Genomic DNA, 227,419 nt, shown 5'->3' on the forward strand with positions numbered 1-227,419 from the left:
ACCCTGGTCGTGCACGTGCACGCCGAGACCGGTGTGCACGCCCGTACTCTGGCCGACAACATCGACGACGCCAACGGCGACCGTGTGGTGTCGCGTGGTGACGACCTCAACTCGATCCTGGTCGACAAGCTGGTCGCGGCCGGCGTCGAGACGGTCCGGGTACGCAGCGTCCTCACCTGTGAGTCGAAGCTCGGCGTGTGCGCGGCCTGCTACGGCCGTTCGCTGCCGACCGGCAAGTCGGTCGACATCGGCGAGGCCGTCGGCATCATCGCGGCCCAGTCCATCGGTGAGCCCGGCACGCAGCTGACGATGCGTACCTTCCACACCGGTGGTGTCGCGGGTGAGGACATCACCCAGGGTCTGCCGCGTGTGCAGGAGATCTTCGAGGCCCGCGTGCCCAAGGGCAAGGCGCCCATCGCCGACACCCCGGGCCGCGTCCGCATCGAGGACGGCGAGCGGTCGCGGAAGATCATCGTGGTGCCGGACGACGGCAGCGACGAGATCGTCTACGACAAGATCTCGAAGCGGGTCAAGCTCCGCGCCCACGACGGCGACCACGTCAACGTCGGCGAGAAGCTCACCGAGGGCACCATCGACCCGCACGAGCTGCTCCGCATCATGGGCCCGCGCGCGGTCCAGGTCCACCTGACCAGTGAGGTCCAGGAGGTCTACCGCTCGCAGGGTGTGCTCATCCACGACAAGCACATCGAGATCATCATCCGCCAGATGCTCAAGCGGGTGACGGTCATCGACTCCGGCGCGACCGAGTTCCTGCCGGGTGTGCTGGTCGACCGGGCGCTCTTCGAGTCGGAGAACCGCCGGCTCGTGGGCGAGGGTGGCGAGCCCGCCGCCGGTCGTCCGGTGCTGATGGGTATCACCAAGGCCTCGCTGGCGACCGACTCCTGGCTCTCGGCGGCCTCGTTCCAGGAGACCACCCGGGTGCTCACCGACGCTGCGATCAACTCGCGCAGCGACTCGCTGGTGGGCCTCAAGGAGAACGTCATCATCGGTAAGCTCATCCCGGCCGGTACCGGTATCTCCAAGTACCGCAACATCCGGGTCGAGCCGACCGAGGAGGCCAAGGCGAAGGTGTACTCGATGACCGGGTACCCGGAGACCGACTACGGCTTCGGGCCGGCCAGCGGGCAGGCCGTGCCGCTGGACGACTTCGACTTCGGGTCGTACCGCTAAGGGTTTCTCCGCATGGGGCGGTCGCGCGAGGCGCGGCCGCCCCATGGGCGTTTCTAGGATGGTGGCGTGACGCTTCCCGTAGTTCCCACCCGTCACCCGATGGACCCCGAGCCGGTGCCGATGACGAAGGCCCGGGCGGTCTTCGCGCTGGGCCTGGTGGGGCTGCTCACCGGGCCGCTGGTGGGTGGGGTGATCCCGGCCACGCTGGCGTTGCTCCTGGCCCGTCAGTCGGCTCGTCAGGCGTACGCGGCGGGGGGTTATCTGACGGGCTCGGCCTGGATCCGGTGGGGCCGCCAACTCGCCTGGACCGGCCTCGTGCTGGCCGCGACAGCCCTGGTGGTGGCCTTGATCGCGGGGCTGTTGCACCTGGCGGCGCCGGGCGGGCAGGATTTCGCGCCCGGCACCGACTGACCGGCACGGTTCGGCCCGGCTCGGGTGGGCTGCACGGCCGCTCGTACGGGTGACATGCTTGGTGATATGACGCAGCCCCCGGGTCAGCCATACCAGCCGTCCTACGGCCCCTCGTACGGTCCTGGGCCCGGCTACGGGGCGCCGTCGCCGTACGGATCTCCCTATGCTTTCCAGCCGCCTCCGCCGCCGGTCTCGGCGGGCTGGCAGCCGGAGCGGCTGGAGCAGGTGACCGGGACCGAATTCGGTCTGGTCCATCTTCAAGTCGCGCCGATCACATCGGGGCCGGCCATCGGTTCGCTGACCGCCGGCATCGCCGCGATCGTGGTCTCCTTCGCGGCCCTCTGCTTCGGCGTGTCCGGCGCCGAGGCGGGCTGGGGCGGCTGGGTCGCCGGCGCGTTCGCGCTGCTCAGCGTCCTGGCGTGCGGGGGAGCGGTGGGCGCCGCGGTGATCGCCAGGCGGCAGATCGCGGGCACCGGTGAACCGTGGCGGGTCCGTTTCACCGGCCGTGGCCTGACCACCGGCGGGATTGTCTGCGGCCTGATCGGTGCACTTCTGGCGGTGCTGTCGTTAGCGATGGGGCTGACGTTGCAGTTGTCATGAGCGGACACCGGCTCTCGAGGCCGCTGCGGCGCCCGGATCCGGCACCGCGGCGATGGTGTGCTGAGCGACCCGGTACACTGGTATACGGAGATGTCCATCGTGGGAGCCTGGGCTCATTTTGACCTGGGTGCGCAGGGTGGGTAGTCTTTCCCCTCGTGCCCGGGCTCGCCCGGGCAACTCGTGCGTGCACCCGTTTCGGAACGTGCGACGGGTAGAGCACCACGACGGGCAGGGCTCAGTGAAGGCCCTGCTCACTACAGACAACATCCGGAACGCGTGAACCTTCACGCGCGATGGGACCGTGAGCCGGACGACACGCCCGACCGCGGGTGCCGGACGCTTCCTGAGGGAAGCGGCCAGCACACAGAGGCAGAAATACACGGTGCGGCCGTAAACAGGAAGCGGCCGAAGGGAGCGGAGAAACCCGGTGCCCACGATCCAGCAGCTGGTCCGCAAGGGCCGCCAGGCGAAGACGAGCAAGACGAAGACGCCGGCGCTGAAGGGAAGTCCTCAGCGGCGCGGCGTGTGCACGCGCGTGTACACCACCACCCCCAAGAAGCCCAACTCTGCGCTGCGCAAGGTCGCTCGTGTGAAGCTCAGCAGCCAGATCGAGGTCACGGCGTACATCCCGGGCGTCGGTCACAACCTGCAGGAGCACTCGATCGTGCTCGTGCGCGGCGGCCGTGTGAAGGACCTTCCGGGCGTTCGCTACAAGATCGTTCGCGGTTCGCTCGACACCCAGGGTGTCCGGAACCGCAAGCAGGCCCGCAGCCGTTACGGCGCGAAGAAGGAGAAGAGCTGACATGCCGCGTAAGGGACCCGCTCCGCGCCACCCTGTGGTCGCTGACCCGGTGTACAACTCCCCGCTGGTAACGCAGCTGGTCAACAAGATCCTCGTCGGCGGCAAGCGTCAGCTCGCCGAGCGCATCGTGTACGGAGCCCTCGAGGGCTGCCGTGAGAAGAGCGGTGGCACCGACCCGGTGGTCATCCTCAAGCGCGCGATGGACAACGTGAAGCCGACCCTCGAGGTCCGCAGCCGCCGTGTCGGTGGCGCGACCTACCAGGTTCCGGTCGAGGTCCGCACCCCGCGTCAGACCACTCTCGGTCTGCGCTGGCTGGTCCAGTACTCCAAGGCCCGCCGCGAGAAGACCATGATCGACCGCCTGCAGAACGAGCTGCTCGACGCCAGCAACGGCCTCGGTGCCGCGGTGAAGCGTCGCGAGGACACTCACAAGATGGCGGAGTCCAACAAGGCCTTCGCGCACTACCGCTGGTAAGACCCTGCTGCGGGCCCGGCCTCCGGCCGGGCCACGGCAGTCGTACCGGTCCTAGAGACGACGACGAAGAAAAGTAGGGATGGAAGTGGCCGCCGCAGAAGCGCTCGCCAAGGTTCGCAACATCGGCATCATGGCGCACATCGACGCTGGTAAGACCACGACAACCGAGCGCATCCTGTTCTACACCGGCATCACGTACAAGATCGGCGAGGTCCACGAGGGCGGCGCCGTCATGGACTGGATGGAGCAGGAGCAGGAGCGCGGTATCACCATCACTTCCGCCGCCACCAAGTGCGAGTGGAAGGGTCACACGATCCAGATCATCGACACGCCCGGCCACGTCGACTTCACGGTCGAGGTCGAGCGGTCGCTGCGCGTGCTCGACGGCGCGGTGGCGGTCTACGACGGTGTTGCCGGCGTGGAGCCCCAGACCGAGAACGTCTGGCGTCAGGCGGACAAGTACAACGTCCCGCGGATGTGCTTCGTCAACAAGCTGGACCGGACCGGCGCGGACTTCTTCCGCTGCGTGCAGATGATGATCGACCGGCTGAACGCGACGCCGCTCGTGCTCCAGATCCCGATCGGGCTCGAGAGCGACCACATCGGTGTCGTCGACCTGATCGAGATGCGCGCGCTCACCTGGCGTGGTGAGACCCAGAAGGGTGAGGACTACGCGGTCGAGGAGATCCCGGCCGACCTCACCGACCAGGCCGCCGAGTGGCGCGAGAAGCTCATCGAGACCCTGGCCGACGTCGACGACGCGGTGATGGAGAAGTACCTCGAGGGCGAAGAGGTCTCGGTCGAGGAGATCCGGGCCGCCATCCGGCGCGCCACGATCGCCAGCAAGGCCAACCCGGTGCTCTGTGGCTCGGCGTTCAAGAACAAGGGTGTGCAGCCGATGCTGGACGCCGTTGTCTCGTTCCTGCCGTCGCCGCTGGACATCCCGGCCATCGAGGGCACCGCGACCGACGGCGAGACGTCGATGCTGCGGAAGCCGTCGAACGACGAGCCCTTCTCGGCGCTGGCCTTCAAGATCCAGACCGACAAGCACCTCGGCAAGCTCACCTACGTCCGGATCTACTCCGGCACGCTCGAGTCCGGTTCCCAGGTGGTCAACTCCACCAAGGACCGCAAGGAGCGGATCGGCAAGATCTACCAGATGCACGCGAACAAGCGTGAGGAGCGCGCCACCGCGCAGGCCGGCGACATCATCGCCGTCCAGGGTCTGAAGCAGACCACCACCGGTGACACGCTCAGCGACCCGGCGAACCCGGTCATCCTGGAGTCGATGACCTTCCCGGAGCCGGTCATCCAGGTCGCCATCGAGCCGAAGACCAAGTCGGACCAGGAGAAGCTGGGCACCGCGATCCAGCGCCTGGCCGAGGAGGACCCGACCTTCCGCGTCTTCAACGACGAGGAAACCGGCCAGACGATCATCGCCGGCATGGGCGAGCTCCACCTGGACATCCTGGTGGACCGCATGCGCCGCGAGTTCAGCGTCGAGGCCAACATCGGCAAGCCGCAGGTGGCGTACCGCGAGACGATCCGCGGCACCGTGGAGAAGCACACGTACGTCCACAAGAAGCAGACCGGTGGTTCCGGCCAGTACGCGAAGGTCGTCGTCAACGTCGAGCCGCTGTCGCTCGAGGCGGACGGCCCCACGTACGAGTTCGTGAACGCGGTGACCGGTGGTCGCATCCCCAAGGAGTTCATCCCCTCGGTGGACGCGGGCGCGCAGGACTCCCTCCAGTACGGCGTCCTCGCCGGCTACCCGCTGGTCGGCGTGAAGTTCACGCTGGTCGACGGTCAGTACCACGAGGTCGACTCGTCCGAGATGGCGTTCAAGATCGCTGGCTCGATGGCGATGAAGGAAGTGGCCCGCAAAGCCGACCCCGCGCTGCTCGAGCCGATGATGGCCGTTGAGGTCACCACCCCTGAGGACAACATGGGTGACGTCATCGGCGACCTCAACTCCCGGCGTGGCATGATCCAGTCGATGGAGGAGCGCCACGGCGCCCGCGTCGTCAAGGCTCTGGTGCCGCTCTCGGAGATGTTCGGCTACGTCGGCGACCTGCGGTCGAAGACTGCCGGCCGGGCTAGCTACAGCATGCTGTTCGACTCCTACGCCGAGGTTCCGCAGAACGTGGCGAAGGAGATCATCGCTAAGGCCACCGGCGCCTGACGCGTTGAGGCACGTGCGGCCTGTCGAGGGCCGCACGTGCACTGGCAGTCGACAGAGTCCTGAGCGCCTTATCGGCGTGCCGGGCGACAAGTAATGATCAGTCCACAGGAGGACACCAGTGGCGAAGGCGAAGTTCGAGCGGACTAAGCCGCACGTCAACATCGGCACCATTGGTCACATCGACCACGGTAAGACGACGCTGACTGCGGCCATCACGAAGGTCCTGCACGACGAGTTCCCGGACCTGAACCCGTACACCCCGTTCGACGAGATCGACAAGGCGCCGGAGGAGAAGGCCCGCGGCATCACGATCTCGATCGCGCACGTCGAGTACCAGACCGCGGCGCGCCACTACGCGCACGTGGACTGCCCCGGCCACGCCGACTACATCAAGAACATGATCACCGGTGCGGCGCAGATGGACGGCGCCATCCTGGTGGTCGCGGCGACCGACGGCCCGATGCCGCAGACCAAGGAGCACGTGCTCCTGGCCCGCCAGGTCGGCGTTCCGTACATCGTCGTCGCCCTGAACAAGAGCGACATGGTCGAGGACGAGGAGCTCCTGGAGCTCGTCGAGCTCGAGGTCCGCGAGCTGCTCAGCACCTACGAGTTCCCGGGCGACGACCTGCCGGTCGTGCGCGTGTCGGCGCTCAAGGCGCTCGAGGGCGACCCGGAGTGGACCGGCAAGCTCATGGAGCTGATGAACGCGGTCGACACCGCGATCCCGCAGCCCGAGCGTGAGACCGAGAAGCCGTTCCTCATGCCGATCGAGGACGTCTTCACGATCACCGGCCGTGGCACCGTGGTGACCGGTCGCGCCGAGCGTGGCATCCTCAAGCCGAACGAGGAGGTCGAGATCGTCGGTATCCGCGAGAAGTCGACCAAGACCGTCTGCACCGGCATCGAGATGTTCCGCAAGCTGCTCGACGAGGCCCGCGCGGGTGAGAACGTCGGTCTGCTGCTCCGCGGCATCAAGCGCGAGGACGTCGAGCGCGGCATGGTCGTCGTGAAGCCGGGCACCACGACTCCGCACACGGAGTTCGAGGGTCAGGTCTACATCCTCTCCAAGGAGGAGGGCGGCCGGCACACCCCGTTCTTCCAGAACTACCGCCCGCAGTTCTACTTCCGTACCACGGACGTTACCGGCGTCGTCACGCTGCCCGAGGGCACCGAGATGGTCATGCCGGGCGACTCCACCTCGATGGCCGTGAAGCTGATCCAGCCGATCGCCATGGAGCAGGGCCTGAAGTTCGCGATCCGTGAGGGTGGCCGCACCGTCGGCGCCGGAACGGTCACGAAGATCATCAAGTGATGCTGAGGGTTGTTTGCGACACATTTTCCGTCGTGAGCAACCCTCGCTGGTGACCCCGATTAGCAATGGCGGATTCAATCCGGCATACTAGTCAGGTTGCGTCCGCGCGGGGTGGGTGCCTGCTTCGGTAGGGACCCACCCTCGCCGGGTGTCCGGGCGTGTTCCTCTGCCGCCCGCGGACACCTTAGATCCCCGTGATCGACTGAAGTGCTAGCACTTCGCGTGGGCTCCTTATGCCGAGGGGCGCGACACGCCCGACCGCGGGGGTCGGACAACGCAGGATCAACCGTCCTGCGGGCATGCGGAGGTCAACCCGCTTCCGCAGGTAGCGGCATCGAGAGAAGGAAACAGAAGCCACCATGGCGGGACAGAAGATCCGCATCCGGCTCAAGGCCTATGACCACGAGGTCGTCGACTCCTCGGCGCGGAAGATCGTCGAGACGGTGACGCGTACCGGGGCGCAGGTCGCGGGCCCGGTGCCGCTGCCCACGGAGATCAACCGTTTCTGCGTGATCCGTTCGCCGCACAAGTACAAGGACTCGCGCGAGCACTTCGAGATGCGCACGCACAAGCGTCTGATCGACATCATCGACCCGACTCCGAAGACGGTCGACTCGCTCATGCGCCTCGACCTGCCGGCTGGCGTCGACATCGAGATCAAGCTGTAGGGATCGCGACTAATGGACAGGCAAGTTAAGGGGATCCTGGGCGCCAAGCTCGGCATGACCCAGGTCTGGGACAACAACAAGGTCGTCCCGGTGACCGTGGTTCAGGCCGGCCCGTGCGTCGTGACTCAGGTCCGCACCGATGAGAAGGACGGCTACGCGGCTGTCCAGCTGGCGTACGGCGCCATCGACCCGCGCAAGGTGAACAAGCCGGAGAGCGGCCACTTCGAGAAGGCCGGCGTCTCGCCGCGTCGTCACGTCGTGGAGCTGCGTACGGTCGACGCCGGCGAGTACGAGCTCGGCCAGGAGGTCACCGTCGACGCGTTCGCGGTCGGCCAGCCGATCGACGTGACCGGCAAGACCAAGGGCAAGGGCTACGCCGGTGTCATGAAGCGGCACGGCTTCCACGGTCTGCGCGCGAGCCACGGTGTCGAGCGCAAGCACCGCTCCCCGGGTTCGATCGGCGCCTGCGCCACCCCGGGTCGTGTCTTCAAGGGCGTCAAGATGGCCGGTCGCATGGGTGGCAAGCGCTTCACCGTGCAGAACCTGGTCATCCAGGCCGTCGACACCGAGCGCAACCTGATCCTGGTCCGCGGCGCGGTGCCCGGTCCCAAGGGCGCGCTGATCCTGGTCCGTTCCGCGGCGAAGAAGGGCGGTGCCAAGTGAGCTCGGTAGACGTTTTCAACGCTGAGGGCGCGAAGGCCGGCTCGGTCGAGCTTCCCGGCAACGTCTTCGGCGTGGAGCCGAACATCCCGCTGATGCACCAGGTCGTCGTGGCGCAGCTGGCCGCGGCCCGGCAGGGTACGCACAAGGCGAAGACGCGCGGTGAGGTCGCCGGCGGCGGCAAGAAGCCGTACAAGCAGAAGGGCACCGGCCGCGCCCGTCAGGGCTCGATCCGGGCGCCGCAGTTCACCGGTGGTGGCGTCGTGCACGGCCCCGTGCCGCGCGACTACAGCCAGCGGACCCCCAAGAAGATGAAGGCCGCCGCGCTGCGTGGCGCCCTCTCGGACCGGGCGAGCGAGAACCGCGTGCACGTGGTCGAGTCCTTCGTCACCGGCGAGAAGCCGTCGACGAAGACCGCGATCGCGACCCTGCGCAAGATCGCCCAGACCACCAAGGTGCTGGTCGTCCTGGACAGCCAGGACGAGCTGAACTGGGTGTCGCTGCGGAACGAGCCGACCGTTCACCTCATCGAGGCCGGCCAGCTCAACACCTACGACGTGCTGGTCGCCGACGAGGTGGTCTTCACGAAGGCCGCACTCGACGAGTTCCTGGGCGGGTCCGAGAAGTCCGAGGAGGGCGACAAGTGAGCACGATCGCCGACCCGCGCGACATCATCGTCGCCCCGGTGGTCTCCGAGAAGAGCTACAGCGTTCTCGACCAGAACTGGTACACGTTCGAGGTCCGCCCGGACGCGAACAAGACCCAGATCAAGATCGCGATTCAGCAGATCTTCAACGTCCGCGTGCTGACCGTGAACACGGCGAACCGCGAGGGCAAGCGCAAGCGCACCAAGTCCGGTTGGGGACAGCGCAAGGCGACCAAGCGCGCGATGGTGAAGCTGGCTGACGGTGACCGTATCGAGGCCTTCGGCGGCCCGGTCAGCTAAGGGGTTTGTGAATCATGGCAATCCGTAAGTACAAGCCGACCACGCCGGGCCGTCGTGGCTCCAGCGTCGCCGACTTCGCCGAGATCACCCGGTCCACGCCGGAGAAGTCTCTGCTGGTCCCGCTGCCCAAGAAGGGTGGCCGCAACGTCCACGGTCGCATCACCACGCGGCACCAGGGCGGTGGCCACAAGCGGCAGTACCGGCTGATCGACTTCAAGCGGAATGACAAGGACGGCGTGCCGGCCAAGGTCGCTCACATCGAGTACGACCCCAACCGCACCTCCCGCATCGCTCTGCTGCACTACGCCGACGGTGAGAAGCGCTACATCCTCGCGCCGAAGGACCTCAAGCAGGGCGACCGCGTCGAGTCGGGTGTGGGCGCGGACATCAAGCCGGGCAACAACCTGCCCCTGCGCAACATCCCGGTCGGTACGACGATCCACGGTGTGGAGCTTCGTCCCGGCGGTGGCGCCAAGCTGGCCCGTTCGGCCGGCGTCGGCATCCAGCTGCTCGGCCGTGAGGGTGTGTACGCCACGCTGCGTATGCCCTCCGGCGAGATCCGTCGCGTCGACGTCCGCTGCCGCGCGACGATCGGCGAGATCGGCAACGCCGAGCAGTCGAACATCAACTGGGGTAAGGCCGGCCGTATGCGGTGGAAGGGCAAGCGCCCGACCGTCCGTGGTGTCGCCATGAACCCTGTCGACCACCCGCACGGTGGTGGTGAGGGTAAGACCTCCGGTGGTCGTCACCCGGTCAACCCGGCTGGTAAGCCGGAGGGCCGTACCCGCCGCAAGGGCCAGGAGAGCGACAAGCTGATCGTTCGCCGCCGCTACGCCACCCGCAAGCGCGGGTAACGGGAGTTAAAGATGCCTCGCAGCCTCAAAAAGGGCCCGTTCGTCGATGACCACCTGCTCAAGAAGGTGGAAGTCCAGAACGAGAAGAACTCGAAGAACGTCATCAAGACCTGGTCGCGGCGCTCGACGATCATCCCCGACATGCTCGGGCACACGATCGCTGTGCACGACGGGCGCAAGCACGTCCCGGTCTTCGTCACCGAGGCGATGGTCGGGCACAAGCTCGGCGAGTTCGCTCTGACCCGTACGTTCAAGGGTCACGAGAAGGACGACCGCAAGAGCCGTCGTCGCTAAGCAGATACACGGATCTGAGGAATTAGGAGCTACAGCGATGCCAGTCAAGGGCGACGCTCCGGTGCTTCCGGGCGCGCGGGCGGTTGCGCGGCACGTGCGCATCTCGCCGAACAAGGCGCGCCGGGTGATCAACCTCGTTCGTGGTCTGCCCGCGAAGGAGGCGCTGGTCGTCCTGCAGTTCGCGCCGCAGGCCGCTAGCGAGCAGGTCTACAAGGTGCTTGCCAGCGCCGTCGCGAACGCGGAGAACAACGAGCGGCTCGACCCCGACGCCCTCCTCGTGAGCGAGGCGTTCGTCGACGAGGGCCCCACGCTCAAGCGGTTCCGTCCGCGGGCGCAGGGCCGGGCGTACCGGATCCGCAAGCGCACGTGTCACATCACCATCGCGGTCGAGGCGGTCCAGACGGCCCGCCCGGCGAAGAAGGCCGCAGCCAAGAAGGCTGCGCCGAAGGCCGAGTCCCAGAGCACGGAGGGTGCCGAGTAATGGGTCAGAAGGTTCACCCCACCGGGTTCCGTCTCGGCATTTCCACCGACTGGCGAAGCCGCTGGTTCGCGGACAAGCTCTACAAGGACTACATCGGCGAGGACGTCAAGATCCGCCGCATGATGTCCCAGGGCCTCGAGCGTGCCGGCATCTCCAAGGTGGACATCGAGCGCACCCGGGACCGGGTCCGCGTCGACATCCACACCGCCCGGCCGGGCATCGTCATCGGCCGTAAGGGTGCGGAGGCCGACAAGATCCGCGGGAAGCTCGAGAAGCTCACCGGCAAGCAGGTCCAGCTGAACATCCTCGAGGTCAAGAGCCCCGAGTCGGATGCCCAGCTGGTCGCGCAGGGTGTCGCCGAGCAGCTGTCCTCCCGGGTCAGCTTCCGTCGGGCGATGCGCAAGGCGATGCAGTCGGCCATGAAGAACCCGATCTGCAAGGGCATCCGGGTGCAGGTCTCCGGCCGTCTCGGCGGCGCGGAGATGAGCCGCACGGAGTTCTACCGTGAGGGTCGCGTTCCGCTGCACACGCTGCGGGCCAACATCGAGTACGGCTTCTTCGAGGCCCGTACCACGTTCGGCCGCATCGGCGTGAAGGTCTGGATCTACAAGGGCGACGCCGTTCCGGGTCGGGAGGTCGTCGCCGAGGCGCCGGCTCGCCCGCGCCGGGACCGTGCCGACCGCGCCGAGCGTCCGCGTCGTGGCCGTTCCGGTTCGTCCGGCACGACCGCGGGCGGCACCGAGGCCGGCCGGGCCGCGCAGGCCCAGGCGTCCGCCGACAACACCGCCGCTGCTCCGGCTGCGGCTGAAACGCAGCAGGAGGGCTGAGCCATGCTGATGCCGCGTAAGCCCCCGAAGGGCTTCCGCAAGCCGCACCACCCGGACCGCAGTGGCGCGTCCAAGGGCGGCAACCGGGTCGTCTTCGGCGAGTTCGGTATCCAGGCGCTGGAGCCCGCGTACGTGACGAACCGGCAGATCGAGTCGGCGCGTATCGCGATGACCCGCCACATCAAGCGTGGTGGCAAGGTCTGGATCTCGATCTTCCCGGACCAGGCTCTGACCAAGAAGCCGGCCGAGACCCGGATGGGTTCCGGTAAGGGTTCTCCGGAGTGGTGGGTCGCGAACGTCAAGCCGGGACGGATCCTCTTCGAGATGTCCTTCCCGAACGAGACGATCGCGCGTGAGGCGATGCGCCGCGCGATCCACAAGCTCCCGATGAAGTGCCGCATCGTGACGCGCGAAGTGGGTGAAAGCTGATGGCAGCGGGCGTTAAGGCAGCCGAGCTCCGCGAGCTTCCTGAAGAGGAACTGGTCGCGAAGCTGCGGGAGGCCAAGGCGGAGCTGTTCAACCTTCGTGTGCAGCGTGCGACCGGGCAGCTCGACAATCACCGTCGACTGCAGGTCGTCCGCAAGGACATCGCGAAGATCTACACGATCATGCGTGAGCGCGAGCTTGGGCTCTCGGTCGCGCCGGATGAGGTGACGGCATGAGTGAGAACACCACCACCGCTCCGCGCGCTCAGCGCAAGGTGCGTGAGGGTCTCGTGGTCAGCGACAAGATGGACAAGACCGTCGTCGTCGAGGTCGAGGACCGCGTCAAGCACGCGCTGTACGGCAAGGTCATCCGCCGTACCCGCAAGCTGAAGGTGCACGACGAGCAGAACTCGGCCGGCGTCGGCGACCGGGTTTCGATCATGGAGACTCGTCCGCTCTCCGCCACCAAGCGGTGGCGCATCGTGGAGATCCTCGAAAAGGCCAAGTGAGTGCGCTGGGCCGGCTCCGGCCGGCCCAGCGGACCATCGTTCCGCCAAGCTTCGGGCCTGCGGCCCGGAGAACTGGCAGACATAGGAGACAGACGTGATCCAGCAGGAGTCGCGACTGCGCGTCGCCGACAACACGGGTGCCCGGGAGATCCTGTGCATCCGGGTGCTCGGTGGCTCCGGTCGCCGTTACGCGAGCATCGGCGACGTCATCGTGGCCACGGTCAAGGACGCCATCCCGGGTGCCGGTGTGAAGAAGGGTGACGTCGTCAAGGCGGTCGTCGTCCGCACCGCCAAGGAGAAGCGCCGTCCGGACGGCTCGTACATCCGTTTCGACGAGAACGCCGCCGTCATCATCAAGGACGGCGGGGACCCCCGCGGTACCCGCATCTTCGGCCCGGTCGGGCGCGAGCTGCGCGACAAGCGGTTCATGAAGATCATCAGCCTGGCGCCGGAGGTGCTCTGACCGTGAAGATCAAGAAGGGCGACACGGTCGTCGTCATCGCCGGCAAGGACAAGGGCGCGAAGGGCAAGGTCATCGCGGCCTACCCGACGCGGGACAAGGTCCTGGTCGAGGGCGTCAACCGCGTCAAGAAGCACGAGCGCATCCGCACGAACCAGCGCGGTTCGAAGACCGGCGGCATCGTCACTCAGGAAGCCCCGATCCACATCTCGAACGTGCAGGTGCTGGACGGAGACGGCAAGCCGACCCGGATCGGCTACAAGATTGACGAGAACGGCAACAAGGTCCGGATCGCGCGTACGACCGGTAAGGAACTCTCATGACTGCCGCCACCGAGACCAAGACGCTGCCGCGCCTCAAGCAGAAGTACCGCTCCGAGGTTGCGCCGGCCATCAACGAGCAGTTCAAGTACGGCAACCCCATGCAGATCCCCGGCCTGGTCAAGGTCGTCGTGAACATGGGTGTCGGCGAGGCTGCCCGGGACTCCAAGCTGATCGACGGCGCGGTTCGTGACCTGACCACCATCACCGGCCAGAAGCCGCTGGTGCGCCGGGCGACCAAGTCCATCGCGCAGTTCAAGCTGCGTGAGGGCATGCCGATCGGCGCGAAGGTCACCCTTCGTGGCGACCGGATGTGGGAGTTCCTGGACCGGCTGCTGTCGATCGCGCTGCCGCGTATCCGCGACTTCCGCGGTCTCGACGGCCGGAAGCTGGACGGGCACGGTAACTACACCTTCGGTCTGACCGAGCAGTCGGTGTTCCACGAGATCGACCAGGACCGGATCGATCGGCCGCGGGGCATGGACATCACGGTGGTCACCACCGCCACGACCGACGACGAGGGCCGGGCGCTGCTCAAGCTCCTGGGCTTCCCGTTCAAGGAGAACTGAGCATGGCGAAGAAGGCGCTGATCCTGAAGGCTGCCGCGAAGCCCAAGTTCGCTGTGCGTGCCTACACCCGCTGCCAGAAGTGCGGTCGCCCGCACTCGGTCTACCGCAAGTTCGGCCTGTGCCGGGTCTGCGTGCGGGACATGGCCCACCGCGGTGAGCTCCCCGGCGTGTCCAAGGCCTCCTGGTAACTTCCGTCCTCCGGCCCGCCGTCCGCGGCGGGCCGTCAGGCGGACCCGAATGTAATGCCGCTTCGCCGTAGGCCTGAGCCCGGCTCGGGAACCCCGGCGAGAAAGGTTGACGAATACCCATGACGATGACGGACCCGATCGCAGACATGCTCACGCGTCTGCGTAACGCCAACCAGGCGTACCACGACAAGGTGACGATGCCCTACTCGAAGATCAAGGCGAACATCGCCGAGGTCCTCAAGGCTGAGGGTTACATCGCCTCGTGGACGTCTGAGGAGCCCGAGGAGGGCGCGGTCGGCAAGCGTCTGGTCGTTGAGCTCAAGTACGGCCAGAACCGCGAGCGCAGCCTCGCCGGCATCAAGCGCGTCTCGAAGCCGGGCCTGCGGGTTTACGCCAAGTCCGACGAGCTGCCCCGCGTGCTCGGTGGCCTCGGTGTCGCGATCATTTCGACGTCCCAGGGACTGCTGACCGACAAGCAGGCCCGCAAGCGGAGCGTGGGCGGGGAAGTCCTCGCCTTCGTCTGGTAACTGGAGACTTAGACATGTCGCGAATCGGACGTAAGTCGATCCCGGTCCCGGCCGGCGTCGACGTCACCATCACGGGGCAGACCGTCAAGGTCAAGGGCCCCAAGGGCGAGCTCTCGCACACCGTCGCCGAGCCGATCACGGTCTCGCAGGACGGCGGCGAGCTGGTCGTCAACCGCCCCAACGACGAGCGCAAGGCCAAGGAACTGCACGGCCTCTCTCGTACCCTGGTCGCCAACATGATCATCGGCGTCACCGAGGGCTACAAGAAGACGCTCGAGATCAACGGCACCGGTTACCGCGTGACCGCCAAGGGCAAGGACCTCGAGTTCGCCCTGGGCTTCTCGCACCCGGTCCTGGTTCCGGCGCCGGCGGGCATCACCTTCTCCGTCGAGAAGCCGACCCAGTTCACCGTCACTGGTATCGACAAGCAGCTGGTGGGCGAGGTCTCCGCGAACATTCGCAAGATCCGTCCGCCGGAGCCCTACAAGGGCAAGGGCGTCAAGTACCAGGGCGAGGTCATCCGCCGCAAGGCTGGAAAGGCAGGTAAGAAGTGACCGCCACGCTGCTCAAGCGCCGCAACGGCGGCGGCGTCGCCGCCAAGCGTGCCGTCGGCAAGGCGCGTCGGCACTTCCGGGTCCGCAAGAACGTCCGCGGCACCGCCGAGCGTCCCCGCCTGGTCGTCACCCGCTCCGCGCGGCACATCACCGCGCAGATCATCGACGACCTCAAGGGTCACACCCTGGCGTCGGCCTCCACCCTCGACGCTTCGATCCGGGGCACCGAGGGCGACAAGACCGCGCTGTCCGGCAAGGTCGGTGCGCTGCTCGCGGAGCGGGCCAAGGCCGCGGGGATTTCCAAGGTCGTCTTCGACCGGGGTGGCAACAAGTACGCGGGCCGCATCGCCAAGCTCGCGGACGCCGCTCGCGAAGCCGGACTCGAGTTCTAGGAGGGATTGACCAATGCCTGGTCAGCAGCGCCGAGGCGGCGGGTCCGGCGGTAACACCGAGGGTGGCAACCGCAGGGACAACCGCCGTGAGGGCGGTCGCGGCAACGCGCCCGTCGAGAAGACCCCGCACCTGGAGCGGGTCGTCGCGATCAACCGTGTCGCGAAGGTCGTCAAGGGTGGTCGTCGCTTCAGCTTCACCGCCCTGGTGATCGTCGGCGACGGTGACGGCACCGTCGGTATCGGCTACGGAAAGGCCAAGGAGGTGCCCGCGGCGATCGCCAAGGGCGTCGAGGAGGCCAAGAAGCACTTCTTCAAGGTTCCGCGGATCGGCGCGACCATCCCTCACCCCATCACGGGTGAGGCGGCGGCCGGCGTCGTGCTGCTCAAGCCGGCCTCTGCCGGTACCGGCGTCATCGCCGGTGGCCCGGTGCGTGCCGTGCTCGAGTGCGCGGGCATCCACGACATCCTGTCGAAGAGCCTCGGCTCGTCGAACCCGATCAACATCGTGCACGCCACCGTGGCCGCTCTGAAGGGCCTCGAGTCGCCGGAGATGGTCGCGAAGCGTCGCGGCCTGCCGGTCGAGGATGTGGCGCCTGCCGCCATGCTGGCGGCGCGTGCGGAAGCGGCGGTGCACTGATGGCGCGCTTGAAGGTCACCCAGATCCGGTCCGGTATCGGCCGTAAGCAGAACCAGCGGGAGTCCCTGCGGTCGCTCGGCCTGAAGCGGATCAACGATGTGGTGGTCAAGGAGGACCGTCCCGAGATTCGGGGCATGATCTTCGCCGTGAACCACCTCGTCACTGTCGAGGAGGTCGAGTAAATGGGGATCAAGGTCCACCACCTTCGCCCGGCGCCCGGTGCGAAGACCACCAAGACCCGCGTGGGTCGTGGTGAGGGTTCGAAGGGTAAGACCGCGGGCCGCGGTACCAAGGGCACCGGGGCTCGGAAGAACACCCCGGCGTCGTTCGAGGGTGGGCAGATGCCCATCCACATGCGGCTCCCGAAGATCAAGGGGCTGGGCAACCGGCCCCGCAACAAGGTCGTCTTCCAGGTGGTCAACCTGGACCGGCTGGCCGAGCTGTTCCCGAACGGCGGCGAGATCGGCCCGGCCGAGCTCGTCGAGGCCGGCGCGGTCCGCAAGGGCCAGCCGGTGAAGGTTCTGGGCTCGGGCGAGCTGGGCGGCGTGTCGCTGACCATCTCGGCGCACGCGTTCAGCGAGTCGGCCAAGGAGAAGATCGCCGCTGCCGGTGGTTCCGCCACCGAGCTGTAGGGCGTGAAACGGTAAGAGGCCGCGGTGCCGGGGGAACCCGGCGCCGCGGCCTCTTCCGTTGTTCCGGAAGTGGCGTAAACGGCCCTGTGCGGCGCGTGAGGCCCGGATTGCGCTGAGGACGCGTTGCCCATCGGGTGAGCGGTCAGAGCGCCGTGACGGCCGTCTCAGGCCGTTTGACTGAAATCCCGGTGGCGTATAGTGGCTGTCTTCGATGGCTTGGGGACGCCTTCCGGCCCGTGCCGTAGGGTGGGGCGGGCATTTCGATCGGGCGCGCAAGCACCCGGTTCAGCCATGAAGCCGGACACTTGTGTTGTACTGGGACATCGGCCGGTGCGATGCCGGTGGTTGCGCTCTCGGCCTTGCTGATACAGTGCTCCGCTGGCGGCCTATACGGCTGCTCAATGATGTGTGCCCGAAGTTCCGGGATACCGCAACCCAGAGTGTGGCGACCACGCAGGAGGATCAGTTGTTGTCCGCCTTCTCGAGCGCGCTTCGGACGCCTGACCTGCGGAAGAAGCTACTCTTCACGGTAGCGATTGTGGGGATCTACCGTTTCGGTGCCACATTGCCCAGTCCGGGCGTGTCGTACTCCAACGTTCAGGCCTGCATCAAGCTCACCGAGTCCGACACGAACGGCGTTCTCAACCTGCTGAACCTGTTCAGCGGTGGCGCGCTCCTGCAGTTGTCCGTGTTCGCGCTGGGCATCATGCCGTACATCACGGCGTCGATCATCCTGCAGCTGCTCACCGTGGTCATCCCGCGGTTGGAGCAGCTTCGCAAGGAGGGTCAGTCCGGCCAGGCGAAGATCACGCAGTACACCCGCTACCTGACGCTCGGCCTGGCCGTGCTCCAGGCGTCGGCGTTCGTGGCGCTCGCCCGTACCGGTCAGCTGTTCAACAACATGTGCGACCAGGACGACCCGGCCTACCAGATCATCCCCGAGAACACCGGCATCCCGATGTGGCTCACGCTGAGCCTGCTCGTGATGACGATGACCGCCGGCACCGGCGTGGTCATGTGGCTCGGCGAGCTGATCACCGACCGCGGCGTCGGCAACGGCATGTCCGTCCTGATCTTCACCTCGATCGCGGCCCGCCTCCCCGGTGAGGGCTGGAGCATCAAGGAGTCCAGCGGCACTGGCAAGTTCTTCCTGGTGATCGGCCTGGTCCTGGTCATCATCGCGCTGGTCGTCTTCATCGAGCAGGCGCAGCGCCGGATCCCGGTCCAGTACGCGAAGCGCATGATCGGCCGGCGGATGTACGGCGGAACCTCGACCTACATCCCGCTCAAGGTGAACCAGGCGGGTGTCGTCCCGGTCATCTTCGCGTCCTCGCTGCTCTACCTGCCGCAGCTCTACCTGCAGTTCTTCGACCAGAACAAGCTCAAGGGCTACCAGGTCTGGATCCAGAACTACCTGGCCAACCCGACCCACTGGCTGTACATCGCGGTCTACTTCCTGCTGATCATCTTCTTCACGTACTTCTACGTGTCGATCACGTTCAACCCGACCGAGGTCGCGGAGAACATGAAGAAGTACGGTGGTTTTGTTCCGGGTATCCGCCCGGGCAAGCCGACCGCCGACTACCTGGACTTCATCCTCAGCCGGATCACCCTGCCGGGTGCGCTGTACCTTGGTCTGATCTCGGTCCTGCCGAACTTCTTCTTCATCTGGCTGAACCAGCAGCAGTACCAGAACTTCCCGTTCGGTGGTACCGCGGTGCTGATCATGGTGGGTGTGGGTCTGGAGACGGTGAAGCAGATCGAGAGCCAGCTCATGCAGCGGAACTACGAAGGGTTCCTCCGGTAGTGGGTACGCGGGGCCGGGGGGGCTCTGGCGTCGGTGGGCGTGGTTTCTCAGGACCGAAGCGAGGCGATGTAGGTGCGGCTGGTACTGGTGGGCCCTCCGGGGGCCGGCAAGGGGACCCAGGCTGAGTTCATCGCCGCCCATCTCGCCGTACCGAAGATCTCGACCGGGGACATCTTCCGGGCGAACGTGTCGCAGGGGACGCCGCTGGGCGTCGAGGCCAAGCGCTACATGGACGCCGGGCAACTGGTCCCGGACGAGGTCACCATCAACATGGTGCGCGACCGGCTCGCCGAGCCGGACGCGAGCGACGGTTTCCTGCTGGACGGCTTCCCGCGCACCGTGCCGCAGGCCTCGGCCCTGGACAAGCTGCTGGCGGACCTGGGCACCGCGCTGGACATCGTGATGGAGCTCGTGGTCGACGACGACGAGGTCATCCGGCGGCTGTCCGGCCGGCGTACCTGCCGGGGCTGCGGCAAGATCTGGCACGTCGAGTTCGACCCCACCAGCAAGCCGGACATCTGCGACCGCTGCGGCAGCGAGCTGTTCCAGCGCGACGACGACAAGGCCGAGACGATCGCCAACCGTCTCGTGGAGTACGCGGACAAGACCGCGCCCCTGATCGACTTCTACGGCGCCCAGGGCAAGCTGGTGGGCATCGACGCCACCGGCCCGGTGGAGGACGTCACCGTGCGCGCGATCGACGCTCTCCGGTCGTACGGCGGCTGAGTCCGCCGACCGATTCACCGAGCCGCCCCGGGGTATCCCGGGGCGGCGGCATTTCTAGGACGAAGAGGGTTAGGCTCACCGCCATGCGCCGCCAAGAGCTGAACATTCAGCTGAAGACTCCCGAGCAGATCGAGAAGATGCGGGCGGCCGGTCTGGTCGTCGCCGCGGCTCTGGACGCGATGCGCGCAGCGGTCGCTCCGGGTGTCTCCACCGCCGACCTGGACGCCATCGCCGAGAAGGTGATCCGGGACGCCGGCGCGATCCCGTCCTTCAAGGGCTACCACGGCTTCCCGGCGTCGATCTGCGCCTCGGTGAACGAGCAGGTGGTGCACGGTATCCCGAGTGCCGAACAGGTGCTCCGGGAGGGCGATCTGATCTCGCTGGACTGCGGCGCGATCCTGGAGGGCTGGCACGGCGACTCGGCGATCACGGTCGGCGTGGGTGAGACCGACCCGGCGCTGCTGCGGATGGCCGAGGTGGCCGAGGACGCGATGTGGGCCGGGATCGCGGCGGCGGCCCGCGGGATCGCCAACGGCCGGGGCAAGCTGACCGACATCTCGTTCAACATCGAGCGGTCGATCCGCAAGGCCGGCCGGTACGGGATCGTCGACGGCTACGGCGGCCACGGCATCGGCACCGAGATGCACCAGGACCCGCACGTGCTGAACCACGGCAAGCCGGGCCGGGGCATCCGCCTCGAGGTGGGCCTGGCCCTGGCGATCGAACCAATGATCACGATGGGCTCGCCGCGGACCGTGGAGCTGGAGGACGGCTGGACCGTGGTGACCCGGGACGGGTCGCGTGCCGCGCACGTCGAGCACACCATGGCGCTGATGGAGGACGGGGTCTGGGTGACCACGGCGCCGGACGGTGGCCGGGCTCGTCTGGGTGAACTGGTGACCGCCCGGCAGGCATAGATCGCGGTGGCCCGTCCCTGGCATGCTGTGACGCATGGGGCATGAGGGGATGCGGGCCGGCGACAGCGACCGGCAGAAGGTCGCCGACCAGCTGAAGGCGGCGCTCGACGAGGGCCGGCTGGATCTGAGCGAGTACGACGACCGCGTCCAGCGGGCCTACGCGGCGAGGACCTACGGGGACCTGGACGGGCTGCTCGACGACCTGCCCGGCACCATCCCGGTGGAGAAGTCGCAGGTCGTGCCCCATGAAGGGGTTTCCGGGCCGGTCGAGAAGCCGGCCTCGAAGCATCAGGGGCGCTCCGGCTTCCCGGGCATGCTGGCGGTCTTCGTGGTCTGCACGCTGGTCTGGGCGATGAGCAGTCTGGGCTCGGGGGAGCTCCAGTATTTCTGGCCCGGCTGGGTGTTGATCCCGGTTGTCTTCGCCTTCTTCGCCCAGTTCGGGAAACGACGCCACTAAGGCCGATATGGTCGAGTTGTCTGTCAGGAACACGCCCGACAGCGGGTTACGCAACCCTCGGTTTGGCGTCGCTGTTACAGGCGCGTAGACTGGCTCGCTGGCGCGTAGCGTCCACTCCCTCATGTCCTCAAGCGCTTCGAGGAACCGGGGGAGCCGTGGCTGGTCCGGGTCATTTCGACCCGGAAACGACGTTGCGCAAGCCTGCCCCAAGAACCCGATGTCAGGTAGCGGAGGACATGCCAAAGAAAGACGGAGCCATCGAGATCGAAGGCCGAGTGATCGAGCCTCTGCCGAACGCTATGTTCCGCGTGGAGCTCGCCAATGGTCACAAGGTCCTGGCACACATCTCCGGGAAGATGCGCCAGCACTACATCCGCATCCTTCCCGAGGACAGGGTCGTCGTCGAGCTGTCGCCGTACGACCTGACCCGTGGGCGCATCGTCTACCGCTACAAGTAAACGAGGGTCGCGGGGTTTTCCCACCCGTCTGACTGAGAGTTAAGGCAAACCGTGAAGGTCAAGCCGAGCGTCAAGCGGATCTGCAACAACTGCCGGGTCATCCGGCGGCACGGCCGGGTCATGGTCATCTGCTCCACCGACCCGCGCCACAAGCAGCGCCAGGGCTGAGTCCCGCGCAGGATCCGCACCACTGAAGAAGCTCGTCCCAGTCGTGGTCGTCCACGGCTGTACCCCCGGTCGGAGGCCGGGGCCCGCCAGGGCAGGTGGGGTGGGACGGGCACAGACCTCCGCGATCACAACGAGGAGTACGCCCAGCAATGGCTCGTCTCGTCGGCGTCGATCTTCCCCGCGAAAAGCGGATGGAGATCGCGCTCACCTACATCTACGGCATCGGCCGTACGCGCGCGGTCGAGGCACTGACCGCGACCGCGATTGACCTGAACAAGCGCGCCAAGGACCTCTCGGACGAGGAGCTGGTTCAGCTCCGCGACTACATCGAGTCCAACTTCAAGGTTGAGGGCGACCTGCGCCGCGAGGTCGCCGCGGACATCCGCCGCAAGGTCGAGATCGGCTGCTACGCCGGTATCCGCCACCGCAAGGGTCTGCCCGTCCGGGGCCAGCGGACCCGTACCAACGCTCGTACCCGCAAGGGTCCGAAGCGCACGGTCGCCGGTAAGAAGAAGCCCGGTCGGAAGTAATAGGAGCGCACTGACTTATGCCACCGAAGGCACGCGCTGGGGCCGCTGTAAAGAAGGTCCGGCGCAAGGAACGCAAGAACGTCGCCCACGGGCAGGCGCACATCAAGAGCACCTTCAACAACACCATCGTGTCGATCACCGACCCGACCGGTGCGGTCATCTCCTGGGCGTCGTCCGGGCAGGTGGGCTTCAAGGGCTCCCGCAAGTCGACCCCGTTCGCCGCGCAGCTCGCTGCCGAGGCGGCCGCCCGTCGTGCCATGGAGCACGGCATGCGCAAGGTCGATGTCTTCGTCAAGGGCCCCGGTTCCGGCCGGGAGACCGCCATCCGTTCGCTGCAGGCCGCCGGCCTCGAGGTCGGGCAGATCTCCGACGTCACGCCGCAGCCGCACAACGGATGCCGCCCGCCGAAGCGCCGCCGGGTTTAAGGAGGAGCTGAGATGGCTCGCTACACCGGAGCGGACTGCAAGCGGTGCCGCCGCGAGAAGATGAAGCTGTTCCTCAAGGGGAGCAAGTGCGACGGGCCGAAGTGCCCGTTCGAGTCGCGTCCCTTCCCGCCCGGCCAGCACGGCCGCGGTCGGACCAAGGAGACCGAGTACCTGCTCCAGCACCGTGAGAAGCAGAAGGCGCGCCGCGCGTACGGCGTGCTCGAGAAGCAGTTCCGCGGTTACTACGAGGAGGCTGTCACCAAGCCCGGCAAGACCGGTGAGGTGCTCCTCCAGATCCTCGAGTCCCGCCTCGACAACGTCGTCTACCGGGCCGGCTACGCCGCGTCCCGCGACATGGCCCGGCAGCTGGTCAAGCACGGCCACTTCCTGGTCAACGGCGTCAAGGTGGACATCCCCTCGTACCGGGTGAAGGAAAAGGACATCGTCACCCTGCGCGAGAAGTCGAAGGAGCTCACGCCCTTCGTCGTTGCGCAGGCGCAGGCCGGCTCCCGGCCGGTCCCGGCGTGGCTCGAGCCGATCCCCAGCGAGATGAAGATCCTGGTCCACACGCTTCCGGCCCGCGGTGTCATCGACACCCAGGTCCAGGAGCAGCTGATCGTGGAGCTTTACTCCAAGTAACAGGGTTGCCCGGCGTCTCTCTCGAGGCGCCGGGCAAAACGGACGGCCATCAAATAGCGGGTGGCCCGACAGAAAGAAGAACAGCGTGCTCATCAGCCAGCGGCCGACCCTCTCGGAGGAGTCGCTCAGCGAGACCCGCTCCCGGTTCACCATCGAGCCTCTGGAGCCGGGCTTCGGTTACACCCTCGGTAACTCACTGCGGCGGACCCTGCTGTCGTCCATCCCGGGCGCGGCGGTCACCAGCATCAAGATCGACGGCGTGCTGCACGAGTTCACCACGATCCCCGGTGTCAAGGAGGACGTGGTCGAGCTGGTCATGAACGTCAAGGAACTGACCGTCAGCTCCGAGCACGACGAGCCGGTCAGCATGTACCTGCGTAAGCAGGGCCCGGGCGACGTGACCGCCGGCGACATCCAGCCCCCGGCCGGTGTCTCGGTGCACAACCCCGATCTGAAGCTGGCGACCCTGAACAGCAAGGGCCGGCTGGACATGGAGCTGACCGTCGAGCGCGGTCGTGGCTACGTCACCGCGGCGCAGAACAAGAACGCCGGCGCCGAGATCGGCCGCATCCCGGTCGACTCGATCTACTCGCCGGTGCTCAAGGTCACCTACCGCGTCGAGGCGACCCGTGTCGAGCAGCGCACCGACTTCGACCGCCTGATCATCGACGTCGAGTCGAAGGCGTCGATCTCCCCCCGGACCGCGCTGGCCTCGGCCGGCTCGACCCTCGTCGAGCTCTTCGGCCTGTGCCGCGAGCTGGACGAGACCGCCGAGGGCATCGACATCGGCCCGTCGCCGCAGGACGCGCAGCTCGCTGCCGACCTGGCCCTTCCGATTGAGGAGCTGGACCTCACCGTCCGGTCGTACAACTGCCTCAAGCGCGAGGGCATCAACTCGGTGGGCGAATTGATAGGGCGTACCGAGGCCGACCTTCTGGACATCCGGAACTTCGGCCAGAAGTCGATCGACGAGGTCAAGATGAAGCTCGCCGGAATGGGCCTGGGCCTGAAGGACAGCGCGCCGTCCTTCGATCCCGCGCACGTGGTCGACTCGTTCGGCGACGTGGACTACGACACCGACGACTACCGCGAGACCGAGCAGCTCTAAGAGCTCGGCTGCGCCTTTTCTCAAGGAGCATCTGAAATGCCCACGCCCACCAAGGGTGCCCGCCTCGGCGGCAGCCCGGCTCACGAGAAGCTCATCCTGGCCAACCTGGCCACCGAGCTCTTCCGGCACGGGAAGATCAAGACCACCGAGTCGAAGGCCAAGCGGCTGCGCCCGCTGGCTGAGCAGCTCGTCACGAAGGCCAAGCGCGGCGACCTGCACGCCCGTCGCCGGGTGCTGGCCACCGTGAAGGACAAGGACGTCGTGTACGCCCTGTTCGAGCAGATCGCTCCGCGGTACTCCAACCGCCCCGGTGGGTACACCCGCATCACCAAGATCGGCCCCCGCAAGGGTGACGCCGCCCCCATGGCGGTCATCGAGCTGGTCGAGGAGCTGCAGGTCGCGGCCACCACCTCCGGCCCGTCGAAGGAGGCCCGCAAGGCCGCCGCGCAGCAGGCCAAGGTCGAGGCGCTCGCGCCCGAGGAGGAGGTGCCCGCCAGCACCGACGCCGACCAGGACGCCGAGCCGCCGGTCTCCGCTTCCGGTGACAAGGGCGCCGAGGGCGACAAGGCCGAGGGCGACGAGCCCAAGGCCTGAGTTTGATCGCTGAGAGGCCCGGCACCCACTCTGGGTGCCGGGCCTTTCTCTGCAGGACCATTCATTCGTACGGGCGAGGACGGTAATGACGGAGACGGTTCGGCTGCGCCTGGACGTGTCGTACGACGGCGCCGACTTCTCCGGCTGGGCGGCACAACCGTCACGCCGTACCGTCGCCGGGGTTTTGATCGAGGCCTTCGCCCGCCTGCTGGGGCCGGAGACGGCGCTCGGGCTCACCGTGGCCGGCCGCACCGACGCCGGGGTGCATGCCACCGGCCAGGTCTGCCACGTGGACCTGCCGGCCGAGCGCTGGACCGAGCTGGAGTCGTCGCTGTTGCGGCGTCTCGCCGCGCTGATGCCGCCGGACGCCCGGGTGCGGGCGCTGGCGCCGGTGCCGGACACCTTCGACGCCCGGTTCTCGGCCACCTTCCGGCGCTACGAGTACCGCGTCGCGGACACCCCGTGGGGTCCGGAGCCGCTGCGGCGCCACGACACCCTCGGCTGGGTGCGCCCGCTCGACCTGGACCGGCTCAACGCCGCCGCGGCCGGGCTCCTGGGCGAGCACGACTTCGCGGCGTTCTGCAAGCGCAAGGAGCACGCCACCACGATCCGGGCGATCAACCGGCTGGACTGGCGCCGCGACCCGGACGGGGTCTGCGTGGCGACCGTGCAGGCCGACGCGTTCTGCCAGGCCATGGTGCGCAGCCTGGTCGGGGCGATGCTCACGGTGGGGGACGGTCGCCGGGACCCGGAGTGGCCGGCCAAGCTGCTCACCCTGCGGCAGCGGTCCAACGACGTGGTGGTGGCCCCGGCGCACGGGCTCACCCTGGTGGCGGTCGGGTATCCGGGCGAGGCCGAGTATGCCTCCCGCGCCGAGGCGACCCGCCGCCTGCGCGCCTGACCCGGAACTCAGACCCGGCGGGACAGGACGGTCTCGCTCAGGTAGACGTCGAGCAGGTCGTGGGTGAGCTGGTCGAGCTGCGGTTCGTCGGCGGGGACCAGGGCGCCGTCCGGGCCGGTGATCACGCAGTACATCAGGTAGTGGCCGCGGGTCCGCCACACCACCGGGGTGCCCGCGCCGGTCGCCTCACCGGACATCTGCGCGAACCCGCCGTCACCCGACTCGACCAGGGAGCGGACCTGGTCGCCGACGGCCGTCGCGCCGGTGGCATCGGACAGGTTCAGCATGCCGGCGGTCACCCGGTAGTCGGCGTACGGGACGGTGAGGGCGGCCCGGACCGCCTGCGAGCACCCGTACCGCTGAAGGGTGAAACGCAGGGCGCCGGTGACCGCGACCGTGCAGTCGGCCGTGAGGCCGGTCTCCTGTACGCCGAAGGCGGTGGAGCCGCTGGGGAAGACCTCGGCCTCGGTGAGCGGCTCCGGATCCACCGCGCGTGAGGCGATGAGCTGGTCGATCTCGGCGGCGGCGAGCCGGCGTGGGGTGGTGTCGCGCTCGTCGGCGACGAACAGGACGCCCAGCATGACGCAGATGCCGAGCACGATGAGCGCGGCCAGACCGCGGGTCAGCAGGTGAGCGGTCCGGTACGGCTCACGCCAGGCGTGCCGTTGGGACCGCGCCGGCCGTCGATGCCGGCTCGGCGCGGAAAGCCGGATCAGGCCGGGGGTGGCGTGCCGCATCCGCTCAAGCTAGGCGCGCACACTGATCTATGAACGCACACGGTGTCCGCCACCCCGCCGCCGTCATGTTCACCATTGCGCGGGAGACTTGGCCGGTGAGCGCCGACCACTACTTCTCCGCCGAGCCGGACGCGCCGATGCGCCGGGGCGAGATCGAGTTCAACGTCGCCGGCCGGGACTACCGTCTGGCCGTCGCCTCCGGGGTCTTCTCGGCCGGCCGGCTCGACCCGGGCACCGCGGTCCTGCTGCGCAAGGCCGGGTTGCCGGGCACGTCCACCGAGGGCGCCCTGCTCGACCTGGGCTGCGGCTACGGCCCGATCGCGTGCGTGCTGGCCAGTGAGGCGCCGGGCGTCACCGTCTACGCCGTCGACGTCAACGCGCGGGCCCGTGACCTGGCGAGCGAGAACGCCGAACGGCTCGGTCTGGCCGGCCGGGTGCTGGTGCGGGCCCCGGAGGAGGTGCCGGCCGACGTCACCTTCACCGAGATCTGGAGCAACCCGCCCACCCACATCGGCAAGGCCGGGCTGCACACGCTGCTGGAGAGCTGGCTGCCCCGGCTCGCCCCGGACGGGGTCGCCTGGCTGGTGATCAACCGGAACCTGGGTGGCGACTCGCTGCACTCCTGGCTCGCCGGGCTCGGCTGGACGGTCGAGCGGACGGCCAGCCAGCGAGGCTTCCGGGTGCTGCGGGTCACCGGAAAATCGACTGACTGAATCGGCCTGTACAGGGAGGATGCCCGGCATGGGTTACGTGGATGTCGCCGGCGCCGGGTTCGTGCTCCCGGACGGGCGTGAGCTCTTCACCGACGTGTCGTTCCGGGTCGGCGAGGGCGCGAAGGTGGCGCTGGTCGGGCCCAACGGCGCCGGCAAGACCACGCTCATGCGGATGGTGGCGGGCGACATCCCGACCCAGAGCGGCGTGATCGCGCGATCCGGTGGGCTCGGTGTCATGCGGCAGTTCATCGGGATGATCGGCGACGACCGTACCCTCGAGGATCTTGCTCTTTCTCTCGTGCCACCGGCGCTGCGCGCGGCAGGCGAGCGACTGAGCACGGCCACCGCGGCCCTCGACGAGACCGAGAAGACCCAGATCGCGTACGCGAACGCGCTCGCCGGCTGGGGTGAGGTCGGCGGATACGACGCCGAGGTGCTGTTCGACACGGTGGCGGTGTCCATCCTCGGCCGGCCGTGGGAGGAGACCCGGCACCGGATCGTGCGGACCCTCTCCGGCGGCGAGCAGAAGCGGTTCGCCCTCGACCTGCTGCTCCGCGGCGCCGACGAGGTGCTGCTGCTGGACGAGCCGGACAACTTCCTCGACGTGCCCGCGAAACGCTGGCTGGAGCAGCGGCTGCGCGAGTCGAACAAGTCGGTGCTGTACGTCTCGCACGACCGGGAGCTGCTGGCCCAGACCGCGGACCGGGTGGTCGCCGTCGAGGGCGGCGGCGCGTGGACCCATCCGGCCGGGTTCGCCTCCTGGCACGAGGCCCGGGGTCACCGCCACGAGCGGCTCGAGGAGAACCGGCGGCGCTGGGACGAGGAGCACGAGAAGCTCAAGGAACTCGTCCTCACGCTGCGGAACAAGGCGGCCTTCAACGACGGGCTGGCCTCGCGCTACCAGGCCGCGCAGACCCGGCTCCGCAAGTTCGAGGAGGCCGGGCCGCCGCCACTGCCGCCCAAGGACCAGGCCGTGAAGATGAACCTGCGCGGTGGGCGGACCGGGAAGCGGGCGGTCATCTGCGAGCAGCTCGAGCTGGAGAACCTGACGTTCCCGTTCGACGTGGAGATCTGGTACGGCGACCGGGTCGCGGTGCTGGGCGCCAACGGCACCGGCAAGTCGCACTTCCTGCGGCTGCTCGCGGCCGGCGGCAGCGACCCGGATCTGGAGCACAAGCCGGTGGACGGGGCGCCGCTGGCGTACGTGGCACACGACGGGGTGGCGAGGCTCGGCGCGCGGGTCCGGCCCGGGCACTTCTCGCAGACCCACGACCGGCCGGAGCTGGTGGAGAAGACGCTGGTCGAGATCCTGTGGCGGGGCGACGAGCACCGGTCCGGGATGGACCGGGCCGGTGCCATGAAGGCGCTCAACCGGTACGAGCTGGCGGCCCAGGGCGACCAGCGGTTCGGCACGCTCTCCGGTGGGCAGCAGGCGCGGTTCCTGGTGCTGCTGCTGGAGCTGTCGGGGGCCACCCTGCTGCTGCTCGACGAGCCCACCGACAACCTGGACCTGGCCTCGGCGGAGGCGCTGGAGGAGGGGCTGAAGGCGTTCGACGGCACGGTGATGGCTGTCACCCACGACCGCTGGTTCACCAGGTCCTTCGACCGTTTCCTGCTGTTCAGGGGCGACAACGAAGTTGTCGAGGTCCCTGAACCGGTCTGGGACGTCCGCTAGATTTTCCGGTCACGGACCAGTTATGGTCCGGTTACGACCAACCCACGGGAGTCCGGGCACCGGGCTGAGAGGGGGGCTGATGCGGCCCCCGACCGTCGAACCTGATCCGGGTCATGCCGGCGCAGGGAGGAGTGCTTCATGCGCATCGCCTTTCCCCGTATCCATGTCATAACAGACACACTTGATGTGGTGCGTGGTGTCGCGGGGCTCGATGACATCGCGGTGCAGATCCGGGTGAAGACCAACGACGCCCAGGCGTACGAACTGGCCGTCGCCGCCGTCGAGATCTGTCGCCCGGCCGGCACGATGGTGCTGGTCAACGACCGCGTCGGGGTGGCTCTCGCGGCGGGCGCGGACGGCGTCCACGTCGGCGCCGACGACCTGCCGGTCGAGGTCGTCCGGCAGGTTCTCGGGCCGGCCGCGATCGTCGGCGCCACCTGCCGGACACCCGCGGCCGCGCGGGCGGCCGTCGCCGCCGGAGCGAGCTACCTCGGTGCCGGGCCGGCGTTCCACACCTCCACGAAGGACGGGCTGCCACCACCGCTCGGGCCGGCCGCGATCGCCGCGGTCGCCGAGGCGGTTCCGGGTACGCCGGTCCTCGCGATCGGTGGGATCACCGCTGACCGGGTGCCGCTTCTCGCGGTGCACGGTGTGGCGGCGGTCTCCGCCTTCGCGGCGGACCCGAAGGGAGCTGCCGCGGAATTCCTGGCGGTTCTGCCATGACCGCCGGATCCACCGCGGCCCCGGACCCGATTTCGGTCGGCGCCGAAGTCGGCCCGCGCGTCGCCGTCGTCGGGGGCGGCATCATCGGGCTCGCCATCGCCGCCGAGCTGCTCGACCGCGGGGCCGACGTCACCGTCTACGACCCGGCGCCCGCCGGGACGGACGGGGCCTGGCACGTCGCGGCCGGGATGCTTGCGCCCGGTGGTGAGTCGGCCTTCGAATACCCGCACCTCACCCGCCTGCTGGAGGCCTCCGGCGAGCTGTGGCCGTCGTTCGCCGCGCGGCTCGGTGACGTCGGCTACGACGAGGCGGGCACCCTCTCGGTGGCGCTCACCGCCGATGACGTGGCCGATTGCGCACGCGAGTGGAAGCACCAGAAACTTGCCCGGCTCAGCGGGTCCCAGCTGCGGGACCTCGAGCCGGCGCTGTCGCCGCGGGTGCGGGCCGGGGTCTTCGCGCCGACCGAGATCCAGGTCGATCCGCGCAAGGTGGTCGCGGCGTTGCGAGCTTTCTTGGAAGGTCGTATCCGCTCTCGGAGTATTTCCGACTTGTCAGAATTGGAGGCCGAGGTGACCGTGGTCGCGGCCGGCTGCGGGACCGCCACCCTCACCGGGCTGCCGATCCGGCCGGTGAAGGGCCAGGTCCTGCGCCTGCGCGGTGAACCCGGCCTGCTCCGCCACGTGATCGACGGCGCGGCCGACGGACGCCACGTCTACCTGGTCCCGCGCGCCGACGGTGAGGTCGTGGTCGGCGCCACCCAGGAGGAGCGCGCCGACCGGCAGCTCACCGCGGGCGGTGTGCACGACCTGCTGCGGGCCGCCCTCGACCTGGTGCCCGGCCTGGCCGAGCACGAGATCACCGAATGGACCGTGGGTCACCGGCCGGGCAGCCCGGACAACGCGCCGCTGCTCGGGTTCCTGGACGACAGCCACCGCACCGTGGTCGCGGCCGGCCACCACCGCAACGGGATCCTGCTCGCCCCGATCACCGCACGACTCATCGCCGACCTGGTGCTCACCGGCTCGGCGGACCCACTGCTGGAAGCGTTCGCGCCCGGGAGGTTCGGATGAAGCTGACGATCAACGGCCAGACCCAGGACCGGTCCGGCACCTGCTCGGTGGCGACCCTGGTCGCCGAGATCATCGCGGCCCAGCGCGGGGTCGCCGTGGCGGTCAACGGGACGGTCGTGCCACGGTCCGCGTGGGGGCAGGTCGACCTAGCCGACGGCGACCGGATCGAGGTCCTCACCGCGGCGCAGGGAGGGTGACGATGTTCCTTCCGGAGAACGGGCTGATCCTCGGCACCGGCGGGGCGAACAGTCTCGCCGCCCTGGAGGAGGCCGTCGTCGCGTCCGAGACCACGCTGGTCACCGTGGCGCTGCGCCGGGTCGACGCGGCCGGGCCCGGACTGCTGCCGATGCTCGACCGGCTCGGCGTGCGGGTGCTGCCCAACACGGCCGGCTGCTACACCAGCGGGGACGCGGTCAAGACCGCGCAGATGGCCCGGGAGGCGTTCGAGACCGAGCTGATCAAGCTGGAGGTGATCGGCGACGAGCGGACCCTGCTGCCGGACGGTGTGGAACTGCTCAAGGCCGCGGAGATCCTGGTGGCGGACGGGTTCACGGTCCTGCCGTACACCAGTGACGACCCGATCCTGGCCCGCCGCCTGGCCGACGCCGGGTGTGCCGCCGTCATGCCGGCCGGTTCGCCGATCGGCTCCGGGCTGGGGATCTCCAACCCGCACCACATCGAGTTGATCGTGCAGAGCGTCGACGTGCCGGTGGTTCTCGACGCCGGGATCGGCACGTCCTCGGACGCCGCCCTCGCCATGGAGCTCGGCTGCGACGCGGTCCTGATCGCCAGCGCCATCACCCGCTCCGACGACCCGGCGGCGATGGCCGCGGCGATGCGGCACGCGGTCACGGCCGGCCGGCTCGCCCGCGCCGCCGGGCGGATCCCACGCCGCTTCCACGCGCTGGCGTCCACCCAGGACGACGGGATCGCCGAATGGTGACCCCCGGCGGGCTCGTCGTGCTCACCGATCGGCGGTCCGCCGCCGGGCCGTTGTCCCAGGTGGTCGCGGCGACGGTCCGCGGCGGCGCGGCGTGGGTCATTCTGCGTGAGCGCGATCTCCGGTACGCCGAACGCGCGGCCCTGGCAGCCGAGTTGCGATCGTCGCTGCCCCCGGGCCGGTTGATCGTCGCCGGCCCGGACCCGTTGGGCGGCGACGCCGTGCACCTGGCCGGTGGCGATCCGCTGCCGTCCGGGATCCCGCTGGTGGGCCGCTCCTGGCACGGGACCGAGTCGCTGTCCGGTGTGGACTACGTGACGGTCTCGCCGGTCTACCTCACCGAGTCCAAGCCGGGGTACGGTCCCGCGCTCGGGGCCACGGGGGCCGCCGAGTTGCGTGCGCCGGTGCCCTGGCTGGCGCTCGGCGGGATCGACTCGCCGTCGCGGGCGGCCGACTGTGCGGCGGCCGGAGCGGCGGGGGTCGCGGTGATGGGCGCGCTGATGCGGTCACCCGACCCCGAGTCGACGGCCCGGGAACTGGCGACCGCGTTCGCCGCCGCCGTCCCGGCCGGCTCTCCGGGCTGTTTCGCGCCCGTCGAGACAGCGCCCACGGCCAGCCGCGGGGGTGGGTGGTGACCCCGCCGGTGGTGTTGACGATCGCCGGGTCGGACTCCGGCGGGGGCGCCGGGATCCAGGCGGACCTGAAGACGTTCGCGGCGCTGGGGGCCTTCGGGACGTCGGTGATCACGGCGATCACGGCGCAGAACACGCTCGGCGTCACGGCCATCCATCCGGTGCCCGCCGAGATCGTCGCCGCGCAACTCGACGCCGTGCTGTCGGACCTGCCGGTGGCCGCCGTGAAGGTCGGGATGATCTCCGACCCGGCGGTGGCCAAGGTGATCGCCGCCCGTGCGGCCGAGCTGCCGAACCTCGTCGTCGATCCGGTTCTGGTGGCCACCGCGGGCAGCCGGCTCGGTGAGGTGGACGTGGTCGGGGTGCTCACGGCGTACCCCTGCGTCCTGACACCGAACCGGCACGAGGCCGGCGCCCTCCTCGGAAGGGTGATCGAGACGGCCGAGGAGATGGTCTCGGCGGCGGCCGAGCTCGCGGCGCGTGGGCCGCGCGCCGTCGTGGTCACCGGGAGTGAGCTGGCACTCGACGTCCTGCATCACGCGGGCCGGACCGTGCCGCTGCGCGGGGAGCCGGTGGCGACCGTGAACAACCACGGCTCGGGCTGCACCTTCTCGTCGGCGATCGCGGTGCGGCTGGCGGCCGGTGATCCGGTTCCGGAGGCGGTCGCGGCGGCCAAGGAGTACGTGAATCGCGGCCTGCGTGGTGGCGCTCAGTGGCGGCTCGGGGCGGGACCCGGGCCGCTGGACCACTTCGGCTGGTCCGTCTAGATCTTCCGGCCGGGGCGGCGGTCGAGGATGCCTGCTGCCATGCGATGCCGGGTTTGTACTACTTTGGGAGGTCTCGTGAGGCGCAAGGTCTACGTGGAAGGTCCCCGCCCGGACATCCGGGTGCCGTTCACCGAGGTGGTGCTCACCGGCGACCACCCGCCGGTGCGGCTCTACGACACATCCGGTCCCGGCAGCGAACCCGCGGTCGGGCTGCCGCCGCTCCGGAAACCCTGGCAGACCGGCCGCACCCAGCTCGCCAGCGCGCGGGCCGGGGTCGTCACGCCGGAGATGGAGTACGTCGCGGTCCGCGAGGGCGTCGCGCCGGAGGTCGTCCGGGACGAGATCGCGGCCGGGCGGGCCGTGCTGCCGGCCAACCGGAACCACCCCGAGTCCGAGCCGATGATCATCGGGTCCCGGTTCCTCGTGAAGGTCAACGCGAACATCGGCACCTCGGCGGTCACCTCGTCCGTCGACGAGGAGGTGGAGAAACTCACCTGGGCCACCCAGTGGGGCGCCGACACGGTGATGGACCTGTCCACCGGGCCGCACATCCACGAGACCCGGGAGGCGATCGTCCGGAACTCGCCGGTGCCGATCGGAACCGTGCCGCTCTACCAGGCGCTGGAGAAGGTCAAGGGGGATCCGCTCAAGCTGACCTGGGAGATCTTCCGGGAGACCGTCATCGAGCAGGCTGAACAGGGCGTCGACTACATGACGATCCACGCGGGCGTACTGCTCGCCTATGTGCCGCTGGCCGCTGAGCGGATCACCGGGATCGTGTCGCGCGGCGGGTCGATCATGGCGGCCTGGTGTCTCGCCGAGCACCGGGAGAACTTCCTCTACACGCACTTCCGGGAGCTGTGCGAGATCTTCCGGGAGTACGACATCACGTTCTCGCTCGGGGATGGCCTGCGGCCCGGGTCGATCGCGGACGCCAACGACGAGGCGCAGTTCGCCGAACTGCGGACCCTCGGGGAGCTGACGCACATCGCGTGGGAGTACGACGTCCAGGTCATGGTCGAGGGGCCGGGACACGTACCCATGCATAAGATCAAGGAGAACGTGGATCTCCAGCAGGAGCTGTGCTCGGGGGCGCCGTTCTACACGCTCGGGCCGCTCGCCACCGACATCGCGCCCGCCTACGACCACATCACGTCGGCCATCGGGGCGGCGATGATCGGGATGTTCGGTACGGCGATGCTCTGCTACGTGACGCCCAAGGAGCATCTGGGGCTGCCGAACAAGGAGGACGTCAAGGCCGGGATGATCGCGTACAAGATCGCGGCACACTCGGCCGACCTGGCGAAGGGGCACGCGGGGGCGCAGGAGTGGGACGACGCGCTGTCCCGGGCCCGGTTCGACTTCCGCTGGGAGGACCAGTTCGAGCTGGCGCTCGACCCCGGGACCGCTCGCGCCTACCACGACGAGACGCTGCCGGCGGCTCCGGCCAAGACGGCGCACTTCTGCTCCATGTGCGGGCCGAAGTTCTGTTCCCTGCGGATCAGCCACGAGATCCGGGCGGCGGGGATGAAGGCCAAGTCCGAGGAGTTCGTGTCGGCCGGCGGGCGGGTCTACCTGCCGGTCACGCCGACGGCCTAGCGGAATGCGGCGCGGTGGCCGCCAGGGGGCGGCCACCGCGTACGTTTCAGAGCTTGTAGAACGTGACGTAGTGGTCCGGGGTGAAGTAGGCGACGCGGGTGCTGCGGTTGACGACGATGCGGTAGGCGTCGCGGGCGGCCCCGCGGTTGCGGGAGTAGACGTCGTACTCGCTGTAGGTGGCGGACGGGAGCTGGCCCTCGCGGTTGTAGAACCGGCCGCCGGTGTAGTTGTAGTTGCCGTACGGCCAGGAGTACCAGCCGGCGGTGGTGGGCCAGCCCAGGGACTGCCAGCCGGTGAACGCGGTGCGGGCGGCCGAGCAGCGGCTGATGGTGCAGCTGCTGTAGACAGCGGCGTAGGCCGCGTCGGTCGTGGTGGGGGCCACTACCGCGGGGGCTGCCAGGGCCGTGCCGGCCAACGCGAAGACGAGGGCGAACTGGGAGAGGAAGCGGCCGATACGAGTGATCATGATCGGACTCCGATGCCGTCGAGGGGGGACCCGGACATCGACAATCGTCACCGCTCGGTAGGGGCGGCGGTACCTCTCAAACCCATCATTCCATCGGCGTTCGCCGATGTTTTACGGGGTGGTCAGTTGCCGAGCCGGTTCACCCAGTCGACGTAGTCCTCCTCCTTGCGGCCCATCGCGCCGCGCTGGGCGGGGGCCGGGGCGACCGGCGGCGGGGCGATCGGCTGGGGCTGCGGCAGCGGGGCGCTGATCGGGGTCGGCTCGGGGGTGAGCGGGGCGCGCGTCGCCACCCGCGGGTGCTCGGCGGTGTCGACGCCCACCCGGGGGCCGGGCGGCCCGGCCGTGAAACCGTTGAACGAACCGGTGTCACCGGTCAGGGCCGGGGACGGCGCGGGGGCCTCGGGAGCGCCGCGCCGCGTACGCCATCCGCGCCGAAGGCCGGCGCCCATGCCGCGCTTGGCGGGCTGCTGCCCGGAGAAGCGCGGCTCGGCGTCGCCGGACGGTGCCTGACCGAACGGGGATCCGGTGCCGGAGGTGAACGGCGAGACGGGCGCCGCCGCGGCCAGGTCCTGCAACGGGTGCGGGCGGTCCCCGGCGCCCACGGTGAACACGCCGGTGTCGGACGGCCGGAGCTGGTCCTCGGGGCGCTGGGCCGCGACGGCCGCGGCGGCGGCGATCGCCGACTGCACCGGAACGTCCCGGCGGGGCAGGCTGGCGCGGCCGGAGACGGGCTCGGGCTTGGCGTCGGCGGGGGAGTCGTCGGCGGGGGCGTCCGGCTCCGCGGCGGGGGCCGGCTCGGCGCCGCCGCCGCGGACGATCGCGGCCAGGACCGAGCCGAGCACGCCGGCGCCGGCCGCGGTCATGGCCGCCCAGTACGGGCTGAGCTCGAAGCCGGCCGCCGAACCGGGGCCGGCGATCAGATAGGCGAGGGTCAGCAGCACCGGGCCGGCCAGGCCGCTGAGCGCCACCGCGAAGGTGGACAGTTTCCGGCCGCGGGCCACCAGTCCGAGGATCAGGCCGGTGAGCAGCGCCAGGACGGGCATCGTGACGAACGGCGTGTGCTCGGTGGCGGCGGCCGGGATGAGCCTGCCCTCGAGCACGCCGAGGCGGGCCGCGACCGGGGTCTCGCCGGGCAGCAGGGACGGCACGACGGAGATCAGCGCGACGACCCAGACGATGACGCTCAGGGTGGCGACGCTCCAGCGGGCCACGGGCTTCGCGGCGGCGGCGGCCGCGGCGAAGATGCCGACCGCGGCGGCGAGCGCGGCGCAGATGCCGATGACCACGACCGGCTGCACACCGGCGATGTGGGCGGCGCGGGCCGGCTGCATGGTCAGCGGCAGTACGGCGAGGGCGCCGAAGCCGGCGGCCAGGCCCATGGCGAGGGAACCGGCGGCGCCGACCGGGCGGGGCGACCAGCGGGGCCGGAGCCCGGTGGCGACCACGGCGCCGATCGCCGCGGCGGACATCGTGATCCACGCGACCCAGGCGAGTTGCGCTGTCCACTGATCACGCTGGGTGACTTCCAGAGTCTGGTCGAGCCGCACCATGCCGAGCCCGTAAGCGATGCCGAGTTGACCTGCGCCGACGACGGCGGCGGCCATGGTGGTGGCGGCCAACAGCTTCAGCCAGCTCCGAAATGCCATGCCGGGCACGTTACGGAATGTTCCGCAGGATGCGCCAGTCCGGGTCGTCCTTCTTAAGGCGGCCTAAAGTCGTTACGGTCTATGATCGAAAAACGTCGATCGAAATTCGGTCACCCACGGTAATCATTGTGCGAACTGCGAGCGACTTGCCAGAACGATGGTCCGGAGTGGACACTGTCGCGCACCGGACAACGAGTCCGTCGTGTCGTGCCAAACCTTGCCACCGTGGTCGCGGGACGAAACTCCCAGATAGTGGTTGGAACGAATATGGTGTCCGGTGACCGTGACTTCACGGATGGTTACGTGTGGCGTATTCGTGCACGTCAGTGCTGGTGATCAGATCGGTGCACGGGTTTCACCCGGACGGGCGGGTCCTTTCCGGGAGGTTCCAGGCTTCCCAAAGGCCCCGGCGTTCTGATGAAATCGCCGCGCCGGAAACGCGGCGCCGGACGGGGCCGGACCGCGACCGCCGACAGACCGGCTCCAACCGTGGTGCGGAGCGGTGACGACCACAAAGGAGATGTCGTGAGCACGGGATCCTCGACCCTGGCTGCGCGACGTGGTGGCTTCCTCGGTCTGCGCAACGCACGGCTGCGCGCGAAACTCGCCGTACTGCTCGTCATCCCGCTGGCCGCGGTGCTCGCGCTGGCGAACGTACGGCTCATGGAGGTCGGCGAGCGCGCCAGCGACGCTGAACGGGTGGCCCAGCTCGCCCGCCTGGGCACCGGCCTCGCCACCCTGAGCCGGGCGCTGCACGACGAGCGGATGGCCGCCGTCGAGTACCTGTCCGGGCCGGACGTGCCGGAGACCGGATACCGCGAGGCGATCAAGGCGGTGGACTCGCAGGCCCGCGTCGTCCGTACCGACCGTGCCGAGATCACCGAGGTGCCGTCCCGGGTCGACGACCGCCTCGACCTGATCGATCAGCACCTGAGCGGGCTCGCCGGGTTGCGGGTCACCGTCAGCGGGCGGACCGGGGAGGACCTGGCCGGCGCCAGCCAGCGCTACAGCGAGACCCTGGCCCTCCTCTCCGGCTACGAGTCACTGCTCAGCCAGGTCGCCGAGCCGGGGCCGGTCGCCGACGGGCTGCGCACGCTGGCCGCCTTCTCCGAACTGGAGAGCGCGGTCGCCGAGCAGGCCGCGGTGGCGTACGTGGCCCGGACCACCGGCAGCCTCGACGCCGACCGGCAGAAGGCGCTCACCACCGCCCAGGTCACCCGGGCCCGGGCACTCGCCGAATTCCGTGCGGGCGCCGCCCGGGAACAGATCGCCCTGGTCGACTCGGTCATTGCCGACGAGACGCTGGCCCGCGCCGACGAGCTGTCCACCCGGCTGACCGGACCCGGAGCGGCCGGGGCGGCCGAGATCACCGACACCTTCGGCGACGTGATCGAGTTGCTGAGTGCCGCCGAACGACAACTCGAGGACCAGGTCGTCGCGGTCGCCGAGGACGACAACGAGAGCAGCGGGCGGCGGTCGACCATCGAGTTCGTGGTGGTGCTGCTGGTCGTGATCGCGGCCGTGGCGCTCGCCGTCTACCTCGGCCGCTCGCTGCTGCTGTCGGTCCGCCGCCTGCGGGAGGGCGCGCTCGCCGTCGCCCACCGGGACCTGCCCGAGGCGGTGAGCCGGCTGCACGACGCCGAGAACCTCGGCGAGGGCGGCGTCGACCGGATCCTGGCCCAGACCCGGGACCCCATCGACATGCCCGAGCAGGACGAGTTCGGCCAGGTCGCCGAGGCGTTCAACATGGTGCACCGGGAGGCAGTGCGGGTCGCGGCGGAACAGGCCGCCCTGCGGACCAGCGTCTCCACCATGTTCCTGAGCCTGGCCCGGCGCAGCCAGTCGCTGGTCGACCGGATGATCGGCGAACTCGACCAGATCGAGCGGATGGAGGAGGACCCGAAGCGGCTCGCCCGCCTCTTCGAGCTGGACCACCTCGCCACCCGGATGCGCCGCAACGACGAGAACCTGCTGGTGCTGGCCGGCGCCGAGGTCGGCACCCCGCGCCGCGAGGACGCGCTGCTGATCGACGCGCTCCGGGCCGCCCAGTCCGAGGTCGAGCTCTACCACCGGATCGAGTTCGGCACCCTCGACACCGACGTGCTGGTCGCCGCGGCCGCCGTCAACGACGTGGTGCGCCTGATCGCCGAACTGCTGGACAACGCCACCCGCTTCTCCCCGCCGAACACCGTGGTGGTGGCGCACGGCGGCCGCTCCGGCGATCACGCCGTGGTCCAGGTGGAGGACCGCGGACTGGGCATCTCCGCCGACCAGATGGAGCAGCTCAACCGGCGGCTCAGCGAGCCGTCCGAAGTGGATGTGGCCACCTTCCGCCTGATGGGCTTCGCGGTGATCGGGCGGCTGGCGTCCCGGCACGGCATCCGCGTCGAGCTGCGGCCCGGCCCCGAGGGCGGCACCCTCGCCGAGGTGATCCTGCCGGCCGACATCGTGGTGCTGCCCGGCGCGCCGGCCGCCCCGCCGTCCCGGGCGGCCAGCTGGACCCGGCCGGGCCCGCCGCCGCAGGCGCCCACCGGCATGCCGCGCACCGTGGAGAGCCGGCCGCCGATCCGCACCGCCGCGCCCGTCGCGCCCCCGCCGCGGCCGCAACCGGTCGCGGCACCCGCTGAACCGGACTTCGTGCCGACCCCCGACCGGCCGCCGCTGCCGACCCGGACACCCCGTCCGGCCGACGACCCGCCGGCCGGGCTGCCCACTGCCCCGGTCGGTTTGCCCACGGCCGCGGCCGGGCTGCCCACTGCCCCGGTCGGTTTGCCTGCGGCCCCGGTCGGGCTGCCGTCCGTCGCCGCGCCCATCCGGATGGAGGTTCAGCACAGCTGGTTCGCCGGTGAGCTGGCGGCCACCAACCAGCAGGGCATGCCGACGGCCGGATACGCGCCACCGCCGACCGCGGTCACGGTCAAGGCCGAGCCGGTCGAACCGACGAAGCCGAAACCACGCTCGTCGGCCGAGGACCGCTGGCGTACCGCGGCCGACGAGGGCTGGCATCGGGCCATGGCGGCGTCCGCCCCCAAGGACGGCGGCACCACCCGGTCCGGCCTGCCGAAGCGGGTTCCACAGGCGCAACTCGTCCCCGGTGGGGTGCAGGAGATCCCACGGGCACAACATCGTCGCAGTCCCGATGAGGTTCGCGGCCTGCTTTCCGCGTACCACAGGGGAGTGCAACGAGGGCGGACGGACGGCGTGGCCGAGACCGCCGCCGCGGCAACACCGGCTCCTAAGGAGAGGGAACAGTGACCAGGCCCCCCACCATGCATGACATGGGCTGGCTGCTCAGCAACTTCGCGGACAGCGTCGCAGGCATCGCGCACGTGATCGCGGTCTCGGCGGACGGGCTGCTGCTGGCCTCATCCCGGGACCTGCCGGCGGACCGGGCCGACCAGCTCGCCGCGATCACATCCGGCGTGGTCAGCCTCACCGACGGCGCGTCCCGGATGTTCAGCGCCGGCGCGGTGCAACAGACCATCATCGAAATGGAGAGCGGCTATCTTTTCCTGATGTCCATCAGCGACGGTTCCTCGATGGCCGTCCTGGCGGCGCGTAACAGCGACGTCGGCCAGGTCGGTTACGAGATGGCCCTGCTGGTGGAACGCGTCGGCGCGGCCCTGTCGCCGGCGCCCCGCGAGGCCGTCAGTTACTAGCGCCGGGTCCGACCGACCCGGCGGAGACGAGGTGACCGCGACATGACACAGCCGCAAGATCCCCGGGGCAACCTGGTGCGGCCGTACGCGGTCACCCGTGGCCGGACCGAACCGATCCGGGACATCCCGATCGAGGCGGTCCTGATCGCCAGCGCGGCGGCCGTGCAGGAGGCACGGTTCGCCGGGCACGACAAGTACCGCATAGCCGTGCTGTGTGAGCCGAAGGCGCTGTCGCTCGCCGAACTGGCGGCGCACACCAGGTTGCCCTTGGGCGTGGCCCGGGTGCTCGTCGCCGACATGGTGGCCGACGGGCTGCTTCAACTACACAGTGCCGCTCCCAAGACGGGGTTCACGGAGCGGATGGACCTGCTGGGAAGGGTGTTGGGTGGACTTCGCAAGCTCTGAGCGGACGGGGCCGAATCCCGCGGAGATCACGTCCGCGAAGATCGTCGTCGCGGGTGGTTTCGGTGTGGGGAAGACGACCCTGGTCGGGGCGGTCTCCGAGATCGAGCCGCTGACCACCGAGGCGGTGATGACCGTGGCCGGTGCCGGCATCGACGACGCGTCGAAGGTGCCAGGCAAGGAGAGCACCACGGTCGCGATGGACTTCGGCCGGATCACGATGGCCGACGACCTGATCCTCTACCTCTTCGGAACCCCAGGTCAGACCCGGTTCTGGTTCATGTGGGACGAGCTGATCCGGGGTGCGGTCGGCGCCGCGGTGCTGGTCGACACACGACGGCTCACCGACGCCTTCGCGCCACTGGACTACTTCGAGAACCGGCATCTGCCCTACCTCGTCGCGATCAACTGCTTCGACGGCGCGCCACGGTACGAGCCCGACGAGGTGCGTGAGGCGCTCGCCATCCCGGCGCGGGTGCCGCTGCTGATGTGCGACGCGCGGCATCGCGAGTCGGTCAAGGCCGTGCTGATCGGGGTGGTCGAGCATGCGATGGCGACCCTGGTTGCCGAACACGAGGCCGCGGCGGTCGGCTAACCCACGCCGGGCGCACACCTTCCCCGACCTGGTCCTGCGGACCGATCGGCTGGTGCTGCGGGAGCTGCGGGAAACGGACGCCGGCGACGTCGTCGCCGGCGCCTCCGACGAGATCACCCAACGCTGGCTGCCGCTGCCCCGGCCCTACACCGAGCGGCACGCGCTGCTGCTCATCAACCGGCTGGCCCCGGGCACCCGGGCCACCGGCCGGGGTCTGATCCGCGCGGTCGAGCACGCGGGCGTCTTCGCCGGCGTGATCGATCTCAAACGCGCCGACTGGATGGCCCGCTCCGTCGAGATCGGCTACTGGGCCATGCCGGGCGTCCGCGGCCGCGGCGTGACCACCGAGGCGGTCACCGTCCTCACCCGCTGGGTGCTGCACGACTTCGGCTTCGAACGTGTCGAGCTCCGTGCCGCACCCGGCAACCGCGCCTCCCACCGCGTCGCCGTCAAGGCCGGCTTCGTCGCCGAGGGCGTCGCCCGCAGCGCCGGCACGCTCCGCACCGGCCGCACCGACCTGACCGTCTACAGCCGCATCCGTGGCGACCGTTGAGGATCAATCAAGATCAAAAGCTGATGTCGTGGCTGGGTGGGTGGTGCAGACCGTCGCTCCCGCCGAGGGCCCGGGGTGACTCGCTGGCCGCTGGCGCGTCCAAAACGCTCCCCACCCCGGGCGACGTGCGTGAGCCTGACCGGGCGGCTGGCGCCGCACGGGTCCGACCCGGGCGGCTGGCTCCCAGGGCTGTCTCAAGCATCCCGAAACAGCGCTCAGGGCCAGCCGGGGTTGGGGTGAGGGTGACCTCTCACGCACGTCGCCGGGTGGGGGTGGCCGTTCAGGAGCCGCCAGGCGACTGGCCGCCCGCGCCCGGCCCTCGGCGGGAGCAGCGGTCTGTATCACCCACCCAGCTGCGACATCCTGATTTTGATCTTTAAGTGGGGATTCGGTAGCCGCGCTTGACGACGGTCTGGACCACGCCGGGGAGGGCGAGGCCGGCGCGGAGACGGGCGACGGCCATCTCGACCGCGTGTTCGTCGGCGCCGCGGGGGAGGGCCTGGAGCAGGGCGGCGCGGGACAGGACGCGGCCGGGGGAGCCGGCCAGGGCGCGCAGCACCGCCATCGGGGCGGGGGCCAGGGGGCGCAGCTCGCCGTCGACGATGGCGGCGTGTCCGCGCAGGGTGAGGGAGTGGCCGGAGACCTGGAGCGTGACGGCGCGTTTGGGCAGCTCGTCGACGATGGTGCGGACCAGCGAGTTCAGGCGGGCGCGGCCGGGAACGGCCACCGGGATGCCGTGCCGTCGCAGCGGGGCCGAGGTGACCGGGCCCACGCAGGCGGCCAGGACGTCGTCGCGGAGAGCGTCCAGGAGGGCGTCGGCTCCGGTGCCGGCGGCGCGCAGCACGGCCTGGACGGCGGCGGCCGAGGTGAACGTCACGGCGTCGACCAGGCGGGCGATGATCAGATCGACCAGGCGGTGCAGCGGCGCCGGATCGGTGGGCGGCGCCCAGCGGTAGACCGGCAGCTCGATGACGTGGGCGCCGGCCGACTCCAGGGCCTCGGTGTACTCCGGCTGGCTCTCGCCGTGCAGCTGCATGGCCACGATCCGGCCGTCGATGCCGCGCGCGGTCAGGTGCTCGACCACCTCCTCGTAGCCCTCGCCGTCCGGTGACCAGTCGTCGCGCAGGCCGGCGGACCGGACCGCGGCCTTGGCCTTCGGGCCCCGGGCGACCAGGTAGGCGCCGGACAGCACCGCGTGCAGCGGCTCGGCCAGGCCCCAGCCCTCGGCGGCCTCCAGCCAGCCGCGCATGCCGATGCCGGTGTTGACCAGCACGATGTCGGGTGGACTGTCCAGACAGGAACGGGTGGCGGCGCGCAGCTCGGCGTCGTCGGAGATGGGGACGATGCGCAGCGCGGGAGCCACCACGACCCGGGCGCCACGCGCCTCCAGCAGGGTGGACAGCTCGTCCTTGCGGCGGTCCGCGGTCACGCCGACGGTGTAGCCGGACAGCGACGCCGCCGGCTCCGCCAGTGCGGCAGCCGTCAGCACCGCCCGCCGGGCGCCCGGGGTGCGGTCGATCATCCGATCCCCGGGCCGAGAAGTCGCGGCGTGGCCGAACGGTCCACCGAAGGGCACGCTCGAAGCCCGCCGTCCTCAGCGTCGACCCGCTCCCATGCCACGCTTGCGGTCCTCGCCGTACCTCCGTCCGGGGCACGCCGCGACTCCTCCTCACCGAACCGGGCAACCGGTCCGGCGAACACCGTCAGGTCCGTCCTCAACCCTGACGGCGGTCTCTCCATGGTGCGCCCGCGAGCGCGGCTTCGGCCACTGCCGGGCCGCGTCGTCGTGAGGTCCGCACCGTTGGCCATGACCGAAGCGTGCCGTGGGCGAATTTCGGCAGAGCGTCCCGTTTGTTTCAGGCCTGCTAAGTCGGTGGTGGTGGGATACGCCACCCGCTTCGGGCGTGTCGGTGGCGCGGAGTATGCTGGCCTTGCTTGGAGTTCCACAGGGCTGAGTGTCTGCAACTAGGATGCTCGCCGGTTCACTGGTGCCCTGAACACCGCCTGTTTTGACCGCTCGCCGCGTAGCCGGGTATTGTTGCCTGCTGTTGTGCGACTGTTGCGAGTGGTCCCTGTGCGGGGTCGCTTGACGCATCTGCTCGATGCGACCAGCGCGCGCCCCCAGACCGACGACGAGACAAGGTAATTCTGTGCGTACGTACAGCCCGAAGCCGGGTGAGATCGAGCGTCAGTGGCACATTATCGACGCTTCTGACGTCGTTCTGGGCCGCCTGGCTACCCACACGGCCAACCTCCTGCGCGGTAAGCACAAGCCGACGTTCGCCCCGCATGTCGACACCGGCGACTTCGTGGTGATCATCAACGCCGGCAAGGTGGCGCTTACCGGTAACAAGCGTCAGACCAAGGTCGCCTACCGGCACTCCGGCTACCCCGGTGGTCTGAAGCAGGTCGGCTACGAGGAGCTCCTGACCAAGCGTCCGGAGAAGGCGATCGAGCTGGCCGTCAAGGGCATGCTCCCGCACAACAAGCTCGCGCGGCAGATCATCAAGAAGCTGAAGGTCTACCCGGGCGCCGAGCACCCGCACGCCGCTCAGCAGCCCCAGCCGTTCGAAATCAAGCAGATCGCGCAGTGAGCGCGGGAGAAGGCAGCAGCATGTCCGACATCATCGAGCCCGAGGTCGTCGAGACCGTCGAGGAGCCCGCTGAGACGGTCGTCGTCGTTGAGACGGCCGCGCCGGCCCCGGTCCGCGCCCCGCGCCCCGGTGACCGTCCGGTCCAGACCGTCGGCCGCCGCAAGGAGGCCATCGTCCGGGTGCGTCTCGTGCCCGGCACCGGCAAGATCACCTGCAATGGCCGTGACCTGGAGAACTACTTCCCCAGCAAGGTGAACCAGCAGCTCATCCGTGAGCCGCTCGTCACCGCTGAGCGCGCCGAGCAGTTCGACGTGATCGCCAACCTGCGTGGCGGCGGCATCACCGGCCAGGCCGGTGCCCTGCGTCTCGCCATCGCGCGGGCCCTGATCACCGTCGAGCCCGACGACCGCCCGGCCCTGAAGAAGGCCGGCTTCCTGACCCGTGACGCCCGCGTCAAGGAGAGCAAGAAGTACGGTCTCAAGAAGGCCCGTAAGGCCCCGCAGTACTCGAAGCGCTGATTTTTTCACGCCTCGTCTGAAACGACGGCCGAGTTCGTCCCCCATCCGGGGGATGCGCTCGGCCGTCGATGTTTCTTACCCCCTTCCCCCTCCCCAACTAGCCGTTCCGGTACTCCTGGTCAGCCGATCGCTGATGCAGGCTTGAGGCCACGTTTACCGGCGAAAGGAAGCCGCCATGGGGCGACTCTTCGGCACCGACGGCGTTCGCGGTCTCGCGAACGGCGATCTGCTCACCCCCGAACTGGCACTCTCGGTCGCGGTCGCGGCCGCCCGGGTGCTGGTCGAGACGGACAGCAGCCACCAACCGCTCGCCATCGTGGGCCGTGACCCCCGGGCCAGCGGCGAGATGCTGGAAGCCGCTGTCGTCGCGGGGCTGACGAGTGCCGGGGCCAACGTGGTGCGGGTCGGCGTGCTGCCCACGCCGGCGGTCGCGTACCTCGTCGGGCAGACCAACGCCGACCTCGGCGTGATGCTGTCCGCGTCGCACAACTCCATGCCGGACAACGGCATCAAGCTGTTCGCGGCCGGTGGCACCAAGCTCCCCGACGAGCTCGAGGAGGCCATCGAGAAGGCGATCGAGGACGGGCACGGGCTGATCGGCCGTCCCACCGGCGCCGGCATCGGCCGGGTCCACGACCTGCTGGACGGGGCCGAGCACTACATCAAGCACCTGGTCGAGTCGATCCCGCACCGGCTGGACGGGGTCAAGGTCGTGGTGGACTGCGCGAACGGGGCGGCCAGTGAGGCCGGGCCGGTGGCGTACCGGGAGGCGGGGGCCGAGGTCATCGCCATCCACGCCGAACCGGACGGGCTCAACATCAACAAGGAGTGCGGCTCCACCCACCTCGACAAGGTCATCGAGGCGGTGCTGCGGGAGGGCGCCGACCTCGGACTGGCGCACGACGGCGACGCCGACCGGTGCCTGGCCGTCACCGCCACCGGTGAGGTCGTCGACGGGGACCAGATCATGGCCATCCTGGCGCTGGCCATGCGCGACAACGGCACCCTCACCGACGACACCCTGGTCGCCACCGTGATGAGCAACCTGGGTCTGCGGATCGCCATGAAGCAGGCCGGGATCAAGCTGCTGGAGACCAAGGTCGGCGACCGGTACGTGCTGGAGGAGCTCCAGAACGGCGACCTGGCCCTCGGCGGCGAGCAGTCCGGCCACATCGTGATGCCGGCCTTCGCCACCACCGGCGACGGCGTGCTCACCGGCCTGCACCTGATGGCGCAGATCGCCGGCTCCGGCAAGTCGCTGGCCGACCTGGCGGCGGTCGTGCACAAGCTGCCCCAGGTGCTGATCAACGTACGCGTCGGGAACCGGGACGCGGGCGCCTCCGCACCGACCGTGCAGGCGGCGGTGGCCCTCGCCGAGAACGAGCTGGGCGAGACCGGCCGGGTGCTGCTGCGCCCGTCCGGCACCGAGCCGCTGGTCCGGGTCATGGTGGAGGCCGCCACCGAGGAGACCGCCCGGACGATCGCCGAGCGGATCGCCGACGAGGTGCGGGCGGCCAGCCCGGCGGCCTAGCCCTTGAGCCTGCGGACCGCCTCGTCGATCACCTCGGGGCGTTTGCAGAAGGCGAAACGGATGAGGTGCCGGCCCGCTTCCTGATGGTCGTAGAAGACCTGGGTCGGCACCGCCACCACCCCGCTGCGGCCGGGCAGGGCACGGCAGAACTCGATGCCGTCCTCCCCGCCCAGCGGGCGGATGTCTGCGGTCACGAAATAGGTGCCCTCAGACGGCAGGACGGCCAGGCCCGCGTCGGTCAGCCCGTCGACCAGACGGTCCCGCCGGTCCCGCAGGCCGGCTGTGAAACCGGTGAAGTAGGAGTCCGGCAGGTTCAGCGCCACGGCCACCGCCGGTTGCAACGGCGCCCCGTTGACGAACGTCAGGAACTGCTTGACCCGCAGGATCGCGGAGACCAGGCGGGCCGGGCCGGTGGCCCAGCCGATCTTCCACCCGGTGCAGGAGAAGGTCTTGCCGGCCGAGGAGATGCGCAGGGTGCGTTCGAGCATGCCGGGCAGGGTGGCGAGCGGGACGTGCGGCGCCGCGGCGTCCGGGAAGACGAGATGCTCGTAGACCTCGTCGGTGACCGCGAACACGTCGTGCTCCCGGCACAGGTCGGCGATCAGCTTCAGCTCGGCCGGGATGAACACCTTGCCGGTCGGGTTGTGCGGGGAGTTCAGCAGCACCAGACGGGTCCGGGGGCCGAACGCCTTGCGCAGCTCATCGGGGTCGAACTCGAACCGCCGGGCCGGGCCGGGGCGCAGCGTGACCGGGCGGCGGACCGCGCCGGCCAGGGCGATCGAGGCGGCGTACGAGTCGTAGTACGGCTCGAAGCACACCACCTCGTCGCCCGGCTCGCAGAGCGCCAGGATCGCCGCCGCGACCGCCTCGGTGGCGCCCGCCGTGACGGCGACCTCGCCGTCCGGATCCCGGGTCAGGCCCCAGAATCGCTGCTCGTGGGCGGCGATGGCGGACCGCAGCACCGGGATGCCGGCGAGCGGAGGGTACTGGTTGGCGCCGCCGGCCAGGGCCTCGGCGGCCGCGGCCAGCATCTCCTCAGGACCGTCGGTGTCCGGGAAACCCTGGCCCAGGTTGACCGCGCCGGTGCGGGCGGCCAGCGCCGACATCTCGGTGAAGATCGTCGTGCCGAACGGGCGCATCCGTGCGACCAGCGGGTCGGACGTCAATTGATCACCAGCTTGTAGCAGCTCGCGGTGGCCAGGCCGCCCTGCGCGCTCTGCTTCACGATCTCCTCGCCGTCCACGGTGGCCCGGCAGCCGATGTCCCCGGCGCCGGTGCCGGTGCGCACGGCGACCACGGAGATCAGCGAGGTGCCCTTCATGGTGGTGGAGATCTTCCACGGCAGCTTGGCGTTCGCCACCCGTTTCGGAGCCTGGCCGAGCTGATCGACGTAGAGGATCTCGGCCGGGCCGTCGCCGGTCACCTCGTAGGTGACCTTGATCTCCCGGCCCTCCCCGATGCCCGGCAGCTCGGTCGGAAGATCGGTGGGCAGGCCGGGCAGCTCCGGGAAGTCGGTCGGCAGACCGGGGAAGTCCGGGGTGTCCTCGGGCAGGGTGGGCAGCGTCGGGTCGATGATCGGCGCGGCCAGTTCCTCGGCCTTGTCGGCGGCGCGCTGCACCAGGATCACCGCGGTGGTCACCACGCCGCCGCAGAGCAGCAGGGTGACGGCCAGGATGAGGGCGATCAGCGGGGCGTTGCTGCGCCGAGGCCCGGACGGGCCCGGCACCGGGTAACCGGCCGGCGGGTAGCCGCCCGGAGGGTAGTCACCCGGTGGGTAGCCGCTCGGTGGGTAGCCGCCGCTCGTCGGCGCCTGCGGTGGGTAGGCGCCGGTCGGGTCCGAGTAGGTGCTCGCCGGGTCCGGGTAGGCGCCGTAATCCGGTGGCCGGCCAGGCGGGGCGTAGTTGACCGGGGGGAACTCCGACGTCGGCGGATAGTCCTCCGGCTGTGGCGGTTGGGCGTGCCCGGGCGTGAACTGAGGCGGTCGGGGCGGTTGTCGGGGTTCGCTCGGATCGCTCATCTTTCCTCCCGGTGAGGGCACCGCTCCCGACGGTACGCCAGGACCGCACGTCCAGATCACTCACCCGTAAGGACACCGATTCCCACCCTAGAGTTCCGATCAAGTGCCATGCTCATAACTGCGGGTACCGAGCATGACGTTTGAGCGAAAGTCGGCTAGGCTGCCTCCCCATGTGTGGGATCGTGGGTTACGTCGGCAATCGACCGGCGTTGAGCATCGTCATCGACGGGCTCCGGCGTCTTGAGTACCGCGGGTACGACTCGGCCGGCGTCGCCATCATCGACAGCGAACTGGTCAAGACCGAGAAGAAGGCGGGCAAGCTCGCCAACCTGGAGAAGGCGCTCGCCGAACGGACCGGCGACGGCATCGAGGCCGGCACCACCGGTATCGGCCACACCCGCTGGGCCACCCACGGCGGCCCGACCGACCGCAACGCCCACCCCCACCTCTCCGCCGACGGGCGGGTGGCCGTCATCCACAACGGCATCATCGAGAACTTCGCCCGCCTGCGCGCCGAGATCGAGGCGACCGGTGTGGAGTTCCGCAGTGACACCGACACCGAGTGCGCGGCCCACCTGCTCGCCGCCGAGATGCGCGCGCTGCGCGAGGCCGGTGGCGTGGACGGGCCGGCCCTGCTCGCCGAGGGCATGCGCCGCGTCGTCCGCCGTCTGGAGGGCGCCTTCACGCTGCTCGCCGTCGACGTCGACGTGCCGGACGCGGTGGTCGCCGCCCGGCGCAACTCGCCGCTCGTGGTCGGCCGCGGCAACGGGGAGAACTTCCTGGCCAGCGACGTGTCGGCCTTCATCGAGCACACCCGCGAGGCGATCGAGTTGGGCCAGGACCAGGTCGTCCTGATCACCCCGGCGGGCATCGAGATCACCGACTTCGACGGGGCGCCGGCGACCGGCAAGGAGTTCCACATCGACTGGGACGCCTCCGCCGCCGAGAAGGGCGGTTACGACTACTTCATGCTCAAGGAGATCGCCGAGCAGCCGCAGGCGATCGCCGACACCCTGCTCGGCCGGCTCTCCGAGCGCGGCGAGATCCTCCTGGACGAGGTGCGCCTCACCGACCAGGACCTGCGTGACGTGGACAAGGTCTTCATCGTGGCCTGCGGCACCTCCTTCCACGCCGGCATGATCGCCAAGTACGCCATCGAGCACTGGGTCCGCATCCCCTGTGAGGTGGAGCTGGCCAGCGAGTTCCGTTACCGGGACCCGATCCTGGACCGGTCCACGCTGGTGATCGTGATCAGCCAGTCCGGCGAGACGATGGACACCCTCATGGCGCTGCGGCACGCCAAGGAGCAGAAGGCCCGCGTCCTGGCGATCTGCAACACCAACGGCTCGACCATCCCGCGGGAGTCGGACGCCGTCCTCTACACCCACGGCGGCCCGGAGATCGCGGTCGCCTCCACCAAGGCCTTCCTCACCCAGCTCGCCGCCTGCTACCTGATCGGGCTGCACCTGGCCCAGATCCGCGGAGTCATGTACGCCGACGAGGTCGCCGCGGTCGTCGAGAAGCTGCGCCAGACGCCGGACGGCATGCGCACCCTGCTCGACCGGATGGAGGAGGTCCGGGAGCTGGCCCGTGACCTGCGGACCGCCTCGACGATCCTGTTCATCGGCCGGCACGTCGGCTTCCCGGTGGCCCTGGAGGGCGCGCTCAAGCTCAAGGAGCTCGCCTACATGCACGCCGAGGGCTTCGCCGCCGGTGAGCTCAAGCACGGCCCGATCGCGCTGATCGACGAGGGCACCCCGGTGGTCTGCGTGGTCCCGTCGCCGGCCGGCCGCGGGGTCATCCGTGACAAGGTGGTCTCGAACATCCAGGAGGTGCGGGCCCGTGGCGCCCGGACCATCGTGATCGCCGAGGAGGGCGACGAGGACGTCCGCGCCTTCGCCGACCATCTCATCCCGGTCCCGCACACGCCGACGCTGCTCGCCCCGCTGATGACCACGATCCCGCTGCAGATCCTCGCGTGCGAGATCGCGACGGCCCGGGGCAACGACGTGGACCAGCCGCGCAACCTGGCCAAGTCGGTCACCGTCGAGTAGCCCGCCGCTCACGGTTTCTCCCCGAGGGTGAGCCGGGCCAGCGCGTCCAGTGCGGGCCGGCCCGGCTCCCAGTAACCGAGGTGACCGGCGTCGGCCTGGCTGGCGAAGACCCGGCCACCGAAACCGGTGTCGACCGGGCTCCGGCCGAACCACAGCTCGTGCGAGCGGTCCGGCAGACCGAGATCCGGGATCAGCAGCTCGCGCGGGGAGACCGCCGCGTACCGGATGACGTCGGTGCGGGACGTCGTGGACCAGATCTGATCGGCGGGCACCTTCAGACCGGCGGCCGAGTCGACGCCGACGCCCGGCGAGCCGACGAAGACCAGCCGGTCGGCGGCCAGCCCCTCGGTGGCCGCCGCCGTGCCCACCACGAGCGAGCCGTAACTGTGCCCCAGCAGGGTCTGATGCGCGGGCGGGCCGTCGTGGGTGACCCGCAGGCTCTCCTGGAAACGGCGCAGACCCGCCGAGCCGTCGACGGCCTGCCGTGCCGAGAACGCCTCGTGCAGGAAGTCCGGAGCGTCGTAGCCCAGCCACAGCACGGCGCTCGTGGTCCGGCCGGGGTCCAGCTCGCCGGCCCGCACGGCCACCCGCTCGGCCCGGGTCAGCTCGCCGCCGAGCGACGCCAGATCCGACGTCATGCCGGGCACGTGGGTGAGGATGTGCGACGCCCGGTCCGGGTCGCCGAGCGCCACCACCGCGCGGCCGTCACCGTCCAGACCAAGCGACACCAGGTAGGCACGCGGGCCGGAGTCGTCCGCCAACCGGGATCGAAGACGGTCGAGGCCCGCCCCGTGCCGGTCGCTCTCGCTGTGCCGGTCGTCCAGGAGCAGCCGGTTGGCGATGTCCCGGTCGGCGACCGGGATCCCGTCGGCGCCCGCGAACGCGGCCGGGTCGGTGACCAGCAACCAGTTCCGCTCGGCCGGGGTCCAGCCGTCCCACCACCGCCGCACCTCGGCCGGGGTGGCGGTGCAGGCCGGGAACGACGTGGCCACCGGGGTGGGCGGCACGTCGGCGAACCCGGCCAGCCGGGCCGCGGCGGACGCGTCGGCCTGCGCCGCCACCTCCAGCGCGGTCGCCAGATCGGCGGCCACCGACCGGATGGCCGCCTGCTCGGTGGGGCGGCCCCGCACCGTACCGGAATCGTCGATCGACAGGCCGGATCGTCGCGCACCGGCCCGCGCCCGGTCGAGCAGCGCGCGGGCCCGGCCGAGGGCCGCGGCGAACTCGCTGAGCGCCTGATCGGCCCGCCAGCAGAGCACCCGGAACAGCGCCAGCCGGCGGCGCAGGCCGTCGATTCTCGTGACGGCGGCCACGGCGGCCGTGCCCGACCAGGAGGCGCGGAGCCGGGCCGGGAGCCGGCCCAGGTCGGTGCCGAGGACGCCGGCCACTGTCGCCCAGCGGCGCCAGGCGAGCGCGGTGGCCAGCCAGCGGGACGGATCGGTGACCCGCAACCGGGCATAGGTGATCGCCAGATCGCTCATCGGGCCGCCTTCACCACGGTGATTGCTGCTTCGGTCGCCAGCTCGGTCATCGCGTCTGCCGGAATCGGGTGGCGGCGCGGTCGTCGGACTCCGCATACGCCTCGGCGGACGCGCGGATCCGCTCCGCCGTGCCGCCGACATCCGTGCCGAGCAGGCCGAGCATGCGCGCGGCGGCGCCGGCGGCCAGTGTGGCGGCGCCGGTGGTGGCCCAGCGCGGCGACGGGTCGGGATCGGGGACCGGACCGGCGGCGCCGGTCACCCGGGCGGCCAGACCGTCCACCGCGGCGGCGTCGCGGCGCAGGCTCTCGGTGTCGACCTCGAGATCGGGATTCATCGGGCAACCTCCAAGCGGGACAGCGGGATGCGCCGACGTTAGAGGCCGGCGGAGATCACCGGGGCGGCCTGTGGACAACCTGTCCACAGGGCTTTCCGTCCTGCCGGGGTCCTGGTAGAGGCCTGGGATGTCATCGGCCGCACCGCTAGGGTGACCGTTGTGATCGTGTCTGTCGGCATCGACGTCGTCCTGGTGGACCGCTTCGCCCGTGCGCTGGAGCGGACCCCGCTTCTCGGAGACCGGCTCTTCACCGAGCCCGAGCGGCTGACCTCGTCCGGAAACCCGCGGTCCCCCGAGTCGCTGGCCGCCCGGTTCGCGGCCAAGGAGGCCGTCGCCAAGGCGCTCGGGGCGCCGGCCGGCCTGCGGTGGCACGACTGCGAGGTCGTCACCGATCCGGACGGGCGGCCGTGGTTGACCGTCTCCGGTACGGTCGCCGCCGCGGCGACCGAGCGGGGCATCGCCCGATGGCACCTGTCGCTGTCGCACGACGGCGGCATCGCGTCCGCGATGGTGGTGGCCGAAGCCGGAGTTTGACCAGGAGGACACATGCGGCAGGCATGGCGGGTGGCCGATGTGCGCGCGGCCGAGAAGACGCTGATGGCGACCCTTCCCGAGGGCACGCTGATGCAGCGGGCGGCGGCCGGGCTGGCCCGGCGGTGCGCCCTCCTGCTGGAGGAGTCCGGCGGGGTCTACGGCGCCCGGGTGCTGCTGCTGGTCGGCAGCGGCGACAACGGCGGGGACACCCTCTACGCCGGCGCGTCCCTGGCCCGGCGCGGCGCCCAGGTGCGCGCGCTGCTGCTCACCCCGGAGCGGGTCCATCTGGCCGGGCTGGCCGCGCTGCGCCAGGCCGGTGGGTTCACCACCCGTGACCTGCCCACCCGTGCCGACCTGATCCTGGACGGCATCGTCGGGATCGGGTCGAGAGGCGGCCTGCGTTCCCAGGCCGCGGCGATCGCGCGCGGGCTCGGAGCGCTTCGCGGGCGTACGGGCGATCGCGCGCTGGTGGTGGCCGTGGACGTGCCGAGCGGGGTGTCCGTGGACACCGGCGACGTGCCCGGCGAAGCGGTGACCGCCGACGTCACGGTCACTTTCGGGTGCCTCAAACCGGCCCACGTGCTCGGCCCGGCCGCGGTCCGCTGCGGTCACGTGGATCTCGTGGACATCGGTCTCGGCCCGGTCCTGGCGGCCGACCCGGCGGTCCGGGTGCCGGAGGCCGCCGACATCGCCGCCTGGTGGCCCCGCACCGGCCCGGCCTCGGACAAGTACACCCGAGGCGTGGTCGGCCTGGCCACCGGCTCGGTCAAGTACCCGGGCGCGGCTCTGCTCTCCACGGCGGGCGCCCTGGCCGGCCCGACCGGGATGGTGCGGTACGCGGGCTCCGCCCACTACGACGTGGTCCGCGCCCACCCGACGGTGGTCGCCTCCCGCAAGGTGGCCGACGCGGGCCGGGTGCAGGCGTGGGTCTGCGGCTCGGGGCTGGGCACCGGCGACGAGGCGCGTACCGAACTGCGCAGTGTGCTGGCCACCCCGCTGCCGGTGCTGCTCGACGCGGACGCGATCACCCTGTTGGTCGGCGGCGAGCACGCCGAGGACCTGCGCCGGGACGCTCCGCTGGTGATCACCCCGCACGACGGCGAGTTCAAGCGGCTGGCCGGGGAGGCGCCCGGCGCGGACCGGGCCGGGGCGGCCGCCCGGCTGGCCGCGTGGACCAACGCCGTGGTGCTGCTCAAGGGCGACCGGACGATCGTCGCCACCCCGGCGGGGGAAATCTGGGCGAATCCCACCGGCAGCCCGGCGCTGGCCACCGCCGGCACCGGGGACGTGCTGGCCGGGCTGCTCGGTTCGCTGCTCGCGGCCGGTCTGCCGGCGGTCCGGGCCGCGGTCATGGCGGCCTACGTGCACGGTCTCGCCGGGCGCCGGGCCGCCGGGGACGGACCCGTCACGGCCTCGGACGTGGCGTCCGCCCTCCGACCGGTCCTCGTCGATCTCCTGGGCTGACCGCAGGAAACTGTCATACCCCTCAGTAGGGTGGATGGCATGTGGCAGGCAGAAGTCCGCGTCGATCTGGACGCGATCCGGGACAATGTCGCGTCGCTGTGCGCCCGCACCTCCGCCGAGGTGCTGGTGGCGGTCAAGGCGGACGGCTACGGGCACGGCATGGTGCCGGCCGCCCGGGCCGCGCTCGCCGGCGGCGCCACCTGGCTCGGTGTCGCCACCCTCGACGAGGCGCTGGCGCTGCGCCGGGCGGGCGTCGAGGCGCCCGTCCTGGCCTGGCTGCTCACCCCCGGGCTCGACCTGCACGAGGGGGTCGGGGCCGGGGTCGACCTGAGCGCCGCGACCACGGCCATGCTCGGCGAGCTGGTCGCCGCCGCCCGCCGGGCCGGCCGCCCGGCCCGGGTGCACCTCAAACTCGACACCGGCCTGGCCCGGGGCGGCGCGGTCCCCGCCGAGTGGGCGGCGCTGTTCGAGGCGGCCGCCAAGGCCCAGGCCGGCGGCGACATCGAGGCGGTCGGGGTGTGGAGCCACTTCGCCTGCGCCGACGAGCCCGGCCACGAGTCGGTCGACCGGCAGCTCGCCGCCTTCCGCGATGGCCTGGCCCTGGCCGAGACCTTCGGGATCGACCCCCGTTACCGGCACATCGCCAACTCGGCCGCCACGCTGACCCGGCCGGACGCCCACTTCGACCTGGTCCGGGTCGGGATCGCGGCCTATGGTCTGTCGCCCGTCGCCGGAGAGACGTACGGTCTGCGTCCCGCCATGACGGCCCGCGCCCGGGTGATGCTGACCAAGCGGGTGCCGGCCGGTCAGGGGGTGTCGTACGGGCTGACCTACACGACCTCCCGGGAGACCACCCTGGCCGTGGTCCCGCTGGGCTACGGCGACGGCGTGCCCCGCCACGCGTCCAGCTCCGGCCCGGTCCGGGTGGGCGGCGTCACGGCGCGGATCGCTGGGCGGGTCTGCATGGATCAGGTGGTGGTGGACGTGGGCGACGAGCCGGTGGCCGCCGGTGACGTGGTGGTCCTGTTCGGGCCGGGCGACGACGGCGAGCCGACGGCCGACGACTGGGCCGCCGCGACCGGCACGATCAACTACGAGATCGTCACCCGGTTCGGCAGCAGCCGGATCCCACGGCACTACGACGGGGAGGTCGCTCTGTGAAGCGGTCGAAGGTCGCCAAGCGGGCGGGCATATTCGGGGCCGCGGTCGGTGTGGCCGCGGCCGGCCTGGCCACGGCCTTCGCGGTGGAGCGGGCGCTGGTGCGGCGGTCGGTCAACGCGCCCGGCGACCCCTACGTCGACGAGCCGTTCGGTGACCAGCCGCACGACCGGTCGCTGACGGTCACCGCGGCCGACGGCACCGACCTGCACGTGGAGATCATCGAGCCGACGGGCGCGAGCACCGAGCCGACGATCGTCTTCGTCCACGGGTTCGCGCTGGACATGGGCACCTTCTACTTCCAGCGCAAGGAGCTGGCCGCGCGCGGCACGCACCGGCTGGTCTTCTACGACCAGCCCGGCCACGGCCGGTCCAGCAAGCTCAAATCGGGGACGTACGATCTGGCCGCCCTGGGCCGCTCGCTGGCCGCGGTGCTGGAGGAGACCGTGCCCGAGGGCCGGATCATCCTGGCCGGCCACTCGATGGGCGGGATGACCATCATGGCGTTCGCCGAGCAGTTCCCGGCCTGGTTCGGCAACCGGGTCACCGGCGTGGTGCTGATCTCCACCTCGGCGGGGCTGTTCGACAAGGCCAAGCTGGGCATCACCAACGTGGTGGCCCGGGTCAGCGCCCCGTTCTTCCCGCTGTGGGACAGGGCGGCCCAGCTCGGCGGCGGCACCATCGACCGGGCCCGGGTGGCCTCCTCCGACCTGGCCTGGCTGCTCACCCGGCGGTACGGGTTCGGTGAGACCAAGCCCAGCCCGTCGCTGGTCACCTTCGTCGAGAGCATGAATTCGAAGACGTCGGTGGAGACGCTCACCAAGTACCTGCAGACCCTCTACACGCACAACCGGATCCCGGCGCTGTCCGCCCTGCGCGGCGTCCCGGTGCTGGTCGTGGTGGGGGACCGGGACTATCTGACCCCGGTCACCCACTCCAAGGAGATCATCGAGAACCTGCCCGAGGCCGAGCTGCTCACCATAGAGAACAGCGGCCATGTGGTGATGCTGGAGAAGGCCGACCAGGTCAACGCCGCGCTGATCCCGTTCCTGGAGAAACTCACGTGAAGCTGAAGACGGTCGACGACACCCGTGCGTTCGGGCGGCGGCTGGCCGGCCTGCTGCGGCCCGGTGACCTGGTGCTGCTCACCGGTCCGCTGGGCGCCGGCAAGACGGCCCTGGCCCAGGGGATCGGCGCCGGCCTGGGTGTGGAGGGGCCGATCACCTCGCCGACGTTCGTGATCGCGCGGGTGCATCGTGGGCCGGTCCCACTGGTGCACGCCGACGCGTACCGGCTGGGCGACCGGCCGGACCCGCGCGCCGAGATCGACGACCTCGACCTGGACGCCTCGGCCGACGACGCGGTGACCGTCGTCGAGTGGGGCGTCGGCCTGGTGGAGCAGCTCAACGACGAATACCTGCAGGTCCGTCTGGACCGGCTGGACGACGACACCCGCATCGTCGAGTTGTCGCCGCACGGCGGCGACTGGGCACACCGACTGGAGAGCATGTGAACCTGACCGAGCTGCTGCCCGCCGAGTGGCGTGCCGAGCTGACCCCCCACCTCGACGACGCCGCGACCACCGCTCTGGGCCGATGGGTGGCGGAGGAGTATGCGACGCAGACCATCTACCCGCCGGTGGAGGACCTGTTCGCGGCGTACCGGCTGTGTTCCCCGGAGCAGACCCGGGTGCTGATCCTGGGTCAGGACCCTTATCACGGGCCGGGCCAGGCGCACGGTCTCAGCTTCAGCGTGCGTGACGGGGTCCGCCGGCCGCCGTCGCTGAGCAACGTCTTCAAGGAGCTCAACGAGGACCTCAACGTGCCCAAGCCGGCGGGCGGCGACCTGACCGGGTGGGCGCGGCAGGGTGTGCTGCTGCTCAACGCGGTTCTGACGGTCCGGGCGGGCAAGGCCGGATCGCACGGCAACAAGGGCTGGGAGGCGTTCACCGACGCCACCATCAAGGCCCTCAACGAGCGTGACGAGCGGATCGTCTTCATGCTCTGGGGCAGCTATGCGAAGAAGAAGGCGGCGCTGGTCACCAACCCGGTGCACGCGATCCTGGAGGCCGGCCACCCGAGCCCGCTGAACCGGGTCGGGTTCCTCGGCAGCCGTCCGTTCAGCGCGGCCAACAAGGCGCTGGCCGACGGCGGACGGCCGGTCATCGACTGGGACCCACGGGCCACCGTCTAGGGTCACCCTGTGCTGGTACTGGCTCTGGACACCGCAACCCCCGCCTCGACGGCCGCGCTCGTCGAGGTGACCGTGGACGGTCTGACCGGGGTGGCGGAGCGGCGCACCGTCGATCCGCGCGCCCACGGGGAGCGGCTCGCTCCGGAGATCGCCGCCGTGCTCGCCGACGCCGGGCTCCGGCCGCGGGACGTCACCGCGATCGTGGCCGGTGTCGGGCCGGGGCCCTTCACCGGGCTGCGCGTCGGGCTGGCCACGGCGGCGAGCATGGGGCAGGCGCTGGGCATCCCGACGTACGCGGTGTGCTCGCTGGACGCCCTGGGGCGCGCGGCCGGGCCCGGCCGGGTGCTGATCGCCACCGACGCCCGGCGCCGCGAGGTGTATTTCGCGACGTATGCGGACGGTGAGCGGGTGACCGGGCCGGAGGTGGCCAAGCCGGCCGACGTGGCCGCCCTGGTGCGCGGCGCCACCGGTGGTTCGCTGCCGGCCGGGGTGCTGGTCGGCGCCGAGGAGGCGGGCGGCGGCACGTCGATGGCCGGGCTGGTCGAGCGGGTGGCCGGCGAGGGCGCCCTGAAGTACGGGGACGTGTTCGGCGTGCCGGTCGAGGAGCACCTGCTCTACCCGCCGGGGGCGGCGCTGGTCGCGCTCGCGGCCGAGCGGATCCGGGCGGGCGCGCCGGGCGAGGCGCTGACGCCGCTCTACCTGCGCCGGCCGGACGCGGTGGAGCCGAGCGCCCGCAAGGCGGTGCTCACCTGATGAGCGCCGAGACCCCGGCACCCGCGAGCCCGCCCCAGGCCCAAGCCGCCGTGGGCCCGGCGGCCGGGAGCCCGGCGGCCGCGGACTATGTGATCGAGCGTTTCCGCTGGTGGCACATCGACGAGGTGATGCCGATCGAGGAGGACCTCTTCGGGCCGGAGAAGTGGTCCCCCGCCATGTTCTGGAACGAGCTGGCCACCCGCCAGTTCTACCTGGTCGCCACGGAGGCGGGCGGCGCGGTGGCCGGCTATGCCGGACTGTCCGTGGTGGACGAGCACGAGTCCTGGGTGCAGAACATCGCGGTCCGCCGGGACGCACAACGGCGGGGGATCGGCCGCGGCCTGCTGGAGGCGCTGCTCGCCGAGGCGGCCCGGCGCGGCGCCCGTAAGACGCTGCTCGAGGTGGCCGTGGACAACGCGGCCGCGCAACGGCTCTACGCCGAGTACGACTTCGAGCCGGTCGGGATCCGGCGCGGCTACTACCAACCCAGCAACACGGACGCCCTGGTGATGATGCGCGATGCGTGACGAACCCCTGGTCCTCGGGATCGAGACCTCCTGCGACGAGACCGGTGTCGGCATCGTGCGCGGGCACACCCTGCTCGCCGACGCGCTGGCCTCCAGTGTGGACCAGCACGCCCGCTTCGGTGGGGTGGTGCCGGAGGTGGCCAGCCGGGCGCACCTGGAGGCGCTGGTCCCGACCATGCAGCGGGCCCTCGACGAGGCCGGGGTGACCCTCGCCGACATCGACGCGATCGCCGTCACCAGCGGGCCCGGCCTGGCCGGCGCGCTGCTGGTCGGGGTGGCCGCGGCGAAGGGGTACGCGCTCGCCGCCGAGAAGCCGATCTACGGCGTGAACCACCTGGCCGCGCACGTGGCGGTGGACACCCTGGAGCACGGCCCGCTGCCCGAGCCGGCGGTGGCGATGCTGGTGTCCGGCGGCCACTCCTCGTTGCTGCTGGTCGACGACCTGACCGCGGGCGTGACGCCGCTCGGGGCGACCATCGACGACGCGGCCGGGGAGGCCTTCGACAAGGTGGCCCGGCTGCTCGGCCTGGGCTTCCCGGGCGGGCCGATCATCGACCGGGCGGCCCGCGAGGGCGACCCGGCGTCGATCGCGTTCCCGCGGGGGCTGACCGCCGCGAAGGACCTGGCGGCGCACCGGTTCGACTTCTCCTTCTCCGGGCTCAAGACGGCCGTGGCCCGCTGGGTGGAGAGCCGGGAGCGGGCCGGTGAGCCGGTGCCGGTGGCGGACGTCTCGGCGAGCTTCCAGGAGGCGGTCTGTGACGTGCTCACCGCCAAGGCGATCGACGCCTGCCGGGCCAACGGGGTGGGCACCCTGGTGATCGGCGGTGGGGTGGCGGCCAACTCGCGACTGCGCGTGCTCGCCGAGGAACGCGCCGCGAAGCACGGGATCGCGGTCCGCGTACCCCGTCCGGGTTTGTGCACTGACAACGGCGCGATGGTCGCCGCACTCGGCTCGCATCTGGTGCGGGCCGGCGTCGCCCCGAGCCGCCTGGATCTGCCCGCGGATTCCGCGATGAGTTTGACCGCGGTGAGTGTGCCGGGGTAGGAAGCGTTCATGATCGCGCGGATGTGGGAGGTGCGGGCCTCGCGCAGTGGCTTCGACGAACTGCTGGCCTGGGTCTGCGACACGGCGGTGCCGGCTCTGGAGGTACTGCCACAACATGTGTCGAGTGACGTCTATTCGTCCACCGATCATCGCATCGTCGTCATCACCAAATGGCGCAATACCCCGGAGAGCCTGCTGACGCCGCCGGAGAAGCTGGTGGCACGCGCTCCGCACGTCTGGGATTTCACCCCCGTCGATCGCTGACCCTCGCCGTCGGCGCGTCGCGGCCCTTACCGTCGGGTCCTGATGCGAAGACTGCCCGTCACCGATCCCGGCACACCCGACTCCCGGTCCGCCGCTCGATATCTGTTCTGGCTGGTCCGGCGCTCCCGGCTGACGGTCGCGGCGGCGGCTCTGCTGGCGATCGCCTGGATGGGCTGTCAGGCCCTGGTGCCCGCCCTGGTGGGCCGGGCGGTCGACGCCGCCGTGACGCGCGACGCCGCGGCCCTGCTCGCCGGAGCGCTGCTGCTGCTCGGCGTCGGTGTGGTTCAGGCGCTGACCGGCATCACCCGGCACCGGTTCGCGGTGACCAACTGGCTGGCCGCCGCCTTCCGGACCGTGCAGGTGGTGGTCCGGCAGGCGAACCGGCTCGGATCCACCCTGCCGCGACGGCTGGACGCGGGCGAGGTGGTCGCGATCGGCACCTCGGACATCACCCACATCGGCGGCGCCGTCGACATCACCTCACGCGGCGCCGGCTCGCTGCTGGCCGTGGTCACGATCACCGTGGTGCTGCTGCGCACCTCGGTGCCGCTGGGCCTGATCGTGCTGGTCGGGGTGCCGTTGTTGATGCTCGTGGTGGGCCTGCTGATCCGGCCGCTGCACCGGCGGCAGAAGGCGTACCGGGAGAGCCAGGGCCGTCTGACCGGCCGGGCCGCGGACCTGGTCGGCGGGCTGCGGGTGCTGCGCGGCGTGGGCGGGGAGTCGACCATGGCGGCGCGCTACCGCGCCGAGTCACAGGCGCTGCGCGCGGCGGGGGTACGCACGGCGCGCGTCGAATCGCTGCTGGAGGCGGCCCAGGTGCTGCTGCCCGGGGCGTTCCTGGTGCTGGTCACCTGGCTGGGCGCCCGGTTCGCGGCGGACGGGCGGATCACCGTGGGGCAGTTGGTGTCGTTCTACGCGTACGCCGCCTTCCTGGTCGCCCCGCTCCGCCAGCTCACCGACGTGCTGGACAAGATGACCCGGGGCCACGTGTCGAGCCGCCGGGTGGTGGCCATGCTCCAGGTGGAGGGCGACCTGCCGGATCCACCGGAGCCGGTCCCGCTGCCCTCGGGTGAGCTGGCCGACTCCGGGTCGGGGGTGCGGATCCCGCCGGGCCGGCTGACCGCGATCGTGGCGTCCACGCCGGCCGACGCGGCCCGGATCGCCGACCGGCTCGGCCGGTACGCCGACGGCGCCACGATGAACGGTGTGCCACTGTCGGCCGTGGCACTGGCCGAGGTGCGGGACCGGATCCTGGTCGTCGACAACGACGCCCACCTCTTCTCCGGACGGCTCGGCTCCGATCTGGACCCGGACGGCCGCGGCGGCGTCGCCCGGGCGCTCGCGGCCGCCGGCGCCACCGACATCGTCGACGCGCTCCCGAACGCCCTGGACACCGTGACGGCCGACCGCGGCCGCTCGTTCTCCGGCGGCCAGCAGCAGCGGCTGCGCCTGGCCCGCGCGCTGATCGCCGACCCCGAGGTGCTGATCCTGGTGGAGCCGACGAACGCCGTCGACGCCCACACCGAGGCCCGCATCGCCGAGCGGCTGCGCGCCGCCCGCAGCGGCCGGACCACCGTGGTCTGCACGTCCAGCCCGCTGGTGCTGAGCCGCACCGATCACGTCTGCTACGTCGAGGACGGCCGGCTGGTGGCCGCCGGCCGGCACCGGGACCTGCTTCGCGGTGAACCCGGCTACGCCCGGATGGTGCTGCGCGAGGAGAAGCAGTGACCCGCCTGCTCCCGGTGGCGAGCGCCGTGCAGGCCCGCCGGTACGCCCGTGACCTGATCCGCCGCTACCCGGCCATGTTCCGCGCCACGGTCGCCCTGCACGCGGCCGCCGCCCTGGCCGGGCTGGCCGGCCCGCGACTGCTCGGCGACATGGTGCAGGGCATCCACGACGGCGTGCCGCTGGACCGGTTGGACCGGCTGGCACTGATGATCGGCGGATTCGTGCTGGCCCAGTCCGTGCTGATCCGGTTCGCCCATCTGGCCTCGGCCCGGCTGGGGGAGCGGGTGCTGGCCCGGCTGCGGGAGGAGTTCGTGACCCGGGTGCTGGGCCTGCCGCTGTCCACCGTGGAGGCGGCCGGCTCCGGTGACCTGCTGACCCGGACCACCCGGGATGTCGACGCACTGTCCAAATGCGTCCGTTTCGCGGTGCCGGAGACCCTGATCGCGCTGATCACCCTGCTTCTCGTGGTGGCGGCGCTGTTACTGGTCAGCCCGGTGTTCGCGGTGCCGCTGCTGATCGGGGTGCCGATCATGACGGTGGGCACCCGGTGGTACCTGCGGCACGCCCCGCGCGGCTATCTCCGGCAGAACGCCGCCTACTCGGACGTGACCGAGGGGCTCACCGAGACGGTCGAGGGCGCCCGGACGGTCGAGGCCATGCGACGGCAGCTGCAGCGGGCCGGGCGCACCGACGCGGACCTGCGGCGGTCGTGGCGGGCCGAGCGGTACACGCTGCGCCTGCGGACCGTGTGGTGGCCGGTCATCGAGATCAGCTACGTGCTGCCGATGGTGCTCACCCTGCTCGCCGGAGGCCTGCTCTACCTGCACGACACGGTGACCCTGGGTGAGCTGACCGCCGCGGTGGTCTACGTGCAGCAGCTGGTCGATCCGCTGGACCGGCTGGTCGGCTGGCTGGACGAGCTGGAGGTGGGCGGGGCCGCCCTGGCCCGGTTGCTGGGCGTGACCGCCGATCCGCAGCCGCAGCCGGCCGTGACCACGGCGCCGGACGGGACCCGCGTCGAGCTGTGCGGCGTCCGGTTCGGCTACGAGCCGGGCCGGGAGGTGCTGCACGGCGTCGACCTGGTCCTGGAACCGGGCGAGCGACTCGCCGTCGTCGGTGTCTCCGGCGCCGGCAAGTCCACCCTGGGCCGTCTGCTCGCCGGTGTGTACCAGCCCACCTCGGGGACCATCACGGTCGGCGGGACGCCGCTGGCCGCTCTGCCGCCGGAACGGCTGCGCGCCGAGGTCGCGCTGGTCACCCAGGAGCACCACGTCTTCGTGGGCACGCTCCGCGACAACGTCGCGATGGTGCGTCCCGGCGTCCATGAGGGCGAGGTACGGGCAGCGCTCACCGCCGTACAGGCCCTGCACTGGGCGGACGCGCTGCCGGACGGGCTGGACACGGTCGTCGGCGCCGGCGGGCATCCGCTCTCCCCGGCCCAGGCGCAGCAGGTGGCTCTGGCCCGGCTGGTGATCGCCGACCCGCACACCCTGGTGCTCGACGAGGCCACCGCGATGCTGGATCCGCGGGCCGCCCGGGATCTGGAACGTTCGCTGGCCGCGGTGGTCAGCGGGCGGACGGTGGTGGCCATCGCGCACCGGCTCTTCTCGGCGCACGACGCGGACCGGGTCGCCGTCGTGGAGGACGGGCGGATCACCGAACTGGGGCCGCACGACGAGCTGGTGGCGGCGGGCGGGGCCTACGCGGCGCTGTGGCGGTCCTGGCAGGGCGGCACCGAGCCGGCCGAGATGTCCGAGCACGCGTAGCCGTACCCCGGAAAAGGAAAGGGCGCGCCCCGGAGAGCGCGCCCTTCACATCGAAGCCCGACCCGGTCAGAAGCCCGGACCGTGCTGGTGGCCGTGCCCGTGACCGTGGCTGTGGCCGTGCCCACCGGCGCCGGCCGGAGCCGCCTCGGCCGGCTTCTCCACCACGAGGCTCTCGGTGGTCAGCAGGAGACCGGCGATCGAGACGGCGTTGGAGACCGCGTTGCGGGTCACCTTCACCGGGTCGATGATGCCGGCCGCGGCCAGGTCGACGTACTCGTCGGTGGCCGCGTTGAGGCCGTGGCCCCAGCCCAGCTCGCCGACCTTGCCCACCACGACGTAGCCGTCGTGACCGGCGTTCTGCGCGATCCAGCGCAGCGGCTCGACCAGCGCCTTGCGGACGATGCCGACGCCGAGCGCCTCCTCGCCGCTGAGGCCCAGGTTGCCCTCGAGGTCCTTGGAGACCTGCGCGAGTGCGGCGCCGCCGCCCGGGACGGTGCCCTCCTCGACGGCCGCCTTGGTCGCCGCGATGGCGTCCTCGATGCGGTGCTTGCGCTCCTTCATCTCGACCTCGGTGGCCGCGCCGACCTTGATCACCGCGACGCCGCCGGAGAGCTTGGCCAGCCGCTCCGCGAGCTTCTCACGGTCCCAGTCGGAGTCGGACGCCTCGATCTCCTTGCGGATCTGCGCGACCCGGTCGGCGACGTCGGACGAGTTGCCGCCACCGTCGACGATCGTGGTGTTCTCCTTGTCGACGACGATCCGCCGGGCGCTGCCCAGCGACTCGATGCCGACCTGGTCGAGCTTGTAGCCCAGCTCGGGGGCGATCAGCTCGCCGCCGGTGGCGATCGCCAGGTCCTGGAGGATCGCCTTGCGGCGGTCACCGAAACCGGGCGCCTTCACCGCGGCGACCTTGATGGTCTTGCGCAGCGAGTTGACCACCAGGGTGGACAGGGCCTGGCCCTCGACGTCCTCCGCGACGATCAGTAGCGGCTTGCCGGTCTGGAGCACCTTCTCCAGCAGCGGAAGCAGTTCCTCGATGCTGGAGATCTTCTGGGTGGTGAGGAGGATGTGCGCGTCCTCCAGCACCGCCTCCTGCGACTCGGCGTCGGTCACGAAGTTCGGCGAGATGAAGCCCTTGTCGAACTGGAGACCCTCGGTCACCTCGAGCTCGGTCTGGAGCGCCGAGCCCTCCTCGACGGTGATGACACCGTCGCGGCCGACCCGGTCCATCGCGTCGGCGATGAGCTTGCCGATGTTCGCGTCCTGCGCCGAGATGGTGGCGACGTTGGCGATCGCCTTGTGGTCGGCGACCTCGACGGCCTTGGCCAGCAGCGCCTTGGACACGGCCTCGGCGGCCTGGTCCATGCCCCGCTTGAGGCCGATCGGGTTGGCGCCCGCGGTCACGTTGCGCAGGCCCTCGCGGACCAGCGCCTGCGCGAGAACGGTCGCCGTGGTGGTCCCGTCACCGGCGACGTCGTTGGTCTTGGTCGCCACCTCCTTGACGAGCTGCGCGCCGAGGTTCTCGTACGGGTCGGTGAGCTCGATCTCCTTGGCGATGGTCACGCCGTCGTTGGTGATCGTGGGAGCGCCGAACTTCTTGTCCAGGACGACGTTGCGCCCGCGCGGCCCGAGGGTGACCTTGACCGTGTCGGCGAGCGTGTTGACGCCGTGCTCCAGGAGGTGCCGGGCGTCGTCAGAGAAGCTGAGGATCTTCGCCATGTATTGGTCCCTTCACGCACGGGCGCCCTGCCCCGAGAACCGGAACAGGGCGCCTGCACAGACGTTAGGTCTTACTTCTCGATGACCGCGAGGACGTCGCGGGCGGAGAGCACCAGGTACTCCTCGCCGGCGTACTTGACCTCGGTGCCGCCGTACTTCGAGTAGAGAACAACGTCGCCGACCTTGACGTCGAGCGGGACGCGGTTGCCCTTGTCGTCGATCCGGCCGGGGCCGACGGCGAGGACGGTGCCCTCCTGGGGCTTCTCCTTGGCGGTGTCGGGGATCACGATGCCGGAGGCGGTCGTGGTCTCAGCCTCGTTCGCCTGGACCACGATGCGGTCCTCGAGCGGCTTGATCGCAACCTTGGTCGCGGTAGTCACGGGCATACCCTCCTGGGTACAGGTTTCGCCGGCCTTGAACCAGGCCGGTCAATGCCTCATGCCACCGGGCGGGGCCGTCGTCGCGGGTGCCGGTCCGCCTGGTGCCTAACCGCACGGACGGGCCGGGCGGCTGGCACCCTCATGGTGAGAGTGCTAACCGGAGACTATGCCGGAACTAGCACTCCGTCAACCAGAGTGCCAACCTGTCACGCCAGGGAGAATGCCTGACGTGACACCTGAGTTGTTGCAACTATTGCGGACCCCGGAGGGGTCGAAAGCCCTGGCCGTGGCGGCCGAGGTGACCGGCGGTGAGCCGCTCGCCGCGGCCTCGGCCATGCGGGCCCGGGGCTTCGGCGCGGAACTCGCCGCGGCCGCCTTGACCCAGGCTAGTTTGCGTGGGCGCGCCGCAGGCAAGTTCGGCCCGGACGCCGCCGCGATGTTCTTCACCCGGGCCGGGCTGGAGCAGGCGACGCGCGCGGCCGTCGCGGACCGGCGGGCGGCGCGGCTCGCCGCCGCCGGCGTTGAGACCCTCGCCGATCTGGGGTGCGGGCTGGGCTCCGACGCGCTGGCGGCGGCCCGGCACGGCATCTCCGTGTACGCCGTGGACGCCGACCCGCTGACCGCCGCCCTGGCCGCCGCGAACGCCGAGGCCGCCGGGCTGTCCGGCCGGATCACCGTGGAGTGCGCGGACGCGACCACGGTCGAGGTCGAGCGGTACGGCGCGGTCTTCGCCGACCCGGCCCGCCGCCAGGCCGGCCGGGGCCGGGTGTTCGATCCGAAGGCCTACTCGCCGCCGTGGGACTTCATCGCCGGCCTGCCCGTACGGGTGCCCCGCACGGTGCTGAAACTGGCGCCCGGCATCGACCACGCTCTGCTGCCGCCGGGTGCCGAGGGGGAGTGGGTCAGTGTCGGCGGCGACCTGGTCGAGGCGGCCTTCTGGTGCGGCCCGCTGGCGTCCGCGGAGCGCCGGGCCACCCTGATCAGCGGCTCCGAGGTGACCGGGCTGACCGGCTCGGGCATGGAACGGGCGCCGGTCGGCCCGGTCGGCGCCTGGATCTACGACCTCGACCCGGCGGTGATCCGTTCGCACCTGGTCGCCGAGTTCGCCGCGAGTGTGGGCGGGTGGCTGGCCGACCCGGAGATCGCCTACGTCTACACCGACGAGCCGGTGGACACGCCGTTCGCCCGCCGCCTCGGGGTGACCGACGTGCTGCCGTTCTCGCTCAAGCGGCTGCGGGCGCTGCTGCGCGAGCGGGGCGTCGGGGTGCTGGAGATCCGCAAGCGCGGTTCGGCGCTGGTGCCCGACCAACTGCGCAAGGATCTCAAGCTGTCCGGTCCGAACACGGCGGGCCTGCTGCTGACCCGGGTGGAGGGGGCTCCCACGGCGCTCCTGACAACAACGGCGTAACAGGTCGGAATCGGACGTGCGCGGAGATCGGCCGCGGTAGTACCGTGCCGCGCATGGTCAAGAAAGCGGCCGGCACGCCGGCCACCGCCTTGCTCACCGCGGAGCGGGTGGCACACACCCTGCATCCGTACGACGTGTCGCCGGACGCCCCGCAGTACGGGGCGCTGGTGGCGCAGGCCCTCGGGGTCGAGCCGCACCGGCTGTTCAAGACGCTGGTGGCCGAGGTGGACGGCCGGCTCGTGGTCGGGGTGGTGCCGGTGACCGGCGATCTCGACCTGAAGGCGCTGGCGTCCGCGGCCGACGGCAAACGCGCGATCCTGGCCGACCGGGCCGCCGCCGAGCGCAGCAGTGGGTACGTGCGGGGCGGGATCAGCCCGCTCGGCCAGCGCAGACGACTGCCGACCGTGATCGATGACTCGGTCGACGGGCTGGCGACGATGTACGTCTCGGCCGGCCGCCGCGGCTTGCAGGTGGCGCTGGCGCCCGTCGATCTCATCCGGCTGACCGGTGCGACGGTCGCCCCGATCCGAGCGGCCGGATCTTAGTACCCGTCCGTTCTTCGCGGTTCGGCGCCCGGTCGGCGAAAATACTACCTAGCGTTACGGTATGCCGATCGCGGGGCGACCTTGAGGGGTTGGACGGCGCCCTGGTGGCACGGGCGTGTTGCCGGATTGTTATCCCTCGCTACGAGATAGACGGCCGTTGCGGCTTGTGTTCTCGGCCACGTTGGGAATACGTTGCCGGGCACAACAAACCGGTTCCTCATCCATCGGCGCTACGCAGAGACACGGTGCTCCCAGGCGCCAATTCTCTGAAAAATCCGACACAAGGCCCCGGATTTACCCCCCGAAAGGAAATAAGGGATGCGTAAGGGACTGTTCGCCCTTGCCGCGGTCGGCCTGATGGCCGGCAGCATGGCCGCTTGCGGCACCGACGACGGTGGCGACACCGGCACCGACACCGGCACCAAGAGCTCCGCGGGCAAGGTCGGTGTGATCCTGCCCGACACCAAGAGCTCGGCCCGCTGGGCGACCGCCGACTTCAAGTACCTGACCGAGGCGTTCAAGGCGGCCGGTGTCGAGGCCGACATCCAGAACGCCGAGGGTGACAAGACCCGGTTCACCACGATCGCCGACGGCATGATCGCCAGCGGCGTCAAGGTCCTGGTCATCGTCAACCTGGACTCCGGCACCGGTAAGGCCGTCCTGGAGAAGGCGAAGACCGCGGGTATCGCGACCATCGACTACGACCGCCTCACCCTCGGCGGCGGCGCGAACTACTACGTGTCGTTCGACAACACCGAGGTCGGCAAGCTCCAGGGCCAGGGCCTGGTGGACTGCCTCACCGAGAAGAAGGCGACCAAGCCGGTCGTGTCGTACCTCAACGGTTCGCCGACCGACAACAACGCCACCCTCTTCAAGCAGGGCTACGACTCGGTGCTCAAGCCGAAGTTCGACGCCGGCGAGTACGTCAAGGGCCCGGACCAGGACGTTCCGGACTGGGACAACGCCCAGGGCGGCACCATCTTCGAGCAGCAGCTGACCTCGAACAAGAACATCGCCGGTGTCCTGGCCGCCAACGACGGTCTCGGCAACGCCGCGATCCAGGTGCTCAAGAAGAACAAGCTGAACGGCAAGGTCCCGGTGACCGGCCAGGACGCCACCGTTCAGGGCCTGCAGAACATCCTCGCCGGCGACCAGTGCATGACGGTCTACAAGGCGATCAAGAAGGAGGCCGACGCGGCCGCCGAGCTGGCGATCGCCCTGGCCAAGCAGGAGACCCCGAGCACCGCCACCAAGACGGTTGTCGACCCGGAGAGCAAGGCGGAGGTCAAGTCCGTCCTGCTGACCCCGCAGTCGATCACCGCGGCCAACGTGAAGGACGTCGTCACCGACGGCTTCGTCACGAAGGAAGAGCTCTGCACCGCCGACTTCGCCGAGGCCTGCACCAAGGCCGGCATCTGAGTCTCGGCTGACCACCGAAAGCCGGACACCAACGGCTGAAGGCCGGCGCCGCCCGTGCTCGCGCGGGCGGCGCCGGAGTCGGTTCTACAGAACCTTCCCGTAGTCGGCCCCGCCACGACGAAGTGGCGCAGCCCACGACGGAACCCGGTCACCGAACGAAGGAGAACCATCAGTGGCCGCGACACCCCTCCTGGAGCTGCGCGGGATCGACAAGAGCTTCGGTCCCGTCCAGGTCCTCCACGACGTCGGTCTGAGCGTCTACCCGGGCGAGGTAACCGCCCTGGTCGGCGACAACGGCGCCGGAAAGTCCACGCTGGTCAAGTGCATCAGCGGCATCTACAGCATCGACGCGGGCACGGTCACCTTCGAAGGCCGGGAGGTGTCGGTCCACAACCCCCGGGACGCCGCCGCCCTCGGTATCGAGGTCGTCTACCAGGACCTCGCGCTCTGCGACAACCTGGACATCGTCCAGAACATGTTCCTCGGCCGCGAGAAGAAGCGCGGCATCGTCCTCGACGAGGCGACCATGGAGGAGATGGCCGGCGAGACACTGCGCAGCCTCTCCGTACGGACCGTGAAGTCGCTGCGCCAGCTCGTCTCCAGCCTCTCCGGTGGCCAGCGCCAGACCGTCGCGATCGCCAAGGCGGTGCTCTGGAACAGCCGGGTCGTCATCCTCGACGAGCCGACCGCCGCCCTCGGTGTGGCGCAGACCGCCCAGGTGCTCGAACTGGTCCGCCGGCTCGCCGACAACGGCCTCGGCGTGGTGCTGATCTCGCACAACATGAACGACGTCTTCGCGGTCTCCGACCGGATCGCCGCCCTCTACCTGGGCCGGATGGCCGCCGAGGTGAAGGCCGCCGACGTGACCCACTCCCAGGTCGTCGAGCTGATCACGGGCGGCCGTAGCGGCAACCTCGGCCTGCCCCCGGAGCGACCCTCCGACTTCATCGACATCACGCCGGGAGAGGTCAAGAAGTGACCACCACGACTGAGACGGCCGGTGGCATCCAGGTCGTCAAACCCACCGTCGCGAGCCACACCCGGGACTACTTCGCCCGGATCCGCGGCGGTGACCTCGGCACCCTCCCGGCCGTCCTCGGCCTGCTGGTCCTGGTGCTGATCTTCGGCACCGCCCGGAGCGAGACGTTCCTCAGCGCGCTCAACTTCGCGAACCTGTTCAACCAGAGCGCCCAGATCGTCTTCATCGCCATGGGCCTCGTCTTCGTGCTGCTGCTCGGCGAGATCGACCTCTCCGCCGGGTTCGCCAGCGGCGTCTGCGGCGCGGTCATGGCGATCCTGCTGACCACCCACGGCCTGCCCTGGTACGTGGCGATCCCGGCGGCCATGGTCACCGGCGTCGTCATCGGCCTCGTGCTCGGTGTGCTGGTCGCGAAGCTCGGGATCCCGTCCTTCGTGGTCACGCTGGCCGCCTTCCTCGGCTTCCAGGGCGTCCTGCTGACCCTGCTCGAGGGCGGCAAGAACATCTCGATCACCGACGAGTTCGTCAAGGCGCTGAACAACGGCACCCTGTCGGTGCGCGACAGCTGGCTCTTCGCGATCGTCGGCGTGGGCGGCTTCGCCGCGGCGCAGCTGCTCCGCTGGCGGGGCCGGGTCTCCCGCAACCTGATCGCCGAGCCGCTCGGCATCGTGGCGGCCCGGATCGCCGGGGTCGCGCTGCTGGCCTTCTCCGCCACCTACGTGCTCACCCTGGAGCGGGCCGTCAACAAGGCGATCACCTCGCTCAAGGGCACGCCGATCGTCGTACCGATCATCGTGGTCTTCCTGGTGATCTGGACCTTCGTCCTGGCCCGCACCACCTACGGCCGGCACGTCTACGCGGTCGGTGGCAACGCCGAGGCGGCCCGCCGGGCCGGCATCCCGGTCGACCGCATCCGCATCTCGGTCTTCGTGATCTGCTCGTTCATGGCGTCGATCGGCGGAATCCTGGTCGTCAGCCGGCAGAGTTCCGTCGACCCGAACACCGGTGGCAGTAACATCCTGCTCTACTCGGTCGGTGCGGCGGTCATCGGCGGCACCAGTCTCTTCGGCGGCAAGGGCAAGGTCATCTATGCGGTCATCGGTGGTGCGGTCATCATCGTCATCGAGAACGGCATGACCCTGCTGGGCCTCAACTCCGGCGTGAAGTTCATCTTCACCGGCCTCGTGCTGCTGGCGGCGGCGAGCGTCGACGCCCTGGCCCGGCGCAGAGCAGCGGCAACGGGTAGTTGATGATGCAGGATCCCGTGCGGGGGACGGGACGCTGATGCGGGCCGGGCCCAGCCAGGAAGACGTACGCCGGCACAACCTCGGGACGCTGCTGCGCTACGTGCACATGCACGGCGCCACGTCCCGGGCGGAACTCACCACCCGGCTCGGCCTCAACCGCAGCACCATCGGAGCTCTCACCGCCGAACTGATCGGCGCGGGCCTGGTCAGCGAGGCGGCGCCCCGCGAGACCGGCCGGGCCGGGCGACCCTCACTGGTCGTCCGGCCCGAGTCGGGACGGGTGTACGCCTACGCGCTCAGCATCGAGGTGGACCGCCTGCGTGCCGCCCGGATCGGGCTCGGCGGCCGGATCCTCGAGCAGTACGAGACCGAGCGCCCACCCGGGATGACCGCCCCCGAGGCGGTCCGCCCGCTCTCCCACTTCGTGGCCACCATGCGCTCCGGGGCCCCCGACGACGGCCGTTGCGTGGGCACCGGCCTCGCGGTCGCCGGCATGGTCCGCCGCGAGGACGGCATGGTCCGCCTCGCCCCCACCATCGGCTGGGTGGAGGAGCCGGTCGGCGCGGCCGTCCGCTCCGAGCTCGGCGAGTTCGGCAAACTGACGGTCGGCAACCACGCCGACGTGTGCGCGCTCGCCGAGCACGCGCGCGGGGCCGCGGTCGGTTCGGACAACGTCCTCTATCTGTACGGGGACGTCGGCGTCGGCGCCGGGATCGTGGCCGGTGGGCGCCGGGTCACCGGGCACGGCGGGTACGGCGGCGAGGTCGGTCACATGGTCGTCAACCCGTACGGGCGGCCGTGCAGCTGCGGCTCCCGCGGCTGCTGGGAGACCGAGATCGGCGAGCACGCCCTGCTCCGCCTCGCCGGGCGCGACGACCGCAGCGGCCGGGACGCGGTCCTCGCCGTGGTGGACGCCGCGATGCGCGGGGACAGCCAGGCCCAGCACGCGCTGCGGCAGGTCGGCGACTGGGTCGGGTTCGGCGTCGGCAACCTGGTCAACATCTTCAACCCCGAGGTGGTCATCTTCGGGGGCACGCTGCGGGACGTCTACCTGGGCGCCGCGGCGCAGATCCGCAGCCGGCTCAACGCCGTGGGGCTGCCCGCCTGCCGGGAGCACGTCCGGTTGCGCACCCCGGAGCTGGGCACCGACGCGGCCCTGATCGGGGCGGCCGAGCTGGCCTTCGACCACCTGCTCGACGACCCTCTCGTGTCCTGAGTAGGCGATCACCCGGAATCCGCCGGTGATCGCGGGAGATCTATGCTGCCCGCCATGCTTCCGCGTCAATCGAATCTGGACCCGGCGGCCGCGTACCCGAAGATCACCGCCCTGCGGGCCGCGCTGGACGCCGGGGACTGGCCGGCCTGCCGGGAGCTGCTCGACGCCGCCGAACAGGCGGAACGTAGCTACCTGACGGCGGCCGTCGCCGACGTGGACGGCCTGGAGGACTTCCTGCGCGGCGTGCTGCGCGGCGATCCGGGCGACGGTACGGCCGGTGCCCTGCTGGGCCAGTATCTGGTCGAGGCGGCCTGGCGGATCCGGACCAGGGCCCGGGCCGAGCACGTGAGCCGGGAGCAGTTCGTGGCGTTCCGGGCCGGACTCGTCGAGGCTGAGCGGGTGCTCGTCGACGCCGCCGCCCGCAGCCCGAGGGATTCCGCGATCTGGACCGCCCGGCTGGTCACCGCTCGTGGTCTGCAACTCGGTCTGCCCGAGATCCGCCGCCGCTACGGCCGGCTCGCCGAGATCGATCCGCACCACCTGCCCGGCCAGCAGCAGATGCTGCAGAGTCTCTGCACCAAGTGGTACGGGGACGCCGCGCTGACGTACGAGTTCGCGAAGGAGGCGGCCGCCGCCGCGCCCGCCGGAGCACCGAACCCGGTCCTGCTGGCGGAGGCCTACATCGAGCACTCCGAGGTGGTCACCGACGTCGACCGGGTGCGGGCCGAACTGCGTGAGGCCGCCATGCGCTCGGTGTGGCACCCGGACTTCCGGCGTACCCACGGCTGGGTTCGGACGATGAGCACCTTCGCGATGGCCTTCGTCCTGCTCGACGATCAGCCGGCCGCGGCCTCCCTCTTCGACGCGCTGGGCGGGCTGGGCTCCCGGTGGCCATGGGAGTACCTCGGCGATCCGGCCGCGACGATCGAGAAGTTCCGGGCACGGGCGGGAGGTAACACGTGATCAAGCGGTTGGAGGTCGACGGAGTTCCGGCGGTCCTGGGCCCGGCGAGCGGGCCGACGCACGCCGGCCTGGTCTTCCGGGTCGGCACGGCGGACGAGCCACTGGCCCGGCGCGGCCTCACCCGGCTCGTCGAGCACCTGGTCACCGACGGGTTGGGCACCGACGGACGGCAGCTCGGGGCCACCGGCGCCGAACACACCTTCTTCCACATGCACGGCACGCCCACCGAGGTCGCCGAGTTCCTCACCGGCGTGTGCGGGGCGCTGCGGAACCCGCCGGCGGCCCGGCTCGCCACGGTGCGGCAGCTCGTCCAGGGCACGCCGCCGGACCGTGACCCGCTGCCCATGTGGCGGCACGGCGCCCGCGGCTTCGGCGTGCCCAGCTACCCCGAGTGGGCCCTCCCCGGGATCACCGAGGACGACGTACGGGAGTGGATCGCCCGCTACTTCACCAGGGAGAACGCCGCACTCTGGGTGGCCGGTGAGGAGATCCCGGAGGGGCTGGTCCTGAACCTGCCGTCCGGTGAGCGGCGGCCCGCGCCGACCGTCACCACCGAGCTGCCGGTCACCCCGGCCTTCTTCTCCCGCGCCGGCGGGACCATCGCCTGGGACACCGTGGTCCGCCGGGAGGCCCGGGCCGCGGTCTTCGCCACCGTGCTGGAACGCCGGATGATGAACGACCTGCGCCGCCGCGACGGCATCTCCTACCAACCCCACACCGAGTACGTCCCGCGCGCTGACGGCACCGCCCGGATCATCGCGGTCGCCGACGCGCTGCCGGAGAAACAGGAGGCGGCGCTCGGCGGCCTGATCGACGTGCTCGCCGCGATGCGGGCCGGGCAGATCGACCCGGACGAGGTGGCGACCGTCGTCAAGCTGACCTGCGAGGGGCTGCGCGACTCCGAGTCGCGTGGGGCCCGGTTGCCCGGCCAGGCGTTCAACCTGCTCTCCGGCCGTGAGGTGCAGACCCTGGAGGAGGCGCTGGCCGAGGTGCGCGCGGTCACCGCCGAGGACGTGACCGAGGTGGCGGCCGCCGCGTACGACGCCGGTCTGCTGATGACCCCGCCCGGGAGCAGCGCCGACTGGGCCGGGTACACCGCGGCCCCCGAGATGTCGGAAGCCGCGCTTCCCGGCCGTGTGCACCGCGGGCGCAAGGACCGCGGCCTGCGCCTGATCAGCGGGGACGAGGGGATCAGCGTGACCGGGTACGGCCAGGTCGCGTCGGTCCGCTGGGACGAGTGCGCGCTGCTGCTCGCCTGGCCGGACGGCGGGCGGTGGATGATCGGCCTGGACGCGGTGACGGCCCGGATCGAGCCGACCCTCTACCGGGGCGCCGACCGGGTGGTACGGGAGATCGACGCCCGGATCCCGGCCCGCCTGCGGATCGACATGCCGCCCCGGGACCGCGTCGCCATCCCGCAGCCGGAGGCCCCGCACCGCGAGCCACGGCTGGCGGCCTGGCGGGCGCGCTGGGGGCCGTACTTCGCCCTGCTCTTCTTCGGCCCGTTCGTGCTTCTGGGCCTGGGCACTCTGGTGTGGCTGCTGGCCGAGTCCGTGATCGAGCGGCGGTTCGAGGGGGAGGCCGTGCTGGGGGCCGTCGGCCTGACGGCGATGTTCGGGTGGCTCTGCCTGGACTCGGTGGTCGAGCTGCGCCGGCGCTGGGCGGTAAGATGGATGCTGCGCCGTGAATGACCCGTTCGAGGTCGACGGGATTCCCGCTCTGCTCGCGCCGACTACCGGCCCGATGCACGCCGGCCTGGTCTTCCGGGTCGGTCACGCCGACGAGCCGCTGGCCCGGCGCGGCATCACGCACCTCATCGAGCACCTCGCGCTGTTCTCCTTCGGGGTGGCCGACTACCACTACAACGGGACCACCGGCGTCGAGCACACCTTCTTCCACATGCAGGGCGCCGAGGACGACATCGTGGCCTTTCTGCACGGGGTCTGCGCCGGGCTGCACGACCTGCCGATGCACCGGCTCGCGACCGAGAAGGAGATCCTGCGGACCGAGGAGAACGGCCGCGGTGAGGGCGCGGCCGACGCCCTCGCGCTGTGGCGGCACGGGGCCCGCGACTACGGCATGCCCGGCTACCCGGAGTGGGGCCTGACCGGGCTCACCCCCGACGACCTGCGGGCCTGGACGGCCCGCTACTTCAACCGGCAGAACGCGGCGCTCTGGATCGCCGGGTCCGGCGTGCCCGCCGGCCTCGAGCTCAAACTTCCCGAGGGCACGCGCCGGCCGGCGCCCACTCCCTCCTCCACCCTTCCAGTACGCCCGGCGTACTTCGCCGGCGGCTCCGACGTCGTGGCCTGGGACGCCGTGGTGGAGCGTGGCCAGAGCACCGCGGTCTTCGCCGACCTGCTGAAACGGTCGCTGTTCCGGTCGCTGCGCCAGGAGAGCGGGCTCTCCTACAACGTGCACACCGAGTACACGCCGCGGGCCGGCGGCCGGGCGCTGCTCACCGCGGTCGCCGACTCGCTGCCGGAGAAGCAGGAGGCCGTGCTCGGCGGCTTCGTCGACGTGCTGGCCGCGGCCCGGCTCGGGCGGTTCGACCCGGCCGAGGTGGCGGTCGTGGCCGGCCGCCGCCGGGAGGAACTGGGCCGCGCCGAGGAGGCCGGCGCCCGTCTGCCCGGCCAGGTGTTCAACCTGCTCGACGGCCGGCCGGTGCAGAGCCTCGACGAGGTGCTCGCCGAACTGGACACGGTCACCCGGGACAGCGTCGCGGCGGTCGCCGCCGCGGCCTGCGCCGACGGCCTGCTCATGACGCCGGGGCGCAGCGAGGCCGACCGGGCCGGGTACACCGCCGCGCCGACCGGGTCCGAGCGGACGGTCGAGGGCGCCACCTACCCGGCGCTCGGCGCCCCGGAGATCCGCCTGACCGTGGGGGAGACCGGCCTCACCCTGGCCCGGGAGGACTCGGCGGTCACGGTTCTCTTCGCCGAGTGCTCGGCCGTGCTCCAGTGGCCGGACGGGGCCCGGCGATTCGTCGGGCACGACGCCATCCACGTGCAGGTCGAGCCGGCCCTCTTCCCGAACGGTCCCGAGGTGATCGCGGCCCTGGACGCCCGCACCCTTCCCGAGCTGCGCGTCCCCATGCCGGCCCGCGGCCCGGACCGGATCCCGCGGCCGCCCGCGCCCACGCCGGCGCAGCGACCGCCCAACGCCGTCGAGCGAATGGTGATCCGGGCGATCCGCCGCGTCCGGGGGCGGTGAGTGGGCCCGGCGCGAGGCAGGATGGTCCGATGAGGGCATCGCTACGCGCCGGACTGGCCGGGATCGCGGCGGCCGCCGCCGCGCTCGGCGTCGCCGAACTGGTCGCGGCCGCGACCGGGTCACGGTCCGCGCCGCTGGTCGCGGTCGGCGGGGTGGTGGTCGACCACGTTCCGGCGCCGGTCAAGGACTTCGGCATCGCGGTCTTCGGGACGCACGACAAGACGGCACTGCTCATCGGTACGGGTCTGCTGCTCGCTGGGTACGCCTACGGGGTCGGTGTGCTGGGCCGGCGGCGGTGGGCGCTCGCGGTCGGCGGGATCGCGCTGTTCGGGGCGGTGGGCGCGGCGGCGGCGCTGACCCGTCCCGGGGCCGGGCCGGGCGCGGTGCTCCCGGCCCTGGTCGGTGCGGCCGTGGCGGTCCTGGTCCTGCACCATCTGCTGCGCCTGTCCCGGGCCGTCGAGCCGGAAGCGGTCCGGGCCGTCGACTCGGCCGCAGTGGGTGCTACCGAGCCGGTGAGTGGGCAGCCACGCCCGGCGGCGGGCGACGGCCCGGACCACGACGGCGGCGGCGCCGGTAGGGCGGGACACGTCGTTGCGGTCGGGGACACGCGAACTCCGTACGAGATAGAAAGAAGCCGCCGCCGATTCGTCCGTGATCTGGGGATCGTGGGTGTGATCGCGGCAGCCGGAGGCGTCGGCGGGCGGCTGCTCACCTCGAGGCGCGCGGTGAGCGCGGCCCGGCAGTCGATCGCGCTCCCGGCGCCGGTGGAGCCCGCCCCGGTGCTGCCCGCGGGCGTCCAGGCGCCCGGCGCGGTGCCCTGGGTCACGCCGAACCGGACCTTCTACCGGATCGACACCGCCCTGGTCACTCCGCAGGTCGACCCGACCACCTGGGAGCTGCGGATCCACGGGATGGTGCGCAATCCGATCACCGTCACCTTCGCCGATCTGCTGCGCCGTCCGATGATCGAGCGCCACCTGACGATCGCCTGCGTGTCGAACGAGGTGGGTGGCGACCTGATCGGCAACGCGCTCTGGCTCGGCACCCCGATCAAGGCGCTGCTCGACGAGGCGGACCCGCTGCCCGAGGCCGATCAGGTGGTGCAGCGGTCGGTGGACGGCTGGACCTGCGGCACGCCGACAGCGGTGCTGCGGGACGGCCGGGACGCGCTGCTGGCGATCGGGATGAACGGCGAGGCGCTGCCGGTCGAGCACGGCTTCCCGGTCCGGATGATCGTTCCCGGACTGTACGGCTACGTGTCCGCCTGCAAGTGGATCACCGAGATCGAACTGACCAGGTTCGCCGACTTCGACGCCTACTGGGTTCCCCGGGGCTGGTCGGCGCAGGCGCCGGTGAAGACGCAGTCACGAATCGACACGCCACGCGACGGCGCCTCGCGTTCGGCCGGCCCGGTCACGGTGGGCGGCGTCGCATGGGCGACACATCGCGGCATCGCCAAGGTCGAGGTGCAGGTCGACGACGGGGAGTGGCGGACCGCCACGCTGGCCGGGGCGGCCTCCGCGGACACCTGGCGGCAGTGGAGCCTCACCTGGGACGCCTCCGCCGGACGGCACACCTTACGGGTACGCGCGACCGATCTCGATGGGGTGACACAGACCCCGGAGGAGGCCCTTCCGGCACCCGACGGGGCGACCGGCTGGCACCAGGTGACAGTCGACATCGGGTAGCTGAAAGCCGCACTTTCGGTCCGACTCGGGAAAGCAAGTCGCTCATACGGTGGCTTGCATGTCCACCAATGCGGTTGAAGAACCGCTGAACCACTCGGCGCGGTCCTCCGCGGAGGACCGTGCCGGAAGCCGTGTGGTGATGCCGCGCTCCGGGCGGCGTCAGGCCGCCGGTGCCTGCCGTTGCGCGGGTACCGCCGTTTTGTGGGGCCGTCCGAGGCGCGCTTCCAGCCGGGTCAGGTCGACCCGTCCGTGACGATCGGCAAGGTCCTCCCAGCCGACCGCGAGCAGCCGCAGCCGCTCCGATTCGCTGAAACCTCCCCAGACACCGTACGGCTCGCGAACGGCGAGGGCGTGCGCGGCGCACTCCGCCCGGACCGGGCACGCGCCGCACATCGTCTTGGCCTTTGCCTCGCGACGACTGCGGGACGACCCGCGCTCGCCGTCGGGGTGGAAGAACTGTGCACTGTCCCGGCCCCGGCAGAGCCCGAGTCTCTGCCAATCCCACAGATCGGCGATGGGCCCGGGCAGTCTGCGAACGTTCGACATCAACACCCTCCTCCCGCGCGGCACCGCGGAGCGTTCGTCGTGAGGGGCCTGACTCAGGCCTTTCGCGGGTGTACCCCGGCTATCGCCGGCTCACACGCAACACGTCGATGTCTTCGTGAGCGGTATGGCAAAGGGGTGGCAAGTCATACCTTTCTTTCCCGTTTTTTCCATCTAAAGCGCGTAATGCTGCGGCCCTCGCGTGATCTCCTCTGAGAGAGAAGGAGGATCACTGTGCGTACCGTCCTCGTGTGCGTCCGAACCCCGCTGGCGGCCCAGACCGTCGCGTCCACCGCGGCCCGGCTCGGCATGACCGGCGTCGTCCGGACCGCGGTCAGCGAGACCGAGGCCATGATCCGACTGGCGGAACGGCCCGCCGAAGTGGTCCTGGCCGACACCGCCGTGACCCGGCCCGACAGCGTCGGCTTCACCCGGCGTGTACTTGCCCGCGCTCCCCAGGCACAAGTGGTGCTCTTCGGTGCCGAAGACCCGCGGGTGGCGGCGGCGGCCGTCGCCGCCGGAGCCCGGGGCGTCATCCGCGGCGTCGAGCACGACCTGGTCAGTGTCGTCGCGAAAGCGCTGCTCCTGCTCCTGCTACCGGTGCGCCCGCAGGGCATGCCGATCAACGGTTCGAACGCGCAGCCGGCCACGGTGGCCGGCGGCGTCCGCAACAACAACTCGCCCGGCGCGCGGGGGCAGTATCAACAGGGGCCCGGCGGCATCGGCGTGCACAACGCGGCGGCGGTGCCGGCCATGCTCGGCCCCAACGCGCCGATGGTTCCGTCACAGCGTGGCGACGCCCCGATCGATCCGGCTACCGGCCGGCCGATGGTGGCGTGGCCCGGCAACGAGGCGGGTGTCGGGATGACCGACGCGCAGCCCGCCGGTCGGCGACTCACGCTCACCGAGCGTGAGTTGCAGGTGCTACGGGGGATGGCGGACGGAAAGAGCAACGCCGAGATCGGCCGGGAACTCTTCGTCTCAGAGGACACCGTCAAGACGCACGCCCGGCGGCTGTTCCGCAAGCTCGGCGCCCGGGACCGCGCACATGCGGTCGCCGCGGGCTTCCGAGCGGGGCTAGTCGCTTAGCTGAGCCTGATTGCTCCGCTTCGCTCCGCGGCAAAACGCCTTGTAACCGGTGACGAGGCAGGTGATTTCCCGCCGCCAGCAAACCCCGCTGGCGTCGGCAAATCACTTGCCTCGTCACCGGCGGCGTTTTGCGGGTCGTTCCGTGGCTACGACCTCGCGGAGACTAGGGGGGTATCGGGTAAAGCTCAGTGCTAATTCTCGTCGTCCGTGCCCTCTGTCAGGGTGTCGTGGACGCCGTCGGCGTATCCACGTGCGTACTCCCAAGTTACGTAGTGGTCGGGGTCCGGATCGTAGGCGGGCTCGTGCACCCGCGGACGGCCGCTGCTCAGCAGATGGCGCAGGTTGCCGCGCAGCAGGTCCCAGTCGAAGTAGTGCGGCTCGTGGCAGTCCTCGCACTCGATCACCAGCCCTCGGATGCCCGTCGGACTGAGCAGCGCCTGGTAGATCTCCAGGTCGGAGAGGTCCTCCAGGACATCCTGCCGCTCGTCCTCGGTCAGCGGTTCGGACTCGGCGTCCTCGTTGAGGTCGTCGAGACCAGCGGCCGGGTCGGTCGGGTCGCCGTTGAACGGGTCGATCGGCTCATCTTGCACCCTCATACCGTACTCACCTCCCGCGTGTGTGTGCTGGCCCGCACGTTCTGTCCGCCGCCCGGGTGCCCCGCCTGGGATGGGTAGGATGATGAACTCCGCCTCTTCTCTAGGGATGATTTGTGGAAACTGACAGCGCTCGTACCGTTCCTCTCGGTCTGACCTTCGACGACGTGCTGTTGCAGCCCGGCGAATCGGACGTCGTGCCCAGCCGGGTCAACACCGTTACGCGCCTGACCAGAAACGTCGAGCTGTCGATCCCGCTGCTCTCCGCGGGCATGGACACCGTCACCGAGGCGCGGATGGCGATCGCCATGGCCCGTCAGGGCGGCATCGGCGTGCTGCACCGCAATCTCTCCGTGGAGGACCAGGCGGCCCAGGTCGACCTGGTGAAGCGCTCCGAGTCCGGCATGATCACCCACCCGATCACCTGCGGGCCGGACGACACGCTCCGCCAGGTGGACGCGCTCTGCGGGCGCTACCGGATCTCCGGCGCCCCGGTGGTCGACGCCGAGGGCGTGCTGGTCGGCATCGTGACCAACCGGGACATGCGGTTCGTCAGCGACTTCGACGCTCACGTGCGCGACGTGATGACGAAGACGCCGCTGATCACCGCCCCGGTCGGGGTGAGCAAGGACGAGGCGCTGGCCCTGCTGGCCCGCCACAAGGTGGAGAAGCTGCCGCTGGTCGACGAGAGCGGTCACCTGCGCGGGCTGATCACCGTGAAGGACTTCACCAAGAGCGAGCAGTACCCGAACGCCGCCAAGGACCCGCAGGGCCGGCTCCGGGTGGCGGCCGCCGTCGGCGTGGGCGACGAGTCGTACAAGCGGGCCCGTGCCCTGATCGACGCCGGTGTGGACGTGGTCATCGTCGACACCGCGCACGGTCACCAGCGCGCCGTGCTGGAGATGGTCGCCCGGCTGAAGAAGGACACCACGATCGACATCGTGGGTGGCAACGTCGCGACGTACGCGGGCGCCAAGGCCCTGGTCGAGGCGGGCGCCGACGCCGTGAAGGTCGGTGTCGGGCCGGGCGCGATCTGCACCACCCGGATCGTCGCGGGCGTGGGTGTGCCGCAGATAACCGCGATCATGGAGGCGTCCCGGGCCTGCCGTCCGGCCGGCGTCCCGGTCATCGGCGACGGCGGTATCCAGTACAGCGGCGACATCGCCAAGGCGATCGTGGCCGGCGCCAGCACCGTGATGCTGGGCAGCCTGCTGGCCGGCTCGGAGGAGAGCCCCGGCGAGCTGATCTTCGTGAACGGCAAGCAGTTCAAGTCGTACCGGGGGATGGGCTCGCTCGGCGCCATGCAGTCCCGCGGTCAGGCCAAGTCGTACTCGAAGGACCGTTACTTCCAGCAGGATGTGAACGAGGACAAGCTGGTTCCCGAGGGCGTCGAGGGTCAGGTGCCCTATCGTGGTCCTCTGTCCAGGGTGGCGCACCAGCTCATCGGCGGGCTGCGCGCGGCCATGGGCTACGTGGGCGCGGAGACCATCCCCGACCTGCAGGAGCGGGGACAGCTCATCCGGATCACGGCGGCCGGGCTCAAGGAGAGCCACCCGCACGACATCCAGATGACGGTCGAAGCTCCCAACTACCACTCCCGTTAAGCCTTCCGACCGCCCCGCCCACCACCCGTAACAAGGATTGAAGGCATCCCAGCCATGCGTGACGTAGTGGAGATCGGCCTGGGCAAGACGGCCCAGCGCGGCTACCACCTGGACGACATCGCCATCGTTCCGAGCCGTCGCACCCGCGACGTGGACGACGTGTCGACCGAGTGGAAGCTCGACGCGTACCCCTTCAAGATCCCCTGCGTCGCGCACCCGTCGGACGCCACCCAGAGCCCGGACTCGGTGATCGCCCTGGGCCGCCTCGGCGGCCTCGGCGTGCTCAACGCCGAGGGCCTGTGGACCCGCTACGAGGACCCCTCCAAGATCCTCGAAGAGCTGGCCTCGCTGGACGAGGACGCCGACGCCACCAAGCGGCTCCAGGAGGTCTACTCCGAGCCGATCAAGCCGGAGCTGATCGGTGCGCGGGTCCGGCAGATCCGCGAGGGCGGCGTCACCGTGGCCGTCCGGGTGTCGCCGCAGCACACCTTGGCGCTCGCCCCGGTGATACTGGACGCCGGCGTGGACCTGCTGGTCATCCAGGGCACCCTGGTCTCGGCCGAGCACGTCTCCACCACCGACGAGCCGCTCAACCTCAAGGAGTTCATCGCCGACCTGGACCTGCCGGTCATCGTCGGCGGCTGCACCGACTACAAGACGGCCCTGCACCTGATGCGGACCGGCGCGGCCGGTGTCATCGTCGGTGTCGGCGCCGACGAGTGGTCCACGACGGACACCGTGCTCGGCATCCGGGTGCCGATGGCCACCGCGATCGCCGACGCCGCGGCCGCCCGCCGCGACTATCTGGACGAGACCGGCGGCCGGTACGTGCATCTCATCGCCGACGGCGGCCTCGCCACCTCCGGTGACATCGCCAAGGCGATCGGCTGCGGCGCCGACGCGGTCATGCTGGGCGAGCCGCTGTCGCTCGCCGAGGGCGCCCCGGCCGGCGGCGCCTGGTGGCACTCGGCCGCCAGCCACCCGGCCCTGCCGCGTGGCGGGTTCTGCATCGCCGGCGAGCCCGACGGCACTCTCGAAGAGGTCCTGTACGGCCCGGCCGACCGCCCGGACGGCCAGCTCAACCTCTTCGGCGGCCTACGTCGTGCGATGGCCAAGTGCGGCTACCGCGACGTCAAGGAGTTCCAGAAGGTAGCGCTGGTGCTTTGCTAGCTTTGCTCCGCTTCGCTCCGCGGCAAAAAGCCTTGTAACCGGTGTCGAGGCAGGCGATTTCCCGCCGCCAGTAAACCCCGCTGGCGTCGGCAAATCGCTTGCCTCGACACCGGCGGCTTTTTGCGGGGACGCCGAGTGCACCGCCGTAGGGGTGAGTGGCTGTCGTACCGATTGGTTAGGGTCTTGGGGGTTTGGTCTTGCTGTTCAGCCAGGCCTCGAAGAAGGCGTCGAGGTCCTTGCCGGAGGCGGTCTCGGCGGCCTCGATGAACTGTTCGGTGGTGACGTTGCCGTCGCGGTGGTCGGCGGCCCAGGACTTGATCAGTTTGAAGAAGGCCTCGTCGCCGATCGTCTTGCGCAGTGCGTGGACGGTCATGCCGCCGCGCTCGTAGACGGCGTCGCCGAAGATGCGGCGCGGGCCGGGGTCGCCGGGGGTCTCGGTCCAGTCGAAGGCGCGGTAGGTCTCGTCGAAGATCTGCTGCGCCGTCCGCCCGCCGGAGTGCTCCGACCACAGCGCCTCGGCGTAGGTGGCGAAGCCCTCGTTGAGCCAGATGTCCTGCCAGCGGCTGAGCGCCACGCTGTCGCCGAACCACTGATGGGCCACCTCGTGCGCGACCACGCCGGTGTTCTCGCCGGAGGTGAAGAAGGTGTTGCCGTAGACCGGGCGGGCCTGCGTCTCCAGGGCGTAGCGGATCTCGTCCTCGTCGACCACCACGCCACCGTTGGCCCGGAACGGGTACGGCCCGAACTGCGTCTCCAGGAAGTCGGTGATCTCGCCGGTGCGGCCCAGCGACTTGGCGGCCGCGCCGTTGGCGGGCAGCGACTCGGGAAGCGCCGTGATCATGGGTCGCCCGGCGTGGGTGCCCGTGGTGATCCGGTACTGCCCGATCACGACGGTGGCGAGATAGCTGGCCATCGGCGACTCCTCGGCCCAGCGCCAGGTGGTCCAGCCGTCCACAGTGTCCCGGTTGCCGGCCAGCCCGTTGCTGAGCACCTCGACGCCGTCCGGCACGGTCATCGCCAGCTTGAAGGTCGCCTTGTCGGACGGGTGGTCGTTGACCGGGAACCAGGTGCTCGCCGACTCGGGCTGACCCAGGGCGATCGCGCCCTCCTTGCCCACGCGCAGCCAGCCGCCCGCGCCGAGGGTCTCGTTCTCCAGCTGCTTCGGCACGCCGCCGTAGCTGACCACGGTGGTGAAGGCGCGGCCCTTCGGGATGCCGGCGGCCGGGGTGACCACCAGCTCGTTGCCCGCGGCGGCCACGGTGGCCGGGGTGCCGTCCACCAGGACGGTGGTGGCTTTCAGGTGCGCGAGATCCAGGTTGAACCGGGACAGGTCCTGCGTGGCGGTGGCCGTGATGGTGGCCGTGCCGTCCAGCTTGCCGGCCGCCGGGTCGTAGCGCAGCGCCAGGTCGTAGCCGCCGACGTCGTAGCCCCCGTTGCCGTAGGTCGGGAAGTACGGATCGCCGGCGCCGACCGCGCCCGGCCCGAAACTGGCGGCCGGGGACGCCGACCGGGGCGCCTCCGGCTCGCGCTCACCGCCGGTGCACCCGGACAGCAGCAACAGGAGGATCAGCCCGCCGGCCCGTCGTTTCATGGCTTGAAGGTTACGACCACTACCTGTCGATCAGTTTGGGGTGTGCCTTCAGGTAGGCGACGTGGTTGCCCTTGGCGAGCGCCTTCAGGAAGCCCTGGCCCTCGGCTTTGAGCTGCTCACCCAGGTACCCGCTGCCGCTGCCGACGCCGCCGCCGGGAAGCGACACGGTGGTGATGTCCTGCGGGGTGAGGTTCCGGAGGGCGTACGCGTACTCGAACGGTGTACGGCCACCGACGTAGACCAGCGCCTCGCCGAGCGCATTGATCAGCCCGCCCAGTTTCGCCGGGTCCGCCATGCCCTGCGCCATCGCCTTGGTGAGGATCGCCTCGACGAGCTGCCGGTGGTGCCGCTGGCGGTCGTAGTCCCCGTTGGGAAGCCCGTAGCGCTGCCGGGCGTAGTCGAGCGCCTGCCAGCCGACCAGGTGCCGGTTGCCGGGCAGGTAGGTGGCCTGCGGCCCGCTGTAGTCGCTGCCGGATTGCGTCCGCATCGTGCCGTCCGGTCGGCGGTGCCGGGATTTCACCTTCTGATCGACCACCAGGTCGATGCCGCCGAGTTTGTCGACCAGTTTGTCGAGACCGCGGAAATTGAGGATCGCTCCGCCGTGGAAGGTCTTGATCCCGGTGTACGCGCTGAGACTCTTCGTGAGCAGTTCGTAACCCTGCTCCACGCTCTTCTTCTTCGAGCCCGGGATGCGCGAACCGCGGCTCATCGCTTCGGTGATCTTGTATTTGCCGCCGCGGAAACCGGATTTCTTGTACGCCGGCATCTGGACCCGGAGGTCACGTGGCAGCGAATACAGGTAGGCCGATTCGAGGTCGGCCTCCACGTGCAGCAGCATGATCGTGTCGGCGTGCGGCTCGTAGCCGGGGATGCTCAGCCGGGTGTCGACGCCGATCAGCACCAGGTCGAGCGGCCCCTTGATGTCGGCGCCGGGGGACGGCGCCGGCGGCGCCGACGGGGTGCTCACCGTGGGCGCGGCGCTCGTGGAGGGGCCGGCGGAGGGCGCCGCGGCCGGCTCGGCGGGGCCCCGGTTGACCGCGATGGCGACGCCCACTCCGGCGATCAGCGCGAGGCCGGTGCCGGCCACGATCGACCAGGTGATCTTGCTGTTCCGCATAGCGCGAACAGTAAATGAGATCACGGCGGTGCTCAATGCCACGCGGGTATTGCCAAATTTAAGATCACCGGTAGGCTTGCGCGGCCGATTCGTCGATCGACGAATCGACTCATGGGGAGGCCGTCCGAGTATGAAATCCACTCACCGGCGCGTCGTCGTCGGTCTGGCTGCCGCTGCCCTTCTTGCGGGCGCCAGCTTTGCTCCCACCGCCAACGCCTCGGTCACCGGTTCCAGCCGGGAACTTCCGGTCCGCCTGGTCGTGGGCCTGCGCGCCGGTGTCGCCGCCGACGTCGACCTGCCCAGCCTGAGCCGGCTCGGCCTGGCCGGCGCCGACGCCAAGGGCTCGATGGCCCGCAGCCTGCTCAGCGAGATCCGGGCCAAGGCCATCGAGGTGCCGAAGGCCCAGGCCGTCGCCGTCACGGCCGCGCTCAAGCTCGACCCCAACGTCTCGTACGTCCAGGTCGACCCGCTGGCCAAGAAACTGGCCGTGCCGCCTAACGACCCGTACTTCACCGCCGGCCGGCAGCCCGAGCTGGAGCAGCTGCGGGTGCCCACCGCGTGGGACACCACCACCGGCGACGAGGTAACGGTTGCGGTGCTGGACACCGGCGTGACCGCCACCGGCGACCTGACCAGCAAGGTGCTCACCGGCTATGACTTCGTCAACCGGGACAGCAACGCGACCGACGACGAGGGGCACGGCACGATCGTCTCCTCGCTGATCGCCGCCACGCCGAACAACGCGGCCGGCATCGCGGGCGTCTGCGCCAAGTGCAAGATCCTGCCGGTCAAGGTGCTCAACAGCCAGGGCAGCGGCAGTTACTCGCAGATCGCGCAGGGCATCATCTACGCGGTCAAGCGGGGCGCGAAGATCATCAACATGTCGCTCGGCGGCAGCCAGACGTCGGCCGTCCTCAAGGACGCGGTGGCCTGGGCCAACGGGCAGGGCGTCCTGGTCGTCGCGGCGGCCGGGAACGACGGCACCAAGGCCTACAGCTACCCCGCGGCGTACGCGGACGTGCTCGCGGTCGGCGGCACCAACACCCGGAACACCTCGAATCCCGGCGAGCGGGTCGAGTTCTCCAACCACGGCAGCTGGGTGGACGTCTCGGCGCCCGCCATCACCGCGGCCATGCAGCGCAACGGCACGTACTGCTGGGACAACCGTGACTCGTGCTGGCTGACCATCCGGGACAGCTCCGGCAACATCATCTACGACGACTACGAGATCCAGGGCACCTCGTTCTCCTCGCCGCTGGTCGCCGGGGTGGCCGCCCTGGTCAAGTCGAAGAACCCGAACTACAGCGGGTGGGGCCTCTGGCGGGCGATCACCAGCTCGGCCCGGCCGAACGGCGGCTGGAACTACTACGGCATGGTCGACGCGGCCGCCGCGCTGACCAAGGGCACCGACACCAAGCCGCCGACCGGCACCGGCACCAGCCCGGCGCAGAACGCCAAGGTCCGCGGCGACGTGGCGGTCACCCCGCTCGGCCTGAAGGACGACTGGTCCGGCATCCGGGCTGTCGACCTCTACGTCGACGGCAAGTGGCACAGCTGGGACTACACCGCCCCGTTCGCCCCGGTACTGAAGACGGCCGGCCGCAACGGCGCGATCAAGGCGCAGCTGCGGGTGTACGACAAGGCCGGCAACAGCACCTGGCTGCCGGCCCGGACGCTGATCGCGGACAACGTGCTCCCGACCGTGTCGATCACCAAGGCCCCGGCGAACAAGGCCAAGGTCAAGGGCACCGTCAAGGTGTACGTGAAGGCCGCCGACAAGTCCGGGATCAGTAAGGTCCAGCTGCTGGTCAACGGCAAGGTGGTGGCGACCGACACAGCGGCCGGCTATGTGCTGTCGTTCAAGGTCGCGAGCCAGAAGAAGACGATGAAGGTCCGCGTGCGGGCGTACGACAAGGCCGGCAACGTGCGGTACACCACGATTCGCACCTACTACCGAGCCTGACGAGGCCGGGGTACTCAGCCGGTGAGTAAACTCGCCGGGTGAGTACCCCGCGTCCCGTTCTCGTCGTCGACTTCGGCGCCCAGTACGCTCAGTTGATCGCCCGCCGGGTCCGCGAGGCCCGTGTCTACTCCGAGATCGTCCCGCACTCGATGCCGGTGGCCGAGATGCTGGCGAAGAACCCCGCCGCGATCATCCTGTCCGGCGGCCCGTCCAGCGTCTACGAGCCGGGTGCTCCGACGCTCGACGCCGGCCTGTTCGATCATGATGTGCCGGTCTTCGGCATCTGCTACGGCTTCCAGGCGATGGCCCAGGCCCTCGGCGGCACGGTCGCGCACACCGGCTCCCGGGAGTACGGGCGGACCCTCCTCGAGTCGCGCGGCGGCACCCTGCTCCGCGACCTCCCGGCCGACCTGCCGGTCTGGATGAGCCACGGTGACAGCGTCGCGGTCGCCCCGTCCGGCTTCTCGGTCACCGCCTCCACCCCGGGTGCGCCCGTCGCCGCGTTCGAGGACCTGACTTCGAAGCGGGCCGGTGTCCAGTTCCACCCCGAGGTGGCGCACACCGAGCAGGGCCAGGAGATGCTCAAGCGCTTCCTGTACGACATCGCCGGCATCGAGCCCACCTGGACGCCCGGCAACATCATCGACGACCAGGTCGCCCGCATCCGTGAGCAGGTCGGGGACCGGCAGGTCCTCTGCGCGCTCTCCGGGGGCGTCGACTCGGCGGTCGCCGCGGCGCTGGTCCAGCGCGCGATCGGGGACCAGCTCACCTGTGTCTTCGTCGACCACGGGCTGCTGCGGGCGGGCGAGGCGGCGCAGGTCGAGAAGGACTACGTCGCCGTGACCAATGTCCGGCTCGTCGTGAAGAACGTCGAGGAACAGTTCCTCTCCCACCTGAAGGGTGTGGAGGATCCGGAGCAGAAGCGCAAGATCATCGGACGCGAGTTCATTCGTACGTTCGAGGCCGCGGCCCGTGAACTCGACGCCGAGCGGCACATCGAGTTCCTGGTCCAGGGCACGCTCTACCCGGACGTGGTGGAGTCCGGCGGTGGCACCGGCACCGCCAACATCAAGTCGCACCACAACGTCGGCGGTCTGCCGGACGACCTCCAGTTCGCGCTGATCGAGCCGCTGCGCACCCTGTTCAAGGACGAGGTGCGGGCCATCGGCAAGGAGCTCGGCCTGCCCGACGAGATCGTGCAGCGGCACCCGTTCCCCGGCCCCGGCCTGGCGATCCGGATCATCGGCGCGATCGACCGGGAGCGTCTCGACATCCTGCGGGCGGCCGACCTGATCGCCCGCGAGGAGCTGGCCGCCTCCGGGCTGGACCGGGAGGTCTGGCAGTTCCCGGTGGTGTTGCTCGCCGACGTGCGCAGCGTGGGTGTGCAGGGCGACGGGCGGACTTACGGGCACCCCGTGGTGCTGCGGCCGGTCTCCTCGGAGGACGCCATGACCGCCGACTGGTCCCGCCTGCCGTACGACCTGATCGCCAAGATCTCGAACCGGATCACCAACGAGGTTCGCGAGGTCAACCGGGTGGTCCTGGACGTGACGAGCAAGCCCCCGGGCACCATTGAGTGGGAGTGACGGACAGTAGTGGATCAATCGCCCAGGGCGGCGTAAGCCGCCCTGAGCTGCGATTACGCACCGCTATCCCACTGTCAGGAAGTTGACAGAAGTTCTTGAAGGGTCACATATTCCGGGCAGAATGCCGCCCGTGACCCCCGCACTGGAACCGCTCCGCAGGATCGCCGCCTACGCCGTCGCGCGCGACGGCGACGGCCGCGTGCTCCTGGTCCGGGCATCGTCCAGATCCGGCACTCCCGGCGTCTGGTCGCTGCCCGGCGGCGCCGTCGATCACGGCGAAGATCCCAACCACACCGTCGTCCGCGAGACCGCGGCGGAGACCGGCCTGTCCGTCACCGTCACCGGGCTCCAGGACGTGCTCGCCGACATGCGCTCGATGCCGCACCGAGGCGTCACCATCCACACCGACCGGCTGGTCTACACGGTCTCGGTCCGTGGCGGCAACCTGATCGACCGGGTCGGCCACCCCACCGACCTGGCGCGGTGGCACACCCTGGAGGAGGCGGAGAAGCTCAAGCTGCGGCCCTTCACCGCGGCCGCCCTCGGGCTCTCCACCGACGCCGGTGACCTGCGGCCCGAGGAGGCGCCGGTCTTCCCGTCCTTCTACGCGTACGAGGGGCCGGACGGGCTGCACCGGGCGCAGCGGTTCGCGGCCTACGCGATCGCCACCGACACATACGAGAACCTGCTGCTCACCCGGATCTCCGAGGGCTACCCGGGAGCCGGCTGCTGGCACCTGCCCGGCGGCGGCACCGACTACGGCGAACAGCCCGGCACCGCCCTGATCCGCGAACTCGTCGAGGAGACCGGTCAGGCGGGCCGCCTCGTCTCGCTGCTCGGCGTGGCCAGCCACCGCGATGCCGCCTCCCTCGGCCCGGAGGGCTACCCGATCGACTGGCACGGCGTCCGTGCCTTCTACCGGGTCGTCGTCGACCACCCGACCGAGGTGACCATCCACGACGTCGGCGGCTCCACCTGCGAGGCGCGCTGGATGCCGCTCAAGGAGGTCGCCGACCTGGCCCACGACCAGCTCACCGAGGTGACCGCCGATGCCTTGCGAGCGGCGCGGCTAATCTAGGCGCGGTGAAGTTCAGGAGAAGAGCCGCGGCGTACGGCGTGTGCCGGGACGCGGACGGGCGTTTGCTGCTCACCCGCGGATCCGCCGAGGCCGCCTTCCCCGGCGTCTGGTCCCTGCCCGGCGGCGGCATCGACCACGGCGAGCACCCGGACGACACGGTGGTCCGGGAGTTCGCCGAGGAGACCGGTCTGCGGGTGCGGATCACCGGGCTGCGGGCTGTGCTCGCCGACCTGGCCCGGCTCCCCGACGGCTCGGTCGAGCACACCGACCGGATCGTCTACGACGTCGAGGTGACCGGCGGCGACCTGAGCCCCGAGGCGGCCGGCACCACCGACGCCGCCGAGTGGGTCACCCCGGCCGAGGTGGCGGCGCGCCCGCTGCTGCCCTTCACGGCCGGCATCCTCGGCGTGAGCTTCGAGGCCGCCGAGGTCGAGGTGCCCGCCGGTGAGCCCGAGCGCACCGGCCGGGTGCAGCGCTTCGGGGCGTACGCCCTGGCCAGCGACCCGGACGGGCGGATCCTGCTGACCCGGATCGCGGACGGCTACCCCGGCGCCGGGCTGTGGCACCTGGCCGGCGGCGGCACCGACTTCGGTGAGACCCCGGAGCGCGCGGTCGCCCGGGAGCTGTTCGAGGAGACCTCCCAGCGGGGCCGGATCGCCGGTCTGCTGGACGTCTCGCACCGGTACGACCCGGCCGCGCTCGGCCCCGAGGGGGTGCCGCTCGACTGGCACGTGATCCGTGTCGTCTACCGGGTCACCGTCGAGCGGCCGACCGCCGCAGAGGTCACCGAAGCGGCCGGCGGATCCACCGCCGACGCGGGCTGGTTCACGCCCGAAGAGCTCGACGGACTGCCGCTCACCGAGCTGACCCGGGATGCTTTGGGCCGCACGGGCTAAAATCGTCACACGGAAGGTCGATGAGTTGTCCGTCGCTCCACGCGAGGGATCCAACGGGCAGCTCTCGTCGTTGCACTCCAGGATCGTTCGCCCTCTCGCCAATGCCGTCCGGCTGTGCGATGGTGTAACCCGCAATTTCGCCGGGCTCGCGACTACCCGGCGGGACAACCGAACTCCATGGAGGAAGCACGTGCCGAGTACCCCTTGGCACCGGCGTCGTACGACGGATAGTCCCCGTCCCGCCGGGCGTCGTTGGGCTGGCCGGCTGCGCCGCGGCGGGACTCTCGCGCGGCAAGCCCTGATGGTTCGGGTGGGCCGCCGTTCCGCCGAGACCGGTCGGGCCGCCACCGCGACCCGGGCCGAGGTGTTGCACATCGGTTCCGATTCGGTGCGGACCATCACCATTCCCGCACCGGGGGTTCCTGTGGAGCTGTCCGTCGCCGGGGCCGACCCGGCACCGGCTTCCATCCCCTTGCTGCCGGGCGAGCGCACCATGTCCCGGCGTGCGAGCTTCGCGCTCGTGAACGCCTGCACCCTGTCCAGCCTCGGCCTCGGCCTGCTGGCGATCTTCCTGGCCATGGACGGCAAGGTGCAGATCGCCGCCGCCTGCCTGGTGGCGTGTGTGGTGTTCGACGGTCTGGACGGCGCTCTCGCCCGCAAGCTCGGCGTCGCCAGCCCGTTCGGCGCGCAGATGGACTCGCTGGCCGACATGTGCTCGTTCGGCCTGGCCGCGCCGGTCGTGGTCTACGCGTCGCTCGCCGACGAGGTGCCGCAGGCCGCCGCCGCGATCGCGACCGCCCTGGTGGCCGGTTGCGCCGCGATCCGGCTGGCCCGGTTCAACGTCTCGCCGAAGGACGGCCGCTTCTTCTGCGGCGTGCCCACCACGATGGCCGCCGCGGTCCTCGCGCTCACCGTGCTGATCGGCCTGCCGCTGCCCGGCATGGTGCAGCTGGCCGGCGTGACGCTGCTGGCCTTCGCGATGGTCTCCAGCTTCCCGTACGCGAAGCTCGCCCGTCTTCTGAAGCTGCCGCCGTGGCTGTGGCTGCTCCCGATCGTCGGCGCCCTGCTCCAGCCGCGCATGACGTTCGTCCTGATCGTCGCCACCTACCTGGTCAGTGGCCCGATCCTCTGGATGCGCGCCAAGCGCGTCTGACCGCACGCAGAGAAAGGGCCGCTTCCCGTCCGGGAAGCGGCCCTTTCTCTGCGTGGTCGGCGGGGGTTCGGCTGAGAACCAGCCGAACCCCCAGCACTCAGGCGTTGGTGAAGCGGGCGATCACGGTGGAGCCGCCGACGACCCGCTCGCCGACGGAGACCAGGGCCTCCGCGCGGTCGGCGGGAAGGTAGACGTCGGTGCGGGAGCCGAAGCGGATGAGGCCGTAGCGCTCACCCTTGGCCAGCAGCGTGCCGACCGGCGCGCGCTGCACGATGCGGCGGGCGATCAGGCCGGTCCGCTGCGCCACCACGACGGTGCCCTGGTCGGTGTCGAGGACCGTGTAGGCGGCCACGTTGTGCTCGGCCGCCGCGGTCGCGGCGTTGGCGTAGCCGCCCTCCTCGACGAAGTAGTCGGCCACCCGGCCGGCCACCGGCGCACGGTTGACGTGCACGTCGAAGACCGACAGGAACACCGCGATCCGGAGGAACTCGCCCGGGCCGAAGCGCTCGTCGCGCAGCCGCTCGACCGAGAGCACCTTGCCGTCCGCGGAGGAGATGATCGCCGCCGGGTCGGTCGGGACGTCCCGCTCGGGGTCGCGGAAGAAGGCCGCCACCGGGGCCGCGGCGAGCGCCGGCACCAGCCAGAGCTTCGACTTCGGCCGGGCGCGGCGGGCCAGCACGGCCAGGCCGAGCGCGATGCCGGCCGCGGCGACGCCGTTGGAGTCGATGTGCATGGTCCGGGTCACCGGGACGCTCGACGTCCGGTACGCCGGGGCCAGGCCGGCCGCCGTCGACACCTCGGCCGGGCTGAACCGGAGCTTGTGCACCCGCAGCGGCGGCTGGTTGCGGACCACCAGGTCGGAGCCGACGCCGAAGAGCGCGCCCTGACGGAAGAGCTCCGCCGCGGCACCGGCGGTGCGGCCCGGGCCGGCCGGCACGGCGACCGAGAGGACGGCCCCGTCGGACAGGTACTTGCCGAGCTGATCGATCAGGGCGCGGGCCTCGTCGGCGGTGCCGGTCAGCGGCTCACCGACGATCACCACGTCGGCCGGCTGGGCCTCGGCGAGCGATTCGACGATCTTCACCCGATCGGCGACCCAGCTGCCCAGACCGGAGATGTGGCCGCGCAGCAGATCACTGCTGCTGTCGCGGCCGGGGACCAGGGTGAGGGTGTCGCCGGGCAGCAGCGCCTCGACGGCGGCGGCCACCACGGCCGAGGAGTGGTCGGCGCCGACCAGCAGCGCGGACGTGGCCGCGTTCTGCCGGGCGAACTCGGTGGTCAGGGCGCGGGCGGCCCGGGCACCCACGCCGGGAACGGGCGTGACGGACACGGTCGGAAACGCGGTCATTCAGCGAGCATATTGCCCCGCCCACCGGTCGCTGACCGATGGGCGGGGCGCAGGGCTCAATCGGCCGGGTGCTCGCGCTCGAATTTCCGGGCCGGATCGTCGAGCAGCTCGCGGACGATCGAGGCGTGCATCTCCGGCGGGAGATCGCCGGGAACCTCGGCCGTGGTCGGCGCGGCGGTCGCGGCCACCGGCTCGGGCTGCGGCTCGCGGCGGCCGGAGCGGATCGCACCGAGCAGGCCGACCACCCCGAAGAAGATCAGGCCGCCGGCCACGATCCAGCCCATCGGGGGCAGGTTGACCGTGAGCACCTGGGACACCGCCCACCAGAAGGCGACCGCCAGGAAGATCAGGCCGAAGGTCAGGGACACGCCATCCATCCGGTGCGGCCTCATGCCAGAACCTCCCCGGTCCGTGGTTACCGATCCGCTCATCGAATCACCTCCAGGTTTCCGGCCTCGACGCGGACGTCGAGTTGCAGGGTGCCACCGCCGGCGCCGTCCGCGCCCAGGTCGTCGGCCTGGCGGGTGCTGCTGTCGTTGTACTCCTCGCCGAACAGGACCAGCCGTCCGCCGTCGACGCCCGCGGTCACCGAGGCGTCCACGGTCGGCGGGAGAAGGATCCGGAGCTGGCCGAGCTTCATGCCGGCGGTGACCGCCTGGGTCTGCCCGGTGAAGTCGACCGAGCGCAGGTCCAGGGTCACGTTGCCGACGTCGAAGGAATACTCGTCGGCGACCGCCGCGAGGCTCGTCGGACGGTAGACGCTGGGCGTCCAGTCACGGCCGAACCGCTCCAGCCCACTGGACACGCCGAGCGCGAAGCTGAGCACCAGGGCCAGCGCGATCAGGCCCCGGGCCCGGCCGAACCAGGCGCCGACGATCAGACCGAGCGCGGTGGTCGCCAGGGCGCCCGCGAAGTAGGCGGAGATGGCCACGTCGACGCCGCTCATGTCGATCGCGGCGATCAGGCCGGTCACCATGACGACCGCGAAGAACGTCAGCCGGCCCAGGATCGAGCGTTCACGCGGCGGCTTCGGCGGCCTCGGCGGGCGCGGCGGCATCGGCGGCACCGGCGGGGGAGCGGTGGGCGGGCCGGCGAACGGGCCGTGCGGCGCGAACGGCGGACGGAACCCGCCGACGGGGCCCGCCTTGCTCACCGGTTCGCCGGCCGGCTCGGCCGCGGGCGGCGCCACGAACGCCATCGTCGGTTCCTCCGTGGGCGGCGGCGGGGCGTCCGGTGGTGGTGGCGCGGCGGCCTGGAACGGAGTCGCGCCACCCCTTTTGATCAGCAGGAACGCGCCCAGGACCACGGCCGCCGCGAGCATGCTGGCCCGTGCGCCCGAGTTGACGATGAAGGCGAAGGTCAGCAGAGCGGCGCCGCCGAGCAGCACCACTGACAGCGGCGCCATCCCGGAACGGCCCTTGCCCAGCAGCGACTCGACCGGGGAGGAGGTGTCACCCTCGGACGGGATGATCAGCCAGCCGATCAGGTAGAGCAGCACACCGGTGCCGCTGAGCACGCCGAGCACGCCGAGCACGACCCGCCACAGGACCGGGTCGGTGTTCGTGGCCCGGGCCAGAGCGCCGCAGACGCCGGCCACGTAGCGGCCGTTGCGGGGGCGGACGAGCTGCTGGCGGGACCAGGCCGCGGAGGCTGCGGCGACCCACGGCGGCACGTTGGAGCCGGGCGGGAAGCCCTCGGGCTGGTCGGAAGGTGCCTGGTCACCCTTGGGACCGGCACCGGGCGCTTCATCGTTCATGCCTCGATCCTGGTCCGCCGGCCGCCCGAGCCGCCTCCGGAGACGACCCTGAGGCCACCCTGAGATATCCGTCCCGGATGCCGGGGAACTTCCCCGTGGCTACCGCGTACGTCACGTGTGACGATCGGAGGGTGACTATCCCCGCCCCGCCGCAAACCCGCCGGCTTTACCGGCCGCGTGACCAGCGCATCGTCGCCGGGGTCGCGGCCGGGCTGTCCCGCCATCTCGGCGTGCCGGTGCTCGCCGTCCGGATCGCGCTCGTCGTGCTGCTCGGGTTCAACGCCCTGGGCCTGCTGCTCTACGCCGCCTACTGGGCGGTGCTGCCGCAGGAGGCGCGCGGCGAGGAGAAGCCGGTCCGCCGCGACCTGTCGGCCCTGCTGCCGTTCGCCGCCATCGGTCTCGGCGTGATCCTGTTGCAGGCCCAGCTCTTCGGTGACTCGGTGAGCACCACGGCCGGCTGGATGATCGCGGTGATCGCGGTCGGCGCCGGGGTGATCTGGCACCAGTCCGACCCGAGCCGCCGCGACGCGTACACCGACAATCCGGCCTCGGCGCCGTGGTTCGCGGCCATCGTCTCGGAGAACGACCGGCGGTCCTTCCTCTTCCGGTTCATCGGCGGCGGGATTCTGGTCGCGGTCGGCATCATCGGCGTGGTGGCGGTGTACGCCCCGTCCGGCTCCCTGTCCGCGGTGTTCAACGGCGTGATCTTCGCCTTCGTCGGCCTGCTCGGTGTCGGTGTGGTGGTGGCGCCCCTGGTCTGGCGTACCTTCGGGCAGCTGCGCGCCGAGCGGGAGGGCCGGATCCGGGAGCAGGAGCGGGCCGAGCTGGCCGCGATGATCCACGACCAGGTGCTGCACACGCTGGCCCTGATCCAGCGCAACTCCACCGACATCAAGGAGGTGCAGCGCCTCGCCCGGGGGCAGGAGCGCAGCCTCCGCAACTGGCTCTACCGGCCCACCGCGTCGCCGACCGAGCGGTTCGCCGCCGCGCTGGAGCAGGCCGCGGCCGAGGTCGAGGACACCTACGCGATCACCGTGGAGACCGTCGTGGTGGGCGACACCCAGTGCGACGACCGGGTGGCGGCGCTGGTCGCGGCGGCCCGGGAGGCGCTGGTGAACGCGGCCCGGCATGCCGGGGTGCAGACGGTTTCGCTCTATGCCGAGGTGGAGGAGGATGAGCTGAGCGTCTTCGTCCGCGATCGGGGCGCCGGTTTCGACATGGGCGGTGTGGCGGAGACCCGGCACGGCGTCCGTGGTTCGATCATCGGGCGGATGCGACGGCATGGCGGCCGGGCGGAGATCCGCAGCGAACCCGGAGACGGTACTGAGGTGCGGCTCATGCTTCCCGTCACGAGGGAGAGCGTGACCGCCGGTAAGGAGTCAGTGCGATGACCGAGCCCGTGATCGAGCCGGAGGCCCGTCGGCTCAACGTCTTCCTGGTCGACGACCATGCGATGTTCCGCGCCGGGGTGCGGGCCGAGCTGGGTGTGCACGTCGATGTGGTGGGCGAGGCCAGCACGGTGAGCGAGGCGATCAGCCGGATCTCCGCGGTGCAGCCGGACGTGGTGCTGCTGGACGTGCACATGCCGGACGGCGGCGGCCGGGCGGTTCTGGAGGCGGTCCGGCGGACCCATCCGCAGGTCCGGTTCCTGGCGCTGTCGGTGTCGGATGCCGCGGAGGACGTGATCGGCCTGATCCGGGCCGGCGCCCGGGGCTATGTGACCAAGACGATCTCGCCGGACGAGCTGGCCGCGGCGGTGCGCCGGGTGGCCGACGGCGACGCGGTCTTCAGCCCGCGGCTGGCCGGCTTCGTGCTGGACGCCTTCGCCTCCCGGCCGGACGTGCCGGTCGCCGACCCGGAGCTGGACCAGCTGACCAACCGCGAGCGGGAGGTGCTGCGGCTGCTCGCCCGGGGGTACGCGTACAAGGAGATCGCCAAGGAGCTGTACATCTCGATCAAGACGGTCGAGACCCACGTCTCCAACGTGTTGCGCAAATTGCAGATGAGCAACCGTTACGAATTGTCACGATGGGCTGCCGATCGGCGCCTCGTCTGACCCCTCCGGGACGGCCCTACAGGGAAGCTTCCTATAAGCTGCGCTGCACGCCGGACCGGAAGTTCGGTACGTATGCCCAGTTCAGGCTGGCCGAATAGGTATAAACCGTCACTGATGAGCCTATTTGCGGGCGTAGACGGCGAATATCGGCTTGATAACGGCCCTCCGGGTTTTCGTGTCTCTGTGTCACAGTGGCTCCTACTCACACAACCCCCGTGAGCGCCCCTGAAGGAGGCACTCCCATGCCTGGGAAACGCCCGTGGAAGATGGCGGCCGGCGCGGCCGCCATCTCCTTGTTGGTCGCCGGATGTGGAGGTGGCGACTCGGACGATGCGAGCGCCAACTCGAACACCATCGTGATCGGCATCGCCGAGCCCGAGCACCTGCTTCCGACGAACGCCACCGACGACAGTGGCTCGCAGGTGCTGTCCTCGCTGTTCTACCCGCTGGTCAACTTCAACAGCCAGCAGGAGCCGGTCGAGGTCGCCGCGGAGAGCATCACGCCGGACAAGGCCAACCGGGTGTGGACGATCAAGCTCAAACCAGGCTTCACGTTCCACAACGGCGAGCCGGTCACCGCGCAGAACTACATCGACGCGTGGAACTACGGCGCCTACGGGCCGAACGCTCAGACCGGCGGCTACTTCTTCGAGCGCATCGACGGTTACGCCGAGATGAACCCGCTGGACCCGGACAAGGACGGACCGCAGAAGCCCCCCACGCCGAAGACCAACGAGCTCTCCGGCCTGGAGAAGGTCAACGACCTGACCTTCACCGTCAAGCTGTCCGCGCCGTTCTCCAGCTTCGAGTCGGTGCTCGCCTACTCGGTCTTCCACCCGCTGCCCAAGGCCGCCTTCTCCGCGCCCGGCGTGATCGCCGAGGGCTTCGAGGACCAGATCATCGGTAACGGGCCCTTCAAGCTCAAGGGCAAGTGGGAGCACGACAACGAGGTCGTCGTGGAGAAGGTCAGCGACTTCAAGGGCCAGGTCCCGAAGATCGACGGCATCACCTGGAAGATCTACCAGGACGAGCAGACCCAGTACGCGGACCTGGTCTCCGGCAACGTCGACGTGCAGATGAACATCCCGATCGAGGCGCTCTCCAAGGCGTCCGCCGACCTGGGCACCCGCTTCCAGATGAGCGAGAACTCCGGGTTCGACTTCATCGGCTTCCCGACGTACGAGTCGGAGTTCTCCAAGCCCGAGGTCCGCAAGGCGATCTCGATGGCGATCAACCGGGAGGAGATCTCCGACCAGATCTTCCTCGGCTCCCGCATCCCGGCGAAGTCCTTCGTCTCCCCGGTGGTCCGCGGTTACCGCGAGAACATCTGCGGCGAGGCCTGCGAGTACAACCCGGTGGAGGCCAAGAGGCTGTACGACAAGAACGGCGGCCCTGAAGAGATCAAGATCACCTACAACGTCGACGGTGGTCACAAGGCCTGGGTGGACGCCACCTGCAACCAGATCAAGGCCTCGCTGGGTGTGAACTGCACCGGTTCGCCGGAGCCGAAGTTCTCGGTCCTCCAGCAGAAGGCGCGGGCCCACGAGCCGATCGGCCTGATCCGCCTCGGCTGGATCATGGACTACCCGCTGATGGAGAACTACCTCGGCCCGCTCTACAGCACCAACGGCTCGTCGAACCACTACGGCTGGTCGAACAGCAACTTCGACCGGCTGCTCAAGCAGGGTGCGCAGGCGCCGACGCCGGAGGCCGCGATCAAGAAGTGGCAGCAGGCGGAGGACATCCTCGTGCAGGAGATGCCGGTCATCCCGCTGCGCTTCATGCAGAACGTGTACGGCTATTCGGAGAAGGTTCAGAACGTCGAGATGGACCTCTTCAAGAAGGTCGACCTCTACGAGATCGAAACGATCGCCTGATCTGACCACACGGCTCTGGTGGCGTCACGGAAGACATGCGACCGTGACGCCACCGCTGTGTTGCCCCACTTCATCGTCGTCGCCGTGCTCACGAGGCCGGCGCTGTGCCGCGGAAGAGGCCAAGAACCGTAATGTTCCGCTACATCGTGCGGCGCTTACTACAGATGATCCTGACGTTCTTCGGGGCCACCTTCGTAGTCTTCGCGCTGATGTTCGCCAACCAGGACGACCCCATCCAGGCGCTGGTGGGCGAGAAAACGGCGAGCGACAGCCTGCGTGCTGCGCTCACCGAGCGGTACCACCTGGACGAAGGTTTCCTGACCCAGTACTGGTACTACATGAAAGGCCTGCTCACCGGCGATCTCGGTAAGTCGCTGACTGGTCGCGACATCTCCGAGATGCTGGCCGACGCGTGGCCGGTCACCATCCGGCTGGCGATCCTGGCCATCCTCATCGCCGCCGCGATCGCCGTCACCACCGGTGTCTACGCCGGCATCCGGCGGGGCGGCCTCTTCGACAACGGCACCCTGCTGATGACCCTGCTCCTGCTGGCCATGCCGATCGTGGTGCTCGCGCCGCTGGCCCAGTTGGTGTTCGCGATGGAGTTGCGGTGGTTCCCGGCCACCACGACCAAGAACGCGACACTGTACGAGCTCCTGCTGCCCGCCCTCGTGCTGGCCACCACGGTCATCGCCACCCAGTTGCGGGTCACCCGGACATCGGTGGTGGAGAACCTGCGGGCCGACTACGTGCGCACCGCCCGGGCCAAGGGATTGGCCCCGCGCCGGGTCACCTGGGTGCACGTGCTGCGTAACTCGCTGATCCCGGTGGTCACCCTGATCGGTGTCGACCTCGGCGTGCTGATGTCCGGCGCGATCGTCACCGAGGAGGTCTTCAACATCCCGGGTGTCGGGTTCAACCTGGCCCGGGGCATCCGCACCGAGGACGGCCCGCTCGTGGTCGGCTTCGTCAGCGTACTGGTGATCATCTTCTTGATCGTGAACCTCGCCGTCGACCTGCTCTACGCCGCCCTCGACCCGAGGATCCGTTATGAGTGACCCCAACCTGATCACCGTGGCCGAGGCGCCGGACGTCTCCGGAAGGTCGCGGAGCCTGGCCGGCGACGCCTGGGCGGACCTGCGGCGCAACAAGATCTTCTGGGTTTCCGCGGTGCTGGTCGTGGTGATCCTGCTGATGGCGTTCCTGCCGTCCCTGTTCACCTCGGCCGACCCCGGCGCCTGTGCGCTGTCGAACAAGCACAAGGGACCGACCGGCAGCGCCATCTTCGGGTACGACTTCCAGGGCTGCGACGTCTTCGCCCGGACCATCTACGGCACCCGCGCCTCGATCGAGGTCGGCGTCCTCTCCACCCTGATGGCGGGCGTGCTCGGCCTGGTCTTCGGGCTGTCCGCCGGCTACTTCGGAGGGACCACCGACGCGGTGCTGTCCCGGCTCACCGACATCATGCTGGGCGTGCCGTTCCTGCTCGGCGCGGTGGTCTTCTCGGGCCGGCTGTCCGGCAGCGAGGACGACGGCGTCTGGGCCGTGACACTCACCCTGGGCGTGCTCACCTGGACGTCGGCGGCCCGGGTCATGCGGTCCTCGGTGATCGCGGTGAAGAGCCAGGACTACGTGGCGGCCGGCCGGATGCTCGGCGCGAGCCCGGGCCGGCTGATGTTCCGGCACATCCTGCCGAACTCGATGGCGTCGTTCATCGTGGTGCTGACCATCCTGCTGGGCACCAACATCGCGGCCGAGGCGACGCTCTCCTACCTGGGTGTGGGGCTCAAGGGCGACGCCGTCAGCTGGGGTCTGCAGATCGCCGAGGCGCAGGACTACGCCCGGATCGCGGCCCACCCGCTGATCTGGCCGTCGATCTTCCTCGCCGCCACCGTGCTGGCCTTCATCATGCTGGGCGACGCCATCCGCGACGCCTTCGACCCGAAGTTGCGGTGACCTCCTCCATGACTGACATCAAGGCGACCATGGACGCCCTGCCCGGAATCGATCACCGGGCGCCCCTGCTCCAGATCAACGACCTGCACGTCGAGTTCCGGACCCGGGACGGCGTGGCCAAGGCGGTGAACGGGGCGAGTTTCTGGCTGTCTCCCGGCGAGACCCTGGCGATCCTGGGCGAGTCCGGCTGCGGCAAGTCGGTGACCGCTCAAGCGATCATGGGCATCCTGGAGAGCCCGCCCGGGCACCTCACCGCCGGCGAGATCCGCTACCGCGGCGTCGACCTGCTGAAACTGCCCGAGGCGCAGCGCCGCAAGGTCCGCGCCAACCGGATCGCGATGATCTTCCAGGACGCGCTGTCCGCGCTGAACCCGGTCTACACGGTCGGCTTCCAGTTGGCCGAGCTGTTCCGGATGCACCGCGGCATGTCCCGGTCGGACGCCAAGAACCGGGCCGTCGACCTGCTCGACCAGGTCAAGATCCCGGCCGCGCGGAGCCGGGTGAACGACTACCCGCACCAGTTCTCCGGCGGTATGCGGCAGCGCGTCATGATCGCCATGGCGCTGGCGCTCGACCCGGAGGTGCTGATCGCCGACGAGCCCACCACGGCGCTCGACGTGACGGTCCAGGCGCAGATCATGGGCCTGCTCGCGGAGCTCCAGCAGCAGCGCAACATGGGCCTCGTCCTGATCACGCACGACATGGGCGTGGTGGCCGACGTCGCCGACCGGATCTCCGTGATGTACGCGGGCCGGGTCGTCGAGGAGGCGCCGGTCCACGACATCTACGCCCGTCCCGGTCACCCGTACACCCGGGCGCTGCTCGAATCGATCCCGCGGCTCGACCTCAAGGGCCATCAGCTCAACGTGATCCGCGGTCTGCCGCCGGCGCTCACCGACATCCCGCGCGGCTGCGCCTTCAACCCCCGATGCCGGTACGCCAAGGACCCCTGCCGTCAGGATCCGGCGCCCCCGGCGTATGCCATCGCGCCACACCGCACCGCGCGCTGCCACTTCTTTCGGGAGGTCCTCGGTGAGTGACGTCGTCCTCGAGACCAGGGGACTGGTCAAGCACTTCCCCATCACCCAGGGCATCGTGTTCCAGAGCAAGGTGGGCGCGGTCCGCGCGGTCGACGGCATCGACCTGCAACTGCGCCGGGGCGAGACGCTCGGTTTGGTGGGCGAGTCCGGCTGCGGCAAGTCCACTCTGGCCAAACTGCTGGTCGGGCTGGAGAAACCGACCTCGGGCTCGATCATGGTGCGCGGTCAGGACATGACCCGGCTCTCCGGTTCGGCCCTGCGCCGGGCCCGCCGCAACATCCAGATGGTGATGCAGGACCCGTACACCTCGCTCAATCCGCGGATGACGGTCGGCGACATCATCGGCGAGCCGTTCGAGATCCACCCCGAGGTGGTGCCGAAGGACAAGCGGCAGCGGGCCGTGCAGGACCTGCTCGACACGGTCGGTCTCAACCCCGACCATGTCAACCGGTACCCGCATCAGTTCTCCGGCGGCCAGCGGCAGCGGATCGGCATCGCCCGGGCGCTCGCCCTGAAACCGGAGATCATCGTCTGCGACGAGCCGGTGTCGGCGCTCGACGTGTCCATCCAGGCCCAGGTGATCAACCTGCTGGACCGGCTCCAGGACGACTTCGGGTTGTCGTACATCTTCATCGCCCACGACCTGTCGGTGGTCCGGCACATCTCCGACCGGGTCGCCGTCATGTACCTCGGCAAGATCGTCGAGCAGGGGCACGACGTGGCGATCTACGACCAGCCGACTCACCCGTACACCCAGGCTCTGCTCTCGGCCGTGCCGGTCCCGGACCCGCGCCTGCGCGGAAGGCGCGACCAGATCGTGCTGGAGGGTGACGTGCCGTCGCCGGCCGATCCGCCGTCCGGCTGCCGTTTCCGGACCCGCTGCTGGAAGGCGCAGGACGTCTGCGGCGATCAGGAGCCGTTGTTGCAGATCCGGGAGCGGTCACCGCACCCCAGCGCCTGCCATTTCGCGGAGATTCGGTACGCGGCGAGTCGCTGATTCGTACGACAGCGGGCCGGGAGATCACTGATCTCCCGGCCCGCTGTCGTTTGCTCTAGATCATTTGGACATAAGTGTCCGCCAAAAATCACACTTTCGTGACTAAAAGTACCAGTTTATCTACTCTGACTTTTATGTCCGATATGGGAGAGTTTGGGCAACTAACCGAAACTCATCGGAAGTGAGGAAGACGGTATGAACAAGGTGCTCCGGACTCTGACGATGGCCGGTCTCGGCCTGGTGGCCGGGCTCGCTGCCAGCGCGCCGGCGATGGCGGTGGACGGTGGCGACAAGTCGCCGGCCAAGCCCGCGACCAGCAAGGTCCAGAAGCACTACCCGTACTACGGCGACGAGGTGGTCGGCTTCTTCCGTACGCTGGGTGGCTGCGAGCGGGCCGGCCGGGTCGGCCTGGTCCGCGGCTTCTGGGACGACTACGACTGCGACCTGGTGGGCGGCGGCTACCGCTGGGGCCGCGCCTGGGCGCTCGAGGTCGACCGCAACGCCTGGAACTGGGGCCGGCCCGGTTTCCGCGACTACTACCGCGGCTACCAGTACCGTTTCGGCAACGACGGTTTCCTCGGTTACGGTCCGCGCTTCGGCGGCTGGGTCAACGGCCCGATCGGGAACAGCCCGTTCGGTGTCGGCGGAGTTTACTGACCGCGGGTAGTCCACAGATTCCAACCGCAGCCGGACCGTTCTCGGTCCGGCTGCGGTATTTCATCGGGTCAGAGCGGCCCGCGGCCGGAGCGCAGCAGCAGCAGCGCGACCTGCGTGCCGTCGGGGCCCAGCGCGTTGCGGAAGTGCTCGATGATCTCCCGCTCCCGGGCCAGCACCAGGCGGGTGCCGCCGCTGGCCATCCGGGTCTTGCCGACCTCCTGGGAGAGGCCGGAACGCTCCAGCCAGAGATCGATGATCGTCTGATCGATCTCGTTGATGCGTTCGCGCATGGCGCGGATCTTGTCAGCGGCCGCCTCTTCGCCCGCGCCGGTCGTCTGGTCCATCACGTCGGCGGTCATGTCCTGCTCCTCGGGTGCTGGGGTCCCGGTGGGCCCGGCCCGGACAGCATCAAGCCCCGGGCTGGGAAACCCGGGGCTTGATGTAGGTCTGGGGTTCAGGAGCGACCTACGGCTGCCGGGCCTCCGGTGCCGTAGTAAAAAAATCGCGCCTGCTGGATCACGACCCGAGTATGCCCCCGCCCCGGACGGTCCCGCAAGGAAACCGCCCGAGTGTTGGGACGAAAGTTTGCGCTGATCAGGGGGCCGTCGATATGCGGTCGGCGGGACCCGGCGCGATCGGGCCGGTGGCGAGATGGGCCACCAGCGCGTCCACGTCGAAGCCCGGCGCGGTGACCCGTCCGGTGCCCAGGGTCAGGTTGCTGAACCCGTCCCCACCGTTGGCCAGGAAGTCGTTCGTGGTGACCAGGTAGTTCGCGGCCGGATCGATCGGCGTGCCGTTCAGCGTCAGGGCGCTCACCTTCGAGCCGGGGGCGGCCGACGCGCTCCAGGTGTACGTGAGCCCGTTCGACACCTGCAGGATCCGCTGCGTGGTCTGCCCGCCGAAGCCGGCGAACTGCTGCTCCAGCACGTTCTTCAGCTGCGCCCCGGTGAGGGTCTGGGTGACCACCAGGTTGTTGAACGGCTGGACGGTGAACGCCTCGCCGTACGTGACCTGGCCGTACGCCTCCCCGCCGCTGGACTGGTCGGCGTCCAGGTCGGCCCGGACACCACCCGGGTTCATCAGGGCGATCTGCGCTCCCGCCGACCGGGTGTACGCCAGCTGCGCGTCCGCGATCACGTCACCGAGCGGGCTCTCCCCGGCCGGGCCGGCGGTCCGGACGATGTCCGCGCTGATGCTGCCGACTATCCGGTTCGCGATCGGCGCGACCGCGGTGCGGTACTTGTCGGCCACCTTCTTGGCGGCCGCGTCCACGGTGTCCGGGTTCTTCGCGTAGGCCCCCGCGGCGTCGCGCACCCAGCCGCCCCTACCGTCCGGCACCCCGTTCTCCACGATCACGTTCTTAGCGGTGATCTCGGTGAACCGCCGGGTCCGACGGTCCAGGGTGTAGTCGATGTCGGTGATCAGCTGCCCGTTGCTGCCGGCGCTGGTGACGACCGTGTCGGCACCCTTGCTGTTCGGCAGCTTGCAGGAGTAGAAGCGGTGCGTGTGACCGGAGATCACGACACTGATCTCCGGGTTCAGCCCGGCCACGATCGGCACCAGCGGCCCGCTGAAGCCGGCGCAGTCGGAGACCCCGGGCGTCGGCGTGGCGGTGGCCTGCGAGCCGCCCTCGTGCAGCAGCAGCACCTGTGCCTTCACCCCGAAGAGCTTCAGCACGTTGCTCCACCTGTTGGCGGTCTCGATCTCGTCGGTGAACCGCACGCCCGATATGCCGGCCGGGTTCACGATGCTCGGCGTGCCCTCCAGGGTCATCCCGATGAAACCGACCGGTACGCCGTCCACGTACCGGATCTCGATGGGCGGAAGGATCGGCAGCCCGGTCTTCCTGTCGACGGTGTTGGCGGCCAGATAGGTGAACTTCGCGCCGCGGTACGGATCCCCGTCCTGGCAGCCGTCCACCGGGTGGCAGCCGCCCCGCTGGATGCGGATGAGCTCGGCCACGCCCTCGTCGAACTCGTGGTTGCCGACCGAGCTGACCTGCAACCCGACCTCGTTCATCAGCTCGATCGTCGGCTCGTCGTGGAACGCCGCGCTGACCAGCGGTGTCGCCCCGATCAGGTCGCCGGCCCCGGCGGTGATCGTCGGCCGGCCCTCCGCCTTCGCCTCGGCGCGCAACCTCTTCAGGAAGGTGGCCAGGTACTCGACGCCGCCGGCCGGGGTGCTGGTGCCGCTGGCGTTGACCACCGCGCCACTGCCGGTGGGCGGGTCGATGGCTCCGTGGAAGTCGTTGTAGCTGAGGAACTGCCCCTTGACCGTGAGGCCCTTGGGCGGACCGTACGCCGCGGACACCGGCGTGAACTCGGCCGGCGGTGCGGCCGCCGCGGTCCGGGCGCCCGGGATCGCCACCAGCGCGCCGGCCACGGCCAGGGCGGCCACCGGAACGGCCAGGTGTCGCCGCTGTGGAAGAGGCATGGGATCGTTCCCCCGATCGGTGAGAATTCGATGCCGATCTGGACAGCCTGGTGGATCAGTCGATTCGCCGCTACCACTTCGCGGTGAAAGATTGATTGCCGATCACCGATGTCCGCCCCGCTCGGCGCCGGAAACCTGTCGGTGGGTCGGCATAGACTGGCTCCCGCGATGCGACCTTCCTCCGAAACCCCTGACCTGTTCTCGGCGATGGCTCCCGAGCCCCCACGTCCGGCGCCCCGCCGGTTCGACGCCGAGTCCCTGCTCACCGGGCTGAACGGGCCCCAGCGGGATGCCGTGACCCACTCCGGGGCGCCGCTGCTCATCGTGGCCGGCGCCGGGTCCGGCAAGACGCGGGTGCTGACCCACCGGATCGCCTACCTGCTGGGCGAGCGCGGGGTGCACCCGGGCGAGATCATGGCGATCACCTTCACCAACAAGGCCGCCGGGGAGATGAAGGAGCGGGTCGCCCATCTGGTCGGGCCGCGCGCCCGGATGATGTGGGTGTCGACCTTCGACTCCGCCTGCGTGCGCATCCTGCGTGCCGAGCACGAGCACGCCGGGCTGAAGAGCACCTTCTCGATCTACGACGCCGACGACTCGCGCCGCCTCATGCAGCTGGTCGCCCGCGAGCTCGACCTGGATCCCAAGCGCTACACCGCTCGCGGCCTGGCCGCCCAGGTGTCGAACCTGAAGAACGAGCTGGTCCAGCCGGACGAGTTCAAGGCGAAGGCGAAGGGGCCCAACGAGCGGGCCGTCGCCGAGGCGTACGAGCTGTATCAGCGGCGGCTGCGCGAGGCGCACGCGCTGGACTTCGACGACATCATCATGACCACGGTGCACCTGTTCCAGTCGCACCCGCTGGTCGCCGACGCCTACCGTCGCCGGTTCCGGCACGTCATGGTCGACGAGTACCAGGACACCAACCACGCCCAGTACATGCTGATCCGCGAGCTGGTCGGCATCGAGGACCCGAGCGAGCTCTGCGTGGTCGGTGACGCCGACCAGTCGATCTACGCGTTCCGTGGCGCGACCATCCGCAACATTCTGGAGTTCGAGCGCGACTACCCGGCCGCGCGGACCATCCTGCTGGAGCAGAACTACCGGTCCACCCAGACCATCCTGACCGCGGCGAACGCGGTGATCGACCGCAACACCTCGCGCAAACCGAAACGGCTCTGGAGCGACCAGGGGCAGGGCGAGCAGATCGTCGGCTACGTCGCCGACACCGAGCACGCCGAGGCCGACTGGGTGGCCCGGGAGATCGACCGGCTCTGCGACAACCACGAGGTGCGCCCCGGCGACGTGGCCGTCTTCTACCGGACCAACGCGCAGTCCCGCGTCTTCGAGGAGGTGTTCATCCGCGTCGGCCTGCCGTACAAGGTGGTCGGTGGGGTGCGCTTCTACGAGCGCAAGGAGGTGCGGGACGCGCTCGGCTACCTCCGGGCGATCGTCAACGACGACGACACGGTCAGCATCCGCCGGGTGCTGAACACCCCGAAACGGGGCATCGGCGACCGGGCCGAGGCCTGCGTCGAGGCGCTGTCGTCACGCGACCGGGTGTCGTTCGGCCAGGCGCTGCGCCGGGCCAAGGACGCGCCGGGCATCTCCACCCGCGCGGCCAACAGCATCGCCGACTTCGTGGGGCTGCTCGACGACCTGCGGGTGCTGGCCACCACCGCCCCGCCGGAGGAGGTCCTGGAGGCCGTCCTGCAACGCTCCGGGCTGCTCGGTGAGCTGGAGGAGAGTCTCGACCCGCAGGATCAGGGCCGGGTGGAGAACCTCCAGGAGCTGGTGAGCGTCGCCCGGGAGTACACCGAACGCGTCGAGTCGCTGGCCGCCGAGGGGGAGGAGCAGGTCGCCACGCTGGCCGGGTTCCTGGAGCAGGTGGCCCTGGTGGCCGACGCCGACCAGATCCCCAGCGACGACCCGGAGCACCAGGGCGTGGTCACGCTGATGACCCTGCACACCGCGAAGGGCCTGGAGTTCCCGGTGGTCTTCCTGACCGGCCTGGAGGACGGCGTCTTCCCGCACATGCGGGCGCTCGGCGACAACACCGAGCTGGAGGAGGAGCGCAGGCTGGCCTATGTCGGGATCACCCGCGCCCGGCAGCGGCTCTACCTGTCCCGGGCGGTCACCCGGTCGGCGTGGGGCCAGCCGCAGTACAACCCGCCCTCCCGGTTCACCGACGAGCTGCCGGCCGAGCTGGTCCGCTGGGAGCGCACCGGCGGGTCGTACACGTCCTGGTCCGGGACGGGCGGCGGAGTGGGCGGCCGCGGTGGGGGAGACCGCCAGCGCGGCGGCGGCTTCGCCGGGGGGACTCCCAAGGCGCAGCGGATCGCCGAACGCCTCGGCATCGACGGCAGCAAGCTCGCCACCGCGAGCGACCTGAAGCAGGCCCCGAAGGTGGATCCCGGTGACCGGGTCAACCACCAGCGGTACGGCCTGGGCCGGGTGCTGGCCGTGGAGGGCCACGGCCCCGGCGCCCGGGCTCAGATCGACTTCGGTGACCAGGTGATGTGGCTGGTCCTGCGGCACGCCCCGGTCGAAAAGCTCTAGGCCGGGCAGCCGGAGATCTCCACCCCGTGCCCCCGCATCCACGCGGTCGGCTCGAGCGGGTTCTGGAAATGCCCCTCATGCACCTCGAAGTGCAGGTGGGGGCCGGTCGAGTTCCCGGTCGAGCCCTCGTCGCCGATGTGCTCGCCGGCCTTGACCACCTGGCCCACCTCGACGCCGATCACCGACAGGTGGCCGTAGTTGGTGAGGTAACCGTTGCCGTGGTCGATCAGGATCGCGTTGCCGTACCCGCCGTTGGGGCCGGCCGTGACGACGGCGCCGGCGCCCGCGGCCACCACCGGGGCGCCGTGCGCCGCGGCCAGGTCGACTCCGGCGTGCAGACGGCCCCAGCGCTGCCCGAAGCAGGAGGTCACCGTCGCCGACGGGAGCGGGTTGACCCACTGCCGCTTCGGCAGCGGGCGGGCCTTGAGGCGGACCGGGGCGCCGACCGGGCCCCCAGCGCCCGAGGCCGGGCCGAGCCGGGGCGCCTGATCGCTGGAGGGTGACACGACCGGCTGCGTGGCCGCGGCATGTGCGGCCGTGGCGTGCGCGGTCGTGGGGCGCACGGTTGTGGGCGGCTCGGAGGCGGCGCCGGTGGACGCCGCGGCGGACATGCCCGCGGCGCCGATCCCGGTGGCCAGGGTCGCGCCCAGCGCGGTCATCGTGACGGCTGTGCGGCCGCGGGAGGCGAACATCGCGGGGAGCACGGGCGCGCGGTGGCGGCGGAGGTTCTCCTGCCGATGCCGTCCGGTCCGGCCCGATGACGAATGCTGCCCCACGCGGATGACCCCTCCGACTGCCGTGACGTTCGCTGTCACGTACCTGTCGGACGGGGTGCGGGGCCCTGAAGAGGATTGGCGGAGTTCTCCGAAGCCGCAACCGGGAGGGTTGCGAAGAGATCAGGAGGCGGCGGCCGCGGCCAGACCGGCGTAGACCGACTCCATCTGGAGCTTGATGTCGACGCCCCGGTCCGCGAGGAAGGTGATCGGGTCGGTCGGCGTGCCCTTGACGTGCACCTCGAGGTGCAGGTGGGTGCCGTACGAATACCCGGTGTTGCCCACCTCGCCGATGACCTGACCGGCCTTGACCTGCTCGCCCTTCTCGACCACCACGCGGCGGGAGTGGGCGTAGATCATCTCGGTGCCGTCGTCCTGCCGGATCGTGACCGAGTAGCCGTAGCCGCCGCTGTAGCCGGCCGCGGTCACCGTGCCCCCGTGCACCGCCTTGTACGGCGTGCCCTCCGGGGCGGCCAGGTCGATGCCGGCGTGCAGCTTGCCGAACCGGACACCGTAGGCCGAGGTGAACTCGTACTCGTCGAGCGGCAGCAGGTAGATGTCCTTGGCGGCCTCTTCGGCGCTGAGCTCGGTGCCGGCGGCCTCGCGGTTCTCTCCACGGGACGCGGCGCCGTCCGAACGGCTCTCCAGGGCGTCGGCCGCGACCTGCTGCGTCTTGAGGCCCTGGAGGACGTCCGGGCTCACCGCCTTGGCGTCCGGGAGGTTGGAGGCCGCACCGAAGGCCACGACGCCCGCGCCGACGAAGGCTGAGGTGACGACGACGGCGTAGCGGCTGCGCGGAGGCGTCGGTACGCGGCGCCGGCCGCGATAGCGATCGGGCTCAGACGACAAGCGCTGGCGCACGAAGGATCCTCCGTCAGTGGCATTGCGGCGGCGCGGCAAGTTCAAACCCCAGGAAATTGGGTTGAACAGTGGTCCGGCCGGGCTGTCGTTGTGGGGGGAACCTGTGTGACAGCCGTCGCCACGGTAACGAAACGGCAGCCGGGTCACAAGTCGCAGCGCCAATTTCGTGACAGTTAGCCGTCAGTATTGATCATCTATTGTCCGAATTGATGAGCTTTACGGTCGCGCGTTAAGTCAACCCTCCGTAATTGCTTGGGGGGCGGAAAGTAATGTGACCCACTCAACTATTCCCTCGGTCCCCTGGTCGGGTCCAGCGGCTACCCCGGCCAGGCGTCCCGGGTTACCGTTCGTTCAGGTGACCACGGAAGGAAGTCCGCGCTGCGGCCGGACGCCGGGGTCGGAGAGCCCGGAGGGGTCAGCATGCAAGCACGGATCAGGGTCGTCGTGGCGAAGCCCGGGCTGGACGGGCACGACCGCGGGGCCAAGGTGATCGCGCGGGCGCTGCGCGACGCCGGTATGGAAGTGATCTACACGGGGCTGCACCAGACGCCCGAGCAGATCGTGGAGACCGCGATTCAGGAGGACGCCGACGGCATCGGCCTGTCCGTCCTCTCCGGCGCGCACATGACACTGTTCCGCAGGGTGCTGGAACTGTTGGCGGAGCGTGACGCCGCCGACATCGTGGTATTCGGTGGCGGCATCATTCCCGAGGATGACATCGCCGAATTGCAATCACTCGGGGTAGCCGGCCTATTCACTCCGGGTGCGTCACTCGAATCCATCGTCGAATGGGTTCGCGCCAATGTGGCGGCGCCGGTCGCCTGAATAGGCTGCTGAACGGGCCGGGCGCAAAGGGAGAGGCCGGACGCACCCCTCACACGTCCGGCCCCTCTATGCGCGATGCCCCGCCGCCACCCCTCGACCGACAGGGCATCGGCCGCTTTCCGTACGGGCGCCGTGGCGCTCCGACACCTGACTCAACGACCCCCTCCCGAGCGGGTTACGCGCGCATGCGTGACTTTTTCGGCGCGGGCCTCCGGCACGGTCGCTCCATCAACGGGACGGCCGCGAGATTCGCCACCACATCGGCCACCGTCGGATGGTGAGTTCTCCGTGTACACCCTGTGCACGGTGGTCACAGCGGCCCCGGCCTGCGCTTTCGCCACTCCGGTGTGTGGTCTTGCACACCGTGCACCCGCGCGCCAACGGAGGTCGCTCAGGTCGCTAGTCTGCGGATGAAGGCCGTTTCGCAGATGCGGATGGGCCGGACGATCCTCACGCTGGCGGCGCGCTGCGCTGCGCCGCGCACACAGGTCGGGACGCAACGGTGCGGCTTGCCGGCGCTTGGCGTCGCGAGCGAAAGGAGACACGTGGACCTGTTCGAGTATCAGGGGCGCGACCTGTTCGAACGGCACGGGCTGCCCGTGCTGGGCGGCGGCGTCGCCGAGACCCCGCAGGAGGCCCGGGCGATCGCCGAGCGGCTGGGCGGCAAGGTCGTCGTCAAGGCGCAGGTCAAGGTCGGTGGCCGTGGTAAGGCCGGTGGCGTCAAGCTGGCCGACGGGACGGACGAGGCCGAGGCCCGTGCGACCGACATCCTGGGCATGGACATCAAGGGCCACACGGTCCACAAGGTGATGCTGGCCGAGACGGCCGACATCAAGGAGGAGTACTACTTCTCCTACCTGCTGGACCGGGCCAACCGGACGTTCCTCTGCATCGCCAGCGTCGCCGGCGGCATGGAGATCGAGACGGTCGCCGAGGAGGACCCGGACCGGGTCGCCAAGATCGCGATCGACGCGAGCAAGGGCGTGGACGAGGCGAAGGCGCGCGAGATCGTGACCGCCGCCAAGTTCCCGGCCGAGGTCGCCGACCAGGTCGTCGACATCGCGGTGAAGCTGTGGGCGGCGTTCGTCGCCGAGGACGCCACGCTGGTCGAGGTCAACCCGCTCGCCAAGGTGGGCGACGGCCGGGTGCTGGCGCTGGACGCCAAGGTCACGCTGGACGAGAACGCCGGCTTCCGGCACCCCGACCACGAGGCCCTGGAGGACAAGTCCGCGGTCGACCCGCTGGAGCAGGCCGCCAAGGAGAAGAACCTCAACTACGTCAAGCTCGACGGTGAGGTCGGCATCATCGGTAACGGCGCCGGCCTGGTCATGTCGACCCTGGACGTGGTGGCGTACGCGGGCGAGAGCCACGGTGGCGTCAAGCCGGCCAACTTCCTCGACATCGGCGGTGGCGCGAGCGCCCAGGTGATGGCGAACGGCCTGGAGATCGTCCTCGGTGACCCGGCCGTGAAGTCCGTCTTCGTGAACGTCTTCGGCGGCATCACCGCGTGCGACGCGGTGGCCAACGGCATCGTCCAGGCCCTCGCCCTGCTCACCGAGCGCGGCGAGACCGTCACCAAGCCGCTGGTCGTCCGCCTCGACGGCAACAACGCCGAGGCCGGCCGCGCCATCCTGGACGGCGCCAACAACCCGCTGGTCGAGCGGGTCGACACGATGGACGGAGCGGCCCAGCGTGCCGCCGAGCTCGCGGCTGCGGGGAAGTGAACTAATGGCGATCTGGCTCACCAAGGACTCCAAGGTCATCGTCCAGGGCATCACCGGTGGTGAGGGCTCCAAGCACACCAAGCGGATGCTCGCCGCGGGCACCCAGGTGGTCGGTGGCGTCAACCCGCGCAAGGCCGGCACCAAGGTGGACTTCGACGGCACCGAGCTGCCCGTCTTCGCCAGCGTGGCCGAGGCCATCGCCGCGACCGGCGCCGACGTATCGGTGATTTTCGTACCGCCGGCGTTCACCAAGGCCGCGGTCGTCGAGGCGATCGACGCCGAGATCCCGCTCGCCGTGGTGATCACCGAGGGCGTGCCGGTGCAGGACTCGGCGGCGTTCTGGGCGTACAACGTGGCCAAGGGCGAGAAGACCCGGATCATCGGCCCGAACTGCCCCGGCATCGCGTCGCCCGGCGCCTCCAACGCCGGCATCATCCCGGCCGACATCACCCCGCAGGGCCGCATCGGCCTGGTCAGCAAGAGCGGCACGCTGACCTACCAGCTGATGTACGAGCTGCGGGAGTTCGGCTTCTCCACCGCCGTCGGCATCGGTGGTGACCCGATCATCGGGACCACGCACATCGACGCGCTGAAGGCGTTCCAGGAGGACCCGGACACCGACGCGATCGTCATGATCGGTGAGATCGGTGGCGACGCCGAGGAGCGGGCCGCCGAGTTCATCAAGGCCAACGTCACGAAGCCGGTGGTCGGCTACATCGCCGGCTTCACCGCGCCGCCCGGGAAGACGATGGGCCACGCCGGCGCCATCATCTCCGGTTCGGCCGGCACCGCCGACGCCAAGAAGGTCGCGCTCGAGGCGGCCGGCGTCAAGGTCGGCAAGACGCCGTCCGAGACCGCCCAGCTCATGCGCGACATCTTGAGCTGAGCAGGCCTGTGCAAACGGCGCGCCGTCGATCGGGAAGCGACCCGATCGGCGGCGCGCCGTCGTATCTGTATCGCCGCTCCGGCATCGGCATGGAAAAGTAGGCGCGATGTCCAGCACACCCGACCGGCCCGGCGGCTCGGAGGACCCGTTCGCGGTCGCCGAGGCGCTCCAGTCCGTGGTGCGGGACACCGCCGCCATCGAGCGGGAGGCCCCCGCCGAGCGGATCACCGAGGCGATCGGCGCCGATGACGGCCGGCGCGACACCGTGGTGCTCGACGAGGAGATGCTCGGGCGCCGGGAGACGGTCCGGGTGCCCACCCAACGCCGGCCCACCCCCGGGCGGCGCGCCCCGCTGCCGGTCGCGGCCCTCTTCGCCACGCTGTGGGCGGCCCTGCTGACCTACCTCCCGGTAGCCGCCGTGATCGGTCTGGCCCGCACCCTGGAGGGCTCCGGCGGGCTGGCCGGCGCCGCGCACGCCGGGCTGGCCGGGTGGATGCTCGGGCACGGGGTGCCGATCGGGACCTCGATCGGGCCGCTCGCGCTCGCCCCGCTGGCGCTCACCGGGTTCGTGCTCTGGCGGCTCAACCGGGCCGGGCTGCACGTGACCCGGGCGATCGGGGCCAGGCGGACCGGTTCGATTCCCCGGGCGATTCTCGTCGCGGTGGTGGTCGGTTGCGCGTACGCCCTGGTCGGAGCCCTTGCCTCGATCCTGGTCGACGGCCGCGGCACGGAGGTCTCCACCGGTGTGGCCGCGTCGCGTTTCCTCGCCCTCGGCGTCCTCGGATCGCTGGTCGGGGCGCTGCGCGGCACCGACGCGATCTCGGTCCTGGCGCGCCGGGCGCCACCCGCGATCCGGCACGGTCTGCGGTCCGGTGTGGTCGCGGCGTTCCTGATCCTCGCCGCCGGAGCGGTCGCCGGCGGGCTCGCGGTCGCGCTCGGCGGAGCCCAGGCGGCGGACATCATCGCCGGCTACCAGACCGGCGTGGCCGGCCAGGCCGGCATCACCCTGATCAGCATCGGGTACGCGGTGAACGTCTCGATCTGGGCGGCCGCCTACCTGCTCGGCCCCGGCTTCGCGCTGGGCACCGGCACCATCGTCCGGCTCACCGAGGTCGCGGTCGGGCCGCCGCCGATGCTGCCGCTGGTCGCCGGGCTCCCGGAGGGCCCGGTCGGGGCGATCGGCACCCTGCTGCTGGCCTGCCCGGTGATCGCCGGGGCGGTGGCCGGCTGGGCGCTCACCCAGCGGCTGCGGTTCGGCCGGGACAGCGCGTGGCGGGCCGCCCGGCGGGCCGGCAAGGGCTCCGCCGCCGTCGTCGAGCCGCGCTGGTCGCTGCTGGTGACGTCGGGCCTGTTCGCCGGACCGGTCGCCGGGGTCGCCCTGGGTGTGCTGGCCTGGCTCTCCGGCGGCGCGGTCGGCTCCGGGCGGCTGGCCCGGATCGGGCCGGACCCGGTCCAGACCGGCGTCGTCGCGGCCCTCGTGGTGGCCGTCTCGGTCACCCTCGGAGCCACCGCGACCAGGGCGTTCTTCCGCCGCTCCTGAATCTAGAAGTTCTGGAAGTCCTGCGGGTTGAAGTCCTGCATGACCATGCCCAGGATCACGAACACCACGGTCAGGGCCAGTGTGGCGGCACCGCAGGCGATGCCCGCGATGGCCTGCCCGCGGTTGGTGGCCCGGCCCTGTTCGGCCTTCTGCTTGCCGAGGAAGCCCAGGACGACCGCCGCGATGGCGAGCGGCACCCCGAGATAGAAGCAGCAGAGCGCCGGGATCGAGACGATGCCCAGGATCATGGCGATCAGGCCCTGGTTGTTGTCGGCGCCGGACGGCGGCATGCCGCTCGGTCCGTAGTAGGGCGGGGGAGTGCTCATGCTTCGGTCCTCCGGATCCGGCGTGCGACCAATGATCGGTACGGATGCCCAAGTCGTCGCAGCTTAACGCAGGAGTGACCGATGCCGCCCGGGAAACGCCCCGTTGTCGGGGATGGCTCGGCGCGACGATAGGGTGCACAGGTGACTGACCCCGCGCCCGCCCGCCTGGTCGTCCTCATCTCCGGATCGGGCAGCAACCTGCAGGCTCTCCTCGAAGCGACAGCCGACCCGGCGTACGGCGCCACCGTGGTCGCCGTCGGTGCCGACCGGGACGGGATCGCCGGCCTGGAGCACGCCGCGGCCGCTGGAATTCCCACCTTCGTGGACTCGGTGAAGGCCTACCCGACCCGGGACGACTGGGACGCCGCACTGACCGGGCACGTCGCCGCCCATCGCCCGGATCTGGTCATCTCGGCCGGCTTCCTGAAACTGGTCGGCAAACAGTTCCTGGACGCGTTCGGCGACCGGTACATCAATACCCACAACGCGCTGCTGCCGGCCTTCCCCGGCATCCACGGTCCGCGGGACGCGCTGGCGTACGGGGTGAAGGTGGCCGGCGCGACGCTCTTCTTCGTGGACGCCGGTGTCGACACCGGGCCGATCATCGCCCAGACCGTGGTCCCCGTGCTCGACGACGACACGGAGGACACGCTCACCGAGCGCATCAAGGTGGCCGAGCGGGCCCAGCTGGTCGACTTCGTCGGCCGCCTGGTCCGCGAGGGCTGGACCATAGCGGACAGAAAGGTACGGATTCCGTGACCTCCACAGAGGGTCGTCGTCCGATCAAGCGGGCGCTGCTGAGCGTCTGGTACAAGGACGGCATCGTCGAGCTGGCGCAGGCGCTGCACGCCGCCGGGGTAGAGATCGTCTCGACCGGTTCGACCGCGTCGACCGTGGAGGCGGCCGGCGTCCCGGTCACCCGGGTCGAGCAGTTGACCGGCTTCCCGGAGATCCTCAGCGACCGGGTCAAGACGCTGCACCCGCGTGTCCACGGTGGGCTGCTCGCCGACATGCGGCTGGAGAGCCATGTGAGCGAGCTGGCCGAGCACGGCATCGAGCCGTTCGACCTGCTGATCAGCAACCTCTACCCGTTCACCGAGACGGTCGCCTCGGGTGCGGGCGAGGAGGAGTGCATCGCGAAGATCGACATCGGTGGGCCGGCCATGGTCCGGGCCGCGGCCAAGAACCACGCCTCCGTCGCGGTCGTCACGGCCGTCTCCGCGTACCCCCTGGTGCTGGAGGCGGTGAAGGACGGCGGTTTCACGCTGACGCAGCGCAAGCTGCTCGCGGCTCGCGCTTTCGCGGACATCGCGGAGTACGACGTGGCCGTCGCCAACTGGTGTGCCTCGACGTTGGTGGAAAGTGAGTGGCCGGAGTTCGCCGGGCTCGCGCTGAAGCGGGAGAACACGCTTCGCTACGGGGAGAACCCGCACCAGCGGGCCGCGCTCTACCTCGACCCGGAGGCGCCCGCCGGCCTGGCCCAGGCCGAGCAGCTGCACGGCAAGGAGATGTCCTACAACAACTACGTCGACGCGGACGCCGCCTGGCGTAGCGCCAACGACTTCACCGAGCCGTGCGTGGCGATCATCAAGCACGCCAACCCGTGCGGGATCGCGGTCGGGGCGGATGTGGCCGAGGCGCACCGCAAGGCGCACGCGTGCGACCCGGTGTCGGCCTTCGGCGGCGTGGTGGCGGTCAACCGCGAGGTGACCGCGGAGCTCGCCCGGCAGCTCGGCGAGATCTTCACCGAGGTCGTCGTGGCGCCCTCCTACGAGGCCGAGGCCCTGGAGCTGTTCCGGGAGAAGAAGAATCTGCGGGTCCTGGTCGCCCCGGCCTGGAACCCCCCGGCCACCGAGATCAAGCAGGTGGGCGGCGGCGTGCTGGTGCAGTCGGCGGACCGGATCGACGCCGACGGCGACGACCCGGCGAACTGGACCCTCGCGACCGGCGCGCCGGCTTCGGCCGGGCAGTTGGCGGATCTGGTGTTCGCGTGGCGGGCGATCCGCAGCGTGAAGAGCAACGCCATCCTGTTGGCGTCGGACGGCGCGACCGTCGGTGTCGGCATGGGGCAGGTCAACCGGGTCGACTCGGCGAAGCTGGCCGTCTCCCGGGCCGGCGCCGAGCGGGCCCGGGGCAGCATGGCGGCGTCCGACGCGTTCTTCCCGTTCCCGGACGGTCTCGAGGTGCTGATCGAGGCGGGAATCAAGGCGGTGGTCCAGCCCGGTGGCTCGATCCGTGACAACCTGGTGATCGAGGCCGCCGAGAAGGCCGGCCTGACTGTCTACCTGACCGGGACGCGGCACTTCTACCACTGATCACATTGCTGGCAGGGTCGGCTGAGGTGGCTTATCTCCCGTTCAGCCGACCGGCTGGTAATCGTCCGTTAACCGGCTGATACGGTCGCGAAAATTCGCCCGGACACTGGGAGAGCAGAGCTATGGGCAAGAAGGTAACCGTCGTAGGCGCCGGTTTCTACGGGTCCACGACCGCGCAGCGTCTCGCCGAGTACGACATCTTCGAGACGGTGGTTCTCACCGACATCATCGACGGAAAGCCGGCGGGTCTCGCGCTCGACATCAACCAGTCCCGGTCGATCGAGGGCTTCGAGACGAAGGTCGTCGGCGTCAGCACCGGCCCGAACGGCGAGGGCTACGAGGCCATCGCGGGGTCCGACGTGGTCGTCGTGACCGCCGGTCTGCCGCGTAAGCCGGGCATGAGCCGGATGGACCTGCTCGAGGTCAACGCGAAGATCGTTCGCCAGGTCGCCGAGAACATCAAGAAGTACGCGCCGAACGCCGTCGTCATCGTGGTGTCCAACCCGGTCGACGAGATGACCGCGCTGGCCCAGCTCGCCACCGAGTTCCCCCGGAACCAGGTCTTCGGTCAGGCCGGCGTGCTCGACACCGCCCGGTTCACCAACTTCATCGCCGAGGAGCTGAACGTTCCGGTGTCCAGCGTCAAGGCGCTGACCCTGGGCTCGCACGGCGACACCATGGTGCCGGTTCCGTCGCGCTGCACCGTCGACGGCAAGCCGCTGTCCGACCTGCTGCCGGCCGACAAGATCGAGGAGCTGGTCGTCCGTACCCGTAACGGTGGCGCCGAGGTGGTCGCGCTGCTGAAGACGGGCTCGGCGTACTACGCCCCGTCGGCCGCCGCGGCCCGCATGGCCAAGGCCGTCGCCGAGGACTCCGGCGTGGTCATGCCGGTCTGCGCCTGGGTCGACGGGGAGTACGGCATCTCCGGCGTCTACCTGGGCGTCGAGGCCGAGCTGGGCGCGCAGGGCATCAAGAAGGTCGTCGAGGACAAGCTCACCGAGAGCGAGCTGGCCGGCCTGAAGGAGGCCGCCGAGGCGGTCCGCGCCAAGCAGGCGGACGTCGCGCACCTCTAAGATTTCGCTGACGAAGGCCGGGGCGTACGCCCCGGCCTTCGTCGTGAGCACCATCACCGGCCTGGCCGGTGAGCGGCGGTGGCGCGGATCGGCGTACCGATTCGTCCCGGCCTGGGATGGTAGAGGGGACCGCCGGAACGGGGCCGCCCGGCGATCTACGGGGAGCGGGCAGTACGCTCGTACTGCTAAGCGTGTGTTTCGGGAGAGGAGCGCCGGCCGATGGCGAAAATCAAGGTCAAGAACCCGGTCGTTGAGATCGACGGCGACGAGATGACCCGGATCATCTGGAAGCAGATTCGTGAGCAGCTGATCCTGCCGTATCTCGATGTGAACCTCGAGTACTACGACCTGTCGATCCAGTACCGGGACGAGACCGACGACCAGGTGACGATCGACTCGGCCAACGCCATCAAGCGGCACGGTGTGGGCGTCAAGTGCGCGACGATCACCCCGGACGAGGCGCGGGTCGAGGAGTTCGGCCTGAAGAAGATGTGGCGGTCGCCGAACGGCACGATCCGCAACATCCTCGGCGGCGTGGTCTTCCGCGAGCCGATCATCATGAGCAACGTACCCCGGCTGGTACCGAGCTGGACCAAGCCGATCATCATCGGCCGTCACGCCCACGGCGACCAGTACAAGGCGACCGACTTCGTCGCGCCGAAGGCCGGCAAGTTCACCGTCACCTTCACGCCGGAGGACGGCTCCGAGCCGCTGGAATTCCACGTCGCGGACTTCCCGGCCGGTGGCGTCGGCATGGCGATGTACAACTTCGACGAGTCGATCCGTGACTTCGCGCGGGCCTCGTTCCGGTACGGCCTGGCCCGTAACTACCCGGTCTACCTCTCCACCAAGAACACGATCCTGAAGGCCTACGACGGGCGTTTCAAGGACCTGTTCGCGGAGATCTTCGAGACCGAGTTCGCGGACCAGTTCAAGGAGGCCGGTCTCACCTACGAGCACCGGCTGATCGACGACATGGTCGCCGCCGCCCTGAAGTGGGAGGGTGGCTACGTCTGGGCCTGCAAGAACTACGACGGCGACGTGCAGTCCGACACGGTGGCCCAGGGCTTCGGCTCGCTCGGTCTGATGACCAGCGTGCTGATGACCCCGGACGGCCAGACCGTCGAGGCCGAGGCGGCCCACGGCACCGTCACCCGGCACTACCGGCAGTGGCAGAAGGGCGAGAAGACCTCGACCAACCCGATCGCCTCGATCTTCGCCTGGACCGGCGGCCTCAAGCACCGCGGCAAGCTGGACGGCACCCCCGAGGTGACCGAGTTCGCCGAGAAGCTCGAGCGGGTCTGCATCGAGACCGTCGAGAGTGGCCAGATGACCAAGGACCTCGCGCTGCTGATCGGCCGCGACGCCCCGTGGCTGTCCACCGACGAGTTCATGAACGCTCTGGACGAGAACCTGGCGCGCAAGCTCGCCGCCTGACTCCAGCGGTAACACCTCGAAGGTCCCGCCGGCCACCGTGCCGGCGGGACCTTCGTCCTTTCAGAACAGGCCTTCACGCCGCGTACATCGATTCCCGCCACGCCAAGGATGAAGAAGGCGGGGATGGATCCCCGCTGACCCGAGCCGAGGGGAAGAGGATCGTGAGCGAGCTGGAGGCGACGATCGATCTGCTGGTGCGTCACGCGGAGAAGGCCCTCGCCGACTACGCGGACTTCACCCAGGAGCAGGTCGACCACATCGTCGGCAAGGCCTCCGTGGCCGCGCTGGACAAGCATGGCGAGCTGGCCAGGTCGGCGGTCGAGGAGACCGGGCGGGGTGTGTTCGAGGACAAGGCCGTCAAGAACATCTTCGCCTGTGAGCACGTCACGAACAGCATGGCCGGCATGCGTACGGTCGGGGTGATCCACCGCGACGACATCAACGGCATCACCGAGATCGCCGACCCGGTGGGTGTGGTCTGCGCCGTGACGCCGGTGACCAACCCGACTTCCACCACCATCTTCAAGGCGCTGCTCGCGCTGAAGACCCGTAACCCGATCGTCTTCGCCTTCCACCCGAACGCCCAGCGGTGCAGTGCCGAGGCGGCGCGGGTGGTCCGGGACGCGGCGATCGCGGCCGGCGCACCGGAGCACTGTGTCCAGTGGGTCGAGCAGCCCTCCATCGAGGCCACCTCGGCCCTGATGAACCACCCGGGCGTCGCCACGGTCCTGGCCACCGGTGGCAACGCGATGGTCCGGGCCGCCTACTCGACCGGCAAGCCGGCCCTCGGCGTCGGCGCCGGCAACGTTCCGGCGTACGTCCACGCGTCCGCCGACGTGGTCCGCGCCGTCCACGACATCGTGCTGTCGAAGACCTTCGACAACGGCATGATCTGCGCCTCCGAGCAGGCCGTCGTCCTGGACGCCCCGGTCGCCGGGCAGGCGCTCGCGGAGTTCCGGCGGCTGCACGCCCACCTGGCGACCGAGGACGAGACGCGGCTGCTGCGGGACTTCATCTTCCCGGACGGGCGGAAACTGAACGCCGCGGTGGTGGGCCGGTCCGCGGCCTGGATCGCCGAGCAGGCCGGATTCGCCGTCCCGGCCGACACCTCGGTGCTGCTCGCCGAGATCGGCGAGGTCGGTTCGGCCGAGCCGCTGAGCCGGGAGAAGCTCTGCCCGGTGCTGGCCGTGCTCAGGGCCGACGGCGAAGAGCAGGGCATCCGGTACGCCGAGCAGATGGTCGAGTTCCACGGGCTCGGGCACAGCGCGGTCGTGCACGCCAGGGACGCCGGCCTGTCGGAGCGGTTCGGCAAGCGGATGAAGGCGGTCCGGATCATCTGGAACGCGCCCGCCTCGCAGGGCGGCATCGGCGACATCTACAACGGCTTCCGTCCCTCGCTCACCCTGGGCTGCGGCAGCTACGGGCACACCTCGGTCTCCGACAACGTGTCTGCCCTCAACCTGCTCAACATCAAGCGCATCGGCCGTAGGACGAACAACATGCAGTGGTTCAAGGTGCCGGCCAAGATGTACTTCGAGCCGCACGCCATCCGGTACTTCCGGGACATGCCCGACGTCTCCCGGGTCACCATCGTCACCGACCACACCATGACCAGGCTCGGGTACGTCGACCGGATCAGCAACGTGCTGCGCCGGCGCCCGGAGCCGGTGACCATCCAGGTGATCGACGGCGTCGAGCCGGAGCCCAGCATCGAGACGGTGCAGACCGGCGCGGCCCTGATGCGCTCCTTCCGGCCGGACACGATCATCGCGCTCGGCGGCGGTTCGCCGATGGACGCCGCGAAGGTGATGTGGCTGCTCTACGAGCACCCGGACGTCGACTTCGCGGACATGAAGGAGAAGTTCTTCGACGTCCGCAAGCGGGCCTTCAAGTTCCCGGCCCTGGGCGGTCTGGCCAAGCTGGTCTGCGTGCCGACCACCTCCGGCACCGGCGCCGAGGTCACCCCGTTCGCCGTGATCACCGACACCGCGACCGGGCAGAAGTACCCGCTGGCCGACTACGCGCTCACCCCGAGCGTGGCGATCATCGACCCGCACCTGACCAAGGACCTGCCGCCGGTGGTCACCGCGGACAGCGGCTTCGACGCGCTGACCCACGCCACCGAGGCGTACGTCTCGGTCTACGCCAGCGACTTCACCGACGGCCTCGCCCTGCACGCCATCAAGCTGATCTTCGGCAACCTGGAGCGGGCGGTCTCCGCCGGCCCCGAGGACCCGGTCGCGCGGGAGAAGATGCACAACGCCGGGACGATCGCCGGCATGTCGTTCGGCAACGCGTTCCTCGGCATCGTGCACGCCATGGCGCACACCCTGGGCGCCACCTTCCACGTGGCGCACGGCCGGACCAACGCGATCCTGCTGCCGCACGTGATCCGGCACAACGGCACCGTGCCGTCGAAGCTGAACAGTTGGCCGAAGTACGAGCGGTACATCGCCCCCGAGCGCTTCCAGGACATCGCCCGGCACCTGGGCCTGCCCGCCGGCACCCCGGAGGAGGGCGTCGAGTCCTACGCCCGGGCCGTCGAGCGGCTGCGCGCGGCCGTCGGCATCCCGTCGTCCTTCCAGGGCGCCGGCGTGGACGAGAAGGAGTTCCTGGACGCGCTGCCGCAGCAGGCCATGAACGCCTACCTGGACCAGTGCGCGCCGGCCAACCCGCGGATGCCGATGCTGGCCGACCTCGAACGGATCATGAAGGAGGCCTACTACGGGCAGTAACCGGTAGCCCGCGCGGCTCGTTGCACGGTGGGGAGGCCTTGTCCCGGGCCTCCCCACCGAACCTTTTTCAACGTGGCGAGGGCGAAGGCACCCGGCGCCGGTTTACGGCCGTGATGGCTTTCCGCCCGATGCCAGGTTGAAAGAGGTTCGGCGTCGTGTCAGATGTCGCGCAGCCGCTGCGCCGCGGCCTCCGGGACGATGTCGTTGACGAACGCGCCCATCGCCGACTCCGACCCTGCCAGGAACTTCAGCTTGTCCGCGGCCCGCCGGATGCTGAACAGCTGCAGGTGCAGATAGCCCAGCTCGCGGCCCTCGCCGGTGACCGCCTGGTGCCAGGCCGAGATGTACGGCATCGGCTTGCCGAACAGCCCGTCGAAGCGGCGCAGCAGGTCCAGGTAGAGCGGGCCGAACGCGTCGCGCTCCGCATCGGTCAACGCCGGCAGATCGGGGACCTGCCGGTGCGGGGCCAGGTGCACCTCGAACGGCCAGCGGGCGGCGGCCGGCACATACGCCGTCCAGTGTTCGTTGGACGCCACCACCCGGACCTTCGCCTCCTGTTCGGCGGCGAGGACGTCGGCGTACAGATTGCGCCCGGTCTTCTCGAAGTGCCGTTTCGCGGCCCGCAGGTAGGCCGCGGTCTTCGGGGTCACCGTCGGGTAGGCGTAGATCTGGCCGTGCGGGTGGTGCAGGGTCACGCCGATCTCGACGCCCCGGTTCTCGAACGGGAACACCTGTGCCACCTCGGGCAGCGCGGACAGCTCGGCGGTCCGGTCGGCGAGAGCATCGATCACGGTACGGACGCGCGTGGGCGGAAGCGAGCCGAAGGCGCTGTCGTGGTCACTGGTGAAGCAGACCACCTCGCACCGGCCGTGGCCCGGCCGGACCGGGACCATGTCGGTCACCTGGGTCAGCTCGTCCGGCACGATCCGGTCGGAGAACGACGGGAACTGGTTCTCGAAGACCACCACGTCGTAGCTGGGCGCCGGGATCTCGCTGGCGAACCGCTCGGTGGTCGGGCACAGCGGGCAGGCGTCCGACGGCGGCAGGAAGGTCCGGGTGTTGCGGTGCGCGGCGATCGCGATCCACTCATCGGTCAGCGGGTCGTGGCGCAACTGCGAGGCCGGCGGGGGCGGCGGCAGCTCACGGGTGTCCGGGTGCCCGGACCGGCCGCTGCCGGGGGCCTCGTCGAAGTAGATCAGCTCGCGGCCGTCGCAGAGCCGGACGGCCGATCGGGTCGGGGTCATTGGGGATTCACCACCACGAGTTCGGGAACTGTTTCCGTGAGGAGGTCACGGGCGCCGGCCTCCAGGCCGTCGTCGGTGATCAGCACGTCGGCGCGGGCCAACGGCACGATCGAGGAGATGCCGACGGTGCCCCACTTGGTGTGGTCGGCGAGCACCACCAGGCGCTCGGCGGCCTCCACCAGGGCCCGGTTGACGTCGGCCTCCATGAGGTTGGGGGTGGTGTATCCGGCGCGCTCGCTCATCCCGTGCACACCGAGGAACAGCATGTCCAGGTGCAGGGTGCCGATGGCGGCCACCGCCACCGGGCCGACCAGCGCGTCCGACGGGGTCCGGGTGCCGCCGGTGAGCACGACCGTCTGATCCGGGCGGCCGGCGCGGTAGAACACGTCGGCGACCGGGATCGAGTTGGTCACCACGGTCAGGCTCGGCACGTCGACGAGGCGCTGGGCCAGCTCCGCCGTGGTGGTGCCGGCGGACAGGGCGATGGCGTCGCCGGGGGAGACCATGGCGGCCGCCCGCATGGCGATCGCCGTCTTCTCCCCGCGCTGGCGCACCGACTTGGCGGCGAAGCCCGGCTCGTGCGCCGAACCGGGACTGACGGTCGTCGCTCCACCATGTACCTTCGCCAGCAAACCACGGTCGGCGAGGGCCTCCAGGTCACGACGGATCGTCATGTCGGAGACGCCGTACTCCGCGGCGAGCTCGGTGACCCGGACGCCGCCGGTGGCGCGGACCCGGTCGAGGATCGCGGCCTGTCTCTGCTGAGCCAACATCAGTTGGACCGAACTAATTCGAACACACTCGAACAGTACCCCGTGATCGGGTCGGTTCGAAAGGGTGAGTTCAGATACCTCGGCCGCGTTTGTGCAGGGCCGACAGCACGTTCTCCACCTTCACCGCTCCGGTCATCGCGGCCAGCGCGATGGCGGTTCGCGGTTCGCGCCAATTGGCCCGGACCGCCTCCTTGCTGTAGCGCCAGGCCGCACCCCGGTTACCGGACGCCGCCGACCAGCAGGCCAGCTGTCCGTACACCCGGGCCGCCCCCGGACCGCAGCCGCTGATCTCCGGGTGCCGCCGCATCATCCAGCGCAGCGACGAGATCTTGGTGGCGTACTCGTACGCGTACTGCGAGGTCCGCCCCCAGAGCACCCGGACCAACGGTTCGTCCAAATGAACGATCGGACTCCGGCGGGCCGCCCTTAGCAAAAGGTCCCAATCCTCGTTCTGGCTGCCCGGCGCGTCCTCGGCGACCATCCCGATCGCGTCCTCGGCCAGCGCCTCCCGGCGGAGGAGGAACGACGACGAGTGCAGCATCGCCATCCGGGACCGGGCCAGGTCCGCCACGGTCACCCGGCTCCGGCCGGCCAGTCGCGGGGTGCGGCGGCCCTCGTACTCGACCTCGATCGCACACGTGGCGAACTCGGCCGACGGCTCCGCGAGCAGCGCCGCCACCTGACGGCGCAGCTTGTCCGGCAGCCACTGGTCGTCGTCGTCGCAGAACGCCATCAGCTCGCTGTCCAGCGCCATCAGCCCGGTGTTGCGGGCGCCGGCCAGACCGGCGGACCGCCAGTTCGTCAGGACCAGCACCGGTACGCCGTCGGTGGACGCCAGCAGGTAGTCCGGCTCGGTCTGGTCGTACACCACGACGACCTTGAGGTCGCCCGGGTAGCGCTGCCCGCGCACCGCGGCGATCGCGCGGCGGACCAGCTCGGGGCGGTTCCGGGTGGGGATCACGACCCCGACCGACGGCCAGTTCATTATGCCTCCGAAGCGATGTTCAGCGGGTAGCCGTACGCCCGCAGCAGCGGCCCGCAGACCGCGCCCACCAGGCGGCGCTGGGTGCTGGGCAGGGCGCGGACCCAGGCGTCGTCGCGGCGCAGCGCCAGCCGGCCTACGGTGAAGCGCATCGGATTGCCCGCCGCGCTGTGCCCGGCCCGCAGGTCGGCGTGTTCGGTCCGGAGGAAGTCCAGGTGTTCCGGGTGCAGGGGGAGGCCCGCGAAGTCGGCCAGGCGGATCAGGCCGGCCCGCGGGTCGGCGAGGAACTCCTCGTAGCGGATCCGGTACACCGGCACACCCCGGCGGGCGAGCAGGCCGAACGCGGCGTTGTGCGCGTTCCACAGCACCGCCGAGCGGCCCGGGGAGTAGCGGGTCATCTGGTCGGCGCCGTCGGTCTCCGGCCGGCTCACCGTCTTGGTCCAGGAGTACGCCACCCCGCGCGCGTCCCGCACCACGTGCACCACGCGCAGGTCCAGGTCGTCCGCCCAGCGCAGCACGTGGGCCAGTGCCGAGTGCTTGGAGGAGTCGATCACCATCCGGGCGCCGGACACCTCGGCCGCCGCGGCGTAGACCCGGGCGTAGTAGGAGGCGTACTCGCGGACCTCGTCGGTGGCGGCGGTGGCCGAGGCGAGGCGCGGGATGTGCCGGGTCCGCTCGACCGCGTCGCGGAGCGTGTGGATCCGGTCGACGTCGACGTTCGCCCAGCCGTTGAAGGCCAGGTCGCCGACGCGCCGCCAGAACGCGCAGCCGGAGAACCGGGCGCCGCAGCCGCACCGCTCGTCGTCCCGGATGTCGCGTTGCCAGAGATGAACGACCTCGCCGAGAGCGCACATCCCGGGCAGTTCGCCGAGCAGGCGTTCGACGAGTGTTGTCCCGCTACGTCCGAATCCGCCCAGAAAAAGCACTTGTGCCACTTTGGCTCGCCTTCGCTCGTTTCGCTCAGGTAACGAGTGAAACAGGCAGAAGGAGGCGTTAGGTGACTATCGAGGCTTTCGACCGTGTGCAGCTAGATGGCACCGGTATCGACCGCATTACCGAGGACGAGGTCGTGGCCGTTGTCCGGGACGCGCTCGCCCACGGCCGCGGTGGCCGCATCGTCACCCCGAACATCGACATCCTTCGCCGCGCCGCCGCCGACCCGGCCGTCCGCCGCCACCTCGACGACGCCGACCTCATCGTCGCCGACGGCATGCCACTGATCTGGGCGAGCCGCCTCGGTGGCGCCCCGCTCCCCGAGCGGGTGGCCGGCAGCAGCCTGATCTGGTCCCTCTCCGAGGGCCTCGGCCGCGACGGTCGCTCCATCTTCGTGGTCGGCGGAACCCCGGCCCCCGCCGGAGGAGGCGCGGCCCGGGCGGCCGCCCGGCTCGCCGCCGCGTGCCCCGGTCTGCGGATCGCCGGCACGATCAGCCCCGACTACGGCTTCGAGCTCGACGAGAGCACCTACGCCGACTTCTGCGTGAAGGTGATCGCCGCCGAACCGGATCTGGTCTTCGTCGGTCTGGGCTTCCCCAAGCAGGAGGACGTCATCGAGCGCCTCCGCGGTGACCTGCCCCGAACCTGGTTCGTCGGCTGCGGCGCCGCGGTCAACTTCGTCGCCGGCGACCTCGGGCGCGCCCCGCTCTGGATGCAGCGCAGCGGCCTGGAGTGGATCCACCGCCTCGGCGTCGAACCGCGCCGCCTGGCCGGCCGTTACCTCCGCCGCGACGCCCCCTACGCCCTGCGCCTCCTGGCCTGGGCCCCGCGCTGGGCCGGTCGCCGCTGATCGTCAGGGGCGGAGGTTGCCGCCCTCGCCGCCTGGGGAGTCCCGCCGGGAGCGGGGTGCTCGCCGGCGGCGGGCGCTGCCCGGGACGCCGCGGAAGGCGGCGCAACGGCGGCCGGCCCGGGTGAGGGGCACGCCCAGCGTCGGCTGGGGGAAGCCCGCCGCGTCGTAACCGCTCTGCCAGGGGAAACGGTCACCCGGATCGGGCCAGGCGAGCTGTAGCAACCGCACCCGGTCGTCGCCGTAGCGCATCAGGGCGGCGCCGGGGAACAGCTCGGCCCGGATCTCGCCGCCCACGACCCGCACCTCCTGGCCGGTGATCAGACCGCGGATGCGGTGCCCGTGGCGCAGCTGGAGGCCCTCGTCGCGGACCCGCCCGGCCACCTCGTTGAGCAGCTGGTGGCCGAATTCCGGGGACACTCCGGCGATGGTCAGCTCGGGAAAGCCGTAGCCGGTGAGGCCCACCGTGTATGCGAAAGGGACGGTCTCGGCCGGATCGTCGTCACCCGGCAGGACGTGCACGACGGCCCACCCGAACCGCTCGATGATCTCGCTCTGCTCCTCGAAGAAGTCGTCGAGGTACGACATCGGTGACACCCCCGTGGCTCGGCCCGAACTGGCTGAGCTCACTATGGAACACACGTACGACACTTTTCTGGGCTGGCAAACCGTACGCCCGTACGGTTAAGATCGGATCATGGGTTTTCGCATCGATGACCTGCACCATGTGCAGCTGCTGATCCCACCGGGTGGCGAGGGCGTGGCCCGGGCCTTCTACAGCGGCGTCCTCGGCATGGCCGAGGTCGTGAAACCGCCGGTGCTGGCCGCGCGCGGTGGCTGTTGGTTCCGGGCGGGCGGCTGGGAGGTGCATCTCAGCGTGGTCCCGGACTTCGCCCCGGCGCTCAAGTCGCATCCGGGCGTGCTGATCGACGGCCTGGACGCGCTGGCCGAGCGGCTGGCGGCCGCCGGGCACCCGGTCGAGTGGGATCCCCACTTCCCGGGTCACCGGCGGCTCTACTCGGCCGACGGGCACGGCAACCGGCTGGAGTTCCTCGAGCGGATCAGGGATTGAAGTACGGGTCCCGGACCAGCCGCAGGAACGCCTTGAAAGCCCGCTCGTCCCCGGCGAGCTGGAACTGCTGGTTGGGCCCGTTGCCGTCGGGATCGGACTCGAAGTAGGCGACGGCCTTGATCTGCTTGTTCACCTTGAAGGTGCGCTCGGCGTCCTTGAGCCAGGCGGCCCGGCCCTCCGACCCCCAGGCCTTGGCCACGCCGAACTCGCCGATCACGATCGGTTTCGGACGCTGGGCGGCCCACTCCAGGAAGGGCCCCATCAGCGTGCCGATCGGCTGGAACTCGAAACCGGCATAGACGTCCACACAGGTCCAGTCCACCTGGTCGTCCCCGGGGTAGAAGGCGGGCGCGTCGCCGCGGATGAAGCCCTCGGCCGTCGGGCACCACACCCAGGAGACGTTGTCGGCCTTCTCCTCGCGGAAGATCTTCCGGACGTACCGCCAGGCCGCGATGTAGTCCTCGCCGGACCACATGGTGGCCCGCAGGTTGGGCCGGTCCATCTCCCAGCGCATCCGCAGCATCACCGGATCCTTGATCTTCCGGATCGCCCGGGCCTGCTCGCGAATCAGCTCGTCGTGCTCCCCGGTCAGGATGGACCGGTTGTCCCCGGTGGCCCAGCTGATCATCAGCTTGGCGCCGTCGGCGAGGAACGCCGCGTCCGAGGGGGTGCCCATCATCTGCTCGAACCGGCGGTACGTGTTGATGAAGTGCAGTTTCCGGCCCAGCGACTGCTCCAGGGCGCCGACCGCGGCGAGCCGGCCCACCTGGGTCAGCTCGTCCGGCTTGATCCACGCCCCGAGGTAGGCGCCGCGGCGGGGCGCCTCGAAGGGCCCGGCCTGGAACGGGCCCCGGTTGGTGGCGACCGCCCGCGGTGGGCTGCTCAGGTCGGGTGACGGCGTCGGGGCGGGTTCCTCCCGGTCACCCGAGAAGCAGCCGCCGAGCAGCAGGAGCACGAGGGCGGTGGCGATCAGCCCGCTACGCATGGAGCCGCCGGGCGGTGTAGAGGACGTTCACGGCGTACGCATCGCTGCCCGGCATCCGTCGTGCCGCCGCGTCGGCGAGCCGGGCCACCCGGTGGTCGTGCAGCGACGGCGTGAGCATCGAGAAGCCGCGCCGCTCGACGATCTCGAAACCGTGCCGGGCCAGCAGCCGCCCGACCTCCTCGTGGGAGAGCTCGGCGAACCAGCGTTCCCCGCTGTGCCGCCGGGCCCGCAGGTGCCGGACCGATCCGGCGTTGCCGTGGTTCTCCACCACGAGCACCCCGGATCCGCGGTGCGGCAGCACCTTGGCGGCGAAGGCCAGCGCCCGGTCCCGGACCCCCTCGTCGACGTTGAGCAGCAGCCGGAAGATCGTGACGATCGCCGGGAAGCCGGCCGCCACCGGCTGCGGCACCGGACCCTCCTGGGGAACCAGGTGCCAGTAGGCCCGCGACCCCACCTCGGCGGCCTTCGACATCATCTCGGCCGACGTGTCGTACCCGTGCGCCTCCCGGACCAGGCCGTGCAGCGCCCGGACGGCCCGCCCGGTGCCGCAGGCGAAGTCGTGCTGGACCGGTGGATGCTCGGGGAACTCGCGGCGCACCAGGGCGCGCAGGTAGTCCCGCTGGCGGTCGTTGATCCGCGACGCGTAGCTGTCCGGGGCGTACGTCACGGTCTCGTACTTCTCGACCGCCTCGGTGTCCTGGAACACCCCTGTGTAATCGCTGGTCAACTCTTCCTCCTGAATGCGCCGAGCATCAACGGTCCGCGTAGCAGCCACGCCCCCGCGGCGTAGGCCGGGACGGCGATCACGATGGCCGCCGGGAAAAACTGGATGAATCCGAAACAGAGGAGGGCCAGGAACGCCGCCGTGAGCGTCCCCCGGCCGAACGGGTGCAGACCGGTGCTCCGGTGGACCTGGACCAGCGGGAGCAGGTTGTTCACCACCATCGCCCCGGCCAGCCCGGCCGCCGCCCCCAGCGCGCCCCAGCGCGGGATCAGCCACACGTCCAGGCCGATCGTCACGGTCAGCGCGATCAGCACGTTGCCGAGGTTCAGCGAGGTGCGACCGGCCATCGCCAGGACCATGTCGACCATCCCGCAGCCGGTCGCCACCAGCATCGCGGCGGCCAGCACCCGCACCACCGGGACGCCGGAGGCGTACCCGTCGCCGAACAGCCGTAGGTACCAGGGCGCGAGCGCCATCACCAGCAGGCTGATCGGCCAGGTCACCAGGACCAGCCAGCCGGTCGCGATCTGGTAGAGCCGTTTCGCGGCGGCCAGGTCGCCGGTGCTCAGCGTCTCGGCCAGACGCGGCTGCACCGATTGCGACAGACCCTGGTTCGCGAACTGGATCAGCACCACGAACCGGCCGGCCACCGCGTAGACGGCCGCCGGCGCCAGCCCGCCCAGCGCCGCCACCAGCAGCACGTCCACCCGCTGCAACGCGAGCTGGGCGACCGCGGCCACCGCCCGCGGGGCGGTGAAGACCCAGAACTCCCGGCGCACGCGGCGACGCTCACCCCGGTCGGTGCTCACCCTCGTCCGGCCCGAGGTGTACGCGCGACGCGCGGCCACCGCGGCCAGGATCGCCACCGGCAGATACGGCGCCGCCCAGGCCAGCGCGAAGACCGGCAGTGAGGCCGTGACCCAGAGCGCCGCCACCCCCGCCGCGCCGACCGCGAGCAGTTGCAGCCCGCTGCGCAGCACCCGGTCCAGCAGCACGGTCGGCCGCATGCTCCGGTAGCCGCGCGTCACGGTGAGCAGCACGTCGGTCAGCGCCTGGAGCGGGACGAAGACGGCCAGCACCCGGAGCCCGGCGGTGTGCCCGGCGACCACCTCCGGCGCCTCGCCCGCGGTGAGGCGCGCGATCGCCGGTGCGGCCAGCCACATCGCCACGCCCAGGAGCAGCGAGAACCCGGCCACCGGCGGGATGCCGGCGCGCAGGCAGGCGCCCAGCAGATGGTCCTGCCCGGTGCTGCGCAGCCGGGCCGGCCAGTACACCAGCCCGGTCTGGGTGCCGAGCTTGGCCAGCCCGCCGACCAGCACGAACGCGGCCGTGGCGGCGAAGAACGCACCGGCCTGCTCGGCGCCGAGCGCCCGGGCCACGATCCAGGTGACCACCACACCGGTGCCGCCGGCCAGCGCCGAGCCGGCCATGTTGGCCAGCCCGCCGCGGGCCGTGTCCCGGGTGGCGCCGCGCGGATCCGCCTGCGCGGTCGTTGCCGTCACCGGCGGCGCCAGACCGGGGTGTGCCCCAGCCAGCCGGCCAGCGCCTCGTCGTGCGGCTGGTAGTAGGCGTACAGGTCGCGGCGCAGCCCGGGATCCATGTCGGCCTGCCGGGGGCGGGCGTTGTGCTGCTCGAAGGTGGGCCGCTCCAGCCCGGAGGGCAGCCCGAGGAAGGCGCAGACCTCGTCGTAGACCGGCTCCGGGTCGCTGAAGAAGCGCTCGCTCTCCACCACGTGGATCCGCTCCCGCCCCACGTGCTGGGCCACCACGCTCAGATAGCGGGCGTACTCGCCACGGGACCGGTACGCGTGATGCTGGTGGGCGAAGCTGTAGTAGGACGGGTCGAGGGTGAGCCGTTCCTCCTGACGGTGCAGCCGGGCCGGCTCCAGTGCCACGGCCGCGCCGAAGTCCCGCTCCGACTCGTAGGCCCGGGCCACCTCGTGGTGGTGCTGCGAGTAGGCGCGTTCCACCGGGTCCCGGACCAGCACCACGAGCTTGGCGTAGGGCAGGTCGTGGGCGATCCGGGCGGCCGCCTGCGGGTGGTACATGTAGTACGGGCTGGACTCGAAGGTCTGCGCGCGGACCCCGTAGCGTTCGGCGATCCGCTCGGCGCTGCGCAGCGTCGGGAAGTGGCCGCGGTACCACTCCGGCCCGCGCTGGTAGGACGTGTCGAAGTAGTGCACACCCTTGTGCAGCACCGCCTTCAGCACGACCGGGTGCGCGGCCAGCGCGCGGTAGAGCGACGTGGTGCCACAGCGCTGCCCACCGCAGATCAGGAACGAGGGCAGCATGCGGCTCTCCGCGGTGAGCCGTCCGAACGACCGGGAGCCGAGGTGCACGACCCGCTTCACCGGTGCGGGCAGATTGCGTACGTGCATGGTTCTACAGCTCCTCCACGCGCCGGATCAGCACCGGCAGCAGCCAGGTTCCGAGCACGCCCAGCCGGGCGCCCGCCTCGGCCTGCCTGTCGGTCAGGTAACGGACGGCGAGGTCCACCAGGTAGAGCAGGGTGGTGATCTCGCGGGCCACCGGCGCCACCCCGAACGGGGCGAGCAGCTCGTCGGCCCGGTGCACGGTCGCCTCGACCGCGGCCCGGGCGTCGCCGGTGGACTGGATACGTTTCTGCAGCTCGTGATGGATGGCGTCGAAGCCGAGCGGCACCCCCGTGGCGAACCGCTCCCAGTCCCACACGAGCAGGGCGTCGGCCAGGTTCGCCATGTTCCAGGGTGCCCAGTCGCCGTGCCAGGCGCCGTACCGCATCGTCGTCTCACCGCTGTGCGCGGCCAGCACGTCCACGGCGGCGGCCAGTCCCGCGCCCTCCGGCCGGTCGGCGACCGTCGCGAGCCGCGCCTGGAGGTCCTGCCAGTACCCGCTTCCGGTGAGCGGCCCGGTCGTGTAGCCGCGGCAGCCCGCGACGTCGATCATGGCCGCGGTGAGCCGCCGCCGGCTGAGCGACGCCCGCGGCAGCCAGACCGGCAGTGCCGACTGGACCAGCACCTGCATGCCCCGCCACTGCCCGGCGTGCATCACCCGCGGCACGGTCAGCTTGGTCAGGCCGCTGCTGCCGAGGGTGGTGAGCGCCGCCGTCTCCGCCTTCACCAGGCGCCGGGTCAGCGGGCCGGTGCCCAGCTTGCCGAAGGCGAAGGTGTCGCCGTCCGGGCCGAGCAGTTGCAGCACCGGCTTGCGGTTGGCCCGCGCCGGGCCGATGTGGATGCTGACCGCGAGATCCCGACGCAGCGCCTCGCTCAGGTAGCCGTCGATGCCGGCCGACAGCGGGCCGGTCACCCGGATCCGGTCCCGGAACACCAGGCCGGTGGCCCGTGCGTGCACCGCGGCGATCACGGCGCCCCGCTTGAGCCGGGCCATCCGGCTCTGCGGCTCGGCGTAGCGGCGCACGGCGGCCGCCGCGATCGCGGGCGAGTGCGTCGGGACCAGCAGCCGGGGCCGGTGCGCGTTCGGAACGACCAGGTACTCGGTGACCAGGGGGCCGGGCGTGCCGTCGGTCCGGCAGGGCGCTGGGTAGAGCAGGTGCATGACCTCGGTCAGGTACTGCGTCCGTAGGGCCGCGTCCCCGGCCGTCAACTCAGCGGGAGCGGTCTTGACGGGGCTCATGCCGTCGCCTCCACCGCGCTGAAGGTCTTGTTCGCGAGCTCGCTCAATCGGTGTTCCCCTCGATCCAGTTGCGCCAGAGCAGCGCATATGCCAGAACCATGAAGGCCAGAGGGGTGACCAGCGAGTTGTACCAGAGCATCGCGGAGAAGGAGGAGACGAGCGCGGCGCTCCCGGCGATCCCGATCGGGGTGCGGTCCCGGCGGAACCGCCACAGCCCGTACCCGAAGAAGCCGAGATATCCCACCGTGCCGGCCGCGCCGTGCGCGTAGAGCAGCTGCCAGAGCTGGCCGTTGCCGCCCACCGTGAAGTTGCCGCACCGCTCGCAGCCGGCGCTCTCGCCGACCGCGATCGAGTTGCGCCCGCCCAGGGTGTTGCGGGTGCCGCCGTACCCGATCACCGGCGACCCGGTGAAACCGTCCAGGGCCTTGTCGACGAGGAACGACCGGACCCCGTTGGACTTGCCGTTGTCCAGCCGCGCCTGCACCGTCGTGCCCAGCGGGGTAGCGGTCAGCGCCACCGTCAGCGCGGCGCCCAGCAGGGGCAGCAGCGCCAGGATCCAGAGCCGGCCGGCCATCACGTGACGCACCGCCACGTAGACCAGCAGCAGCCCGACGCCGATCCACAGGCCACGGTTGAGCGACGCCACCGCGGGCACCACCGAGACCGCCAGGCAGAGCACGGCCAGCGCTCGGCGGCCGGTACGGTGACTGGCCCACGCGGCCACCACGAGCCACGGCGCCAGCAGGCAGAAGTTGTTGCCCCAGGTGTTCGTGTAACCCCAGGGTGCGGCCGGGCGCGGCTTCTCGCCCCCGACCAGGTCCATGATCTGTGCGGCGTACGGGTGCACCAGAGACCGTACGAACCCCTTGTTGCGCACCCCGGACGGCAGCAGCCACTCCACCGGCGAGGTGAACTCGAAGTTCCCGGCCACCATGCCGAGCAGCCCGCCCAGCACGGTCAGTACGAACATCCCGCCCAGCAGGCGGACCAGCCGGCGGCGGGACAGCTCGGCGTCGGTCAGATTGCCGGCGTACACCAGAAGGACCGTGAGAGACGCGTACATCGAAAGCTTGTAGACGACGGCGACCAACCGCTCGCCCGCGCGTTCCGGAACCGTGCCGGGCGGGTCCACGCCCAGCGCGGCGATGCTGATCACCACCGCGGCCAGGAAGATCACCCACCAGACGAAGCCGGGTGGCAGCCGCACCGGGCGGCCCGCCGAGCGCCGGCGCAGCAGCAGGTACACCATCGGCGCGGCCATCATCGGGAAGATCAGCACGCCCAGGCCGAGCGCCCACCACAGCGGATAGAGCAGCAGGATGCCGGCCACCGGCCAGGACGGCAGCGAGCGGCTCTTGGGGGAGATCTCGGGCGCGGTCCCGGCGTGCGCTACCGCCGCGACCGCGGTCACTTGTCGTCGCCGTCCGCGGCGCCCGCGCTGGAGAGGTCGATGATCGCGGTGGCGTCCTGGTTCTCGGTGCCACCCGGGCGCTGCCGGCCGGCGAAGGACAGCTGCTGGGTCGGGCCCTCCAACGGCGCGTCCACGGCGTCCGGCACCGGCAGGGAGACGGCCGGCTCGGCCGGCTCGCTCGGGCGCGTCACGGTGAGCCGGGGCAGCACCACGGCGCCGAGCAGCCGGGTGCCCACCCGCTGGAGCTGGTCGGTGGCGTCGAGCAGGGCCGGGCGCTGGGACCGGTGCAGCTCCACCGCCAGGATCGCCGCGTCGGCCAGGCTCGCCAGGCTCTGCGCGTCGGCGCTGCTGCTGGTCGACGGGGCCTCGATGACCACGTACCCGCTCTGTTTGCGCAGCGCCTGAAGGGTGTCCCGGAGCCGTTGCGACTGCATCAGCCCGGCCGCGGTGGCCGTGCCACCGGTGGTGATCACCCGCAGCGACGGGATCCGCGGGGTCCGTTGCAGGGCGCGGGGCAGGCCGACCCGCCCGGCGAGCAGGTCGGAGAGGCCGGGCATGGCCGACACCCCGAACATCCGCGCCAGCGGCGCGGCATCGATCACGCTGTCCGGCAGGTGCGCGCCGATCAGAACGACTTCACTTCCGGTACGCGCGAGCGCCGCCGCCAGGTTCGCGGCGACCAGGGTGCTGGCCGAACCCCTGCTGGTCCCGGTCACCACGATGATCTGGTCGCGCTCGCCCAGGCTGGCCAGCACCTCGTTGCGCAGCCGGTTGAAGACCCGCCCGCCCGGCCCGTACGGCTGGAGGACGTCGTCGAAATGCGGCGTGCTGCGCTCGTCCAGCGCGGCCAGCACCGGCACCCGGCCCCGGTCCCGTACGTCGTTCGGGGTGACCAGCCGCCGGTCGAACCGCTCCCGCAGGTACGCCAGGGACAGTCCGAGCAGCAGCCCGAGCATGCCGCCGGTACCCACGTTGAGCAGCGTGTTCGGGCTGCTCGGTGTCTCCGGCAGGCGGGAGTCGCTGATGATGCTGCCGCCGCCGACCATGGTGGTGGTCAGCTCGTTGAGCCGCCCGGTCAGCGAGTTCAGCTGGTTCTGCGAGTTGTTCCTCAGGCTCTGCAGGTTGCCGGCGATCGGGCTGTCCTTCGGCGCGATCGCCAGTTTCGCGTTGATCCCGGCCAGCACCGTGGTGAGCTGCCGCACCTTGAGGTTGAGCGACTTGATCTGCCGGTCCAGCTGGGCCCGGGCGCTCTCCTCACGGTTGCGCAGGTATGCCTCGGCGAACGCGTGCGATCCGGCCTGCGCCTTCCGCGGATCGTCCGACCGGACGGTGATCACCAGGACCGTGGTGTTCGCCGGTACCTGCACCGACACCGACTTGGCCAGCTCGATCGGCGACTGGTCGCTGCGCAGCAGGGTGGCCGCCTTGACCGCGACCGCACCGGAGCCGACCAGCTGCGCCTCGGTGTCCAGGTTGACCGCGCCCTTGGTTCGGCCGCCCTGCGCGTTGGTGTCCTGCCCGACCGGCTCCACCAGCACCGAGGCCGACGACTCGTAGACCTTCGGCATGGCCTGTGTCAGGACCGTGCCGCCGCCCAGGCCGGCACCCGTGGCCACCAGGGCGATCCACCAGTGGCGGCGGAAGGCACCGAGGTAGTGCGAGAGATCGGACGAGGGGCGAGACGGTTCCATCAGTCTTCGGCGGCCCTTCCGGGAGAGGAGTGTGCGTGTCAGCTTTGGGCGTTTCGCCCCAGAGTGACAACGCCACACTCCCGCCGTGAGTGATGGCTACGAGAGTTTCGGCTCCACCCAACCGCTCTCGACCAGGTAACCGAGGACCATCTCGACCGCCTCCGGAACGGTCATCGTGGTGGTGTCGACGGTCAGTTCGGCGTCGGTCGGCTCCTCGTACGGGTCGTCGATCCCGGTCATCCCGCGCAGTTGACCGGCGCGGGCCCGTGCGTACAGACCCTTGCGGTCCCGGCTCTCGCACACCTCCAGCGGCGTGGCCACGTGCACCAGGATGAACCCGGCCCCGGCCTCCACCGCCATCTTCCGGGCCGCCGCCCGGGCCGCCTCGTAGGGCGCGATCGGGCAGGCCACCGCCATGCCCCGGTGCCGGCCCACCTCGGCGGCGACCCAGCCGATCCGGCGGACGTTGCGGTCCCGGTCGGCCTTGCTGAAGCCCAGCCCGGCGGTCAGCTCACGGCGGACCACGTCGCCGTCGAGCAGCGTCACGGTCCGGTCGCCGGTCTCCCGCAGCGCGTCGGCCAGGTTCCGGGCGATGGTCGACTTGCCGGAACCGGACAGGCCGGTGAAGAAGACCACCAGACCGCGTTGCCGGCGCGGCGGTCGCACCCGGGACAGCTCCTTGGCGACGGCCGGCGGGGTGTGCCACTCGGGCAGCGGGAAACCGCGGTCCAGCAGGTCGTCGATCTCGGCCGGGGACATCGCCAGGCGCCGGTTGCGCGGCGGGATGTCGTCACGCCAGCGCCACTGGCCGTCCCGGTTGTCGTAGGCCAGCTCACGCGGCAGCAGCACCCGCAGGCCCGCGCCGGACAGCGAGTCACCGGTGGACAGGACGTGCGTCACTCCATACGCCCGGGCCACCCGCGCGCGCAGCAGCGCGTCGCGCATCTCGTCGCCGCGGGTGAGCAGCGGAACGGCCACCACGGTGGCCGGGGGCATCCGGTCGCGGGCCGCGAAGATCGAGCGCACCAGCGCCTCCGGCGGCAGGCCGTCCGGGCCGGGCCCGCTCACCGGGATGAGGATCAGCAGGTGGGCCGCGAGGGTACGGGCGGCGTGCGCGATCTGGGCGAGCTGCGGCCGGTGCAGCGGCCGGTCGGCGATCACCCCGAGCACCCGGCCCGGTGGGAGAAGCGCCCGGACCTCCTCCGGCATGCGGCGCAGGCGCTGGAACGGGCCGTGGCCGCCGTCACCCATCCGGCGCACCGGGCCACCGATGCCGAACCGGTTCTCCCCGGTCCGCCACATGTCGGTCACCTCGATGGCGGCGACCGGGGCGCCCTCCGGGTCGGTCAGCACCAGGGTCCGCCGGACCGGGTCGGCCGGGTCCAGCGCGGACGCCACCTCGCCGGGGATCTCGCAGGTCACCGGCACCGGCCAGGACGCGCCGTCGGCCAGCCGGCCGCGGCGGGCCAGCGAGGCCAGGTCGGCGCGGCCGAGGAAACCGGTCAGCGGCGCGTAGGCGCCGGAGAGCAGCAGCTCGAGGTCCGCCAGCTCGTAGGGGCGCGGGGTGAAGGAGGGAGCGTCCCGGAGCACGTCCTCGGGCAGTACCGAACCATTCACTTCGAATCCCCCTGCAGGTATTTGGGGGACAGTTTCGCAGCCTCGATCCAACCGGTCGAGTCGGGATCTCGGTCTTCCCTCAGTCGGTACGAAAGCCATATAAAGCAATCTCAGTACAAAACCGCTTGTTACTGGACAAATATGCTTGATCATCTGATACTCGGCCTTTGTGAGACAGACCCGATCCCGGCTACTGCACCTCGCCGCACTGACCACGGCCTTCGCGATGTCCGTGACCGCGACGCTCCCCTGGGCGTGGACGGGAGGCGCCGACCGGCTCGGCGTCCCGCCGTACCGGCCCCCGGTCGTCGTGGAGCCGGCTGTCACCGCGCCGGGCCCACCGGCCCGCCTCGTGCCGGAGCCCATGCCGGGGCCGGCCACCGCCGGGCGGCGGCCCGCGATCGTGCCGGTCGGGCACCGTGCCGAGTCGGTGCGGGAACGGACGTGCCGCACCGGAGCGAGGCTGGTGCCGACCTGCGGGATCCTGTGGGGCGTGGCTCCGGGGGCGCACACCGAGGCGCAGGGTTCGTGGGCGCTCAACGAGTTCGAGCGCAAGACCGGGCGGCATCAGGCGGTGTTCCACGGGTACCACAAGGGCACCCGTCAGCTGTTCCCGACCGAGCAGGAGATCCGGATCGCCCGCGAGCCCGGGCGCGAGCGGATCCTCCTGCTCAACTGGAAGCCGGAGACCACCACCTGGGCGCGGATCGCGCGCGGGGACCGGCGTACCGACGAATTCCTGGACCGTCTCGCCGAACACCTGCGGGAGAACTTCCGGGAGCGGTTCTTCTTCGCGATCCACCACGAGGCCGAGGACCAGGTACGCGAGCGGGCCGGCTCCGGCTACACGGCCCGTGACTACGCGGCGATGTTCCGGCACGTGGTGAACCGGCTGCGGGCCAAGGGCGCCACCAACGTGGTGACCGTTCTGGTGCACATGGCCTACGTCCCGCACACCACCAAGAGCTGGTTTCAGCACATGTACCCGGGTGACGACGTGGTCGACTGGATCGGCTTCGACACCTACTCCTACAGCGACCCCGGCTACGGCCACGGCGACTTCGACGAGCTGCTCAACCGCCGTTCGGCGAGCAAACCCGGCTGGCCCGGCTTCTACAACTGGGTCCGCGGGCGCCACCCGGACAAGCCGCTGATGGTGGCCGAGTGGGCCGTCTGGTTCTCCGAGCGCAACCCGGGCCACATGGCCGAGTTCTATCGCGAGGTGGGACAGCAGATCGGCCGCTTCCCCGGCATCAAGGCGATGGTGCACTTCGAGACCCCGGCCAACCACAAGGGCCAGGACTCGTCGGTGGACAGCACCCCGGCCGCGCTGCGCGAGTACCGTCGTCTCGGCCGGCTCCCGGTGTTCCAGGTGTCGGTAAACTGAGAGCCGGCTGAGAGACCCTGAGAGGGGCTCAGGGGTTTTCCCGATCCATCGAGGTGCGCCGCCTTCATAGGCTGACCCCGTGACCATCATCGTTACGGACGGGCTGACCAAGACGTACGGCGGCGGGGTGACCGCCCTCGCGGACCTCACCGTCGCGGTCGATGCCGGCGTCATCGGGCTCGTCGGCGCCAACGGCGCCGGCAAGAGCACCTTCATCAAAATCATGTTGGGACTGGTGCCGCCCAGCGGCGGCACCGTCCGGGTCTTCGACCTCGACCCCGTCACGCAGACCGATCAGGTCCGCGCCCGTGTCGGCTACATGCCGGAGAACGACTGCCTGCCGCCCGACGTCTCGGCCGCCGAGTTCGTCACCCACCTGGGCCGGATGAGCGGGCTGCCGAAGACCGCCGCCCGGGAGCGCGCCTCCGAGGCGCTGCGGCACGTCGGCCTGTACGAGGAGCGTTACCGGCAGATCGGCGGGTACTCCACCGGCATGAAGCAGCGGGTCAAGCTGGCCCAGGCGCTCGTGCACGACCCCGACCTGCTGCTGCTCGACGAACCCACCAACGGCCTCGACCCGGCCGGCCGCGACGCCATGCTCGCCCTGGTCCAGCGGATCGGCACCGAGTTCGGGATCTCCGTGGTGGTCTGCTCCCACCTGCTCGGCGAGGTCGAGCGGATCTGCGACTCGCTCATCGCCATCGAGGGCGGCCGGTTGCTGCGCGCCGACCGGATCTCGTCGATGACCGCGGCCTCGGACGTGCTCGCGGTCGAGGTCGCCGACGGTACGGACGAGCTCGCCGACGCGCTCGCCGGGATGGGCATGGAGGTCAGCCGGGACGGCCGGATGCTCCTCGTGCCGATGGATTCGGAGACCGCGTACGACCGGATCCTGCGGGCCGTCACCGACCTCGACCTCAACCTGCACCGCCTCGACCAGCGCCGGCACCGTGTCGCCGAGCTCTTCACCACGAAGGAGACCGCCGATGTCTGAGGCCGGCGTCATCCATGACATCGGATACCAGCGGTACGACGGACCCCGTCTGGGCCGCTTCGCCATGCAGCAGGCGCTCTACGTGCACGGGCTGCGCGCGGCGTACGGGCTGGGCCGCTCCGCCAAGGCGAAGATCTTCCCCTGGCTGGTCTTCGGCATCATGCTGCTGGTCGCGGTGATCGTGGCCGCGGTCCGCTCCACCATCGGCGAGGTGATCTTCACCTACACCCAGTTCGCCGACCAGATGAGCTTCCTGATCATCTTCTTCGTGGCGATCGTGGCGCCGCAACTGGTCTCCCGTGACCTGCGGTCCGGCACCCTGCCGCTCTACTTCAGCCGGCCACTGCGCGCCGCCGACTACGTGGCCGCGAAGTTCGCCGCCCTGGCCAGCGCCATCTGGCTGCTGCTCGGCGTACCGCAGTTCATCATGTTCCTCGGCGCCGCGTTCACCACCAAGACCGGCTTCAAGGGCGTGTGGAACGAGGTCCTCGACCTGGTTCCGGGCTGGGGCTACAGCCTGCTCTGGGCGGTGATGTTCGCCGGCATCGGCCTGCTGATCGCCTCCTTCACCGGCAAGCAGGCGTTCGCGGCCGGCGGCATCGTCGCGGTCTTCCTGATGACCGCCCCGATCGTCGGCGTCCTCGCCTCCCTGCCCTCCACCACCGCCAACAGCCTGGCCGGGCTGGCCAGCCCGATGACCCTGATCGCCGGCATCAACCAGTGGATCAGCGGCGACGAGGGCACCGGACTCGACCTGGGCCGGTTCGGTCCGGTCTACGCCATCGAGGCGGTCTGCCTGATCGCCTCCTGCCTCCTGCTCCTGCTGGCCCGCTACCGGAAGGTGGCCTCGCTGTGACCGCCCAGACCCTCCCGGCCGAGACGCCCGCCGCCACCCTCGGCGTGGTCGACCTGGTCAACGTCTCCCGCTGGTACGGCAACGTGGTGGCGGTCAACGACATCACCATGTCGCTCAACCCCGGCGTCACCGGCCTGCTCGGGCCCAACGGCGCCGGCAAGACCACCGTGCTGCACATGATGGCCGGCTTCCTCGCCCCCTCCCGGGGCATGGTGACCATCGACGGCAAGCCCACCTGGCGCAACCCGGCCGTCTACCGCGACCTGGGCCTGGTCACCGAGCGTGAGGCGGTACACGGCTTCCTGACCGCCCGCCAGTTCGTGACCGCCTGCGCCCGGATGCAGAAGCTCAAGGACCCGGAGGCCGCCGCCCAGCGGGCCCTGGAACTGGTCGAGATGACCGGCGCCGCCGAGCGCCGCATCGAGACGTTCTCCAAGGGCATGCGCCAGCGCACCCGGGTCGCCGCCGCGCTGGTCCACGAGCCCCGCGTGCTGCTGCTGGACGAGCCGTTCAACGGCATGGACCCGCGCCAGCGGATGCACATGATGGAGCTGCTGCACTCGCTCGGCGACCGCGGCCACACCATCCTGTTCAGCTCGCACATCCTGGAGGAGGTCGAGCAGGTCGCCGGCCTGGTCCAGGTCATCGTGGCGGGCCGGCTCGCCGCCTCCGGCGACTACCGCAAGATCCGCCGGTTGATGACCAACCGGCCGCACGTCTTCGCCGTACGCAGCTCCGACGACCGCCGGCTGGCCGTCGCGCTGATGGCCGAGAAGTCGGTCGCCGGCATCGAGATCGAGGCCACCGGCCTGACCGTTCGCGCCTCCGACTACGGCAGCTTCACCCGCGTGCTGCCCCGCATCGCACTCGACCAGGGGATCCGCCTGCACCAACTGGTGCCGTCCGACGAGTCCCTGGAGAGCGTCTTCTCCTACCTGCTGGAGGGCTGATGTCCACGGTCGCTTTCATCACCGCGCGCGGCCTGTTCGGCCGCCGCCGGGCGCTGCTGCTCCTGCCGCTGCCGATCCTGCTGGTCGGTCTGGCCCTGCTCTGCCGGATGTACGACGTGTCGCCCGACATGTGGGGCCAGGCGGTGATCGTCGCGCTGGGTCTCGCCGTGGTGCTGCCAGTCGTCGCCCTGATCGTCGGCACCGGCGTCCTCGGCTCCGAGGTCGACGACGGCACGATCGTGCACATCCTCACCAAGCCGCTGGCCCGGCGCGACATCATCCTCGCGAAGTACGCGGTGGCCGCCTCGGTCACCACGGTGGTCTCGGCCGTACCCCTGTTCCTCACCGGCGTCCTGGCCGGCTCGGCGAGGCTCGGTGGCGCCCTGGCCGTCGCCGCGACCGTCGGCGCCTTCGCCTACTCCGCCCTGTTCCTGCTGTTCAGCCTGGTCAGCCGCCGCCCGGTGCTGGTCGGCCTGGTCTACATCCTGGTCTGGGAGGGCCTGCTCGGAAACTTCGTGAGCGGCACCAAGAACCTGGCCATCGGCCAGTACGTCATCGCCATCACCGACAAGATCGCCCCGAACGGCATGATGGATACCCCGGTCAGCCTCACCACGGCCATCGTGATGAGCGCGATCTTCACCGTTGCCGGCACCGTCTTCGCCATCAACCGCCTCGGCTCCTTCAGCCTGGCCGGCGAGACCAGCTGACCCGGTACGGCCCGACCGGCCCGCGATGCCCTTGCGGTATCGCGGGCCGTTCTCGTCGTACCCGCCCGCTACCGTGCGAGCCGTGACCGAGATCGACTGGTCGGACATCCGGCCCCGTCTCGCGGCCCTGGCCGCCCACCCCGGCGCCTCGGAGGACTACCTCGGCAGCTCGCATGGCTGGGAGCTGGAGCCCTCACTGACCGCCGCCGAACTCGCCGATCTGGAGACCCAGATCGGCGTGGAATTGCCCGCCGACTACCGCGCCTTCCTGCTCCAGGCAGGCCGGGGCGGCGCCGGCCCGGCCTGTGGTCTCTCCCCGCTCCGTCGCGAGGACGGCCGCTGGACGTGGGCCGAGTCGCCGACCAGCATCAGCACCCTGACCCGGGCGTTCGCCCACATCCGCGGCTTCATCCCGGACGGCCATCTGCGCGAGCGCCCGGCGATCAGTGGCGTCGAGGATCTCTGGTGCGAGGCCCCGGAGGATGTCCCCGAGGGCGCCGCCCACTCGGACGGCCTGCTCTACCTGTGCACCCTGGGCTGCGCCCTGTGGGTGACCCTGGTGGTGAGCGGCCCGTCCCGGGGCCAAATCTGGTCCGATTTCTCCGCCGACGAGGAGGGCTTCCAACCCGAACAGAACCCGGATGGCAGCCGCATGACCTTCACCGACTGGTACCGCCGTTGGCTCACCGAAGCGGAGACCTCAGCGTTCGGTCGGTAGACCTCGCGCGATCTCACCGCTGTGGTGCTCTGTGGTGCCCTGTGGTGCGTATTAGGGTATCCTGTAGTGCATTCTGGTGCACCTGTGGTGCGTTGTGTGGTGCGATTGGCGGAGTGCCGTGATGGATCACCAAGAATTCGCCGAGTTGCTGACGGCGCTGCGCGTGCACGGCGCAGACCACTCCACCTGTGAAGTGAAGCGAGCCAGAGGTGGAATGCCTGTCACTCTGTGGGAATCGATCAGTGCCTTCGCGAACGGGTCCGGAGGCCATCTCATCCTCGGTGTGGACGAGAAGAGCGGTTTCACCGTCGTCGGCGTTGATGACGCTGCGGCGATGGAAGCGCAGATAGGAGCGGTATGCGCTGATATGGAACCACCGGTGCGGGCGGAGATTCAGACCGTACGGTTCGAGGAGAAGAACGTCGTCATCGGATTCGTCCCGTCCGTGCCGCGCGATCAGCGTCCCTGTCATAAGCGTGTCCTGGGCCCATGGGCGGGTTCACGTATCAGGGTTGCGGACGGCGATCGTAAGTTGACCGACTACGAGGTCGCGATACTGCTGTCCAACCGAACAGAACAACACCACGATTTGACGCCAGTGCCGACCGCGACAGTCGACGACCTGGACCCGCAGTTGCTCGGTGCCTTCCTTCGCCGTATCCGTGCCACCAAGGGGCCGGTGTTCGGCCGGGTGGACGACGAGCGTGCACTCCTCATGCTCAACGTTCTGGCCAAGGACGGCGACCGGGTGGTGCCGACCTTGGCGGGGCTGCTGGTCTTCGGCATTTATCCGCAGACCTTCGAGCCTCAGTTGGACGTCACCCTGGTCGTGTACCCGACGGGCGAGCCAGGCGCTTCTGGAAGGTTCGGCGAGCGGTTCATCGACAACCGATCCCTCGACGGGCCGATCCCTGAGATCGTTGCGGAATGCGTAGACGTGCTCAAGCGCAATATGCGGCGACGCAGCATCATCTCGGGGATCTACCGGGTGGACGAATGGGAGTACCCGGAGGAGGTGATCCGGGAAGCGCTCGTCAACTCCCTGGTGCACCGTGACTACTCCGCATTCGCGCGCGGGATGCAGGTGCAGGTGGAGATGTACCCCGACCGCCTACTGATCCGGAATGCGGGTGGTCTGTTCGGGACGGTCGATGTCGGTTCGCTGGGAACGCGGGCCGTGACCTCGTCCCGGAACCGGGCACTTCTGAAGATTCTTGAGGACACTCCGCTTCGCGACGGTCGCATGGTCTGTGAAAACCGGGGCACCGGCATCGCGCAGATGCTCATGGCACTGGGGGCGGCAGGCATGGAGCCTCCACGTTTCACGGATGACATCTCGACTTTCACCGTCGAAATTCCGAATCACGCGCTTCTCGATGAGGAGACACTGCGGTGGATGACTTCGCTGGGCCTGCCGCCGCTTGTTCGATCACAGATGACGGCGTTGGCTCTCATGCGCAACGGCGCAGTGCTGACGAATAGTGGCTATCGGACCTCGACAGGCGTTCAGGACAGCCGTGCCGCAACACGAGAGCTGAAGGAACTTGTCGATGCCGGCGTGGTCGAACAGGACGGAAACCGCGGCTCGACCACGTATCGAATCTCGCGGGCGGTGCTTGCGCCTATTGACGAACCGGTAGCCACACCGGCCAGGCTGACCCCCAACGAGCGCCAGATTCTGGCAGCTCTCAGTACCGTGCCGTTGCTGCGTGCCGACATCGAGGACCGCACCGGATTGAGTAGGGACACGGTGAAGCGTGGGTTGCAGAGCCTCCGCCAGAAGGGGTTCGTCTCCATGATCGGGCAGCAGCGTTCTCGTGGCGCCCGGTGGGTGCAAACTCTCGGATCCTGATTCGCGAGCGTGTGGGAAGGGTATAGCGCGGAAAGGCCGTCCGGCGATCGCCGGACGGCCTTTCCGTAGTGGGAGCGGATGTCAGCCGGTGTTGCGCATGCCGGCGGCGATGCCGTTGACCGTGGTGAGCAGGGCGCGCTCCAGGGCCGTCGAGTCGGACGGGCCGCGGCGGGCGCCCGGGGCGGTCGGCATCTGGCGGCTCGTGTCGCCCAGGTCGCGGTACTGGCGGAGCAGGGCCACCTGGAGGTGGTGCAGCGGCTCCAGGTACGTGTCGCGGACGCTCAGGGTGCGGGAGAGCTCCGGCTGGTTCGACAGGATCTCGGTGCCGCCGGTGATCGCCAGGACCTCCTGGACGGTCAGGGCGTACTCCTGCTCGATCTTCGTGAAGATCGGGCGCAGCTCCTCGGGGACCAGCGTCTCGACGTAGCGGCGGGCGATCGACAGGTCGGTCTTGGCCAGCATCATCTCGACGTTCGACAGGAACGTGCGGAAGAACTGCCAGTGCTCGTGCATGGCGTCGAGTTCGGCGCCGAGGCCGGCGGCGCGGACCGCGGCCAGGCCGGTGCCGACACCGAACCAGCCGGGGACGATCTGCCGGGTCTGGGTCCAGCCGAACACCCACGGGATGGCCCGCAGCCCGCTCAGGCCGGCGTCCGCGTTGGGGCGCTTGGCCGGGCGGGAGCCGATGTTCAGCGCGCCGAGCAGCTCGGTCGGGGTGGCGGCCCAGAAGTAGGCGGCCAGGTCCGGGTCCTCGACGAGTGAGCGGTACCGGGTGAACGCCGCGTCCGAGGCGGTGTCCATCACCGAGTCCCACACGACGAGGCGCTCCGGGTCGACCGAGAGCGTGGTGTGCAGCAGGGTGGCCTGGAGCACGGCCGCGACGGTCAGCTCCAGGTTCTCCCGGGCCAGCGACGGGATCATGTACTTGTCGGAGATGACCTCGCCCTGCTCGGTCACCTTGATCGCGCCGTCCAGGGTGCCGTACGGCTGGGCCAGGATCGCCTCGTGGGTGGGACCGCCACCCCGGCCGACCGTGCCACCGCGGCCGTGGAAGAGGCGCAGCCGCACACCGTGCCGGGCCGCCACGTCACGCAGCGACCGCTGCGCCTTGTGGATCCGCCACTGGCTGGTGGTGATGCCGGCCTCCTTGTTGGAGTCCGAGTAACCGAGCATGACCTCCTGGATGTCGCCGCGGGCGCGGACGATCTCCCGGTACGCCGGGGTGGAGAGCATCTCGTCCAGCAGGTCACCGCCGGCGTCCAGCTCGGCCGGGGTCTCCAGCAGCGGCACGATGCCGACCTGGGCCCGCCCGGTGTGGATGTCGACGAGACCGGCCTCGCGGGCCAGCAGGGCAGCGGCCAGCACGTCGTCGACGCCGAGGGTCATCGAGATGATGTACGACTCGACGACCTCGTCACCGAACCGCGCCTGCGACTCCCGGATCGTGTGGAACACGTCGAAGGTCTTGCGCGCCGAGTCGGTGAGCGGGGTGTCGGCGCTGGAGAGCGGCCGCCGCCCGGTCAGCTCGGTGGCGAGCAGCTTGGTGCGCTGGGCCCGGTCCAGAGCGGCGTAGTCGTCGACCTCGCCGACCTGGGCGTACATCTGCTGGAGCACCTCGTGGTGCTTCTCGGCGTGCTCGCGGACGTCGAGGACGGCCAGCTGCATGCCGAACGCGGACGCCTTGCGGATCGCGGTGGCGACCACGCCGACGGCCGGCAGCTGCCCGGAGTTGCGGGCCAGCGAGGCACGCATCAGCTCCAGGTCGGAGATGAGCTCGGCGCTGCCCAGGTAGTCGCGGCCGGGCACGTGCGGGGTGCCGTTGACCAGCCGGGCCCGGGTGTTGGCCAGCTTCGCCTTGATCGCCCGGACCTTCAGACGGTACGGCTCCTCGGCGTTGACCCGGCGGAACCGCTGCTGCACCTCGGGCAGGTTGTCCAGGTCCTGGGCCAGGCTGGCGGACAGGTCGAGGGAGACGCCGCGCAGCCGCCGGGAGACGGACAGCTCGTCGATCAGCTTGTCCATCGCCTTCTCGGTGGCCTGGATGCCGTGCTCGTGCTGGATGAGCAGCACGTCCCGGGTGACCGCCGGCGTGACGAACGGGTTGCCGTCCCGGTCGCCGCCGATCCACGAGCCGAAGGTGAGCGGCCGCGAGGTGGGCGCGGTCTCCACACCCAGGCGGCGCAGCGTGTCGGCCAGGTCGTCGAGCACCTGCGGGGCGGCGTCCGCGTACAGGTCCTTGAGGTAGTAGACGGCGTTGCGGGCCTCGTCGGTCGGGTCCGGCCGGTCCAGGCGCAACTCGTCGGTCTGCCAGAGCAGGTCGATCAGCTCGGCGAAACGCTTGGTGGAGGTGGTGGTGTCGGTGTCGCCGAACAGCGCGGCGGCGGCCGACTCGGCGTCCAGCGCGTCGGCGACCTGGCGCAGCTTCGACAGGATCGACCGGCGGGAGGCCTCGGTGGGGTGGGCCGTGAAGACCGGGCGGATCGCGAGGCGGCGGGCCGCGGCGGCGATCTCGTCGGCCGGGACGCCCTTCTCGGCGATCCGCTTGGCGGCCTGGTCCAGCCAGCCGCCGTTCTCCGCGCGGCGGCGGCGCAGGTCCCGGGACCGGTGCACCTGCTCGGTGACGTTGGCCAGGTGGAAGTAGGTGGAGAAGGCCCGGGCCAGCTTCGTTCCGGTGGTGATGTCCATCGCCGCGAGGCGGTCGGCGGCCGCCGGGGCGTCCTGCCGCACCAGGGCCCGGATCTCCTCGACCAGATCCAGCAGTGGCCGCCCTTCCTGGCGGGCCAGCGTCTGGCCGAGCAGCGTGCCGATCCGGCGGATGTCGGCACGTAGCGCGGCGTCGGATCCCTCTCGTTCCTCGAGTTGGGCAGGCTGCTCTGTCATCGGGGCGCTCCTTCGCTCGGATGGCTCCAGGACGGCGCTGTCCCGACATCGCCGATGTTATCGGCGTACCCCGGTCCGGGGGTGAATTGAGTCAAGAGTCTCATGACCCGGTGCGGGACCGTGCGCAGGTGGGGTACCACTGACCAGCGGGCGAGGGTCCCGTGGGCCGGGCCGGTGGCTTGTGTCGGACTAAGCTGAGGGGCGCACCCCCGCCCGCGTATCCGCCACCGGGGTCGTTCGTCGTGCCCTCAGGGGGTCTTCATGCAACTCTCCGGTCTGATTCCCGCCGCCCTGCGCGACCGCGGTCTGGCCCGCGCGCGTGACCTGGCGGCCAAGGGCTTCGTCGATTCCGACTCACTGGACCTGACCGCGCCGGTCTCGCTCCGGCCGTTCGTGGTGGCGGGAGTGGCGGGCGCGGCCGACGTCGGCGGCGCGCAGCGGCCGGTCCTCGCGGTGACCGCCACCTCGCGCGAGGCCGACGACCTGGCCGACGCACTGGGCTGCCTGATCGACCCGGCCCTGATCGCCGTCTACCCGTCCTGGGAGACGCTGCCGCACGAGCGCCTGTCGCCGCGCTCCGACACGGTCGGCCGCCGGCTCGCCGTGCTGCGGCGGCTCGCCCACCCCGGCGGCGCACCGCTGCGGGTCGTCGTGGCCCCGGTCCGGTCCCTGCTCCAGCCGCAGCTCAAGGGCCTCGGCGACCTGGAGCCGGTGGAGCTGACCGGCGGCGGCGCGGCGGAGCTGGAGGAGGTCGCGCGGCGGCTGTCCGGCATGGCGTACGCGCGGGTCGACCTGGTCACCAAGCGCGGCGAGTTCGCGGTCCGTGGCGGCATCCTGGACGTCTTCCCGCCCACCGACGAGCACCCGTCCCGGGTCGAGTTCTGGGGCGACGAGGTGGAGGAGATCCGCACCTTCGCGGTCGCCGACCAGCGCACCATCGACCAGGTGCCGCGACTCTGGGCGCCGCCCTGCCGGGAGCTGCTGCTGACCCCGGCCGTGCGGGAGCGCGCCCGGGAGCTCTCCGCCCAGCATCCGGAGCTGGCCGAGATCCTCGACAAACTGGCCGAGGGCATCCCGGTCGAGGGCATGGAGTCGCTGGCGCCGGCCCTGCTGCGCGGCACCGACAGCATGGAGCTGCTGATCGACTGCATGCCGGCCGGCACGCACGTGCTGCTGTGCGACCCCGAGCGGATCCGCACCCGGGCGCACGACCTCACCCGTACCTCCGATGAATTTCTCGAAGCGTCCTGGGCGGCGGCCGCCGTCGGCGGCCAGGCACCGATCGACGTGGGCGCCGTCGCTTTCAAAAGCCTTGCGGATGTACGGGCACACGCGGCCGTTCTCAAGCAGCCGTGGTGGACCGTCTCGCCGTTCGGCCTCGCCACGGCTGAGCCGACGGCGGAGGCCCTGCCCTGGGAGGACGCCGCCCCGGTCGAGGTGAGCCCGGATCTCGGCGACGCCGTCGCGCTGGCCGCCCAGCCGGTCCCGCTCTACCACGGCGACACCGCCCGGCTCGCCTCCGACCTGTCCGGCTGGGCCGCTCAGGGCTGGGCCATCGCGCTGGTCTTCGAGGGCAAGGGCACCGCTCAGCGGGCCGCCGAGCTGCTGCGCGACGCCGGTCTCGGCGTCACCCCGGTCGACTCGATCGCCGCGCCCATCGCCGACGGGCAGCTGCTGATCACCTGCGGCGCCCTGAACCACGGCTTCGTCGACGAGGCGTCCCGGCTCGCGGTGATCACCGGCAACGACATCTCCGGCGGCCGTGGCGCGTCCACCAAGGACATGCGCAAGATGCCGGCCCGGCGGCGCAACACCATCGACCCGCTGGAGCTCAAGACCGGCGACTTCGTGGTGCACGAGCAGCACGGCATCGGCCGCTACATCGAGCTGGTGCAGCGGACGGTCAACGGCGCCGACCGGGAGTACCTGGTCCTCGAGTACGCGGCGTCCAAGCGGGGCCAGCCCGGTGACCGTCTCTACGTGCCAACCGACCAGCTCGACCAGCTCTCCCGGTACGTCGGCGGGGAGCAGCCCAACCTGCACAAGATGGGCGGCGCCGACTGGCAGAAGAGCAAGGCCCGGGCGAAGAAGGCGGTCAAGGAGATCGCCGCCCAGCTCATCCAGCTGTACGCGGCACGCCAGGCCTCGCAGGGCCACGCCTTCGGGCCGGACACCCCGTGGCAGCGCGAGCTGGAGGACGCGTTCCCGTACACCGAGACGCCCGACCAGATGGCCGCCATCGTCGAGGTCAAGCAGGACATGGAGTTGCAGGTCCCGATGGACCGGCTGATCTGCGGCGACGTCGGTTACGGCAAGACCGAGATCGCGGTACGGGCGGCGTTCAAGGCGGTGCAGGACGGCAAGCAGGTGGCCGTGCTCGTGCCGACGACCCTGCTCGCCCAGCAGCACTACAACACGTTCACCGAGCGGATGAGCCAGTTCCCGGTGGACATCAAGCAGCTGTCCCGGTTCCAGACGCCGAAGGAGGCCACCCTCACCCTGGAGCAGGCCGCCGCCGGAACCGCCGACATCGTCATCGGCACGCACCGGCTGCTCTCCAAGTCGACCCGGTTCAAGAACCTCGGCCTGATCATCGTGGACGAGGAGCAGCGCTTCGGCGTCGAGCACAAGGAGCAGCTCAAGGCCCTGCGTGCGTCGGTGGACGTGCTCACCATGTCGGCCACCCCGATCCCGCGGACCCTGGAGATGGCGATCACCGGCATCCGGGAGATGTCCACCATCGCCACCCCGCCGGAGGAACGCCACCCGGTTCTCACCTACGTCGGCGCCTACGACGAGAAGCAGGTCGCCGCCGCCGTCCATCGTGAGCTGCTCCGCGACGGTCAGGTCTTCTACCTGCACAACCGGGTCGAGTCGATCGACCGGGCGGCCCGTAGGTTGCGCGAGCTGGTGCCCGAGGCCCGGGTCGCGGTGGCGCACGGCCAGATGAGCGAGGAACAGCTCGAGAAGGTCATGGTCGGGTTCTGGGAGAAGGAGTTCGACGTCCTGGTCTGCACCACGATCGTCGAGTCCGGCATCGACATCCCGAACGCCAACACCCTCATCCTGGAACGCGCCGACCTGCTCGGCCTCGCCCAGCTGCACCAGATCCGCGGCCGGGTCGGCCGCGGCCGGGAACGGGCCTACGCCTACTTCCTCTACCCCCGGGAGAAGCCGCTCACCGAGCACGCCCACGAGCGGCTGGCCACCATCGCCCAGCACACCGAGCTCGGCGCCGGCATGTACGTGGCGATGAAGGACCTGGAGATCCGCGGAGCCGGCAACCTGCTCGGCGGTGAGCAGTCCGGCCACATCGAAGGTGTCGGCTTCGACCTGTACGTGCGGATGGTCGGCGAGGCGGTCGCCCAGTTCAAGGGCGAGCGCCCGGAGGAGGAGCCGGAGGTCAAGATCGACCTGCCGGTGGACGCGCACCTGCCCACCGAGTACATCTCGGTCGAGCGCCTGCGCCTGGAGATGTACCGCAAGCTGGCCGAGTCCCGCGACGAGCCGCGGCTCAAGGAGGTCGTCGCCGAGATGACCGACCGGTACGGCGAACCGCCGGTCCCGGTCGCCAACCTCATCGCGGTCGCCCGGTTCCGGCTGCTGGCCCGGGCGTACGGGCTCACCGACGTGTCCATGCAGGGCAAGCACATCCGCTTCTCCCCGCTGGCCCTGCCGGACTCGAAGCAGCTGCGGCTCAAGCGCTACCACCCGGACGCCGTCTACAAGACCGGCGCCGACCAGGTCAGTGTCCCGCGGCCCAGCACCCGCCGGGTCGGTGGCGAGCCGCTACGCGACCTGGCCCTGCTGGAGTGGTGCGCCCAGTTACTCAAGGACGTGCTCGGCGATGTCCCGGCCCCGGCGCCCATCGTGGTGAAGGGATGAAAATCGATACGGGGCGGGGCGATGAAGATCACAATCGGCGTGAGAGAGTGTTGACCATGCTTCGTGCCCGCCGACTCGCCTCCACCGTCGTCGCCGCGTCCCTCGCCGTGGGCGGCCTCTCCGCCTGTGACTCGGAACCGAGCGTGGCCGCCTATCTCGGCGACGCCGGACAGGTGTCCGAGCAGGAGGTCCAGCGGATCTGGGACGACACGCACGCCGACCTCGCCGCCCAGGCCCAGGCCGAGGCCGACGAGGCCACCCGGCAGCAGCGGTTCAAGGAGGAGGCGCTGCGGAACGCCGGGCAGGACGTGAAGACCGCGCCGGCCGTCACCCCGGCGCCGGTGCAGATGCCGTTCAGCCGGGGCGACATCGTGAACGAGCTGGTCACCCGGGAGCTGTACGAACAGGTCGCCGCCGACCGCTCGGTCACGCTGCCCGCCCAGGTGCCGTACGAGGAAGAGGCCGCCCAGCGCAAACTGCCCGCCGGCACGGAGTACAGCAAGCTCTACATCGACAACCTGTACATGCAGAGCCTGCTGATCCAGTCGTTCCTGTCGGAGACCCCGCCGGCTGACGCGGACATGCTCCAGGTCTACAACAGCCTGGGCGCCAACGGGGGCGTCGAGCCCGGCCAGGACTTCACCACCTGGCTGTCCCTCCAGTCCCCGCAGAACCGGCAGGTGGTGGCCGCCGCCGCGCAGGTCCGGGAGCAGGTCGAGGGCGCCGCCGACGAGCTGAACGTCGAGGTCAACCCGCGCTACCAGCCGTTCGAGGTGAGCGTGCTGGAGATCCAGGGCGAGAGCGACCCGCTCCAGCTTCTCGGCACCGACCTGGGCGTCGAGCAGTCCGTACCGGTGGCCGACGTCTCTTGAGCGCCCGGATCATCCTGCTGGTCACCTCACCCCGGCTACCGGCCGGGCTGCTGACCGCGGAGGCGTGGGACGCCGTCCGGGCGTACCCCGTCTTCGCCGCCGCGGACAGTGACCAGGCCGAGGCCCTGCGGGTGACCGGTGTGCCGGTCACGATCCTCGAGACGGACGCACAGGGCCTGCTCGACGCGATCGCCGGGCGGCCGGCCGCCGTCTGGCTCGCCGGGCCGCACGGCGACCAGGACTTCGCCCGGCAGCTCGGGCTGCGTCTGGCCCGCGAGCCGGGCCTCGCCGAGCTGGAGCTGATGTACGGCTCGTGGGATCCGCCCGGAGCCCGGCTGCTGGACGCCGTCGCCGTGATGGACCGGCTGGCCTCACCCGGCGGCGACCCGTGGAAACGGGCGCAGACCCACCAGACGCTCGCCCCTTACCTGCTGGAGGAGGCGTACGAGGCGTACGACGCGATCGTCGGCGACGACCCGGACGCGGCCCGCGAGGAACTCGGCGACGTGCTTCTCCAGGTGGTGCTGCACGCCCGGCTCGCCGAGGAGCGCGACGAGAGCGACCGGTGGAGCATCGACGACGTGGCCGCCGGCCTGGTGGAGAAGATGATCCGGCGCAATCCGCACGTCTTCGCCGGGGAGCGGATCGAGGACATCGAGGAGATCACCGCCAACTGGGAGCGGATCAAGCGCGAGGAGAAGACGCGGGACTCCGTGCTGGACGGGATCGCCATGAGCCAGCCGTCCCTCGCCCTGGCCGCGAAGATCCTGCACCGGGCCGAACGGGCCGGTCTCGAGGTGCCGCTGCCGGCCGGTGACGACCTCGGCAGCCTGCTGCTGCGGGTGGTCGCCGAGGCCCGGGCCGCGGGCCTGGACGCCGAGGCCGAACTGCGGGCCGCCACGCTGACTTTCGCAGAGGCGGTGCGTGCGGCGGAAAATGTCGGTCCCTCCGAGTAGGTTTCACGGCATGCCGGAGTTCGTACCGCTCGCCGAGCGGATCGTCGACGCCCTGCTGGAGAGCGACCCCGCCACCGCGTCCTACGCGGGCGACCACCGCTTCGACGACCGCCTGCCCGACCACTCCGACGCCGGCGTGTCCGGCCGGGTCGCCATGCTGCGTGACGCCGGTGACGCGCTCAGCGGCGTCGACCCCGACGGCCTCGACCCGGAGGACCAGGTCGACCACGCGATCCTGACCGCCAAGGTGGAGCGGGCGCTGTTCGAGCTCACCGAGATCCGCGAGCACGAGTGGAACCCGTTGGAGCACAATCCCGGTCCACTGCTGCACGGGCTGATCGCCCGCCCGTTCGCGCCGCTCGGCGAGCGTCTGACCAGCCTGGCCGGCCGGCTCGGCGCGATTCCCGACGCCCTGGCCACGGCTCGCGCCGTGCTGCGTGACGTGCCCCGCGTCCACGCCGAGACCGCGGCCGGCCAGTTCGCCGGCACGGCCGGGCTGATCCGCGCCGAGATCCCCGCCCTGCTGACCCGGGAGCCGGGCCTGCGCTCGACCGTGGAGCCGGTGGCCGAGGTTGCGCTGGCCGCGCTCGGCGAGTTCGACGGCTGGCTGCGTGCCCGGCTGGAGGGCGGCGATCCCGGCCGCGAACCACGGCTCGGCCGGCGCCTGTGGGAGGCCCGGCTCTGGCACACCCTCGACACCGAGCTGTCCGCCGCCGAGGTGCTCTCCCGCGCCCGGGAGAATCTGGACCGCGTCGGCGAGGCGCTGCGGGAGGCCGCCGCCGAGCTGGCCGGTGGCCCGGCCACCGACGAGACGGTCCGGCGGGCGCTCGACTCGATCGCCGAGCGGCACCCGGACAACACCACCATCGTCGGGCTGGCCAAGGTGACGATGGGGGAGGCGACCGAGTTCGTCCGGGCGCACGACATCGTGTCCCTGGTGGACGATCCGTGCGTCATCGAGGAGATGCCGGAGTTCGCCCGGGGCGTCGCGGTGGCCTACTGCGACCCGCCCGGTCCACTGGAGACGGCCGACGTCCCCACCTTCTACTGCATCGCCCCGGCCCCGGCCGACTGGCCCGCTGAGCGGATCACCAGCTTCTACCGGGAGTACAACGACGAGATGCTGCGCAACCTCACCGTCCATGAGGCGATGCCCGGCCACTTCCTGCAGATCGCCCACTCGCGGCGGTTCCGGGCGGCCACCCGGGTGCGCTCGCTCGGCTGGTCCGGCCCGTTCGTCGAGGGCTGGGCGGTCTATGCGGAGGAGCTGATGACCGGCCTCGGCTTCGGTGGCCTCCCAGTCCGGTTGCAGCAGCTCAAGATGCAGTTGCGGATGAGCCTCAACGCGATCATCGATCAGCTCACGCACTGCGAGGGGCTGCCCGAGTCCGAGGCCATGGAGCTGATGACCGGGCGCGGCTTTCAGGAGGAGGGCGAGGCGGCCGGCAAGTGGCGGCGGGAGCTGCTCACCTCGACGCAGCTGTCCACCTACTTCGTCGGCTACACCGAGGTCGCGGCGATCGCGGCGGCCCGGCCGTTCGGCGCCACCCCGAAGGCGTGGCACGACGCCATGCTGGCGCACGGCTCCCCACCGCCCCGCCACCTGCGCGCACTGTTGGGTGTCTGACCTTTCGGCGGTCAGTTTCCGGGCGGTCAGTCGGCGCGGCGGTCGACGAATCGGGCGCCCGGCGGCATGGTGAAGTCATGGTCGCCGGCCCGTGCCTGGTAATCGGTCAGCACCATCTCGACCGGGATGCCGGCGACCGTTCCGGTGAAACCGGCGATGGCGCCCTCGACCGTCACACAGACGTCGAAGTCCGGAGCCGGCACGTGATCGACGCCACCCAGCCGCAGACAGGAGGCGGTCCGCTCGGCGATCGTGGTCTCCCGCGTCTGGACCGCCAGATCCGGGTCGATCGCCGCCGCGTTCAACAGCGCGAGCACCGTGTCCGGGGTGACCAGGCCGGCCGTGGCCGGCAGTTCGTCGGGGGCGCCGTGCGGATCGGTGGCGGTGCAGACGGTCTCCGCGCCGGCGGTCGCGCAGTTGGTGAGGGCGTCCGGCGTCCGGATCAGATTGCCGGACGGAAAGGCGTAGGCGATGCGGGCCGGCCGCTGCGAGCGGGTGATCCGGGCGGTCTCCCCACCGGCCAGCCGGTAGGTGGCCGTCCAGCTCTGGCCGCCCGCGCCGGCCAGCCGGTCGGCGACCTCGCTGACCAGGTCGTTCCCGGCGGCGCCGGCGGCGCCGGCCGGCTCGATCCCGGTGCAGCCGGAGGTGCCGAGAAGGCCGATGACGAGCAGGGAACCGGCGAGCACGGAGCCGGCGCGGATGCGGCGCGGGGTGGCGGGCACGTGACCACCCTTACGCACCCGTGCCACCCCGCGCAATCGAGTATCCCGTAACGACCGTCGATGAATCGAGGGTCAATGGACGGACAATTAACGGGCCGGAAGACCTCAATTTAAAATCGGCATTTCCCGGCCGATGTCCGGTAATCATCGGAGGTCGGCGGCCTCGGCCATCATCTCGGCGATCATCTCGTCCGCGATCGCCTCGGCGGCAGCGGCCTCGCGGCGGGCCATGGTCTGGAGCCGGAAGACGTACCGGCGAATGATCTTGGCCTGGTGCTCGTTCCGGTCGAAGATCGCCACCATCTCGACCATGACCGGACCGCGCACCGGGACCTGCTGCCGCAGCGAACTCACCCGCAGCGCGGTGGCCGGGAACTCGACCAACTCGCTGCCCAGTTGCACGCGGAGCAGCATCTGGTCGCCCGGCCGCAGGTCGACGTCGCTGAAGTGGGCCCGCACCGACCGCTCGCTGATGTCGTGCACCCGGCCGGTGACCTGCGGTTCGTCGGCGCGTACCAGCAGGATGGCCTCGCCTCCGCCGCCGCGGACGTACAGCCGTAGCTGCTCGATCTCCGGTTCGCCGGGCAGGGTGACGTCGATCCGGTTCTCGTCGATCCTCACCACGGTCCCGCGGTGTACGTACCGGCCACGGGGACCCGCCGGCCAGCGGATGGTCACCGGGGAGCCGGTCGTCAGCGGGACGTCGGCGCGGGCGAGGGACAGGGTCACGGTGGCGTCGGTGACCCGGACCACCCGGACTTCCGGGAGGGTCCGGCCCCCGAGGTCCATCTCGACGTGTGACCCGTCGGCGGGAAACAGGCTACTGGTCATAGTGCCCAAGGATTCGGCAGGTCCGGCCCGGGTTTGAGGCATAGCGGGCGACGAGTTGACCGGCCCCGCGAACAAGACATTGCCCGACTCGATACGCTCTCCGGTGTGGTCGGCCCGCAGGGTCGCGGACCGAAACTGTGTATTCGTACAAACGTTAGGGAGCGACACGACCAATGGCCACCATTGAAGCAATCGTCGCCCGCGAGATCCTCGATTCCCGGGGCAACCCCACCGTTGAGGTCGAGGTCGGCCTGGACGACGGCTCGGTCGGCCGCGCCGCGGTGCCGTCCGGTGCGTCGACCGGCGCCTTCGAGGCGCTCGAGCTGCGCGACGGCGACAAGGGCCGCTACCTCGGCAAGGGTGTCGAGAAGGCGGTCAACAACATCGAGGAGCAGATCGTCGAGGAGCTCGTCGGTTACGAGGCCTCCGACCAGCGCCTGATCGACCAGAAGATGATCGACATCGACGGCACGGACACCAAGTCCTCCCTCGGCGCCAACGCGATCCTGGGCGTCTCCCTCGCGGTGGCCAAGGCCGCCGCCGCGTCGGCCGAGCTGCCGCTCTTCCGCTACCTCGGTGGGCCGAACGCGTCGCTGCTGCCGGTCCCGATGATGAACATCCTGAACGGTGGCGCGCACGCCGACTCCAACGTCGACGTGCAGGAGTTCATGATCGCCCCGATCGGCGCGCCGACCTTCCGCGAGGCCGTTCGCAGCGGCGCCGAGGTCTACCACGCGCTCAAGTCGGTGCTGAAGAAGAAGGGCCTCTCCACCGGCCTCGGCGACGAGGGCGGCTTCGCGCCGAGCCTGTCGGCCAACGTCGCGGCCCTGGAGCTGATCGCCGAGGCCGTGCAGGCCGCCGGCTACAACCTGGGCAGCGACATCGTCCTGGCCATGGACGTCGCGGCGACCGAGTTCCACAAGGACGGCGCGTACGTCTTCGAGGGCGCCCCGAAGTCGACCGAGGAGATGATCGCGTACTACGCGAAGCTCGTCGCCGACTTCCCGATCGTCTCCATCGAGGACCCGCTGGGTGAGGACGACTGGGCCGGCTGGAGCGCGATGACCACCGAGCTCGGCAACAAGATCCAGATCGTCGGTGACGACCTGTTCGTCACCAACCCGCAGCGCCTGGCCCGCGGCATCGCCGAGAACGCCGCCAACGCCCTGCTGGTCAAGGTGAACCAGATCGGCTCGCTCACCGAGACGCTGGACGCCGTCGAGCTGGCCCACCGGGCCGGCTTCAAGACGATGATGTCGCACCGGTCCGGCGAGACCGAGGACGTCACCATCGCCGACCTGGCCGTCGCGGTCGGCTCCGGCCAGATCAAGACCGGCGCCCCGGCCCGGTCCGACCGGGTCGCGAAGTACAACCAGCTCCTGCGCATCGAGGAGCAGCTGGAGAGCGCCGCCCGGTACGCCGGTGCGGGCGCGTTCCCGCGTTACCGCGTCGGCTGACCCTCCGGCGTCGGATCATCGGGTTTGTGGCACCCGCCTTCGGAGACATAGATTTCCGGGGTGGGTGCCACGAACACGTGACGGTCAGCGGGGAGGGTGAGATGGCGGAACGCCGCACACCGAGCGGCCAGGGCCCGGCCCGGCGAGCCGGTGGCCGTCCCACCCCGCCCCGGACCAGGAATACCGGCCCGATCCGGGTGCCCGCCGCGCGGCGTACTCCCTCGGGGTCCGGCGGCGCAGCCGCGAAGCGCACCGAGGCGCCACGCCCGCGCGCGCTGACCGGCCGGGCCACCGTCCTGATCGCGCTGGTCGTGGCGCTGGCGCTGGCCTACACGTACCCCGTCCGGGTGTATTTGAAGCAAGAGGCCGAGATCGCCGAGATGGAGCGGGCGCAGGCCGTGCAGCGGGGTGAGATCGCCGAGACGGCGAAGACCCTGGAGAAGTGGAACGACCCGGAGTACCTGCGGATCCAGGCCCGGGAGCGGATCTTCTACGTGCGCCCGGGTGAGACGCCCCTGCTCGTCGTCGACGACAAGGACCGTGCCGCCCGCACCGCCGCCGAGCAGACCCCGGCGGCCGCCCCCGACCGCTGGTACGACACGCTGTGGAGCAGTGTCCAAGCCGCCAACGCAGAGCCCCAGGACTGATTTCGGACTGATGGAAGAACCCACAACCGCCGACCTCGACATCGTGGCGGCCCAGCTAGGCCGTCGTCCCCGTGGCACACGGGCGGTCGCGCACCGTTGCCCGTGCGGCAACCCCGACGTGGTGGAGACCTCACCGCGCCTCGACGACGGCACACCGTTCCCCACCCTTTTCTACCTGACCTGCCCGCACGCCACGGCCGCATGCAGCCGCCTGGAGTCGGCCGGTGTGATGCGCGACATGCAGGAGCGTCTCAGCACCGATCCTGAACTGGCCAAGCGGTACGCGGCCGCCCACCAGGACTATCTGGACCGGCGGACCGCCATCGAGGACGTTCCGGAGATCAGCCACGTCTCGGCGGGCGGCATGCCGGACCGGGTCAAGTGCCTGCACGTCCATCTCGGGCACGCGCTGGCCGCGGGCCGCGGCGTCAACCCGTTCGGCGACGAGGTGCGGGACGCGATCGAGCCGTACTGGGCCGGCGGCCCCTGCGTGCGCCCGGCCGGCGACGAGTGATCATCCGTCGTGCCCGGACCGGGGACATCAAGGCCATCCGGGCGCTCGTCGACACCTACACGACCGATCGGCGCCTGCTCAGCAAGGCCACCGTCACCCTGTACGAGCAGGTGCAGGAGTTCTGGGTGGCGGCCGACGAGACGGACCGGGTCATCGGCTGCGGTGCCCTGCACGTGATGTGGGAGGACCTCGCGGAGATCCGTACGGTCGCGGTCGACCCGGCCCGGCGCGGTCAGAAGATCGGCCACCGGATCGTGTCGGCGCTGCTCGACCAGGCGCGCGAACTCGGCGTACGCCGGGTGTTCTGCCTCACGTTCGAGACCCGGTTCTTCGGGTCGTTCGGGTTCACCGAGATCGACGGGGCCGCCGTGCCGCACGGGGTCTACGAGCAGTTGCTGCGCTCCTACGACGAGGGCGTGGCGGAATTCCTCGACCTGGAACGGGTCAAGCCCAACACCCTGGGGAACACGAGAATGCTGCTGCACCTGTGAGCGTCCGAGTCGCCGCGATCGACTGCGGCACCAACGCGATCCGCCTGCTGATCGCCGACGTCGACGGGGACAAGCTCGTCGACGTCGCCCGGCGGATGGAGATCGTGCGGCTGGGGGAGGGCGTCGACCGTACCGGGACGCTCGCTCCGGCCGCGATCGAGCGGACCCGGCAGGCGCTGCTCGGCTACGCGGCCGAGATCGCCGAACTGGGCGTCACCCGGGTGCGGATGTGCGCCACCTCGGCCAGCCGGGACGCGTCCAACGCGCAGGACTTCCGGGACATGGTGCGCGGTGTGCTCGGCGTCGACCCCGAGGTGATCACCGGCGAGCAGGAGGCGCAGCTCTCCTTCGACGGCGCCGTCCGCGGCCTCAGCGCGGAGGGCCCCTATCTGGTCTTCGACCTGGGCGGCGGCTCCACCGAGTTCGTCACCGGCACGACCGGCGTCGAGCGCGCCATCTCGATGGACATCGGCTGCGTCCGGATGACCGAGCGGCACCTGCACGGCGACCCGCCCACCGCGGCCGAGCTGGCCGCCGCCGAAGCGGACATCATCGAGGCCGTCGACACGGCGCTGGCCGCCGTGAACGGCCGGGAGGCTCGGACGCTGGTCGGTCTCGCCGGGACGGTCACCACCGTCGCGGCTCTCGCTCACGACCTCGAGGTGTACGACTCCGCGCGCATCCACCACAGCCGGGTCGAGGCCCCGGCCGTGGCCCGGGTGACCGCCGAGCTGCTGGCCATGACCGTCGCCGAGCGTCTCGCGCTGCCCGTGATGCACCCGGGCCGGGCCGACGTGATCGGCGCCGGGGCCCTGATCATGAAGCTGATCATCGAGCGGTCCGGCCACGACTTCGTGATCGCCTCGGAGCACGACATCCTCGACGGCATCGCCTTCGGCCTGGCCGTCTGATTCTCCGCACCGCCCCTGGAGGGTAGTGCGCTGTTGACGGTACTTCGGATTGCGCAGTAGTGTGCTCCGCGTGGATCCGACCCAGTTGCTCAAGGGCGTGCTAGACCTCGCCGTCCTCGCCGTCCTGCGCGACGAGGACGGTTACGGCTATGACATCCTTCGCCGCCTGCGCGCGGCCGGGCTGGAAGACGTCGGTGACGCCTCCGTCTACGGCACACTGCGCCGCTTGTTCAACAACGGCCTGCTGAACAGCTATGTCGTGCCCAGTGACGAGGGCCCGCACCGGAAGTACTACGCACTCAACGCGGCCGGCCGCACCGAGCTGCAACGCTCGGGCAAGGTCTGGAGCGGCTTCGCATCGATCATGGATGATCTTCTTCGCGAGCGGGGGAAGGCGTGAACCTCACGGCACAGGACGAGATCGCCGTCTACGTGGAGGGCGTTCGGCTGGCACTCGCCGGCCTGCCGCCCGCCACCCGGGACGAGTTGCTCGAAGACCTGCCCGAACATCTGGCCGAGGTTCTCGCCGAGGGCGGCGGATCACTCACTGACCGGCTCGGGCCACCGGAGGCCTATGCGGCCGAGCTCAGCGCCAGCGCCGGCTTCGCCACGGCCGGGCAGCCCACCTCACGCTACGCGGCGGTCACCGGCAGAGCCGCCCGGCATCGAGCGCGGATCAGCCAGACGGTGCAGCGGGCCGACGTCCGGGTCGGGCCCATCCTGGGGTACGCGAAAGCGAGCGAATTCCTGGTGCTCCTCCGTCCTGCCTGGTGGGTGCTGCGCGGCTACCTGGCGGCCATGGCGATCGCGTTCATGTTCGACGGCAACTCCCGCCTCGGCCTGATGCCCCGGCTCGGCGGCGACGACTTCGCGGCCGTCCTGCTGCTGGCCCTGGGCATCCTCGGCTCGATCTGGCTCGGCCGCCGCGGCACACCGGCCCGCAAGTGGCCCCGGCGCGCCCTCCGCCTGGCCACGGTGTACCTGGTGTTCTTCGCCCTGATCGGCTTCTTCGAGGTCGACTCCGCGGCCCAGCGCGACGGCTACAACGAGGTCGGCTACTCCGGCTGGAACGAGTTCACCGGCGTCCGGGACGTCTACGTCTACGACGGCGACGGCCGCCTCATCTCCGGCGTGCAGCTCTACGACCAGGACGGCAACCCGATCCGCCTGGGCGAGCCCTACTGCGACGACCCGACCAGCGGCATGAGCGTCCCGAGCCGCACGCTGGGCTACCCGCACTGCCCGGAGGCCGCTCCGTACCACCCCGGCGACCCGTCCGCCGTCACCCCACCCACCCCGGACACCTCCACCCCGTCCGCCCCGGCGACTTCCCCGAACGCCTCGGCTCCGGCAGCCTCCTCGGCCGACTCGCCCTCGAAGCCGCCCGCACCCGCCGGCGGCGCCCAGACTCCCGCGGCCAAGGACCCAGTCGACAGCGCCAAGCCTTCCGTCCCGGCCCGGGTCGGCTAGGGGCCCCTCCACGCCGCCGACCCGGAACGCCCAATTCCGGGAGGTGCGTGCGGCTCAGATCATCTTGCGGACGCATTGATGGACGCATCCCAGGAGAGAAGGTGGGCCGGGGTTGGTAGGGGGATCGCGCGCGAGCGACAGTGATCGCTATCCTCGCGTGCCGGCGATCGACATCCGGTCGTGCCCCCTGGAAAGGAACCCCTGATGACTGACCCGGTTGTGCCCCCTCAGCCCGGCGGCGCCGTCCCGCCGGACGAGGCGGGGACCGTCCTGCCGCCGACCAGCGGTGCCTCCGGGTCCGAGTCCTCCCCGACCTCACCGGCCACTGCTCCGCCCGCCGGCTCCCCGGCCCCTACCGCCGCCGCTCCCGAGCCCACCACAGCTCCCGCGCCCACCACGGCGCCGGATCCCTCCTCGTCTCCAGCCGCGGCTCCGGGTTTCCCGCCCGCTCCCGCCGTGGCTCCGGGCTACCCCACGGATCCAGGCGCGGCGCCGGGCTTCCCGGCCGGGCCGGCTGTGGCGCCGGGCTATCCGGCTGCGGCTCCGGGCTTTGCCGGAGGGCCGGCTGTGCCGCCCGCAGAAGGTGGGACTCCGGGCTATCCGGGTGCCCCGGCACAGGGCTTTCCTCCGCCCGGGTTCCCTCCGGCGGAGGCCGCTCCGCGGAAGAACAAGGCGCTGGGCAAGGTCCTCGGCGTCCTGGGCGCGATCATGGTGATCGCCGTCGTCGTGGTGATCAAAGTCCTGATCAGCAGCCTGCTCGGTGACGCGACGGCCGACGCCAAGACCGGCGACTGCGTCTCGATCGGCAAGGAACTCGGCGCGGAGGTGTCCGAGACCACGGCCGAGGTCGTCGACTGTTCCTCCGGTGAGGCCGGCTACACCGTCGTGGGCCGGGTCGAGGGCACCACCGATGTCATGGGCACGGCGTGCGACCAGTACTTCAAGGAGGGCGACGACGCGGTCATCCTGGCCGGCGACGACTACCTGCTCTGCGTGGTCGCCAAGCCCTGACCGCGACGCGGCGGACCATCCAGATCGCCCCATCCGGCTCCCAGCGCTGTTTCGGCACCCGCGCTTCCGGCCCGGCGGGCGCTCACGTCGTGCCGTCCGTGTGTCCGGCCTGCCGCTGTGACGTGGGTGGGCGATCACGGAGACCGTTATGTGTGCGCTGGTCGGCGTAAACGAGCCGGATGGGCGGACAGCGGACCGATTGACCAGCAGGGTCAGGGGCTGCTCGAGCGTGCTCGAGACAGCGCTCAGGCCCAGCTGGATCTTGGGGCTGGTGGGGGCCGGGTGCGCGGGGGTGCGGGCGGGATGCTGTGCTGGACGGGTGTTGCCGTCCGGCGCGTCCGCGCGTACCCCTGAGGAAGTCGTCGCCCAGGCGGCCGGGGCCGCCTCACTGAGCGTGCTCGACGCCGGGGTCGCGGATTGTTTCGCCTGCCCGCGCCTGGTCGCCTGGCGCACCGACGTCGCCGTGACCCGGCGGGCGGCGTTCCGGGACCAGGAGTACTGGGGGCGGCCTGTCCCCGGCTTCGGCCCGGCCGACGCCGAGATCGCGATCCTGGGGCTGGCCCCGGCGGCGCACGGCGGGAACCGTACCGGGCGGATTTTCACCGGCGACCGCTCCGGTGACGTGCTCTTCGTCGCGCTGCACCGGGCCGGCCTGGCGAATCAGCCGACCAGCGTCGCCGCTGACGACGGCCTGGAGTTGCGGCACACCCGGATCTTCGCGGCGGTCCGCTGCGCGCCGCCGGACAACAAGCCGCTGCCGGAGGAGCGCGACACCTGCGCGCCGTGGTTCCAGCGGGAACTCCAGTTGATCCAGCCGACGGTCCGCGTCGTGGTGGCGCTCGGCGCTTTCGCCTGGGCGGCGTGGTGGCCCGCGATGACCGCCGCCTACCGGGTGCGCCCGCCGGTGCCACGCCCGAAATTCGGGCACGGCGCCCAGGTCAGCGTGCCGGGAGCGCCCACCCTGCTGGGGTGTTTCCACGTCAGTCAGCAGAACACCTTCACCGGCCGGCTGACACCGGACATGCTCGACGAGGTGTTCGCCCGTGCAAAGGTTCTGGCGGGCCTGGCATGATGCGAGGCCTGTCGACAAACCCCGAGTCACGGATCTGAGCCTCCGCATGGATTTCGCCGTACTGCGCCGATGGTGGCCACTGGCCGCCGTACTCGGGCTGCTCTTCGTGGTCGCACTGGCCGCGACCCGGTCCGCGCCGCAACTCGACCAGATCAAGCCGGAGTCGACCGCCACGACCCGCCCACCGCTGCTGCCGCCGCGCCCGTCGGTGACGCCCAGCCTGTCGGAGTCCATTCCGGAGCCGGCGCGGCAGCTGCCCGGTTGGGTGGGCACCGCGACGCTGGTGCTGCTGAGCGTGGCCGCGCTGCTCATGGTGGTCGGCCTGTGCTGGGCGCTGGTCCGTGACTATCTGCGCCGGCGCCCGGCCCGCAGCGGCAAGCACGAGCCGCGCCGCCCGACCCGGACGGCCGACGACCTGGTGGCGGCGCTCGACGCCGGCCTGGAGGAGCTCTCCGACACCGACCGGGACCCACGCCGGGCGGTGATCGCCTGCTGGGTGCGGCTGGAGGACGCGGCGGCCGCGGCCGGCACGCCACGGCACCCGGGGGACAGCCCCACCGACTACGTCGGACGGCTGCTGGCCGAGCAGCAGGTCGACGCCCGCGTGCTGGCCGCGCTGCTCGAGGTCTATCGCGAGGCGAGGTACGCGACGCACACCGTCGACGACCAGATGCGGCAGCAGGCCCGGTCCGCGCTGGAGCGTCTGCGCGCCGATCTGGGCGCGACCCGGGCCGGGGTGACCGCGTGAGCGAGCTTGTGCATTCGCGGGGGCGCCGGCGCGAGGCGGAGGTGACCACGTGAGCGACGGGGGACTGGACGATCTGTTCGGCGCGGCCGAGGGCCGGGTCGTCGTCGAGGAGCGGGAGCCCGTCACCAGGCGGCGCTCGGCGGCCGTCACGCTGATCGGCAACGCGGCCGTGATCGGGCTGGCCACAGTGGTGGTGACGGCCGGTCTGCGGGCGCTCGGCCTGACCATCTCGCTGTTGCTGCTGATCGCCCTGCTCACCGGTCTGCGCCTGCTGATCCACGCGGTCGCGGTGGTGGCGCCGCCGCCCGGGCCGCGGCTGCGGTCGGGGATCGGCGCGGAGGCCCCGCCGGCGGTGGACGCGCTGCGGGCGACGGTCCGCCGCTGGGAGCGGAACCTGGACCAGGCACACTCGGATCCGGATCTGCATGCGCGTAACGTTCTGCCGGTGCTCGCGGAGCTCGCCGACGAACGGCTGCGCCTGCGGCACGGCATCACCCGGGCCAGCGACCCCCGCCGGGCCCGTGAGCTGCTCGGGGACGACCTCTGGGCGACGCTGTCCGGTCCGGGGCGCCGCGCGCTCAAGGCCCGGGATGTCGAGACCTACCTCGACGCCATGGAACGACTGTGAGAAAGGTGCGCCGGTGACGCAGGCTCTTCCCCCGTACGAGGTCGGGCGGCTGGCCGGGGCGGTCCTCGACTCCGTCGGCACCGTCGTGGTGGGCAAGCGGGATTCGCTGGAGCTGGTGCTGGCCGGGATCCTGGCCGGCGGCCACGTGCTCCTGGAGGACATGCCAGGGCTCGCCAAGACGCTGACCGCCCGGTCCTTCGCGCAGGCGCTCGGTCTCGACTTCCGCCGCCTGCAGTTCACCCCCGACCTGCTGCCGGCCGACGTCACCGGTTCCTTCCTGTACGACCAGCGCAAGGGCGACTTCGCCTTCCGGGCCGGCCCGGTGTTCACCAACATGCTGCTGGCCGACGAGATCAACCGGACGCCGCCGAAGACCCAGTCCGCCCTGCTCGAGGCGATGCAGGAGAAACAGGTGTCGGTCGAGGGCGTCACCTACCGCCTGGACCCGCCGTTCCACGTGATCGCGACGGCCAACCCGATCGAGTACGAGGGGACGTACCCACTCCCCGAGGCGCAGCTGGACCGGTTCCTGCTGCGGGTGTCGTTCGGCTACCCGACGGCCGAGGAGGAGTGGGCGATCCTGCAGCGCCGGATGGCACGCCGCCAGGAGGAGGCCACCCTCGCTCCGGTGGTCGACTCTCGTACGCTCCAGATGATGCAGGGCGCGCTGGAGTCCGTCGCGGTGGAGGATTCGATCGGCCGCTACATCGTGGCGCTCACCTCGGCCACCCGCGAGCACGGCGCCGTACTGGTCGGCTCCTCGCCGCGTGGCTCGCTCGCGCTGCTGCTGCTGGCCCGCGCCCGGGCGGCGATGGCCGGCCGTGACTACGTGGTGCCGGAGGACGTGAAGGACGTGGCGATCCCGGCGCTGGCCCACCGGATAACGCTGCGGCCGGAGATGTGGCTGCGCCAGGTGAACCCGTCGTTCGTGGTGCAGGAGGTGCTCACCGCGGTGCCGGCCCCGGCCAGCGGGGCGCTCCCGACGTACGCCCGGCATGACTGACCTGTTGCGCCTGCGCCCGGCCGTGCCCGCGGGCGGGGCCGGCGAGTCGTCGTCCGGGCCGGTCTGGGCACCGACCCGGGCACTCGGCCGTACGGTCCTGCTCACCGGCCTGCTGCTGCTCCTCGGCGTGGCGCTGGGCCGCGTCGACCTGGCGCTGCTGGCCGCCCCGTTCGCGATCGGCGCGGCGATCAACCTGCGCCGGATCCCGTCCGCGGCCCCGGAGATCACGGTCCGGACCGACGAGTCGTACCTGGTCGAGGGCGGCGCGGTGGACGCCGGGCTGACCGTCTCGAACCCGGACACGATCGACTACGACCTTGTGGTGGTGCGTACGCGCACCTCCCGCTGGCTGAAGCTGGAGCACGCCGACCGCCCGTTCGCGATCACCGTGGCCGCCGACGGCTGGGCCGCGATCGACCTGCCCGGCGAGGCGACCCGCTGGGGCCGGCAGGACGTCGGTCCGGCCGCCGCCCGGGCCGCCGCCTGTGGTGGCCTGCTGGCCTGCCGTCCGGTGGTGACACCGGCCACCGGGGTGCGGGTCTACCCGGTGACCGAGCCGTTCAACGCCACCGAGGCGATGCCGGCCGCGGCCGGTCTGGTCGGCGCGCACCGCTCCCGGCGGCCCGGTGAGGGCGGTGAGTTGGCCGGGGTCCGGCAGTTCGCCCCCGGTGACCGGCTGCGCCGCATCGACTGGCGGGTCTCTCTGCGGACCCGTGACCTGCACGTCGCCTCCACCCTGTCGGATCGGGACGCCGAGGTGCTGCTGCTGCTCGACGTGCTCGGCGAGATCGGCCTCTCCGGCGGGGTCCGCGGCGGCTCGTCGGTGCTGGACACCACGGTCCGGGCGGCGGCCGCGATCGCCGAGCACTACCTGCACCGGGGCGACCGGGTCTCGTTGCTGGAGTACGGCGCGACCGCCCGCCGGCTGCGCCCCGCCTCCGGCCGCCGGCAGTACCTGACGGTGCTGGAGTGGCTGCTGGACGTACGGCCCGATCCGGTCGACTCCGAGCAGTACGAGAACATCGTCGGCGCCCACCACGTCTCCTCGTCCGCGCTGGTCGTGGTGCTGACCCCGCTGGTCGACCCGCGGGCCGCCGACATGCTGGCCCAGCTCACCCAGTCCGGCCGGTACGTGGTGGCGGTGGACACCCTGCCCGCCCAGGCCGCCCCGCCGGTGCGGAACCAGTGGACCCCGCTGGCCACCCGGCTGTGGCGGCTGGAACGGGAGAACGTGCTGGGCCGGCTGCGCGAGCACGGCGTACCGGTGGTGGCCTGGGCCGGCGCCGGCAGCCTGGACCTGGTGCTGCGTGACGTGGCCCGGTTGGCCTCGGTTCCGAGGGGGCGCTGACGTGCGGAACGACCTGACCAGGCGAATGGACCGGTGGCGTACCGCCGCGGGACGGGCCACCACGGTGCCGTTCCTGGTCCGGTGCGGCGTCCTGCTCACCGGCCTGCTGGCGACCGCCGTCGCCTGGCCGCTGGAGATGCTGTCCAACCCCCGGCTCATGGTCCTGCCGGTGGCGGCCGTGATCTGGGCGGCGCTGGCCCCCCGCGGCCGGGGTGGCACCGCCGCGGCGCTCAGCGTGATCGCCGGGTGGCTGGTGAACACCGCCGGTTTCGGCGCCTCGATCGACCTGTGGCGGGTTCTGACCCTGGCCACCCTGCTCTACCTGGGACACACGCTGACCGCACTGGCGGCCGTCCTGCCCTACGACGCGATGGTGAACTTCGACGTGCCGGCGCTCTGGCTGGGCCGTGCCCTGATCGTGGTGCTGATCTCCGCGGTGGTCATCGTCCTGGCTCTCGGCCTGACCGCCGACCTGGGCGGCGACGCCTTCCAACTGGCCACGCTCGCCGGTCTGGCCGCGGCCGCCGCCGTGACAATGGTCCTAGCACGTATGGTCCGTCGCGGGTGAAATCTGAGTGTTAGGTCACTTGACTTCCGCCGTTGTGATCGTCACAGAACCACGCATTAATCGCTTCACCCGCGCGACAATAGAGGCGTGAATCCGCCGCGCATCGTCGTCGTAGGAGCAGGTCACGTCGGGCTTTACGCCGCCCTCCGCCTGTCCAAGAAGCTGAACCGCAATCGGGCCGAGGTTGTCGTAATCGACCCTGTTCCGCACATGACTTACCAGCCGTTCCTGCCTGAGGCGGCGGCCGGTAACATTTCGCCGCGACACGCTGTGGTGCCGCTGCGCCGGGAGTTGAAGAAGTGCCGCATCGTCTCCGGTGAGGTGACCCGGGTCGAGCACGCGCGTAAGACCGTGAGCGTTCAGCCGATCGACGGTCCTGCCTACGAGTTGGAGTACGACCACATCATCGTGGCGCCCGGCTCGGTCTCGCGGACCCTGCCGATTCCCGGCCTCAGTGACATGGGCATCGGACTCAAGACCATCGGCGAGGCCATCTACCTGCGCAACCACATCCTCGACCGGCTGGACGTCGCGGCCGTGACGCCCGACGAAGAGGTGCGCAAAGCTTCGCTGAACTTCGTGTTCGTCGGTGGCGGCTTCGCCGGCATCGAGGCGCTCGCCGAGATGCAGGACGTGGTCTCCGACGCGCTGAAATACTATCCGGAGCTGGACCCCAAGGAGGTCCACTTCATCCTGGTCGAGGCCACCAACCGGATCCTGCCCGAGGTCGGTCCCGAGATGGGCGCGTACACCGCTCGCCAGCTCGCCGCCCGCGGCGTGGACCTGCGTCTGGGCACCTTCCTGAAGTCGTGCGCCGACGGCCGGATCGAGCTCTCCGACGGTGACTCGTTCCGGGCCGAGACCCTCGTCTGGACGGCCGGTGTCAAGCCGTCTCCGATGCTGGCCAACACCGACCTGCCGCTGGGGCCGAAGGGGCACGTCAACTGCCTGCCCACCCTCCAGGTCGCCGACACCGAGACCGGCGAGGTCCTGGAGGGCGCCTGGTCCGCCGGTGACTGCGCGCAGGTGCCCGACCTGACGAACCCCGGTGGCTGGTGCTCGCCGAGCGCCCAGCACGCGGTCCGCCAGGCGCGGGTGCTCGCCGACAACATCGTTCAGGTGATCCTCGGCGGCGCCCCGAAGGAGTACCGCCACAAGCACGTCGGCGGTGTCGCCGGCCTCGGCCTGAACAAGGGTGTCGCGCACGTCTACGGCATCAAGGTCAAGGGCTACCCGGCGTGGATCATGCACCGGACCTACCACGTGAGCCGGATCCCGTCGTTCAACCGCAAGATCCGGGTGCTCGCCGACTGGACGCTGGCGCTGTTCCTCAAGCGGGAGACCGTGGCGCTGGGCCAGCTGCACCGCCCGCGTGAGGAGTTCACCGAGGTGACCCCGCCGGTCGAGCTGCCGCAGGAGAAGAAGGTGGGCGCCGGATCCCGCTGATCCGGTAATGCCGTTTCCACTGCCTGGGCGGCACCAGCTACGGTGTTCGCAAGCCGCCCGGGTGGTGGAATGGCAGACACGGCCGCCTTAAAAGCGGCTGCCCGAAAAGGCGTGCGGGTTCGAGACCCGCCCCGGGCACCATCTACCGCGGCCGCGGCGTCACGCCGCGGCCGCGATCTTGAGCGCAATGCCGCTGACCAGCACTGACGTCGGTCATTTTCAGCTGGCTCACAGCTACTGGAAGCAGCGGGATGTGGACATACGGCTTACCCTGGAACGACAGGCACAGCGCCGTAACCTCAAGGGAGGCTGGAAACAGTGAAGACATCGAACCCGGTGCTCTCGCGCCTTGGCCAGGCGGCCGAGCGGGAGCGAGCGGCCGGGTACGGGCCATATGGGCCGGCCCCGCAGCCGGGTTACGGTCAGCCGGCGTACGGCGATCCCTACCCCACCGCGGCGGGCTACCCTTCCGCTCCTCCGGCCGTTCAGCCGATGACCCTCGACGACGTCGTCGTCAAGACCGTGCTGCTTCTCGGCCTCACCGGCATCTCCGCGGTCGCCGCGTGGAACCTGATCCCCGACGCCCTGATCGGTCCCGCGTGGATCGGCGCGGCGCTGGTCGGCCTGGTTCTCGGCCTGGTCATCTTGTTCTCGCGGATGGCCAACCCCGCTCTCGTGCTGACCTACGCGGTCATCGAGGGTGTCTTCGTCGGCATGGTCAGCAAGTTCTTCGAGAACATCCTGGGCTATCAGGGCATCATCCTGCAGGCCGTGATCGCCACCTTCGGTGTGTTCTTCCTGATGGCCGGGCTCTACAAGGCCCGCGTCATTCGGGCGACGCCGAAGTTCATCCGCGGGATGATCGCGGTCATGGCCGGCCTCTTCGCGGTCATGCTGATCAACTTCGTGCTGGCGCTCTTCGACGTCAACACCGGTCTGCGTGACAACGGTCCGCTCGGCTACATCTTCAGCCTGGTCTGCATCGTGGTCGCCGCGTTGAGCTTCATCCTGAACTTCAACGAGATCGAGGAGGGCGTGCGGATGGGTCTGCCGCAGCGCTACTCCTGGACCGCGGCGTTCGGCATCCTGGTGGGCCTCGTCTGGCTCTACATCGAGATCCTCCGCCTGCTGAGCTTCTTCCAAGGCGACGACTGACGGTTCGTCGGTCGTCGCGAGCAACGCCCGGCTCGCCTCCCCGCGAACCGGGCGTTGTCCCCCGCTTGACGCGAGCCCGCCCGTGCCCCGTGCCGGGCGGGTTCCGCTTTTCCCGAAGCCTTCCCCAAAGCCTCCCGCCGCAGCCTTCGCCGGGAGCCTTCCCTCCGGAGCCGCCCGGGTATGGTCGCCGGGTGCCCGACTTCGCCACCTCCATCGAGCGGCTACTCACGCAGGTCCACCACTGGGACGAGCCACGCTGGCGAGCCGCTGCCGCCACCGGCACGCGCTCGCGGCTGGTACAGGACCTGGTGCAGCGCCTGGCCGACCTGAGCGCCGAGGCCGAGTCCCGCCCCACCCGCCGGGTCCCGCACATCCACGACCTGGTCCTGCGCGACCAGCTCCGGGTCCTGGCCGACGACCTCCTGGCCGCCGCCCCGTCCGCCGACCTGCTGACCCGGGCCACCACCGCGGTCGACGACACCCGCCGCGCCCTCTGACACCCTCCGCAAAGCGGCATTCCGCCGGCCCGGACGATCGCAGACTTCAAAACCCATCATCTGGTACGGGGAAGCCCGCACCCAACCGCACTTCCCAGTCCCGCCGAGCACCGCGAGGCGCTGCCCACTCCAGGCCTTAGCGCGCCCGCCGGTCCACCTGCATGGCTGAGGCTTGTTCGGCATGTGTGGGTCAGGAGGGTAGGGGGAGGGTCAGGGCGTCGAGGTCGGGGACCGGGCGGAAGCCGAGTTCGGCGTAGAGGGCCTGGGCCGCGGTGTTGCCGGGCTCCGTCTGCAGGGAGACGCGCAGGGCGCCGGCGGCCCGGGCTTCGGCGATGGCGTGTTCCATGAGGGTGCGGGCGACTCCGTTGCGTCGCTGGGCGGGGTCGACGAAGAGGTCGCGTATGGAACAGACCTGGCCCAGGCGCAGCGAGGCGGGGAGGACCAGGGTGGTGATCAGGCCGGCGGGGCGGCTGTTCTGGAGGGCCACGGTCAGGGTCAGGCCGTAGGTGGTGATCTGACGGGTGAGCCAGCCGGCGGTGGCCGACGGGTCGGAAGGGCGACCGTAGTGGGCCCGGTAGTCGTCGAAGAGGGCGGCTGCGGCGGGGAAGCCGGCGTGCTCAGGGGCGACGCGGACCAGTTTGGGCGGCATGTGGGCACCGTATCGGGGTGTGCGGTTCGAGGGTGACCACGCACGGACGTCGCCGGGTGGGGGTGGCCGTTCAGGAGCCGCCAGGCGACTGGCCGCCCGCGCCCGGCCCTCGGCGGGAGCGACGGTCTGTACCCACCGCCCCGCTGCGACATCAAGATCTTGACCCTGCCTCGCTGCGACTGATCGCGAAACGGCCCGGCCTCGCTGCGATAGATCGTGGAACGGTCCGGCTGTGCTGCGGGAGATCGTGAAAAGGCCCGGCACGCGGGGTGGGCGTGCCGGGCCGGGGGGTGCGGGAGGTCAGCTGAGGCGTTCGACGATGAGCGCCATGCCCTGGCCGCCGCCGACGCACATGGTCTCGAGGCCGATGGACTTGTCGTGCCAGTCGAGCGAGTTCAGCAGGGTGCCGGTGATGCGGGCGCCGGTCATGCCGAACGGGTGGCCGACGGCGATGGCGCCGCCGTTCACGTTGAGCTTCTCCAGCGGGATGCCGAGGTCCTTGTACGACGGGATGACCTGGGCCGCGAAAGCCTCGTTGATCTCGACGAGGTCGACGTCGCCGATGGTCATGCCGGCGCGCTTGAGGGCCTGCTTCGACGCTTCGACCGGGCCGAGGCCCATGATCTCCGGGGAGAGGGCGGTGACGCCGGTGGAGACGATCCGGGCGAGCGGGGTGATGCCGAGCTCGCGGGCCTTCGTGTCGCTCATGATCACGACCGCGGCGGCGCCGTCGTTGAGCGGGCAGCAGTTGCCGGCGGTGACCCGGCCGTCGGGGCGGAAGACCGGCTTGAGCTGCGAGACCGCGTCGACGGTGACTCCGGCGCGGGGGCCGTCGTCCTTCGACACGACGGTGCCGTCGGGCAGCGTGATCGGGGTGATCTCGCGCTCCCAGAAGCCGTTGGCGATGGCCTTCTCGGCGAGGTTCTGGCTGCGGACGCCGAATTCGTCCATCTCCTCGCGGGAGACGTTCTTGATCTGTGCCAGGTTCTCCGCGGTGTAGCCCATCCCGATGTAGATGTCGGGGGCCAGACCGTCTTCGCGGGGGTCGTGCCAGACGCTGCCGTTCTGGGCGCTGGCCTGCGTGCGGGCCTGGGCCTCGTCGAAGTACGGGTTGGTCCAGCGGCCCAGCGCCTCCTGAGCGGCCGACGGCAGGCCGTCGGAGCTGCCGCGGGCGAACCGGGACACGGTCTCGACACCGGCCGAGATGAAGATGTCGCCCTCACCGGCCTTGATGGCGTGGAAGGCCATCCGGGTGGTCTGGAGCGAGGACGAGCAGTATCGCGTGATGGTGGCGCCGGGCAGGCCGTCCAGGCCCAGCTTGGTGGCGACCACACGGGCCATGTTGAAGCCCTGTTCGCCGCCGGGCAGACCGCAGCCGAGGTAGAGGTCCTCGATGAGCGTGCGGTCGAGCTGCGGCACCTTGTTCAGGGCGGCGTCGACGATCGTGGTGGCGAGATCGTCGGGGCGCAGATCCTTCAGCGAGCCCTTGTGGGCGCGGCCGATGGGCGAGCGGGCAGTGGCGACGATGACAGCTTCCGGCATGGGCTCAGTTTACTCATCGGTAACATGGTCGGAAGCGCGAATTTGTCACACGACGTGCAAAAAATTCAGACGCTGCTCATCGCCGCTTTCGACACCGCCGGATAGAGCGCGTGCGCCCAGACCCGGTAGCCGTCGGCGGACGGGTGGAAGCCGTCGTAGCAGAGCGTCCCGGCGTCGGCGCGGAACACCGCACCCGTTTCGGCGGCCAGGTCGACGACCACACCGCCGGCCTCGGTCACCGCCCGGGCCTGGGCCCGGGCCATCCGGCGGCCGACCAGCCCGGCGATCTGCCGCAACGGCGGGGCCATCGAGCGGGCGGCGCCCAGATCCGGGCAGGTGCCGACCACCACCTGCACGCCGGCCGAGCGCAGCCGCCGCACCGCCTGGCCCAGATGGTCGGCCGCGTCCTCGGGGCCACGCCCGGACGCCGCGTCGAACGTCCCGATCAGCACCACGGCCACGTCCGGCCGGTCGCCGAGCAGGGAACGGGCCACCTGGGTGGCCAGGTCGCTGGACCGGGACCCGGCCACGCCGACGCTGGACAGCAGCACGTGCCGCTGGCCCGTCTCGGCCGAGCCGTCGGCGAGCAGGCGGGCGAGCTGGCCACCGACCGTGTCGGACAGCCACTCCACGCCGACACCCACCGCGGCCGAGTCGCCGAGCAGCACCAGGCGCAGCGGCGGCGCGCTCTGCGGGCCCATCGACGTGCGCAGGGCCAGGCCCATGGTGGGCTTCGCGTAGCGCCGGGCCTTGGCGGCCAGCATCTCCCCGGCGATCAGCGCGACACCGCCCACCGCGCCGGCCAGCAGACTCGTGGCAGCGGCCCTGGTGAGTCGTTCCGGCAACCCCGCCATGTCCCGCCTCCCTGCATCAGCCGACCTGATGATCCTCTGGGGTATACCCTACGGCCCCGGCCGCGGAGTCACCGCTGGGAACGGGGGCCGCGGCCGCAGGGCGCGCGCTGAACCAGCGGTAGCGGCGCATCCGGGCCCACGGCCCGGCCGGGGCGACCTCGGTGCCGGGCGACCGGACCGCCACGTCGGCCGCCTCGGGAAGAGCCCGGACGTCCTCGGCGACCGGGATGGCCACCCGGTCCTCCGTGCCGAGCACGGCCATCACGGTCGGCATCATCACGGAGACCGCCCTGGCGTACCCCTCGGCGGACGGGTGGAAACGATCCGAGCTGTACATCCGCACCGGGTCCGCCTCGAACATCGGGCCCAGTAGGTTGCCCAGCGACACCGTCCGGCCGCCGGCCTCGACCACGGCGATCGTCTGCGCGGCCGCCAACTGCCGGCTCCAGCGCCGGGCCAGCCAGCGCAGCGGCGGCTTGATCGGCTGGATCGCGCCGAGGTCGGGGCAGGTGCCGACCACGACGCGGCATCCGGCCGCACGCAGCCGGCGCACCGCGTCACCCAGATGGCGGACGGCCGCGTCACGGGCCGAGAAGTGCGTGACGTCGTTCCCCCCGATCAGGATGATCGCGAGATCCGGTTCGTACTCACACGCGGCGTCCACCTGGTACGGCAGGCCGGCCGAGACCGACCCGACCACGGCCAGCCGGTGCAACCGGACCGGGCGGCGCAGGCGGCGGGACACCCCGGTGGCGAAGAGCGCGCCGGGTGTCTCACGGGGACGGTGGACGCCGTACCCCGCGGCCGAGGAGTCGCCGAGAATCACCAGGTTGACGGGCCGGCCGCCGAATTTCGCACCGTAGACGCCGTCACCGCGGGGCGGGGGCGCCTCGGCCATCGGGATGATCCGGCGGGCGTCGGCGGCCTGGCGCATCAACAGGCCGGCGGAGATGGCCGTCAGCCCGGCGACCGCGCCGGCGGCCCGGGCGGCCACCCGGATCCATCGCCAGTGGGCACTGCTGGTTGCGTCGATGGTGCTCATAGTCTCCCCCGCTGTCGCTCGAAGGGAACCATCCGGCTCGCCCATGATCGGCGTTGCTGTCGGAATTCGAGGTTAACTCGCGATGGCGAGAGGCAATCATGGCGCGCCCACGTCATGCTTGAGTTGCCGAAAGGGGAACACAGATGGCCAAAACGTTGAAACGTGCCGCGGCGTTCACCGCACTCGCTCGGGCGCTCACCGCGGGCGCCCGGGGCGGTCCCACACTCGCCCAGAGGCTCAGCGCGCTGCCCCGCATGATCGCCGCCACGGCCCGGGGGCGGTACGACGGCGGCCTCCGGCTGGCGTTGATGGCGGCCGCCACGGCGTACGTGGTGTCCCCGGTCGACGCCGTCCCGGAGGCGTTCGTGTTCCTCTTCGGGCTGATCGACGACGCGGTCGCGGTCACCTGGCTGGCCGGCACGATCCTCAGTGAGACTGAACGGTTCCTGGAGTGGGAGCGGACCCGGTCCGCCCTGGTCGTAGAGTGAAGCGTGCGCTATTACGACAACGTGGTCGAGATCATCGGTAACACCCCGCTGGTCCGCCTGAACAGCGTGACCAAGGGCATCAGCGCCACCGTGCTGGCCAAGGTCGAGTACATGAACCCCGGCGGTTCGGTCAAGGACCGGATCGCGCTGCGGATGGTGGAGGACGCCGAGAAGGCGGGCCTCCTCAAGGCCGGCGGCACGATCGTCGAGCCGACCAGCGGCAACACCGGGGTCGGCCTGGCCCTGGTGGCGCAGCAGCGGGGCTACAAGTGCGTCTTCGTCTGCCCCGACAAGGTCAGCGAGGACAAGCAGAACGTCCTGCGGGCGTACGGCGCCGAGGTGGTGGTCTGCCCGACCGCCGTCGCGCCGGAGGACCCGCGTTCCTACTACAACGTGTCCGACCAGCTGACCCGGGACATCCCGGGCGCCTGGAAACCGGATCAGTACAGCAACCCGGCGAACCCGCGCTCGCACTACGAGCAGACCGGGCCGGAGCTCTGGGAGCAGACCGGCGGGAAGATCACCCACTTCGTGGCGGGCGTCGGCACCGGCGGCACGATCAGCGGCGTCGGGCGCTACCTCAAGGAGCAGGGGCCGGTCCGGGTGATCGGCGCCGATCCGGAGGGCTCCGTCTACTCGGGCGGGACCGGGCGGCCGTACCTGGTCGAGGGCGTCGGTGAGGACTTCTGGCCGTCCGCGTACGACCGGGAGGTCACCGACGAGGTGATCGAGGTGAGCGACTCGGACTCCTTCGAGATGACCCGCCGCCTGGCCCGCGAGGAGGGCCTGCTGGTCGGTGGCTCGTGCGGGATGGCCGTGGTGGCCGCGCTCGAGGTCGCCCGCAAGGCCGGCCCGGACGACGTGGTCGTGGTCCTGCTGCCGGACGGCGGCCGCGGTTACCTGTCCAAGATCTTCAACGACCGGTGGATGGCCCGGTACGGATTCCTGCGCACCCAGGAGGGCACCCCCACGGTGGCCGACGCCCTGGCCGGCAAGGGTTCCGAGATTCCGCCGCTGATCCACGTGCACCCCACCGAGACGGTCCGCGACGCCATCGACTACATGCGGGAGTACGGCGTCAGCCAGCTCCCGGTGCTCAAGGCCGAGCCGCCGGTGGTCACCGGGGAGGTGGCCGGCTCCGTCTCGGAGAAGGTGCTGCTGGACGCGCTCTTCACCGGCCATGCCCATCTGCACGACACGATCGAGCGGCACATGAGCAACCCGCTGCCGATGATCGGCGGTGGCGAGCCGGTGGCCGAGGCGGTCGCCCTCCTGGAGAAGGGCGACGCCGCGATGGTCCTGGTCGACGGCAAGCCGGCCGGTGTCCTCACCCGTCAGGACCTGCTGGCCCACCTCAGCTAGCCCTTCCTCGCGATCAGCGGCCCTCGATCTCCGGTATCGAGGGCCGCTGTCTGGTTCATGGATTGTTACGGATAGTCGCCGCAATCGCACAGACAGTCCGACCGGCCGATGGCCCGCTGCGGTTGTATGTGTCGTGACGGAGCTATGAGCCACTCCCGGACGGAGGGGTAGGGGATGGTCGACGTCGACGAGGCGGCGCCCGCCGACATCGTGGACCGCCTGTTGTGGCGGGACGCGCAACGGATGCTCGGGCGCCACGTGGCGGCCGGCGTGGATGGCCTGGAAGGCACCTGCGACTGGTGCGGATGGCGCTGGCCGTGCTCGGCCCGCCGTCTGGCCGAGCGTGCCGCCGCGGTCGCCCGGCGGCCGTGGCGTGAGGCCTGGACCCTGCGCCACGACCTGAACAGCATGCGTTCCCTGCCCGGCAAGCGGGCCGGTGTGGACGAGATCGGCCGCTACGGCGCCGGCCCCTACCACCGCAACGACGACAACCGGAGGTATCTGGCCTGATCCTTGGACCCTGACGTCGCCGACATGCTTGACCGTCCCCCGGCAAGTGCGGCTTCCCGGCCCGGCAGACGTCGCCCGGCGGTGACACCGGCGCGCCCCGCCAGCGCTCCGGTGTCCCGCGCCCAGACCCGCTCTTGAACTGGATCCCAGATCGGCACGCCTCCGCTGATCGAGCGCCTCCGGCCAGGCGCATCCGGTTCGGGCGGGGCGGTGGGCGGGAGCACGAGACCAACAGGTTCCCCCGCATTCACTCGGTCCCGTGCTCCCGCCCGACCAGCGCCCCACGTCTACAGCGGATGTGAGTAGCGCAGCTGTGGCAGGTCCCGGTCGTTGACCGGGGCGACCCGGACCGCCCCGTCCGGGAGCCAGCCGCCCTTCTCGTAGAAGCGCCGGGCCACCGCGTTGTCCTCCAGCACCCACAGCACCGCCCGCTCGGCCCCGAACCCGGCCAGCCGCTCCAGCGCGTCGATCATCAGTCGCCGGCCGACGCCGGCGCCGACCCGCTCCGGGGCCAGATGGATCGCGTACAGCTCGGCGGCGCCCTCGGTCTCGCTCGGGCCCAGGTAGGTGAAACCGGCCAGCTCGCCGTCCACCTCGGCGACGGTCATCCGGTGCGTCTCCCGCTCCCACCGCCAGCGCTCGACCCACCAGGCGCTCATCGCCTCCGGCCCGCGGGCCGCGAACGTCTCGGCCGGAATCAGATGGGCGTAGGCGGCCGCCCGGGAACGGTGATGCAGCGCGCCGATCGCGGCCAGATCACCGTCCTCCGCAGGGCGAAGCGAAACGGTCATGGACCGACGTTAGCCCGGCTCCGGCGGCTGCCGCCGCGGCGGCACGGGCACCCGCAGCAGATCCTCGGCGATCACGATCGGGCCGTCGAACTCCTTGCGCGCCTCCTCCAGGAAGCGGTCCGGCTCCGGGTAGCGCTGGGAGAAATGCGTCAAGACCAGTTTCCGTACGCCGCACTCGCGCGCGACCGCGGCGGCCTGCCCCGCGGTCAGATGCCCCACCTGGGCGGCCAGCGCCGCGTCCTCGGCCAGGAAGGTGGACTCGATCACCAGCAGGTCCACGCCGTCGGCCAGCGCGAACACGTTGTCGCACAGGCCGGTGTCCATCACGAAGGCGAAACTCTGGCCGGGGCGGACCACGCTCACCTCCTCGAGCGCGACGTCACCCAGCCGGCCGGCCCGCAGCAGCTCACCGACCGCCGGGCCGCTGATGCCGCGCTCGGCGAGCAGCGTGGGCACCATCCGGCGGGAGTCGGGTTCGGCCAGGCGGTACCCGTACGTCTCGATGGAATGCCGGAGCGGCAGCGCGGTGAGGCGCCCCGCCGAGGTCTCCACCGCGAAGCCGGCGCCCACCGGACCCGGCACGATGTCGGCGTTGTCCCAGTAGCTGGTGGCGTGTCGCAGGCGGTCGTAGAACTCACTCCCGCCGGCCGGGTAGTGGACGTGGACCGGGTGCGGCACCCGGTCCAGCGAGATCCGCTGGAGGACGCCGGGCAGGCCGAGGCTGTGGTCGCCGTGGAAGTGGGTGATGCAGATGCGGCGCAGCGGGGTGACCGGGAGGCCGGCCATCAGCAGTTGGCGCTGGGTGCCCTCACCCGGGTCGAAGAGGATCACCTCGTCGTCCCAGCGCAGCAGGTAGCCGTTGTGGTTGCGGTGCCGGGTGGGCACCTGGCTCGCCGTGCCGAGCGCGACAAGCTCCCGCATCGTTCCTCCCCCCGCTGCATATGAAGCGACCCCTGGGGACTTCCACACTCGCGAACGAGTGTGGTCCGGTCGGACAAGGCCGGATCCCTAGGGGTCGGGTGGCTGTCTGTTACTCGCCGAACCGCTGTTTTACACGGTCTCGACATTTCTCTGCCAACGCGGGGAACACAGCGGCTAACGGGCCGCCACCTCCCGAGTCCCTGGAGCACCCCCGCATGCGGCCACGTTAGCCAGACACTGGAGACAGCGCCAACGGTTTTGAATCACTCAGAGCCGCGGGAATACCGGGGGAGACGCATTGGGATTCTCCACCACGAGATTGGCGGAGCCGACGATCAGCGGGTCCGGTGTGCCGACGATCCCGGTGTCCTTGTCCTCGTAGGCGAAGCGGTGCAGAACGTGCCGCATCGCCTCCAGCCGGGCCCGCTTCTTGTCGTTGCTCTTCACCACCGTCCACGGGGCGTCCGCGGTGTCGGTGTAGAAGAACATCGCCTCCTTGGCCTCGGTGTAGTCGTCCCACCTGTCCAGCGAGGCCAGGTCCATGGGGGAGAGTTTCCACTGCCGGACCGGGTCCACCTGCCGGATCGCGAACCGGGTCCGCTGCTCGCTGCTGGTCACCGAGAACCAGAACTTCACCAGGTGGATCCCGGAGCGGACCAGCATCCGCTCCAGCTCCGGGGTCTGGCGGAGGAACTCCAGATACTCCTTGCGGTCGCAGAAGCCCATCACCCGCTCGACGCCGGCCCGGTTGTACCAGGACCGGTCGAAGAGCACGATCTCACCGGCCGCCGGCAGATGCTTGATGTACCGCTGGTAATACCACTGGGTGCTCTCCCTCTGGGTCGGCTTCTCCAGGGCCACCACCCGGGCGCCGCGCGGATTCAGATGCTCCATGAACCGCTTGATCGTGCCACCCTTGCCGGCCGCGTCCCGCCCCTCGAACAGGATCAGGAGACGCTCGCCGGTCTCCTTGCACCAGTTCTGGAGCTTCAGCAGCTCGATCTGGAGCAGCCGCTTGTCGTGGTCGTAGTCGGTGCGGGACAGGCGCTCGTCGTACGGGTAGTCCTCCCGCCAGGTGACCACCGGCTGCCCGTCGGCGTCGAGCAGGCGGGGATCGTCGTCCGCGTCGTCGATGACGCGGTAGCCGGCCAGTTCGGCGATCGGCCCGTCGTAGGGATGGGTGCTCGCCAGCTCGTACTCCGATTGCATGACCCGACTTGATACCCCCGCCCGCCACGAGCACAACGTCCTTGATCAGAACAGTCGCCGAACCCTGCGCCGGCGCGCCGCCTTCGCCAGGGCGGGCACCTTGGCCAATTCTTCCCGGCCGACCTGCTCCTGACGCCCGTAAAGCACCCCGAAGTGGAAACTGCCCTCGCCCAGCTCGCGCAGCACCGACCGGGCGACGTTCGAATCCTGGTACGACCCTAGGCCGTCCTGTAGCGCGGTGAGCCGCTTCACCAGGCGTTTCGCGTCCTTGCCGTGCTCCGGGACGAGCAGCTCCACGGAATACCTGGCCTGCTTGAAGCCCTTGCGGGACTCGTGGATCTCCTCCTCCACCCCGCTCGCCAGCGCCGCGTCGAGCCGATCGTCCGCTTTGGCCAGCACCTTCCGGGCACGGTTGACCGGGTCGGGGGTGCGGAACGGGTCGCCGTCGACCAGCTCGTCGATCCGGTCCAGCAGGTCCAGGTAGCGGTCCGACTCCAGAGCCCCGGCCAGCTCGGTGCGGCCGGTCTCGATCTGGTCCTCCAGGTGGGCGCGCACCCGGTCGGCGGCCGGGGCGAACTCCGGCCCCGCCTCCTCGACCAGGGCGAGCAGCTTCTCCTCCAGCACCTGTGGGTCGCGGACCGCGCCCAGCACCCCGGCCAGCCAGCGCAACTCGTCGCGGATGCCGTTGTCCGGGATCGACCTCTTGTACGTCTTCAGCGTGCTGCGCAGCCGCCGGGTGGCCACCCGCATCTGGTGCACGGCCCGGGGCTCGCCACGACGGGCGGCCGGGTCGTAGCCGATGATGGCGTCGCGCTGCTCACGGGCGTACGCCGAAACGGGGTTGACCTTGATCTTGGTCTTCTTGGCCGGCTGGTGTGCGGCGAGCCGGCCGGCCAGCGCCCGCGCCACCTTGGACGGCCCCTCGGCCGGGCGCGCGCCGGCGGCGAACAGCGCCTCCTCGACCGCGTCGAGCACCGCCGCGTCGCCGGAGACCAGCTCGACCTCGATCTCCTGCCAGGCCTGCTCGGCGCCGTCCGACTCGGCGCGCACCTGATCCTGGGCGATCAGCGCGAGAGTGCGGCCGCCGGAATCCCGCAACGGCGTCTCCACCCGGTGCGTGCGCAGCCGGGCCACCGGGGCGAGCGGCCGCCGCCGGACGATCGACCGGACCACGCCGACCAGCTCGGCGGGCACCTCGTCGGACTCGCCGGGCAGCCGGTGCTCGGTCCGGCCGGCGCCGTCCCCGGGGGTCTTGAGATGCCATCCGGCGTCGTTGCCGCCGGAGCGCCGGCGGAGAGTCCGGCGATTTCTCATCAAGATCAGGTCTTCGGTGTCGAAGTAGGTGGCGTCGAGATCGTGGATCTCGGCACCGTCGACTCCGGCGATATCTCCGGCGCCGACCAGATCAGGAAGTTCGAAGGTCTCGGGGACGTCGTACTTGCGCTCGGTCTCGGTGGCGATCTCCACCCGTCCATGGTGCCTGCCGCGGCGGCTGATGCACAGCGGTGTCTCAGGTTCGCCTGGCACCGTGGTGACCCGGCTCGTAAGGAGTGCTGTATGGAGAAGCCCGAACGTCGTCCCGTCCCACTCGCCGCCTCGCTCGCCGGTCTGCGCCTCATCGGCGCCGGCGCGGTTCTCGGCCTGGCCCTCGCGGTGCCGGCGTCACCGGCTCAGGCCGACCCGCCCCGCCCGCCGGCCGCCACCCAGGACTCGTCCGCCGACGACGCCCCGGAGAGCTAGAGCAGCCGGGCGTCGTCGCGCGCGTGCAGGTAGACGGCACGGGCGTAGTTCGCCGTCGCCGCGTTGAAGTACATCGTGGCCAGGCCGGTGTAGAAGCCGTTCGCGGTCAGCGCGTTCTTCGCGTTGGCCGTGGCGGACCAGCGGATCTCGGCGTCGGTGGTGCTGATGCCGCGGCGCGCGCAGCGCAGGCGGTTCATCTCCTTGCCGGTCTTCCAGGTCTCCAGGGCGTCCTCGGCCTCGCGCATCATGTCCCGCGCCTGTTGCAGGAGGAACTCGGCGAGATCCCAGCTGGCCCGTTCCTCGTCGTTGTGGTACCTCGTCGTCATGCCCTTACCTCCCGTGTTACTCGATTTCGAGTGTGAGCGGGATGTCCGGACATGTCGATTTTTTTCGATCGCGCGCGTGAATTCCGCGTCCCCGTCTTGACCTTCAGCGGCCGGACCGGCGCGAGCCGTCCCGGCCATCTCGACGACAATGCCCGGAATGCTGGAGGAGTTGCGAAGCAGAGTCGAGCGGTGCCGCGCGGTGGCGGCCGAGTCGGGTCTGGCGGTCGAGATCGGGCCGCCGCTCGCGTTGCGGGAGGCGCCCGCGGACGCGCCGCCCGCCGCCGTGGCGGCGTACCGGCTGTTCGAGTGGGTCGACGGCCCGCTCTTCCGGTTCGACTGCCCGGACGAGCTGCGCTCGCTCGAGGGATGGCAGGCGCGGCCGGACATCGAGATGCTGCTGCCCATGCCGATCGATCTCGGCTGGGAGATGTGGCCGTGGCAGTCCTTGACGAAGGGCCGCCTCGGCATCGAGGGCGGCGAGAGCATCTCCCTCGATCCGGTCAAGGGTGACGTGTACTACGTCGAAGACTGGGCGTGGTTCCAGAGGAACATCGACTGGGAGGTCGTCCAGGAGGTCCACCACCCGATCGCGCCGGATGCGGTGACGTTCTTCGCCGAGTGGGTCTTCGGGCCACGCTATCCGGAGCTGGTCTCCCTGGTGCTCGGCCCCGGCCTGCTGGAGCACCGCATCCGCAAGGGCCGGAACAAGGGCGAGCTCACCGACGCCTGGCTGCGCCTGCTCCAGCGGGCAGAGCTGCTCCAGGACCGGTATTGACGAACGAACGGCCGCCGGCGTGGCCGGCGGCCGTTCGGTTCCGGCGGGTCAGGTCGCGTCGGGGACCTGGGCGACGCCGATCGGGCAGGTCATGCCGTTCGGGCCGTGGTTGCAGTAGCCGCCCGGGTTCTTGTCGAGGTACTGCTGGTGGTAGTCCTCGGCGTAGTAGTACGCGGTCAGCGGCTTGATCTCGGTGGTGATGGTCCCGTGGCCGGCGGCCGTGACCACCGGCTGGAAGGCGTCCCGCGAGGCCGCCGCCGTCTCCGCCTGGGCGTCCGTGGTCGTGTAGATCGCGGACCGGTACTGGGTGCCCACGTCGTTGCCCTGGCGCATGCCCTGGGTCGGGTCGTGGTTCTCCCAGAAGGCCTTCAGCAGGTCGGCATAGCTGATCTTGGCGGGGTCGTGGACCACCTGGACCACCTCGGTGTGGCCGGTCGTCCCGAAGCAGGTCTCCTCGTACGTCGGGTTGGCGGTGAAGCCACCCGCGTAGCCGGCCGACGTGGAGTACACGCCGGGCAGCCGCCAGAAGATCCGCTCCGCGCCCCAGAAACAGCCCATCCCGAAGACCGCGACCTCCAGCCCCTCGGGCCACGGGCCCTTCATCGGGGTGCCCAGCACGGTGTGCCTCTCCGCGACCGGCGTCTCGGTGTCGCGGCCGGGCAGGGCGGTCTCGGCGGTGGGCAGGTCGAGCTTCTTGTACCGCAGGAACACGGTCACTCCCTTCGTCCGGTCTCTGCAACGCTGAGGCGGGTGTATTCCTTACCGACGGCGGCGGCGATCCCGGTCGCCTCGTCGTCGTCGGCGTATTTCCGGCGCGGCCAGAAGAAGCCCTTCAAACCATCGCCTCTGGTACGGGGTACGACGTGCGTGTGCAGGTGCGGCACCGACTGGGAGACGACGTTGTTCATCGCCACGAAGGTGCCCTGCGCACCGAGCGCGGCGGGGACGGCCGTCGCGATCCGGCGCACGAACCCGAAATATTCCGGCAAGTCCGAGGGCGGCAGGTCGGGAAGTGTGACGATGTGGGGGCGTGGGATCACCAGGACGTGGCCCTTGAACACCGGGCGGACGTCGAGAAACGCCAGCCCGGCCGGGGCGGAGGCCACCAGGAACGCGGGGACGGACCCCGCCACGATGCCGCAGAACACACAGTCTGCCATCAGGTGAGACTAGCCTTGCGCAACATGACCGTTGAGAGCTATGGGTTCGACACCCTCGCCATCCACGCCGGCCAGGAGCCGGACCCACGGACCGGCGCGGTGGTGCCGCCCATCTATCAGACGAGCACCTACGCACAGGACGCGGTCGGTGCTCCCCGCCTGGGTTACGAGTACAGCCGGTCCGGCAACCCGACCCGGGACTCGCTCCAGGAGTGCCTCGCGGCGATCGAGAACGGGCGGCGCGGGCTGGCCTTCGCGAGCGGCCTCGCGGCCGAGGACACCCTGCTGCGTACGGTGTGCCGCCCCGGGGATCACGTGGTCATCCCGAACGACGCGTACGGCGGCACGTTCCGGCTGTTCAGCAAGGTGGCCGAGCGGTGGGGCCTGGACTGGACGGCGGTGCCGCTGGACGACATCGACGCGGTGCGGGCCGCCTTCCGTCCCGGGCACACCCGGCTGATCTGGTCCGAGACGCCGACCAACCCGTTGCTGAACGTGAACGACATCGCGCTGCTGGCCGGTCTCGCCCACGAGTACGACGCGATGCTCGCGGTGGACAACACGTTCGCGTCGCCGTACCTCCAGCAGCCGCTCGCGTTCGGCGCCGACGTGGTGATCCACTCGACCACCAAGTACCTGGGCGGCCACTCGGACGTGGTCGGCGGGGCCCTGGTCACCGCGGACGCCGGGCTCGGCGAGGAGCTGGCCTTCCACCAGAACGCGATGGGAGCGGTGAACGGCCCCTTCGACGCGTGGCTCACCCTGCGCGGGATCAAGACCCTCGGCGTACGGATGGACCGGCACTGTGACAACGCCGAGCGGATCGTCGCCTACCTGAGCGAGCACCCGGCCGTGGCCCAGGTCCTCTACCCGGGCCTGGAGACGCACCCGGGTCACGAGGTCGCGGCCAAGCAGATGAGCAGGTTCGGCGGCATGGTCTCGTTCCGTACCGCCGGCGGCCCGGAGCAGGCGGTGGCCGTCTGCAACCGGGCGAAACTCTTCGTGCTCGCCGAGTCGCTGGGCGGTGTGGAGTCGCTGATCGAGCACCCGGGCCAGATGACACATCTGTCGGCTGCGGGCTCAGCGCTTGAGGTTCCCGCCGATCTCGTGAGACTGTCTGTCGGCATCGAAACCGTTGACGATCTGCTCGCGGACCTGGAGCAGGCTCTCGGATAACTGACCGACGCTGGAGATTCTGCGCGATGGACTCGACGACCTGGGTGGGAGCAACCGCTAAACAGATCGCTCGCGCGGTGCGCCGCGGCGACGCGAGCGCCACCCAGGTCGTGGCCGACCATCTGGAGCAGATCGGCATCTCCGATCCGGCGCTCGGCGCGTTCCGGGTGGTCCGCGGCGGTGAGGCGATCACCGAGGCGGAGAAGGTCGACGACCAGGAGGACCTGGCCAACCTGCCGCTCGCCGGGGTGCCGGTCGCGGTCAAGGAGAACACCCCGGTCGCCGGGCTGCCCACCTGGCACGGCTCGGCCGCCGCGCGTACCCCCGAGGTCGCCGAGGAGGACCACGAGGTGGTCCGCCGGCTGCGCGGGGCCGGCGCCGTCGTGGTCGGGGTGACCCGGATGCCGGAGATGGGCCTCTGGGCGGTCACCGACGACGAGGACGGGCCGACCCGCAACCCGTGGGACCTGGAGCGGACCCCGGGCGGCTCGTCCGGCGGGTCGGCGGCGGCGGTGGCGGCCGGGCTGGTGCCGCTCGCGCAGGGCAACGACGGTCTCGGCTCGATCCGGATCCCGGCGGCCTGCTGCGGCCTGGTCGGGCTGAAGCCGGGCCGCGGCGCGGTCCCGGTCGACTTCGGTGACAAGGACTGGTTCGGCCTGGTGGAGAACGGCATGCTGGCCACCACGGTGGCCGACGCCGCGCTTGGCTTCGCGGTCCTCGCCGGGCAGGTGCCGGGCAAGCTGGTGGAGCCGTCGAAGCTGCGGATCGGTGTCTCGCTGCGCTCGCCGGCGGCCGGCGTGAAACCGGACGAGCCGAACGTCTCGGCCGTCACGAAGGCGTCGAAGCTGCTCGTCGACGCCGGGCACGACACGGTGACCGCGGACCCCACCTACCCGACCGGGGTGGCGCTGGGGGTGCTCGCCACCTGGTTCGCCGGGGCGTACAAGAACTCCGAGGGCCTCCCGCTGGAGCGGCTCCAGCCGCGCACCCGGCGGCACATCCAGCTCGGCAGGGCGGTCACGAAGGCCGGGCTGGTCCGGCAACGGCAGCGTGACGCCTGGCGGGAGCGGTCCATCCAGTTCTTCGCCGACCGTTCGATCGACCTGCTGCTCACCCCGGCGCTGGCGACCGCGCCGCCGCCCGCCGTGCAGTACTCGGCCACGGCCTGGCGTAAGAACATGTGGGCCAACGCGTCGTACGCGCCGTACGCCGCCCCGTGGAACTACGCCGGACTGCCCGCGATCGTGGTGCCGGTCGGGTTCCGGCCGGACGGGCTGCCGCTGGCCGTGCAGCTGGTCGGCCCGCCCGACTCGGAGCTGCTGATGCTCGCGGTGGCCGGCCAGTTCGAGGTGCTCAACCCCTGGCAGCGTCACGCCCTCGTGTGAGCTGGTGGCACGATTGGAGCCCATGGACCTGCTCACTCTCGCCGACGTAGAGGCCGCCCGAGATCTGCTCGCCACGGTGGTCAAGAAGACGCCGCTGATCCCGTCCCGGCCGCTCGGCGAGATCACCGGGGTGCCGGTCTGGCTCAAGTGCGAGAACCAGCAGCGCGCCGGGTCGTACAAGGTGCGGGGCGCCTACACCCGGATCGCCCGGCTGTCCGGCGCGGAGCGCTCGCGCGGTGTGGTCGCCGCCAGCGCCGGCAACCACGCCCAGGGGGTGGCGCTCGCGGCGGGCCTGCTCGGCACGCAGGCGACCGTCTTCATGCCGGAGGGTGCGCCGCTGCCCAAGGTCTCCGCCACCAAGGGGTACGGCGCCGCCGTCGAGTACGCCGGGACCAGTGTCGACGACGCGCTGGAGGCGGCCCACGACTTCGCGGCCACCACCGGGGCGGTGCTGATCCACCCGTTCGACCACGCGGACGTCATCGCCGGTCAGGGCACCGTGGCGCTGGAGATCCTGGAGCAGCGGCCGGAGGTGACCACGATCGTGACCGCGGTCGGCGGCGGTGGGCTGATCTCCGGTGTGGCGGTCGCGGCCAAGGCGTTGCGGCCGGACATCCGGATCGTCGGGGTGCAGGCGGCCGGCGCTGCGGCGTACCCCGTCTCGCTCGAAGCCGGAGCACCCCGGAAGCTGGACGCGTGCGCCACGATCGCCGACGGCATCGCCGTCCGGCGGCCCGGCGATCTGCCCTTCGCGCATGTCGCGAAGCTGGTCGACGAGATCGTCACGGTGCAGGACGAGGACCTGTCGGCGGCCCTACTGGTGCTGCTGGAACGGCACAAGACGGTGGTCGAGCCGGCCGGGGCGGCGGCCGTCGCGGCGCTGCTGACCGGGGCGTACGTCCCCCTCGACGGCCCGGTCGTGGCGATCCTGTCCGGCGGCAACATCGACCCGATGCTGCTGATGCGGGTGATCGAGCACGGGCTGGCCTCGGCGGGCCGGTTCCTGCGGCTCGCGGTGCGCTGCACCGACCGGCCCGGACAGTTGGCCCGGCTGCTGCGCGAGATCGCCGGGCAGCGGGCGAACGTGGTCGACGTGAACCATTCGCGGCAGAGCCCGCGGCTCAGCTTCGGCGAGGTCGAGGTGGCGCTGTCGGTGGAGACGCGGGGGCCGGCGCACTCGTCGGCGCTGATCAAGGCGCTGCGCGACGCCGGTTACCGGGTGGCGCTGCTGGCCGACACCACGCCCTGAGAACGCGAAACGGCCCGCGGCGGAGGCACCGCGGGCCGTCGCGAAGGGATCAGCCCTCGAACGGGCCGAACTCGACCACGGTGACCTTGATGTCGGCGCCGCTGGGGGCCGTGTAGGTCACCGTCTGGCCGGGGCGGGCACCGAGAATGGCCTGGCCCAGGGCCGACTCGGGGCTGTAGACCGTGTGCGCGGTGGTGGACGAGATCTCCCGGGAACCGAGCAGGAACGTCTCGGTGTCGGTCTGGTCGTCGTCGAAGTAGATCGTCACGACCGAGCCCGGGGTGACCGTGTCGCTCTTCTGAACCTCACCGATCTCCGAGTTGCGCAGGAACTCCTTCAAGTACAGGATCCGGCCCTCCTGGCGGCTCTGCTCCTCGCGAGCGGCGTGGTAGCCGCCGTTCTCCCGCAGGTCGCCTTCCTCGCGCCGGGCGTTGATCTCCGCAGCTATCGCCGGCCGGTTGGCGATCAACTCGTCGAGCTCGGCCTGCAGCCGGTCGTGAGCGTCCTGGGAGAGCCAGGTCTTCGGCGTCTCGGAACTGGACACGGTCGATCTCCTTGCTGGAACTGGGCAAAGTCACTGCTAGGGGGTCACTGCTCGGATCCTGAACGCAGCGAATCACCAAGCTTACCAGCGGTGCTCACTTCCGCCGGAAGTCGAAAGTTTCGCGCGTCTAGTCGGCCGCGCGGCAGCCCATCACGTCACCGACCGCCGCCCGGGCCGTGGTGGTCACCGGCTCCCGGAGCGTGACCGAGCCGCCGTCGGCCGGCGCCGGGATGGTCACCGGCCGGCGGCCCACCTCGAAGCCGTCGTAGTCGCGGGCCCGCAACATGCAGTACGCCTGACCGCCCTCGGGCACCCGCACCCGGAACTCGATCACCATCCGGGTGTCCGACGGGATGCTCCAGCCGACGATCTCCGGGCTGTAGTCGGTCTGCCCGTACTTGTCGTAGTAGGCGACCGTGAGCCCGCCCAGGAGCAGCGCGAACACCGCCACGGCGAGCGCGAACGGCCAACGGCGCCGGCGGCCCTCACGGCGGCGACCGTACCGGCCGGGCGGGAAGACCGGCGCTGTGGTGTGCGTCTCGCTCACCTGTCGACCTCTCGTGCGTTCGTTGTCGGTGGGATCGGCCAGAATGGCAGAGTCCATCTTCGCAGCCGATCCCGGTCTGCCCGCGGCAGGCCTGGTCGAGAGGATTTCAACACCGTGGCCGAGCAATTGCGTCTGATGACCGTGCACGCGCACCCCGACGACGAGTCGAGCAAGGGTGCCGCCACCATGGCGAAATATGTCGCCGAGGGTGTCCAGGTGCTGGTCGCGACCTGTACCGGTGGGGAGCGGGGCAGCGTCCTCAACCCCAAGATGGACCGGCCCGAGGTGCTCGCCGACATCGCCGACATCCGCCGCGCCGAGATGGACCGGGCGCGCGAGATCCTCGGCGTCGACCAGGCCTGGCTCGGCTTCGTCGACTCCGGCCTGCCCGAGGGCGACCCGCTGCCGCCGCTGCCGGAGGGCTGCTTCGGCCTCCAGGACCCGGAGGAGGCGGCGAAACCGCTGATCAAGCTGATCCGCGAGTTCCGGCCGCACGTCATGACGACCTATGACGAGAACGGCGGCTACCCGCACCCGGACCACATCATGTGCCACAAGATCTCGGTGGTGGCCTTCGACGCGGCCGGCGACCCGGAGAAGTTTCCGGAGCTCGGCGAGCCGTGGCAGCCCTCGAAGCTGTACTACAACTCCGGCTGGACCCGCGCGCGGATGCTCGCGCTGCACGAGGGCATGCTCGCGGCCGGGCTCGAGTCGCCCTACACGGAGTGGCTGGAGAAGTGGTCGGACCGGCACGACCGGGGCGACAAGATCACCACCCGGGTCGAGTGCGGCGAGTATTTCGGCGTTCGTGACGACGCGCTGCGCGCCCATGCCACCCAGGTCGACCCGGACGGTTTCTGGTTCCACATCCCGCTCGAGATGCAGCAGAAGGTGTGGCCCACCGAGGACTTCGAGCTGGCCCGCTCGGTCGTCGACAGCCCGATTCCGGAGTCCGACCTGTTCGCGGGCATCCGGGAGAAGGTCGGCGCCCACTGAGCAGTAGGCTGGCGGGGTGGACGTTTTCGCGGTCAACAACTTCGGTGACACCCGATCGGGCGGTCTGGCCGGCCCGATGGGCCTGTTCCTGATCGTCCTGATGTGCGTAGCGACCGTGCTGCTGATCCGCAACATGAACAAGCGCATTCGTCGGCTTCCCGACAGTTTCCCGGCGGCCGGTGAGCGGGATCGTGTGGCGCAGATCGCCCGGGACGCCGCCGGCGCCGGGAGTTCCGGCGCCGCGGCGGCCGCCGAGGTCGAGCCCGATCGATCGGGGGCGGCCGCCGGACCAGCAGAAGCCGAGGTGGCGGGCGTGCCCGAGGAGCAAAGTGGATCCGCGCCCGGCGACGGGCGCGAGCGCTCCTGATCGAGACGCCCGCCGGCCGGCCCGCCTGGTTTCGGCCGTCGGGCGCCGAGTGTGTCCCTTCCGGCGACGTCAAGCCCTGTTGCGTTCATCGCGATTGATTTAGCCTTCCGCCCGGGGGCCGCACGGCCCTCGGACCCTGCGCGGAAGGGGGCGCCGACATGACCACGGTTCGGCGCCGACTCTCGGTAACCGCGCTGCACGTGCATCCGGCCGTGCGCAGGCGGGCGTCGCCATGACGTCCCCATCGCGTTCCCGGCTCGGCTCCGCCGGGTTGTCCGGCCGCCCCCGCCCGGTGCGGATCCTCACCGCCGTCGTCGTGATCGCCGCCGCCGCGGCCGTCGTCCTCGGGGCGTTCCAGCCCGTGCGGCCGGCCGACGGCCGCCCGCTCGCCCCGGTCTACGGCGTCTGCGTGGCCGCCGTGCTCGCCGCCATCGCCCAGCTCGCCGGCCTGCGGTTCCGGCTCGGCCCGGACGCCGTGTCGGTCAGCTGGGCGGAGGCCGCCGTGGTGGTCGGCTTCGTGCTGGCCCCGGCCGGCTGGCTGCCCGCCGCCACCCTGGCCGGCACCGGTGCCGCGTGGCTCGTGCTCGCCTGGTTCACCGGCCTGCGCAACGTCACCGAGATCGTGCACCTGATCGCCTCGATGACCCTCGGCGTGGCCGGGGCCGCCCTGGTCACCTCGATGCTGGCCGGTGACGTGCCGGTGCACAGCGCCCGGCTGCCGCTCGCCCTGATGGCCGGCGCCGGCACCTACCTGCTCATCACGTTCGGCCTGGTGGTGCTCACCCTGATGCTGCACCGGGACGCACACCCCGGGCAGATCGCCACCCGGGTGCTCTACGCCAAGCTGCCGATGACAGTGGGGAACCTGATCGTCGGGCTGTGCGCGGTCTACGCCCTGATCCGGGAGCCGTTCTGGCTGCTCGCCTTCGGGCCGGTGCTGTGGCTGCTGCACCGCACCTACCGGTTCCACCTGCGCGCCGCCGAGGAGCGCCGGATGTGGGAGGCCTTCGCGGCCGCCACCGCCCGGCTGCCCGGCGCCAGCGAGGCCGAGGTGGCCCGGTCCGGGCTGCTCGGCGCGCTCGACGTCTTCGGCGCCCGCCGGGCCGAGCTGGAGGTCCGCACCGGCCACGGCTGCCGGCGGTACGCCCAGGACCTCCCCGGACTGCTGGACTCGACCGGCGGCCGCTCCGGCCCGGCGATCACCCGAACCATGGCGGTGTCCGGCCGCCCGGTCGGCGAGCTCACCGTCTGGCTCGCCGAGCCCGGGCTGCCGGTGCCGCGTGACGAGGCGGCGATCGCGGCGTACGGGGAGGCGCTGGCCGGGGCCCTGCACGACGCGGCCGCCCACCAGCGGATCGTCGAGGTGGAGGCGCGCGCCGCCCACGAGCGGGTGCACGACCCGCTTACCGGCCTGATCAACCGGGTCTCGCTCAGCGCCGAGGGCGACCCGCTGGTGCGCCTGCTCGACCGGGACCGTCCGGTCGCGCTGCTGCTGCTCGACGTGGTCGGGTTCGGCGAGGTGAACAGCACGCTCGGCCACGGCGGCGGCGACGAGGTGCTGCGCGTGATCGCGGACCGGCTCAGCGGCCTGATCCGGGACGGGGAACTGATCGGGCGGACCGGGGACGACGAGTTCGCCCTGCTGGCGCCGGTCGCGACGCTGGCCGACTCGGCCGCCCCGGCACACGGCGAGCCCAGCCCGCTGCCGACCGCCCTGCGCCGGGCCCGGGAGCTGGTCGAACAGCTACGGGTGCCGATGGAGGTGGCCGGGGTCCGGCTGTCGATCGAGGTGACCGTCGGCGTGGCGGTGGAGCGGGCCGGCCAGTGCGAGGTGGGCGAGCTGCTGCGCCGTGCGTCGCTGGCGACCACGCGGGCCAGGGAACTGGGCGTCACCGTCGGGACGTACGACAGTGGGCAGGACGCGAGCAGCACCGACCGGCTGGCGCTGCTCGCCGACCTCCAGGACGCGTTCGCCGCCGACGACCAGATCATGCTGCACCTGCAACCCGCCGTGGACCTGGTCACGTCCGAGCCGACCGGGGTCGAGGCCCTGGTCCGTTGGCGGCACCCTCGGCGCGGCAATCTGTCGCCGGCCGAGTTCCTGCCCGCCGTGGAGCGCAGCGAGCTGCTCATCCCGTTCACCCGGCGGGTGCTCGACCTGGCCCTCGCCTCTGCGGCGGATTGGACGGCGAACGGCATCGACGTACCGGTCTCGGTGAACGTCTCGGCCCGCAGCCTTACCGACCCGACCTTCCCGGCCCAGGTGACCGAGGCGCTGCGCCGGCACCGTACCCCCGCGTCGCGGCTGGTCCTGGAGATCACCGAGTCGGTGGCGGTCAGCGAGCAGGAGATCGTCGACGAGGTGCTGGCCCGGCTGCGGTCCTCGGGCGTCCAGGTGTCGCTCGACGACTTCGGCACCGGCTTCTCCTCGCTGGCGTCGGTCACCCGGATGCCGGTCGACGAGATCAAGATCGACCGGTCGTTCGTGGACGAGATGATCGACTCCGCGGCGGCCGGCGCGGTGGTGCGCGGCGCGGTCGAGCTCGGCGCCCGGCTCGGCGTGCGGGTGGTCGCCGAGGGCATCGAGACGATCGAGCAGCGGGCCGCCCTCATCGCGCTCGGCTGCCCGTCCGCGCAGGGCTACCACTTCTGCAAGCCGATGCCCGCCGACACGATCGTTCAGGCGTTGTCCCAGCTCGCCCGGTCGGCCTCCGGTGGCAATGTGACCCCGTTGCGCGCGGACGACGCCTCGACCGCGTGAGAGGCCGGCGCCGGCGGTCCCGGAGGCCGCGTCAGATGGCGATGAAGCCGGTCCAGAGGCCGACGACGCCGAAGACTCCGGCGGCCACGATCAGGATGCAGAGGACGACCTCGGTGGGTGTGAACAGCCGGCGGCCCCGTTCGCTGCGGGCCTTGACGTAGAGCAGGGTGGCGGGGGCGAGGAGCACCGAGCACAGCAGCAGGAACTTCAGGCCGGCCGCTTCGAACAGGAACAGCGTGTAGGCGGTCGCGATGCCGGCGATGATCGTCTCTCTGCGGCGGGTCCGGCCGGGCACTCCCTGGTAGGAGTCGCCGGTGAGGCCGAGTTTCAGCGCGTATGCGGCGGCGAGGAAGTACGGGATCAGCGCGAGGCTGGTGCACAGGTCGAGCATGAAGTTGAGCGCGTCGGTCAGCACGAGGGTGACCGCGAGCAGCAGTTGGACGGACAGCGAGGTGACGACGAGCGCGGTGATCGGGGTCGCCTTGTCGTTCTCCTTGCCGAGGAAGGCGGGGAAGTCCTCGCTGTGGGCCGGGATGTACATCACCTCGGCGGCCATCAGGGTCCAGGCCAGGTAGGCGCCGAGGACGGAGATGATGACGCCGGCGCTGATGAACCAGCGGCCCCAGTCGCCGACGACGTGTTCGAACACGCCGATCATCGAGGGCTGGCGGGTTCCGGCGATCTCCGGCTGGGTCATCACCGCGTAGCTCGACAACGTCACCAGGGAGAAGATCGACAGTACGGTCAGGAAGCCCAGCACGGTCGCCTTGCCGACGTCCTCGCGTCGTTTGGCGTAGCGCGAGTAGACGCTGGCGCCCTCGATGCCGAGGAACACGAACGTCGTGATGATCATGGTGTTGCGGACCTGCTCGTTGAGCGATCCGAGGTCGCCGTAACCGGTGGCGGTCCAGTTGTCGGCGAAGATGCCGGCGTCGAACGACACGAACAGCACCACGATGAAGACCAGGATCGGCATGATCTTGAGGACGGTCACGATCCGGTTGATGATGGCCGCGTCACGGACGCCGCGCGCGATGACGTAGTGGAACAGCCAGACGCCGGCGGTGGACAGCACCAGCGCCACGACGGTGTCGCCGTCGCCGAAGGCGGGGAAGAACGCGCCCAGAGTCGCGGAGATGAAGACCCAGTAGAAGGCGTTGCCGGCGACCGCGCTGGCCCAGAAACCGATCGCGGAGTTGAAGCCGGCGTAGTCGCCGAAGCCGGCCTTGGCGTAGATGAAGACTCCGGAGTCCAGCTCGGGTTTGCGGACGGCGAGGTTCTGGAAGACGAAGGCGAGCATCAGCATCCCGGTTCCGGCGATCGCCCAGGCGATCAGCGACCCGAGGATGCCGGTGGCCACACCGAAGCGTGCCGGCAACGAGAAGACGCCCGCGCCGACCATGCCGCCGACCACCATCGCGGTGAGCGTGGGCATGCTCATCTTGCCCGGTGTCACGACCGGGGAGTCGGCAACCGGGGTCCCGGCGGCTGTGCCGCCGAGCGAGGTGTCGGCCATGGTCAGTCACTCCGTTCTGGCGACGGGTCGACCGTGGCTGGCTCGACCCTTTCGATCTTGAAGCCGGTGACGCCGTACAGCACGCTCAGCGCGGGGCTGGCGTAGCAGAAGATGGCGTACGGCAGGTAGAGCAGGGTGGAGACGCCGAGGGTGGCGCCCATGAAAGCCCCGCACGAGTTCCACGGCACCAGCGGGGAGGTGACCGTGCCGCTGTCGGCGGTCAGCCGGGACAGGTTCGTCGGGGCGAGACCGCGGCGGGCGAACTCGACCCGGAAGATACGGGCGGGCAGGATCAGGGCGATGTACTGGTCGCCGGCGACGAGGTTCAGGCCGAAGGCGCACCCGAACACGGTGAGGAACAGCCGGCCGGTGCTCTTCGCGGAGGCGATCAGTGGGTCGATCAGTCGTGCGATCAACCCGAACCTCTCCAGCAGGACGCCGAAGGTCACGGCCCCGAAGATCAGCCACAGGGTGAACAGCATGCTCGACATGCCGCCACGTGAGACGAGCCGGTCGACGTCGGCGATGCCGGTGTCGGCGTGGAACCCGGTCGCCATCGCCAGCCAGGTCGCCTTGATCGATTCCACCAGCACGGTGCCCTGCCCGGCGATGAAGTCGGCGACGACCTGCTGCTGGGTGAACGCGGCGAGCACGCCGGCGAACAGCGACGAGACGAGCAGGGACAGTGACGCCGGCGCCTTGCGTACCGACAGCACGACCAGCAGCACCAGCGGCAGCAGGTTGACCGGGCTGATCCAGAACAGCTTGTCGAGGTCGGCCAGTTCGGTGGACGTCGCCACGGCGTCCTGCACGTCCGGGGCCTGGACCAGGCCCAGGACGAAGAAGACGGCCAGCGCGATCAGGAAGGCCGGGCCGGAGGTCCATACCTGGCGTTTGATGTGCTCGCGTGGGTCGACCCCGGCCATCTGCGCGGTCAGGATGGTGGTCTCCGACAGCGGTGAGGTCTTGTCACCGAGGTAGGCCCCCGAGATCACCGCCCCCGCTGTGATCGCGGCCGAGACGTCGAGCAGGGTGGCGATCCCGACCAGGCCCACGCCGATCGTCGCCGCGGTGGTCCAGGAGCTGCCGATGCTCAACGCGACGATTCCGCAGATGATCGCCGTGGCCGCGTAGAACCACGACGGCGACAGCACCTGGAGGCCGTAGTAGACCAGCGTGGGGATGGTTCCGGACAGGTTCCAGGTGCCGATCAGCGCGCCGACGGCCAGCAGGATGAACACGGCGCTGGTCACCGAGCCGACCGCCTCCTGCCCGGCGGACTGCACCTGCTGCCAGTTGTGCCCGTTCTTCAGTGCGATCAACGCCGCGATCCCGGCGCACATCACCAGAGCCACCTGCAGCGGCCCGTCCAGCGCGTCCAGACCGAACAGGGCCAGGGAACCCGCGATCAGCGTGGCCAGCGCGACCAGCGGGAGGACGGCATCGAACAGCGACGGTCGTCTGACCGGCGGTCCTTCAGGTTCTGCCATGGCGCATCTTTCCGGACACGGGACGCGTTGTCAGAAGTCGACGGCGTCGCGGATCAGTGGGCAGGTCATGCAGTGCCCGCCGCCCCGGCCCCGGCCGAGTTCGGCGCCGACGATCGTGATGACCTCGACGCCGGCCCGGCGCAGCAGCGCGTTCGTCTGGGTGTTGCGGTCGTAGGTGAACACCACGCCGGGCTCGACCGCGACCGCGTTGTTGCCGCTGTCCCACTGCTGGCGTTCCGAGGCGTACGCGTCGCCGCCGGTCTCGATGACTCGCAACCGTTCGAGGTTCAGCGACGCGGCGACCACGTCGAGGAAACTGCGATCGCCCTCGTCTACCACCTCGACGCCGGGGTCCTTGTCGCTGGGCAGCAGGGAGAACGCGTGAATGCCGTCCACGATGGCCGGGTAGACCGTGACCATGTCCCGGTCGGCGAAGGTGAACACGGTGTCCAGGTGCATCGCGGCCCGCAGTTTCGGCATCCCGGCCACGATGACGCGCTCGGCCGCGCCCGCCGCGAACAGCGCCGCCGCCACCTGGGTGATGGCCTGCCGCGACGTCCGCTCACTCATCCCCGCGAGCACCACGCCGTTACCGACCGGCATGACGTCGCCGCCCTCGAACGTCGACAGACCCCAGTCCTGCTCCGGGTCGCCCCACCAGACGGTCGCGCCGGCGAAGTCGGGGTGGAACTGGTAGACGGCCTTCATCAGCAGGGTCTCGTCGTGCCGGGCCGGCCAGTACAGCGGGTTGAGGGTGACCCCGCCGTACAGCCAGCAGGTGGTGTCCCGGGTGTAGAGCGTGTTCGGCAGCGGCGGCATCAGGTACTCCCGGACGCCGGTCTGCTCCCTCGCGAGGGACAGGTACCCGGAGCGGAAGTCGTCCGGCAGGTCCGAGGTGGCCAGCCCGCCGATCAGGAACTCGCTGAGCTCCCGGGGTTTGAGCTCGTCGAGGAACGCCCGGGTCTCGGTGAGCAGGCCGAGCCCCACCTCGTTGGCGATGATCTTGCGGTCCAGCAGCCACGCCCTGGCCTCCGGGATCGCCATGGTGTCGGCCAGCAGGTCGTGCAGCTCCACCACCTCGACCCCGCGGTTGCGCAGCTTGTTCACGAAGTCCAGATGATCGCGCTGTGCGTTCTCCACCCACATCACGTCGTCGAACAGCAGGTCGTCGGCGTTGGTGGGGGTGAGCCGACGGTGTGCCAGCCCCGGTGCGCAGACCAGGACCTTGCGCAGCCGTCCGACCTCCGAATGGACCCCGAAGCTGTTGGTGGGCATGACGTATCTCCTCCGGTCAGGGTTGACTGACGGTCACGGTCCTCGGCTGTGCGGAGCCGCCGCCCGTGGTCCCTCCGCAACGCGACGACCTGCTCGTACGAACGCGTGGCCGTCTCGTGGCCGTCGTCCCGATAATGGTCAAATACGACATATGGTGCCGCCCCGAAACACTAGGCAGTGGCTGGTGGTGCCGTCCTCATCCGCTGCGGATGATCCTTAAGGCATTGATGTTCACGAATGGCCGTGATTCCCAGCGAGTCAATCGACGCGGACGAGAAGCGCACCGAGTAGTGTGTTGACTGAAATGCCGGGGCATCCGCCCTCTGGCGGTTGTCACTGCCGGGAGGCCGGGCCCTGATGCGGCGGCCGGTGATTCGAGGCGTCCCGCGAGCGTCAAGACCAGGAGTTGCAGGGATGGCTAACCGGCTCGCCGGCGCAACGTCGCCTTATCTGTTGCAGCACAAGGACAATCCGGTCGACTGGTGGCCCTGGGGAGAGGGCGCCTTCGATGAAGCGCGCCGCCGGGACGTGCCCGTCCTGATCTCGGTGGGATACGCGGCCTGCCACTGGTGTCACGTGATGGCGCACGAATCCTTCGAGGACGAGTCGATCGCCGCGCTGCTCAACGACGGGTTCGTGGCGATCAAGGTGGACCGCGAGGAGCGGCCGGACGTCGACACCGTCTACATGACCGCCACGCAGGCGATGACCGGCCAGGGCGGCTGGCCGATGACGGTCTTCGCCACACCCGGAGGCGAGCCGTTCTTCTGCGGCACCTACTTTCCGAAGCAGAGCTTCGCCCACCTGCTCGGCTCGGTCACCACCGCCTGGCGGGAGCAGCGCGACGAGGTGCTCACCCAGGGCGCCGCGGTGGTCCAGGCCGTCGGCGGGGCCCAGCTCGTCGGTGGCCCGACGGCGCCGATCTCCGCGGATCTGCTCGGCGCCGCGATGGTCGCCCTCCTCAAGGACCACGATCAGACGTACGGGGGATTCGGCGGCGCCCCCAAGTTCCCGCCGCACATGAACCTGCTCTTCCTGCTCCGCCACCACGAGCGCACCGGGTCGGCGGAGGCGCTCGAGACGGTCCGCCACACGTGTGAGCAGATGGCCCGCGGCGGCCTCTACGACCAGCTCGCCGGTGGCTTCGCGCGGTACTCGGTGGACGCCACGTGGACGGTGCCGCACTTCGAGAAGATGCTGTACGACAACGCGCTGCTGCTCCGGGTCTACACCCAGCTGTGGCGGCTCACCGGGGACGTGATCGCCCGCCGGGTCGCCGACGAGACCGCCGCCTTCCTGCTGCGTGACCTCGGCACCGGGCCCGGCGGTCTGGCCTCCGCCCTGGACGCCGACGCCGCCGGGGTGGAGGGCTCGACGTACGCGTGGACGCCCGCCGAGCTGGTCGAGGCACTCGGCGAGGAGGACGGCCGCTGGGCCGCCGACCTGTTCCGGGTAACCGCCTCCGGCACTTTTGAACACGGGAAGAGCGTGCTGGTGCTGGCCCGCGACATCGACGAGGCCGACCCCACGCTGATCGCCCGCTGGCAGGACGTCCGGCAGCGCCTGCTCACCGTTCGGGCCGCCCGCCCGCAGCCGGCCCGCGACGACAAGGTGGTCGCCGCCTGGAACGGTCTGGCGATCACCGCCCTGGCCGAGCACGGCGTGCTCACCGGCTCGGCGGCCTCCCGTGCGGCGGCGGTCAGCCTGGCCGGGGTGCTGGCCGTCCGGCACCTGGTCGACGGCCGTCTGCGCCGGATCTCCCGGGACGGCCTGGCCGGCGAACCGGCCGGGGTGCTGGAGGACTACGGCTGTGTGGCCGAGGCGTTCCTGGCCGTCCACCAGATCACCGCCGACCCGCGCTGGCCCGCCCTGGCGAAACAGTTGCTGGACGTGGCGCTGGACCACTTCGGCACCGGGCAGGGCGGCTTCTACGACACCGCCGACGACGCCGAGAAGCTGCTCACCCGCCCCGCCGACCCGACCGACAACGCCACCCCGTCCGGCGCGTCGTCGGTCTGTGCGGCCCTGGTCGCCTACGCGGCCCTCACCGGCGATACGTCCTATCGGGAGGCGGCCGACACGGCGCTGGCCACCCTGGGACCGCTGATCGAGGGGCACCCGCGCTTCGCCGGCTACGCGGCCACCGTCGCCGAGGCGGCGCTCGCCGGGCCGTACGAGATCGCCGTGGCCACCACCGACCCGTCGGATCCACTGGCCGAGGCCGCTTTCCGGCACGCCCCCGGCGGTTCGGTCGTCGTCGTGGGCGAGCCGGACCGGCCCGGAGTGCCCTTGCTGGCCGACCGCCCGCTGCTCGACGGCCGCGCCACCGCCTACGTGTGCCGGGGATTCTTCTGTGAGCGCCCGGTCACGACCCCCGCCGATCTGCTCACCCGGCTCGCCAAATAGCCGGGAGCGGGGAGAGGTCGGCCGGTCGCGCCCGGAGGGCGTCGACGGTGGTGGTGCGGTCGGGGGCGCGGTAGCCGTACCAGAAAACGGGGTTGATTTTGGGGTTGATCTGCGGCGTCGCTAGGCTGGCTGAGCGATGGATACCCGAACCGGACTGCCTGTAGTCGGCATGGTGGGAGGCGGGCAGCTGGCCCGGATGACCCACCAGGCCGCCATTTCCCTCGGCCAGTCACTGCGTGTGCTCAGTGAGAAGCCCGATGACAGCGCCGCGCTCGTCGCGGCCGACGTGCCGATCGGCACGCACACCGATCTCGCGGCGCTGCGCGAGTTCGCCAAGGGGTGCGACGCCGTCACCTTCGACCACGAGCACGTGCCGACCGAGCACATCGAGGCGCTCGAGTCCGAGGGCGTGAAGATCTTCCCGGGCTCGAAGGCGCTGGTCTTCGCCCAGGACAAGGGGCTCATGCGGGAGCGTCTCGCCGAGCTGGGCGCGCCGGTGCCGCGCTGGGCGCGGATCGCCACGGCCTCCGACGTGGAGACCTTCGCGGGCGGGTCCTGGCCGGTGGTGGCCAAGGCGACAAGAGGGGGGTACGACGGACGCGGCGTCTGGATGGTCGGCTCCCCGGAGGCGGCCGCCGACCTGGTGTCCACCGGCATCCCGCTGATCGTCGAGGAGAAGGTGGCCCTCAAGCGGGAGCTCGCCGCCCTCGTGGCGCGGTCGCCGTTCGGGCAGGTGGCGGCGTACCCGGTGGTGGAGACCGTGCAGCGGGACGGGATCTGCGTCGAGGTGATCGCGCCCGCGCCCGGCCTGTCCGACGAGCGCGCGCTGGAGGCCCAGCAGCTCGCCATCGACCTGGCCAACGCGCTGGGTGTGGTCGGCCTGCTGGCCGTCGAGCTGTTCGAGACCGACGCCGGCATCGTGGTCAACGAGCTGGCCATGCGCCCGCACAACTCCGGCCACTGGACCATCGAGGGCGCCCGGACCTCGCAGTTCGAGCAGCACCTGCGTGCCGTGCTCGACTATCCGATGGGCTCCACGGCGCTGGCCGCCCCGGTCGTCGTGATGGCGAACGTGCTGGGTGGCGAGCCCGGCGGCATCTCCATCGACGAGCGGCTGCACCACCTGTTCGCGACCGACCCGGGCGCGCGGGTGCACCTCTACGGCAAGCAGGTCCGGCCCGGCCGCAAGATCGGCCACGTGACCGTGCTCGGCGACGATCTGACCGAGGTGCGGGCGCGGGCCGCGCGCGCCGCCAAGTGGCTCCAGGAAGGCGTGTAGATGGCCCCGCGTGTCGGCATCATCATGGGCAGCGACTCGGACTGGCCCACCATGGAGGCGGCCGCCGTCGCGCTCGCCGAGTTCGAGGTGCAGTTCGAGGTCGGCGTGGTCTCCGCGCACCGGACCGTGCGCAAGATGGTGGACTACGCCGAGTCGGCGGCCGGCCGGGGCATCCAGGCGATCATCGCCGGGGCCGGCGGGGCCGCGCACCTGCCGGGCATGGTGGCCTCGCTCACCCCGCTGCCGGTGATCGGCGTCCCGGTGCCGCTCAAGCACCTGGACGGGATGGACTCGCTGCTGTCGATCGTGCAGATGCCGGCCGGTGTGCCGGTGGCGACCGTGTCGATCGGTGGGGCGCGCAACGCCGGCCTGCTCGCGGTCCGGATTCTCGGGGCGTCCGATCCGGTGCTGCGGCAGCGGATGGCGGAGTTCCAGAAGGGCTTGGAGGAGATGGTCGCCGAGAAGGACGCGGCGCTGCGCGAAAAGCTGATGGGCTAGCCTCTCGCCCCTCGAAGCACGTAGAGGACGGCGCCGGCCGCGCAGGCGGCCAGCGCCGGCGCCCACGACCACCCGGCCGTCGACGGTTGCAACGGCCACGCCCACAGGTTCTCCCAGCCGCCGTCGCGGGCCGGGGACGCGCCGTAGACGGTGACGACGTAGGCGAACGCCGGCAGCCACGCCAGGCGGGCGCCGATCAGCACCGCCGCCCCGGCGACCAGGCCGGTGCAGCCGAGGGTGTTGCGGACCAGGGCGTACGAGCCGTAGACGGCCGGGTCGTGCAGGCCGGTCGCCGCCAGCAGCAGCGCCACCAGCACGGTCGCGGCACCCACATGGGCGGCCCGAATCGGCCGCCAGCGGACCGGCGCGACACGCTCCAGCGACTCGTCGGCGCCGCCCAGGGTACGGGCCAGCAGCAGCGCGGCCAGCAGCGGCGCGAGCGCCACGATCGGCACCCGGGCGGCCGGGCCGTCGAAGAACGGCCGGGTGGCCAGCCACTGCGCGGCCACCCAGGCGAACACGGTGACCAGGATCAGCCCGGCGCCGAACCGGGGGCCACCGCGGGCCCGCAGGTGCAGCCGTAACGCGCGGGCGGTCATGACAGCGCCAGCCGGCCCAGCTCGGCGCGGTCACAGGTACGGCTCGCGGCGAACACCCGTCCGATCCACTCCCGTTGCCGCTCCTCAGGCAGGGCCGTCAGCTCGGGCGGCGGGTCGCCCTCCATCCAGAGGTCCGCCGCCAGCTCGGTCCGCCACACCGGATCCAGGGTGGGATCGCCGACCGAATCCGGCGGCGGCGGGCAGTCGTTGTCGCCCAGACTGCTCCGGAACGTGGTCTCCAGCCAGTCCCGGCGGTCCACCCCGCCGGTGAGGCGGGCCTGGTCGTTGAGGGAGAACCAGGCGATGTCGGGGCGGTACTCGCCGGTGCGGCGAACGGTCTCCTCCACCGCCCGAACCGGTGTTCCCGGAATACCGGCCAGTCGCTCCAGGCCGGGCCGCAGCACCGCGTCGACGTCGGCCAGCAGGAATTCGTTGATCCGGGTGACGCAGACCTGCGGGGCCCGCTCGGTGCACACCAGCTCCAGCGCGCCGGGATCCGCGGCCGGCTGATCCGGCGGAGCCGCCACGAGCAGCACCCCGGCGAGCGCCGCCGGGGCGACGGCCGCCCACCAGCGGCGGGTCGCCAGCAGCAGGAACGTCGCGGCGACCAGCCCGAGCCAGGCCGCCTGCCACACGTGGAAGGACGCCGGCCAGAGAACGTACGACCGGAACTCGTCGGTCACCGGAGACAGGACCGCCCACCGGCTGTCCGGGAAGTAGGCGGGCAGCGCCAGCCCGACATAGAGCGCCAGCCCGGCGACCGGCGCGGTGACCCGGCCCGGGAACCGCCGGCCGATCAGGACGCCGAGAGCCGACGCGGCGGCCAGCCCGATCGGGACCACCGGCAGCGGCCCCCACCAGCCCGGACCGGCGTAGGTAGCGAGCCGCGCGGTCATGGCCGCGGCCACCAGCAGCGGCAACGAGAGACCGGCCAGACCGCCCAGCGTCACCGCCGCCCAGCCGGCGAGCATCGGATGCCACGCCGGGCGCGGGACGGTCCCGAGCAGCTCCACCGTCCGGGCGCGACGGTCCCGGCCGACCTGCCACGCGCCGGCCGCCAGGAACAGCGGGCACAGCACCAGGAGGCACATCCGCAGGTAGACGGCCAGGCCGCCCCACTGGCCGACCCACTGTGCCGGGTTCGCCACCAGCACCCAGGTCAGGGCGACGGCCGTGGCCAGCGCTGCCAGTGGCGCGGAGCCGTGGCGCAGCTCGATGCGCAGCATCCGCCGGATCATGCGCGGGCCGCCCGCAGGACGGCCGTGTAGCCGCGCTCGATGGCGGAGTCACCGGCATCGCCGTCGCCGCCGGCCGAGGCCAGTTGCTCCGGCGTGCCGGTGAAGACCAGCCTGCCCCCGTCGACCAGGCTGACCCGTTCGCACGCCACCGCGACGTCCTCCACCAGATGCGTGCTGACCAGCACGCACGCGTCCACCCCCAGCTCCCGCAGCAGGGCCCGGAAATCCACCCGCTGCTCCGGGTCCAGCCCCGCGGTCGGCTCGTCGAGCAGCAGCAGCCGCGGGTCGTTGACGATCGCCTGGGCGATCCCGGCCCGGCGCTGCATGCCGCCGGAGAGCGTCTTCATCCGGTCGTCGGCCCGGTCCAGCAGCCCGACCCGTTCCAGCGCCCGATCCACCGCGACCGGGATCCGGGCGGCCGGCATCTCCTTGAGCCAGGCGAAGTACTCGACGAACTCGCGCACCGTGAACCGCGGATAGAAGCCGAACGTCTGCGGCAGGTAGCCGAGCTGCCGGCGGACCTCCCGCAGCGCCTTCTCGTCGGCGATCGCGCTGCCCAGCAGCCGCACCCCACCGCCGTCCGGGCGGGCCACCGTGGCCAGCACCCGCATCAGCGTGGTCTTGCCGGCGCCGTTCGGGCCCAGCAGCCCGTGCACGCCGGTGTCCAGCGCCAGATCCAGCCCGTTCAGCACGACCCGGCGGCCGTACCGGACCGTCAGCTCCTCGACGGCGACCGTCACCGGTGCGCCTCCCTTCGATAGGTGATGATCAGGGCCGCGGCGGCGGTGACCGCCAGCCAGGCCGGGGTGGTTCCCCCGGTGACCAGTTGGGCGCCGGCCTCCGGGCTCCACAGGGTGCCGGTCACCAGCAGGGCCCAGCCGCCGCCGATGACAGCCGCGGCCACCGCCGGGCCGGTCAGCGCGGCCAGAGCCAGGGTCAGCGCGGTCAGGGCACAGGACGGCAGCAGCCAGACGGCCGGCTCACCCAGGCCGGAGACCAGACCGCCGGCCACGGCCACCGGCAGGGAGACGGCGAGCACCGACAGCGTGCGCCACAGGACGATGCGCAATCCGCCGTACGCCGTGGACGCGACCAGCTCGTCCAGCGGATCGGTGTGCCGCCCGTAGGACACGGCCGTGCCCAGCACCGGCAGGACCGGGCCGATCAGGAGCAGCAGCCAGTGCGGAACACGGTCGCCCACCGTGAGGGTGAGCAGGACCGTCACGGCCACCGCCGAGAACCAGGCGACCCGCGCCTGCGGCCCGGCCCCGATGAGCAGCCGGATCCGGCGTGCCCGGGTGGCCCGGCGGACCCGGCCCTGCGGCGGCAGGTCCATCGGCGCCGGTGGGACGGCCGTCGTGGGCACCCGGGACCGGCAGGCCGCGCAGTCGTCCAGGTGCGCCTCCACCGACCAGGCGGCCGGCTCGGCCAGCCGGTTCTCGGCCCAGGCCAGCAGGTCGGCGTCGGCGACGTGGAAATCGGTCATGAGAGTGCCTCCCGCAGCTGCCGCCGGGCCCGCATGGCGCGGGTCTTCACCGTTCCCTCGGGTACGCCGAGCAGGACGGCCGCCTCCCGGACGCTCAGCCCGTCCAGGACCGTCGCCTGCAATACCGCGCGCAGTTCGGGGGAGAGCCGTCGCAGGGCGTCGATCACCGCGGTGTCCCAGACCCGGGTGAGCGCCTCGTCCTCGGCCGACGGGTGGCGGCCGTGCTCCTCGTCGCCGAGCGCCGCGACCGTGCGCGGCCGGACCGCGGCCCGCCGCTGCGAGTCGATCAGCCGGCTGAGCGCGATCGACCAGAGCCAGCCGGCCGCCTGGGCGCCGCCCCGATAGCCGGCCGCCACCCGCCACACCGCCAGGAACGTCTCCTGGAGCAGCTCGGCGGCCAGCTCCGGGTCGGCGCAGCGGCGGCGCAGGCGGGCCGCCAGCCAGGGCGCGTGCGCGCGATAGAACGCCTGGAACGCGGCCCGGTCACCGGCCGCGATCCGGCGTAGCGCCGCGTCGTCTTCCATGCAGAGTAAGGACGCAGCGCTTCAAGATCCGGTTCACCGCATCTTTGCAAGGACCTCACGGAACTCCTGGGTGCGCCGGCGGTTCTCGCTCGACGCGCCCAGGAACAGCAGCACCACGCCGACCGGCACCAGCATCAGCCACGGACCGCCGACGGTGAACGCGAACGCCAGCGCCGCGATCACCGTGGCCGCGGTGCCGACCACGACCGGCGCCTGCTGGCGGGTCCGCGACCCGACGATCAGCGTGAGCACCGCCCCGAGCAGCAGCAGCACCGCCCGCAGGTCGCCGCCGTCGCCGGTCAGCACGATCCCGATGGTCGGCACGAACGCCGCGAGAAGGGCCGGCCCGTACGCCGCCCAGCTGCTCAGATCCGGCCGGTGATGGGCCTCGACCACACCGACGGCGAGGGCCAGCGCCGCGAACGGCAGTGTGTACGCCTCCGGCAGCCCCACCGACGCCAGCGAGATGAACAGCCACCAGCCGGCGATCTCGAACCCGACCGCCACCCAGAACAGCGTGCGCCGCTGGCTCGCATTGCGGTCTGGCCGGGACGCCGCCAGGCCCAGCACCGCACCCCAGGCCGCGAGCAGCGCCGCCAGATGGGCGGGGGAGTCGAACGCCAGCGCCCCGGCGATCGCCGCCGACGTGTAGCCGCTCCACTCGATCGTGACCGCCTCGGCCCGGTACTGCGGCAGCCCCAGCCGGGGCAGCGCCGCCTCCAGGGTGAGCAGCACCGCGCCGACGGCCAGTACGCCGAACGCCGCCCACTGCCGCTCCAGCCCGGCCGCGATCGACACGGCGAGGACGAACATCTGACCCATCAGGGCGGCGAACAGCCAGCCCAGCAGCCGGGCCATCTGGGTGCGCCCGTTGATCGCCCCGACCAGCCCGACACCGACCGCGCTGCCCAGCGTGAACAGGGTCAGCGGCACCTCGGCCAGGCTCCCGGCCAGCCCGGCGCCACCGGCCAGCAGACCGATCACGAACACCGCGGTCCGGGTGGTCCGCAGCACCGGCGCCCGGGTCGCGAGCGGCGGCGGGGTGAGCGCCAGCCCCAGCATCGAGATGGTGAACACCACGAGGGCCGCCCCGGTGGCCGCCGGGTAGCCGGCGTGCAGGGCGATCGGGGTGATCAGCAGGGTCAGCGCGAGCCCCGGCAGGATCACCGGCACCGCCTCGGACGCCTTGCCGCCGAACCCGATCGCGGCCAGCGCGGCCGCGCCGGTGAGCAGCACGGCGGCCAGGGCGCTGGTGGCGTCCACGTTGCCGGCGGCCGGGTCGGCGAGCGCCGCGACCGGGCCCTGCCAGATCGCGGCGAGCTGCGCCAGCGGGTCGATGAGGGCCGCCCGCAGGGCCGGGGCCAGCGAGAACAGCGCCAGCACGGTGGGCAGCAGGGCGAGCATGACGGCGCCGGTGGCCGGGTCGGCGAGCCAGCGCTCGCCCCAGCCGGGCCGGCGGATCCGCGAATACCGGCCGACCGCCGGGTCGTTGAACGGGGCCACCCGCGGCACCGGGTCCGTCGGCGCCGGCGGCACCGAACCGCGCAGCATCTCGGCCAGCACCCCGACCAGGGCGGCGGCCGCGGCGTACAGGGCGGTCGGGTAGTCGGTGGGGATGCAGGCGATCGCGGTGACCGAGGCGCCGAGGACCACGCCGATCGTCGCCCAGGGAAGGTACTGCGGCAGGAACCGGCCGGCCGCGGCCAGCACCGCGAGACCCAGCGTGGAACCGGCCAGCGCGGCGGTCAGCATCACCTGGAGGTCGTGACCCTGACCGGCGGCGACGGCGGCCAGGAAACCGGGCAGCGCCAGCAGCGCCGAGGCGGTCGCCGCCCCGCCGATCTGCGCGCGGTGCCGGGGCAGCACCCGGACCGGAGGCCGGTCCGGATCGGCGCTCTCCAGCTCGGCGGTGTCCTCGAACGCCGACGCGGGCAGCCGCGCCGGGATCCGGGCCATCGCCGCCACCAGCGCGCCGAGCAGCACCACCACGAGCAGCGCCAGCGCGGTCGACCAGGGGCGGGCCAGACCCACCGCGACGGCGTGCAGCAGCGCCACGGCGGCGACCCCGGCCCGGGCGCGGGCGGCGTTCGGGTCGAGCGCGGCGACGGCGGCCAGCGCGTAGCCGACCGCCACTGCGGTGCCGATGATCAGCGGGGACCACCAGGGGAAACCGAGCGCGTAGGGGGTGCCGATGGCGGCGAGCACGGCGGCGAGCCCGGACGCGTAGGACGACCACGGCCGGGGCATCGCGATGCCGGCCGTGATCGCGACCATCACCAGCGCGAACGGGGCCTGCCACGCACCCGCCGGAGCGGTCGCCGGGTAGGCCTCCAGTTGGGCCTCCCACAACCCGCCCGGCAGCGAGAGCACCTTGAGCCCGCCGACCAGCGCCTGCCAGCCGGCGATCGCCCCGACCACCAGCGCGGCGATTCCCAGGCCGCGGGCCGGGCCGGGCCGCCAGTCGTCCGGCAGGACCGTGACACCCATCCCGACCAGCAGAACCACCACACCGGCGACGGCCAGCGGCGCGGCCGGGAAGCCGAGCGCGGCCACCCGGGCGAGCGCGCCGCAGATCGCCACGGTGGCGGCCGCCGCGGCGATGTCCGGGCCGTCCAGCATCCGGTCGGTACGCCCGCGGTTGTCGATCGACTTGGCGAAGAACAGCAGCCCGGCCGCGGCCAGCAGCAGCGCGCCGACCCAGACGTCGGGGGCCGTGGCGCCCGGGGCGAACAGCGCCGCCAGCGCCAGCGTCACCGCGCCGAGCCCGGTGCCGATGGTCAGCGGCAGGCTGATCTCGCGGCGGGCCACCTGGAAGACGGCCGCGTAGCTGAGCGTGCCGGCCACCGCGAGGAACCCGGCAGCCAGTGCCGGGACGGTCGAACCGGCGTTCGGCGGCGGCCCGCCACCCGGGTCGGCGACGGCCAGCGCGGCGGTCACCGCGGCACCCGGAACGGCCAGCGCCGCGGCCCCCGACGCCCAGTCGCCGACCACCCAGGCGAACAGCCGGACCGGGATCTGCCGGGCCGCGATGGTGACCATCACCCCGGCGCCGGCCAGCGCGGTCAGCACGGCCGCGGTCAGCCAGGAGGCGCTCAGCGCCGCGCACGCCCCGAACAGCCCGACCACCCCGGCCGCGGCGACGTGTGCGTACGCGATCCGGGAGGTGCTCGCCCACAGACCGGCGGCACCCAGGCCGATCGCCGCCAGCACCAGCGGCCAGGGCGCCTCCGACCAGGGCAGGCCCAGCGAGGCCGGCACGGAGAGCGCGGTCAGCGCGATCCCGGCGACCGCGCCCTCGTGGCGGATGCTCGACGGCAGGGCCAGGGCGGCGGCGATCGTCATCAGCAGCGCGCTGAACGCCAGCAGCCAGCCGGACGGGCCGACCGCCTCGGCGAGCTTCTGGGCGTACGCCGCGGTGTCGGCGTCCCAGACCGGCCGGGCCGCGGCGACCGGGGCGATCGCCGCCCGGATCGCGTCCACCCCGACGATCAGGCCGATCAGGGCGAGGGCGGCGGTCGACGCGTACTGCGGGCCGCGGCGCACCGGTTCGGGCAGCATCCCGATCACGGCGCCGGTGAGGGCGACGGTCGCGGCGGCGGCCACCACGTTCCACGGCGGGGAGGCCACCCCGGCGATCCGGGCGATCGCCCCGATCACCGCGAGGGTCAGGACACCGCCCGCCACGTTCAACGCCAGCGGGTGCCGCAGCAGCCGGGCCGCGGCCACCGCGGTGCCGGCCGCGGCCACCAGGATCAGGCCGGACCGCAGCGCGTCACCGACCACCCGGGCCTGGAGCAGCGCCACCGAGGAGTAGAGCAGCGCGGCCGCGGACGCGAGGCAGAGCAGGGCGAAGGTCAGCTCACGCAGCCAGTCCGCCGACGGCGGGACGGCCGGCGGGGCCAGCGGCACCGAACCGGCCGGCGGCGCGCCCTGCGGCCGCGGACCGGGGAAGATCCGGCTCGGCGACCAACGGCGGCGGGGACGGTTCAGCCCGGCGATGATGAGATCCGGTTCCTCCGGCTGGGACTCCGGGCGTGGCGGGGCGTCCGCCGCGTACGCCGACGGGTCCGCCGGATCGGGCTCGTCCTCGCGCCGCGCGAACCGCTCGGCGTCGGCGTCCGCCTCCGCGAGCGACACGCGGTCGGCGGGCACCGGCCGGCCCAGCGGCCAGCGCGGCACCAGCCGGCCGGTGCGGATCACCCTGGTGAGAAGAAGCAGGTCGAGCACGGCCACGGCGGTCAGCGCGAGGCCCCAGCCGGCCGGGCTCTGGATCAGCGGGTACGCGAGAAGCGGCGCCACCGGTTGAGTGGCGATGACCGTCGCGTACCGGGGAGCGGTCAGCCGGGTGACCCCGGCGTAGAGGAACCCGGCCACCGCGGTGATCGCGAAGGTGATCCCGAGGTACAGCGCGGTCGGCACGTCGCCGCCGGTCAGTGGGGTGTCGTGCAGCGCGTACAGCGTCATCGGCAGCAGGATCAGGCCGATCGCCGCGACCGTCTCGCCGGTCGAGGTCAGCCCCCGCTTGGCCACGCCGGGCGCCGCGGACAGGGCGATCCCGGTGGCCAGGGCCAGGATCAGCGCCCGGGCGAACGGGTTCGAGACCGCCACCCCGGCGAACACCACGGCCGCCACCCCGAGCAGCAGGGCGCCGAGGACCAGCAGGATGTTCTGCACCGACTGGGTGGAGGCCTCCGGTGGATGCTCCATGGTGGCCAGCGGTGGCCGCCTCGAGCTCGGCGGCGGGGCCACCCGCTCGGTCGGCGGCGGATCGTCGACCAGCACGGTCACCCCGTCGGAGGCGACCCCGGGCGGGCCGGTGCGCGCGGTGCCCGGCTCGGCCCAGTCCGGCGGCGGGGGCTGCCGCCGGCGGGGCCGGGGCGGCGGCTCCTCGGCGGCGTGCGGGGCCCCGGGCGGTGGGGGCGGCGGGAAGTCCTCCGGCGGGCGGCGCCGGGTGGAGCGCCGGCTCTTGGCGCCCTTCTGCTTCTGGGCGTGCGACAGGATGTCCCGCTGGAACTGGGCGGCCTGGATCTTGCTGGCGATCTTGGTGCGTTCGGCCGCGGCCTGCATGTCCCGGATCTTCAGATCCGCTATCGACGCGTCGATGCGAGCCAGTTCGTCTCCGTAGTCGGGCTCGTCTGCCTGCGCCACAGGACCCCCTCGTACCACGCGGCCGCGCTCCGTAGTTAGAGCATGCCGTTCCGACACCTCATTAGAACAGTCTCAAGCGGGTGGAGATCTGCGGAAACGGCCCCGAACCCGGCGGTTTCCCGGCATGCCCCCGATCGGGCGGCGATATTCGGCACAGGAGGCGGTGTTGCCAGGGCCACGCTACGCGCCGGTAACATGGCTCCGGGACCGGCTTAGGGAAGGTTAAGGACATGGCTGACTTCGACGTCTACCGGCTTCCGGAGGACCACGAGACGATCCGTGCCGCGGTGCGCGAGATCTGCGACGCGCGGGTCGCCCCGCACGCCGCCGAGGCCGACGAGACCGGCGAGTTTCCCAAGGCGTCGTACGACGCTCTCCGCTCCTCCGACTTCCACGCGCCGCACATTCCGGTGGAGTACGGCGGCGCCGGCGCCGACGCCCTCGCCACGGCCATCGTGATCGAGGAGGTGGCCCGTGCCTGCGCCTCGTCGTCGCTGATCCCCGCGGTCAACAAGCTCGGCACCATGCCGCTGCTGATCGCCGGGTCCGAGGAGCTCAAGCACAAGTACCTCTCGAAGGTCGCCTCGGGCGAGGCGATGTTCTCGTACTGCCTCTCCGAGCCGGAGGCCGGCTCCGACGCCGCCTCGATGACCACGCGCGCGGTCCGCGACGGCGACCACTGGGTGCTCAACGGCGTGAAGCGGTGGATCACCAACGCCGGCGTCTCCGAGTACTACACGGTCTTCGCGGTCACCGACCCGTCCGCCCGGTCCCGCGGCATCTCCGCCTTCGTGGTCGAGAAGTCCGACGAGGGCGTCAGCTTCGGCTCGCCGGAGAAGAAGCTCGGCATCAAGGGCTCGCCCACCCGTGAGGTCTACTTCGACAACGTACGCATCCCGGCCGACCGGATGATCGGCGACGAGGGCACCGGCTTCGCCACCGCGATGAAGACCCTCGACCACACCCGGGTCACCATCGCGGCGCAGGCCATCGGCATCGCGCAGGGCGCGCTCGACTTCGCTCTGGGGTACGCCAAGGAGCGCAAGCAGTTCGGTAAGTCGATCGCCGACTTCCAGGGCCTCCAGTTCATGCTCGCCGACATGGGCATGAAGCTCGAGGCGGCCCGCCAGCTCACCTACGCCGCGGCCGGCAAGAGCGAGCGCGGCGACGCCGACCTGACCTACTTCGGCGCGGCCGCGAAGTGCTTCGCCTCGGACGCCGCCATGGAGATCACCACCGACGCGGTCCAGATCCTCGGCGGGTACGGCTACACCCGCGACTACCCGGTCGAGCGCATGATGCGCGACGCCAAGATCACCCAGATCTACGAAGGCACGAATCAGGTCCAGCGCATCGTCATGGCGCGACAGCTTCTGAAGGACTAAAGGGCGAGTTTTGGCGGGTCAAAGCAGGGTCGACTTTAGATGGTCGGCCCTGTTTTGGTCTCGGAAACTCGTAGATGTCCGCGATTCACGAGTGCGAGATGGCTGTCGATGGGTCGTGGGGGTGCGGCAGGGCGCTCCGGTGCGCTGTGTGAGCCATTTTCCCAGCTCAGGGCTGTTATGACTGCTGACGCTCTGGTTACTTTGCGTGTGGGTGTCGGGACGAAGTGAAGTCCACTTGGATACTTTCGGTTGGCATCATGGGCAAATCCTGGGCCGAGCCATCGCTTGATTCAACTGGAACGATGGATGGGCCAATGTCGGACTGCCCCGCGAGCTGTCGTTCCGCGTCGTTCTGACGAGCCGGTCAGGGCTCCGCGAATTACGGTGGTGAGGAATCGGTACGTGATGGTGGGGAGCTGTCGCGGTCGTCGCTCTATGTAATCGCGGGGGCTGCTTGCCGACCACGTCCAGCGGCCGTGGTGACCGTCGATGGCGCAACGTGTGGGGGCCCCGGTGCCCCGGCTGCAATTCGTCAGACAGGTCATCCAGCACAGTTCCCGGCGCTGTTTCACCTCCAGCCAGCGGCGACCGTCCTTGAGCGTGACGAACCAACTCCTGACCTTGTGCTGGTCGGACGGCCCCCGATATCGGCGATAGGATCTGTATCGAGTCCTGCCCGTCTGCCGGACATGTGATGAGAGGAACAGGACTGTGGCTGAGCTGGCCGAGTCGGGGCCTGGCGCGCCGCGCGGGTCACGGTACGCAGATCAGCGGCCGTATGTCGTCATCGAGCAATTCGATGAGCTGAACGGGCCGATCGCGGGTCAGGTCGTGCTCAGCCGACGGCTCGACTGGTCCGGGCGTGCGCGATACGACCTCGCCAACCCGCGCCGGCTCGCCAGCATGTACGAGACCGTCCTGCGCGAGGCGACAACCATCGAGGATCTTCAGCTCTGGCTGAACGGGCCGACACTCCGACGCCTTTGGGGCGGCTTGGCCCTTCCGCCACAGGTGCGACTCGCCTGGGAGTCGAAGCACCCGGTACTTGCTGACTCCCGCAGGGCCGCTGCGTAGTGCCTCACGAGGCGGAGCCGCTGCACCTTGTGCTTGCCGAGATCGGTCTACGCGCGGGCGGCCCGTTCGGCTTCGCCTTGGCTGGAGGGCATGCCGTCGCGGCGCACGGCATCATCGACAGGCCGAGTGAGGACGTCGACCTCTTCGCCGACTGGCAACGGCGCGCAGATTTCCCCGTGGACGGCCAGTTCCGATATTACGGAGGGTGATCGAGCCAGGTAGGGCATGGGCGGGTGGTTCGCGGGCACCGGGGAGCCGCGCCAGTAGTGGCCGTCGCACAGCGGCCATACCGCGAAGGCCGTAGCACCGGCGCCTACTGGCCGGGGGCACTGGCGTTATTTGCGCTGTCGGCAGCCTGGGCGAGCGATGAGCTTGGCGTAGGTGTGAACTGAGCGGTGGAGATCAAGCACTTCGGCCGGGGCCGGGGCTGATGTGGTGCTGGGGGTACGCCCTTGGGGAACACCGGAACGGAACGGCGCTACGGATCCCGGCTTGTTGGCTCGGGCGTGCAAGCCGCTTCCTGGTGAGGTCTGTGGCCGGGCTGGTGCGTGGTCGGCCCCGTTCACAGCGAGAATCGTCTGGGGTGCTGGTGGCATCCCGGAAGATCCTCGTGGGGATCTCAACAAGATTCGTTGAGGCAGCGGTATTCAAAGTGGGTGAGGTGTAGCGCTGCCGCGACGACGTCGCCGATTCTTCGGGGGCTGATCGTGCCGTGACGCGGGGTTTTCCAGCGGCCGACCAGGATGGCGAAGCCGCGTTCTCCTTGCCAGCGCAGGCCGCGCAACAGCCGGTTGACGCTGCGGTTGGCGACGGCGAGAGGTTTGCCGTCAGTGGGCTGCTTGGTGGGGGTCTTGATGCCGTGGCCTGCGCCTTCGTAGCCGGAGTCGGCCAGGGTGGGCAGGTCGAGTTCGGCGGCGGCCCAGTTCAGGGAGGCGGTGATGTCGAGGTGTTTGGCGCAGGTCAGGCCGTGCAGATGGCCGGGCATCGCGTCGGCGGTCCAGATCGAAAGGCCGTTCGGGAGCATGATGGCTTGGATGTTCGCGCCGAAGGCGCGCTGCATTCCCGAGTACCAGGTCTCCGCGACCACTCGGAAACCGGTCAATCCGGTGGCAGCGGGTGTGCGAACAACACCGGCTTAGGTGCTGGGACCGGAGCCCATTCTATTCTGACGCGAACGGATGGCGAAGCCGATGCATCGCCTGCTCGCCGCGGTCCGAATCACGATGCGTGGGGGCCGGATTTGCCGCGGCGGCTGGGGCGAGGAACGGTGTCAAGTGCCCGAGGGTCGGGGCTGGGGCGATGCGTCGGAAACGCGAAAGGTCGGAAAGTGGGCGGGATGCGGACACGCCCGGCGCTTTGATGATCGCCATAATAGGTCTTTCTCGAGCGGCACGCACATGAGAGCGCGGAAACAGCGAAATATTGAGTGAACAGTCTCGAATAATTGCAGTGGAGAGATACCGAAGGCGGCTCGCTGAACCAGTCGAGCCGCCTTCGGTGGTCCGTGGATCAGAGAGCGCGGATGTTCTCGGCCTGCGGGCCCTTCTGGCCCTGCGTGACGTCGAACTCCACCCGCTGGTTCTCGTCGAGGCTACGGAAGCCGCTCGCCGAGATCGCCGAGAAGTGGGCGAACACGTCGGGGCCGCCGCCGTCCTGGCTGATGAACCCGAAGCCCTTGTCGCCGTTGAACCATTTCACGGTGCCTGTAGCCATGTCTTTTCCTTAGCAAGCTGTCGGAATCCGCACTGTGCGGACCCTTGCGCCGCCGCGTTGATCACCCGCATCGCATCGACGCGGAAAACGAAAAAGCGCCTGGAGGGGTTCAGATAACCCATCAGGCGCCGAAAACGTCTACGGAAATCAAAACTGCAACACGGCAACCATAACACAGAAATTCGGCTGCCGACCCGGAATCTTGCCGCCGATTTCCGGCTCGGCGTTACCCGGCACCGGTTTCTGCGGCCGGCCTAGGGCGGTCCGTAAGGACGAGACGATGGATGTCGAGCCGGTTCTGATCTTTGTCCTCGCCCTTATCGCCGTAGTCGCGGTGGTGCGCTGGGTCGCCGGACAGACCGGGTTGCCCGCCGCCGCGCTGCTGCCGATCATCGGCATCGGATACTCCGTCCTGCCGGGGCCCAACGTCCCGCTCGATCCGGACGTCGTCCTGGCGTTCGTGTTGCCGCCGCTGCGGTACAGCGCCGCCCTGGACTCGTCCACGGTCGCGATCCGCCGCAATCTGCGTACCATGGTCAGTCTGTCGGCGGTCCTGGTCCTGCTCACCGCACTGCTGATCGGCCTGGGTTTCTCGCGGTTCGTCACCGGCGCGACCCTGGCCGTCGGCATTGCGGTCGGTGCGGCGGTCGCGCCACCCGACCCGGTCGCCGCGCTCGCCGTCGTGCGTAAGGTGGGGCTTCCACCCCGGATCATCACCCTGATCCAGGGTGAGGGACTTCTCAACGATGCCACCGCGCTCACCATCCTGAGCGTCGCGGCCGCCACGGCCACCGGAGACCGGTTCTCGGCGCCGGTCCGCCCTCGGTCAGTTCCTGCTCGTCGCCGCAGGCGGAGTGGCCGCGGGCGCACTGGTCGCTTTCGCCGTCCGCCTGTTGTCCCGGCCGCTCAGCGGCGATTTACTGCTGGCGAACGCCGTGTCGCTGGCCACACCGTTCGGCGCCTACCTCTTCGGTGAGGTGATACACGTCTCCGGTGTGCTGGCCGTGGTCGTAGCCGGGCTGATCGTGGGGCACCGTCGTGGTCGTGCTCGTCACCCCGGTCGGGCAGGGCCTGACGTTCGCGCCGATGGTCCGGGCACTGGGGCTGCGCGCGGACGACAACGATCAGGCCCTTCTCCGGAACGAGGCGCGGGCGGCATCCGTCGCGGCCGCCCTCACCGCGCTCAACGAGCTCGATGACTAGGGAAACGACGACATCAGCGGCCAGGTGATCGAGCAGCTGCGGGCCCGGCCGAGCCGTTATCGGGACCGGCTCTCCCTGTTGCGCGACAACGACTCGGCGGGTCCGCCGATCTCGCCGCAGTACGAGGCCGCCCTGCACGTGCGCCGGGTGGCCATCGATGCCCAGCGGGAGGAGTGCCTGCGCCGGCGCGATGCCGGACGGCTGTCCGACGAGGGTCTGCGCGTGCTGGAACGCGAACTGGATCTTGAGGAGCGGCTGTTGCCGGACCGGCCGGCTCGCCGGTGAAGCCGGCACACGCCGTTACGCATTCAGGTAGGTCAGCACGGCCAGCACCCGGCGGTTGTCATCTCGGAGGGAGGCAGGTCGAGCTTGGTCAACATGTTGTTGGTGTGCTTGCTCACGGACTTTTCCGTGATGCCCAGGTTGGTGGCGATCGCGGCGTTGGACCGGCCCTGAGCCATCTCGCCGAGCACCTCACGTTCCCGGGCGGTGAGCACCGCCAGTGGCTCCCGGCGGGCGACCAGCCGCGAGATCGCCTCGGGGTCCATGGCGGTGCCACCGCTGGCCACCCGGTGGACGGCGTCGACGAAGTCGCTGACATCGGCGACCCGGTCTTTGAGCAGGTATCCGATGCCGCCGTACGGGGTGCTGAGCAGCTCCCGTGCGTACAGCGGCTCCACGTGCTGGGAGAGCATGAGAACCGGAAGGCCCGGCAGCCGGGTCCGGGCGGCGATGGCCGCTTGCAGATCTTCGTCGGTGAAGGTGGGCGGGAGGCGTACGTCGAGGACGGCCACGTCGGGTCGGTGCTCGAGCAGCGCCGGCAACAGAGCGGGGCCGTTGTCGACAGCGGCGACGACGTCGAAATCGAAGCCGTCGGGGCCTCGCAGGGACGAGACAGGGGAGATGAGCTGTTCCGGTAGAAGCGCTCGAAGCCACCGATGGATCACGCCGAGCATCTGCTGCCGTTCCTCGGCCGGAATGTCCGGTTTAGCGGCGGCCAGTCGAGGGCTTCCCAATACTCTGCAACCTGCTACGCAGGCCATAGTCGGCGGTCGACGGCCGGGCTCAGAAGGGCCGGCCGCCTGTAGGGTCGCCGCATGATGGTTCAGCGGCACTGGTGGAACGGCAGCAGCACAGCCCGCTTCCGGCGGGACGTCTACATCCGCAGTGACGGCGCTCAGTGGGACGTCCTGGTACAGATCGGCGGGACGGCGGGGCACTACCGTGTGCAGGAGTGCCCGGGACGTGGATCCGCGCTGATCGTCGCCGACGCTTGGCGCGGCTCGAACGAGGACTGGCAGGAGATGAAACCGCAGGCTGCCTAGGCTGAGCCCGGTGAACGGCGTCACGGTGCACACGCCGCTCCCTCGTCGCTGTCAGAGCGATCACCGCGGTCATCGTCGACCTCGGCGAACGTGGTGATCAGGCGGGCAAAGGCGTCGACGGCCGCCGCAGCGTCGGTTTGGCGCAAATCGCGCACGAACTCCAGCAGCGCCTGATCCCCGTAACGTCCACTGGTCTGGGCCCGGGCCTCGGTCGATCCGTCGCGACGGAGGTGACCAGGACCGGGAACACGGCGCTGTCACCGGTCTCTCTGTCACGCAACCGCATCGGTGCGGCCGTCGGTGATGTGCTGGTTGCTGTTGATCGCTGCTGGATAGCTTCAGATCGCCCCACGTCGATGGCGCGCCTTTCGTGGAGGGGTGTTGGAAGCGCTGATGACCTCGCCGGCGTTCTGGGAAATCCTGGCCGAGGGGTGTCGCGGGCAACGTTTTCCCAGCTCGTAGGCTATGCGCCCAAAGATCACCCAGATCTACGAAGGCACGAATCAGGTCCAGCGAATCGTCATGGCGCGGCAGCTCCTGAAGGGCTGAGAGTGGCAGGTTTCCGCAGCTCAGGGTAGGTGTAGAGCAGGGCCGACTGTCTACAGTCGGCCCTGTTTTTGGCCTCGAAAACTCGTAGATGTCCGCGATCTACGTATGCGCCATCCCTATCGATGGATCATGCGGGCGCGACGCGGCGCTTCAGTGGGCTTGTAGAGCTGTTTTCCCAGCTCAGACCCCATGGGTTGGCACGTGTGTCGGTTACCTTGCGCGCTTGCGTTGCGGCGGAGGGTAGTCCACTTGAGATACTTTCGGTTGTCTTCATGGCGAAATCCTGGGTTGCCTGATCGACTTATCTAAGTGAAGAGATGGAGGCGTTTTCGTCAACTTGGCCCAAGGGCTGCAGTTCTGCGGAGGTCTGGTGAGCGACTTGAGACTCCGGGGTGGAGGCGGCGAAAGGGCTGGGCACATGGCCGTCTGGAACTGCTGCGGTCGTTACTCTGGGTAGCACAAAGCTCGTCCGGCGCCTTTGTCACGGTCGCTGAGCCGAGTTCGCGGCCAGTGCGCCGCCTGGCCCAAGACCGGCAGGGGCCTCACGACGACCGAGGTCGCGGCGATGGGGATCCCGGCCGCGGAGCTGTAGGCCTGCTCGGCGCCGAACAATGCCCGGGCGGCGTCGACGGTGGCCCAGGCGGCCAGGACGAAGAATGACGCGGCGATCAGTCGCAGCGCGGGCTTCCGGGATGCGGGAGCGGAACTGCCAGATGCCGACGGGGCGGGGTTGTCAGTCGATGTCCGACTTTTGCCAACCGGGCGGGAGTTTTTCGAGTCCGATGAGGACGTCGAGGTCGAGGTGCTCTTTGAGTAGATATTTGAGTTCGCGGCCTTCGATGATGACGATGCGGCCGTTCGCGGTGGCGAAGTCACGGCTGGCCTTGCCAACCCATGAGGTCGTGACGAGCACGCCCTTGGCCGCTCGTTTGTGATCCATGACGCCGGCCAGGGCCTGGACTGCCTCGACGCCGACGATTCTGCTGTAGCGCTTGGCTTGAATGATGCAGAGTCCGCCGACGATGGGGTCGTTGTTAATGGCGACACCGTCAACGCCGTCGTCCTTGGACGCCTGGGTGACCCAGGATTTCATGCCTCTGGCCTCAAATAACCGGCGGATCAGATGCTCGAAAGCGCCGGGGGACAGGGTGAGCAGGTCGGTGCGGCTGTCCATGCCGGCGACGACGTCCATTTCGTCGACGAATTTGTACTTGGACAGGTCGAAGGAGACGACTGGCTGAACGGCTTCGAGGTCGTAGGGGTGCGGCGACACTATGGCGTTGAGATGGCCACGGAGGCAGAGAACGGGATCGAGTGCCGGTTCGTCGAGTTCGATTTCGGCGAAGCGGCCGCGTTCCGAGCCGATACTGATCAGCAGCGGGCGGACCGCTCGGCCGGTGGCCTTGTCCTTGGTCGAGACGTAGCCGTTGAAGACGATGGCCGAGACGATGTCAGGGGATGTCGCGTCGAAGGCCTCGGCCAGGGTACGGAGAGTCAGCCGTGCGAGGAGATCTCCGTATAGGGCTCTAATCTCGGAGTCTTTGCGTGGGGCGGCTGTCATGCCTTTTGCTTTGGTGTATCGGTAGGCGACCACGGTGGGTACGGCCTCCTGGAGTGGAAGCTCGTACTCGATGAGCAGTTCCCTGGAGGCGGCGTCGTAGTGTGCGGCGACCCTGCCCGTCAATCCTTCTGGATAACGGGACTGGGCAAGAGCGTGCTGAAGCCGTTCAACGAGGCCTGTCGGGCCGCCGTGAGACAGTGCAGCACTCAGTTCGAGTGCGGCGTTGCGTGTGTCCCGGTTGCGGTTGCGCAGCAGCGCCGAATACTCGGCGAGCGTGTTGCTTACCGCCTCAGTACGGAACTCGGCCTCGGCGGTCTTGACTGCGAACTCCCCGTCGGCTGCTTGCCGCTTCGCCGACGCTGCCTCCTGAACTCTCGTTCGAGCCTCGGTGGCCTGCCGACGTTCCTCGGCACGTTCTCGTTGTGCCGCCTCGCGGGCGGCCTTGGCCGTTGCCTGCTCGGTGAGCCGTTGGGCCTGCACTTGCTGGCGCAGGCGTTGCGCCTCGGCCTTCTTCGCCGCGGCTTCCGCCTGCTTCGCCTCCCGCTGGGCTTCGGCTTCCTGCCGCCGCTGTTCGGCGATCAACTCACGGTGCCTGCGTGCCTCCGCCTGGGCCTCGAGCTTTTTGGCCTGCTTGCGGGCATCGAGAATCTGGGCGAGAAGGCCCTTGCGTCGCGCCATTCGTCCTCCGCGGATCCGGACACTCGGCATGACCGTAACCGAAACTGCTACGCAGTGGAATGCCTCAATCGCTCCAGGTGATCGCTATGCCGCGCGGGAAGACGTAAAGCGCTTACTCAGCGTAGAGGCGTTACCGCGCCCGACGGCATCCGAGATCAGTCGACTATCCCGATCCACCGGTAGCGGCGCTTAGGGCTTCGAGTGGGGCCGACGGCGTCGATGGTTCCCGCTTCCATCATGTTGCGCAGGTGGTTCTGGACTGCCCGTCGGGACAGTCCAGTCGCTTCGGCCAGCTCGCCGGCCGTCGCCTCGCCACTTATTTTGAGCGCCTTTCCCACGTCGGGTGTCAGCTCACCGGGTAGCGCGGAGAAGAGGTCAGGAGCCTCCGTCCGTCCGGAAACAGCAGGGTCGAGAACGTACCGTGCGTAGCGGCGGCCGCCTTCCTTGAGAGCTAGGCCCTGATCGACGAGATCTCGCAGAACTTGGCCGGCGGTCACGCGGTCCACGCCCCATTGCCGGAGTATTTCGTTGGTCAGGTAGTCCTCGTGCAGCATCGCCACGGCGATCTGATGTGCCGGTGTGGGCAGATGCGCGCCGAGGCCCGCGATCCAACGACGGGTTTCGGGGCTGAGGAGTTCCGATCGCGCCATGGTGACCATGAAGCTGGCGATGGAGCTGCGGAAGCTGGGCCGGGGCAGACCGCGACTGCGCGCTACGGCGAGCATCGCGGGGATGCCGGAGGATCGGTTCTCGGCGACGAGCTCGTTCGACGAGGGGAGGTAGGTGTCGGCGAGAAGGCTGGCCAGCACCGCATTCCGCGAGGACGAGATTCCCGCTTCGCCGAGTTCGTCGACGGTGACTCCGCCGTAAAGGCCGCCTGGACTGCGAACGACAAGCCGGTCGGGGAACAGCTCGACCTGTACCTGCGTGCCGCGGGTCACGGGACTGTAGTCGCGATGCATCAATGCGTTGACGAGTGCCTCACGGACGGCCTCCAGCGGGTACTCGACCTCGTCGACGCGTGAGCCGCGATCACTGATGACCGCTCGGACCGCGAGGTTTCGCCGGAGCATGGACAGAGTCGTCTCGATCATCTCGGGGATCGAGCCTCGTACTGTCTGGTTGTCCAGGAATCTCGTCCCGGAGGTGCGATCCGGGCTGTGTACGACGACTGAGACCATCAGCTGAGGAAAGAACTGCTGCGGGAATTGTCCGTAGGCCAAGAGCCCAGCGAGCGTCAACGGAGCGTCGGCTGAGCGCCCGGCGGTGATCCCGAGCCGGAAAAGGACGGTCGGGTCGTCTGACTGGGCGAGCTTGGGAAACCCCGCTCGGATCCTGCGCAGCGTGCGGCGCAAGGCCTCGTCATCCAGATCCTGCACGGCTGTCCCATCGACGACTTCCCGGTCGTACAAGGGCTGGGTCCGCGCGGCCATGACCAGTGCTATCTCGGCTTCGGTCATGTGGCGATCGCCGTCACCGCCGCGCAGGTAGGAACCTCCCGAGATCCCCTGTGCAGTGACATAAACAGGACGTCGATCCGCCGGCGCCGGAGGCACTTCCGCGACGACCACCCACCGATCCTCGACTTCGACGACTTCAACGCCGATCTGTAGCGGTGGCGTGAGGTCATCCCGCGACATTTGCACCAAAGCGTCGCGGAGCGCCGGAGGATCCGTCAGGTCCACAAGGCCGAAGCCGCTCGCCTCATCGACGCCGAGCAGAATCGTCCCGCCATCCGTGTTCGAGAACGCGGAAAGCGTCTCCCGGACGGACTTCGGCATCCCGCCGGCGGCACGCTTGGCTTCGATCCTCGCCGGCTCTCCGCCCATCCGCCGCAGTACATCAAGGGCTTCCTTGACAGCTTCAACACCCACGGATTCCATCCCACCACCTACTTCGCACCTGGGCAAGCGGAATGCGAAGTAGGTGCGAAGTAGGTGCGAAGTAGGTGCGAAGTGAGGTGTCGGGTAGCAACCAGGTAGGCCGTGGCCCTACGAGGTTCGCGAAAGATCTACGCTGAGTGATGTCCAACCTTGCCTACGACGCGTATCGGCGCCTCTCGGACCGCTAGATCCACTCTAGTCCCGGCTGGTTGTGCTGGTCGTTGCTGGTTGTTTCGGTTGCTGCTTGTTGAGGCCTTGATCTGGGCCTGTCGATGGGAAGGCTTGGGAAGGGGTCGGAAAGCCTGTCGACGGCTCTGGGGATCCTGGGTAAATCCTGTGTCGAGGTCCTGAGAGTCGAGTTTTCGCAGCTCAGAGCTGGTGTGATCGTAGATCACCCAGATCTACGAGGGCACCGACCAGGTCCAGCGCATCGTCATGGCACGGCAGCTTCTGAAAGGCTGAGAGAAGCGAATTTCCGCAGGTCAGAGTGTTTCTAAAGCAGGGCCGACGGTAGCCAACCGGCCCTGAGTTCGGCCACGATGAGCCGATTCAACCCGTCGCGCTTTCCCGCCGTCAAGAATGGGGAAGATGGCGTGCGGCATCGTGTGGGGGACTCGAAACCTGGCCCGGCTCGCCAGCGGGTTCACGGTGGTGGTGGGTGCTGCGGCGCTGCTGGGATACGCCAGCGGGATCCGCGGGCTGGCACGTCCCGTGCCGATCGGCCCCTTCATGGTGCCGATGACCGCAGCGATCTTTGTCCTGGCCGGTGCAAGCTTGTGGCTGCTCGCGCCGTGCCCCGCCGCCAAGACGCTGCCCCGGCTGGCCGGACAGGTGCTCGGCTGGCTGGTGGCGATCGCCGGTGCCGTGGTGGTCGCCGAGTACGGCACAGGCCGGAGCGCCGGCATCGAACTCCTACTGTTCCCGGACCGGACGCGGGCGTGGTCAGTCGACGGTAACTCCGGACAGCCGGCCCTGTCCGCCGCCGTGGCGTTCGTGGCTGTCGGCATGACCTTGGCCCTGCTGGACTTCGACGCGTCCCACGGATACCGGCCGGCCCGTATCCTCCTGCCGACCACGGTCCTGTTGACGGTGATGGTCACCCTCGGCAGCGCCTACAACCTCAGCTTCGTCACCTCGCCAGCGATCGGGCTGGCCCTCAACACCAATGCCATCCTGGTGATACTGACGATGGGCCTGGTGATCTGCCGGCCGCAACTGCCACCCGCCCGGGTGTTCTGCGGCCACGGACCGGGCGCGCTCGCGGGCCGGCGCATGGCCCCCGTGCTGGCTCTGGTGCTGTTCGTCGGAATCCTGGCGATCCTCGCCTCCGGCGGGCGGATGCCGGATGCCGGACTCGCGGTAACAGCCATCACCATGCTCCTGCTCCTGGCGCTCTACCTGGTGTTCGCGCGTGCCGGCGCCGCCCTGGACAACGCCCAGCGCGAACGCGAAGAGTTCATGCGCCAGCTCGAGGCACGCGAACGGCTCGAAGCCCTCGGTGTCCTCGCGGGCGGGGTGGCACACGACTTCAACAACGCCCTCGCGACCATTCTCGGCACCGCGGCGCTGATCGCCGAGGATCTCGGCCCGGAGCATCCCAGCCAACCCGACATCGAACGAATCAGGGCCAGCGCACAACGGAGTGCGGACCTCACCAGCCAACTGCTGATATTCGCCCGGCAGGAGCCGCGGCGCGCAGACGCCGTCGACGTCGTCGCCGCCATCCGCGGGATCGAGGACCTCATAAGGCGCACCATCGGTGAGGACATCGACTTCGACTGTCAGACGGCCGACGGCCTCCCGCCGGTGACACTCGACCGTAGCGACCTGGAACAGGTGGTTCTCAACCTTGCGATCAACGCCCGCCACGCCATGACCGGCGGCGGGTCGTTGACCATCCGCGTCGCGCCGCTCACACAGCCGGCTGCCGCCACGCCGTCGCTGCCGATGCCGGCCGGCCGCTACATCCACATCGCCGTCGCGG

General features: G+C 70.6%; 223 protein-coding genes, 1 tRNA gene, 3 pseudogenes and 1 riboswitch (2 of these 228 running past the window's edge). Of the genes and pseudogenes, 159 read left to right on the top strand and 68 right to left on the bottom strand.

Annotated elements, in window-relative coordinates; all coding sequences use genetic code 11:
• The 40 genes from IEZ13_RS21720 to truA all read left to right on the top strand — a co-directional run.
• Nucleotides 1–1,191, top strand: partial view of a DNA-directed RNA polymerase subunit beta' gene (locus IEZ13_RS21720; protein ID WP_183222827.1) — the final stretch only. It extends 2,700 nt beyond the left edge of the window; 1,191 of the gene's 3,891 nt are visible here — the last part of the coding sequence; its start codon lies off the left edge, out of view; the stop codon is at nt 1,189–1,191.
• Nucleotides 1,192–1,290: 99 nt separating this feature from the next.
• Entirely contained in the window at nt 1,291–1,602 is a 312-nt protein-coding gene (locus IEZ13_RS21725; RefSeq protein WP_183223035.1) for a hypothetical protein, read from the top strand.
• A 66-nt stretch (nt 1,603–1,668) separates the two neighbouring features.
• Nucleotides 1,669–2,202, top strand: a complete 534-nt coding sequence (locus IEZ13_RS21730) for a hypothetical protein (RefSeq protein ID WP_229794866.1) — start codon at nt 1,669–1,671, stop codon at nt 2,200–2,202.
• A 427-nt stretch (nt 2,203–2,629) separates the two neighbouring features.
• Complete coding sequence (gene rpsL, locus IEZ13_RS21735; RefSeq protein WP_014440718.1) at nt 2,630–3,004, top strand: 30S ribosomal protein S12; 375 nt, start codon at nt 2,630–2,632, stop codon at nt 3,002–3,004.
• A 1-nt stretch (nt 3,005) separates the two neighbouring features.
• Nucleotides 3,006–3,479, top strand: coding sequence for a 30S ribosomal protein S7 (rpsG, locus tag IEZ13_RS21740; protein ID WP_183222828.1), 474 nt, complete (start codon nt 3,006–3,008; stop codon nt 3,477–3,479).
• An 85-nt stretch (nt 3,480–3,564) separates the two neighbouring features.
• The gene (gene fusA / locus IEZ13_RS21745; RefSeq protein ID WP_183222829.1) at nt 3,565–5,661 is read left to right on the top strand and encodes an elongation factor G; all 2,097 of its coding nucleotides are present in this window, start codon (nt 3,565–3,567) and stop codon (nt 5,659–5,661) included.
• Between the two features lie 118 nt (nt 5,662–5,779).
• Nucleotides 5,780–6,973, top strand: a complete 1,194-nt coding sequence (gene tuf, locus IEZ13_RS21750; protein ID WP_183222830.1) for an elongation factor Tu — start codon at nt 5,780–5,782, stop codon at nt 6,971–6,973.
• Between the two features lie 359 nt (nt 6,974–7,332).
• Nucleotides 7,333–7,641: a 30S ribosomal protein S10 gene (gene rpsJ / locus IEZ13_RS21755; protein ID WP_007073037.1), complete on the top strand. Its 309-nt coding sequence runs from the start codon at nt 7,333–7,335 to the stop codon at nt 7,639–7,641.
• Nucleotides 7,642–7,653: 12 nt separating this feature from the next.
• Nucleotides 7,654–8,304 carry a 50S ribosomal protein L3 gene (gene rplC / locus IEZ13_RS21760; RefSeq protein WP_183222831.1) on the top strand — a complete coding sequence of 217 codons (651 nt, stop codon included), beginning with the start codon at nt 7,654–7,656 and terminating at the stop codon, nt 8,302–8,304.
• The gene (rplD, locus tag IEZ13_RS21765; protein WP_183222832.1) at nt 8,301–8,948 is read left to right on the top strand and encodes a 50S ribosomal protein L4; all 648 of its coding nucleotides are present in this window, start codon (nt 8,301–8,303) and stop codon (nt 8,946–8,948) included. Before rplC ends, rplD begins: the two co-directional genes overlap by 4 nt.
• Nucleotides 8,945–9,247, top strand: coding sequence for a 50S ribosomal protein L23 (gene rplW, locus IEZ13_RS21770; RefSeq protein ID WP_183222833.1), 303 nt, complete (start codon nt 8,945–8,947; stop codon nt 9,245–9,247). The genes rplD and rplW overlap by 4 nt, the downstream gene beginning before the upstream one ends.
• Nucleotides 9,248–9,261: 14 nt before the next feature.
• Nucleotides 9,262–10,101 carry a 50S ribosomal protein L2 gene (gene rplB, locus IEZ13_RS21775; protein ID WP_183222834.1) on the top strand — a complete coding sequence of 280 codons (840 nt, stop codon included), beginning with the start codon at nt 9,262–9,264 and terminating at the stop codon, nt 10,099–10,101.
• A 12-nt stretch (nt 10,102–10,113) separates the two neighbouring features.
• A complete protein-coding gene (gene rpsS / locus IEZ13_RS21780; RefSeq protein ID WP_014687760.1) occupies nt 10,114–10,395 on the top strand; it encodes a 30S ribosomal protein S19 in 282 nt (93 codons plus the stop codon).
• A gap of 37 nt (nt 10,396–10,432) precedes the next feature.
• Complete coding sequence (rplV, locus tag IEZ13_RS21785) at nt 10,433–10,876, top strand: 50S ribosomal protein L22 (protein ID WP_183222835.1); 444 nt, start codon at nt 10,433–10,435, stop codon at nt 10,874–10,876.
• Nucleotides 10,876–11,703 carry a 30S ribosomal protein S3 gene (gene rpsC / locus IEZ13_RS21790; protein ID WP_183222836.1) on the top strand — a complete coding sequence of 276 codons (828 nt, stop codon included), beginning with the start codon at nt 10,876–10,878 and terminating at the stop codon, nt 11,701–11,703. Before rplV ends, rpsC begins: the two co-directional genes overlap by 1 nt.
• A 3-nt stretch (nt 11,704–11,706) precedes the next feature.
• Nucleotides 11,707–12,132 (top strand): 50S ribosomal protein L16, encoded by a 426-nt coding sequence (gene rplP, locus IEZ13_RS21795; RefSeq protein ID WP_127545789.1) that lies wholly within the window; start codon nt 11,707–11,709, stop codon nt 12,130–12,132.
• Nucleotides 12,132–12,365, top strand: coding sequence for a 50S ribosomal protein L29 (gene rpmC, locus IEZ13_RS21800; protein ID WP_183222837.1), 234 nt, complete (start codon nt 12,132–12,134; stop codon nt 12,363–12,365). Before rplP ends, rpmC begins: the two co-directional genes overlap by 1 nt.
• On the top strand, nt 12,362–12,637 hold the full coding sequence (gene rpsQ / locus IEZ13_RS21805; protein ID WP_183222838.1) for a 30S ribosomal protein S17: 276 nt from the start codon (nt 12,362–12,364) through the stop codon (nt 12,635–12,637). Before rpmC ends, rpsQ begins: the two co-directional genes overlap by 4 nt.
• A gap of 94 nt (nt 12,638–12,731) precedes the next feature.
• On the top strand, nt 12,732–13,100 hold the full coding sequence (rplN, locus tag IEZ13_RS21810; protein WP_007073026.1) for a 50S ribosomal protein L14: 369 nt from the start codon (nt 12,732–12,734) through the stop codon (nt 13,098–13,100).
• Nucleotides 13,097–13,420 (top strand): 50S ribosomal protein L24, encoded by a 324-nt coding sequence (rplX, locus tag IEZ13_RS21815; protein ID WP_183223037.1) that lies wholly within the window; start codon nt 13,097–13,099, stop codon nt 13,418–13,420. The genes rplN and rplX overlap by 4 nt, the downstream gene beginning before the upstream one ends.
• A complete protein-coding gene (gene rplE, locus IEZ13_RS21820; RefSeq protein ID WP_183222839.1) occupies nt 13,417–13,986 on the top strand; it encodes a 50S ribosomal protein L5 in 570 nt (189 codons plus the stop codon). Before rplX ends, rplE begins: the two co-directional genes overlap by 4 nt.
• A gap of 2 nt (nt 13,987–13,988) precedes the next feature.
• Entirely contained in the window at nt 13,989–14,174 is a 186-nt protein-coding gene (locus IEZ13_RS21825; RefSeq protein ID WP_020513598.1) for a type Z 30S ribosomal protein S14, read from the top strand.
• Nucleotides 14,175–14,293: 119 nt separating this feature from the next.
• Nucleotides 14,294–14,701: a 30S ribosomal protein S8 gene (gene rpsH / locus IEZ13_RS21830; protein WP_014440735.1), complete on the top strand. Its 408-nt coding sequence runs from the start codon at nt 14,294–14,296 to the stop codon at nt 14,699–14,701.
• A gap of 14 nt (nt 14,702–14,715) precedes the next feature.
• On the top strand, nt 14,716–15,255 hold the full coding sequence (gene rplF / locus IEZ13_RS21835) for a 50S ribosomal protein L6 (protein ID WP_183222840.1): 540 nt from the start codon (nt 14,716–14,718) through the stop codon (nt 15,253–15,255).
• Nucleotides 15,252–15,647 carry a 50S ribosomal protein L18 gene (rplR, locus tag IEZ13_RS21840; RefSeq protein WP_443611879.1) on the top strand — a complete coding sequence of 132 codons (396 nt, stop codon included), beginning with the start codon at nt 15,252–15,254 and terminating at the stop codon, nt 15,645–15,647. Before rplF ends, rplR begins: the two co-directional genes overlap by 4 nt.
• Before the next feature lie 13 nt (nt 15,648–15,660).
• A complete protein-coding gene (rpsE, locus tag IEZ13_RS21845) occupies nt 15,661–16,284 on the top strand; it encodes a 30S ribosomal protein S5 (RefSeq protein ID WP_106315548.1) in 624 nt (207 codons plus the stop codon).
• Nucleotides 16,284–16,466, top strand: a complete 183-nt coding sequence (rpmD, locus tag IEZ13_RS21850; RefSeq protein ID WP_183222841.1) for a 50S ribosomal protein L30 — start codon at nt 16,284–16,286, stop codon at nt 16,464–16,466. The genes rpsE and rpmD overlap by 1 nt, the downstream gene beginning before the upstream one ends.
• A complete protein-coding gene (rplO, locus tag IEZ13_RS21855; RefSeq protein ID WP_183222842.1) occupies nt 16,467–16,916 on the top strand; it encodes a 50S ribosomal protein L15 in 450 nt (149 codons plus the stop codon).
• A 466-nt stretch (nt 16,917–17,382) separates the two neighbouring features.
• Complete coding sequence (gene secY / locus IEZ13_RS21860) at nt 17,383–18,723, top strand: preprotein translocase subunit SecY (protein WP_183222843.1); 1,341 nt, start codon at nt 17,383–17,385, stop codon at nt 18,721–18,723.
• Between the two features lie 72 nt (nt 18,724–18,795).
• Nucleotides 18,796–19,449, top strand: a complete 654-nt coding sequence (locus IEZ13_RS21865) for an adenylate kinase (protein ID WP_183222844.1) — start codon at nt 18,796–18,798, stop codon at nt 19,447–19,449.
• Between the two features lie 83 nt (nt 19,450–19,532).
• Entirely contained in the window at nt 19,533–20,366 is an 834-nt protein-coding gene (gene map / locus IEZ13_RS21870; protein ID WP_183222845.1) for a type I methionyl aminopeptidase, read from the top strand.
• Between the two features lie 34 nt (nt 20,367–20,400).
• Nucleotides 20,401–20,823, top strand: a complete 423-nt coding sequence (locus IEZ13_RS21875) for a DUF1707 SHOCT-like domain-containing protein (RefSeq protein ID WP_229794868.1) — start codon at nt 20,401–20,403, stop codon at nt 20,821–20,823.
• Nucleotides 20,824–21,059: 236 nt separating this feature from the next.
• On the top strand, nt 21,060–21,281 hold the full coding sequence (gene infA, locus IEZ13_RS21880; protein WP_007073013.1) for a translation initiation factor IF-1: 222 nt from the start codon (nt 21,060–21,062) through the stop codon (nt 21,279–21,281).
• A 51-nt stretch (nt 21,282–21,332) separates the two neighbouring features.
• On the top strand, nt 21,333–21,449 hold the full coding sequence (rpmJ, locus tag IEZ13_RS21885) for a 50S ribosomal protein L36 (protein ID WP_014440745.1): 117 nt from the start codon (nt 21,333–21,335) through the stop codon (nt 21,447–21,449).
• Nucleotides 21,450–21,598: 149 nt separating this feature from the next.
• On the top strand, nt 21,599–21,979 hold the full coding sequence (gene rpsM, locus IEZ13_RS21890) for a 30S ribosomal protein S13 (protein ID WP_183222846.1): 381 nt from the start codon (nt 21,599–21,601) through the stop codon (nt 21,977–21,979).
• Between the two features lie 17 nt (nt 21,980–21,996).
• On the top strand, nt 21,997–22,404 hold the full coding sequence (gene rpsK / locus IEZ13_RS21895) for a 30S ribosomal protein S11 (RefSeq protein WP_014440747.1): 408 nt from the start codon (nt 21,997–21,999) through the stop codon (nt 22,402–22,404).
• A 12-nt stretch (nt 22,405–22,416) separates the two neighbouring features.
• A complete protein-coding gene (gene rpsD / locus IEZ13_RS21900) occupies nt 22,417–23,043 on the top strand; it encodes a 30S ribosomal protein S4 (protein ID WP_183222847.1) in 627 nt (208 codons plus the stop codon).
• Nucleotides 23,044–23,128: 85 nt separating this feature from the next.
• Entirely contained in the window at nt 23,129–24,151 is a 1,023-nt protein-coding gene (locus IEZ13_RS21905; RefSeq protein WP_093618743.1) for a DNA-directed RNA polymerase subunit alpha, read from the top strand.
• 36 nt (nt 24,152–24,187) lie between these two features.
• Nucleotides 24,188–24,745 (top strand): 50S ribosomal protein L17, encoded by a 558-nt coding sequence (gene rplQ, locus IEZ13_RS21910; RefSeq protein WP_183222848.1) that lies wholly within the window; start codon nt 24,188–24,190, stop codon nt 24,743–24,745.
• An 85-nt stretch (nt 24,746–24,830) separates the two neighbouring features.
• Nucleotides 24,831–25,646 carry a tRNA pseudouridine(38-40) synthase TruA gene (gene truA, locus IEZ13_RS21915; protein WP_183222849.1) on the top strand — a complete coding sequence of 272 codons (816 nt, stop codon included), beginning with the start codon at nt 24,831–24,833 and terminating at the stop codon, nt 25,644–25,646.
• A gap of 8 nt (nt 25,647–25,654) precedes the next feature.
• On the opposite strand, the gene IEZ13_RS21920 is transcribed toward truA, so the two are convergent.
• Nucleotides 25,655–26,383 carry a hypothetical protein gene (locus IEZ13_RS21920; protein WP_183222850.1) on the bottom strand — a complete coding sequence of 243 codons (729 nt, stop codon included), beginning with the start codon at nt 26,381–26,383 and terminating at the stop codon, nt 25,655–25,657.
• Nucleotides 26,384–26,478: 95 nt separating this feature from the next.
• Between IEZ13_RS21920 and IEZ13_RS21925 the strand changes: the two genes are divergently transcribed.
• From IEZ13_RS21925 to thiC, 9 genes are all read left to right on the top strand, one after another.
• Entirely contained in the window at nt 26,479–27,096 is a 618-nt protein-coding gene (locus IEZ13_RS21925) for a class I SAM-dependent methyltransferase (RefSeq protein ID WP_183222851.1), read from the top strand.
• Nucleotides 27,097–27,124: 28 nt separating this feature from the next.
• Nucleotides 27,125–28,771, top strand: coding sequence for an ABC-F family ATP-binding cassette domain-containing protein (locus IEZ13_RS21930; protein WP_183222852.1), 1,647 nt, complete (start codon nt 27,125–27,127; stop codon nt 28,769–28,771).
• Nucleotides 28,772–28,805: 34 nt separating this feature from the next.
• A riboswitch (TPP riboswitch) is annotated at nt 28,806–28,916 on the top strand.
• Nucleotides 28,910–29,494, top strand: coding sequence for a thiamine phosphate synthase (locus IEZ13_RS21935; RefSeq protein WP_183222853.1), 585 nt, complete (start codon nt 28,910–28,912; stop codon nt 29,492–29,494). (Overlaps the previous riboswitch by 7 nt.)
• Nucleotides 29,491–30,564 carry a glycine oxidase ThiO gene (gene thiO, locus IEZ13_RS21940; protein WP_183222854.1) on the top strand — a complete coding sequence of 358 codons (1,074 nt, stop codon included), beginning with the start codon at nt 29,491–29,493 and terminating at the stop codon, nt 30,562–30,564. Before IEZ13_RS21935 ends, thiO begins: the two co-directional genes overlap by 4 nt.
• Nucleotides 30,561–30,761 (top strand): sulfur carrier protein ThiS, encoded by a 201-nt coding sequence (gene thiS, locus IEZ13_RS21945; RefSeq protein WP_183222855.1) that lies wholly within the window; start codon nt 30,561–30,563, stop codon nt 30,759–30,761. The genes thiO and thiS overlap by 4 nt, the downstream gene beginning before the upstream one ends.
• 2 nt (nt 30,762–30,763) lie before the next feature.
• Nucleotides 30,764–31,507, top strand: coding sequence for a thiazole synthase (locus IEZ13_RS21950; RefSeq protein WP_183222856.1), 744 nt, complete (start codon nt 30,764–30,766; stop codon nt 31,505–31,507).
• Nucleotides 31,501–32,139 (top strand): thiamine phosphate synthase, encoded by a 639-nt coding sequence (locus tag IEZ13_RS21955; RefSeq protein ID WP_183222857.1) that lies wholly within the window; start codon nt 31,501–31,503, stop codon nt 32,137–32,139. The genes IEZ13_RS21950 and IEZ13_RS21955 overlap by 7 nt, the downstream gene beginning before the upstream one ends.
• The gene (thiD, locus tag IEZ13_RS21960) at nt 32,136–32,903 is read left to right on the top strand and encodes a bifunctional hydroxymethylpyrimidine kinase/phosphomethylpyrimidine kinase (RefSeq protein ID WP_183222858.1); all 768 of its coding nucleotides are present in this window, start codon (nt 32,136–32,138) and stop codon (nt 32,901–32,903) included. Before IEZ13_RS21955 ends, thiD begins: the two co-directional genes overlap by 4 nt.
• A gap of 39 nt (nt 32,904–32,942) precedes the next feature.
• Complete coding sequence (gene thiC / locus IEZ13_RS21965) at nt 32,943–34,502, top strand: phosphomethylpyrimidine synthase ThiC (protein WP_306421538.1); 1,560 nt, start codon at nt 32,943–32,945, stop codon at nt 34,500–34,502.
• 46 nt (nt 34,503–34,548) lie between these two features.
• Here the strand turns inward: thiC and IEZ13_RS21970 are convergent, their stop codons facing one another.
• Both IEZ13_RS21970 and IEZ13_RS21975 read right to left on the bottom strand, forming a co-directional pair.
• Nucleotides 34,549–34,968 carry a ribonuclease domain-containing protein gene (locus IEZ13_RS21970; RefSeq protein WP_183222860.1) on the bottom strand — a complete coding sequence of 140 codons (420 nt, stop codon included), beginning with the start codon at nt 34,966–34,968 and terminating at the stop codon, nt 34,549–34,551.
• A 122-nt stretch (nt 34,969–35,090) separates the two neighbouring features.
• Entirely contained in the window at nt 35,091–36,614 is a 1,524-nt protein-coding gene (locus tag IEZ13_RS21975; RefSeq protein WP_183222861.1) for a hypothetical protein, read from the bottom strand.
• Between the two features lie 525 nt (nt 36,615–37,139).
• Between IEZ13_RS21975 and IEZ13_RS21980 the strand changes: the two genes are divergently transcribed.
• The 5 genes from IEZ13_RS21980 to IEZ13_RS22000 are packed head-to-tail and all read left to right on the top strand — an operon-like array spanning nt 37,140 to nt 41,823.
• Nucleotides 37,140–39,869, top strand: coding sequence for a sensor histidine kinase (locus IEZ13_RS21980; protein WP_183222862.1), 2,730 nt, complete (start codon nt 37,140–37,142; stop codon nt 39,867–39,869).
• The gene (locus IEZ13_RS21985) at nt 39,866–40,273 is read left to right on the top strand and encodes a roadblock/LC7 domain-containing protein (RefSeq protein WP_183222863.1); all 408 of its coding nucleotides are present in this window, start codon (nt 39,866–39,868) and stop codon (nt 40,271–40,273) included. The genes IEZ13_RS21980 and IEZ13_RS21985 overlap by 4 nt, the downstream gene beginning before the upstream one ends.
• A 42-nt stretch (nt 40,274–40,315) precedes the next feature.
• Complete coding sequence (locus IEZ13_RS21990; RefSeq protein WP_183222864.1) at nt 40,316–40,678, top strand: DUF742 domain-containing protein; 363 nt, start codon at nt 40,316–40,318, stop codon at nt 40,676–40,678.
• Nucleotides 40,659–41,270 carry a GTP-binding protein gene (locus IEZ13_RS21995; RefSeq protein ID WP_183222865.1) on the top strand — a complete coding sequence of 204 codons (612 nt, stop codon included), beginning with the start codon at nt 40,659–40,661 and terminating at the stop codon, nt 41,268–41,270. The genes IEZ13_RS21990 and IEZ13_RS21995 overlap by 20 nt, the downstream gene beginning before the upstream one ends.
• Nucleotides 41,221–41,823: a GNAT family N-acetyltransferase gene (locus tag IEZ13_RS22000; RefSeq protein ID WP_183222866.1), complete on the top strand. Its 603-nt coding sequence runs from the start codon at nt 41,221–41,223 to the stop codon at nt 41,821–41,823. The genes IEZ13_RS21995 and IEZ13_RS22000 overlap by 50 nt, the downstream gene beginning before the upstream one ends.
• Nucleotides 41,824–42,199: 376 nt before the next feature.
• Here the strand turns inward: IEZ13_RS22000 and IEZ13_RS22005 are convergent, their stop codons facing one another.
• Nucleotides 42,200–43,345: a uroporphyrinogen-III synthase gene (locus IEZ13_RS22005; RefSeq protein ID WP_183222867.1), complete on the bottom strand. Its 1,146-nt coding sequence runs from the start codon at nt 43,343–43,345 to the stop codon at nt 42,200–42,202.
• A gap of 628 nt (nt 43,346–43,973) precedes the next feature.
• Between IEZ13_RS22005 and rplM the strand changes: the two genes are divergently transcribed.
• From rplM to glmM, 3 genes are all read left to right on the top strand, one after another.
• Nucleotides 43,974–44,417: a 50S ribosomal protein L13 gene (rplM, locus tag IEZ13_RS22010; RefSeq protein ID WP_014440773.1), complete on the top strand. Its 444-nt coding sequence runs from the start codon at nt 43,974–43,976 to the stop codon at nt 44,415–44,417.
• A 20-nt stretch (nt 44,418–44,437) separates the two neighbouring features.
• Nucleotides 44,438–44,935: a 30S ribosomal protein S9 gene (gene rpsI / locus IEZ13_RS22015; protein ID WP_183222868.1), complete on the top strand. Its 498-nt coding sequence runs from the start codon at nt 44,438–44,440 to the stop codon at nt 44,933–44,935.
• 175 nt (nt 44,936–45,110) lie between these two features.
• On the top strand, nt 45,111–46,466 hold the full coding sequence (gene glmM / locus IEZ13_RS22020; RefSeq protein ID WP_183222869.1) for a phosphoglucosamine mutase: 1,356 nt from the start codon (nt 45,111–45,113) through the stop codon (nt 46,464–46,466).
• Here glmM and IEZ13_RS22025 read toward each other — a convergent pair.
• Both IEZ13_RS22025 and IEZ13_RS22030 read right to left on the bottom strand, forming a co-directional pair.
• The gene (locus IEZ13_RS22025; RefSeq protein WP_183222870.1) at nt 46,463–47,632 is read right to left on the bottom strand and encodes a pyridoxal phosphate-dependent aminotransferase; all 1,170 of its coding nucleotides are present in this window, start codon (nt 47,630–47,632) and stop codon (nt 46,463–46,465) included. The two genes, glmM and IEZ13_RS22025, sit on opposite strands and share 4 nt — an antisense overlap.
• Nucleotides 47,629–48,483: an MmpS family transport accessory protein gene (locus tag IEZ13_RS22030; protein WP_183222871.1), complete on the bottom strand. Its 855-nt coding sequence runs from the start codon at nt 48,481–48,483 to the stop codon at nt 47,629–47,631. Before IEZ13_RS22030 ends, IEZ13_RS22025 begins: the two co-directional genes overlap by 4 nt.
• A 170-nt stretch (nt 48,484–48,653) precedes the next feature.
• Between IEZ13_RS22030 and glmS the strand changes: the two genes are divergently transcribed.
• Nucleotides 48,654–50,537, top strand: coding sequence for a glutamine--fructose-6-phosphate transaminase (isomerizing) (glmS, locus tag IEZ13_RS22035; protein ID WP_183222872.1), 1,884 nt, complete (start codon nt 48,654–48,656; stop codon nt 50,535–50,537).
• An 8-nt stretch (nt 50,538–50,545) separates the two neighbouring features.
• On the opposite strand, the gene IEZ13_RS22040 is transcribed toward glmS, so the two are convergent.
• On the bottom strand, nt 50,546–52,018 hold the full coding sequence (locus IEZ13_RS22040; protein WP_183222873.1) for an alpha/beta hydrolase: 1,473 nt from the start codon (nt 52,016–52,018) through the stop codon (nt 50,546–50,548).
• 46 nt (nt 52,019–52,064) lie between these two features.
• A complete protein-coding gene (locus IEZ13_RS22045; protein WP_183222874.1) occupies nt 52,065–52,352 on the bottom strand; it encodes a type VII secretion target in 288 nt (95 codons plus the stop codon).
• A 159-nt stretch (nt 52,353–52,511) separates the two neighbouring features.
• Between IEZ13_RS22045 and IEZ13_RS22050 the strand changes: the two genes are divergently transcribed.
• The 12 genes from IEZ13_RS22050 (at nt 52,512) to IEZ13_RS22105 (ending at nt 63,784) form a co-directional block, all read left to right on the top strand.
• Nucleotides 52,512–52,886 carry a holo-ACP synthase gene (locus tag IEZ13_RS22050; RefSeq protein WP_183222875.1) on the top strand — a complete coding sequence of 125 codons (375 nt, stop codon included), beginning with the start codon at nt 52,512–52,514 and terminating at the stop codon, nt 52,884–52,886.
• A 12-nt stretch (nt 52,887–52,898) separates the two neighbouring features.
• Nucleotides 52,899–54,350, top strand: coding sequence for an NAD(P)H-hydrate dehydratase (locus tag IEZ13_RS22055; RefSeq protein WP_183222876.1), 1,452 nt, complete (start codon nt 52,899–52,901; stop codon nt 54,348–54,350).
• 39 nt (nt 54,351–54,389) lie between these two features.
• Nucleotides 54,390–55,511 carry an alanine racemase gene (gene alr, locus IEZ13_RS22060; protein WP_183222877.1) on the top strand — a complete coding sequence of 374 codons (1,122 nt, stop codon included), beginning with the start codon at nt 54,390–54,392 and terminating at the stop codon, nt 55,509–55,511.
• On the top strand, nt 55,508–56,575 hold the full coding sequence (locus tag IEZ13_RS22065; protein WP_183222878.1) for an alpha/beta fold hydrolase: 1,068 nt from the start codon (nt 55,508–55,510) through the stop codon (nt 56,573–56,575). The genes alr and IEZ13_RS22065 overlap by 4 nt, the downstream gene beginning before the upstream one ends.
• Complete coding sequence (gene tsaE, locus IEZ13_RS22070) at nt 56,572–57,021, top strand: tRNA (adenosine(37)-N6)-threonylcarbamoyltransferase complex ATPase subunit type 1 TsaE (RefSeq protein ID WP_183222879.1); 450 nt, start codon at nt 56,572–56,574, stop codon at nt 57,019–57,021. The genes IEZ13_RS22065 and tsaE overlap by 4 nt, the downstream gene beginning before the upstream one ends.
• On the top strand, nt 57,018–57,701 hold the full coding sequence (gene ung / locus IEZ13_RS22075; protein WP_183222880.1) for a uracil-DNA glycosylase: 684 nt from the start codon (nt 57,018–57,020) through the stop codon (nt 57,699–57,701). Before tsaE ends, ung begins: the two co-directional genes overlap by 4 nt.
• A 9-nt stretch (nt 57,702–57,710) precedes the next feature.
• Nucleotides 57,711–58,454, top strand: coding sequence for a tRNA (adenosine(37)-N6)-threonylcarbamoyltransferase complex dimerization subunit type 1 TsaB (gene tsaB / locus IEZ13_RS22080; protein WP_183222881.1), 744 nt, complete (start codon nt 57,711–57,713; stop codon nt 58,452–58,454).
• Nucleotides 58,455–58,582: 128 nt separating this feature from the next.
• Nucleotides 58,583–58,981 carry a ribosomal protein S18-alanine N-acetyltransferase gene (gene rimI / locus IEZ13_RS22085; RefSeq protein ID WP_229794913.1) on the top strand — a complete coding sequence of 133 codons (399 nt, stop codon included), beginning with the start codon at nt 58,583–58,585 and terminating at the stop codon, nt 58,979–58,981.
• Nucleotides 58,974–60,026 carry a tRNA (adenosine(37)-N6)-threonylcarbamoyltransferase complex transferase subunit TsaD gene (tsaD, locus tag IEZ13_RS22090; protein ID WP_183222883.1) on the top strand — a complete coding sequence of 351 codons (1,053 nt, stop codon included), beginning with the start codon at nt 58,974–58,976 and terminating at the stop codon, nt 60,024–60,026. The genes rimI and tsaD overlap by 8 nt, the downstream gene beginning before the upstream one ends.
• Nucleotides 60,027–60,035: 9 nt before the next feature.
• Nucleotides 60,036–60,290 carry a hypothetical protein gene (locus IEZ13_RS22095; RefSeq protein WP_183222884.1) on the top strand — a complete coding sequence of 85 codons (255 nt, stop codon included), beginning with the start codon at nt 60,036–60,038 and terminating at the stop codon, nt 60,288–60,290.
• A 42-nt stretch (nt 60,291–60,332) separates the two neighbouring features.
• Complete coding sequence (locus tag IEZ13_RS22100; protein WP_183222885.1) at nt 60,333–62,018, top strand: ABC transporter transmembrane domain-containing protein; 1,686 nt, start codon at nt 60,333–60,335, stop codon at nt 62,016–62,018.
• Nucleotides 62,015–63,784, top strand: coding sequence for an ABC transporter ATP-binding protein (locus IEZ13_RS22105; RefSeq protein ID WP_183222886.1), 1,770 nt, complete (start codon nt 62,015–62,017; stop codon nt 63,782–63,784). The genes IEZ13_RS22100 and IEZ13_RS22105 overlap by 4 nt, the downstream gene beginning before the upstream one ends.
• A 66-nt stretch (nt 63,785–63,850) precedes the next feature.
• On the opposite strand, the gene groL is transcribed toward IEZ13_RS22105, so the two are convergent.
• Entirely contained in the window at nt 63,851–65,503 is a 1,653-nt protein-coding gene (gene groL / locus IEZ13_RS22110; RefSeq protein ID WP_183222887.1) for a chaperonin GroEL, read from the bottom strand.
• 71 nt (nt 65,504–65,574) lie between these two features.
• The gene (gene groES / locus IEZ13_RS22115; protein WP_014440794.1) at nt 65,575–65,889 is read right to left on the bottom strand and encodes a co-chaperone GroES; all 315 of its coding nucleotides are present in this window, start codon (nt 65,887–65,889) and stop codon (nt 65,575–65,577) included.
• A gap of 214 nt (nt 65,890–66,103) precedes the next feature.
• Between groES and IEZ13_RS22120 the strand changes: the two genes are divergently transcribed.
• The 10 genes from IEZ13_RS22120 to IEZ13_RS22165 all read left to right on the top strand — a co-directional run bounded on the left by IEZ13_RS22120 (nt 66,104) and on the right by IEZ13_RS22165 (nt 78,561).
• Nucleotides 66,104–67,291: a class I SAM-dependent methyltransferase gene (locus tag IEZ13_RS22120; protein WP_183222888.1), complete on the top strand. Its 1,188-nt coding sequence runs from the start codon at nt 66,104–66,106 to the stop codon at nt 67,289–67,291.
• Nucleotides 67,292–67,344: 53 nt separating this feature from the next.
• Nucleotides 67,345–67,836, top strand: a complete 492-nt coding sequence (gene ybaK / locus IEZ13_RS22125) for a Cys-tRNA(Pro) deacylase (RefSeq protein ID WP_183222889.1) — start codon at nt 67,345–67,347, stop codon at nt 67,834–67,836.
• Nucleotides 67,837–68,154: 318 nt separating this feature from the next.
• A complete protein-coding gene (locus tag IEZ13_RS22130) occupies nt 68,155–69,255 on the top strand; it encodes a sugar ABC transporter substrate-binding protein (protein ID WP_183222890.1) in 1,101 nt (366 codons plus the stop codon).
• A 172-nt stretch (nt 69,256–69,427) separates the two neighbouring features.
• The gene (locus tag IEZ13_RS22135; protein WP_183222891.1) at nt 69,428–70,234 is read left to right on the top strand and encodes an ATP-binding cassette domain-containing protein; all 807 of its coding nucleotides are present in this window, start codon (nt 69,428–69,430) and stop codon (nt 70,232–70,234) included.
• The gene (locus tag IEZ13_RS22140) at nt 70,231–71,484 is read left to right on the top strand and encodes a sugar ABC transporter permease (protein WP_183222892.1); all 1,254 of its coding nucleotides are present in this window, start codon (nt 70,231–70,233) and stop codon (nt 71,482–71,484) included. Before IEZ13_RS22135 ends, IEZ13_RS22140 begins: the two co-directional genes overlap by 4 nt.
• A 34-nt stretch (nt 71,485–71,518) precedes the next feature.
• Entirely contained in the window at nt 71,519–72,697 is a 1,179-nt protein-coding gene (locus IEZ13_RS22145) for an ROK family transcriptional regulator (RefSeq protein ID WP_183222893.1), read from the top strand.
• A 54-nt stretch (nt 72,698–72,751) separates the two neighbouring features.
• Nucleotides 72,752–73,660: a DUF4034 domain-containing protein gene (locus IEZ13_RS22150; RefSeq protein ID WP_229794870.1), complete on the top strand. Its 909-nt coding sequence runs from the start codon at nt 72,752–72,754 to the stop codon at nt 73,658–73,660.
• On the top strand, nt 73,657–75,351 hold the full coding sequence (locus IEZ13_RS22155; protein ID WP_183222895.1) for an insulinase family protein: 1,695 nt from the start codon (nt 73,657–73,659) through the stop codon (nt 75,349–75,351). Before IEZ13_RS22150 ends, IEZ13_RS22155 begins: the two co-directional genes overlap by 4 nt.
• Nucleotides 75,344–76,873 carry a peptidase M16 family protein gene (locus IEZ13_RS22160; RefSeq protein ID WP_183222896.1) on the top strand — a complete coding sequence of 510 codons (1,530 nt, stop codon included), beginning with the start codon at nt 75,344–75,346 and terminating at the stop codon, nt 76,871–76,873. Before IEZ13_RS22155 ends, IEZ13_RS22160 begins: the two co-directional genes overlap by 8 nt.
• Nucleotides 76,874–76,902: 29 nt before the next feature.
• Nucleotides 76,903–78,561 (top strand): molybdopterin-dependent oxidoreductase, encoded by a 1,659-nt coding sequence (locus IEZ13_RS22165; protein ID WP_183222897.1) that lies wholly within the window; start codon nt 76,903–76,905, stop codon nt 78,559–78,561.
• Between the two features lie 159 nt (nt 78,562–78,720).
• Here the strand turns inward: IEZ13_RS22165 and IEZ13_RS22170 are convergent, their stop codons facing one another.
• Nucleotides 78,721–79,107: a WhiB family transcriptional regulator gene (locus tag IEZ13_RS22170; protein WP_183222898.1), complete on the bottom strand. Its 387-nt coding sequence runs from the start codon at nt 79,105–79,107 to the stop codon at nt 78,721–78,723.
• Between the two features lie 231 nt (nt 79,108–79,338).
• Here IEZ13_RS22170 and IEZ13_RS22175 point away from each other — a divergent pair, with 231 nt between their 5' ends.
• The gene (locus tag IEZ13_RS22175; protein WP_183222899.1) at nt 79,339–80,193 is read left to right on the top strand and encodes a response regulator transcription factor; all 855 of its coding nucleotides are present in this window, start codon (nt 79,339–79,341) and stop codon (nt 80,191–80,193) included.
• Nucleotides 80,194–80,384: 191 nt separating this feature from the next.
• Here IEZ13_RS22175 and IEZ13_RS22180 read toward each other — a convergent pair whose 3' ends face one another.
• Entirely contained in the window at nt 80,385–80,783 is a 399-nt protein-coding gene (locus tag IEZ13_RS22180; protein ID WP_183223040.1) for a DUF5319 domain-containing protein, read from the bottom strand.
• 119 nt (nt 80,784–80,902) lie between these two features.
• Between IEZ13_RS22180 and guaB the strand changes: the two genes are divergently transcribed.
• Complete coding sequence (guaB, locus tag IEZ13_RS22185) at nt 80,903–82,390, top strand: IMP dehydrogenase (protein ID WP_183222900.1); 1,488 nt, start codon at nt 80,903–80,905, stop codon at nt 82,388–82,390.
• A 54-nt stretch (nt 82,391–82,444) separates the two neighbouring features.
• Nucleotides 82,445–83,560, top strand: a complete 1,116-nt coding sequence (locus IEZ13_RS22190; RefSeq protein ID WP_189285749.1) for a GuaB3 family IMP dehydrogenase-related protein — start codon at nt 82,445–82,447, stop codon at nt 83,558–83,560.
• A 175-nt stretch (nt 83,561–83,735) separates the two neighbouring features.
• On the opposite strand, the gene IEZ13_RS22195 is transcribed toward IEZ13_RS22190, so the two are convergent.
• Nucleotides 83,736–85,151: a M1 family metallopeptidase gene (locus IEZ13_RS22195; RefSeq protein ID WP_183222901.1), complete on the bottom strand. Its 1,416-nt coding sequence runs from the start codon at nt 85,149–85,151 to the stop codon at nt 83,736–83,738.
• A 19-nt stretch (nt 85,152–85,170) separates the two neighbouring features.
• The gene (locus tag IEZ13_RS22200; protein WP_183222902.1) at nt 85,171–86,268 is read right to left on the bottom strand and encodes an LCP family protein; all 1,098 of its coding nucleotides are present in this window, start codon (nt 86,266–86,268) and stop codon (nt 85,171–85,173) included.
• Between the two features lie 130 nt (nt 86,269–86,398).
• Between IEZ13_RS22200 and IEZ13_RS22205 the strand changes: the two genes are divergently transcribed.
• From IEZ13_RS22205 to IEZ13_RS22225, 5 genes are all read left to right on the top strand, one after another.
• The gene (locus IEZ13_RS22205; protein ID WP_183222903.1) at nt 86,399–88,231 is read left to right on the top strand and encodes a S8 family serine peptidase; all 1,833 of its coding nucleotides are present in this window, start codon (nt 86,399–86,401) and stop codon (nt 88,229–88,231) included.
• Between the two features lie 38 nt (nt 88,232–88,269).
• Nucleotides 88,270–89,817: a glutamine-hydrolyzing GMP synthase gene (gene guaA / locus IEZ13_RS22210; protein WP_183222904.1), complete on the top strand. Its 1,548-nt coding sequence runs from the start codon at nt 88,270–88,272 to the stop codon at nt 89,815–89,817.
• Nucleotides 89,818–89,947: 130 nt separating this feature from the next.
• A complete protein-coding gene (locus IEZ13_RS22215; RefSeq protein ID WP_183222905.1) occupies nt 89,948–90,895 on the top strand; it encodes an NUDIX domain-containing protein in 948 nt (315 codons plus the stop codon).
• A gap of 5 nt (nt 90,896–90,900) precedes the next feature.
• Nucleotides 90,901–91,791 carry an NUDIX hydrolase gene (locus IEZ13_RS22220; RefSeq protein WP_183222906.1) on the top strand — a complete coding sequence of 297 codons (891 nt, stop codon included), beginning with the start codon at nt 90,901–90,903 and terminating at the stop codon, nt 91,789–91,791.
• Nucleotides 91,792–91,981: 190 nt separating this feature from the next.
• Nucleotides 91,982–92,944, top strand: a complete 963-nt coding sequence (locus IEZ13_RS22225; protein WP_372441876.1) for a CDP-alcohol phosphatidyltransferase family protein — start codon at nt 91,982–91,984, stop codon at nt 92,942–92,944.
• Between the two features lie 97 nt (nt 92,945–93,041).
• Here the strand turns inward: IEZ13_RS22225 and IEZ13_RS22230 are convergent, their stop codons facing one another.
• From IEZ13_RS22230 to IEZ13_RS22240, 3 genes are read right to left on the bottom strand one after another with little or no spacing between them, the layout of a single operon-like run.
• Entirely contained in the window at nt 93,042–94,292 is a 1,251-nt protein-coding gene (locus tag IEZ13_RS22230; protein WP_183222907.1) for a phosphatidylserine decarboxylase, read from the bottom strand.
• 56 nt (nt 94,293–94,348) lie between these two features.
• Nucleotides 94,349–94,684, bottom strand: coding sequence for a hypothetical protein (locus IEZ13_RS22235; RefSeq protein WP_183222908.1), 336 nt, complete (start codon nt 94,682–94,684; stop codon nt 94,349–94,351).
• Nucleotides 94,685–94,719: 35 nt separating this feature from the next.
• Nucleotides 94,720–96,048: a PspC domain-containing protein gene (locus IEZ13_RS22240; RefSeq protein ID WP_183222909.1), complete on the bottom strand. Its 1,329-nt coding sequence runs from the start codon at nt 96,046–96,048 to the stop codon at nt 94,720–94,722.
• A 137-nt stretch (nt 96,049–96,185) separates the two neighbouring features.
• On the opposite strand from IEZ13_RS22240, the gene IEZ13_RS22245 reads away from it, so the two are divergent.
• From IEZ13_RS22245 to IEZ13_RS22280, 8 genes are all read left to right on the top strand, one after another.
• Nucleotides 96,186–97,439 carry a PspC domain-containing protein gene (locus IEZ13_RS22245; RefSeq protein ID WP_183223042.1) on the top strand — a complete coding sequence of 418 codons (1,254 nt, stop codon included), beginning with the start codon at nt 96,186–96,188 and terminating at the stop codon, nt 97,437–97,439.
• Complete coding sequence (locus tag IEZ13_RS22250) at nt 97,436–98,104, top strand: response regulator (RefSeq protein ID WP_183222910.1); 669 nt, start codon at nt 97,436–97,438, stop codon at nt 98,102–98,104. Before IEZ13_RS22245 ends, IEZ13_RS22250 begins: the two co-directional genes overlap by 4 nt.
• Before the next feature lie 242 nt (nt 98,105–98,346).
• A complete protein-coding gene (locus IEZ13_RS22255) occupies nt 98,347–99,981 on the top strand; it encodes a peptide ABC transporter substrate-binding protein (protein ID WP_183222911.1) in 1,635 nt (544 codons plus the stop codon).
• Nucleotides 99,982–100,112: 131 nt separating this feature from the next.
• Nucleotides 100,113–101,039 carry an ABC transporter permease gene (locus IEZ13_RS22260; RefSeq protein WP_183222912.1) on the top strand — a complete coding sequence of 309 codons (927 nt, stop codon included), beginning with the start codon at nt 100,113–100,115 and terminating at the stop codon, nt 101,037–101,039.
• Nucleotides 101,032–101,937: an ABC transporter permease gene (locus IEZ13_RS22265; RefSeq protein ID WP_183222913.1), complete on the top strand. Its 906-nt coding sequence runs from the start codon at nt 101,032–101,034 to the stop codon at nt 101,935–101,937. Before IEZ13_RS22260 ends, IEZ13_RS22265 begins: the two co-directional genes overlap by 8 nt.
• A gap of 8 nt (nt 101,938–101,945) precedes the next feature.
• Complete coding sequence (locus IEZ13_RS22270; RefSeq protein ID WP_183222914.1) at nt 101,946–102,977, top strand: ABC transporter ATP-binding protein; 1,032 nt, start codon at nt 101,946–101,948, stop codon at nt 102,975–102,977.
• Complete coding sequence (locus IEZ13_RS22275; RefSeq protein WP_183222915.1) at nt 102,970–103,974, top strand: ABC transporter ATP-binding protein; 1,005 nt, start codon at nt 102,970–102,972, stop codon at nt 103,972–103,974. Before IEZ13_RS22270 ends, IEZ13_RS22275 begins: the two co-directional genes overlap by 8 nt.
• Before the next feature lie 195 nt (nt 103,975–104,169).
• Nucleotides 104,170–104,631, top strand: a complete 462-nt coding sequence (locus tag IEZ13_RS22280) for a hypothetical protein (protein WP_183222916.1) — start codon at nt 104,170–104,172, stop codon at nt 104,629–104,631.
• Nucleotides 104,632–104,699: 68 nt separating this feature from the next.
• Here IEZ13_RS22280 and IEZ13_RS22285 read toward each other — a convergent pair whose 3' ends face one another.
• Nucleotides 104,700–104,990 (bottom strand): chorismate mutase, encoded by a 291-nt coding sequence (locus tag IEZ13_RS22285; RefSeq protein ID WP_183222917.1) that lies wholly within the window; start codon nt 104,988–104,990, stop codon nt 104,700–104,702.
• 235 nt (nt 104,991–105,225) lie between these two features.
• Entirely contained in the window at nt 105,226–106,998 is a 1,773-nt protein-coding gene (locus IEZ13_RS22290; RefSeq protein WP_372441878.1) for a bifunctional metallophosphatase/5'-nucleotidase, read from the bottom strand.
• A gap of 234 nt (nt 106,999–107,232) precedes the next feature.
• Between IEZ13_RS22290 and pcrA the strand changes: the two genes are divergently transcribed.
• Complete coding sequence (gene pcrA, locus IEZ13_RS22295) at nt 107,233–109,620, top strand: DNA helicase PcrA (protein WP_183222919.1); 2,388 nt, start codon at nt 107,233–107,235, stop codon at nt 109,618–109,620.
• On the opposite strand, the gene IEZ13_RS22300 is transcribed toward pcrA, so the two are convergent.
• Nucleotides 109,617–110,324: a M23 family metallopeptidase gene (locus IEZ13_RS22300; protein WP_229794874.1), complete on the bottom strand. Its 708-nt coding sequence runs from the start codon at nt 110,322–110,324 to the stop codon at nt 109,617–109,619. The genes pcrA and IEZ13_RS22300 overlap by 4 nt on opposite strands.
• Nucleotides 110,325–110,516: 192 nt before the next feature.
• Nucleotides 110,517–111,254: a M23 family metallopeptidase gene (locus tag IEZ13_RS22305; protein ID WP_183222920.1), complete on the bottom strand. Its 738-nt coding sequence runs from the start codon at nt 111,252–111,254 to the stop codon at nt 110,517–110,519.
• A gap of 420 nt (nt 111,255–111,674) precedes the next feature.
• Here IEZ13_RS22305 and icmB point away from each other — a divergent pair, with 420 nt between their 5' ends.
• The 4 genes from icmB (at nt 111,675) to IEZ13_RS22325 (ending at nt 116,229) form a co-directional block, all read left to right on the top strand.
• On the top strand, nt 111,675–112,079 hold the full coding sequence (icmB, locus tag IEZ13_RS22310) for a coenzyme B12-dependent isobutyryl CoA mutase small subunit (protein ID WP_183222921.1): 405 nt from the start codon (nt 111,675–111,677) through the stop codon (nt 112,077–112,079).
• A 545-nt stretch (nt 112,080–112,624) separates the two neighbouring features.
• Nucleotides 112,625–113,803, top strand: a complete 1,179-nt coding sequence (sucC, locus tag IEZ13_RS22315) for an ADP-forming succinate--CoA ligase subunit beta (protein ID WP_183222922.1) — start codon at nt 112,625–112,627, stop codon at nt 113,801–113,803.
• A gap of 4 nt (nt 113,804–113,807) precedes the next feature.
• Nucleotides 113,808–114,689, top strand: a complete 882-nt coding sequence (gene sucD, locus IEZ13_RS22320) for a succinate--CoA ligase subunit alpha (protein WP_183222923.1) — start codon at nt 113,808–113,810, stop codon at nt 114,687–114,689.
• A 106-nt stretch (nt 114,690–114,795) separates the two neighbouring features.
• Nucleotides 114,796–116,229, top strand: coding sequence for a cell division protein PerM (locus IEZ13_RS22325; RefSeq protein ID WP_183222924.1), 1,434 nt, complete (start codon nt 114,796–114,798; stop codon nt 116,227–116,229).
• A 2-nt stretch (nt 116,230–116,231) separates the two neighbouring features.
• Here IEZ13_RS22325 and IEZ13_RS22330 read toward each other — a convergent pair whose 3' ends face one another.
• On the bottom strand, nt 116,232–116,555 hold the full coding sequence (locus tag IEZ13_RS22330; protein ID WP_183222925.1) for a DUF4190 domain-containing protein: 324 nt from the start codon (nt 116,553–116,555) through the stop codon (nt 116,232–116,234).
• A gap of 141 nt (nt 116,556–116,696) precedes the next feature.
• Here IEZ13_RS22330 and purN point away from each other — a divergent pair, with 141 nt between their 5' ends.
• From purN to adhE, 5 genes are all read left to right on the top strand, one after another.
• Complete coding sequence (gene purN / locus IEZ13_RS22335) at nt 116,697–117,314, top strand: phosphoribosylglycinamide formyltransferase (protein WP_183222926.1); 618 nt, start codon at nt 116,697–116,699, stop codon at nt 117,312–117,314.
• Nucleotides 117,311–118,870, top strand: a complete 1,560-nt coding sequence (gene purH / locus IEZ13_RS22340; protein WP_183222927.1) for a bifunctional phosphoribosylaminoimidazolecarboxamide formyltransferase/IMP cyclohydrolase — start codon at nt 117,311–117,313, stop codon at nt 118,868–118,870. Before purN ends, purH begins: the two co-directional genes overlap by 4 nt.
• A 122-nt stretch (nt 118,871–118,992) precedes the next feature.
• Nucleotides 118,993–119,943: a malate dehydrogenase gene (gene mdh / locus IEZ13_RS22345; protein ID WP_183222928.1), complete on the top strand. Its 951-nt coding sequence runs from the start codon at nt 118,993–118,995 to the stop codon at nt 119,941–119,943.
• A gap of 219 nt (nt 119,944–120,162) precedes the next feature.
• Nucleotides 120,163–121,380, top strand: a complete 1,218-nt coding sequence (locus tag IEZ13_RS22350) for an NADP-dependent isocitrate dehydrogenase (protein WP_183222929.1) — start codon at nt 120,163–120,165, stop codon at nt 121,378–121,380.
• Nucleotides 121,314–124,115, top strand: a complete 2,802-nt coding sequence (gene adhE, locus IEZ13_RS22355) for a bifunctional acetaldehyde-CoA/alcohol dehydrogenase (RefSeq protein ID WP_268240128.1) — start codon at nt 121,314–121,316, stop codon at nt 124,113–124,115. The genes IEZ13_RS22350 and adhE overlap by 67 nt, the downstream gene beginning before the upstream one ends.
• A gap of 158 nt (nt 124,116–124,273) precedes the next feature.
• On the opposite strand, the gene galT is transcribed toward adhE, so the two are convergent.
• From galT to IEZ13_RS22375, 4 genes are all read right to left on the bottom strand, one after another.
• Nucleotides 124,274–125,359 carry a galactose-1-phosphate uridylyltransferase gene (galT, locus tag IEZ13_RS22360; protein WP_183222930.1) on the bottom strand — a complete coding sequence of 362 codons (1,086 nt, stop codon included), beginning with the start codon at nt 125,357–125,359 and terminating at the stop codon, nt 124,274–124,276.
• The gene (locus IEZ13_RS22365; protein ID WP_183222931.1) at nt 125,356–126,132 is read right to left on the bottom strand and encodes a DeoR/GlpR family DNA-binding transcription regulator; all 777 of its coding nucleotides are present in this window, start codon (nt 126,130–126,132) and stop codon (nt 125,356–125,358) included. Before IEZ13_RS22365 ends, galT begins: the two co-directional genes overlap by 4 nt.
• A gap of 70 nt (nt 126,133–126,202) precedes the next feature.
• A complete protein-coding gene (locus IEZ13_RS22370) occupies nt 126,203–127,117 on the bottom strand; it encodes a glycosyltransferase family 2 protein (protein WP_183222932.1) in 915 nt (304 codons plus the stop codon).
• Nucleotides 127,117–128,049, bottom strand: a complete 933-nt coding sequence (locus tag IEZ13_RS22375) for a sulfotransferase (RefSeq protein ID WP_183222933.1) — start codon at nt 128,047–128,049, stop codon at nt 127,117–127,119. Before IEZ13_RS22375 ends, IEZ13_RS22370 begins: the two co-directional genes overlap by 1 nt.
• Nucleotides 128,050–128,111: 62 nt before the next feature.
• Between IEZ13_RS22375 and IEZ13_RS22380 the strand changes: the two genes are divergently transcribed.
• A complete protein-coding gene (locus IEZ13_RS22380; protein WP_183222934.1) occupies nt 128,112–128,897 on the top strand; it encodes a WecB/TagA/CpsF family glycosyltransferase in 786 nt (261 codons plus the stop codon).
• A 3-nt stretch (nt 128,898–128,900) separates the two neighbouring features.
• Here IEZ13_RS22380 and IEZ13_RS22385 read toward each other — a convergent pair whose 3' ends face one another.
• Nucleotides 128,901–129,482 carry a DUF4262 domain-containing protein gene (locus IEZ13_RS22385; protein WP_183222935.1) on the bottom strand — a complete coding sequence of 194 codons (582 nt, stop codon included), beginning with the start codon at nt 129,480–129,482 and terminating at the stop codon, nt 128,901–128,903.
• A gap of 109 nt (nt 129,483–129,591) precedes the next feature.
• Here IEZ13_RS22385 and IEZ13_RS22390 point away from each other — a divergent pair, with 109 nt between their 5' ends.
• Nucleotides 129,592–129,966, top strand: coding sequence for a VOC family protein (locus IEZ13_RS22390; RefSeq protein WP_183222936.1), 375 nt, complete (start codon nt 129,592–129,594; stop codon nt 129,964–129,966).
• On the opposite strand, the gene IEZ13_RS22395 is transcribed toward IEZ13_RS22390, so the two are convergent.
• The 8 genes from IEZ13_RS22395 to cysC form a co-directional block, all read right to left on the bottom strand.
• Nucleotides 129,956–130,951, bottom strand: coding sequence for a glycosyl hydrolase (locus IEZ13_RS22395; RefSeq protein ID WP_183222937.1), 996 nt, complete (start codon nt 130,949–130,951; stop codon nt 129,956–129,958). The genes IEZ13_RS22390 and IEZ13_RS22395 overlap by 11 nt on opposite strands.
• Nucleotides 130,944–131,678 carry a class I SAM-dependent methyltransferase gene (locus IEZ13_RS22400; protein ID WP_183222938.1) on the bottom strand — a complete coding sequence of 245 codons (735 nt, stop codon included), beginning with the start codon at nt 131,676–131,678 and terminating at the stop codon, nt 130,944–130,946. Before IEZ13_RS22400 ends, IEZ13_RS22395 begins: the two co-directional genes overlap by 8 nt.
• Entirely contained in the window at nt 131,675–133,177 is a 1,503-nt protein-coding gene (locus IEZ13_RS22405; protein ID WP_229794881.1) for an MATE family efflux transporter, read from the bottom strand. The genes IEZ13_RS22400 and IEZ13_RS22405 overlap by 4 nt, the downstream gene beginning before the upstream one ends.
• Complete coding sequence (locus tag IEZ13_RS22410; RefSeq protein ID WP_183222939.1) at nt 133,174–134,052, bottom strand: sulfotransferase domain-containing protein; 879 nt, start codon at nt 134,050–134,052, stop codon at nt 133,174–133,176. The genes IEZ13_RS22405 and IEZ13_RS22410 overlap by 4 nt, the downstream gene beginning before the upstream one ends.
• A 4-nt stretch (nt 134,053–134,056) precedes the next feature.
• Complete coding sequence (locus IEZ13_RS22415) at nt 134,057–135,286, bottom strand: hypothetical protein (RefSeq protein ID WP_183222940.1); 1,230 nt, start codon at nt 135,284–135,286, stop codon at nt 134,057–134,059.
• Nucleotides 135,287–135,329: 43 nt separating this feature from the next.
• Nucleotides 135,330–136,697, bottom strand: a complete 1,368-nt coding sequence (locus tag IEZ13_RS22420; protein ID WP_229794883.1) for a hypothetical protein — start codon at nt 136,695–136,697, stop codon at nt 135,330–135,332.
• Entirely contained in the window at nt 136,694–138,313 is a 1,620-nt protein-coding gene (locus tag IEZ13_RS22425; protein WP_229794885.1) for a lipopolysaccharide biosynthesis protein, read from the bottom strand. The genes IEZ13_RS22420 and IEZ13_RS22425 overlap by 4 nt, the downstream gene beginning before the upstream one ends.
• Before the next feature lie 171 nt (nt 138,314–138,484).
• Nucleotides 138,485–140,005, bottom strand: a complete 1,521-nt coding sequence (cysC, locus tag IEZ13_RS22430) for an adenylyl-sulfate kinase (protein ID WP_183222942.1) — start codon at nt 140,003–140,005, stop codon at nt 138,485–138,487.
• A 169-nt stretch (nt 140,006–140,174) separates the two neighbouring features.
• Here cysC and IEZ13_RS22435 point away from each other — a divergent pair, with 169 nt between their 5' ends.
• From IEZ13_RS22435 to IEZ13_RS22465, 7 genes are all read left to right on the top strand, one after another.
• A complete protein-coding gene (locus IEZ13_RS22435; RefSeq protein ID WP_229794887.1) occupies nt 140,175–141,392 on the top strand; it encodes a glycosyl hydrolase in 1,218 nt (405 codons plus the stop codon).
• 79 nt (nt 141,393–141,471) lie between these two features.
• Nucleotides 141,472–142,386 (top strand): ABC transporter ATP-binding protein, encoded by a 915-nt coding sequence (locus IEZ13_RS22440; RefSeq protein ID WP_183222943.1) that lies wholly within the window; start codon nt 141,472–141,474, stop codon nt 142,384–142,386.
• Entirely contained in the window at nt 142,379–143,242 is an 864-nt protein-coding gene (locus tag IEZ13_RS22445) for an ABC transporter permease (RefSeq protein WP_183222944.1), read from the top strand. The genes IEZ13_RS22440 and IEZ13_RS22445 overlap by 8 nt, the downstream gene beginning before the upstream one ends.
• Nucleotides 143,239–144,192, top strand: a complete 954-nt coding sequence (locus IEZ13_RS22450; protein ID WP_183222945.1) for an ABC transporter ATP-binding protein — start codon at nt 143,239–143,241, stop codon at nt 144,190–144,192. The genes IEZ13_RS22445 and IEZ13_RS22450 overlap by 4 nt, the downstream gene beginning before the upstream one ends.
• Nucleotides 144,192–144,902: an ABC transporter permease gene (locus IEZ13_RS22455; RefSeq protein ID WP_183222946.1), complete on the top strand. Its 711-nt coding sequence runs from the start codon at nt 144,192–144,194 to the stop codon at nt 144,900–144,902. The genes IEZ13_RS22450 and IEZ13_RS22455 overlap by 1 nt, the downstream gene beginning before the upstream one ends.
• 82 nt (nt 144,903–144,984) lie before the next feature.
• Nucleotides 144,985–145,620 carry an SMI1/KNR4 family protein gene (locus tag IEZ13_RS22460; protein WP_203833861.1) on the top strand — a complete coding sequence of 212 codons (636 nt, stop codon included), beginning with the start codon at nt 144,985–144,987 and terminating at the stop codon, nt 145,618–145,620.
• Nucleotides 145,621–145,741: 121 nt separating this feature from the next.
• Nucleotides 145,742–147,472 (top strand): ATP-binding protein, encoded by a 1,731-nt coding sequence (locus tag IEZ13_RS22465; RefSeq protein ID WP_183222948.1) that lies wholly within the window; start codon nt 145,742–145,744, stop codon nt 147,470–147,472.
• Nucleotides 147,473–147,553: 81 nt separating this feature from the next.
• Here IEZ13_RS22465 and ppc read toward each other — a convergent pair whose 3' ends face one another.
• Nucleotides 147,554–150,352 (bottom strand): phosphoenolpyruvate carboxylase, encoded by a 2,799-nt coding sequence (ppc, locus tag IEZ13_RS22470; protein WP_183222949.1) that lies wholly within the window; start codon nt 150,350–150,352, stop codon nt 147,554–147,556.
• Between the two features lie 261 nt (nt 150,353–150,613).
• Here ppc and mfd point away from each other — a divergent pair, with 261 nt between their 5' ends.
• From mfd to IEZ13_RS22490, 4 genes are read left to right on the top strand one after another with little or no spacing between them, the layout of a single operon-like run.
• Nucleotides 150,614–154,237, top strand: coding sequence for a transcription-repair coupling factor (gene mfd, locus IEZ13_RS22475; RefSeq protein ID WP_183222950.1), 3,624 nt, complete (start codon nt 150,614–150,616; stop codon nt 154,235–154,237).
• Between the two features lie 56 nt (nt 154,238–154,293).
• Nucleotides 154,294–155,109 carry a hypothetical protein gene (locus tag IEZ13_RS22480; RefSeq protein WP_183222951.1) on the top strand — a complete coding sequence of 272 codons (816 nt, stop codon included), beginning with the start codon at nt 154,294–154,296 and terminating at the stop codon, nt 155,107–155,109.
• On the top strand, nt 155,106–156,065 hold the full coding sequence (locus IEZ13_RS22485; RefSeq protein ID WP_183222952.1) for a nucleoside triphosphate pyrophosphohydrolase: 960 nt from the start codon (nt 155,106–155,108) through the stop codon (nt 156,063–156,065). The genes IEZ13_RS22480 and IEZ13_RS22485 overlap by 4 nt, the downstream gene beginning before the upstream one ends.
• A 10-nt stretch (nt 156,066–156,075) precedes the next feature.
• Entirely contained in the window at nt 156,076–157,692 is a 1,617-nt protein-coding gene (locus IEZ13_RS22490; protein WP_183222953.1) for a DUF885 domain-containing protein, read from the top strand.
• Between the two features lie 26 nt (nt 157,693–157,718).
• Here IEZ13_RS22490 and IEZ13_RS22495 read toward each other — a convergent pair whose 3' ends face one another.
• Nucleotides 157,719–158,414 (bottom strand): hypothetical protein, encoded by a 696-nt coding sequence (locus IEZ13_RS22495; protein ID WP_183222954.1) that lies wholly within the window; start codon nt 158,412–158,414, stop codon nt 157,719–157,721.
• 144 nt (nt 158,415–158,558) lie between these two features.
• Nucleotides 158,559–159,245 (bottom strand): hypothetical protein, encoded by a 687-nt coding sequence (locus tag IEZ13_RS22500; protein ID WP_183222955.1) that lies wholly within the window; start codon nt 159,243–159,245, stop codon nt 158,559–158,561.
• A 173-nt stretch (nt 159,246–159,418) separates the two neighbouring features.
• On the opposite strand from IEZ13_RS22500, the gene eno reads away from it, so the two are divergent.
• The 14 genes from eno (at nt 159,419) to IEZ13_RS22570 (ending at nt 171,113) form a co-directional block, all read left to right on the top strand.
• A complete protein-coding gene (eno, locus tag IEZ13_RS22505) occupies nt 159,419–160,702 on the top strand; it encodes a phosphopyruvate hydratase (protein ID WP_183222956.1) in 1,284 nt (427 codons plus the stop codon).
• A gap of 101 nt (nt 160,703–160,803) precedes the next feature.
• Entirely contained in the window at nt 160,804–161,349 is a 546-nt protein-coding gene (locus tag IEZ13_RS22510; RefSeq protein WP_183222957.1) for an FtsB family cell division protein, read from the top strand.
• A 10-nt stretch (nt 161,350–161,359) separates the two neighbouring features.
• On the top strand, nt 161,360–161,863 hold the full coding sequence (locus IEZ13_RS22515; RefSeq protein ID WP_183222958.1) for a DUF501 domain-containing protein: 504 nt from the start codon (nt 161,360–161,362) through the stop codon (nt 161,861–161,863).
• The gene (locus IEZ13_RS22520) at nt 161,860–162,354 is read left to right on the top strand and encodes an amino-acid N-acetyltransferase (protein ID WP_183222959.1); all 495 of its coding nucleotides are present in this window, start codon (nt 161,860–161,862) and stop codon (nt 162,352–162,354) included. The genes IEZ13_RS22515 and IEZ13_RS22520 overlap by 4 nt, the downstream gene beginning before the upstream one ends.
• Nucleotides 162,351–163,265, top strand: coding sequence for a Ppx/GppA phosphatase family protein (locus IEZ13_RS22525; protein WP_183222960.1), 915 nt, complete (start codon nt 162,351–162,353; stop codon nt 163,263–163,265). The genes IEZ13_RS22520 and IEZ13_RS22525 overlap by 4 nt, the downstream gene beginning before the upstream one ends.
• A gap of 70 nt (nt 163,266–163,335) precedes the next feature.
• Nucleotides 163,336–163,665 carry a PadR family transcriptional regulator gene (locus tag IEZ13_RS22530; protein WP_183222961.1) on the top strand — a complete coding sequence of 110 codons (330 nt, stop codon included), beginning with the start codon at nt 163,336–163,338 and terminating at the stop codon, nt 163,663–163,665.
• Nucleotides 163,662–164,735, top strand: a complete 1,074-nt coding sequence (locus IEZ13_RS22535) for an HAAS signaling domain-containing protein (protein WP_183222962.1) — start codon at nt 163,662–163,664, stop codon at nt 164,733–164,735. Before IEZ13_RS22530 ends, IEZ13_RS22535 begins: the two co-directional genes overlap by 4 nt.
• Before the next feature lie 204 nt (nt 164,736–164,939).
• A complete protein-coding gene (locus IEZ13_RS46670) occupies nt 164,940–165,746 on the top strand; it encodes an LppU/SCO3897 family protein (protein WP_229794889.1) in 807 nt (268 codons plus the stop codon).
• 319 nt (nt 165,747–166,065) lie between these two features.
• Nucleotides 166,066–166,818, top strand: coding sequence for a uracil-DNA glycosylase (locus tag IEZ13_RS22545; RefSeq protein ID WP_275408369.1), 753 nt, complete (start codon nt 166,066–166,068; stop codon nt 166,816–166,818).
• Between the two features lie 46 nt (nt 166,819–166,864).
• Nucleotides 166,865–167,566: a DUF4129 domain-containing protein gene (locus tag IEZ13_RS22550; RefSeq protein WP_183222964.1), complete on the top strand. Its 702-nt coding sequence runs from the start codon at nt 166,865–166,867 to the stop codon at nt 167,564–167,566.
• 49 nt (nt 167,567–167,615) lie between these two features.
• On the top strand, nt 167,616–168,194 hold the full coding sequence (locus IEZ13_RS22555; protein ID WP_183222965.1) for a hypothetical protein: 579 nt from the start codon (nt 167,616–167,618) through the stop codon (nt 168,192–168,194).
• Nucleotides 168,157–169,197, top strand: a complete 1,041-nt coding sequence (locus tag IEZ13_RS22560; RefSeq protein WP_229794891.1) for an AAA family ATPase — start codon at nt 168,157–168,159, stop codon at nt 169,195–169,197. The genes IEZ13_RS22555 and IEZ13_RS22560 overlap by 38 nt, the downstream gene beginning before the upstream one ends.
• Nucleotides 169,190–170,545, top strand: a complete 1,356-nt coding sequence (locus IEZ13_RS22565; protein ID WP_183222967.1) for a DUF58 domain-containing protein — start codon at nt 169,190–169,192, stop codon at nt 170,543–170,545. Before IEZ13_RS22560 ends, IEZ13_RS22565 begins: the two co-directional genes overlap by 8 nt.
• A gap of 1 nt (nt 170,546) precedes the next feature.
• Nucleotides 170,547–171,113: a hypothetical protein gene (locus IEZ13_RS22570; RefSeq protein ID WP_229794893.1), complete on the top strand. Its 567-nt coding sequence runs from the start codon at nt 170,547–170,549 to the stop codon at nt 171,111–171,113.
• A gap of 15 nt (nt 171,114–171,128) precedes the next feature.
• Here the strand turns inward: IEZ13_RS22570 and IEZ13_RS46675 are convergent, their stop codons facing one another.
• Nucleotides 171,129–171,323, bottom strand: a complete 195-nt coding sequence (locus IEZ13_RS46675; protein WP_229794917.1) for a hypothetical protein — start codon at nt 171,321–171,323, stop codon at nt 171,129–171,131.
• Between IEZ13_RS46675 and IEZ13_RS22575 the strand changes: the two genes are divergently transcribed.
• From IEZ13_RS22575 to IEZ13_RS22590, 4 genes are all read left to right on the top strand, one after another.
• On the top strand, nt 171,264–172,559 hold the full coding sequence (locus IEZ13_RS22575; protein ID WP_229794915.1) for an NAD(P)/FAD-dependent oxidoreductase: 1,296 nt from the start codon (nt 171,264–171,266) through the stop codon (nt 172,557–172,559). The genes IEZ13_RS46675 and IEZ13_RS22575 overlap by 60 nt on opposite strands.
• 55 nt (nt 172,560–172,614) lie before the next feature.
• A tRNA-Leu gene (locus IEZ13_RS22580) sits at nt 172,615–172,700 on the top strand.
• Between the two features lie 177 nt (nt 172,701–172,877).
• The gene (locus tag IEZ13_RS22585) at nt 172,878–173,714 is read left to right on the top strand and encodes a Bax inhibitor-1/YccA family protein (RefSeq protein ID WP_183222969.1); all 837 of its coding nucleotides are present in this window, start codon (nt 172,878–172,880) and stop codon (nt 173,712–173,714) included.
• Between the two features lie 191 nt (nt 173,715–173,905).
• The gene (locus tag IEZ13_RS22590; RefSeq protein WP_229794895.1) at nt 173,906–174,211 is read left to right on the top strand and encodes a hypothetical protein; all 306 of its coding nucleotides are present in this window, start codon (nt 173,906–173,908) and stop codon (nt 174,209–174,211) included.
• A gap of 190 nt (nt 174,212–174,401) precedes the next feature.
• Here the strand turns inward: IEZ13_RS22590 and IEZ13_RS22595 are convergent, their stop codons facing one another.
• The 4 genes from IEZ13_RS22595 to IEZ13_RS22610 all read right to left on the bottom strand — a co-directional run bounded on the left by IEZ13_RS22595 (nt 174,402) and on the right by IEZ13_RS22610 (nt 178,298).
• Entirely contained in the window at nt 174,402–174,860 is a 459-nt protein-coding gene (locus tag IEZ13_RS22595; protein ID WP_183222970.1) for a GNAT family N-acetyltransferase, read from the bottom strand.
• A 300-nt stretch (nt 174,861–175,160) separates the two neighbouring features.
• Nucleotides 175,161–176,402, bottom strand: coding sequence for an acetyl-CoA C-acetyltransferase (locus IEZ13_RS22600; RefSeq protein WP_183222971.1), 1,242 nt, complete (start codon nt 176,400–176,402; stop codon nt 175,161–175,163).
• 65 nt (nt 176,403–176,467) lie between these two features.
• Nucleotides 176,468–177,256, bottom strand: a complete 789-nt coding sequence (locus IEZ13_RS22605; RefSeq protein WP_183222972.1) for an SGNH/GDSL hydrolase family protein — start codon at nt 177,254–177,256, stop codon at nt 176,468–176,470.
• A gap of 16 nt (nt 177,257–177,272) precedes the next feature.
• Complete coding sequence (locus IEZ13_RS22610; RefSeq protein ID WP_183222973.1) at nt 177,273–178,298, bottom strand: SGNH/GDSL hydrolase family protein; 1,026 nt, start codon at nt 178,296–178,298, stop codon at nt 177,273–177,275.
• A gap of 143 nt (nt 178,299–178,441) precedes the next feature.
• Here IEZ13_RS22610 and IEZ13_RS22615 point away from each other — a divergent pair, with 143 nt between their 5' ends.
• The 3 genes from IEZ13_RS22615 (at nt 178,442) to IEZ13_RS22625 (ending at nt 180,658) form a co-directional block, all read left to right on the top strand.
• Entirely contained in the window at nt 178,442–178,786 is a 345-nt protein-coding gene (locus tag IEZ13_RS22615; RefSeq protein WP_183222974.1) for a YkvA family protein, read from the top strand.
• A 3-nt stretch (nt 178,787–178,789) separates the two neighbouring features.
• On the top strand, nt 178,790–180,148 hold the full coding sequence (locus IEZ13_RS22620; protein WP_183222975.1) for a cystathionine beta-synthase: 1,359 nt from the start codon (nt 178,790–178,792) through the stop codon (nt 180,146–180,148).
• Between the two features lie 174 nt (nt 180,149–180,322).
• Nucleotides 180,323–180,658, top strand: a complete 336-nt coding sequence (locus tag IEZ13_RS22625) for a hypothetical protein (RefSeq protein ID WP_229794897.1) — start codon at nt 180,323–180,325, stop codon at nt 180,656–180,658.
• 287 nt (nt 180,659–180,945) lie between these two features.
• Here the strand turns inward: IEZ13_RS22625 and IEZ13_RS22630 are convergent, their stop codons facing one another.
• The 4 genes from IEZ13_RS22630 to IEZ13_RS22645 all read right to left on the bottom strand — a co-directional run bounded on the left by IEZ13_RS22630 (nt 180,946) and on the right by IEZ13_RS22645 (nt 185,046).
• On the bottom strand, nt 180,946–181,449 hold the full coding sequence (locus tag IEZ13_RS22630; RefSeq protein WP_183222976.1) for a GNAT family N-acetyltransferase: 504 nt from the start codon (nt 181,447–181,449) through the stop codon (nt 180,946–180,948).
• Nucleotides 181,450–181,458: 9 nt separating this feature from the next.
• The gene (locus IEZ13_RS22635) at nt 181,459–182,370 is read right to left on the bottom strand and encodes a ribonuclease Z (RefSeq protein WP_183222977.1); all 912 of its coding nucleotides are present in this window, start codon (nt 182,368–182,370) and stop codon (nt 181,459–181,461) included.
• A 267-nt stretch (nt 182,371–182,637) separates the two neighbouring features.
• Nucleotides 182,638–183,579 (bottom strand): polyphosphate kinase 2, encoded by a 942-nt coding sequence (gene ppk2 / locus IEZ13_RS22640; protein WP_183222978.1) that lies wholly within the window; start codon nt 183,577–183,579, stop codon nt 182,638–182,640.
• A 45-nt stretch (nt 183,580–183,624) separates the two neighbouring features.
• Nucleotides 183,625–185,046 carry a CYTH and CHAD domain-containing protein gene (locus IEZ13_RS22645; protein WP_183222979.1) on the bottom strand — a complete coding sequence of 474 codons (1,422 nt, stop codon included), beginning with the start codon at nt 185,044–185,046 and terminating at the stop codon, nt 183,625–183,627.
• Between the two features lie 90 nt (nt 185,047–185,136).
• Between IEZ13_RS22645 and IEZ13_RS22650 the strand changes: the two genes are divergently transcribed.
• On the top strand, nt 185,137–185,319 hold the full coding sequence (locus IEZ13_RS22650; RefSeq protein WP_183222980.1) for a hypothetical protein: 183 nt from the start codon (nt 185,137–185,139) through the stop codon (nt 185,317–185,319).
• Here IEZ13_RS22650 and IEZ13_RS22655 read toward each other — a convergent pair.
• The gene (locus IEZ13_RS22655) at nt 185,316–185,645 is read right to left on the bottom strand and encodes a hypothetical protein (RefSeq protein ID WP_183222981.1); all 330 of its coding nucleotides are present in this window, start codon (nt 185,643–185,645) and stop codon (nt 185,316–185,318) included. The two genes, IEZ13_RS22650 and IEZ13_RS22655, sit on opposite strands and share 4 nt — an antisense overlap.
• Nucleotides 185,646–185,814: 169 nt before the next feature.
• Here IEZ13_RS22655 and IEZ13_RS22660 point away from each other — a divergent pair, with 169 nt between their 5' ends.
• On the top strand, nt 185,815–186,420 hold the full coding sequence (locus IEZ13_RS22660; protein ID WP_183222982.1) for a hypothetical protein: 606 nt from the start codon (nt 185,815–185,817) through the stop codon (nt 186,418–186,420).
• A gap of 48 nt (nt 186,421–186,468) precedes the next feature.
• On the opposite strand, the gene msrA is transcribed toward IEZ13_RS22660, so the two are convergent.
• Both msrA and IEZ13_RS22670 read right to left on the bottom strand, forming a co-directional pair.
• Nucleotides 186,469–187,131, bottom strand: a complete 663-nt coding sequence (gene msrA, locus IEZ13_RS22665) for a peptide-methionine (S)-S-oxide reductase MsrA (RefSeq protein WP_183222983.1) — start codon at nt 187,129–187,131, stop codon at nt 186,469–186,471.
• Between the two features lie 2 nt (nt 187,132–187,133).
• Complete coding sequence (locus IEZ13_RS22670; protein ID WP_183222984.1) at nt 187,134–187,580, bottom strand: HIT family protein; 447 nt, start codon at nt 187,578–187,580, stop codon at nt 187,134–187,136.
• A 24-nt stretch (nt 187,581–187,604) separates the two neighbouring features.
• Here IEZ13_RS22670 and IEZ13_RS22675 point away from each other — a divergent pair, with 24 nt between their 5' ends.
• Genes IEZ13_RS22675 through ilvA form a run of 3 tightly spaced genes read left to right on the top strand, consistent with a single transcriptional unit; the run spans nt 187,605 to nt 191,390 of the window.
• Nucleotides 187,605–188,756: a cystathionine gamma-synthase gene (locus tag IEZ13_RS22675; protein ID WP_183222985.1), complete on the top strand. Its 1,152-nt coding sequence runs from the start codon at nt 187,605–187,607 to the stop codon at nt 188,754–188,756.
• 26 nt (nt 188,757–188,782) lie between these two features.
• Nucleotides 188,783–190,141 carry an amidase gene (locus IEZ13_RS22680; RefSeq protein ID WP_183222986.1) on the top strand — a complete coding sequence of 453 codons (1,359 nt, stop codon included), beginning with the start codon at nt 188,783–188,785 and terminating at the stop codon, nt 190,139–190,141.
• A gap of 22 nt (nt 190,142–190,163) precedes the next feature.
• A complete protein-coding gene (ilvA, locus tag IEZ13_RS22685; RefSeq protein WP_183222987.1) occupies nt 190,164–191,390 on the top strand; it encodes a threonine ammonia-lyase in 1,227 nt (408 codons plus the stop codon).
• Between the two features lie 49 nt (nt 191,391–191,439).
• Here the strand turns inward: ilvA and greA are convergent, their stop codons facing one another.
• Together greA and IEZ13_RS22695 are read right to left on the bottom strand one after the other, a co-directional pair.
• Entirely contained in the window at nt 191,440–191,934 is a 495-nt protein-coding gene (gene greA, locus IEZ13_RS22690; RefSeq protein ID WP_183222988.1) for a transcription elongation factor GreA, read from the bottom strand.
• Between the two features lie 127 nt (nt 191,935–192,061).
• Entirely contained in the window at nt 192,062–192,481 is a 420-nt protein-coding gene (locus IEZ13_RS22695) for a DUF4307 domain-containing protein (protein ID WP_229794899.1), read from the bottom strand.
• Between the two features lie 114 nt (nt 192,482–192,595).
• Between IEZ13_RS22695 and mca the strand changes: the two genes are divergently transcribed.
• The 3 genes from mca to IEZ13_RS22710 all read left to right on the top strand — a co-directional run bounded on the left by mca (nt 192,596) and on the right by IEZ13_RS22710 (nt 196,605).
• Entirely contained in the window at nt 192,596–193,477 is an 882-nt protein-coding gene (gene mca, locus IEZ13_RS22700; RefSeq protein WP_183222990.1) for a mycothiol conjugate amidase Mca, read from the top strand.
• Nucleotides 193,478–193,553: 76 nt separating this feature from the next.
• A complete protein-coding gene (locus tag IEZ13_RS22705; RefSeq protein ID WP_221245828.1) occupies nt 193,554–193,844 on the top strand; it encodes a hypothetical protein in 291 nt (96 codons plus the stop codon).
• 232 nt (nt 193,845–194,076) lie between these two features.
• Nucleotides 194,077–196,605, top strand: coding sequence for a putative bifunctional diguanylate cyclase/phosphodiesterase (locus tag IEZ13_RS22710; protein WP_183222992.1), 2,529 nt, complete (start codon nt 194,077–194,079; stop codon nt 196,603–196,605).
• A 31-nt stretch (nt 196,606–196,636) separates the two neighbouring features.
• Here the strand turns inward: IEZ13_RS22710 and IEZ13_RS22715 are convergent, their stop codons facing one another.
• From IEZ13_RS22715 to IEZ13_RS22725, 3 genes are read right to left on the bottom strand one after another with little or no spacing between them, the layout of a single operon-like run.
• The gene (locus IEZ13_RS22715; protein ID WP_203833860.1) at nt 196,637–198,121 is read right to left on the bottom strand and encodes a basic amino acid/polyamine antiporter; all 1,485 of its coding nucleotides are present in this window, start codon (nt 198,119–198,121) and stop codon (nt 196,637–196,639) included.
• Between the two features lie 2 nt (nt 198,122–198,123).
• Complete coding sequence (nhaC, locus tag IEZ13_RS22720; protein WP_183222993.1) at nt 198,124–199,611, bottom strand: Na+/H+ antiporter NhaC; 1,488 nt, start codon at nt 199,609–199,611, stop codon at nt 198,124–198,126.
• A gap of 30 nt (nt 199,612–199,641) precedes the next feature.
• Nucleotides 199,642–200,886 (bottom strand): arginine deiminase, encoded by a 1,245-nt coding sequence (locus IEZ13_RS22725; protein WP_183222994.1) that lies wholly within the window; start codon nt 200,884–200,886, stop codon nt 199,642–199,644.
• A gap of 414 nt (nt 200,887–201,300) precedes the next feature.
• Here IEZ13_RS22725 and IEZ13_RS22730 point away from each other — a divergent pair, with 414 nt between their 5' ends.
• The 3 genes from IEZ13_RS22730 (at nt 201,301) to purE (ending at nt 205,069) form a co-directional block, all read left to right on the top strand.
• Nucleotides 201,301–203,292, top strand: coding sequence for a thioredoxin domain-containing protein (locus IEZ13_RS22730; RefSeq protein WP_183222995.1), 1,992 nt, complete (start codon nt 201,301–201,303; stop codon nt 203,290–203,292).
• A 136-nt stretch (nt 203,293–203,428) separates the two neighbouring features.
• Nucleotides 203,429–204,571, top strand: coding sequence for a 5-(carboxyamino)imidazole ribonucleotide synthase (locus IEZ13_RS22735; protein ID WP_183222996.1), 1,143 nt, complete (start codon nt 203,429–203,431; stop codon nt 204,569–204,571).
• A complete protein-coding gene (gene purE / locus IEZ13_RS22740) occupies nt 204,572–205,069 on the top strand; it encodes a 5-(carboxyamino)imidazole ribonucleotide mutase (protein WP_183222997.1) in 498 nt (165 codons plus the stop codon). It begins immediately after the preceding gene.
• Here the strand turns inward: purE and IEZ13_RS22745 are convergent.
• Genes IEZ13_RS22745 through IEZ13_RS22770 form a run of 6 tightly spaced genes read right to left on the bottom strand, consistent with a single transcriptional unit; the run spans nt 205,066 to nt 214,064 of the window.
• A complete protein-coding gene (locus IEZ13_RS22745; RefSeq protein WP_183222998.1) occupies nt 205,066–205,668 on the bottom strand; it encodes a hypothetical protein in 603 nt (200 codons plus the stop codon). The two genes, purE and IEZ13_RS22745, sit on opposite strands and share 4 nt — an antisense overlap.
• Entirely contained in the window at nt 205,665–206,894 is a 1,230-nt protein-coding gene (locus IEZ13_RS22750) for a hypothetical protein (protein WP_183222999.1), read from the bottom strand. The genes IEZ13_RS22745 and IEZ13_RS22750 overlap by 4 nt, the downstream gene beginning before the upstream one ends.
• An 8-nt stretch (nt 206,895–206,902) precedes the next feature.
• The gene (locus IEZ13_RS22755) at nt 206,903–207,646 is read right to left on the bottom strand and encodes an ABC transporter ATP-binding protein (RefSeq protein WP_183223000.1); all 744 of its coding nucleotides are present in this window, start codon (nt 207,644–207,646) and stop codon (nt 206,903–206,905) included.
• Nucleotides 207,643–208,392, bottom strand: coding sequence for a zf-HC2 domain-containing protein (locus IEZ13_RS22760; protein WP_183223001.1), 750 nt, complete (start codon nt 208,390–208,392; stop codon nt 207,643–207,645). The genes IEZ13_RS22755 and IEZ13_RS22760 overlap by 4 nt, the downstream gene beginning before the upstream one ends.
• Complete coding sequence (locus IEZ13_RS22765; RefSeq protein ID WP_183223002.1) at nt 208,389–208,916, bottom strand: RNA polymerase sigma factor; 528 nt, start codon at nt 208,914–208,916, stop codon at nt 208,389–208,391. The genes IEZ13_RS22760 and IEZ13_RS22765 overlap by 4 nt, the downstream gene beginning before the upstream one ends.
• 33 nt (nt 208,917–208,949) lie before the next feature.
• On the bottom strand, nt 208,950–214,064 hold the full coding sequence (locus tag IEZ13_RS22770; RefSeq protein ID WP_183223003.1) for an SCO7613 C-terminal domain-containing membrane protein: 5,115 nt from the start codon (nt 214,062–214,064) through the stop codon (nt 208,950–208,952).
• A 230-nt stretch (nt 214,065–214,294) separates the two neighbouring features.
• On the opposite strand from IEZ13_RS22770, the gene IEZ13_RS22775 reads away from it, so the two are divergent.
• The 3 genes and pseudogenes from IEZ13_RS22775 to IEZ13_RS22785 all read left to right on the top strand — a co-directional run.
• Nucleotides 214,295–215,449, top strand: coding sequence for an acyl-CoA dehydrogenase family protein (locus IEZ13_RS22775; RefSeq protein WP_183223004.1), 1,155 nt, complete (start codon nt 214,295–214,297; stop codon nt 215,447–215,449).
• A 711-nt stretch (nt 215,450–216,160) separates the two neighbouring features.
• Nucleotides 216,161–216,523: a hypothetical protein gene (locus IEZ13_RS22780; RefSeq protein ID WP_183223005.1), complete on the top strand. Its 363-nt coding sequence runs from the start codon at nt 216,161–216,163 to the stop codon at nt 216,521–216,523.
• Nucleotides 216,523–216,699 (top strand): annotated as a pseudogene (locus IEZ13_RS22785) (nucleotidyl transferase AbiEii/AbiGii toxin family protein); the annotation flags it as partial. The gene IEZ13_RS22780 and the pseudogene IEZ13_RS22785, both read left to right, overlap by 1 nt.
• A gap of 443 nt (nt 216,700–217,142) precedes the next feature.
• On the opposite strand, the gene IEZ13_RS22790 reads toward IEZ13_RS22785, so the two are convergent.
• Together IEZ13_RS22790 and IEZ13_RS22795 are read right to left on the bottom strand one after the other, a co-directional pair.
• A complete protein-coding gene (locus IEZ13_RS22790; RefSeq protein ID WP_229794902.1) occupies nt 217,143–217,610 on the bottom strand; it encodes a transposase family protein in 468 nt (155 codons plus the stop codon).
• Nucleotides 217,611–218,032: 422 nt separating this feature from the next.
• Entirely contained in the window at nt 218,033–218,236 is a 204-nt protein-coding gene (locus IEZ13_RS22795; RefSeq protein ID WP_183223006.1) for a cold-shock protein, read from the bottom strand.
• 280 nt (nt 218,237–218,516) lie between these two features.
• Between IEZ13_RS22795 and IEZ13_RS46680 the strand changes: the two genes are divergently transcribed.
• Genes IEZ13_RS46680 through IEZ13_RS46690 form a run of 3 tightly spaced genes read left to right on the top strand, consistent with a single transcriptional unit; the run spans nt 218,517 to nt 219,724 of the window.
• Nucleotides 218,517–219,212 carry a cation:proton antiporter domain-containing protein gene (locus IEZ13_RS46680; RefSeq protein ID WP_260179337.1) on the top strand — a complete coding sequence of 232 codons (696 nt, stop codon included), beginning with the start codon at nt 218,517–218,519 and terminating at the stop codon, nt 219,210–219,212.
• On the top strand, nt 219,106–219,435 hold the full coding sequence (locus IEZ13_RS47535) for a cation:proton antiporter domain-containing protein (protein ID WP_260179353.1): 330 nt from the start codon (nt 219,106–219,108) through the stop codon (nt 219,433–219,435). Before IEZ13_RS46680 ends, IEZ13_RS47535 begins: the two co-directional genes overlap by 107 nt.
• A 28-nt stretch (nt 219,436–219,463) precedes the next feature.
• Complete coding sequence (locus tag IEZ13_RS46690) at nt 219,464–219,724, top strand: hypothetical protein (RefSeq protein WP_229794904.1); 261 nt, start codon at nt 219,464–219,466, stop codon at nt 219,722–219,724.
• A 15-nt stretch (nt 219,725–219,739) separates the two neighbouring features.
• Here IEZ13_RS46690 and IEZ13_RS22805 read toward each other — a convergent pair.
• Nucleotides 219,740–220,395, bottom strand: a pseudogene (locus IEZ13_RS22805) (LuxR C-terminal-related transcriptional regulator).
• A 141-nt stretch (nt 220,396–220,536) separates the two neighbouring features.
• Here IEZ13_RS22805 and IEZ13_RS22810 point away from each other — a divergent pair.
• Nucleotides 220,537–220,764 (top strand): hypothetical protein, encoded by a 228-nt coding sequence (locus IEZ13_RS22810; RefSeq protein ID WP_183223007.1) that lies wholly within the window; start codon nt 220,537–220,539, stop codon nt 220,762–220,764.
• A 20-nt stretch (nt 220,765–220,784) separates the two neighbouring features.
• Here IEZ13_RS22810 and IEZ13_RS47540 read toward each other — a convergent pair whose 3' ends face one another.
• The 4 genes and pseudogenes from IEZ13_RS47540 to IEZ13_RS22820 all read right to left on the bottom strand — a co-directional run bounded on the left by IEZ13_RS47540 (nt 220,785) and on the right by IEZ13_RS22820 (nt 225,435).
• Entirely contained in the window at nt 220,785–220,919 is a 135-nt protein-coding gene (locus IEZ13_RS47540) for a hypothetical protein (RefSeq protein WP_260179338.1), read from the bottom strand.
• 876 nt (nt 220,920–221,795) lie between these two features.
• Nucleotides 221,796–222,034 (bottom strand): annotated as a pseudogene (locus tag IEZ13_RS46695) (hypothetical protein); the annotation flags it as partial.
• A 12-nt stretch (nt 222,035–222,046) separates the two neighbouring features.
• On the bottom strand, nt 222,047–223,552 hold the full coding sequence (locus IEZ13_RS22815) for a restriction endonuclease (protein WP_183223008.1): 1,506 nt from the start codon (nt 223,550–223,552) through the stop codon (nt 222,047–222,049).
• A gap of 155 nt (nt 223,553–223,707) precedes the next feature.
• Nucleotides 223,708–225,435, bottom strand: coding sequence for an ATP-binding protein (locus IEZ13_RS22820; RefSeq protein ID WP_183223009.1), 1,728 nt, complete (start codon nt 225,433–225,435; stop codon nt 223,708–223,710).
• A gap of 588 nt (nt 225,436–226,023) precedes the next feature.
• Between IEZ13_RS22820 and IEZ13_RS22825 the strand changes: the two genes are divergently transcribed.
• Nucleotides 226,024–227,419, top strand: partial view of an ATP-binding protein gene (locus IEZ13_RS22825; protein ID WP_183223010.1) — the 5' portion only. The gene runs 611 nt beyond the window's last position; the window shows 1,396 of its 2,007 coding nt (coding positions 1–1,396); the start codon lies at nt 226,024–226,026; the stop codon falls past the right edge of the window.

The sequence above is a fragment of the Actinoplanes campanulatus genome (genome assembly GCF_014647795.1).
Taxonomy (GTDB): Bacteria; Actinomycetota; Actinomycetes; order Mycobacteriales; family Micromonosporaceae; genus Actinoplanes; species Actinoplanes campanulatus.

Bases quoted from the DNA above. Each gene is read 5' to 3' on its own strand.
- IEZ13_RS22095 (WP_183222884.1), top strand. From the start codon at position 60,036: ATGATCGCGCGGATGTGGGAGGTGCGGGCCTCGCGCAGTGGCTTCGAC.
- IEZ13_RS21875 (WP_229794868.1), top strand. From the start codon at position 20,401: ATGGGGCATGAGGGGATGCGGGCCGGCGACAGCGACCGGCAGAAGGTC.
- IEZ13_RS22205 (WP_183222903.1), top strand. From the start codon at position 86,399: ATGAAATCCACTCACCGGCGCGTCGTCGTCGGTCTGGCTGCCGCTGCC.
- ilvA (WP_183222987.1), top strand. From the start codon at position 190,164: ATGGACCTGCTCACTCTCGCCGACGTAGAGGCCGCCCGAGATCTGCTC.
- IEZ13_RS22200 (WP_183222902.1), bottom strand. From the start codon at position 86,268: ATGCGGAACAGCAAGATCACCTGGTCGATCGTGGCCGGCACCGGCCTC.
- thiO (WP_183222854.1), top strand. From the start codon at position 29,491: ATGACCGCCGGATCCACCGCGGCCCCGGACCCGATTTCGGTCGGCGCC.
- IEZ13_RS22385 (WP_183222935.1), bottom strand. From the start codon at position 129,482: ATGTCGTACCTCGACGACTTCTTCGAGGAGCAGAGCGAGATCATCGAG.
- IEZ13_RS22500 (WP_183222955.1), bottom strand. From the start codon at position 159,245: ATGACCAGTAGCCTGTTTCCCGCCGACGGGTCACACGTCGAGATGGAC.
- IEZ13_RS22410 (WP_183222939.1), bottom strand. From the start codon at position 134,052: ATGCACGTACGCAATCTGCCCGCACCGGTGAAGCGGGTCGTGCACCTC.
- rplV (WP_183222835.1), top strand. From the start codon at position 10,433: ATGCCAGTCAAGGGCGACGCTCCGGTGCTTCCGGGCGCGCGGGCGGTT.
- rplO (WP_183222842.1), top strand. From the start codon at position 16,467: ATGGGGATCAAGGTCCACCACCTTCGCCCGGCGCCCGGTGCGAAGACC.
- purE (WP_183222997.1), top strand. From the start codon at position 204,572: ATGGCCCCGCGTGTCGGCATCATCATGGGCAGCGACTCGGACTGGCCC.
- IEZ13_RS22705 (WP_221245828.1), top strand. From the start codon at position 193,554: ATGGGCCTGTTCCTGATCGTCCTGATGTGCGTAGCGACCGTGCTGCTG.
- IEZ13_RS22510 (WP_183222957.1), top strand. From the start codon at position 160,804: ATGGCGGAACGCCGCACACCGAGCGGCCAGGGCCCGGCCCGGCGAGCC.
- IEZ13_RS22615 (WP_183222974.1), top strand. From the start codon at position 178,442: ATGGCCAAAACGTTGAAACGTGCCGCGGCGTTCACCGCACTCGCTCGG.
- rplP (WP_127545789.1), top strand. From the start codon at position 11,707: ATGCTGATGCCGCGTAAGCCCCCGAAGGGCTTCCGCAAGCCGCACCAC.
- IEZ13_RS21950 (WP_183222856.1), top strand. From the start codon at position 30,764: ATGTTCCTTCCGGAGAACGGGCTGATCCTCGGCACCGGCGGGGCGAAC.
- IEZ13_RS22625 (WP_229794897.1), top strand. From the start codon at position 180,323: ATGGTCGACGTCGACGAGGCGGCGCCCGCCGACATCGTGGACCGCCTG.
- IEZ13_RS22280 (WP_183222916.1), top strand. From the start codon at position 104,170: ATGAACAAGGTGCTCCGGACTCTGACGATGGCCGGTCTCGGCCTGGTG.
- icmB (WP_183222921.1), top strand. From the start codon at position 111,675: ATGCAAGCACGGATCAGGGTCGTCGTGGCGAAGCCCGGGCTGGACGGG.
- IEZ13_RS22680 (WP_183222986.1), top strand. From the start codon at position 188,783: ATGGACTCGACGACCTGGGTGGGAGCAACCGCTAAACAGATCGCTCGC.
- IEZ13_RS22005 (WP_183222867.1), bottom strand. From the start codon at position 43,345: ATGATCGACCGCACCCCGGGCGCCCGGCGGGCGGTGCTGACGGCTGCC.
- IEZ13_RS22370 (WP_183222932.1), bottom strand. From the start codon at position 127,117: ATGAACTGGCCGTCGGTCGGGGTCGTGATCCCCACCCGGAACCGCCCC.
- rpmC (WP_183222837.1), top strand. From the start codon at position 12,132: ATGGCAGCGGGCGTTAAGGCAGCCGAGCTCCGCGAGCTTCCTGAAGAG.
- rpsQ (WP_183222838.1), top strand. From the start codon at position 12,362: ATGAGTGAGAACACCACCACCGCTCCGCGCGCTCAGCGCAAGGTGCGT.
- alr (WP_183222877.1), top strand. From the start codon at position 54,390: ATGTGGCAGGCAGAAGTCCGCGTCGATCTGGACGCGATCCGGGACAAT.
- IEZ13_RS21935 (WP_183222853.1), top strand. From the start codon at position 28,910: ATGCGCATCGCCTTTCCCCGTATCCATGTCATAACAGACACACTTGAT.
- IEZ13_RS46680 (WP_260179337.1), top strand. From the start codon at position 218,517: ATGGATGTCGAGCCGGTTCTGATCTTTGTCCTCGCCCTTATCGCCGTA.
- IEZ13_RS22260 (WP_183222912.1), top strand. From the start codon at position 100,113: ATGTTCCGCTACATCGTGCGGCGCTTACTACAGATGATCCTGACGTTC.
- IEZ13_RS22325 (WP_183222924.1), top strand. From the start codon at position 114,796: ATGTCCAGCACACCCGACCGGCCCGGCGGCTCGGAGGACCCGTTCGCG.
- IEZ13_RS22130 (WP_183222890.1), top strand. From the start codon at position 68,155: ATGCGTAAGGGACTGTTCGCCCTTGCCGCGGTCGGCCTGATGGCCGGC.
- IEZ13_RS22190 (WP_189285749.1), top strand. From the start codon at position 82,445: ATGCGTGACGTAGTGGAGATCGGCCTGGGCAAGACGGCCCAGCGCGGC.
- rpsG (WP_183222828.1), top strand. From the start codon at position 3,006: ATGCCGCGTAAGGGACCCGCTCCGCGCCACCCTGTGGTCGCTGACCCG.
- IEZ13_RS22515 (WP_183222958.1), top strand. From the start codon at position 161,360: ATGGAAGAACCCACAACCGCCGACCTCGACATCGTGGCGGCCCAGCTA.
- rpsM (WP_183222846.1), top strand. From the start codon at position 21,599: ATGGCTCGTCTCGTCGGCGTCGATCTTCCCCGCGAAAAGCGGATGGAG.
- IEZ13_RS22045 (WP_183222874.1), bottom strand. From the start codon at position 52,352: ATGAATCCCGATCTCGAGGTCGACACCGAGAGCCTGCGCCGCGACGCC.
- IEZ13_RS22490 (WP_183222953.1), top strand. From the start codon at position 156,076: ATGCCGGAGTTCGTACCGCTCGCCGAGCGGATCGTCGACGCCCTGCTG.
- IEZ13_RS22810 (WP_183223007.1), top strand. From the start codon at position 220,537: ATGATGGTTCAGCGGCACTGGTGGAACGGCAGCAGCACAGCCCGCTTC.
- IEZ13_RS22000 (WP_183222866.1), top strand. From the start codon at position 41,221: ATGCGATGGCGACCCTGGTTGCCGAACACGAGGCCGCGGCGGTCGGCT.
- IEZ13_RS22735 (WP_183222996.1), top strand. From the start codon at position 203,429: ATGGATACCCGAACCGGACTGCCTGTAGTCGGCATGGTGGGAGGCGGG.
- IEZ13_RS22600 (WP_183222971.1), bottom strand. From the start codon at position 176,402: ATGCCGGAAGCTGTCATCGTCGCCACTGCCCGCTCGCCCATCGGCCGC.
- IEZ13_RS21975 (WP_183222861.1), bottom strand. From the start codon at position 36,614: ATGGCATTTCGGAGCTGGCTGAAGCTGTTGGCCGCCACCACCATGGCC.
- glmM (WP_183222869.1), top strand. From the start codon at position 45,111: ATGGGGCGACTCTTCGGCACCGACGGCGTTCGCGGTCTCGCGAACGGC.
- IEZ13_RS21990 (WP_183222864.1), top strand. From the start codon at position 40,316: ATGACACAGCCGCAAGATCCCCGGGGCAACCTGGTGCGGCCGTACGCG.
- IEZ13_RS21730 (WP_229794866.1), top strand. From the start codon at position 1,669: ATGACGCAGCCCCCGGGTCAGCCATACCAGCCGTCCTACGGCCCCTCG.
- galT (WP_183222930.1), bottom strand. From the start codon at position 125,359: ATGACCCCGACCCGATCGGCCGTCCGGCTCTGCGACGGCCGCGAGCTG.
- rplB (WP_183222834.1), top strand. From the start codon at position 9,262: ATGGCAATCCGTAAGTACAAGCCGACCACGCCGGGCCGTCGTGGCTCC.
- IEZ13_RS22725 (WP_183222994.1), bottom strand. From the start codon at position 200,886: ATGCCCACCAACAGCTTCGGGGTCCATTCGGAGGTCGGACGGCTGCGC.
- IEZ13_RS22560 (WP_229794891.1), top strand. From the start codon at position 168,157: ATGTCGAGACCTACCTCGACGCCATGGAACGACTGTGAGAAAGGTGCG.
- ybaK (WP_183222889.1), top strand. From the start codon at position 67,345: ATGGTCAAGAAAGCGGCCGGCACGCCGGCCACCGCCTTGCTCACCGCG.
- rpsI (WP_183222868.1), top strand. From the start codon at position 44,438: ATGTCCGACATCATCGAGCCCGAGGTCGTCGAGACCGTCGAGGAGCCC.
- IEZ13_RS22775 (WP_183223004.1), top strand. From the start codon at position 214,295: ATGGCTGACTTCGACGTCTACCGGCTTCCGGAGGACCACGAGACGATC.
- IEZ13_RS21955 (WP_183222857.1), top strand. From the start codon at position 31,501: ATGGTGACCCCCGGCGGGCTCGTCGTGCTCACCGATCGGCGGTCCGCC.
- IEZ13_RS22465 (WP_183222948.1), top strand. From the start codon at position 145,742: ATGGATCACCAAGAATTCGCCGAGTTGCTGACGGCGCTGCGCGTGCAC.
- IEZ13_RS22255 (WP_183222911.1), top strand. From the start codon at position 98,347: ATGCCTGGGAAACGCCCGTGGAAGATGGCGGCCGGCGCGGCCGCCATC.
- IEZ13_RS22605 (WP_183222972.1), bottom strand. From the start codon at position 177,256: ATGGCGGGGTTGCCGGAACGACTCACCAGGGCCGCTGCCACGAGTCTG.
- IEZ13_RS22170 (WP_183222898.1), bottom strand. From the start codon at position 79,107: ATGTCGAACGTTCGCAGACTGCCCGGGCCCATCGCCGATCTGTGGGAT.
- pcrA (WP_183222919.1), top strand. From the start codon at position 107,233: ATGCGACCTTCCTCCGAAACCCCTGACCTGTTCTCGGCGATGGCTCCC.
- glmS (WP_183222872.1), top strand. From the start codon at position 48,654: ATGTGTGGGATCGTGGGTTACGTCGGCAATCGACCGGCGTTGAGCATC.
- IEZ13_RS22750 (WP_183222999.1), bottom strand. From the start codon at position 206,894: ATGCTGCGCATCGAGCTGCGCCACGGCTCCGCGCCACTGGCAGCGCTG.
- groES (WP_014440794.1), bottom strand. From the start codon at position 65,889: ATGCCCGTGACTACCGCGACCAAGGTTGCGATCAAGCCGCTCGAGGAC.
- IEZ13_RS22235 (WP_183222908.1), bottom strand. From the start codon at position 94,684: ATGAGGCCGCACCGGATGGATGGCGTGTCCCTGACCTTCGGCCTGATC.
- IEZ13_RS22350 (WP_183222929.1), top strand. From the start codon at position 120,163: ATGGCGAAAATCAAGGTCAAGAACCCGGTCGTTGAGATCGACGGCGAC.
- IEZ13_RS21825 (WP_020513598.1), top strand. From the start codon at position 13,989: ATGGCGAAGAAGGCGCTGATCCTGAAGGCTGCCGCGAAGCCCAAGTTC.
- IEZ13_RS22745 (WP_183222998.1), bottom strand. From the start codon at position 205,668: ATGACCGCCCGCGCGTTACGGCTGCACCTGCGGGCCCGCGGTGGCCCC.
- rpsH (WP_014440735.1), top strand. From the start codon at position 14,294: ATGACGATGACGGACCCGATCGCAGACATGCTCACGCGTCTGCGTAAC.
- IEZ13_RS22265 (WP_183222913.1), top strand. From the start codon at position 101,032: ATGAGTGACCCCAACCTGATCACCGTGGCCGAGGCGCCGGACGTCTCC.
- IEZ13_RS22030 (WP_183222871.1), bottom strand. From the start codon at position 48,483: ATGAGCGATCCGAGCGAACCCCGACAACCGCCCCGACCGCCTCAGTTC.
- IEZ13_RS22635 (WP_183222977.1), bottom strand. From the start codon at position 182,370: ATGCGGGAGCTTGTCGCGCTCGGCACGGCGAGCCAGGTGCCCACCCGG.
- IEZ13_RS22715 (WP_203833860.1), bottom strand. From the start codon at position 198,121: ATGGCCGACACCTCGCTCGGCGGCACAGCCGCCGGGACCCCGGTTGCC.
- truA (WP_183222849.1), top strand. From the start codon at position 24,831: ATGACGGAGACGGTTCGGCTGCGCCTGGACGTGTCGTACGACGGCGCC.
- rpsE (WP_106315548.1), top strand. From the start codon at position 15,661: ATGCCTGGTCAGCAGCGCCGAGGCGGCGGGTCCGGCGGTAACACCGAG.
- IEZ13_RS22415 (WP_183222940.1), bottom strand. From the start codon at position 135,286: ATGAGCCCCGTCAAGACCGCTCCCGCTGAGTTGACGGCCGGGGACGCG.
- IEZ13_RS22100 (WP_183222885.1), top strand. From the start codon at position 60,333: ATGCGAAGACTGCCCGTCACCGATCCCGGCACACCCGACTCCCGGTCC.
- IEZ13_RS22195 (WP_183222901.1), bottom strand. From the start codon at position 85,151: ATGAAACGACGGGCCGGCGGGCTGATCCTCCTGTTGCTGCTGTCCGGG.
- IEZ13_RS22230 (WP_183222907.1), bottom strand. From the start codon at position 94,292: ATGACCGCGTTTCCGACCGTGTCCGTCACGCCCGTTCCCGGCGTGGGT.
- rpsD (WP_183222847.1), top strand. From the start codon at position 22,417: ATGGCTCGCTACACCGGAGCGGACTGCAAGCGGTGCCGCCGCGAGAAG.
- nhaC (WP_183222993.1), bottom strand. From the start codon at position 199,611: ATGGCAGAACCTGAAGGACCGCCGGTCAGACGACCGTCGCTGTTCGAT.
- IEZ13_RS22820 (WP_183223009.1), bottom strand. From the start codon at position 225,435: ATGGAATCCGTGGGTGTTGAAGCTGTCAAGGAAGCCCTTGATGTACTG.
- IEZ13_RS22250 (WP_183222910.1), top strand. From the start codon at position 97,436: ATGACCGAGCCCGTGATCGAGCCGGAGGCCCGTCGGCTCAACGTCTTC.
- IEZ13_RS22565 (WP_183222967.1), top strand. From the start codon at position 169,190: ATGACTGACCTGTTGCGCCTGCGCCCGGCCGTGCCCGCGGGCGGGGCC.
- ppc (WP_183222949.1), bottom strand. From the start codon at position 150,352: ATGACAGAGCAGCCTGCCCAACTCGAGGAACGAGAGGGATCCGACGCC.
- thiC (WP_306421538.1), top strand. From the start codon at position 32,943: ATGCGATGCCGGGTTTGTACTACTTTGGGAGGTCTCGTGAGGCGCAAG.
- rpsK (WP_014440747.1), top strand. From the start codon at position 21,997: ATGCCACCGAAGGCACGCGCTGGGGCCGCTGTAAAGAAGGTCCGGCGC.
- IEZ13_RS22455 (WP_183222946.1), top strand. From the start codon at position 144,192: ATGTCCACGGTCGCTTTCATCACCGCGCGCGGCCTGTTCGGCCGCCGC.
- infA (WP_007073013.1), top strand. From the start codon at position 21,060: ATGCCAAAGAAAGACGGAGCCATCGAGATCGAAGGCCGAGTGATCGAG.
- IEZ13_RS22655 (WP_183222981.1), bottom strand. From the start codon at position 185,645: ATGACGACGAGGTACCACAACGACGAGGAACGGGCCAGCTGGGATCTC.
- IEZ13_RS22330 (WP_183222925.1), bottom strand. From the start codon at position 116,555: ATGAGCACTCCCCCGCCCTACTACGGACCGAGCGGCATGCCGCCGTCC.
- IEZ13_RS21970 (WP_183222860.1), bottom strand. From the start codon at position 34,968: ATGATCACTCGTATCGGCCGCTTCCTCTCCCAGTTCGCCCTCGTCTTC.
- ppk2 (WP_183222978.1), bottom strand. From the start codon at position 183,579: ATGCAATCGGAGTACGAGCTGGCGAGCACCCATCCCTACGACGGGCCG.
- IEZ13_RS22145 (WP_183222893.1), top strand. From the start codon at position 71,519: ATGCGGGCCGGGCCCAGCCAGGAAGACGTACGCCGGCACAACCTCGGG.
- IEZ13_RS22550 (WP_183222964.1), top strand. From the start codon at position 166,865: ATGGATTTCGCCGTACTGCGCCGATGGTGGCCACTGGCCGCCGTACTC.
- mfd (WP_183222950.1), top strand. From the start codon at position 150,614: ATGCAACTCTCCGGTCTGATTCCCGCCGCCCTGCGCGACCGCGGTCTG.
- IEZ13_RS21920 (WP_183222850.1), bottom strand. From the start codon at position 26,383: ATGCGGCACGCCACCCCCGGCCTGATCCGGCTTTCCGCGCCGAGCCGG.
- IEZ13_RS22120 (WP_183222888.1), top strand. From the start codon at position 66,104: ATGCCTGACGTGACACCTGAGTTGTTGCAACTATTGCGGACCCCGGAG.
- IEZ13_RS21930 (WP_183222852.1), top strand. From the start codon at position 27,125: ATGGGTTACGTGGATGTCGCCGGCGCCGGGTTCGTGCTCCCGGACGGG.
- rplC (WP_183222831.1), top strand. From the start codon at position 7,654: ATGGACAGGCAAGTTAAGGGGATCCTGGGCGCCAAGCTCGGCATGACC.
- groL (WP_183222887.1), bottom strand. From the start codon at position 65,503: ATGGCGAAGATCCTCAGCTTCTCTGACGACGCCCGGCACCTCCTGGAG.
- rplF (WP_183222840.1), top strand. From the start codon at position 14,716: ATGTCGCGAATCGGACGTAAGTCGATCCCGGTCCCGGCCGGCGTCGAC.
- IEZ13_RS22365 (WP_183222931.1), bottom strand. From the start codon at position 126,132: ATGTTGGCTCAGCAGAGACAGGCCGCGATCCTCGACCGGGTCCGCGCC.
- rimI (WP_229794913.1), top strand. From the start codon at position 58,583: ATGCCGATCGAGGAGGACCTCTTCGGGCCGGAGAAGTGGTCCCCCGCC.
- IEZ13_RS22395 (WP_183222937.1), bottom strand. From the start codon at position 130,951: ATGCGTAGCGGGCTGATCGCCACCGCCCTCGTGCTCCTGCTGCTCGGC.
- map (WP_183222845.1), top strand. From the start codon at position 19,533: ATGCGCCGCCAAGAGCTGAACATTCAGCTGAAGACTCCCGAGCAGATC.
- rpsS (WP_014687760.1), top strand. From the start codon at position 10,114: ATGCCTCGCAGCCTCAAAAAGGGCCCGTTCGTCGATGACCACCTGCTC.
- mdh (WP_183222928.1), top strand. From the start codon at position 118,993: ATGGGCAAGAAGGTAACCGTCGTAGGCGCCGGTTTCTACGGGTCCACG.
- IEZ13_RS22760 (WP_183223001.1), bottom strand. From the start codon at position 208,392: ATGACCGATTTCCACGTCGCCGACGCCGACCTGCTGGCCTGGGCCGAG.
- rpsC (WP_183222836.1), top strand. From the start codon at position 10,876: ATGGGTCAGAAGGTTCACCCCACCGGGTTCCGTCTCGGCATTTCCACC.
- IEZ13_RS21725 (WP_183223035.1), top strand. From the start codon at position 1,291: ATGGACCCCGAGCCGGTGCCGATGACGAAGGCCCGGGCGGTCTTCGCG.
- IEZ13_RS22610 (WP_183222973.1), bottom strand. From the start codon at position 178,298: ATGAGCACCATCGACGCAACCAGCAGTGCCCACTGGCGATGGATCCGG.
- sucD (WP_183222923.1), top strand. From the start codon at position 113,808: ATGGCGATCTGGCTCACCAAGGACTCCAAGGTCATCGTCCAGGGCATC.
- eno (WP_183222956.1), top strand. From the start codon at position 159,419: ATGGCCACCATTGAAGCAATCGTCGCCCGCGAGATCCTCGATTCCCGG.
- rpsJ (WP_007073037.1), top strand. From the start codon at position 7,333: ATGGCGGGACAGAAGATCCGCATCCGGCTCAAGGCCTATGACCACGAG.
- IEZ13_RS22675 (WP_183222985.1), top strand. From the start codon at position 187,605: ATGACCGTTGAGAGCTATGGGTTCGACACCCTCGCCATCCACGCCGGC.
- IEZ13_RS22815 (WP_183223008.1), bottom strand. From the start codon at position 223,552: ATGGCGCGACGCAAGGGCCTTCTCGCCCAGATTCTCGATGCCCGCAAG.
- IEZ13_RS22595 (WP_183222970.1), bottom strand. From the start codon at position 174,860: ATGCCGCCCAAACTGGTCCGCGTCGCCCCTGAGCACGCCGGCTTCCCC.
- IEZ13_RS46670 (WP_229794889.1), top strand. From the start codon at position 164,940: ATGACTGACCCGGTTGTGCCCCCTCAGCCCGGCGGCGCCGTCCCGCCG.
- IEZ13_RS22650 (WP_183222980.1), top strand. From the start codon at position 185,137: ATGGAGAAGCCCGAACGTCGTCCCGTCCCACTCGCCGCCTCGCTCGCC.
- IEZ13_RS22480 (WP_183222951.1), top strand. From the start codon at position 154,294: ATGCTTCGTGCCCGCCGACTCGCCTCCACCGTCGTCGCCGCGTCCCTC.
- IEZ13_RS22270 (WP_183222914.1), top strand. From the start codon at position 101,946: ATGACTGACATCAAGGCGACCATGGACGCCCTGCCCGGAATCGATCAC.
- IEZ13_RS22240 (WP_183222909.1), bottom strand. From the start codon at position 96,048: ATGAACGATGAAGCGCCCGGTGCCGGTCCCAAGGGTGACCAGGCACCT.
- IEZ13_RS22285 (WP_183222917.1), bottom strand. From the start codon at position 104,990: ATGACCGCCGACGTGATGGACCAGACGACCGGCGCGGGCGAAGAGGCG.
- IEZ13_RS22630 (WP_183222976.1), bottom strand. From the start codon at position 181,449: ATGACCGTTTCGCTTCGCCCTGCGGAGGACGGTGATCTGGCCGCGATC.
- IEZ13_RS22710 (WP_183222992.1), top strand. From the start codon at position 194,077: ATGACGTCCCCATCGCGTTCCCGGCTCGGCTCCGCCGGGTTGTCCGGC.
- rplE (WP_183222839.1), top strand. From the start codon at position 13,417: ATGACTGCCGCCACCGAGACCAAGACGCTGCCGCGCCTCAAGCAGAAG.
- IEZ13_RS22445 (WP_183222944.1), top strand. From the start codon at position 142,379: ATGTCTGAGGCCGGCGTCATCCATGACATCGGATACCAGCGGTACGAC.
- IEZ13_RS22055 (WP_183222876.1), top strand. From the start codon at position 52,899: ATGCGGCAGGCATGGCGGGTGGCCGATGTGCGCGCGGCCGAGAAGACG.
- IEZ13_RS22150 (WP_229794870.1), top strand. From the start codon at position 72,752: ATGCTTCCGCGTCAATCGAATCTGGACCCGGCGGCCGCGTACCCGAAG.
- IEZ13_RS22795 (WP_183223006.1), bottom strand. From the start codon at position 218,236: ATGGCTACAGGCACCGTGAAATGGTTCAACGGCGACAAGGGCTTCGGG.
- IEZ13_RS22165 (WP_183222897.1), top strand. From the start codon at position 76,903: ATGAGGGCATCGCTACGCGCCGGACTGGCCGGGATCGCGGCGGCCGCC.
- rpmD (WP_183222841.1), top strand. From the start codon at position 16,284: ATGGCGCGCTTGAAGGTCACCCAGATCCGGTCCGGTATCGGCCGTAAG.
- IEZ13_RS22040 (WP_183222873.1), bottom strand. From the start codon at position 52,018: ATGAGCGATCTGGCGATCACCTATGCCCGGTTGCGGGTCACCGATCCG.
- rplQ (WP_183222848.1), top strand. From the start codon at position 24,188: ATGCCCACGCCCACCAAGGGTGCCCGCCTCGGCGGCAGCCCGGCTCAC.
- IEZ13_RS22390 (WP_183222936.1), top strand. From the start codon at position 129,592: ATGGGTTTTCGCATCGATGACCTGCACCATGTGCAGCTGCTGATCCCA.
- thiS (WP_183222855.1), top strand. From the start codon at position 30,561: ATGAAGCTGACGATCAACGGCCAGACCCAGGACCGGTCCGGCACCTGC.
- IEZ13_RS22730 (WP_183222995.1), top strand. From the start codon at position 201,301: ATGGCTAACCGGCTCGCCGGCGCAACGTCGCCTTATCTGTTGCAGCAC.
- IEZ13_RS22765 (WP_183223002.1), bottom strand. From the start codon at position 208,916: ATGGAAGACGACGCGGCGCTACGCCGGATCGCGGCCGGTGACCGGGCC.
- IEZ13_RS22670 (WP_183222984.1), bottom strand. From the start codon at position 187,580: ATGGCAGACTGTGTGTTCTGCGGCATCGTGGCGGGGTCCGTCCCCGCG.
- tsaD (WP_183222883.1), top strand. From the start codon at position 58,974: ATGCGTGACGAACCCCTGGTCCTCGGGATCGAGACCTCCTGCGACGAG.